This window comes from Alteribacter populi, assembly GCF_002352765.1.
Classification (GTDB): domain Bacteria; phylum Bacillota; class Bacilli; order Bacillales; family Salisediminibacteriaceae; genus Alteribacter; species Alteribacter populi.
The window spans coordinates 1,193,114-1,423,799 of record NZ_KZ293963.1; the positions used below are offsets into that span (position 1 = coordinate 1,193,114).

A 230,686-nucleotide genomic window follows, 5' to 3' on the forward strand; every position below is an offset into this window, starting at 1 on the left:
AATTCATAATATGAACATTCGATGGCTGACTTTGAGTATTATCTCTGTGGATATTGCGTTTTACCTGCGCAAATCGAATTATATCAGTGCGAATTTGCATTATATCAGCGGAATTTGACATTATATTAGCGATTCGACATAAAGCGCTAAAATCCGACTCTACCGAGAAGCTCCTCCCCAAATGTCGCATTTAGTAAGTGACCAAAAACGAAATGAAATGGGAGGAAACCCCGCAAAGCGTGAGGAGGCTTGGCGGTTCGTCCGCGGAAAGCGAGCAGATGCAGGCCTACCGAGCTGTAAAAATAGTCGCCAAAAACGCTTGAGGATCCTCCCTCAAGCGTTTTAACAATAACAATTACTGTTTCTCATTCACCATCAACGGATGGGAGAACGCGTTGTATTCTTTGTTTCGTTTTGTTATTTCGTTGCCTTCTTTAAAAACAGATTCAAAGAAACGGCTAGCGGGCTGTGCTAATGCGCGGTAATAATCCGCGAAAAGAGACGCTGCGTAGTCACCGAGCCATTTATCCGGTAACAGTTCTTCGGGTAAACCCGGATCGACGAACAAAAACTTCCGGTATTCGTGGACGAGTTTGGTTCTTTCTACAAAACATTCTCCGTCACTCATATTCCCTTTTTCGATCTTGTTTTTATCGATGATGTATTTCTGGCTATAGGTCGATATAAATGTTTCATACCGCTCGTTAATTTCATCTAAGTTCCAGCATTCCTCAACGACTTGCTGGTTTTTTCGCGGACCTTTGTATTCGGAGACGAAAAAGTGAACGTACTCCTGAATATCGTATTTTGCAATTAAATCTTCCACTTGCTTTTCTAAAGGAATAGGTGATATCCAGCAACTATTAGACAATGTGCCAAAACCGCTCCAGACTAGCTCTTTTCGCAGTTCATCACGAATGCTACGTTTCGTTTCTGGAATCGTATACATAAGCATGCGCCATTTCCCATCCCATTTTTCATTTTTTAATTTGAAAATACGGTCAGCCGCTTCTTCTATACGATTTTTTCCCCGTACCGTTAGAAAATAGTAGCTTTTATTGCCGACCTTCCTTGATTGAACCCAGCCTTGTTTATTCATTCTCGAAATGGCAGCACGAATCGACTGCTCGTTATGCCCGAACTCTTTTAAGAGCTGAATTAAACTACCGATCCAAATTTCATTACCGTAATGACGAATATAATCACCGTATAACGTAAAAATCATCGATCTCGTATTTAAGTTTTCTTCCATCATTCAAAACCCTTCTCTCTTCCGTAAGCAGTAAGCAAGTCTATTGATACCTTCTCATTTTTAGTCACGTTCCCATATTATAAATGAAAACAAATACGATGTAAATTTTACGCACATCCTTGTCCGTGTTATACGAGAAGGATATCGTAGGTGCTACGGATTCACTTCCCTAAAGCTCCACCCTAAAACCTTTTAATCAAGAATCGATTCCTTTCACAACGGTACTAATCCCTTGTCCGACGCCAACACACATCGTGGCAAGTCCGTACTTCGTCTTTCGTCTTTTCATTTCGTGCACTAGTGTCGTAAGGATTCTCGCTCCACTTGCACCTAACGGATGTCCAAAAGCGATCGCTCCGCCATTTACATTGACAATATCCGCTGATAACTCAAGCTGTCGCATACACTCTACCGACTGAGCGGCAAAAGCTTCGTTTAATTCCACAAGACTAATGTCGTTTATTGAAAGTCGCGCGCGCTCAAGCGCCTTCCGTGTCGAGTAGATCGGCCCTAACCCCATAATAGATGGTTCTAATCCAGCTACAGCTGAGGTCACATATTCAGCTAGTGGTTCTAGTCCCAATGTTTCTGCTTTTTCTTTACTCATCACTAAGAGTGCTGAGGCTCCGTCATTTACTCCTGATGCATTTCCTGCGGTAATGGTTCCGCCTTCAAACAACGAGCGCAAAGAACCGAGCTTTTCTAACGTAACACCTGGTCTTGGATGTTCATCTTTTTCAATTACAACCGGATTCCCTTTGCGATCCTTATATTCAACAGGCACGATTTCATCTGCAAAATGTCCTGCTTCCATTGCAGCCTTTGCCCGGTTTTGACTTTCAAATGCAAATGCATCTTGATCTTCACGCGATACCTGATAACGCTCAGCGACATTTTCAGCCGTTTGCGGCATTGAATCGGCGCCGTATTCTTTTTCCATTTTTTGGTTGACGAACCGCCAGCCGATTGTCGTGTCATGCATCGTCATGTCCCCGCGCGGAAAATCACTCGTAGGTTTTGCCATCACAAGTGGTGCCCGCGTCATGCTTTCCGTCCCACCGGCAATAAATATGTCTCCTTCTCCAGCCATGACAGCACGTGCAGCATAGTTGACGGCATCGAGTCCCGATCCGCATAAACGGTTAATCGTCGTTCCGGCCGCCTCTACAGGAAGTCCTGCTAAAAGTGCTGACATCCGCGCAACATTTCGGTTATCCTCTCCTGCCCCGTTGGCATTACCTAAGATGACTTCTTCAATTTCTTCTACAGGTAAATCTGGATTTCGTTCGGTGATCGCTTTAATAACAATCGCCCCTAAGTCATCAGGGCGGACGGATTTAAGCGCTCCTTTATATTTGCCAATCGGAGTACGTACTGCGTCGACGATCACTACATTTCTCATCGCACTTCTTCCTTTCTTGGAGAATAATCATATACCCCTTTGCCTGTTTTCCGTCCTAACCTGCCTGCTTTTACGTATTTTACAAGCAAAGGACAAGGTCGATATTTTTCCCCGAGGTTTTCGTGAAGATAGGTTAAATTGTTGAGTCGTGTATCAAGACCGACTAAATCTCCGAGCTCAAACGGTCCCATTGGATAGTTGAGCCCAAGTTTTATTGCCCGGTCGATTTCTTCAGGTGATCCGACACCTTCTTGAAGCATGTAAAAAGCTTCATTGCCAACGAGCGCGCTGATTCTACTTGTCACAAAGCCTGGAAACTCGTTTACGACAACCGTTTCTTTCCCTAGCTGTGCAGAAACTTTTTCAACCAGTTCAACCGTTTTATCATTCGTTTCAAGTCCGCGAATGATTTCAATTAACGGCATTTTATGAACCGGGTTAAAAAAGTGCATCGCAATCACTTGTTCTGGACGGTTTGTAAATGAGCCGATCTCAGTTGGACTCATCGTTGACGTATTTGTCGCTAAAATACAGTGGACCGGTGTAGCACGATCCAACGTTTCAAACACTTGCTTTTTAATCGCAAGCTTTTCTGGCACCGCTTCAATAACCAAATCTGCATTTGCGACAGCAGACTCCATATTCGTCTCATACGTCAATCTTGTTTTTGCACGGTCAGCCACTGCTTCGGTGAGCTTATTCCGCTCCATTCCTTTTATAAAAATCGAACTAATATCTGTTTTGGCAAGTGCTAATGCTTCGTCATTAATATCAATGAGTGCTGTATTAAAACCCGCAACCGCACTAACATAAGCAATACCTCTGCCCATAACACCTGAACCTACAATGGCAATTGTTTTCATCTATGTAGCCTCCTTCAACGATTTATAGAAAACTTGACTTGACACCAAGTTTTTTTGAGCCTTGGTGCGCTGATATTTTATTCTTTTAGAGGGGTCGACCTTTCTTAAAGGATAAAAAAGAATGCGAGCGGCGTTTCTAAAACGCGCTCGCATTGGTGTTTTTTAAAGTCCTAATGGATTAAGTGGACGGTTGCCAACGTAGGAAAGCACGCTTTTTGTTTCGGTGTATAGGTCGAGTGTTTCCACACATAACTCACGGCCATATCCAGACTGCTTATATCCTCCAAATGGCGTTCCTGGGAAAGCTGAAAATGGGCAGTTGACCATGACAATTCCTGCTTTAATACCACTTGCGACACGGTTGGCACGGCCGTTGTCTTTCGTCCAAACAGCAGATCCAAGGCCGTAAATCGTATCATTGGCTAATTTAACCGCTTCTTTTTCATCTTTAAATTTCATCACGACGACAACAGGACCGAAAATTTCTTCTTGGGCTACTTGCATGTCGTTGGTCACATCAGTAATAACCGTCGGAGCATACCAATACCCCTCTTCAAAGCCTTCAGGGTAAATCTGCTCACCACCGGTTACGACAGTAGCGCCATCTTTGACCGCTTGTTTTACGTATCCATCGATCACATCAACCTGACTTTGACTAACAATCGAACCAAGGTGCGTTCCTTTGTCCATCGGATCGCTTGATTTAAGTTGCTTTGTTTTTGCCACAAATTTCTCCATAAATTCATCATAAATTTCTTCGTGGACGAACAGGCGGGAACGTGCTTCACATGATTGACCTGTGTTATAGAAGATGCCAAACAATGATCCGTCTACTGCTGCGTCGATGTCCGCGTCATCAAAGACAAGGCTTGGTGATTTACCTCCGAGCTCAAGTGTGACACGCTTCAATGTTTCAGACGCTTTTGCCATAATGTCTTTTCCTGTACCTGTTTCACCTGTGAAGGCCACTTTGTCGACACCGTCATGTTCAGTTAGCGCTGAACCAACCGTGGAGCCTGGTCCTGTTACGACGTTTACAACGCCTTCTGGAACACCTGCTTCATGACAAATTTCTGTTAATACGATCGCTGTCACCGGCGTTAAGCTTGCTGGTTTAAGAACAATCGAGCACCCCGTTGCAATCGCCGGTGCGATTTTCCAAGCCGCCATCATCATTGGGTAGTTCCACGGAATGATTTGTGCTGCTACACCCATCGGTTCTTTTTGTGTGTAGTTGAAAAAGCCACCTGGTACATTGTTTACAGATCCTGTATGCCCGACAATCGCTCCTGCATAAAATTCAAAGTCTTCGATGGACTGCATGACTTGTCCTTGAGCAGCACCTACTGACTTTCCGCTATTTAAAACCTCTAATTCTACTAACTCGTTAAAACGAGAGCGCATAATGGATGCGATTTTATTTAAAACTCGTGAACGCTTCCCTACCGGATAACGTTTCCACTTCCCGTTATCAAATGCATTTCGTGCAGCTTGTACAGCACGATCAACATCTTCTACACCTGCTTTTGCAATTTCAGCTAAAGGTTTTCCTGTTGCCGGATTGTACGTAACAAACGTTTCCCCAGACGCACTATCAACTGATTCACCATTAATGACCATTTTATAGTAATCTCTTTTTAGCACTTCATTGTCTAGCTTTTTTTCTTCAACACTTTTCATTGTAAAAAACCTCCATTACGTTATTGCCCTAAATAATTAGGTGATCTTTTTTCGAAAAAGGCGTTCATTCCTTCACGGTGATCGTGTGTTTTTCCTGCTGTTCGCTGAGCATAGGCTTCATACTCGAGCATGTCATGTAAATCATGATCCCAGCTTTTATATAAGTATCGCTTAATCAAACCGACTGCTTTTGTCGGCATTGAAGCCAATTTTTCAGCATACTTCTTCACTTCTTCATCCCAGTTCGCTTCTGTAAAAACCTCATTTACTAACCCAAAAGATTTCGCATCATGGGCATCTACTTTTTCACCCATAACGGCCAGTTCCATCGCTTTGGCGTGCCCAACAAGTCGCGGCAAATAGTACAGGCTTCCTGAATCCGGTACAAGTCCGATATGAATGAAAGCTTCTACAAACTTCGCTTTTTCTGAGGCTACTCTAAAATCGGCCGCTAGCGCAAAACTCATTCCAGCACCAGCAGCTACTCCGTTTACCGCTGCAATAATCGGCTTTTCAAGTGAAGCGAGCTCTCGTATCATCGGATTGTATCGCTTCCGTAAAAATTCAGCGTGATCTGTGTCTTCATCCACCCCTGCCAGATCTTCCCCCGAACAAAACGCTCGGCCGCTTCCGGTAACGACAATCGCTCGAACCTCATCATCTTTACCGGCACCTCGCAGCGCTTTACTCACTTCTTTGTTCATTTGCTCTGTAAAGGCATTAAGCTTATCCGGTCGATTGAGGGTGAGCCACGCTACGTTATTTTCCACTTCGTACATAATCGTTTCATACATAACAGATACCTTCTCCTCTCTACTTCCCGGTAAATCGAGGATTTCGTTTTTCTAAGAATGCTTGCATCCCCTCTTTTTGATCTTGAGAAGAAAAGAGAAGATAAAAGTTCTTTCTTTCTAATTCCATCCCTTCTTGTAATGGATGATCAACCGCCTTGTTAACTGCTTCTTTAATCAACCTCAACGAAAGCGGTGGTTGTTTTGCGAGACGATGGGCAAACTTCATCGTTTCTTCCATCACGAGCTCTGGGGCAATGAGGCGATTAACTAAGCCATATTGGAGCGCTTCTTTTGCTGGAATCGTATCTCCCGTCCAAAGATATTCTAGTGCTTTTGTTTTTCCCATCGCTTTTGTAAGCCGCTGTGTGCCACCAGCCCCAGGCATTACAGCCAGGGTCACTTCCGGAAAACGAAATTGAGCGGTCTCTGAAGCAAATAGCATGTCACAGTTGAGTGCCAGTTCAAAACCTCCTCCAAAGACGAAGCCACTTGCAGCACCTAATATCGGTTTTTTGATGGTGGAAATTCGGTCCCACTGAGCGAATTGGTTTAAAAGTTCAAGTGAAACCGCATCATCTTCTGCCATTTCCTCAATATCAGCACCCGCGGCAAATGCCCGGTCGGATCCGGTAATCACAATGACGCGAATATCATCTGCTTGATCGTACTCAAAAAGTTGATCTACAATTTCATCCACCATTTTTCGATTTAGTGCATTGTAGACTTTAGGACGATCGAGTTGAATCACACCGACATTACCGTCTGTGTAATGCTTAATCATTTCTTTAGGACTCATCGACTTCTTCACCGATCATTAGCGTTACGAGCTCGCCGGCAAACCCCATTAAATCCTTTCCACTCGCTTTTGCTTCGTCTGTTTTCATCGCTTTTTTGAATGATTCATGATCGTCATAATACATTTCACATAATAGGTGATAATCGCTTTCACCCATTGGAGATCCAACAACTTTTGTCACTTTCATTTTACGAAGTCCTGGAATTTTTTCCGTGATTGGTGCGTGTGTATTAAAGTAATGCTCATCAAATGCCTCTTTATCTTCTGGTTTTTTGTACAGTGCAATAAGTTTTACCATTATTCATATCATCCTTTCAAATCATATTTATTGTTATATTAAGGCTCAATTCTAAAAAGATTGTTTGCTTTTATCAGTTAGAAGTCGCAACAGGTGGATGATTTCACCCCAGGACACAAGTGCGACATCCGTTCTTCCTTCACTTCGTTCGGGTTCACGGGGTCTTCAGCTGCTCCTACGGTGCCTCGTCGAAAGAAAACCATTGTTGCTTTTCCCGCTGGAGTCGCCGCCTTTTCTTGTTACTTATCAAACAGCGTTTTTTAAAGATTCGCTACCGGCTTCATCGCTTCAAATGGATTCTTGCAGCTCCGGCAATACACAATACTTCTGCATGCTGTTGGTCCAAAAATGTTTTCCATCGTCGTGTAAGTCGACCCACAATAAGGACAGTCGATTTTCCATGGCTCCCCTGGAACATGGTTAGCAGGTGGTGGTGCAATGCCATATTCCTTGAGCTTTTCTTTTCCTTCAGCACTTATGAGATCTGTCGTCCACGGAGGGTCGTAAATATAAGTCACGGTCACTTGGTCAACTCCTTCAACTTTCATGACAGCGTTTTCAATTGAACGCTGAATAATGTCTAAAGCAGGACAACCAAGAAACGTAGGTTTCGCCATCACTTTTGCTTCGTTTTCTTCAATGTGAACGTCATGAATCATGCCCAGTTCAACAACACTGATCGATGGAATTTCCGGGTCTTTGACGCTTTGAAGGGTCTCCATGATCCGTTTCTTTACTTGCGTTTTTTCAATAACCATCTCGTCCCCCCTCTCTCGTTGTTTCCTTACCAGGCGGCAGCAGGGTCCGTACGGTATACTTCAGAAAGAATGTCTAGCGCTTGGCTTAAATCTTCAGTATGTTCTCCTTTTCTGCCATTTCCTTGTTTTAATTCTGGATTTCTATCGATCTGATAATCTACTTCTTTAAATAACGGCTCAATCTTTTCCATCCAACGATTTGTTAAAACGTCCTCTTCAGAAATAAGACCGAATTCACTCATTTTTTCACCCTCAGGTCCGAGCGTCAGTACTCCTCCAAAATCGTCCCACACTTTTTCGATCGCCTGCTCCATTTTCACGCGAGCTTCCGGCGTGCTATTCATGAGCTGCTTAAACCACATTTCCCAATGCATCAAGTGATAGTACTCTTCACCAATGACTTTTCTGGCAATATGAGAGAGCGGCGAATAGCTTGAATCTTTCAATGATTGAAGCCGAATAGTCTTCGCGTGGTCGTAAAATAAATTTCGAACAACGGCAAATGCCCAGTCATAGTCTGGTTTTTCCAAATAGCTTCCTTCACCATTTTTACATTCAAGGATAATCGCATTACGAAACTCCTGAGGGGTACGTAAATGCGACAAATCATCTGCCTTTCCCTCACCGAGATCTTCGAGAAGTTGATAGTACATCACAGCATGCCCCATCGTATCCTGGTTGATCGATGAAAATGCTACATCTTCTTCAATGTGCGGAGCTAGCCCTAGCCACTCTGATCCACGGTAGGCGATCAAAAAATCATCATCAGCTAGTTGATATAAGAGAGCCTTACATGCTTTAAGGGCTTCTGGGTTGGACTTGAGGTCGTCTATGCTTTCAAATGTCACGACGAACACCTCCTAAAGTAAGTTTTTTTCTGTAAACTGTTCTTGTTCGTATTGCCGCCACTTTTTCTTCAAATAGCCGTACCCGGAGGTTTCGCGGTATTTTTTATTATCTAACCTTGTGAGAACTTGACGTTCATCTTCATTTAACCCTAAAACCTCACTTCGTTTGACAACCCAAATATTGACGCAAGGTTCCCGTCTCATAAAGTTCTCTTTTGCCATCATAATCGCCATTTCCTTATTCGGCGCGAGTAAGCTGAACTGATGCTGAAAAGGCGCCATTGGGTTTCGTTTACTAAAAACTTCGTATTCTTCGTAAAATTGACTTTCTTTACTCATGTGGACTAAGCCTCCTTTGCCGACGTATTAGAAAGGGCATCCCGTACCCACTGTGTGTTTTCGTATGAGTTACGTCGCAAATCTAATCGCTGTTCTGACATTGGACCGTGTCCTGTCACAATTTTTTTAAACTCATTCCAATCCGGCTGTTGGTACACCCATTCTTCTTTTTCCTCATCATAATGAAGGGTTTCATCCGGAACTTTTAAGCCGATCGATTGGATTCTGGGAATGTATTTGTTGAAAAATTCCTGGCGTAAGTCTTCGTTTGTTTTCGTACGGATTTTATATTTAATGTTTTTATTTACGTTTGATGACCCTACATTCTCTTTTGACTTTGGACCGAAGAACATTAACAGTGCTGGCCACCATTCGTCGAGTGACTTTTGAATGAGCACCCGTTGTTCTTTTGTACCTTCTGTTAATGCTAAAATAATGCTCTCCCCGTGTTGAGCGTGGAAAACCTCTTCTGCACAAATGCGTTGAAGTGCTCGTGCATACGGACCGTAGGAGCTATTTAATGACATGCTTTGCGTAATGATTGCCGCTCCGTCCACGAGCCAGGCAATAATACCGGCGTCTCCCCACGTTGGAGCTTTCATATGAAAAACATTGTGAAATTTTAACCGACCAGTAAATAAGTCTTTCAAAATATCTTCTCTCGTTTTCCCAAGCGGCTTCATTAAATCTTCTGCCACCCTTAAAAGTAACTGCCCGTGGCCCATTTCATCTTGTACTTTTGCCATAATCGCTAGCTTACGATGAAGGGTTGGCGCTTTAGGAACCCATTCCTTTTCTGGAAGCGCTCCCATAATTTCACTCACTGCATGCATAGAGATTAGCCTTATCAATGCTTCTCGGTAATCATCTGGCATCCAATCGTCAGCTTCAATTCTGTCACCAGCTTCGATTCTCTCCATGAAACGCTGGTACTTTTCCTCATAGGAGAGGTCTTGCGTTAATTCCAGTACCATAACCTGACCTCCTAATATAACGTTTTCTTAACGTTAGTATATTTTATTGCAATACAAAAAGCAACAATTATTAGAAAATTCTTTCTACACTTATTTTATTAGAGACAGTTTTATATGGAATCAATAAAGTCTGTAACAAATATAACGGCTCTTTTTCTACTTTCACTTGAGTATGACATTTTTCTAGATGCCGTTTGGAAATTGTCATTAAAAATAACAATGATTATTTCTACAAACGAGTCTTTCATAATTCACTTGTTAAAAAAAACACAACTTTATTGTAAAATGCGTATCTCTTTACAGCTTCGTTGGCCTGCATCTGCTCGCTTTCCGCGGACGAACTGCCAAGCCTCCTCGGGAAAGGCGCCCTGCGGGGTCTCGGCTGGCCCATTTTTCCGCAGGAGTCTCACAGATTACGGCCTATTACGTAAGGGGCTAAAAAGACTCTCTTGTTCCTTCCATTTCATTTAGTTTGTTTGAAAAAAATATAAAAAAACGTGAATCCCAGAGTGAGAATTCACGTTCAAAGCTTATGATTTAAAGTAAGTCAGCGGCCATTTGTGCCAGACCTGAGCGTTCTCCTTTTTCTAGCTTTACATGGGCTGTTTCTCCTTGGGATTTCAACCGTTCAGCTACATACGTTAAGCCGTTTGTGTATTCATCTAAATACGGATGATCGATTTGTTTCGGGTCACCCATCAGGACAATTTTGCTTCCTTCCCCGACACGAGTTAAAATCGTCTTCACTTCATGCTTCGTTAAATTTTGTGCTTCATCAATAATGATAAATTGATCAGGGATACTTCTCCCGCGAATATACGTTAAGGCTTCCACTTGGAGTGAACCCATCCCATCTAAAATTTTATCCAATTCCCCTGGCTTTTTAGCATTAAATAAATACTCCAGATTATCGTAAATCGGCTGCATCCAAGGTCGCAATTTTTCTTCTTTTTCTCCAGGTAAATAGCCGATATCCTTCCCCACTGGAACAACAGGCCTTGCCACAAGGAGCTTCTTATATTTTTGCAAGTCTTCAGTCTGATAAAGACCTGCTGCCAAGGAAAGCAGCGTCTTTCCTGTGCCGGCTTTTCCAGCTAATGTGACAAGCGGGATATCGTCTCGCGTGAGGATATCCAACGCCATTCTTTGCTGAACATTTCGCGCTCGGATCCCCCATACTGGGTCATCAGCGGCAATAAACAGCTCTACACATTCATTGTCTTTGTCCACTTTCCCTAACGCTGAACGCGAAGGTGCTGCTTCATCTCGAAAAATATAAAACTGATGTGGCTGGGTAATGGTTCGGGTAAAGTCTGGTTTAACAAGCCTTCTTTTTTCAAAAAGCTCATCCATTTTTTTTGGAGGTAAAAATTTTTCTTCATACCCCTTATACATCCGGTCAAATTGAACAACGCGATCGCTTAAAAAGTCTTCGGTAAACAACCCTAAAGCATCTGCTTTTACGCGCATGAGTGCATCTTTACTAACAAGAACGACCTTTTTCACTAGCGTATTTTCTTCTTCAATTTTTATATTTAATGCTACTGCTAAAATTCGATTATCATTCGTTACTTCCAGAAAAGTTTGCTTCATTTTTTCAAAAGACCGATGGTTTAATTCAACTCTTAATGTACCTCCGCTCGGTAAATTCACTCCTTCATGCAGCTTGCCGTTTTCCCTGAATTCATCTAAGAGCCTAGCAACTTGACGAGCATTTCTTCCTATTTCATCCATATATCGTTTTTTTGAATCAACTTCTTCTAACACAACCGCCGGAATAATAACATCATGTTCATGAAATGAATAAATCGCAAGTGGATCTTGAAGCAGGACGTTTGTATCGAGGACGTAAACGTTTTTCAACTTCTCGCCTCCTGGTTCCAAATAAAATGGATGTTTGGCTACCTTTTGCTTTTAACTACCTTTTATAGAAGCGGTTCCTTTCTTTCTCTGCTTCTTTTACTACTAATGTATGTGTTAGAGAATAAAGATAGACGCTAAAACAAACAATACGAAAAACACCTTTTGAAATGAGGGATCTTCATTGAAAAAATCAATAGCCGCCTTTCTTTTACTTACACTTGTCATAACGGGCTGTCAGCCAGATGGTAATGGGAACACAGACACAGATGACACCCTTGAAGGTCAAACTCGAGGCGAACCGACTGAACATCAATACAACCAGTGGGAAGGGCATTCAGGTAATGAAGTTGCTAACCATTTAGCGAATTTGTGCACAGAGCTCCCGGATATTAGACATGCTACTGCTGTCGTTTTGGGACCTTATGCCGTTGTTGGATTAGACGTTGAACCTGAGATTGATCAATCAGACGTGGGAACGGTTAAACATTCTGCGACTGAAGCCTTAGCTGAGGACCCATATGGTGCTCAAGCTGTAGTCACTGCAGACCCAGACATTACAGCACGTCTTCAAGAGATGCAAAGAGAAATTGCCGATGGACAACCTGTTTCAGGGATTATGGAAGAGCTGGCAGCGATTGTAGGTAGATTAATGCCTATTGCACCAGGACCTGAACACCGAAAAGAATCAGGTGGAGATCCATCAGATGTAAACGATCAGCGTATGGATCAAGAGGAAGAAAACGAAATCGATGACATTCAAAACAAGCAAAGTAAAGGTCGAATGAACAAAGGGAATGATTAATTCATTCTCGCGTTGGCGCCAAGCCTTAGTTACACTTATACTTTACTCCTTTGGAGAAGTTGAAATTTCTTAAAGTACAAAAAAACATGCCATTCCTGTTTCCAAGGAGGTGGCATGTTTTTTATTATCTTGATTGTAAATTTTTCATGGCAGCTAACACTTGACGGTCCAGCCTTTCCGCGGCTTCCTTATCATATGTTTTTTCATATTTCGGTTCCTGAGAAATTCTTGCCCCGTAAAACATGACATCACGAACTTCAGAAACAGTAACTTCGATAAGTGCTAACTTTAAGGGTACGTCTTCGATTTTTTCAGCTGCTACATTGGCAGTTCCAGTAATGGAATATGTAGAGCAGCTACCAATCAATGTCAACGTCACTACAGGCTGATTTCGAATATTTTGGACAATGCGCGAACGGTTGTCAATTGCAAAGCGGATCGTGTCTTTATTCTGAGCAAAAACCCAAGAGATCGCATTTACATTCGGACCTCCCGTTTCATAGTCAACGGTAGCTAGTGTTACATACCGCTCTTGCTGTAAAAGAGGGAGTAAGTCATCAGTTAAAGATGTTTCCACTTGATTTGCCATGAAATAGCCTCCTTTATCTTTTATAATACTACTATACCTAGTTTTTCATGAACTTAAAACCGCTGAATGTAAACACTTGATACTATTTTCCCTGGGGGGATTTCCTTGACAAAAAAGCAAAATGAAACCGAAGAAATCGAACGTTTAGTCAAACAACTTGAGCATTATACGCGACGATTAGAAAAATTTGAAAGGTTGGATCACCAATTACATAAAATCAGCTATGCCTTGGAAAGGTCAAAAGTTTCAGATATCCTCTTGAATTATACAAATCCAAGACGAGTGTTTTTTACTAACGTCCTCGTTGGCATTGGGCGAGGACTGGGACTCACGATCGGTACCGTAATTGTATTATCCCTTCTCGGGCTTCTCTTAAGACAATTTGTAGATTTTCCATTAATCGGGGATTGGATTAGCACTTTGTTGGATTATGTTGACCATGAGGACAGGCCCTCACCGTAATGTATCCTGAGTAGATATCGTGAAAATCGATGCTTTCTGTTATACTATAAATACCATTATTTTAAAAATTGATTTTTTTGCTTCTATTGAACACGCATTTCTAGTTAGTTATATAGTTAAATATGGAAAAGTAAGTTGAGGTGTGTTATGAGAGTCCAATGCGTTTTATGTAATACCGTTGAAAATATCGATGACTATTCTCCATTAGCAAAACGGTTAAGAAACCGGCCGATTCATACGTATATGTGTAAAAAGTGTGAAGAAAGAATCACTGAACGAACAAACGAACGAAAAGCAACCGGGAATTTCCGGACATATGAAGAAAAGAAAGACGAAGACGAATGGCTTATTTAAAACGCCATTCGTCTTTTAGTTATTCAAACTCTTTACTTTTTGACAAGAAAAGCGCAAGGCCCACGTGTACCCGACGACATGCAAATGTTCTGTTATAAAGAGTCTTAACATTATTCAGCTGTTTGCTGTTCTTCATTATCTGATTTTTTATGACGCTTTAGCTGTAAACGATATACACCCAACACTATCGCTGCTACAAACAGTGATTCAATGATCGGTAAGGAAAAAGCCAAAAAGGTAATGAAAATGTTACCAAACAACATCATCACATATACAACAACCGCTTTTAATACAGGCAACTTCCTTGAGAAGCCTAAATTAAATACGAGAACCGTTAGTATATTTACAAAGAGATAAAGCATCCCAAAAACAAACAAAAATGACTCAGGGTCTTGTCCACCTAACAACTCAGCTAATGGCGATAAGTTGAATTCCTCTGGCGTCTCTTGAGTTGACAAAAGCATGTACGTCAGTCCTCCAATATAAAAACTCGTTGAAAACTTTCAAAACAACGTCATTATACCACACTTTTCTCTTTTAGGTCTCCCTTCATTACAATAGCTGTGTCCTTGATACAAAAAAAAGATCTTAACTTTTCAAGAAAGCGTTTTTTCGGTAAACTTAAAGAAGCAGAGAGGAGTGACGTCACATGAAACCTTTTCATTGGCCATTATTTATCATGGCTGCACTATCAGCATTTGGAATCGCTGGAATCGGTATCGGCCTAGCTGAAGGAAGTCTGTGGATTATACTCGGAGCGATTCTTGTTACCGGGATTTGTGTTCGCGGCGGCTTTTCGATCCGCAATAAAATGTACGGAAATTAACGATTCATTATATAAGGTTAACAAAGCAATGGCTTCACTCATTGCATCAAGGGAGTCTCAAAAGGCCAGTACTGTCCTGAGACTCCCGCTTTATTTTTATTCGTGAATTTCACGAATAACTTCCTTATAAATATGAGGATTCGCAGCTAATAAAGTGTCTTTTCCTAGGAAGGTCAATTCTTTTCCTTTATAGTTTGTTGCTTGACCTTGGACCTCTTGGAGAATGACTGATCCTCCAGCGATATCCCATGGGGCAAGATTGAAGCTAATATAGGCATCCAACCGTCCACAGGCAACATAAGCAATTTCCAATGCTGCAGCGCCATAGGACCGGACGGCTCTTGATTTTTCCACTAAAGTCTCTAGCCTTCTGTCTTTTAACACCCACCCAACATTAAAACTTAGGATCGACTCCTCTAAGGACACTTTCGGCAGGACCGGCAAAGCTTCTTCATTTAAAAAAGCTCCTTGACCTTTTACTGCTGTAAACATTTCATCAGCCATGACGTCATAAACAATGCCGACCATTCCGATTCCTTCATGAAATATTCCTAAAGAAATCGCAAAGTAGCACTGTTGGTGGACAAAGTTGACCGTCCCGTCAATCGGATCTATTATCCACACCGTTCCAACTAAGTCTTTCACATCGTCTCCAAGTCCTTCTTCACCCATAATCCGGTGATTAGGATAGGATTCTCTAATTTTGTCTTTATAAAAGGCCTCTGTTTGCCGGTCTACATCGGTCACAAGGTCATGCTGGTGGGCTTTTGTATGTACTTCAAAGGTGTCCCCCATCGATTTCCGGATACTTTCTCCGGCTTCCTTTGTCCATTGTTTCGCTTGTAAGAATAAACGCTGCCAATCCTGATGTGCCAAAATAGTTCCTCCTCAATAGTGAGCAATTGGTTTATTACACATATATCATAAAGTTCAGTACAGTTGCAAATAAGCTCGTTTATATTGTGAATGTACGAGACATCACTGCTGCATGATCGTCTAAAAACAATAGGCTTTTAGATGATTGTTGCTATTTGTATTTTAAAGTTAAGCTTAACAATAAAGAAACGCATGTGATTTTCGTTAAAAACCCATGCGTTAACCTTTTGATTTACTTGTTTGCACCTCTGAAGGAAACTTTCTTTCAGATCAAGCTCTTACTTTCTACTGTATTATGCTTCCAACCGAATCCATTCATTTCGAAGTAGCTCCAATATTCGCTTACTTTTTTCTACTTGTTTGTGATCGTTGACTTGCATTGCGTCAAAAAGTGTCTGGAGCTCATAGTCAATTTCCAATTTTAAAACAGGGATTCGTTGTTCACCGTCTCGTCTTTTTAGTGTTTGAATGACTTTTTCCAAGTTCTCCACACCCCTTTGCGTTATTAATCAGATATTCAAAAGGTAGACAATCAAAGCCAAGAAGGTCTTGAAGTTGAACTAACAATTCGCATGCTTAGGTTCCTGGACTTGTTATACCATTTTAAATTGTCGTGGCCTACGATTTATGTCCACACCCCTTTGGATTACTATAGATTATGAGAATCATCTTAATGTTGCAACAAATTCTTTTATTATTTTTTCATTCCACTATTTCCGCTTCTGTAAACCTTCTTCTTGTACTTGGTGCAAGATTTTTTATATTAGATTCCTCTTTGTGATACACTATCCACATAAAGTAATGGTTCAAAAAGTAGGAAACAAGACAAACAGATTCCCGAATTTTTGAACAACCTCTTACGGGAAGGAGTTTTATAAGGATGGGTTTTTCTGGCTTTACTCAAAAGGATTTTGATGTGTTTACCATAGAAGGTCTTGAACCGAGAATGGACGCAATCATAAAGCATGTTCGACCAAAACTTGAAGAACTAGGGGAACACTTTTCAGACTGGTTAACTAAGCGAACAGGTGAAGATATGTACCCGCACGTTGCTAAACATGCACGTAGAAAGGTGAATCCCCCCAATGATACATGGGTAGCTGTGGCAAACAGTAAGCGGGGCTATAAAAAATTGCCACATTTCCAGATCGGACTCTTTGAATCTCACGTATTCGTATGGTTTGCCGTGATTTATGAGTCTCCGATTAAAAAAGAATTCGGACAAGCGTTGCACGAACAAAAAACTGAAATGATCAATCATATTCCTGATACTTTCGTATGGTCAGTGGATCACATGAAACCAGAAGCACAGTCACACGGTACTTTAGCGAGTGAGGATTTTGATGAAATGTTCTCCCGCTTAGAAAATGTGAAGAAATCAGAGCTATTATGCGGAATTCATGTTCCACGAACGAGCGAAACGACTCAAGATGGTGAAGCGTTTATTAAAACGGTGGAACAAGCATTTGAACAGCTCATGCCACTTTACCAAATCGCTCAACGAGTAAGTGAGTAAGTTGCATACTGCGTTTTCAATAACTACCGAACCGTAAATTATAGTACTATCTAAATACCACTAGGGGTGCCAAAATAGGCTGAGACAAAGGAGTTCCTTTAATCCCTTCGAACCTGATCTAGTTAAAACTAGCGTAGGAAAGTGGAATGATGATTACATTTAAGGACATTGAATGTCTTTCGTGTAGCGTCGTTTCACTCATGTGAAGCGGCGCTATTTTATTTTTTTTCCTTCTAAAACGTAACACGATGAAAGGATGATTAGATGGATAAAAAAATCATCGCATTAAAACAGAAAATCGAAAGCGAATCTCCTCTCATTCATAACATGACGAATGTGGTTGTCACAAATTTCACAGCAAATGGGCTATATGCCATCGGTGCATCCCCGGTTATGTCTTATGCAAAAGAGGAAGTAGCTGATATGGCTGCGATTGCCCAAGGTCTCGTATTAAATATCGGTACGTTAACACCTACCCAAGTAGAAGCGATGCATATTGCTGGTCGGTCGGCTAATGAGCATGAGGTCTCCACCTTTTTGGACCCAGTCGGTGTAGGAGCAACAGCGTATCGAACAAAGACAGCCAAAAACCTTTTGTCAGAGCTCGAGATCTCTTTTATTCGCGGGAACTTAGGAGAAGTCAGTAACCTTGTAGATGAAAAGATTGAGATGAAAGGCGTTGATTCTAAAAAACAACATGACAATGCTCTCTTGATCGCTCAGAAAGCGGCTAGACAATATCGGACCAATGTGGTTTTGACTGGAAAAACGGACATTATTACCGATGGGGCCAAAACATACTTTGTCCACAACGGAACACCTATGCTAACAAAAGTAACCGGAACCGGCTGCCTCCTTACTTCTGTTATGTCAGCCTTTGTCGCAGTTGGGCAAGACCCTCTCGAAGCGGCAGCGGGTGCCGTTTCATATTACGCTATTGCAGCTGAAATAGCAGCTGATAAAGTAACCGCTCAAGGGGAAAGCTTCGGACATTTTCAAGTTCACTTTATCGATCAATTAGCAGACGTTTCACAAAAAGAAATAGCCAAGAGATTATCAATTGAAGTATGGGAGGAGAAATAATTGAACAAAACAGCATTAACGATTGCAGGGTCAGATTCAGGCGGTGGTGCCGGGATTCAAGCTGACCTAAAAACATTCCAGGAGCATAACGTATTTGGAACGAGTGCATTAACAGCAATAACAGCTCAAAATACGCAAGGAGTTCAAGGAGTCTACCCGGTTGAAATTGACGGTCTTGTAAAGCAACTTGACGCCATTGGTGAAGACTTTCCTGTTCACGCAGTAAAAACCGGGATGCTATTTGATGAAAATCGAATAGAAGTCATTGTCGACGCTATCAAAAAGTACAAATGGAACAACATTGTCGTAGACCCTGTCATGATCGCTAAAGGGGGCGACAGCCTGCTTAGTGAACAAGCACATCAAACGATCATCGATCAGCTTCTCCCCCTTTCTCACGTCGTTACTCCGAACATTCCTGAAGCTGAAGTTCTCACTGGTAAATCCATTCAAACGTTGGCAGATCGAAAGCAAGCTGCCTACCAACTCTTTGAGCTTGGTGTTAAAAACGTTGTCATTAAAGGAGGGCATGATCGGTCTGGTAAAAATGCTATTGACCTCTTATACGACGGGTCAACATTTACCTATTTTGAGCTACCACGGATCGAATCCAAAAACACGCACGGTACGGGTTGTACATTTGCAGCTGCGATTGCATCAGAATTGGCTCTTGGCACTTCGGTTGTCGAAGCTGTGAAAAAAGCGAAAACCTATATCCAAATGGCAATAGCTTACACCGTTCCAATTGGCACTGGACATGGTCCAACACATCACGGAGCTGTTAAGCAATTTCCACAAGAAGCGTTTCGACTAACAGAAGAGGTCAAACAATGGGAAGAGTAACGAAAGAAAATCTTGCTAAGCAGCTCCAAGTGTACTTCATTGCTGGGAGTAAGGATTGTGCGTCCCCTCTCCCTCTTGTTTTACATGAAGCGATTCAAGGAGGAATGACGATCTTCCAGTTTCGTGAAAAAGGAGCCGGTTCATTAACAGGGGAAATGAAAGAAGCATTGGCGCTGCAATTATATACTCAATGCCAACAAGCCGGCATTCCGTTTATCATTAACGACCATATCGATCTCGCTGTTTCGATTGACGCCGACGGGCTTCATATAGGTCAGGAGGATGTTGATGTAAAAACAGCGAGAAAACGAATTGGAAAGAACAAAATTCTCGGTGTTTCCATTCATTCCATAGAAGAAGCTTATGAAGCCGTTAACCACGGTGCCGACTATTTAGGGATCGGACCGCTCTTTGAAACTTCGTCTAAAGAGGATGCAAATGAAGTGACAGGCCCGAATTGGGTACGAGAATTAAGGGCAAATGGAATTGACCTCCCTATTGTAGGTATCGGCGGGATTACAGCAGAAAATGGTGGTGAGGTTCTTCGTGCAGGTGCGAATGGCCTAGCGGTAATTTCTGCAATTTCTAAGGCAGCTTCTCCTTATCAAGCTGCACGCGAGTTTAGGCAGCTATATAATCATGATTGAGTAAAGACTCAGCTGTTTTTTTGGCATCAAAGTGTAGGTCTTGTTCTTTTTCTCCACATCAGCTACGGACGGACGCTCCGCCAAGCGTTAGTTGTTCTTATACGTGCAAGAAAAGCGCATCGCCTAGAGCTAACAATGAAACGTAGATTATTAAATTTATTAACTCACAGGAAAAGTATCAAGACCCACTAGATAGGGGAGGTGCTAAACGAGCAGCACCTCCCCACTGTTTTCTATATCTGTTTATGTAGTGAAGGTATTCTGTAAATAAAAAATGTACGCTCGTCCAATCACTTGGCTTCCATCAAACCCAATGAGCTCACCCTCACCTATGAACTGGTCAGCCATTCCTGAAGCATTACGATTGTTCCAGGCATTTATTCATTGTTGGAAGAGTGATTCGACTTCTTCTGATACTGATGATTCCAATCACTTTCACTCCTAACATTGTATCCAAATTTGAGCGTAGGCAAGCAAATGCTTGCCCTTCGCTTTAAGGAATGATATTGCTATTCCTTCATTTTAATAATCGACTCTTCTAAATCTTTCGCCTTTTTCACGACGTGATAGGGAGACTGTCCAGTTTGTTTTTCATACTCTTTAAAGGATTGCTTTTCTTCGGCCTTCGAAGGAACAACCTTTTTGTAGCTTTTGTAAAGAGCCGCTAGTAAATCGCGGTCCACCCCTTTGTTATAAGCTTGATCGATGGCCTCAAAGAAATTCACCACATCAACAACCTCTTCTTTTGACCACTCTACAGAAATCGGAATATTTACTTCACCTTTCATAACGTAACACCTCAAATCAAAATTCAATTATAGAGCTAATACGACCACAGCATTTTTTTACAAAATGTGTGAAAAAACTTCCCCTGTGGATAGTAATTTGATATACTCTGTTTGTTTTATACTAAGGATAACAAAGAGTACACCTCTTTGAAACTTCCCAACATCACATTGAAAGAACTTAGAGAGGAAGAACAAAGGCGCGGTAGCAACCATATCATGAGCTTATGCCTTTTGTCCTCTTTTTGAAACAACAAGAGGTGAAAATAAATTGAACAAAACTGAGCAAAGTGTAACACCATTATTTGACGGACTGTTGGAGCATGCCAAAACAAATCCAACCCAGTTTCACATTCCAGGGCACAAAAAAGGTACAGGAATGGACCCACAGTTCCGTGATTTTATTGGTATGAATGCCTTGTCGATTGACTTAATCAACATCGCTCCTCTCGATGATTTACACCACCCTCAAGGGATGATTAAAAAGGCACAGGAACTAGCAGCAGAAGCCTTTGGCGCTGACTACACCTTTTTCTCCGTTCAAGGGACAAGCGGTGCGATTATGACGATGATCATGAGTGTGTGTGGACCTGGAGATAAAATTATTGTTCCACGAAATGTTCACAAATCCATTATGAGTGCGATTGTCTTTTCTGGAGCAACGCCCATTTTTATCCACCCGGAAATTGATGATGTTTTAGGGATTTCCCATGGGATAACGACGGACTCTGTTAAGAAAGCGTTAAAAACTCATCCAGATGCGAAAGGTCTTCTTGTCATAAACCCGACGTATTTCGGAGTGTCTGCTAATTTAAGAGAAATCGTCAATATGGCTCACAGCTATAATATCCCTGTGCTTGTCGATGAAGCGCACGGTGTCCACATTCACTTTCATGACGCGCTTCCATTATCAGCTATGCAAGCAGGGGCGGATATGGCAGCAACAAGTGTGCACAAATTAGGAGGATCTTTAACGCAAAGCTCTGTCCTAAATGTGAAAAAGGGGTTAGTCAATCCAGACCGTATTCAAAGCATTATTAGTATGCTTACAACCACGTCAACATCTTACTTACTTCTCGCTTCATTGGATGCTGCACGAAGACACTTAGCAATGAATGGCAAAACATTCATTGCAGAAGCGATTACACTCGCTAATCATACACGAAAAGTAATTAGTGAGATCCCTGGATTTAATTGTTACGGCTCGGAAATGCTCGATGACCAAGCAATTTATGACATCGACCCAACTAAAATCACGATTTCAGTTAAAGAATTAGGAATCAGTGGTTATGAAGTTGAAGTTTGGCTTCGTGATCACTATCAAATCGAAGTTGAGCTTTCTGATTTGTACAATATTCTTTGTATTATTTCATTTGGAGATGACGCTAAAACAGTACAAAAACTGATTGATGCCTTAACGAAATTATCCGAGGAACAGCTGCAAAGTCATAAAATTGAACAGAAAAGTGAACTTTCTGTATCTGTCCCAAACATTCCAATACTTGCTTTATCGCCGCGGGATGCCTTTTATTCGGAAACTGAGACGATTCCCCTTGATGAATCACCGGGTAGAATTAGTGCCGAATTTGTGATGGTTTATCCTCCAGGAATCCCGATCCTTATCCCTGGTGAAATTATTGAAGAAGAAAACCTGCAGTACATTGAAAAAAATATCGAAGCTGGACTTCCAGTACAAGGACCCGAAGATGCAACACTCACCTATATTCGCGTAATCACCGAACGCAAACCGATAATTTAGAGGCTGCTGAATAAGGAGCATACGCCTGCGTAGCAAGAGGAAGCTGAAGCGTTGCCTGCGGAAAGCGAAGCCTTGGAAGCGGCACCCTTTGTATTTGAGTTCTAGAGTTATTCAGTAATCCCTAATTTAGAGAGTACAAAAAAAGCTGCTTCTCAAAACGTGTTTGAGAAGCAGCTTTTATTTTAATGAAGACAAACAATGTTCCTCTTTTTAGCCTTCTTGTTCAGTATTAGACAGGGATACTTCATCGGTACAATGCTCACAGCAGTTTCCATATAATGTAGAAACCTTTTCACTATCATAATGTTCAATTACCTTCTCGCAGCTTTGACAAACAATGACACCCATGTAGCTCCACTCCTTTTAAGTTTACTTTAAATCCTGTAAGCGCTTTCTGATATTTATTATAGTATGACATATTAACACTGTCAATTACTTATATCACTTTATTGTATGTTATTTATAACCAATGTGTCATACTAATCAAACAAAAATAAGAGGCTATCTCAAAGGTTAAGAAAATCCTTTTAAGATACCCTGTAAGAAAAGCGCAAGGCGCCCGTTACCCCATGAAAATTCCTGTCCGATAAAACTTTTTATTTTTGATCGGGCGGGTTATTTGACACGAGTCGATGACGTCTTGCGCTAGACACAGAAACGTGGATTTTTATGTTTTCTTAAATCTTAAAAAGAAACTTGGGAACTTTTTTATAATAGCTTTCTTTTTACTTCTACAAAACGTGATAGTTCTTCTAAAAATAGCAAGTCCTGCTCTGTGACCGTATAATATGCCGCTGAAATTTTTAAAGAAAAAATGTAACGGATTTTTCCATCATCACATATGGGAATGTGAAGTGTTTGTTTATTATCCTGTCTTAATATAACGGAACGGTTTGCCAAACAAATGTTTAAAGCCCCATCCCCAAAATGGCCATCCCCTCCTAAAACGAAGGAATTGCCATAAAAATGAAGAGGTTTGACTTTCTGACAGTCTACACGATAAATAACAATAGTGAGGATTCGCTTTGTCCCATCGAAAATAGCCTGACCTACTTTACCAATAAAGTCTTGTTGACTTACAGCATAATCATAAGCTCGACCGACCTCTAATCGCAGTTCATCGAGAAGATCAGATTTGTTCATCGCTAATACCACCTGCCGTTTTATCCTTGATCCGATATCTTCATGGTTGTTAGAGCATATCACAGGATCATAAAAAAACATGTCGTCTTTTGTCTGATCGATTCATTTCACTCAAATTTTTTTAGTTTTTATCATCTTTTTCCATATTTCTGAAAGGGTGGCATTTATTGAGTCCTCGGTTTTTCCTTGTAATTCTGGGGTGCTCAGTACTTAGTGGGCAATCTCCCACCTTCTGAGGTTGCTCTACTTCAGCAAGCTCTTGTTATTATAAAGCCCGCTATGAGATTCATAGCGGGCGGAGTTATTGATATTTTTAGTTTACGTATTATTTTTTGTGGGTCACTTTTTCCATTTAACCCCATATTTCTAATAAAACGTCCTTTACTTCTGGTAATGAAAATGGCTCCCAAAAATACTCTCCATAAATTAATAGGTCATGATGGAGGTGTAGACCGCTATCGTCTTGATTTACAGCGCCACTTGTACCGGAATTGCCTACATAACCGATAACAGTTTCTGAATCAATTTGATCACCTAATTTCAAGCCTTCTGGGATATCATCAAGATGGGCAAATCGATTCATTACACCGTTATCATATTGAACCCAGACTTGTTGGCCTCTTAGCCTGTCCAATAAATATTCAGGTGTGAATCCTAATTCAGCCGTATGTGCTAACTGCTCATCTCGCGCTTCTGGGGAGGAGAATTCTTCATAACCATGATCAACTCTTACTACAGTCCCTTCTGCCATTCCGTAAATCGGCGTGTCCGTGGTAATTTCAACACCTGAGGCGTAATCATACCAATCGATGCCTTCATGATATCCATTACGATAGTCTCTTGGAGCACCCGGCAAATGGCTTTCTACCGTACTGACAGTGGCGTCTTCAATCGGATAATCTAAAAATGAAAGGTACTCAATCATCTCTTCTACTTCCATAGAGTGGATATCAACTGGGTCTTCGTTTGTTGCGATTGCTTCAACTGCTTCATCGTTATAAACAAAAGCTAGTTGTTCTTCATCAGACTCCATGACATCAGCTTCTAAACCTTCTGTTAAAAAGGATAGCGGTAAATGAGGGATTTCATCGTCATCAAGAATGATCGTGATTTCTTCGTTAGCTAAATACAAACCGTTTCGTTCTAACACCGGTACGCCATAAATAAGGTAATATTCTTGTTCGTGAATGTTCATGCTTAACGTTCTGTGGGTTTCGTCATATTCATATTCACCGTCTACTTGATCGATGAGGTGCTCGACTTCAATGACTTCTTGATCATCTATAGTAACCGTGTCGAGATAAAAGTCTGCCTCGGGCTCTTCATTACCTTCTTCTGTCTGATCTCCGTTTTCACGCTCAGTTTCTCCATCATTATTAGCATTCTCTTGGGAATCTTCTGGTTCCCCTTCTTGCGTACAAGCGACTAATAGCGTCGTTATTAATAAAAGTACAATAAGTTTTTTCATCGTCAAACCCTTTCCTATCGCTGATCTTTCTAGTTGTAATTGGTTTCAATGCGAGCGGGATCTAATGGTTCATAGCCTTTTTCTCTTAATCCAATGACAATGTCTTCTAAAGCTTCACTTGTAAACGAACGGTCGTGCATGAGCAAATTAGCGCCATTTCTTAAGAGGTCTGTTTCAACCATAATATCAGCAAGCGGATCTGCCTCCATATACTCCGGTTCAAAGTCATAGCCATAAGACCAGTTCATGGCTACCATCCCCTCGTCTTCTAAGACTTGGTTAGAGTAATCTGTGTTTGCACCGAATGGCGCTCGGAAGAAATTCGGCCTTTCACCGATAATTTCTTCGACTAAGTCATTTAATTCGACAATTTCATTATATTGTTCTTCTTCTGAGAGATCGTTTAAATTAGGGTGATTCATCGTATGGTTGCCAATTTCAAAGCCAAGTTCATATATTTCTGTTAATTGATCTTTCCCCTCATCTGACTGAAGAAAATGGCCATTAACAAAGAAAATAGCTCCTGCGTCAAGTTCTTTTAATGTTTCTGCCATTTCCACTCCATGGTCCTCTGGAGCATCATCAATGGTTAAAAGAACAACTTGCTCGTCCCCGTCTTCTTCCAAAGGGCGAACAGTATAGTCTTCTGCTATATAATGGGTGACTTCCACTTCTTCTGATTCCTCAGATAACTCGCCCTCATCCTCCCTTTCCTCAGAATCTACTGGATCCTCGGTTTTGTCTTGATCATTTTTATCTATATCTTCAGCTTCTGCGCTTTCATATTGATTGTCTTCATCTTCGCCTGCCACTTCACTCTCAGGATTTTCAGAACTGCACGCTACCACGAGTGACAAAGCAAATATCGCCATGATTTTTTTCACAATAATCGACCTCTCAATCATTATTCTCTTTTGCATTCTACCATAAAACACTAGTAGGGGATAAGCCTCTACGATCCAAATAAGGCATAAGATGTGAAGAATTTTCAAATACTACAATCGTACCCTTATCTATATGCCTTACTTCAATAAAGCTTGCTAAAAAGCATGACTTAATTCCTATTTCATTGTTTCACTCTCTCTTTTATTGGGTAATAGTTAAACGGTAGCAAACTTAATAAATAGGATACAAATAAACCTGATAAGAGCTTATCATTGTACTCTTAACTGAATTATGGTAGCTTAAATAATGTTGTCTTCATTTCTGGCTGCCATATTTATACAACAGCATAAGAAAGGTGGAATATTTAGTGAAAAAACTAACGCCAGTATTCATTATATCTCTCGTTATTGCCGTTGCTTTTATATTGTGGGGTGTCATCGCTTCAGAAAATATGGAAAGCGTGACAACAGATATTCAAGCATTTATTACCGGACAATTCGGTTGGTTTTATTTATTAGCAGCGACTGGATTTGTTGCGTTTGCCATTTACCTTATCTTTAGCCCTATTGGACGGATAAAATTAGGCGATGAAGATGAAGAGCCTGAATACAATTACCCTACGTGGTTCGCATTTCTATTTACAGCAGGTATGGGGATCGGACTTGTATTTTGGGGTGCAGCAGAACCGATGTATCATTTATTTACACCGCCGCCAGCTGAGAATATTTCTGATGACGCTACTGCTGCTGGTATCGCATTACGATATTCATTTTTCCATTGGGGCGTACACCCATGGGCTATCTATTCAGTAGTCGCTCTGGCGCTTGCGTATTTTAAATTTCGAAAAAAATCTCCTGCTGTTATGAGTGCAGCGTTTGAACCATTACTAGGGGATCGGGTTAATGGTCCCATTGGAACCACGATTAATGTAATCGTGGTATTTGCCACAATTTTTGGTGTAGCCACTTCTTTAGGGTTTGGTACAGCACAAATTGGTGGAGGAATTGCCGATATTTCTGAAGGTATCTCTAATAACATCGGCCTTCAACTGGGAATCATTGCAGTCGTCACAGTTTTATACATGATCTCGTCCCAAACGGGTCTGGACGTGGGAATTAAATACTTAAGTCGAGCAAATATCGTTTTAGCATTCCTGTTAATGCTCTTCCTTTTATTTGCCGGCCCGACAAATTACATTATGAATGCTTTCACACAGACATTTGGAAGCTACCTACAAAACTTTATCGGCATGAGTTTTCGGATTGATACGTTTAATCCAGAAAGCACCTGGGTCGAGGATTGGACGATCTTTTACTGGGCATGGTGGATTGCGTGGGCTCCATTCGTAGGAACCTTTATCGCAAGAGTCTCCCGAGGTCGAACGATCCGTGAATTTGTTCTTGGTGTCATTGCAGTCCCAACCATCTTCGGTGCTTTATGGTTTTCCGTTTTCGGTGGAACTGCGATGAATCTTCAATTAGAGCAAGGCATCGATATTTACCAAACCATTGCTGATTCAGGAGAAGAATCCGCACTGTTTGCCGTACTTAGTCAGTTTAACTTCGGAACAGTTATGTCGATCGTAGCGATTTTATTAATTGCTTCTTTCTTCATTACATCTGCAGACTCAGCAACTTTCGTTTTAGGCATGCAGACAACAAACGGGAGCTTAAATCCTCCAAACAAAGTGAAATTTATTTGGGGCCTTGTTCAATCTTCCACTGCCGCTGTTTTATTATTATCTGGGGGTCTAGCAGCATTACAGACCGCATCGATCATAGCCGCATTTCCATTTGCGATTATTATGATCTTTATGATTATTAGTTTAATGAAAGCTTTACGAACAGAAAAAATTCCTCCACGAAAATAAAGGGAAGTAACGAGTAAAGAGTATCACAAAAGGTCGTTTTTTGACCTTTTGTGATACTCTTCTTTTGATTTTATCCCTATTCCCATGACATAAGTAACAAAGCTTTCATTTAGATAACATTTCAGTTACGATCGTTTATTTCTGTCTCTTCCATGCTACACTTTTGGCAAGTCATGTTTTGGAAAATTTATTCTTGGGATATTAACGATCGCTCGCTGACCTTTGTATAAAAGAGAGGAATGGTTATGGTGCGAACAGAAAAAGCGGTTCTCCTTACCTTTTTCTTAGCAATCATCATAAGCTGTATGGGATGTCAATCAGATAGGACGAGTGCTGATTATTCAATATTGGGTATACCTGGTGAGATTGTGACCGTGTTGTTTTCTGATGAGGAACAAATTGAAAACGAGTCGGATTATTATGATGCCATATTAGATTTTCAGCGAATCCATCCTGATTATATTCAATCTATAACTGTTGTTTCGCCTAATGAAGAGGACTTAGTAGAAGCGTACCATATTGAATCTTTTCCTACTCTTATCGTATTGATTGATAATGACATGACAACAAGGATTGAAGGTAATCTCACTCGAGCACAGATTTTCAATCACTTAGTAAGCGAATTAAATATCGACGAACAAGATCAAATTTCTTAATATTTACTAGATAAGAACTCTGGGATCATACTCCTAGGGTTTTATTTATGTAGACTGTACCCTTAATTTTAGCAATGCGTCTTTAAATTTAAAGATTGAATGAATTTAATAATAGAAAATTATAACATGAGTTTTTCTTAATCTAAACTGCACCCGTTACATTAGCTAGAGCCTTGCCAACTTTAAATTAATCGACAAAGTAAAAAAGGTCGCACGATAATGTGCGACCTTTTCCATTCAATACTGTTATTTTACAATGTGTACCGGCATACCGAGTGCAACTTCTGCTGTTTCCATTGTAATCTCACCAAGTGATGGGTGAGCGTGAATGGTTAGTGCTAAGTCTTCTGCTGTCATGCCAGCTTCAATTGCTACAGATGCTTCTGCAATCATATCTGATGCACTTGTGCCTGCAATTTGAACACCAAGAACTAAACCGTCTTCTTTTCGTGTCACCATTTTCACAAAGCCGTCAGTAGCATTTAAGGACAGCGCTCGTCCATTTGCTGCAAATGGGAACTTCGCGACCTCTACTTCAAAACCTTCTTCTTTAGCTTGTTTTTCATCCAAGCCAACTGTTGCAAGCTCAGGATTTGAAAATACGACGGCCGGAATCGCTGTGTAATCAATTTCAGCAGGCTCTCCTGAAATAGCCTCTGCAGCTACTTTCGCTTCATAAGACGCTTTATGTGCGAGCTGTGGTCCGTCTACGATATCACCAATTGCGTAAATATTTTTTACAGAAGTACGGCACTGCTTGTCAATTTTAATAAGACCTTTGTCATCAAGCTCAACACCTGCTTGTTCTAAACCAAGCTCTTCTGTATTTGGTTTACGGCCAACAGTAACAAGAAGATAGCTTCCTTCAAACTCTTCTTCTTTTCCTTTTACCTCCGCTTTAACTTTAACACCGCTGTCTGTTTCTTCAACGCTTTGTGCGAAAGCTTCTGTTTTAATCGTTACGCCATTTTTCTTAAGACGTTTTGCAACTAGCTGGCTCATTTGTTTTTCGAAGCCAGGAAGGATTGCTTTTGTACCTTCTAGGATCGTTACTTCTGACCCAAGGTCAGCATAAGCAGAACCAAGTTCAATTCCGATATATCCGCCACCGATTACAATGAGTTTCTCAGGTACTTCTGTAAGGCTCAATGCCCCTGTGGAAGAAACAACACGGTCAGTGTATTTAAATGCAGGTAGTTCAACAGGACTAGACCCTGTTGCTACGATACAATCTTTGAACTTATATGTTTGTGAATTCTTTTCATCCATAATTCGAACCGTTGAATCATCAACGAAGTAAGCTTCACCTTTTACAATGTCAACACTGTTTCCTTTTAAAAGTCCTTCAACGCCGCCCGTTAATTTTTCTACAACGGACTGCTTCCATTTTTGCACCTTTGTAAAGTCAAGGTTGACTTTATCGACTGTAATTCCCATGTCATCGGAATGACCGGCACTGTGGAAACGGTGTCCCGCTTCGATTAATGCTTTAGAAGGAATACAACCAACGTTTAAACAAACGCCGCCTAGGGTCCCTTTCTCTACGATCGTAACTTTTTGCCCGAGTTGAGCTGCACGAATTGCAGCTACATATCCCCCGGGACCGGAGCCTACGACAAGCGTGTCTACTTCAACCGGAAAATCTCCTACTACCATAAATTAGCCCTCCATTACAAGTAATTGTGGATCATTCAACAAGCGCTTAATGTGGTTCAATGCATGCTGAGCTGTCGCACCATCAATGATACGATGATCGAAGCTTAATGACAAGGCAATAACTGGAGCTACGACAACTTCACCATCACGAACAACAGCTTTTTCTTGAATTCTTCCTAGACCAAGGATCGCAACTTCTGGATGGTTAATGACCGGCGTAAACCATTGTCCGCCTGCAGATCCGATGTTCGTAATCGTGCAAGAAGCACCTTTCATTTCATCAGAGGCGAGTGACCCTTCACGTGCTTTTGTTGCAAGCTCGTTAATTTGATCAGAAATTTTGAAGATTGACTTACGGTCGGTATCTTTTACAACAGGAACGAGAAGTCCTTTTTCTGTGTCGGCTGCAATTCCAATGTTGTAGTAGTGCTTATGAACGATCTCATCAGTAGAATCGTCAACTGACGTGTTAAGCATTGGGTATTCACGTAAAGCAGAAGTTAATGCTTTTACAACGTAAGGCAAGTAAGTTAACTTAATTCCTTTCTCTTGCGCCACTGGCTTGAACGTTTTACGGTGAGCGACGAGTGCGGAAACGTCGATTTCATCCATTAAAGTGACGTGAGGAGCAGTGTGCTTGGAATTAACCATCGCTTTTGAGATCGCTTTACGAATTCCGGACATTTTCTCACGCGTTTCCATTTCTTCATTAGCAGGTGAGTATGAAGGTACGGATTTCTTCTCTTGTTGATGATCTTTAGCAGGTGCAGCATCTTGCGTTGGTACTTGTGCAGCTTCATCACCTTTTGTTAAGAAGTTGTCAACATCCTCTTTTAACACACGGCCATTTTTTCCGCTTCCGTTCACTTTACGGATGTTTACGTCTTTTTCACGTGCATATTTACGAACTGAAGGCATCGCAATAACGCGGCGGTTCTCGTCGACTTCTTTGTCTTGAGCAGCTGGTTCCGCTTTTTCTTCGCTCTTGTCTTTTGTTTTCTCTTCTTTTGGTTCTTCTTTAGGCGCTTCTGGTGTTTCTTCTTCGCCTCCTTCATCCGCTGGTGGTTCAGCTTCTGTTTCGAATGTAATGATGACTGTTCCAACCGTTGTTACGGTTCCTTCATCGATGTGAAGTTTTTTTACAGTTCCATCAACAGGGGAAGGGATTTCAACGACAGCTTTGTCATTTTGAACTTCACAAAGCACATCATCTTCTTTTATTTCATCGCCTTCTTTAACTTCCCATTTTACGATTTCACCTTCGTGAATTCCTTCACCTATATCCGGCATTTTAAACTCGTATGCCACAAATAACGCCTCCATTTCTTATCGCTTAGGGATAGCTGAAGACCGTCTAACGCGCGAACGGTCTCCAGTTCAACTTTATCGTTTCGATCGATTAAAATTCGATGACTTGTTTTGATTTTTCAACAATGTCTTTGTAGCTTGGTAACCAAGTATCCTCTGCTGCACCAAATGGGTAAACAGTATCAGGAGAAGTTACCCGTAACACAGGTGCTTCTAGACTTAAGATTGCACGTTCCGTAATTTCCGCCACAACATTGGCAGCAATACCCGCTTGCTTTTGAGCTTCTTGAACGACGATAGCACGGTTCGTTTTTTCAACAGACTCGAGAATCGTGTCAATGTCGATTGGACTTACTGTACGAAGGTCGATAACTTCAGCATCGATGCCGTCTTTTTCAAGCTCTTCTGCAGCTTTTAGAGAAGAATGAACCATTGCACCGTATGTAACGATTGTTACGTCTTTCCCTTCACGTTTCACATCCGCTTTACCGATTTCTACTGTGTATTCTTCTTCAGGAACTTCATCACGGAAAGAACGGTACAGCTTCATGTGCTCTAAGTAAACGACCGGATCGTTGTCACGGATCGCAGAGATTAATAATCCTTTTGCATCGTAAGGAGTGGAAGGGATCACGACTTTCAACCCAGGGGATTGCGCCATAAGTCCTTCTAAGCTATCTGCGTGAAGTTCAGGTGTCTTAACGCCGCCTCCGAATGGCGCACGAATGGTTACTGGTGAGTGATATACGCCGCCGGAACGATAACGCATACGAGCCATTTGTGCTGCGACAGCGTCGAACGTTTCGAAAACGAATCCGAAGAACTGGATTTCCATAACAGGACGGAAGCCTGTTACACCTAGGCCAGCAGCTAAACCGCCGATTCCGGACTCAGCCAGTGGTGTATCGAATACACGGTCTTCACCAAATTCTTTTTGAAGTCCTTCCGTAGCACGGAAAACCCCGCCGTTTTGACCGACGTCTTCACCGAATACAAGTACGCTTTCGTCGTTCTTAAGTTCATTGCGCATCGCATCCGTAATCGCTTGAATCATTGTCATTTGCGCCATAGCTTACTTCGACTCCTTTTCTTTATATTCTTCCATTTGCTCCTTTAGGTTTTGCGGAAGTTCTTCACCCATAATGCCGATGAGATCCGTTACTTTCTGCTTAGGAGCATTATCTGCTTTTTTAATTGCTTCTTTAATGTCTTCTTTCGCTTGTTCAACGATCTTATTTTCTTCGTCTTCTGTCCATAGATCTTTAGATTCTAAGAATTTACGGAAACGAACAATTGGATCTTTTTGTTCCCATTTGTCATCTAATTCAGATGAACGGTAACGAGTTGGGTCATCCCCTGCCATTGTGTGAGGACCGTAACGGTACGTTAACGTTTCAATTAAAGTAGGACCGTTGCCGTCAAGACCACGTTTACGCGCTTCCTTCGTTACGGCATAAACAGCAAGAATATCCATACCATCTACTTGTACTCCGTGAATACCCGCTGCAACTGCTTTTTGTGCAATCGTTTTTGCTGCTGATTGTTCTTCAACAGGAACAGAAATGGCAAATCGGTTGTTTTGAACAACAAAAATTCCTGGCACGTTGTATGCACCTGCAAAGTTAATCCCTTCATAGAAATCTCCTTGCGAAGATCCACCGTCACCTGTATAAGTAATCGCTACTGTTTCAGTATTTTTACGCTTAAGTCCCATCGCGACTCCAGCAGTTTGAGTAATTTGAGCACCGATAATGATTTGTGGCATCATGACGTTAACACCATCTGGCATTTGGCCACCATGGAAATGTCCACGAGACCATAAAAACGCTTGATCTAACGGTACACCATGGTAAACAATCTGAGGAATGTCACGGTAACCCGGTAAAATCCAGTCTTGCTTATCTAACGCAAATTGTGAACCAATCATTGAAGCCTCTTGCCCTGCAACAGGTGCATAGAAACCAAGTCGACCTTGACGGTTCAAAGAAATAGCACGTTGGTCCCAAATTCGGGTATAAACCATACGTGTCATAAGTTCCTTTAATTCCTCATCTGAAAGGTCCGGCACCGCATCTTTATTAACGATTTCACCGTCTTCATTTAATATTTGGAAGGTTTCAAACTGACTCTCAATGTCTTTTAATTCTTTCGTTTTTTCCATGAATCCTTTCACCTCTTCCTTTCTACTCACATTTAAAGTTGCCTAAACAACACATTAAAAAGCTAATGTTTTCTAGATCATGTGCGCCATTGTTAGAATGCCCATCTTTTTTTAGAAAACAAGCTCTTCTGACAAAAATCTCTAAAACCTTTAATGGTTGTATACCCAATCTAAATTCTTGTTAATCCAAACAGAAAGAAAATGCTCTGCTCAGGAGTTACTGTATTAATCGTAATCCAAAATGAGTGATACAACTTATCATTCGACATTTAGTTTACATGATCGTTTTAACCCTAGTCAATCCTTTTGCATTTGAATTTCTAGTTTTTTCTCTTTCGTTACGCTGAACACCTCAAGGTATCTGTTATATATAAAATAATCTTCTGTTACACACAGCAGCTAATCATGCATTTTAAGAGCTTTTTAAAAGCAAGATCGTTTACAGGAGGCTTGGCGGTTCGTCCGCGGAAAGCGAGCAGATGCAGGCCTACGGAGCTCCATAAAGATACGCTTTTTTGAAGTGTGTGCTTTTTTAAACAAATGAATTATGAAAGTGATTCAACTATAAAAAAAGACACTCACGATTGAGTGCCTTACGCAGGTTCTTCTACATTTAAATCCGCTGTCTCATAAAAATCTCTTTTGGCATCATTGTAGTCTGCGGTTCGTTCATTAAATTCCGTATTTAACTCATTGATACGGTTGTAGGCTTCATTTACCTGGTCGTGCTGCTCTTGAAGTTCTTCTATCGTTAGGTCTTCTTGCTTCATCATTTCATACAATTCCACATCCATATCAATGGTATCCATATACTCATCGAATAGTTCTTCATATGCACTATAACGCTCGTCCATCTCATTAATCATCGCGTCAGCCTTTTCTTGAAGTTCTTCAGGTATGTCATCAACGTAATCACTCACAAGTTGGAACTCTTGATAAGCCTCGTCAATGCTGTCTTTTTCATTATTAAGTAAACTCCTTCGTTCTTCTGCTGATTCGATTGCTTCATCAGCTAGTGGGGTGATCTCTTCAACTTCTGTTAGCGTTAGCATCTCATCATAAAGCTCATGCTCTCTTTGTTCAGCTTCTGTTAGTGGTGTTTGCTGCTCTTGAAATACTTGCTCTTTTTCTACCGCACTTTCTAGATGCTCGTGCATTTGCATTGCTGTGTCGTCTCCGAAACAACCAGTTAGAACGGTCGCTATCGAGATCACACCCAGCATTTTTATCCCTTTCTTCACGAACGTGAGCCTCCTTCAAATAACTCTGTTTGTTCTACCATTATCAACCTATCTTAATTCATGATTTTTTACAAGGATTTTTTAATGGCCAATACACGCTTCATTTAATAACTTAAACAAAAACTAGGTATTCATCCATTCACTCTCTCAACATTTGCATAGCATGTAAGTAAATCGCTGACCTACAGCGGTGAATATACAAAGGAGGCAATTGCTTATGTACGGATATGGAACTGGCAGCGGATGTTGGGATCCTTGTGGATATGGCTATGGGCAACAGGTAGCAGGTGTTGGCCACCATCCTGGAGCAGGAAGAGGTTTCGCGTTAATCGTTGTCCTCTTCATCTTGTTAATCATCGTTGGTGCATCTAAATTTGGATGCTAATCAATGATTATGGGGAACGGGAGTATTTTACTCTCGTTTCTTCTCTTTTATTATAGAATATTATATGATGGAAAATGAGCAAGAAAAAATGATTCATCCAATAAAGGAGTGTTAGGTAACTCATGCTTACAATGAAAGATATCGTTCGGGAAGGTCATCCAACTTTGCGAAAAATCGCTGAAGAAGTGTCAATGCCCCCCTCCCAAGAAGAAAAAGAAACATTACAAAAGATGGTCGATTTCCTTATACATAGCCAAGATGAAGAAACTGCTGAAAAATACGGACTTAGACCTGGAGTTGGTCTAGCAGCTCCTCAAATCAATGTAAGCAAACGAATGATTGCCGTTAGAACGACTGACCACAGAGATGAGCTCATCGAATTGGGGCTATTTAACCCTAAAATCGTCAGCCGCTCGGTTGAAACCACATTTCTCGAATCAGGAGAAGGCTGTTTATCGGTTGACCGGGAAGTGAAAGGAGTCGTTCCTCGCTATTCGAGAATTAAAGTAAAAGCAACGACCCTTGAAGGTAAAGAGATTTCTCTAAGGTTAAAAGGATTTGCAGCAGTTGTGTTTCAACACGAGATCGACCATTTGAACGGCATTATGTTTTATGACCGAACAGTGGAAAATGACCCTTACAAAAAACCATTGCCACCAAAAGAAGTAATAAACCGCAGTGGCAATGAAAGTCCCGTCTCATAAAAGACGGGACTTTCACCATTAACAATCACTACATATAATTTATTCTTCAATAAGTCCTAAAGAAACGAGCCCTTTATGAATCCCGTCATCACCTACGTGATCCGTTTCATGGTCGGCTACTTTTTTCGCTTCAGGCACCGCGTTGCCCATTGCTACACCGCACCCAACATACTTTAACATTTCCAGGTCGTTCAATCCGTCTCCAAATGCATACGTATTTTCAACAGGAATACCTAACTTTTTCAACATTTCTTCAATGCCTTTTGCTTTTGATCCACCTGGTGGCAGGACATCAATGGCTTTCTCATGCCATCTCACATAGTCAAAGTCAAGGTGATTCGTGTAATAATGTTTTTCAGTTTCTGATTCGCAAAACAGCAATGCTTGATAAATATTCTTTGAGAGATGAAACTGTGGGTCATGAGGAGGATGGTCCATTTTTAAGCTCCCCATGCTATTATGAATAAATGGGTGATCTGAATGGTTGGCTCTCCCTGTTTCACTGTCGAGAAAAACCATCGGGTGGCCTTTTTCCAGAGCATCATTTTCTAAATGTAGAAGGCGGTTTGTTTCTAATGGAGTATCAAAAATTGTCTCTCCTTTATAAACAACATAAGAACCATTAAAACTTACGAATGAATCGATAGCCAACTCTTCTAATAAATATTGAAACATAAAGGGAGCCCGCCCTGTAGCGATCGCTACGTTAATACCGTTGTCTTGCAGTTTTTTCACAGCTTCCCTTGTTGATTCCGGAATTTCTTTTTCGTCGTTTAAGATCGTGCCGTCAATATCTAAAAATACTACTTTATTTTCGCTCAAAACGTTTCTTCCCCTCCATAGCTATGGCGTCATTACCATTGATAATGTACCATTTTTCCTTATATCCGTCTAATAGGATGTTTTTCCCTTGAGACGAGATACGTGAAATCCGTTAAAAGCTCATTATAAAACAATTAGCAACAACCTTTTATAAAAGTTCCCAAACAAAAAAAGAAGTCCTCACTCTAGAGGACTTCTTTTTTCAATGGAGTAAACTTGGTTGCTAATCTTTATGCTTATTTTCAAAGCTCCTCAAGTTTATCTTTTTATCTTCGGTTCCGTACCGTTCGATTAGGTTAAATAATGCTTTCGTGTCTCGTTTTAACGTTTGTTTATCGCCGTCAGCTGCCGATTCGTTAAACGGTCTTGCAAAAATATGTTCTGATTCTATATCTTTGCCTTCAAATCGGGAAATGACCTTGTTCAACTCCTCTAATTCCTTATCATTCACGCTCACTTCGTATTGAATTAGATTTGAATCTGTCTGCTCAGGAAAAAGCTCAATTTTACTTCTTTGGTTAATCGAGACGTAATAAGTATGCTTATCCATCAGCACCCCTCCGCAGCGAGTGTTACTATTGTCTACCCAAAATAAAAACACTTTACTCGTTAATTAGTGAATGGGAACGTTTTCCTCGCAACTTTCCGCACCTAAAGCTACATACTAAAAATTAAATCAAAATGCCAGTCTTGAATATATAGCGAGGAGGGTTTAAAATGTTGAAAAGGTGGAGAGAACGGTTATTAAAACGATGTCGCGATCTATTTCCTAAAAACATATACGCGTAATCATCGAGATGACCCTTCTTTCTCGTTGGAGAAAGAAGGGTTCTCGTTTAAAATGAAGAATGTTCAATAACGAGGTTGTTCAAACGTCCGAATATTTCAATTTGAGCACTGACATAAAATAACTTGAAAGCTTCATTATACTCGTAGGGGAATACATAGTTAGTAGATCAAGTATAAAACTAAAGACATACATACGTATAACAAACTCATTTCTATCGGTCATTATTTTACTTAAATATAAAAGGAGAGGATTTTATGATTTTTAAAGTTTTTTATCAAGAAACAATTAAGGAAGTTCCTGTACGTGAAAACACCCATTCACTCTATATTGAAGGTACTTCAGAAGAAGAGGTTCGTAAAAAGTTAACTGAAAAAGACTATAACATTGAATTCGTGACCCCCTTGAGCGAAGACTATTTAAATTACGAACAACAAGACGAAGACTTTAAAGTGGAGAAAGCGTAACCATGAAAGCGAAAAACCATCAAGCTGCGGTCTTTGCCCTCGGGGGGTTGGGTGAGATCGGCAAAAACACGTACGCTGTCCAGTTTCAAGACGAAATCATTTTAATTGATGCTGGTATTAAGTTCCCTGAAGATGAGTTATTAGGAATTGACTACGTGATTCCTGACTATACGTATTTAGCTAAAAATGAAGATAAGATTAAAGGATTGTTTATTACACACGGGCACGAAGACCACATCGGAGGCGTTCCCTACCTTCTTCGCCAAGTCAACATTCCAATTTACGGCGGAAAGCTAGCCTTAGGCCTTCTTCGGAATAAATTGGAAGAACACGGGTTGTTAAGGAACACGAAAATGATTGAAATCCAAGAAGATGATGTGATCAAGTTCCAAAAAACATCTGTCTCTTTCTTCCGAACAACCCACAGCATTCCTGATTCATTCGGTATGGTTGTCAAAACACCTGCCGGCAACATTGTTCATACCGGTGATTTCAAATTCGATTTCACTCCAGTAGGTGAACCTGCCAACTTGACTCGAATGGCAAAAATCGGTGAGGAAGGCGTGTTATGCCTGTTATCAGATAGTACAAACAGTGAAGTGCCTGGATTTACGATGAGTGAGCGCAAGGTTGGCGAAAGTATTGATAGCATTTTCCGCAGTGTGGAAGGCAGAATTATTTTTGCTACGTTTGCCTCAAATATTTACCGGTTGCAACAAGCCGTTGAAGCAGCAGTAAAATATCGCAGAAAAATTGCCGTATTTGGTCGAAGTATGGAATCAGCCATTAACATTGGCTTGGAATTAGGCTATATTAAAGCGCCTAAAAATACATTTATTGACGCGTCTCAATTAAACAAAATTCCAAACGATCAAGTTGCGATTCTTTGTACAGGAAGCCAAGGTGAACCCATGGCAGCACTTTCACGAATCGCTTTTGGAACACACCGTCAAATTCAAATCATCCCTGGCGACACGGTTGTCTTTTCATCGTCACCAATTCCAGGGAATACGTTAAGTGTAAGTAAAACCATCAACCAGCTTTATCGTGCCGGAGCCAATGTAATTCATGGTTCCCTAAACGATATTCATACGTCGGGTCATGGTGGACAAGAAGAAATGAAGTTAATGCTTCGTTTAGTCAAACCAAAATACTTTATGCCGATTCACGGTGAATTCAGAATGCAAAAAATGCACGCTAATATTGCCGAAAGTTGCGGTATACCTGAAGAAAATTGCTTTTTAATGGACAATGGCGACGTTCTTGCTCTTGAAAAAGACGATGCTCGCCTAGCCGGAAAAGTACCATCCGGATCAATTTACGTTGACGGAAGCGGCATTGGTGATATTGGGAATATCGTGTTACGCGACCGCCGAATTTTGTCCGAAGAAGGACTCGTTGTTGTCGTCGTCAGCTTAAATATGAAAGAGTTTAAAGTGACCGCAGGACCTGACCTTATTTCCCGAGGATTTGTGTACATGCGTGAATCGAGCGACCTTATTAATGAAGCTCAAAAGATGCTCTCGTCTCATTTAGATGGCATGATGGAACGAAAAACCACACAATGGTCTGAAATTAAAAATGAAATAAGTGACGTATTAGGACCATTCCTTTATGAAAAAACAAAACGTAAACCAATGATCCTTCCGATTATAATGGAAGTGTAATAAGAAAAACCGCAAAGCGGTCTTTTATTAAGAACAGCGTCAGCTTCCGCCGCATGTTTTAAGTCTCAAGGATGCTTTACCCACGAGACGAACGGCGTGAAGGTAGCAGTCCGCTCTATAAATTTGTATCTTTTAAAGAAACGTAGATTTTTATCCTTTCTTCACTCTCAAGAAAAACGAAAGTGCCTGAGAACAACTCGTTCTCAGGCACTTTTTTTTGAAAGATAAGCGTAATGTTAAAGCAGTCTTCTAATCATCATCATCGAACAACGACTGTTCTAATCGGTTAATATCACTGTCTGCTCCAATAACAATAAGAATATCTCCCCGTGCTAAATATTCATCGGCCTGAGGTGACACGTTAATGTCGCCGCCACGTTTGATCGCCATGATGTTACAGCCATACTTAGCACGGATATCAAGGTCAACAATCGTTTTACCATGAACAAGACCTCCAGCCATAAGCTCTACAATACTATATTCATCTGAAAGCTCCAGATAATCAAGGACATTCTTTGAAACAATGTTGTGGGCAATACGAATCCCCATATCCCGTTCAGGGTGCACAACTTTATGAGCACCAATTTTATTCAAGACCTTTTCATGATAGTCGTTTTGCGCTTTCACGGTAATATGCCTTACACCTTGTTCAACAAGCATCAGCGTCGTTAAGATGCTAGACTGAATATTATCCCCAATGGCAACGATAACATGATCAAAATTACGAATGCCCAAGCTTTTGAGTGTATTGTCATCCGTTGAGTCTGCAACAACGGAATGAGTCGCGATGTTGGCAAATTTGTTGACTTTATCTTCATCCATATCGATGGCGAGGACTTCCATTCCTTGCTTATTCAAAGCTTGGCAAATACTTCCCCCGAAACGTCCGAGGCCAATAACTGCAAATTGCTTTTTCATATTGTTCCCCCAGTTTAATCTGAAAATGATTTTATACAATGTCTTTTTAGCTACTCGTTTTTTCTTTATACTTTAACTTCTTTTAAAGAATAAGGGCGGTAAGCCAAGTTTTCTTTATCATAGCAGTAGCTTTTACGATTTGGCAACTGTTCACTCTCGTTTTTCGATAGCTTTATACGTTTGTGGCCCGACAATTCCATCAACAATGAGGTTATTACGCTGCTGGAACCGTCTGACTGCTCGCTCTGTTTCCGGTCCAAAAATGCCGTCAACCGCAGCTCCAACAGCCCTTTGCACAGCTTTTACATCTTCCCCTCTCATCCATGGGTCCCGCAAGCTCAAATTCCGCTCTCGTGTTTTTGAAGAACCCTTTAACGCTCGCGTAGATTCAGGTCCATAAATACCATCTACTAAAAGAGAATGATCCTTTTGGAACTCTCTGAGCGCTTTTTCAGTTAGTGGACCGAAAATACCATCTACCTGTCCAAGTATATACCCTTGTTTAGTTAAGTCTCGTTGCAGCTCTTTTACGTCCGCCCCTTGTTGGCCTCGTCGTAGCAATTTGCTTTCAGTCGGTTTATTTACCTTTTGCACGCCTGTTAGTGCTTCCTCTAGTGAATGTCTTAATTCAACCATATCGAACCCCGGACACTGGGTTGTATTGTAACCAGGAAACTCGTTATGACCTAGAATGTCTTCGGTAGAAAGCCTAAATGATTTCATTAATGATTCTAACAGAACATGAAGGGATTTTTCTTGTTCATCGTTTAGCCTCTCTTTCGTAAAATCACCAACAAGACAAATACCTAATGCTTGTCTGTTTGCATTCCCTACGTGATAGCTGACAGTTTCGAGGGCATTCGTTTGTGCAATTTGCCCCACCTTATCGATCACATAATGATAACCAATACCCGGCCACCCGAGCTCCTCTACGTGATATCTCGCAAAAGCCTGTGCGCTCCCATTTACTGTGGCACTGTGGTGAATGGCTATTGTTTGAATACTTCTTCGCTTCCTTTTGGTATAACGTTTTGTTGCATGGGTTACCAACTGGTTTCTTAGATCTTTTATTTTCATCTTTACATCACCTCATTTAATAGGTAGGTGATTGAAATGAAAATTGGGGAGATATTTGAAGAAATTATCAAAAAAAAATTAATAACCTCTCAGTTTGTATTATAAATATCACGTTGTGATCTTTTCTTAACGCTGTTTCTGTAAAGTTTGTTGCTTTTTGAGCGTGCATGCATTCTCTGCCTTATGCTCAGAATGCTAAAAACACCAAAAAAAAGACCGAGTTTGTCGCCTCAGCGACACTCGACCTCCTTTTGCATTATTTACTCTTTAATCCCAAGAACACGATTGACGCGTTTGGTGAGCATTTTCATGCCACCGCCACCTGCTTGAAAGTGACGCAGCTGTCCTTCAGCATCAAACACATAATAGCTTGGGACGTATTGATTTTCAAAGGCGTCTGTTAGTTTATGTTCACTATCTACAAATGTCGGTTGCGTAATATCATGCTCTGCAGCGACTTTTTTAATTTCTTCTAAATCTAAATCTTTTTCAGAGCGAGGCATGTGAACAGACATCACATTTAACTGATCTTTATATTTATCTCTAAATTCATTGACGTCAGGCATCGCTTCTTTACAAAGGTGACAGCTGATGGACCAAAAATGGATCAGTGTTGGTTTTTCCCCGACTAAGTCAGTTTTATTTACTTGACCATTTAACCATTCTGTAGCACCTTCTAGTTCCGGCATTAGTGAACGTAGCTTCATATCTTAAGTCCCTCCGATTTAGTTTATTATGTATGATAGAAAAGGCCTAACAAAAATCATTTTGCTAGACCTTTTCTCGTTGATTTTATTTTACCCGTTTAAAAGTGAATTACACTTTTAACGTTTCTTGACCTGGCTTCCAGTTTGCAGGGCAAAGTCCGCCAGTTTGAAGTGCTTGAAGAACACGTAGCGTTTCATCTACGTCACGACCAATGTTGTTATGGTTAACAACAGAGTACATTAGCTCGCCTTCAGGGCTGATGATGAACAAGCCGCGAAGTGCAACACCTTCGTCTTCGATAAGTACACCGTACTCGCGAGATACTTGGTGGTTAGTATCAGCCGCTAATGGGTATTTAAGTTCACCGAGACCATTATCGTCACGGTGCGTGTTGATCCAAGCTAGGTGAGTGTGGACCGTATCTGTAGAAACCCCGATTACTTCTGCATCAAGGTCTTCAAACTCATCGTAACGGTCACTTAAAGCAGTGATTTCTGTAGGACATACGAATGTGAAGTCCATTGGATAAAAGTAAAGAACTGTCCACTTGTCTTGCTTCATGTTCTCCTCTAGGCTTACTTTTCCAAATTCCTTATCCGCCAATACAGCATCCATTTCAAATCGTGGAGCTTGTTTTGCTACCATACGTTTTTCTGACATATGTAATCCCTCCTGAGTAGTGGTCTTATTAATTACAATGATTATTATAAGAAAAGAATTCTAATCAGTCAACATCTGCTGATTTTCTTTTCTATTTTACACTGCAGTACACATTTCGTCATTATTCCCATTTTAGAGAAATTTAATCGAAAAAGCACCAACAGAATCTATTATAACGAAGGATTCGACTTAATGAAAATAATACGCCTTATAGCGTCCAAAGATATTGCGAGAAACTTTTTTATACTCTTAACGTTTCATTGTCTTTATAACCTGGGTATATTAAAATGAATGACATCGTTCAACAATTTTAGTGAAAATAGTCAGATAAGGAGAGTGAGATTATGAACGATTGGCTTACCTCAATAAATTGGGAAGGATTTTTACTCGCAGCAGCTCTTTTAGCTTTACAGGTCATCGGAATTCTTATTGTTTACTTTATTGTACGAGCCATTGGGAAAAGGGTGATTTCCTCTAGCTTTGAGCGAATGAGTACCCAACGTAACATGTCTCCCGGGCGGACAAAGACGCTGGAGAAGTTATCAATCAATATTTTTTCGTATGTGTTATTGTTTATCGTTGTCACCATTGTGATCGGGTTATTTGATTATGACGTAACAGCACTTATTGCTGGCGCTGGTCTTGTCGGATTAGCGATCGGATTTGGTGCACAAGGGTTAGTCAGTGATGTGGTTACTGGATTTTTCCTTCTTCTGGAGAAGCAACTTGAAGTTGAGGAATACGTGACCGTCGCCGGAATTGATGGCGTAGTTGAAGAAGTAGGTTTAAGAACGACCCGACTACGCAGTTTTGATGGAACGGTTCACTACATACCTAACCGGGAAATCGGTTCACTCAGCAACCATTCACGCTCTAACATGCAAGCACTCGTTGATATTGGCATATCGTATAATGATAATATTGACAAAGCGATCACTGTCATTCAAGACGTTTGTGACCGCGTAGCTGCTGATGATGAAACGGTCGTAGAAGGTCCTGACGTTATCGGCGTTCAAAGTTTAGGTGATAGCGACGTCGTCATCCGCGTAATTGCCAAAACGAAAAACATGGAACAATGGGGCTTAGAACGAAAATTGCGTAAAGGAATCAAAGAAGCATTGGATGCCAATGGGATTGAAATTCCGTTCCCGCACCAAGTTTATATTGAGAAAAAAGAATAATGTTGTTTGTTTCACGCGTCTCTTTTCATAGAGGCGCTTTTTTTCTGTAAATTTTACTCTTTTCTTTATGATTTAGAGTGAAAAGCAGTTATTTAATTGCTTTTTATGTTTTTGATCCGCTTGTCTATGCATATATCAGCGGAAAATAGTGAGATATCAGCGGAAATTAGCCATATATCGGCGGAAATGTGTGAGATATCAGCGGAAATTAGTTATTTATCAGCGGAAATGCTTGTGATGTCGAGAATTCGACAAATAAACAAAAATATCGACAACTGCCGTACTCCACAACAACATAAAAAGACAGAGGAAAACGAAGCATTCGTTTTCCTCTGTCTACCAACTCTTCTATTGTTGAATTCTTTGATCTACTTGCTGACACACTTCATCTGCGCTCATTCCGTGAGCATTGATGACGGAGCCTTGCGTTTGCGCGTCCTGCATACCCATCATATTTTGATCCTGCCCACTAATAACACAGCAATCACACCCTGAAGCATCCTGTTCTTGTTTAAGCTGGACAATATCATAACCTCTTTGCTGCAGCGCTTCTTGAATATCAGATAGGGATTGTTCTACACCAACTCTAGCCATAACGTTTCCTCCTTATGAAAATTTAGGAATGACCTTTCACCTATACTGTACCCAAAAATTCTAATCTTACCCATTTTGTGTTTTTTATTAAAAACAGCGTCAGCTTGCATGTTTTAAAGTCTCAAGGATGCTTTTCCCTTGAGACTTGCGGCTCTTATAAATCCCTATCCTTGAACAAAATCGCAAGGCGCCTGCGTCGATTTTTCTTAACTCTTAACAAACGACCTCATCACTTCAATATAAATACGTCGAAGCTTATCGTAATCATCAAAATCTTTTGGAAGGTTGAAATCAATGTGGAAGACCGTGTCTTCTGTTTCTGTTGAAAAATAGTATTCCTCGTAATCTACAAAAGTGACGTGACGGCCGGTCGTAAATATTCCTATGTCACTTGTTTCGTCTTCGTGAAGCTCTTTTACCTCAAAAACTGGATCGTCTTGTGCAATAATCAGGTCTTCTGGTTTAAGTTCACGAATGTCTGATTCTCGTTGTACAGCGTCTTCAATCGCTTCTGCTTTAATTGTTAATTTAGAAAGGAATTTTCCGTTATCTGAAATCCCAGGACCGTTATCTCGTTCAATCAGCGTGGAAAATTGAAAATAACTATTAAGGAGAAAAGGTGATACGCTCCTTTTATCATATCCATAGTTTTCTAACTCAAACGAAAAGCTTGTTTCTGGAATGGGAACGTCACTTTTTTCTAACGGTGTATAACTAAACGTTTGTTTTCTCTCCTCCTGCCCTGTTGGTTCTTCAACAAGATCCTCATCCAATTCATATGTCTGAGTATGCAGCACATCTAGCATTTCTTCCAAGATCCGTTCGTATTCATCTGTTGCCGTTGGAATGGTTACTGTCGCCTTTAAGTAGTCATCCTCACTTTCGCCGAAGAGCTCATAAACGTCAAACCCTCCATCATTTTCAAATTTAACGATATATTCATAAGGTCCAATGTCTTTATCTGACTCGAACTCTTCACTGTTCCACTCATCTTCCCCTAGTAGTGGTACCCCAGGACCTCCTGTTATGCTTTCTTTTTTAAATTTCTTTACCTGTTCTTCTGAATCACTATCAGCAGCTTGTCTAGCCTCTTTGTACATAGCATCTTGTTCTTCTTCTGAGGGTTCTTCAGAAAAAATATCTAGATCTGGATGATAAAAGAGATGATAAAAGAACTTCTTCTGTGGCTCCATGACCAACGACGCCTGATCTTCTCGAATCGTTCGGAAGTTTTGACCATGATAAGCAAAAGGTATGTCTTCATGCTCTCGTAAAAAAAACATTTGTTCCGGCATCAGCACCTCAATGTTCTTTACTCTAGTAAAAGATTGAGGGATAGAAAGCTGGTATGAGGATGGGACAATTTCGTCACCTTCATAGGATATGTTTGTTTCTTCTTGATAGGTATAAACCGTTTGCTCTGTTTCCGAGGCAGAATCCTCACCAACTGAACAGCTAGTGACCCCAAGCAGTACGAACAAAGCTGCGCAATATTTCATCCTTTTCATCCTTTTCCTCCCTTTCATATAACGGTTAAAATATACCGGAAATGTATTTTTCAAAGGCTCTGTTAAAGCCTATTGTTAGTATTTTGATTCGCTTTCGGTGGACTCTTTTCGCAGGTACAGCTCAAGGCTCCTCGGAAGAAATACGCTTCCTGCGGGGTCTCAAGAATCGTGCTGTTCCCGCTGGAGTCGCCACCTTCGCTTACCACAATACAAAAACTCATTGTTAACTTCTTTGATAACAACAATGCTCTGTTTAGGAAATAAGTCACTTTTGTGCAGAATAGCTTCAGATTTGTATTGTCCTTGCTTCATTTTTTAAGTCACTTCCATTAAAAAGACTGCCTTAAAGAAGTTAAGAACCTCTAAGGCAGTCTTTACAATTAGTTCGATTGAATTTCTGTGAAAAAATCTACGAGAAGGTCAACTGCAAACGGAATGGCTTCTTCTTTCGCATTTAGGGTAGACGAGTGCAATCCGCTTACACTATCTACGCCTAGCCAAAACATCATTCCCGGTATTGATTCTAAAAAGTAACCAAAGTCTTCTCCGGTCATTGCTTTTTCACATTCGATTAAATTTGCCGAAGACCGATTCTCAGTAAAATTCATAAACCGTTTACTTATTTCATGGTCATTGTATACTTGACAGTAGTTTGCCCCGTAATCAATACTCGCCTGACAGTTAAAGCTTGCTTCGATTCCTTTAACCTGAGCTTCAATTCGTTTTTTAACAACACTCATGGAATCGATCGATAATGTGCGGATCGTCCCTTCAACACGAGCGTCTTCTGCAATGATGTTTTGCTTCGTGCCTCCACTGATTTTCCCGACTGTCAAAACAGCAGAATCGAGTGGGGCTACATTTCGAGAAACGATCGATTGAAACTGAGTGACGAGATGACTTGCAGCGACAACCATATCATTTGCCATATGAGGAAGGGCTGCGTGTCCTCCCTGTCCTTTCAAATCGATAAACAGCTCACTCGTGTTAGCAAACAGTAATCCTGGCTTTGTGGCGACAGTTCCTACTGGATACTCAGGAGCGATGTGAAGAGCTAGCATTTCATCTGGCTTCCACTCTAGAAACTCATTCGATTCAAGTAAAGGTTTTGCGCCGCCAGGGCCTTCTTCTGCTGGTTGAAAGACAAAAACGAGGTTGTCTTTTGGCTGGTTTTCTGCAAAATGAGAGAGGACTCCAAGCCCGATCGTCATATGAAAATCATGGCCGCACGCATGCATGTACCCTTCATGATTTGATGAAAAGGCCAAGTTTGTTTCTTCTTTAATCGGCAGACCATCAATATCTGCTCGGTAGCCATATGTTTTTTCTGGTTGGCTTCCGTTAAGACGAACCAACAACCCGGTACGCCATTTTTTAATTTCTAAATGTTCATGCGGCAATCGGTTAATAAATTCGAGCAAAAATGCTTGCGTCTTTATCTCTTGAAAGCCACTCTCAGGAATTTGATGAAGCTCACGTCTCACTTCAATAAGACGCCCAGAATCAATACTCATGGAATTACTCCTTTTATCTGATCACAAGTCTTACTCGTCGTTTAATTTACGAAGCTCTTGCTTGATTTCCGTTTTTCCTTTTGTTTGCTCGTCAATTTTTTTAATCACTCGAGCTGGAGTACCTGCAACAACTGTGTTTGGAGGCACGTCTTCAGTTACAATCGCGCCAGCCGCAACGACGGAACCTTCCCCAACTGTTACACCTTCGAGAATAACTGCGTTTGCGCCTACAACGACGCCGTCTTCTACTACGACGGGCTTAGCAGATGGCGGCTCAATAACACCCGCGAGGACAGTACCTGCACCAATGTGGCAGTTTTTCCCGACAGTTGCACGACCACCCATTACAACGTTCATATCGATCATCGTTCCTTCACCGACAACAGAACCGATGTTGATAGATGCTCCCATCATAATAACCGCGCCTTCACCGATTTCAACTTGGTCACGAATGATCGCGCCTGGCTCAATACGTGCTTTAATATTTTTCATATCGAGCATAGGAATCGCAGAGTTACGACGGTCGTTTTCCACCACATAATCCTCTATCTGGTCTTTGTTTTCATTTAACGCGTTCTCGATGTCTTTCCATTCTCCGAAAAGAACGCCAGTGTTTCCTTGAATAAACGTCTTAGTATTTTCACCGAAATCCACCGCTTCAAGGTCACTCCCTTTAATATGTACCTTTACCGGCGTTGATTTTTCACTATTTGAGATAAATTGGATAATCTCATTTGCATCCATCATTTTCATGGCTAAATTCCTCCTAATAATATTGGGTAAATGTAAAATACACATCCTAATGATAGTCAGTAATTTTAAAAAATGCAATGGAGAATGTTTTCTTTGCTTGTTGTAAACGTGCGAATTATTTCGATTCAAATACTGACTAAAAGAGAAGAAAAGGCAGAAGTAGATTTGATCTGGAGCAAGCTAATTGCTAAAAACAGAAAAAGCCGGCAAATGCCGACTTTTGCCTCAATCATAAAACAACCCTTCCTCTGTATACCAAACATAAAGCGGTTCTCCATTTGGCTCTATCCGTTCAACGACGATTTCACCTTCACCAGCTTCATAAATGTCTATCCAAAGATTGTCCATTTCATTGTGAAAACTTTCGACTTGTTTATCTGCTAATTCTTTGTCGAACGTCTCCCAATCTTCATCATACTCATCACCACGAATCACAATCGCATTTATGAGCTCTGTTTCGGGGTTGACGAAATAAGTGTAGTCACCGTAATCATAATATTGACCTCCGTTATACATCCCTTCTTCTATCACGTCACGGTCTTGATCTTGAAGTGATTCCACTGAATGGCCGATATTTGCTTGTGTGTCATTAAAAAGAATCATGTACGAAGATGCTACTTCCTCACTTGTCTCAGTAGATACACCTTTCACTAATGGCTGGACGGCTTGTTGCAAATGAGTCCCTACTGCATGGCGTTCACTATGATAATCAGTTGTAACCTCTAGTTCAGATTGTGGTGTCCCTGTGAATACTATTGTTGTTGCGATGATGATTGCTGGAATGAGAGCTAGTGTTAAATGTTTTAGTTTCATTATGTACATCCTCCTCTCTATTTTTCTATTTCCCGTTTTCCATCCATATAACCTTCTTTTTTCATAAATCATAAAAAAACCGGAGATAATAAAATTACATGGGATGAAGCTCTCAAAAGCGGGATAATCGTTTTTATACAAAACGGTTTTTTCTCAGGTGTAACCCCTGGCCATCCCTCCACTTTTAATGTGTGGGTTTTATGATTATGTCCCCACACACAGCTTGGACGTTTGAGGCCTCAGACAACCGAAGCTAAAAAGGGGTTCTCGTTAGGCTGCTTTTGACCTAGTGAGAACCCCTCTCTTTTTTACATGATCGGTACATTAATCATCTGTATAATCGATTTTTTCACCTTTACTTTTTCCCTCGTCGTTTTCGAAATAAAGACTTCGCGATGGAAAGGCGACCTGAACCCCTTCTTCTTCAAGAATTTTCATGATTTCTAAATTAATATTTTCTTTCGCCTCAAGATGCTCTTCCCAATCTGTCGTTTTTGTAAAGAAATAAAGAAAAATATTTAAGCTGCTATCAGAAAATTCATCGAAACGGACCATAATAAGTTCTTGGTCGACTTCTTCATGATTGTGCAGCAAGTGCTTAATTCGTTTTACACACGTTTCAAGCTGCTGTCTCGATGTAGAATAGGTAACTCCCAGCTTGAAGGTAATTTGCCGTTTCCCCATTTGCGACCAGTTCTGGATCGGCTCATTAGCAAGCGTAGAGTTCGGCACAGTTACAAGGGAGTGTGCGAACGTCCGTATCTTTGTACTTCTAAAGGTAATATCTTCTACGACGCCTTCCACACTCGGTGAACTAATCCAATCACCAATAGTGAACGGCTTTTCCGTTATAATCACAACGCCACCAAAAAAGTTGCTAATCGTATTTTGAGCAGCTAAGGCAAAGGCGAGTCCGCCTAACCCAAGACCTGCAACAAAACCACTGACGTCATAACCCCACTCACTTGCGATAATACTGATTGTCATTGCAACAATAGCAAAGCGAAGAAGTTTCGATAAAAAAGGGAGGAGAATCTCGTCTAATTCAATATCCATTTTCCGCCCGATTCTTGTAAAAAGCTTAGACGATGCTGCCGACATGTTGTAAAGTCCCCAAGCGATGAGGACAATAATAATCGTCCGGAAGACGTCCATCATCACCTCATTAAACTCTTCTGGAAGCGGTAAATAAGTGAGAGAAGCGAAAATTCCTATAAAAGCAAAGAATGCACGTAATGGCTTTTCATAAGCTAGTAGGATATTATAAAAAAGATCTGTAGGCGATTTATTCACTAATCGAACAATAAGCTTAAATAAATACCTCGTAAACAGTTTGCGGAATACTAAAAACAATACAAAAATAGCGAGGGCTATGCCGTAATCTTGAAGTGAAATGCCCGTGACAGTATCCACGACCACCTCAGTTTCAATTATTGGTTCATTTTCTTCATTCATCTTGCTCATCCCTTTTGTTAGTCATTTACGTTCTTATTTTACAACACATCAAACCATTGTCTATAGTACCTCTGTAGCAAGGCTTTAACTAGTCTTGATTACACTTCAATTCCAGTGGTATACTATGGCTCAATGATAACAAGATTAGAGGGACCGTGCTATGAAAAAACAATTTGCTGTTATTGGACTCGGGCGATTCGGTACTAGTGTTTGTAAAGAACTGTTTCGTATGAATCACGACGTTCTTGCCATCGATCGTGACGAAGACCGAATCAAAGACCTAAAAGATTTTTCCACGCATACGATTGTCGCTGATGCTACAGATGAAAAAATGTTAACCAACACTGGCATTCGTAATTTTGATAACGTGATAGTCGCCATTGGTGAAGATATCCAAGCAAGTATTCTTTGTACTTTAATATTAAAGGATTTTGAGATAAAACAAGTGTGGGTGAAAGCACAAAATGAATACCACCATAAAGTGTTAGATAAGATCGGTGCCGATAAAATTTTCCACCCCGAACAAGATATGGGTCTACGCATTGCTGAGTTTTTAACATCAGAAAAAGTGATTGACTACATCGACCTGTCAGATGAATACAGTATCGTTGAGACTTTGGCTACAAAAAAGGTTGAAGGAAGATCATTAGCTGACCTCGATATACGTGCGAAATACGGCTGTACCATTATGGCCATCAAGCAAAAAAACAAAGTGGACGTGACTCCCCACCCAGAAGATACGCTAAACAAAGGTGACTTACTCGTCGTCATCGGTCACAAAAATGACTTGCGCCGCTTTCAGAATGAAGCGCTATGAAAAAAGGGATCTCCAAAGGTCGGTATATGAGCTTTGGAGATCCCTTTCTATTCTTCACCAAATTGTACGGGGACTGTCCCCGAATTTTTTTGGGTATATTTCTTAATTTTTTCGTTTTTAGTGTTAGCGGTTTCATTGGTTGCGTAGACATGGTTTATAGAGGTATTCATTTTATTGGTTTTCACAACGTAATAGGGGGTGAAATCGTATGTACGCAGTTGAAGTGAGTGATGTGTTAAAACGATTTGCAAATGGCTCAGGTATGAATGTCATTTTTGAGGATTTAAACTTTCGTGTATCTGAAGGTGAACTCGTCATTGTCAGAGGGACAAGGGGGTCTGGAAAATCCACGCTCTTGAATATGATCGCAGCAATGACACCACCAAACAAAGGGTCCGTTAAAGTGTTCGGCCAAAACCTTCTGACTCTACGAAAAAGACCGGAATGGCGAATGGAAAACATCGGATTTATTACGGATGATTGTTGTTTAATGCCCTATTTAACCCCAAAGCAAAACCTTTTACTCGGCATTCCAACCGACAGCCCCAAATATGAAGAGATCGAGAAACAAACAGAAGCACTCCTTATAAATTTAGGGTTATGTTATGAAACGATGAATGAAAACGTTGAAGGCTTGGACGTCAAAGAACAGATACTTGCGACGATTGGACGCATCTTCATGACAAAACCTAAACTCGTTTTAGCTGATGAACCGACGAAGGCTCTAGATGGTTACCAAGGAATGGAGGTACTAGAGCGACTGATTCACTTTGCCAAAAACAGTGGTACTACGGTGATTATCGTCAGTAATGATCAACAATTAATTGACCACGCTGATCGGACTATGAAAGTAGAAAACGGTAAAATCGTCACTCTCGAACCACCAGAACCTGTGCAATAACACATTAAAAAGCGCTCAATTATTAAAGACAGCGTTATCTTCCTAACGGGTTCCATATTCTATCGCAAAATCGCAAATTACAATTAAAAATGTAGATAAATTTGCACCCTAATTTACGGCTATTTAAACATAATAAAAATGGCTCAGTTCTTTTGAACCGAGCCATTTTTTACTTTTGCTTGTTGCACAAACGCTTTCTTTTAGTTAGGCTCTTTTCTAAAAGATTGTTGTTATTTGTTTTTAGAGCGTTAGGCAAGGGCATGCTTGCCCTGTCACGCATAGCGTGACAGCTTTGAAAAAAAGCTCAAAAAGTAACAAACTTTACGAAATCAGCCTTTAGTTACATAGGGATTGCTGAATAACTTTGGAACTCAAATACAAAGGACCGCACTCAGGCAACGCTTCAGCCTCCTCATTCACGAAAGGTGTGCTCACTGTGGGGTCTTCTGCTGCTCCTGCGGGTCCTCGTCGCGAGAACACCATTGTTGCTTTTCCTCTGGAGTCTCCGCCTCGACCTACTCAGCTCTTTTTATGCTCCTTTTGAACACGAACTTATAATGCACCGATTGTTACTTCTCCCTTTTTTCCTCCCAAAGCTGTATACGTTCTTCATGACTAACCTCTTTATGTACTTGATGCAGCATCCATATATAACCAAAGGGGTCCATGAATATGGCGTTCGATACTCCGTAGTCAGTAATCTCAGTCACCGGTTGCACCTCTGTACAACCTAAATCCATCGCCTTTGCATAGGTCTCCTTAATGTCTGGGACAGTAACATTAACCCAACTAGTTTTAGGGTCGTCAGGACTTGGTGCGATCAAATGGAATTCTGGGTTTTCATCTAACATATGAAAGTGAACGTCGTATAGGGTAAAAACTACCTCATTTTCACCACGAGGAAAGTTTGAAACCTCCACACGCTCGATATCAAATATACTTTCATATAATTCCAATGCTTTTAAGCTATCCTTCACAACCATATCAATTTCTACTCCAACCATAATGAACACACTCCTTTTACAAGTTTATAAAGATGCTTTACCTCACCATTTTCCCCAGTTTATCAATCAAAGTATAACAAATTCAATATTAATATCGACTTGGCTGCCTGATGAAACAGTTGGATTCTGGCTTTCAAGAACAATAATGCCCACAGAGACTCCTCGCCAAGTTGATTATTATTTAGGAGCGAAATTAATGTAATTTTATTTCTTTTATTTTCCACCCACCCTCTTTAACCATTACAAATCCATATCGGTGTCTAAATCACGAATCGTACTAAAAGTTAGCAATCTATACACATATTTTAACATATAGAGTTAGAGCACTCTTTAACCGTCAATGGTAATACATTAATGTTTGCGATAGTCCTCTTATAAATTATTCTTAAAAAAGCTTCCCTTCCTTTAATTAGGAAGAGAAGCTTCTTTATTTTCCACTCCAAAGACGATTCCGAAAATCACATAGACTATATAGATCATCATCACTGCGCCTGTTCCCAGCAGAAAGAAAGCAATTAAGAATTTATGAAATTTCTCCATTGAAACCAATCTCCTTACACCACTTATATGTAAGCTCTTTTGCTTCATTATACTAACACATTAGTAGTGATATCAACTCAGGGGCGTGCGTCGCTTTAGTTCCTGAATAAACGCCTCTTCGTCTTTAGGTGCCGAGACCTTTATTACCCCGTACCGACCGTACGTAAGATGAATTTGTCGAAACGAAATAGCTGGGGGCTGAATATTCGTCTTCCACCACTTCTTCCGCACTACTTCTAGAGAGCGAATATCAGCTAAAGGAACCCGGTAGACAAAAGGGCCAAAATAAGCGGTTAGATTTTGGTTATTAATAAGCAAGTAAGTTCTAGCATAAACCCAAACAAAAAGTATAAAAAAAGGCAGATCCAATCCTAAAAACACAACAGCTAAAACCATTTTGTCTGTGAACGTCTCTGCAAAAAAGAAAAACATTGGAGCGATAAGCGTACAGGCAATCAACGACAAAAAAGCCCAGTGGTTTTTCTGAATCTCAAATCGCATAAGACCCACTTCCTTTCAAGTGGTTATTTAACTCATCATGATTAACGAAAAACCAACACCGATTAATAAGACGTAAAGGAAAAGATAGCTAGTGAGGCGCTTTTTAAACGAACAGTCTCTTCTAATTTCAATCAACTCATCAAAACAATCGTCCAGAGCCTCTTTTGCCCGGTCCAACTGGTTAACGTTTTTTAATTTCAGTCGGACGTTTGTTTCATAGTCGTTATTAAAGGAACTCTGATTCCAAGAAGCCACAATTTTAATATTCGTGTCAGGTACTTGATAGACGGTATTCCTCATATCAAAATCGGTTTTTTTCATATCAAAAGGAAGCTCGTACTCTTTAATTTTTGCATCAAGTAAATCCATTGTTTCTTGTTCAGGACCATTTGTGATCAAGTACTTCCTTGCTTGAAAAAACGGTACGACAATGATTCCGATAAAACAAACGAAAATAATGAGTAGCCCGCCTATCGTTGAATGCCCGTCGTATAGGGCTGGAAACTGATACGAAAACGCAACGACTAAAGCTACAAATAGCAATGCGTTCGTATATTTGGATTCAGATTCCCGAATAATCTCGCGGTATTGGATCGTATGTACTATTTTCGTCCTATATTCATGAGTAAGAAGAACAACGAAATCAAAAGTGTCAGTAGTTGAGCGTCCATTTTTATTCCTTCCTATTTAATATATTTTCAAGCACGCTGTACAAAAAAGGTTTGCTCTTCTAGATTTACGATTCAAAACCAAAAACGTTTCTCATCACTTGAATTTTTCTGAAATTCCGGGCCGATGCCTAAACCATTCCGCCTACCTTTACATACATTAATAACGGAATACTAGATGAGGTGAGCACCATGGAGGATTTTAAAAAAAATCAAAAGCAACGAAAACCAATTCATGAGCAGCCTTTTGGAGATATTTTAAATACGATCGACGGCTTTTTTCAAGAAACTGTTCGACAAATAAGCTTACCACGGTCCATTCAGGTCTTTGAATACGAAACAAAAAGAGAGTACATTATCGAAGCAGAGCTCCCAGGGGTTAAAAAAAATCAATTATCTATTGATATTTACCACAATTACATTCAAATTTCTGTTGAGGATTATGAATATAACGAAGCAAAAAACAAGAGGAAAGATTATGTTTCTCAAACTCGGAAGTTCCAGCGTGCGGAGAGGGTTGTAGCTCTCCCCTTTTACGTAAATGAAAAAGAAGTCAAAGCTACTTTCAAAGACGGGTTGTTAGTCATTCGAATTCCAAACCGGCGAAAACGAATCGACGTAGAATAAGGAGGCATATACATGTATTTTCGACAATTTCACTGGCCTCCAGCTCAGCAGCAATGGCCTCCACAACAAATGAGTGGCTACCAGCACCCCTATTATCATCCAGCTTTTCCAACATCCCAACAACAATTCCCAGGGTATCCACCTCCTCAACACAACCCTTATCCTTGGGGGAATGGACAACAAATGGGGGCTGTTCACGGTCACTATAACTATGGAGGGTTTCCCCCATACGGCGGCGGAGGCTACAACCAGCCGTATTCTCCTCCGATGAGTGGCATGTTAGCAAATTTTCAAACAAAGGATGGAAAATTTGACTTTAACAAAGCATTTACGACAGTCGACCAAGTCATGAAAACAGCCAATCAAATTAGCCCATTAATGAAACAAGTCGGAAGCTTATTTACTCAATTTACACCTTAGTAATGTGACCAGCCAGCTTTATCCAGGCTGGTCTTTCTTTATGTGGCTTTCTTTTCCATGGAGCGCAGCGATGGGTAAAGAAGGGTGGAAATCGCACAATATCGGGAATAAAACCAATTTCAATGATATAAAGCATCATCTTATGCCAGCACTCGAGCATCCATTATTAGAGTTCTAAAAACCAGTTGTGATAGACTAGTGATTATAAAAATGAAAGATGGAGCTGAATCAGATGAACGCTACAATTGAAACTTTGCTCAATCACCGATCCATTCGGAAATTCACTGAAAAACCACTATCACAAGAACAAATTGAAACCATTGTCCAAAGTGCGCAAATGGCATCGACATCGAGTTTTATTCAAGCCTATACTATTATTGGTGTGAAAGATCCTTCGAAAAAAACAAAGCTTGCGGCACTTGCCGGGAATCAATCCTACGTTGAAAAAAACGGGCATTTCTTCGTCTTTTGCGCCGATCTTCACAGACATCAAGTGGCAGGTGCGATGGAGAACACTGATGTAGGAGAATCAATTGAAAGTACTGAAAAATTTCTCGTAGCTGCTGTGGACGCCTCCCTCGCTGCTCAAAACGCTGTCATTGCCGCCGAATCTATGGGCCTAGGCATCTGCTATATTGGTGGCATCCGAAATAATGTTAAAGAGGTGGGCGAGCTGTTAAACCTCCCTGAATATGTCGTGCCTATATTTGGCCTCGCTGTAGGGGAACCCGCACACGAGTCAAGCCCAAAACCACGTCTTCCCCTCTCCCACGTCTACCATGAAGAAGAGTATAACCGTGATGAGACGGCATTTAAAAAGGATCTTGATGAGTATAACGAAACGATCTCTGCTTATTATGAAAAACGGACATCCGGAAAGCGAAAAGACCGCTGGACCGAACAGATAGCCGGCATGTTAGCTGAACCGAAGCGTCTGCATATGAAAGGTTATTTGGAGGAGAAAGGGTTTTTAAAGCGTTAATTAAGAAATGCTTGGGAGCACATACACCCAAGCGTTTTTTTGTGTTTAAACGATTGAAGAAATTTCTCCTCTCAGTTTAAGACCAATGAGGAAACTTGATTCTACCTAAAAAGCCGACTTTTCTACCAAAAGCAGCAATAATTCTATCCAAAATAGAAAGAATTCCCCCACCCATCCTCAATTCCTAAAATCCATTATCATTGCCAGCACAACCCGCATATGATAAGATAAAATTAAATCCGACCTTTTCAATGCGAATTATATGATATTGAAAATTTACACAAAATTGTGTGGGGACTGTCCCCATAAGAAGAAAGGTGATTGTGGTGGGACGTGAGTTTGTAGATTTATTTGATCGGTGGGCTGATTCATATGATGATACGGTTCATGGGGTTGATGATGAGTATAGAGAAGTATTTTCAAGTTATGATGCCATTTTGCAGGCTGTTGCGAATGGTGCGAGCGGTAATGTTGTTGAATTTGGTGTTGGTACGGGTAATTTAACACAAGAACTAAAGGCGAAGGGCCTCCATGTTACTGGGGTAGAGCCTTCAGCCAAAATGCGGGAGATCGCGAGGGAAAAACACCCGGATGTGTCGATCATCGAAGGAGATTTTCTCGATCATCCACCTATCGAAACCGGTGTGGATACCTTTGTTTCCACTTATGCTTTTCACCATCTAACAGATGAAGAAAAGAAAACTGCTGCCGGACACTTTTTTACCGCATTGAATCCTAGCGGGAAAGTCGTATTCGCTGATACAATGTTTATAGATGAAACCGCAAAACAACGAATGATTAACCAAGCATTGAAAAATCAATACGTGAACTTAGCTGAAGATTTAAAGACAGAATATTATTCAACCATTCCTGTTTTAAGCGAAATTTTTAAAGAAGCAGGCTTTGAAGTGGGATTTGTCTCGATGAACAGCTATGTTTGGCTTATGACTGCGGTGAAAGAATAGTAAACTATTATTTATTCTAGGAGGCTATTATTATGACAAAGAAAATGAACGTAGAAAGCTTTAACCTTGACCATACGAAAGTCGCTGCCCCATACATTCGCCTAGCCGGCACTACCGAAGGCGCAAACGGTGACACGATTTACAAATACGACATCCGTTTTTCTCAGCCAAATAAAGAGCATATGGATATGCCAGGCCTACACTCCCTGGAGCATATGATGGCAGAGTTCAGCCGTAACCACCATCAGCAAATCGTTGATATTTCCCCAATGGGATGCCAAACAGGCTTTTACCTTTCTGTCATTAATGACGAAAGCTATGAAGCGATTTTAGAACTCGTTGAAAAGACGTTAAAAGACGTCTTAGTCGCAAACGAAGTACCTGCATGCAACGAAGTCCAATGTGGTTGGGCTGCTTCTCACTCCCTTGAAGGCGCAAAAAACATTGCCGAAACCATGCTTTCCAAAAAAGATGCGTGGACGACTGTTTTTGCTGAAAACGGCAAATAAACGAGGGGACACATCATGACCATTTATCAAGGAATTCAATCACTCATTGGGCATACGCCTCTATTTGAAATTACGAATATACCGTTACCGAATAAAACACGGATCTTTGCAAAACTCGAATACTTCAATCCAGGCGGAAGTGTAAAAGACCGCTTAGGCCAGGAGCTCATCCACGAAGCCATTGACGGCGGTCATATTTCTGAGACCGGCACACTTATTGAACCGACAGCAGGCAACACTGGGATTGGTCTTGCGCTCGCGGCTGTTGGAAAAAAAGTAAATGTCATCTTTGTTGTTCCTGAGAAATTCAGTATTGAAAAACAAACACTGATGCGATCACTAGGGGCTACAGTCGTGAACACACCAACTGAAGACGGCATCAAGGGAGCGATTGCTAAGACTGAGAAACTCCTCGCTGATATTCCCGACTCTTACTCCCCTGCTCAATTTTCAAATGCAGCGAATCCGCTGACCTATTACAAATCACTCGGCCCTGAGATTGTCTCAGAGCTGGATGGTAAAATTGACGTTTTCCTCGCAGGTGCAGGTACAGGAGGAACGTTTATGGGATGCGCTCGCTATTTGAAAGATCATCTAACTCAGGTAAAAACAGCCATTGTCGAACCAGAAGGCTCGATTTTAAACGGCGGAGAAGCCGGACCCCACCGTACAGAAGGGATTGGCATGGAATTTCTCCCTTCCTATATGGATCCGAGCTATTTTGACGCCATTCATACTATTACTGACGATGAGGCGTTCCAGCGTGTTGAAGAGCTGACAAAAAAGGAAGGCCTTCTCGTTGGTAGCAGTTCAGGTGCTGCGTTTGCCGCAGCTCTTCGTGAATCCCATCAAGCAAACGAAGGCGCCCACATTGTCACTGTTTTTCCAGACAGTAGCGAGCGTTATTTAAGTACAGGCATATACGAAGGGAATGAATCTTAATGAAGAAAAAAACACAACTCATTCATGGAGGGGTTTTTGGCGACGAACATACCGGAGCCGTAAGCACCCCGATTTATCAAGTGAGTACGTATAAACAAAACGGTGTCGGTAATTTTGCTTACGAATACTCTCGTACCGGCAATCCGACTCGAGAAGCACTTGAATCATTGATTGCCGATTTAGAAGGGGGTCACCGTGGATTTGCCTTTGGTTCAGGTATGGCAGCAATCGCAGCAGTGATGAACATGTATAAAAGCGGTGATCACATCGTGTTTACCGACGACGTTTACGGAGGATCATATCGGTTGATGACGAAGGTTCTCAACCGCTTCAACCTAGACATTACCTTTGTCGATACGAGCGATCCTGAGAAAGTAGCGGCAGCTGTCAAAGACAACACTGTGGCCATTTACGTTGAAACACCAACCAATCCACTCCTCAAAGTAACAGACATTAAAGAAATGAAAAACATTGCCGACGCACACAACCTTCACCTTATCGTCGACAATACGTTTAGTACACCCTACTTCCAAACTCCGATTGCACTTGACGCTGACATTGTCCTTCATAGTGCGACCAAGTACCTCGGAGGTCATAGCGACGTCGTAGCCGGGCTTGCCGTAGTAAAAAGCGAAGAACTAGGAGAAGAGCTTCATTTTGTGCAAAATTCAGTTGGTGGTATTCTTGGACCTCAAGATTCCTGGCTCCTCATTCGCGGCATTAAAACACTCGGTCTTCGCATGGAGCAAACAGAAAAGAATACAGCAAAAATCGTCGAGTTTCTCGAAAACCGCGACGACGTATCTACCATCTACTACCCAGGACGTCCAGACCATCCAGGCCATGAAACACACAAGATTCAGGCTACAGGTTTCGGGGGGATGATTTCCTTTGATGTAGGCAGCGGTGAAAGAGCTGAACACGTATTAGCGAAAACCCGGTACTTCACCCTAGCTGAAAGCCTCGGTGCCGTTGAAAGTCTCATTAGCTTACCTGCAAAAATGACGCACGCCTCGATCCCAAGAGAGCGCAGGTTAGAGCTCGGCATTACCGACGGGCTAATCCGCGTGTCCATCGGGATTGAAGATGCGGAGGATTTAATTGCTGATTTAGAGCAAGCACTTGATAGCTAAACAAAAACGCATTCTCACAGGATTACTTGCGCAGTAAATACCAGGTGAAATCACCCGGTTTTCTCAATTCGCATTAAACAAGGCATAGAGAACTATTCTCTATGCCTTGTTACTTATTAAACTTTATGTTTAACTATTGCCCCTTTACTTAATAAGTAATTCTTCCCTTTCGCTTAGCTATATTCCAACAAATAAGTTTACAGCTCCTAATGCAACTGAAAGGAATGAGACAATAAATGCAATCCTATAGAACTTCCTTCTTTCTGGTTTTTTATTATCAAGGTGTAAATGACTTATAGATAAAAGCAGTGTTAGGCATAGTAGAAACGAGAAGATAGATTCTCTATTAGTAAAACCTGCCCAAATCACAAAGCTTGTAGATAATATAGTCAGAACCAATAAGAATACCTTAAAGCAAGATTTTATTTTTTTACTTTGTACAGAATCGTTCATTTCTTCCCCTCTATTTCTAACGTTTTTACCGCAAAATTAAAACCACTTATTTTCATATTCCCTTTATTTTTTGCAATGAGTATCCCTCTAACATTTTATCTGATTGATAATGCTCCCAGGATTGCGGTAACGACATCGCTTCACAAGGTTATCGCCACTTAAGTCCACCATCTGGTCAACCAGCGTGAAGATCTAGTCAACGAGAAGCGGAATCTACTTTAAAAGATACGCCCGAAAATAAATCATGGGCTTACTTCAATAAAGTACGTTTCATAAGACTCTTTAAAAATGTATCCAAGTTTTTGAGCTAAGTTAACAGATTCGTTATTAGCACCATCCCAACTCGGGTACAGTCCTCTATCCAGACAATCTACTATCAATGTAGAGGCTGTTATTGTTGCTAAACCTTTCCTTCTATAATTAGGATGGGTAGCAATTTCAATTTCAATTCCATCATCGTAAATACTAAATGATGTAGCAGCACATACAACTTGTCCCTCATTCAAAATAGCAAAACCTACTCCTCTATTAATAAAATCATCTATAGAATTAAACTGACTTATAAAATCCTCTGAAAGTTCATGCAAAGAAGGTTCTTTTGCTACATTCTCATCTATTCTCTTGATTTCATATCCTTTTGGTAGTTTAGTTAATAAGTTCTTTAAATGTTTTCTATCAAGATGTTCTGGATTCTTTTTAAACCTATAACGTTGAAACTTCTCTATGGAACCTTTATGTACTGTTTCAATACGTCTTTTCCATTCATCAGAATCAACAATTGCAAGAGTAAATTCGGGGAGATTGTATAGTAATTCCTCCGCTTCCTTTGTATTAGGGTTTCCTGCATAAAACACAAAAATTCCCACTGTTATTTGAGCAACTGTTGGATTTTCAAGATTGTCTACCCAAGCTGTTCCCATATGCCCTTGAAGGTATGAAAGAATAATAGTGCTATCCATATTTTCGAACATTGAGATTAACTTTTTTCTTACATTATGATCTGCCTCATAAATCATTTAATTCCTTCTTTCTAAAAAATGTATTATATACTTGCTCATCAATATTATCATACTTTTCTATTTAATGGGAAAAATTAATATTTTTTCTAATGTTATACATTATTCAATATTAAACGCTCAAAGAGATACCTCTGAGCGTTTTAGTTGGCAATTCCTATGTGATTTTCAATGGGAATTTTCGTCCACAATAAAGGAACTACTTAGCTCCTTTACGTTCTATCCACTTTGATCGTCCTTTTGTCCTGACCGTTTCACTGGTAAAGCTGAAAGGATGTTGCTTCGCTTAAATGTCCTCACTGCCTTTCTTAAATGGCAATAACCTATAACCGTCTCATCATTAAATTGATGAATCGATACGATACGTTTTGTGACGATCCCCTTTTCAGACATGTAAATCATTTCGACTGGGCGCCGTTCTAATTTACTACGTCGAAACAATCCTTCCACCTGCATCCCTCCTCCAGTGTTACCGTTCCAATTATACGAACAAATGTTCTGTAAATCAAGATTACCAGCGTGAGAATTTCTTCCTGAAAAGGTTCAAGAATGAAACTCTCGTTCTTCTTCTCGTTTTCTCCGCATCATTAGCTCATGATGAAACCGATACAAATGGCCTTTCTCACCTGGTGTAACGACTTTTTTCCGGTCCACTTCACGTAAACGAATCATGTTCTCGATCATTTCTTCAGTTTTAACCATTGGAAAACGGTCAGCCTGATCGAATGAGGTTTGCTTTTGAACAACCTCTTCAGCACGTTTTCCTATCATCTTCAAGTCAGTTACTGAAGAAAACAACGGGTAGTGAATCAAACGCCTTACATTAGCTTCTTCTACTCCTGGTGAAGGTTTAGTCATGATCGTCGGAACTTGGGCTACATTCGCCTCTGCCATCGCAGTCGATTCTGGCTTTGAGATGAGGACGTCTGACGCTTTTACATAACCAGAGATAGACTGAGTATTTGAAAAAACACGTACATCGTGTCGTGACTTCACCTTACTCAACACCTTCTGTTCTCGTTTATTTTCTCTAGGAAAACATAGAAGCATCCACGGCTCCTCACACCGCTTAAAGTAATGAATCATTTTTTTATAAGGAAGCTCACCTCTCAACGTTGCGATCCGCATGTTTGAAGGCAGACCTAATCGTTCTCGCAGCTTGTCTTTATCCGCTCGGTTATACCATTTCTTCTCGATTGGAACGCAGCCTTGGACAAACTTGGTAAACGGAAACGCTTTTTGTTGTTCGATTACTTCATTCTTATCGGGCAAAAATACCGCTGTTGTCTCTTTTGTTAATGACATGCCATAACTCGAATAATCCGTCACAAGAGAAAATAACGACGGCTTCGTTTTAAACGCATCACAGCGAATCGCTAAGCTTGCAACGGCCGTTGCCAACGGATGCACGCTAATGATGATCGACGGTCTAGATAACTGGATACGCTCAATCGCCCGCGACCAAAAGAAGCTCGAATCAAGCGCAACTGAAGGGAACCGGTAGCCCCTCTTATTTGATTGATGAAAAATCAAATGAGAAAGTCGTGAAACCTTCTCAACTATATGTAAATAAAGCTTAAACCAAGACGGTAAGCACGAAATGAGATCAACGCTTTCACATACGCTCCCCTTTCCTTCCCACTCTTCTTTTAACACTTCATTAACCGTATGATTTTTGCCACCGAAAGAAGCCGTTAATAAAAGAACGCGCGCCTTCATCTTCCCACCTACTTTATGATCTTTTACTATTAGTTTAGTGTGGGATTGGCGGAATCATTCCATACTTCATGATCGAAAAGTGAGTGTCATTTGTCGAATCGCTGATATTTGAGCTATTTCCGCTGATATATTGCTAACTTCCGCCGATATCTTATCAATTTGCGCTGATATGTTGCGTATTTCCGCCGATATCTTATCAATTTGCGCTGATATGTTGCGTATTTCCGCTGATATCTTTCCAATTTTCGCCGATATATTGCTTGAACAGCTGATAAAGCGCCTACTCACGCCGATAATTTATTCAAATGATGAGTTGAAGGCAAAAATTTGCGTCCTTTTCCATCATTTGAGTAGTTGAAAGGCTGTTTTTTGAAAGGTTGTTGCTTTTTGATAAAATTATCGCTCGAATTTTGCTACAGGGGCGGACCCTTTCCACGGGTGCCGCTTGAGCCTAGGCTTCCCTCGTCCCGCTTCAGCAATAGAAACGTAGATTTTTTTGCTTTTGCTATAAAAAAAGTGCGTCCAAAGGATTAAAAAACCTTTTGACACACCTTAAAAGTGATCTATCGACTTGTTCTATCTAGATTTAAACCCATCCAGTAAATGAGACACAACCGTCATCGTTTCCTCTAATGCCTGTTGATAATCGGGCATTTGTGCAATCCATAGTGCCGATTCGTTCAGAGCACCAGAGAGAGCATGTGTCATAGCATTTATGGATACCGGCTTTAAAAAGCCTTGGTCTTGCATAGATTGAAGTTGTTCATGCAATAATCGCATAGAATATTGTTCATCCATCCTGCGCCAAGACTCCCACCCTAACACTGAAGGACCATCGATCAGGAATATTCGTCTGTTCTGAGGTTCAACCGCTGCAGTTACAAATGCACGACATCCAAGGAAAAGCTGCTCCCAAACGTCATCACTTTGCGCTGCTTCTGTTTCTATTCGATTTGCAATTCCTTTTTGTACGGACTCTAACACTACTTGAAAAAGCCCTATCTTATTCCCGAAATGATGATACAGTGCTCCGCGTGTTAAATTAGCTTGATTTACGATTTCTTCTAGAGATGTTTCTGCATATCCTTTTTCCGTAAAATACATTCTGGCTACTTCTATTAGCTTGTGAATGGTTTCCTTTGTTTCATCCTTATTCTTTTTCATGATCGTCTTCTATCTCCTAGTCCTGTTCTGTTTCTTCCTTCATTTACTAAACATTTTTTATGGAATGTCGTTCGATTAAGATACTTCCTCCTATTTCCTACCCATTTCAGTATCTGACCAAACCGATTCCATGTATTGGTCACGATAGGCACCTTTAGGGGGAATTATTGTTATAATATCAATCAAAATTCCGTTAGGATCGGAGGTGATAAAATGTCGCTGTCCAAAATCTTCATCTTGAATGTCAAGGTGTAATGGGAGCTTCTCTTTCACAATGAGTCTTTCATATTCCGCATCCACATCATCGACTTCAAAATTAAGAATAAGCCCTTCTGTCTTTTTCCTATTGGCATCAGGTAAAGTAGCGTGTGTGGCATCTAAGATCGCTAATTCAAATAGGCTATTTTCTTGTGACATTCGTAAACTTACGTACCATTCAGCTTCAAATACTGGCTCAAAACCAAAATAGTCGATGTAAAATTTCGAGCTTAACGTCACTTGGTCTGTCAAAATAACAGGATAAAACCCGGTTGATTTCATTAATAAACCACCTCTTCCATTATTATGTTACATTCACTTTATCATACATACAGTATGTATGTAAATATCTAAGTTACACCATCTCTAAAATAACCATTTAGAATATAAACAGATTCATTTTAAATATTCTGTTTATTTTGTATAATATAATTGAGCGAACGTTCGATCATAATTGTTTCGTCATTCAATTCAAGGAGGAATAGCTTATTAAAAAATCCAGTATTATCTTCTTTGAAAGAACATTTCCAAGTGCAAATATGATTCTTATTAACGATCAACTCCCGATTCTCGTTGATACAGGTTTTGGGAGTGATGCGAACTATACAGAGCAATTAATTAAAGAAGTTGGCGTTTCACCAGAAGATTTACACCTTATTATGAATACGCACTATCATAGTGACCATGTAGGAGGCAATTTTCATCTCCAAAAAAATTATGGTGTTACAATTGCTGCTCATAAATGGGAAGCCGATATAATTAATTCTTGTGACTCTGAAGCCTGTAGTGCAGAATGGTTAGATCAGCCTGTCGAACCTTACCTAGTCGAAACAAAGCTCTCAGATAACGATGAGATTAACACAGGAAGTAGAACCTTGAAAGTCTTGTACACACCGGGACATACGTTAGGACATATATCTTTATACGAACCTGAAGAAGAAATATTAATTTGTGGAGATCTCTTTCACAAAAATGATATCGGATGGTTAAACATCTTTCGAGAGGGTGTCACATCGATTCAACGGTCTATAGAAAGTTTGGATCGGTTGTCCACGCTCCAGATCAGGCAGGCATATTCAGGACATGGACCTCAAATGGAGAATCCCCTGGCTGCCATTGATGCAGCAAGGAATAGGCTTGAAAAGTGGCTCAAGATGCCAGAAAAGATTTCATGGCATGCGTGCAAGAGGATTTTTTCATTCACTTTAATTATTAAAAACGGATTGGCAAACGAAGAAATTGATACTTACCTACTAAAGTGTGGTTGGTTCCAAGATTTTGCACGCTACTCTTTCCAGCTTCAGCCAGAAGAATTTATTCAAATCCTGCTCGATGAAATGATTCGTTCCGGAGCAGCAAGCTGGCACAATAATCAATTAATCGCCACCACCCCATACCAAGCACCACAAAAGAAGTGGATGAATAAGAACATAAAGCCGAAAGATTGGAAACCTCAAGATTTTCTCATATAACTATACATTAAATTATTGTAATATTCATATTTCAATCAACCTTCAGGGGGGATCATATGTCATTAAAAGTAGGAGATGTCATTACGTTTGAACGGACGTTTACAGTAAGGGATGTTGAACTATTTACAGAAGTTTCATGTGATGAAGGTTCTCATCATATTACTCCTGATGAACAGGGGAAGCTTGTCATTCAAGGGTTGTTAACTGCTACATTACCAACAAAAGTTGGCGGAGATAACAATGTACTGGCTCGTACTATGAATTTTGAGTTTTTGAGACCCGTTTTTACAGAAGATACAATAAGATGTGAAGTAACGATCGAGAAGTTTGAAAAGCAAGACAATAATCGCACCTCTATTTTCGCCTCTTTCCTATGCACAAACCAGCATGAGAAACAAGTATTGAGAGGAAGCTTTGCAGGAGTAATATTATAAGCTTATCTTTTCTTCTTCAATAAACAACAGTATAGTTTAAGGTATTGTTAACATTGATCATTTACTATTAGGAGGTTTGAAATAATGAAAAATAAAGCTCGAACAATTATTACACTTATATGTAGTTTGCTTATTTTTGCTGTTGGCATATTTAGAATACTTACTGAATCACCTTCTTCAACACCTTTGTTTGTAGCGTATATCTTTGTAATTAGTGGATTAATTGGATTTGTTGCAAACGGTGTCATGCTAAAAAAGTTACAAACTAATTAAATTGAGACTGAAAGATTATTTTTGAGATTTCAAATGAGTAAGCTCATGAATTGGACGGAGGGTGTTAGATGGAGATGGTCGTTCTTCAACACGGAGATGACATATTTGAAGAAGCAGTTCAAGTGTTTTGGAAAGAATGGGGAAACGAGAGCAATTATAAATTTTACAAGGATTGCATGATTCATTCGTGCATAAATTCTGATGACATTCCATTATTTTATGTGGCATTAAAGAATAAAAAGATTATTGGGACAGCTGCTATCATTAGAAACGACCTCAACAGCAGGCAGGATCTATGCCCGTGGCTTGCCTGTTTATTTGTAGACAAAGAGTTCAGGGGAAAACAAATAGGCTCAGAGCTTCTGAATTACGGGCTAAAACTTGCTAATGATTTAGGCTACAAAAAGCTCTATTTGACTTCTGACCTTGAAAATTACTACGAAAAATACGGCTGGACAAACAATGGCGTTGCCTACGGAGTAAGCGGCGGACATATTAAAATTTATGAAAAATCCACAAGCTAGGTTGTTAAAATCAAGTAACCAGTTTATTTGTAAAGGGCGAGCAGTAACATGCCGTTTGTTTTGTATCATCGGTAACTGGGGTATTATGCAAAACGAAAGGAGAGGTTATTCAAGCAATAATTATTGAAAGGCATGGGGAATGTTCTCCATGCCTTGTGAATAATTCTGTTGATTTCAGTTGTTTAGTCTATGATCTACAACCCGTTAGATGATGTTCATCGTGCTTAATTTCATTACTTTCTGTTTTTTATGGTCACGACATCAGAGTGTTATGTATATCAATTATTTATTTTCTAAGTCTTTAATTCTTTTATCCATTTTTTCTATTTTTGATAGTGACATTATCGCAACAGACAAAGCACCTATTGCAATTGAAAATATGAAAATTGTTCCTACTTCCATTTACCTCATCCCCTCTTTTGAGAACTAACCTATTAACTATCAAAAATCCCGATAACTGCACAGTAACGGTGCCGAATTTTTTACTTGTTAATGACATGTTTTGTCGTAATTTTTGGGTTGTTGCTTGGTGTTAAATTAAGATGGACTTTATGGAGCTCCGTTGGCCTGCATCTGCTCGCTTTCCGCGGACGAACCGCCAAGCCTCCTCGGGAAATGCGCACTGCGGGGTCTCGGCTGGTCCGTTTTTCCGCAGGGAGTCTCACAGATTACGGCCTACTACGCAGAAGATCATTTTTATTAAGGGAGCTTTTAAACACATTTCAACTTGGCTACGGTGTCTAACTTGCTTGGTGTTAAAATAAGAGTAACTTTATGCAGCTCCGTTGGCCTCCATCTGCTCGCTTTCCGCGGACGAACCGCCAAGCCTCCTCGGGAAATGCGCCCTGCGGGGTCTCGGCTGGCCCGTTTTTCCGCAAGAGTCTCGCTAGATTACGGCCAACTGCGCAGATGAGCCTTTTTAAAATGGGTGTGCTTTATATATTACCCGCTAATTATCCGGATAAGTTTCTCGTAAAAACTTTATAGAGGAGTCGATTAATGCTTTTAAAACATCCACTTCAATATCTGCTATTTTATTGATGTACACACATGCTTTTCCAGCCTTATGTTTTCCGAAGTCCTTTAACAGTTCGTCTCGCGTTGTGTCACCCGTTGCAAAATACAAACTTATGTTGGATTTTCGAGGTGAAAAGCCTACTAAAGGAGCGTCACCTTCGTGACCAGATTCATATTTATAATGATATGAACCAAAGCCAATAATGCTCGGTCCCCACATCTTCGCTTGATAGCCTGTCGTTTCAGTAAAAATAGCTAATAACTTATAAGCATCTTCGCATTTCTTAGGACTTTCAACGTTTTCAATAAACTCAATGACACTTTTATCGGTTTCCTTTGTTTTTTGTTCGTACATATTAGATTCACTCCTTTTCTTTTATAGAAAGCTTGGTGATCATAAATGACACTATTTCTTTTCCCAATACGGATTTCCTATATTAAGTAGCTAGTGCTTTCGGTTCTCTATTAATTTTTCGCCCAATATATGATGAGAGAACCAGTCTAAATTTTGTTTTAAAATAGCCCGATTGAGTCCAGGTTTATCTGATCCGTGCTCCATTCCTTTGTATATAACCAATTCTGTTTCAACACCAACATCTTTTAATCCGCGATACAACTCAAAGGCGTTTGGCACGGGGACGCGTGTATCTTTTTCACCGTGTTGAATCAATGTTGGCGTAGAGGCATTATTGATGTACGTCATGGGTGACGTTTTTCGGTATATTTCCTCGTCGTTCCAAGGTGTATCCCCAAGGTAAAACTGTGTAAACGTGGTGATGTCTGTATTGACATAATAGGTCATCCAATTGGAAATCCCAGCTCCAACGGATATCGCTTTAAAACGATTGCTGTATGTGGCACAAAAAGCGGATATATATCCCCCTTGGCTCCATCCCATAATGCCGACTCTTTCTGGGTCTACTATCCCTTTTTCGATAAGGTCATCGACTCCTGAAATAACGTCCTCGTAGTCACCCAGCCCTAATTGACGATAGTTGGCTTTACGAAAGGCTTCACCGTATCCCGAGCTCCCTCGGTAATTCGGTTCCAAGACAAGAAAGCCTTTTTGTACGAATTGTTCGATTGGTTGGTATTTGTTCGTAGTTGGGGTTGCGATGGAAGCCGCAACCGGCCCCCCATGAACGGCAAGAAGCAGCGGATACGCCTTAGAAGAATCGTAATCGGTTGGTTTAGACAATACCCCCTCAATTTCCAATCCATCATTCGTTTTCCAACAGATGACTTCTTTTTGACTCTTTTGTCTCCCTTCATACAGCTTATACTGTTCGGTTATTCGTTTATCGTTAAGGTATACCTCGGCAGCCTCTAGCGATGTTGCTTTGATACAAACAAAGTTTCTACCATTTGAAGTGATTGATGGAGATGAGGCTGCCATGTCCTCTTTATTGACAAGGGGAATTAACTTGCCCTCCTCGGAGACGAGACCTACTATATAATTCGTCCGCTCTTGCCAGGTAACCAAAATCCCGTCTTCTACCCAGCGAACCGGAAAAATATGCTCGTCTACATGTTTTATAGGCTGGCTAGTTTCTTTTTTTTCCAGATCATAAATTTCCAGTGTAATATTGTTATAAATCGCTTTTTCCTGCACATAACGGTTGTAGCAAATCTTCGAACCATCGTCAGAAAAAAGGACATTCCCTACGTGTAGAGGAGTAATATCCAGTTTCGTAATTTCCTTGGATTTCATATCCAAAAGGTAAATTTCTTGTTCATGAAAGTCAACAATTCTTGGAGTTGGAGTCGCGTTAAAAACGACTTTTTGACCGTCTGCTGAAATATCATAGTGACAAATATGAATGTCCATACATTCGGTTAACGGCAAGCTTGTCTCATCATCTTCATGCTTCTTATTACCAAATTCGCCTTCTCCATTAACACGTAAATCTTTCGGAAGTTGGTGAAGCATGTTCGCCTTTTGTTTTCCTTTTCCAAGATCCAGATAATATAATGAATGATAATGAAAATCTTGGTCAATGTAGGTGAAGTCACCGAACATTTCCCTGCGCTGCTTCATTTTTTCTGATTCTGGACGTTTGGCTGTGAAGAAGAGGCCTTTCCCGTCTGGAGCCCATTTAAAGTTTTCAACACTATGCTCAGTATGAGAAATTTGTAACACTCCCGTTTCCTGACTAGGTTGGATAAAAATCTGTTTCTTCTTTTCATCGCCTTCCCCTACTGGGCTTAGGTAAGCAAGACTTTGAGAGTCTGGAGACCACCGGGGATGTATACTTTCGTTTTTACCAACAGTGACTGGATGACTCTTGTCGATATTGCTATCATAAACCCAAACATGTTGACGATACGTATTGTCATCCCAATCTGATGTTTTTCTTACATAAGCTACTTGCTGACCATCCTCACTAATGGCAGTATCATGAAAATGGGATAAGGATATCACTTCTTCAATCGTTAAATAGTTTGTATCGTTTTTACTCATCATTTTCCCTCCCTATGATTACCCTTTGCTACATTAAATTCAAATTAATTACTGTAATCCCTTCAAAACCTTTCTATTACTTCCGACCGAACAAGTTTCGCATGTCCTACGGAATCAACTTCAAAGAACACACCTGCTCTTGTTAAGCGATGTTACTGTTGTTTCCCATTCTCCTATTTTACTTTTTTCAATTAATTCTTTAATTATAGGTTTCGTATAAACAGCTCCGTCTTCAACTTTTTTATCCCAAGCTCTACGATTGGTATCGAACAGATCCATATAAATTCCCCATTCTATAGTTGCAATATTTCCTTTATTCTTAATTTTAACATTAATATCATTTAATTATTGGTGAAAATAGGAAAAAGCGTTCCTTCATTTTGAAGAAACGCTACTAAGTAGTGTAATAAGATAATCTCGTTATCACAAACCAAAATTAATTCACTTCTAGTTTAGCGATTGAAAATCTATCTGTAATACTTGGTAAAACATGTTCCAACCACATAAAACAATATACGATTTTGTTACCCTGTGAATAAACCCATTACCACAATTACATGCTTTTCATCGCAATGTAAACGTCTATTTCATTCCCCGCTTCTTCCGGCTTATATCGCTCATCCCAGATTTCAAAGTCGTAGCCTGCGGGGTAATATGGATTCTCTGTGAACCATTTTCCGTATAAGTAATCATATGTTTGATTTAGATCAGTTTCTAACCCTTTATGTGTGGTAGTCACATACCTGCTCTCTGGCAAGGTATGTGAAATCATCCCTTCAGGAATTTCGTGTGGCTTGGATACTTTATAGCCGATGACTTGTGTGAAACGATCGACGTTTGGGTTAAAGTCAGGCTTCATCTCATAAGCCTGGATTAAATAAACCTGAGCCCCAGCTTTATTTTTTACCAATTCCACTTTTTTTTTCAAACGCGTTAATGTCTTTTTTCCTAATTTCTGTTCTTCAATTTCCTTTAAGTTTGCCTGATACTGATAACCAACAATCGTGAATGATTCCCGTGTCACAACCTTAGCTGTCATCATGTTGACTCCCCCTAATTACACATGATAATTATAATCTTACAAATGATAAACTCTGAAAAAACCCCTTCTCCGGCCTTCCTACCTTTGATTACCAAATGCGCAGGAAAGAATTAATTCTTCTGTTTTAATTCCCCTTGGCCCTCATGTAAAACATTTCTTGCACTCAGCAAATGGCCGTTCAAATCGTAAAAACCGAATCCCCCAAAATTACCCTTCATATTAAGCGGACCAACTTTGATACTTTTTGAACGCACACTATATAATACATTTTATCAAGAATTTCAATTTCACAGTTAAAACAAATACATTTTTTGAATATTTTAATCAGAAATACCATTATTACTTGTTATGGAGTATTGTTAAAGAACAATGATGAATGATGTTATGCATGCATAGCTCGTTCATAGGTTTCTTTATTACAGATGATAAAAAGTTCTGCATCGTTTGGAATGGGATCATCTAATTTACTTAATATGTTAAAGTCATGTCTATCAGAAATTAAGTTTGCTCCTAATTGCTTCAACATTTCATAAGCATCATTGTAGGTTTCCCATGATGCTTTTTTCTTTAATTTCCAAATATCAACACCCGATTTTCGACTTAGAAGGTGCATCACTAATTTACTCGATCCCTTATGGACTGCCGACTTAGCCATAAGATCAGAAAGAGCTTCACCAGCGACGACAAATTCGTCAACATTCGCATGCTTAAAGTTGATAATGTGCTTTTCTTCTAAAATCTCTACGATTGTATAAATGTCCTTCTTCTTCTCTTTTGCATAGCTTTCAATTGCCGAAACTATCAAGAGTGACTTTCCATCTGCTGCTGTTGTATCCTTCACATAGTTTTCAGTGAAAATAAGGACAGCTTCTGATTCAATAATATTCGCTCTTTCTAATGTATCCTTATCTGTTACGTCCCCTTGGATGTAAAATAGTTTTCCATATTCGCTCGGTTCACTTGTAAGCGTATCAATTAACAGAATATCGGGGTTATCCTCTATTTCCATTAATTGATTATATGTATGTCTCGCTTTATCTGACCAGCCAATAATTACATAATGGTTACTGCCTTTATACCGCAACTTTCCTTCCTCCTTGTATTTACGATACATACCGAATCCCTCAACAACCTTCCCTATCACAATCCCGATCAACCCGATACCAAAAAAATATAAGAACAATCCAAAAACCTTTCCAAGCACGGTTTCAGGTACAAAATCCCCATAACCAGTCGTTGTTACAGTTGTCATTACGTACCAGAAACCAATAAATGCATCTTTAAACATGTTGGGTTCTATCCAGTGAATGATAAAAGAACTACTCACTAGAAACACTGTTGTGAGGATAACCAACGTGTATTTATTCATTCTTACTGCAATCCTCATTACCTCAAATATAAAGAGCATCATGATCTCCCCCTAACGTTTGAGTTGCACCTCAGTTATCTTTTCCATTAAAGGGAAAGATATGATTTTACAAATCCCTCTCATTCATTACAATAAGATCTATACTCGCCCCGAAAACTTATAAAAAGCTGATCGATTTAATATCAATCAGCTCTTCTTTAACAATTTCAATCATCAATTTGAAATGAATTGGTTTGTTCGTTTTTTAGTCGTTACTAACGATGAGATTAATACTACTAAAAGAATATAAAGCGTTCCCAATAGATCTAATAGATAGTTGTCGAGAACATCATACCGTAATAGATGAAATTATACATAGAAGGCAACGACCAATATTACCTAAAATAAGATTGACTCTCTCTCCATCACTGCTTTCCTTTGGTTTCGCGCGACCTTCTCATTAAGAAAGCTGATAACGTCGTAATAAAACCTCCAATCGCTAATGCAATGAATAAGATCGTCATTCCCGTATTAGGACTTGCTCCTGAGATTATCGTGCTATACCCTAAAATACCAACAACGCCTATGATAAAACCTAGCCATTCTAAAAGTCTTAGTTTTGTAAACATGCTTTCCTCCTAATAAATACCGGACTTATCGGTGATTATGCCTATGATGACAATAACTTTGACAAAAAGCTGATTATATCTATAGTAAAGGACACTTCTAGTCAACAAAACAACCTAATCCATGGATTAGGTTGTTCTACTTGAATTACACTTGCTTTTTCATCGCCACATGCGGAATACCGGCATCAAAGAATTCACCGGAAAAAACTTTATATCCGAGCTTTGTGTAAAACGTTTCTGCACTCGTTTGAGCGTTCAGCTTAAGCTCCTCAATGGAATGGCGAGTGACTTCTTCCTCAATTTTTTTCATGAGAAGATCGCCGACACCTCGTTTTCGGTATTCTTTCAGAACGCAAATACGCTCTACTTTCCCAATATCATCAAGAATCCGCAGTCGACCTGCACCGACAGGTTTCTGTTCGTCATAGGCGACAAAGTGGATCGCATCTTGTTCATATTGATCGATCTCTTCCTCTTCAGGAACTTGTTGTTCGTCGACAAAAACAACTCGTCTTACAAAGTAGGCATCTTCTTTTTCTTTTGCTGATTGTACGACCCTTACTTCCAATGTTTATTCTCCTTTACCAAGACGAAACGTCTCATAAACTGTCCACATATTGTTATCCAACTGATATAAAAGAGAAAAACGATCGACTAACTCTTCGTGATTAATGGACTCCATTTTTAATCGTCCAAACACATCAGAACACTCATCGTTATCTAATTGCTGTCCAATGGTAATGTGCGGTACGAACTTGTAATCATAATGATGCTCAAGCTTTCCGCTGTTCAAGCGATTTCTCAAAGCAAGGAGTGTTTCGTTTTCTCGAGTTTTCATATAAATCGTATTCGTTACCGGGTGGAAAGACCCGAATTTATAGACTTCCAATGTAAACGGGTCCACCTCTTTTGCTGCATTACGCATTTCATTAAGCAGCTCTGGAAGATCCTCTTCTTCCGCTTCAAAAGATTCCTTTAACGTAAGATGCGGTGGAATAAGCGCATAGTGTGTATCGTATCGTTTGCGATATGAGTTTGCGATATCTTGTAGTTTTTTTGATGGAAAAATGGTTATGCCATATTTCATGGTGAGCACCCTCCTTAAAATTGGTCAGTTTTATTCAATAACATCATCTTTACATGCGTTTTCCATTCACGTGTTACAAACGGGCATTAACAAAATAAAGAAATTAGCACGAGTTCCATGGACAACCTCTCGAAGAAAACCTGCCTTTATCGTCTATTCAACATATACCACGAATTCTCCTTTTTTTCCACTATCATTCGTGTTGAAAAACTCAAAGTTATCTTTCAATTAACCATTATGATAAACTAATCCTAACTTATCCCTACATTTTGGAGGTATGATCATGTCAGAAAGACGTCCAGTTCATTGTCACGTAGTAGAAAATGCAGCTAGAACATTGCTAAAAGAACGAGGCGTAGAAATTGAAGACCTCGCGAGGATCGTTTACGACATGCAAGCGCAATATAATCCAGACCTGCAACTGGAAGACTGCATGGACAGCGTCGATAAAGTACTAGAGAAACGTGAAATCCAACATGCGGTTCTAGTCGGAATCGAACTAGATAAATTAGCAGAAAAAAAACAGCTCTCAGAACCCCTCCAATCCATTGTAGAAATGGATGAAGGGTTGTTTGGTGTAGACGAAACGATAGCGTTAGGGTCGGTCTTCGGTTATGGAAGTATTGCTGTTACGTCTTTTGGTTATTTGGATAAAGAAAAAGTCGGCATCATCCGCGAGCTTGATCAAAAGAAAGACGACCGCGTCCATACCTTTCTAGATGACCTGCTTTGCAGCATCGCAGCCAATGCCTCAAGCCGCCTCGCCCACCGTCTAAGAGACCGACAAGAGCGTCTTAGAGAAGAAGAAATTAAAAAACGTGATGAAGAAGAACGGATTGGCTAATGAACGAATACCTTGCTCTCGCACAAACTGCGAGGGCTTTCTTGATTCTTCCAACAATGAATGGTATCCTTTCGTAAAGTTTATTATAAAATAAAAGTAAGCATTTACTCAACATTGCTTCGTTCCGCGATTTCAAGCTGTAAATCAATGTGACCAAGATGCACCACTTTACATAAAATAATCTTCAATACGAGAAACTTTGAGGTGATCTTAATGGCCGAGAAAAAACTACCCGAAACTATATCACGAACCAAATGGATTTATTTTAAAGAAATCTTCAATTCAAAATTCCAAGCAAGCTGTCTAAAAGCCAAACTCGAAGAAAACTGGCACAACGGCTATGAAATCCCACCATGGGTAGAAATCCGCAAACTAAAGGACAACCGCTACGTCGTTCGCTATACGTATGATGAATAGTTCATAGAATTTTTCTGTCCGATAAAGAAATCGCAAAAAATCTATTGACTTATCTGCCCTATTCCGATATATTATTAATTGTCGCTAACACATTTGCGACGCATACATAAAACACTCCCACGTTCCGTTAGCTCAGTTGGGAGAGCGCTACCTTGACAGGGTAGAGGTCACTGGTTCGAGCCCAGTACGGGACACCATACATATTAATCGCTATTAAATCAACGTTTTATTACGTTGTTTTTTTGTATTTTCATACAAGGTAGCGGTACACACTCCGAAAAGGTAGCGGTATGTTTATGCGTAAAAGCTAACGTTAAACCGATACTTAAACGCTATTAAATACGTTACTAACACAAACGTTAGGGAGTTGTATTTGTATGGCGTTAAAAGGTTTTAAAGGAAATAAAAGATGTTGTTGAGCTAACGGGTAAGCGTTAGTGCAAGAACTGGCGTTAATAAAATTGTACAAAAAAGGGGGCAAGCGTTAAGCCTGCACCCTTAAATCTGCTGTCGCCTTCTTTTGTGCCTTGCCGTTTTTAACGTCATATACACGCTGGTTTTTAACGCCCAACTCCTGCGCTACTTCCTTAACCGTTTTACCCTCATTAATCAGTTCCAATATACGGCGTGCTTGTAACTCTTTTTCGGTGTACTGCGTTGGTTTCCGTTAGCTTTGTTCGTAATCGCTCGCCGGGTCAATAACTTACGCTCAACCGCAATTAAGTTACCAGCCGTAAGATTACGGGGGTTACTATCGTCAATTAGCTTAATCATTTTGCCGTTAATTGCGTCTAACCCGTGGTAGTATGTGTACATAAGCATACGTGCCTGCACGCTAATCCCCTTAACGTTGTACCATAAATGCCCGTCCTCGGTGCCTATGCTACCCTTTAACGGTTTACCGTTTTTAACCGCATATACTTCCTGCTCAATTAATCCAAGTACCGCTTCAATTTTACCGTTTCCTTCTTTCAAACAAATCGCCTCCAATACTTATTATCATAATACTTGTTTAAATAATATAGGAACATTTGTTCGATATCAACTCTCAAATCCAAATTTATACAAACAAAAAGCAAGAACTCAGTAGTCCTTGCCCATTCAATGTATCTACCCATATATGTATATAAGTATATTGTAATATTATGGATGTTCTATTTCTTCAATTCCACGAGGTGATAAAACTACAGTATTAGCGGTATCACCGATCATTACATCATTTACCCTTCTTATAGCTTGAAAGTATATATTACTAAGTTCTATAGTAGAGGCTAATTCATTATTACGCCGTTCTAATTCAGAATTAATATAGGCAACTGCTTCACCTCTTACAATATTCTCTGCTTCTAGACTAGTTGCCCTTGCTTTAATGGTGGCATCTAGGTTAATAGGGTTGTAATCATCGTCAGAAGAGAATCCTTGTAAGATAGGAGTGGTTGATTGGATATAGCCTAAAAAGAAAGTTGAGGTTGCTGGAATCCCTAGCTGCCTAGACTCAAAACAAGCTTTTCCATAATTAAATGCATCTTTAAAAAAAACGGAAGGTTCATTAACACTTAGTCTCTCAATATTATGATCAATAAAATCAAATGCTTGTTCTGCAACAAAGGTCCTTCCTGCAAAAGAAACAATATACCTATTATCGATAACCTTTATTTTTTTATAATCGTCCGAGTAACTTGTCGGTGTACCGTTACTAATATTGGTTTGAGTAACTCTTTTATCCGCCGTCATAATAACGCTATCACCATTTTTAACGGCTATAACCATTGTCATATAATCCCCTTCTTTCTATGTTATATTGGATTTAACAGTATTCTTCATTCAATAAAAGTACATTGTTTAGCAAAAGGAGTTGTATATCTTTGGATTTTATTTTAACATATATATCCATAATATATTAAAAACTTCATAGATTTTTTAATTGTAAAAGTTAGTTCAAAAAAGGAACACATTAAGAGGTGTATTATATGGAAAAGTTAGAAGATAAAGTGTTTTGTTTTAGGTGTAAAAGCGAAACAAATCATGAGGTTTTAATGAAGTACAAACAGAAGTATAGCCACCATGATAAAGGTGAATTACTAGATATTTATAACACTATCCGTTGTTTAGGGTGTGATGAGATTGCTTTTTTACATATATATGGTCCAGAAAACAAACCTGATTATATGCATTTTGAGGCGTACCACCACTTCCCCGAGGAAACAAAAAACCTTAAACCTATTCCTGGTTTTAAAGTCGTTGTCAATAAAGAGTTTAACTATGTTCCAAAACATATACTTGAACTTTACGATGAAGTAATCACCGCTCAAAATATGGATTTGCTAATACTTTGCTCCGCTGGGATTAGAACCTTAATTGAAGCAGTTTGTATTGAATTGGGTATTGAAAAAGGAAAGCTATACAATAATGATGGTAGCGTTAAAAACCATAGTAAAGGGAATTTAAAGGGCACTCCTATTATTTCATCTAGTTTAGAGGGTAAGATTTATAGTCTGTTTGAAAAGGGTTATTTAGTTTGGGAACAAGCGAATATACTTCAGCGTGTTAGAGATATTGGTAATAAAGCTGTACACGAAATTGAAGTGCCCCCCCGTAAAAACATCCGCAAAAGTATTGCGATTATTGAGCATGTATTGGAAATAATATACGAATTACATAAATACAGAATTGACGATTAACATGCTTTACTTCGCTTTAGTCTGATTAGGGAACAAAAAAAGGCGGGCACACCAGTTTAGGCATACCCACTAAAATAGGATTAGATTTTATATTGGCTGGGTTAACTTAGGTACTTACGTTATTAAACTGCCTGCGGTTCCCCGCTACCTTGCAACTCCATAGAGTACGTAGCTTCGCCATCGTAAGGTCCTTCTAGGTCACGGCTAAGTACCAGCGCAGTACCTTCAAACGTGTTATCGCCCTGTTCAGTCCAGCGTATCGTTACCTTCTCCTTATTACGCATAGCACTAACTAGCGCATTGTAGCCATCATCATCACGTACATAAACGCCATCACAACTAATAGTCCACTCGCCAAAGCTGTATTCAAACCCCTTATAACCGCCCGTAGGCGTATCGTTACTTTCGTTAAGCGTTGCCCGCCGATCGCCTTTAGTTCCCCAGCGTCTTCAACTAGGATTAAAATATCTACTCCTTTAACTGCCATAAATAAACCCCTTCGTTAATTACTTGTTTAATAGTTGGTTAAGTTTTTCTAGTTCCGCATCAATTTCCTGCGCTGATGCTTGTGTTACAACGTCTTCCTCGGTTTCACCCGTAACCGTACGGTCAACTAAGTGCCCGCCCAGCTTGTAATAAATTTCGATTGCTTTTGCACTTGTCAGGTGTTCCGTCCCATCATCAATTAAGCGCATAAGGCTAGCGTCTACCTTTGTTTTAAGGTAATTTAAGTTCCTTTCGCTAAGCCTTGCTTTATACGCAATAAATAACGGCTGTTTAGCCCACAAGTAATAGCACGCACGGCTAATACCGTGTTCCTCGCAAATCGCCGTAACACTCTGCCTTTCTTTACGTGGTTTGTACTCGTTCAGTACCATAGGGTTAGCTACCTGCACTTGCAAAGGCTTTAAAACCTTTTCGTAGTCTTTAATTGTTTTGCGTGGCATACAATTTCCTCCTTTATTATTCTTGTACAGTAACGGTTACGCCTAGTTCCGGCGTATCGCCACTCTTTAAAGTTAGTAACCGTTTAATCTCGGTAAATTCAGTAAGTTTAACAGCAATAAATAGCGAGTAAATATCATCATCAGCGTCAGTAAAGCCGTTAATAATCATCTTTAACGCGTAAGCATACGCAAACCCCATAGTCGATAGTAATACGTCTTGGCACTTGCTAAGCTCGTCCGCTTTACTAACGTAGCCCTCTACGTTCCCGCTATCTACCGTAACGTGCTTACGTGCCTTATTCACTAATGCCGTAAACTGCACAATAAACGGGCGTAGCTTTTCGTTAAGTTCGCTAGCATTCTCTTAGCCATCCTCTGCTCTTACATCGTACCCGTACGGCGCTACCCCGTAGCTTTCTAACTGCTTATCAAGTTCCGCAATACTTTCCCGTAACCCTTTGTTAGTTGGTCGTTTCAATATACATACACCCATTCCAAGTTTATCCAGCCTATCACCCCCGTAAATAGGGACAAGGCGTATACGTGTCGTTTAATGTCGGCTTGATACGGCTGATATATGGGCTATTTAGCGCCCTAAAAACCTGTTAATAAGGCTACTGCTATTAGCTGGCTTTTTACCGGGCTGGCTAAGCTTTATAACGCTAACCCTGCTTTCAGGTATAGCGCCGTTAGCTTTTAAGTTACGGTAAACCTGTCGCCCTTTATCATGCATAGTTTCGGCACCTAATCCCCGGTTAACGGCACCCCCTCCATCATTAAAACCGTTACAAAGGGAAGTTTATATGAATTGTTTAAAGTTGGATAGCCTTTAAAATCTTTAAGATCTTTTAAGGGCTTTAGTAACTATACAAGGCGTGACCAGTAAACCGCACATGATCGGTAAAATTTTTTTAATAACGTTACCCAGCGCTGTAATCTGCGCCCTACTCTACGTAATAACCTGCGGTAGCATTACGTTAACCCGTATAATAAAAACCCCGTAACGCTGATATGATGCTGATTTTTCGCCGATAATAGAACAGTTTCCGATGATATATTGCCTGTTTGCGCCGAAATAATGCTTGAGCAGAGGATAAAGCACCTACCATCGTCGATATATTACTCATTTGAGTAGTTGAAAGACCGTGACGCTCAAAAAGTAGCAACAATCTATGCGAAATGAGCATATTAAAACTTGCTAATCAAGATTTCCTGGATGACTGGGAAGTTATGATTGCACAGTACATATTGAATAGTTGTCATTACCTTTAAATGAGATTTTGAGCCAAAGAAAACGCCTACTAGAAAAATAGTAAGCGTTGTGGTTGGTTAAATTAATAATCCCTTGTAGTTATTGAAACTAGAATACCATCTTCAAAGTATAAATAATGACCGTTACCATAAACCCATTGTTCTCGCACACCATAATTTGTTGTTCTAGTATTAACTTTATTAGGCTCTCCCCATTGTGAACTAAGAACTTGTTCAACCGTCATTCCAACAATTACACCAAGTTCTCCTGCATCTTCATTTTTTCTCATTTCTATCATTGTGTATAATGACTCTATTAATTCCTCTGTTTCTGGATCAGGATTAGAAATTTCACCTAAGTAAAACTCTGCCATTGATTGAAGACCATGAATATAAGTTTCATCTAGTCCAGATGAGTCATTAAAAAATTCGTCATAAGCGTTGGCTAGATTATAATAATTCTCTTCTACTTCAGTAGTGCCTGATAAAGTTTCAAATATTAAAGTTTCATAGTCTTGATTGTGAATCATTTCTATATAATCACCGATTTTACTACGTGCTTCTTCTTCTTTTTCTTCTCTCTCTCTCTCACTGGCTTCTTTTCTTTCCTGTTCAACTAAATTAATTTCATCTTCAATGTGTGATAAAAAAGATTTATATTCATCATTTAAATCATTATATCTATTCTTTGCGATTACGCTATCCCCATCATCTAATAAGCCACTAAAAGAATTTTCAAGCAAAGTAACTGTAGGTTCAATTAAAACTTCTTCACTTATTGAGGATTCTTGGACTTTTTTAATTAACGCTATGTATTCATCATCATTAAATAGCCCTTCAAGTTCTTCATATAGTAAAAATTGATTATAATCGTAGGATGTTTCTTCAAGATCGGTTAAATTATATTCATTGATTAGATAGGATACATTATAATTTCCTCCATCAATCATCGAAATAACTTCATCCTCTGCTGACGTTGAAGAACACCCCAGCAACGTAACTAACATAACTCCATATAAACCTTTCTTTCTCATTTTCCCACCCCCTCAAATTGAAATGATTAGAATTTTATAATCTAATTGTACCATGCATTTTTGACTACAAGGAGGATAGATGGTAAATTTTATAAAGAATTTGATTTTGTGGAGTGGCAGAAGAATTTCAATCGATCCTATGAAGCCAATACTTGATAAGTGGATCCATGAGGTCTGAAAAAGAAAAAAGAATCATACAACCTCTATGAGAATGTACGAACAGCTCATTAAGTTTCATAGTTATTAAGGGTTCGGGCCATACTGTCAGGCACTATGTGTCAAAACATAAGAAAGTGCTCTATCAACAACAGTAAAAATGATTAATATGAAATTGAAACATCATTAAAGAAACAACACTTACTAAAAAATATGGGTTAGAATGGCCCGCTGTTTTACAAGTGAACAGAAACCTAGAATACTGCAGGTATTATGAATTAGTTGGTTACTTCGCCAAATATCCTCCGCTTACCACTTTTTTTACGGAATCCCAAAGAAAGAAATTAATACAAATCACAGAGGTCCGAAATAAGATTGCACATATGAAAGTGATTTCAAATGCTGAATACAACATGTTAACTAGCTGTAAAAAGTTGGTCAGTTCAAAAAATAGGATGGACTAACAAAGAGGTTTGTATGTCACTAAACCCGTAATTATCTTAACCTCATATAAAGAGAATTAGTGGGTTTTAACCTTCCCTATCGGATCCCGCTTTAAAAACGCTGTCATGCAATGGATCGAGCCCCAGCCATTCATGACTTCATCCATTTCAGTTTCGATCACTTCTACACCATGGTCTTCTAAGAGAGCCTTGGTTTCTGGACAACCGGATGGGGAAATGACTTTTCCGGGTTCTAGTGCAACGAAGTTCATGCTCATTCCTTGTTTTAATTCTTCAATATTGGTTACTTCGATGATCTCGATTCCTTGGTCTATAAGCTGCTTTGCACAGTCGTAGGTGATGTGCCATGGGAAGACGAGGAGTTTGTTTTTATCTACCATGTTCATGTAGCCGTCTAAATGAATCGATCCATATGAGATTTGGGTGCGGATGATATTTTTCACACCAATATTATGAAGCTCGGATTCTACTTGTCTGGCCCCAGCTTCGTTCGTGCGGCTGCCAGTCCCAATGACGACCGTGTCACGGTTTACCCACATGGCACTTGCCCCTTCGAAATATCCGTTACCGTTAATGGTTTTTATGATCGGTACACCTAGTGCAGCTAAGGTTCTTGCTACTGCTTTTTCTTCCCCTCTGCGCGCTGGAATTGACGGGCGGCAAACGATTGCCCCTTCTGGTGTCATAAATACGAGATCTCTCATAAACATCGCGTTAGGCCGGTCACTGCGTTGACCTTCGACGTAATAAACCTCCACGCCATGTGCGCGGTATAGATCGGCTAGTGCATCTTGCTGCTGCCTTGCTCTCTCAGGATTTATTGCTGCGCGAAAACGATATTCTGCAAAGTTTTTTTCTGTAATGCCCTCAATTTCTTTTCCGGGACGATGGATGAGTACGGCATGAAGTTTTCCCACTTCTGAGTCACAGTACCAATCCCCCCATAAATCCTTCATTTCGTCTGAAAAGGTTTGTTCGGATGGAAACCAGCGCTCCCCTTGAACTTTTACTTGCGATTGAATCGACATATTTTTTCACTCCTCATGTTCACGAATTGAATGATGTTAGCTCATTGTTACAATAACAAGCCCTACTAGTTAAGTAGCCTTCGCCATGTATTTTGTATATTCGCCTACCTTAAATATTCAATGCGTACAGTGTATTCCCTTCTTCAAAACAATCTACTTGCATTCTTTGTATAACAGAGCGTATACACGAAACGAAAATCATCTCCACTTCTAACATTGAGAGACACCAAAAGAAAGAAAAGGTATTTGGTGATTTATGTTAAAATTATCCTTAGAATTAACTCAGAGTTAGAAAGATGTTTTTTACAATCTGGGAGTTGAGCTGAATAAGATAATGCACCTTTGGAGGGTTTATATGAAGAAAGAAAAGCGACCACTGGTCATTTCAATTTCTGCTGTCTCTGGGGGAGGAAAAACAACAATAGCAACACACCTGAACGAAAAATTACATAATTCTAAATTACTTTTTTTTGATGATTACAACTTCGAGGGTCCTGATGACATCTTGGATTGGGTAGACAATGGAGCTAATTATGACGAGTGGGATTTAACTCCTATCATTAAGGATTTAGAAGAGTTACTTGCTCAATCCTTCAATTACATTGTATTAGACTTTCCTTTTGCCTATAAGCATTCTCAAGCTAGTAGACTTATTGATTTAGCTGTATTTGTTGATACTCCACTGGACATTGCTTTGGCAAGGCGAGTAACTAGAGATTTTAAAAATAGCTCTAGTGAAATGATCTTGATTGATATGAAGAACTACGTTTCACAAGGAAGACGAGGTTATCTTGAGATGCTAAAATCGATTAAACCGAATTCTGACATCATTGTTGATGGAACATTATCAGTATCTGAAATCGTAAGGATAATTTCTGAAAGAATGTTAAATCGATACGGACAGACTACTTAGTGGCCGTGAAGTGATATGTTAACAGGTGTACTAAATCTATCTCAATGTTATTGATAAAGTTATTTTGCTTTTATATACAGATCCTACAAATCTGAACAGATTTTATCGGATCGTTCAATAAACATCTTGTTATTCTTAAAAGCGAAGGGAGGTTATTCAAATGGATTTGTTTGAAAATATGAATGCAGCAGTAAGCTATATTGAAGCCCATTTGGATGAAGAAATCAATTATGAAGAGGTTGCAAAGATCACATGCTTTTCTGAACATCATTTTAAACGAATGTTTTCGTTCATAGCAGGTATATCCTTGACGGAATATGTTCGTAGAAGACGTTTGACCTTAGCTGCTTTTGTTTTAAAAGAAAGTGACATGAGAGTGATTGATGTAGCTATTAAGTATGGCTACAATTCACCTGATTCATTTTCAAGGGCATTTCAAACGCTACACGAAGTAGCTCCTAGTTCAGTCAAAAATTCTGACGTTCCATTAAAAGCTTATCCTCGAATGACCTTCCAAATTTCGATTAAGGGAGATGTTGAAATGAATTACAGATTTGTGGAGAAAGAAGCTTTTACCATAGTAGGAAAAAAAGAAACAGTAGTGTCTAGTGGAACCGAATTTAATCCGAAAATATGGGAGCACATCGAAGAAATCGAAGAGAATGTTAAACCATACGATAATACCTCGTTTTCAGGCATATTACATGTTTCATTGACAAAAGAGAATGGAGACATCGATTACTATATTGCTACAGTGACTACCAAGCCATGTCCAAAAGAACTTGAGCATTTGGAGATCTCTCCCCAAACATGGGCGGTATTTCAAGCTACTGGGGAAATGCCAGACGCATTATTAAAGACATGGGAACGAGTGTATACCGAGTGGTTCCCTACTTCTGGTTATGAATTAGCTGAAGCTCCTGAATTTGTTAAAGGAAACGATATAAAAACAGAAATTTGGGTTCCTGTTAAGAAAAAGAAGTAGGTGGAGTTGGGGGTCTTTGTGATCCCTCTTTTTCTAATTAAGCATTCGGGTGCGATTAGGGAAAGAGCAGTTGCTGTTTGGATGCTAACGGGGGAGTACTAAAATAAGTGAAATTTATTTTATGATTAAATTAGAAATAAGGGTGAAGGGTTGAACTGGCAGAGAATCCATATTCCCGTTTCCCCTATACCTTACTCTGTTTTTTTTAACAAGAAAATGGGTGGTGAGCATATGAGTTGGTTATTTTTTGTATTATTGATTGTAATTGGATTCCTACTGTTTGTTAATGGATTGAAGAACAAATCTCAAATATTATTATCTTTTGGTGGCGGAGCGTTAATAATACCAATCCTCTATTTTAGCGGTGTTAAAAATTGGTTTGTTCTATTGCCATTAGTCCCGGCAATTTCATTGGTAATCTCACATCTCGTAATGAAAAAGTTAAATACCGCTACTTGAGCAAACGGGCTCTCCACAGCATCGGAACTACTTATTCTAATGGCAAGGACTTTCCGATGGTATGACTCTCCGTCCATATTGCTTTATATAAAAGAAAAGACGACTTTGACAAAGCAATTTCAGCATTTCAAGATGCAAATCTTGACATAAAAGTAATCAAGGAAGAAACCTCATGTACTAAAGATACTTTTACGGCTAGTAAGAAGCCTCTCCAGAAGTAAGAATAGAGCTCTCGATAAATTAATTTAAAAGACGTCTAATAATTCAGATACGGGGCTGTTTTTGGAGGGAAAACGTTAGACATTATTCTAAATAACACTACAATTAGCATGCGAAAACGCTTGGATATTAAATTAACGGGTTCACTTGTGGGATGCAAAACCGCAAATCGCAGAGCAAATCACATTATTATTTACCAATAAATAAGGGCATGGAGTTCTATATTCATGCCCTTACTTTTCTATTTGCTTGTTGAACTAGACGTTTCAATAAACTTAATTAGGGATTGCTGAATTTATAAACATGGCTTCGCTAATGGCGGGGTTTTCTGCTGCTCCTGCGGTTCTTCGTCGCAAGAAAAGCCATTGTTGCTTTTCCTGCTGGCCATTGCAGCAGCACCCCGTAGCTATTCCCATGTTTATCTCAAAATCAGGTGTTGGCAAAAGGAGCGTTATTTCCTTACAGATTCTCTCCATGAGAAAGAGTATACCCTCTTGCCATGTAGGCGTATGCTACTTATTCAGTAGCCTCTAATTACCCATAGGGTTTTCTTTTGTATCCACAGTTAATCTACTCCTACTCGTATACACGCTCTATACTTCATTTGAGTTCCACTAAATAAAAAACATCATAACAGTTCCGATAATTGTTAGGGCAATCAGGTGATACCCAACAGCTATGAAATAGATAGATACAGGTTTTGTACTGTTTGTTCCTAACCCAAATATAAAATCTTTTGCATAGGCAAGAGCTACTATTATTCCTACTCCCCCACCCATTAATGCTCCATCCATTAATGTTTCTGCGTGTGATAATTGAAGTACAGCGTACAAAATAATAGAGGTTAATAATGTAACTAAAGTGAGCATTCCGTAATTGGGTTGTTCTGGCTTAATATTTAATAATTTTACCCATCGATTTCCTAATACTGAATAATATATCATCCCACTTACCATATATAATACTACTCCAATTATGATAGCTAAAATCAAACAACACCCTCCTTTCTCTTTTTACTAGTATACAAATTCAAAGGGTACTCCCAAGCTGCCTCTACACCAACCACCGAAGGAAATTCACTACTGAAATTATACCATTTTTTACTACGTTGCTTCTATCCTATCCTAGAGATAAATTACATAAATGTCCGTTAAATCGAAGCTAAAGGTATTTCCTTAAATGATTATCCCCTTTGCTCAGAATTATGAAGGCATGAGACATGTTTACTTTTTCACTTTTAATTATGGCTCTTTTCGTATGTATTGTTGCTTTTAATCTTCGCAGCTGAAATAAACTGCGACATAACCTACCGCTTCGGAAATACACTACGCTTTCCGCGGAAAGCGACTGTCCGGAGCAGAAATTAATCTACTTCTATGTCGCAGTTTATATTTTGTGTCAAGAACAACAATCTTTTAGAAAACAGCCTTACTTATAAAGGCCCGAAGACACCACGACACTTCTGCGGAAGTATAATATGCTTCTAATATGAATAATTTCTGAGCTAATGACATACTCATATTTCCTTATTCAAAATAGCTAAAAACATTGATTTTACAACCAATAGAAGATGACCAAATCGTGCGCGAGTTAGCCTTAGTTAGTTTCTCTCTCCCTAACAGAACTCGTTAATCATTTATCAGAACCTTTTCTTCATTGAAAGTTTAGTTCCTGTTTATCCATGTAAATATAGACAAATGGAGGAAACGTAGGGTCGTGGGTGTGAAAAACTTTAGCATTCGACCTACAATAATGGAAACAACCACCTTGTTTAATCACCCTAATTTAACCTCATATTAATTAATGTTTGAAGTAAGGATTATTTCAAACAAAATGACTCCGATGGCGAATTGGTTAACGAATTCGTCCATTCAAGCAACTACAACCGATAAGGGGATGTTTACATGTTTGGTATGGGACAAAACAACCGTAATCGTAACGGTCTAATGCGGTCACTCGTAGGCCTTGGCGTAGGGGCAGCTGCTGTCGGTTTAATGAGACGGCGCAATAACGGAAACCAACGATCACGGAACCACTCTCGCCGTTAACCACATCGAAAGTTTAGAACAGCTTACCTTAGATAAGCTGTTCCCCCCCCCCCTTTTTTAAGCTAATTGTGCGTGTATAAGCACATGTGTCAATAACTCCCGGTTTAGCACAGCGTACTCTTCCTGATTAAAGTAAAAACGCTTGAGGAGTAACCCTCAAGCGCCTTCGTATTGTTCATTTCCCTGATCTTATCGTTGAGGAGAAGGATCTTTAGAAGAAAGGACGGAGTTTAACACAAATCTGTGGAAGAACCATTCACCGCCTCCAATGACTAAAGAGGTTATGAAAGCAATGAAAAACGGTACACCCCCGCTATAAATCATCGAGCCAATTAACCAAATGGCTACCGTTATTAATCCTATATCAGCAATAGTCGCGACAACGTTGTTTGACACCCGCAAAATTCCTAAATCCCCTACAACATAACTCAAGCCTACAATGATCAGAGTTAACCCAAATGTAGTCCCTCCGTCGTAACCATAAAATCCTGTCATGATAATGAAAAGAGCAGAGGCGATGATCATTAACTTTATACTAAGCGCTGTTACGTGGTTAATTTTAAAAAACCTCCCTTAAACATTTTCTTGAGTATAGTGTGCTCCACTTTCGATGTATTTAATTACGGTGTCAGTTTGTATTTGCTCTCTTTTACTAATTCAGGCTGTTGGTAGTTAATTGTATAGGGCTTGCTTTAGATCATTTTAAAAGTCCACTATCCAGAATTGATAAAACTAAAATCCCCTTATCTGGAGGATTCATTGGTTATTACACAACACCATTGGAGACCATAACGTCTAAGATACAATCCGATAAGAATTAAAATTTAAGGAGAGAAATATGATACCATCCGACCACTATCGTAAAGAAAAAGACACTTTGGGTGAAATAATGGTTCCTCAAGCAGCTTATTATGGGGCCCAAACCCAACGTGCTGTTGGAAATTTTCAAGTTAGCGGAATGCGCTTACCTCGGTCGTTTATTAGAGCACAAGGAATCATTAAAGCTTCGGCAGCAGAAGCAAACATGGCATTAGGTATGCTTCCTATCGAGATGGGAAAGGCCATTTTAGAGGCGTCTGAAGAAGTCATCCAAGGTCGTTGGGATGACCATTTTGTAGTTGATGTGTACCAAGCTGGAGCTGGGACAGCACAAAATATGAATGCCAATGAAATCATTGCGAATCGAGCATCAGAAATCGTAGGCGGTTCTTTAGATACTCATCTCATTCATCCTAATGATCACGTAAACATGTCACAATCAACAAACGATACCTTTCATGCTGCGATCAATATCTCAGCTACAGAAAATATCGTTCAAAGGCTGCTCCCTGCCATATTGCAACTACAACAGGAACTTGACAAAAAATCGGAAGCGTTCATGCCCATATTGAAATCCGGAAGAACTCATTTACACGATGCCGTACCCATGCGATTGGGACAAGAATTCTCGGGATATGCGGGAACTATTAATGCCATTTACCATCAGATCGAAGAGACTACCCAAGCATTGTATGAAATTGGCTTAGGTGGCAATGCAACTGGAACGAAGATCAACTCACATCCGGCCTATACTCCAAAAGTTATTACTAACGTTTGTAATCGTACAAAACTACCTTTTCGAGAACCAGCGAACCTCTTTACATTTATGCAAAATACAAGTGCCCCGATACGGACCATGCTGGCACTAAAAGAGTTGGCCATTCATTTAATTAAAATTACAAGTGATTTGCGATTACTAACCTCAGGCCCAAGAACAGGGTTAGCTGAAATCACCCTCCCCTCTGTTCAACCTGGCTCCACGATTATGCCTGGGAAAGTAAATCCAGCTATTTTAGAAATGGTGCATATGGTGTGCTGCCAAGTTATCGGTTATGAAGCAGCAATAGCTACAGCGGGGATAGCAAGTCAGTTAGAAATTAATGTGATGATGCCGGTGATCGCTTACACTTTGCTACAATCCATCGAAATACTGTCAAATGCGATTCCAACGCTTGTATCGAAATGTATTACAGGCATTCAAGCAAATGAACAAATCTGCAAAAATTGGATGGACTCCAGTCTTTCATTGGTTACTGCACTAAGTCCAATTTTAGGATACGACCTCGCTTCGCAAGTTGGAAAACAAGCTGATGAAGAAGACAAAACCTTAATACAAATCCTTCAAGAAAAAGGTCTGCTAACAAAAGAAATTGAACAAGCATTAAAGCCTGAAGGGATGGTTTAGCCATTTAACGCAAATGTTAATCCTGTTTGTTGATTTTTTGCCTCAGCTTTCTAATTCCCATAGGGTACTACTTTGAGCTAATAACAAAACGCCCTACATTAGAAACCCTCCCATATATAGTCGATTGACTCCTTCAAAAGTACGACAGTTCACCCATTCTAACATTCCCAAGATTTCACACCCTGTAATCGTTATTGCAGGGTATTGAGTAATCGGTCTAAAGTAAAATTTATAAATCAGTGTTTAGTTTTGTATACAAATTAACGATCATTTCTATTTGTTTCCTTCGTATTAAGAATACGGCCAAATAGATAACATAGTCACCCTCGTACCTGGATACACCGTCAAAACTTTTTTATTCAACACGAAACCTATACTTTTAAATTGCTATAACCCCCTTTTTAAATAGTACTATTTTACGAATTTTTAAAATAATCAGACAAAAATTTGAACGCTACATAACTCTGTGACAAAATATACATTACACAAGGCCTTGTGAATATAAAATGAAAGTGTGATTAAATGTATGTGAAAAAACATTCATTTCCTGCCATGATAGGTCTTATCATTGTACTCCTCCTGCCGAGTATGAACTTCGCTGCTGCACAAGAAGGAGAAGAACAACACCTTGAGGTAGGTGATGTAAACATTATCCCACTCCAGGTTTCTGGTCCTCCCGAGGAACGGCTTAATCTGGTAATTTTTGGCGACGGCTACACCGCCGATGAGATGGACAAGTTCCACGAAGATGTCGACAGAAACCAAAACGTTCAGTGGAGCGTTGAACCGTTCCGCAGCTACCGCAACTACTTCAACGTGTACATGATCGAAAGTCCTTCAAATGATTCCGGTATCAGCTGTGATCCCGACGATGGGAATATCAGGCGTGACACAGTCTTCAATCTACAGTTTGCAAATAACTGTCCTGCAGACGAACTCGCGCGCGGCATCACGTATGGATCCGGCGGAGCACAAGCTCGCACTAGTATAATCGAGGATTACGTGGCACCAGAGCTTGGCATTTCTGCCAACGCACAGAACATCCAGACGTTAGTGCTCGCCAACACTTTCACATATGGTGGCATCGGCGGCGTCCACGCCACAACTTCCGGCGGGAGCCCTCAAGGACCACTCGTCTCTCTGCACGAGCTAGGGCACTCCTTAGGCAACCTTCAAGACGAGTATCCCTACTGGGATCGTGGAGTTCCTGGTGCTGCCCACCCGGATGAAGAGCCAAGCTCCATTCATCATACTCGCATGACGTCAGAAGAGATGATCGAAAATGAAGCCAAGTGGTGGCGCTGGCTAGGTGAAGAGAGCGAATCTGGCGGTATCATTCGTGCCGCTGACCCCGATGGCTACGAGAGCGGGTTGTATAACAGCTCTAACGTTTGGCGTCCTAGCGAACACTCGATGATGAGGCATACTGGCTTCTACTTCGATCAGGTCAGTCGAGAACACATGACCCAACGTATTACTGGAATGCGTAACGCCAGTGAGATGCCAATGTCCTCCACACCTGAGGGAGAGGTTGGCACCGAAGATGTTCTCTGGATCGAGACGATGCAGCCAAGGTTCCACGTGCTAGATGTGACCTGGGAGATTAATGGCGAGGAAATATCAGATACGCACAATCGTCGCCACTTAGAGCTCGCAAGCCTAGAGCTGGAGAACGGTGACACTGTCATAGCGACGGTGCAGGACCAAACAGATTTTGTACGCGACCCGTACTACCTCGAAGGTCCGAGAATGACCCAGACTAGGGAGTGGACAGTAGGTGAGCCTCTTCCAGAGGTGGAGGTAGATGTAAAATTCACCAACTATACATCAACGGAGCGTGCCCTTGCATACAACGAGGTAGTCTTTGTCCAAACCGCCAATCCGAACGATAGGGTGCTTAACGTTACTTGGAAACTAAACGGAGAGGAAATAGTAGACGCACACAACAGCCGTCTCCTTAACCTCGGAGAATTGGATTTGCCCGAGGATAGCTCTGAGCTGGCCGTAACTGTGACCGACCCAGATGATCCAGACGTTGATGCGGACACGATTAGCTGGACGGTAGATAATGGTTTCCCAGCAGCACCTAGGACACTGTCTGATCCAATCACTACGCTGTCAGGTGATGGCGAACACAACGTGTACTTCAACGAGTTCAACATGCTCCTTGAGCCTGAGGACGACCAGCCTGGGTTTGTTGTGGGTGAGCTTCGACTTAATGGTCAAGGCTGGTACAACTACTTCGGATTTCCTGAGGAACCCGAAGGTACACCGTTCAAGCTCTCACACTCTGGTACCGATGTGAAAGCACTGACATACGGCAACCTCGGCACTGGAGGACTGTCGAAAGCAACATTTGAGCAGTCCTTTGGTCAGGACGACCCAGGAGGCGCATTCGTCCCTGGATTTGGTACACACTCCATTGAGCACCGGGCCATCGATGCAGCAGGTAACATCGGTGATGCCGAAGCGTTCCAAGCGACCGTTCTACCAGGAGAATCACCTGCTTGCACGGATACGATCACCGGCAACCATAACGGCGGTCTAACCGTCACCGAGGGAGTGACCTGCCTTGATGACACTCAAATACGCGGTGGTCTCACGGTAGAGAACGGAGCTGCGGTAGTGGTATCAGATAGCTCGATCAATGGCGGCCTTCGTTCCGAAAATGCAAGTGTAGTACAGATATTCGGAACGGACGTAAATGGAAAATCACAAATCACTGGAACTTCAAACGATGTGACTTTAGCTGGGAACTCATTTAATGGCGGTCTCACTCTTTCCGATAACATTCAAATTTCTGCGAATGAGCAGTTCGGCGAGTACGGACCGATCCTGTCAGGTAACTCAGTCAACGGTCCATTAGCGTGCGCCGGTAATAGTGCCGATGTCACCGACTTCGAAGCTGCTAATGTCGTTGATGGTCCTACAACTGGTGAGTGCACAGGTATGTAACGGTCTATTTAATGACCAACCTTTGTCGGGTGGGGGGATAACGTCCTCCACCCGATATTAACTAACTTAAAAGTAAGCATAGTCGAAAAAAGCGAGATGTAGAAACAGGTAATTCACAGAAGAAATCGCATGGATTTTCACTACGAAAAGAAATTAGATGCGATTTTTCTCCCGTCCTTTTGCATCACTCTTCAGGCAGGTCGCGTACGAATGTTTCCAAAAACAGTCGGAAAAATTCACTGTAATCCATTTCTAAAGCAATTAATTGTTTTTTTTCCGCCTCTTCAGGCTTTTCCTCCTCAGGGATTAACCCATAGTTTGGCCGGAAATCAGCAATGCTCTCCCCCCGGCCTGGTCCAGTGCTTGTTTCAATATATACTTCCCGCTCAATCATCGTGAACATCTCAGGGTTTGTTAAATACATAAGCGGTACTATATCATGGATCAATGCTCCATTTAACCCTGGTATAAACTCCTGATAAACCTCATTGTAGAAACTAAACATTAACTGAATCGGCTCCTTAATCGATTCCACTGGCGAGTTCTCAATAATATAGTCAATCATCTCTGGTGAAACAAGTGCTTCTCCGGTTACATCTAAAGGAAACACATGCGTTTCGATGTTTTCAAATACAAATTTTGAGGCAACAGGATCTCCATAAAAATTAGCCTCCGCAGCTGGCGTTACATTGCCCGGTACAAGAAAAGCGCCACCCATGATATAGTAATCTTTCACTTGCTCCATTTTCTGTTTTCCAAGCATGTACGCCACCATTAATCCTGTATTTCTGCCAATTTCAACTACAGATACATCATCATATAAATCAAACACTTCATAAAGATCCGTAAAATTCGTTAACTGATACCCTAAACCTTCTGGCTCAAAATCGCCTAAACCCTCGACACCGTGGATTTCCGGATAAAACTCGACATAAACATCAGAAACCGGTTGATTAGCCCCTCCATAAATAGGGATATCCACGTCTAATATATTTAAAATTGTTGCAATATTCCTCGTGGCTATTTCGACTTCAATGTTTCCGTAACCGGCTACAATGCCGACTACATTAATGTCTGGATGCAAGACACTATACATAATTGCAAAAGCATCATCTACACCTGGGTCTGCAAATAAAAGGACATTTTTCAAAGAACTCATTCCTTTTCCTCATTTTTCATAAAAGCCAGATTTCCCACTCATAATTAGTTATGTTAGGCATTCATGTAATGTTCCACTTTATGTAAACTTGTTAACCATTCATTCGCTTCGAAAACCGAATCCTGCTCTCAAATTTTTAGTCTTATCACGAGTTCCTATAGGAGATCGCTATACTAAAGTGCTGAGCGACCGGGATCTAAACTTTTAAATGATTATCCCCTTTGCTCAGAATTATGAAGGCATCAGCCATGTTTAATGTTTCACTTTTAATTATGGCTCTTTTCGTATGTATTGTTGCTTTTAATCTTCGCAGCTGAAGCCTCTCCTTCATAATAGGGTTCAAAGTGAAGCTAGTGAACGGCTTTACACCAGTCAAATTAAGGGAGAATCGGGGTTATATGGAGCGCTTTATCGTGTAATTTGCTCTTGAGTTGAATATATTTAAGGTAGTAAAGCTTTGAATGGGAGTGAGTTTAAAAGTGAAACCTAATGTATTTTTAATTATGGTAGATCAAATACGGGGGCTATACAGATGGGAAGCGGTTGTTTGTAGGGGTAAAACCGCGTTCGACATTGAGCCACGTATTGTCGAGGGCAAATCATGAATAGTGTGCGTCCAAAAAGGTGGGCTAATAAAGCCAGAAAGGACGTGTGGAAGCTGTGAAAAGGGATGAACTCCGAATAATAGATATTGTGAGTATGTCATTAGCTCAGAAATGATTCATACTTCATCAATGTGATGAATTTACAAAGCACTATACAAGCGAAGGAAATACACGTAGACTCCAGCGGGAAAGCGAAGACGTTGAGACCCCACAGTGAGCGCACTTTGCGAACGAGGAGGCTCAGCGCGAGCCCGCGGAAAGCGTAGTGTATTTCCGAAGCGGTAGGTTATGTCGCAGTTTATATATTTTGTGTCATGAACAACAATCTTTTAGAAAACAGCCTTACTTATAAAGGCCCGAAGACACCACGACACTTCTGCGGAAGTATAATATGCTTCTCATATGAATGATTTCTGAGATAATGACATACTCATAAACTTTTAAATTACAAAAGGGACTGATCTAGTAACGATCAGTCCCTGTTTTACCTTTTTATTACTCTACTAAATTGATAAAGATGCCATCAGCATCTGGTTTTTCTTCAATATATCCTGTTTCATGTAACCATTCGATCGTCTCTTGCCATGATTCTTCAAACTGGCTTCCGAAAGGTTCGCCCTCATCTTCCATTTTTGCTAATAAAATGTCGAGGCTTTTTTCTTCTACTTCTCGAATGAGCGGGAAGTTTTCCTGGTCCTCATGACTAAAGAGAATATCGAGGCTTTCATCTGGGTTTTCTTTCATAAATTCATAAGCTTTTTGAGCGGCGCTCCAAAAGGATTGAATGACAGGTTTATTTTCTTCTAAGTGATCTTCATTCGTTACCATCACTAATTCATAAAAGCTTGGAACTCCGTAATCTGTTGGATTAAAGGAATTGACATGATGCTCCTGGTGCTCTAGTACCGGTACTTCATGGTTAATATAAGCCCCGATAACCGCATCGACTCTTTCAGTGACAATAGAGGAACCAAGATCGAAACCGACATCAATCAACTCGACTTGATCAATGTCTCCCCCATCTTCAGTGACCATCGTTTGTAATAGAGGCTCATTTACCGGAATTCCCGGATACCCAACTTGTTTTCCCTCTAAATCTCGTGGTGATTGAATGTCCTCGCCTTCTAAATGAATAATATGATTAAGAGGGGACCGGACAATCGCTGCTACCGAGACTACTGGAATGTTCTCGTTGCGAGCAGTAATGACATCTGGCTGGTAGGTAATGCCTAATGTCACTTCCCCTGTCGCTGCTAAGTTGATCGGATCTGTCGGGTTGGTTGGAAAAATAATATCCACATCCAGCCCTTCTTCTTCAAAATAACCCTTTTCATCTGCTACATATAAATAGCTATGAACAGCATTAGGATACCAATCGAGCATAATTTCTACTTCTTGTAAGTCTTCAGATTCCTTTGCTGCACTGTTTTCTTCCCCACTATTACAGCCTGCCATCATAACAAGCATCATCAGGAAGGTCGCTTTCATCGCTAATTTCATGACTGGTCTCTCCATTTTGTTGTTATTTTTTCAATGACTTTTATAAGTAAAAAGAGCAAAATACCTAAAATCGATAAGAGAACAATTGGCGCAAAGACACCTGCGCCATCCATTTGCGTCATCATTCTTCTACTAAAGTAGCCAAGTCCTGCACTCGCTCCGAGCCATTCTCCAATCGCTGCGCCAATCACACTCAGCGTAACGGCTACTTTTAAGCCTGAATAAAAATACGGGAGGGAAGATGGGACTTTTACCTTGAAAAAAATTTGTCGTGAATTAGCTCCCATCGTTCGTAATAAATCCTGCAATTCTTTGCTCGTCGAACGCAGGCCGTCAAAGGTACTGACTGTAATCGGAAAAAAGGTAATTAACACCGTGACCGCAACCTTACTCCATATTGAATAGCCAAACCAAAGCACAAAGATCGGTGCTAGAGCGATAATTGGAATCGTTTGCGAGGCAATGACAAACGGAAAAAAAGTGCGTTCCGCGAGAGGGCTACGGCTCATTAATACGGCTAAGCCTACTCCGACGATGACAGATATGCCAAGCCCGATGACAATCACTTGTAACGTAGCAGGCAAATGGACCGATAGAAGAACCTCTTTTAACTCCCAAAGCTTTTGGATAATCCCGATCGGTGAAGGAAGTACATAAGGCTTATCATAAAGCCTAGCCCCCACTTCCCAACCAACGAGAAGGACAAGGGCTAACATAACGGCGCTTCCATAGCGAAACGTTTCGTTGATGATTTTTTTCATTGTAAACGATCCTTCGTTTTCATCTTGTTGAATAGCTCTTGTTTTAGCTCCATAAACAGAGGGTGACTGCGGTCTACTTCTTTTCGGGGACGGTTTATGGGCACTTTTCTCTCATGAATCTCTTTTTGACTAGGTGAATCGGTTAACATTAAGATGCGATCGGAAAGAAAAATCGCTTCTTCTATGTCATGCGTAATAAAAATAATCGTCTTTTGCCATGTATGCCATTGTTCTAAAAGCCATTCTTGCATCATAAACCGCGTCATCGAATCTAATGCGCTAAACGGTTCATCCAGTAGGAGAATGTCGTTTCCCCCGAGGATCGCCCGTAAAAAGGATACACGCTGCCTCATCCCACCAGAAAGCTGATGAGGATAGAAGTCTTCTGTACCCTCAAGCCCAAATTTCTTCATATGCTCTTTTACTTTTACCACGCCTTCTTTTTTATCCATCCCTTTGATCTCTAGTGGAAGGAGTCCATTTTCTAAAACCGTTCGCCAAGGAAGCAGTAAACCTTGCTGGGGCATGTATCCGATTTTTCCGAGACGATCCTTTTCTTCCTCATTATGAATCGTAATCCTTCCGCTTTGAGGCTGTTCAAGCCCTGCTGCTAGGCGGAAAAAGGTAGACTTTCCCGCCCCGCTTGGACCTAGAATTGACACAAATTCTTTTTCATAAATGGAGAGATTGATGTCCTGAAAAATGGGAGCGTGTTTTTTTCCATGAGAATAACCAAATGTGACCTTCTCAAAGGTTAAGTGAGAGACAGACTGATTTTCCATTACTTCATTTCCCCTTCACTTATTCTCCAGGCCATGTTTTTTGGTGATAGGACATATCCCAAAACATGTATTCAAATCGGGTCGTATTTAAAAAGATTTCTTCTAGATGCTGTAATTCATGTTCTGGCTTCCCTTCTGCCAGCTGGTCCAATAGATGAATCGTCCAGTCTGTCAGCTCGTGAAACTCTTCCCCTGAATACATTTTGATCCATTCCCCGTAATAGTCATGGTCTCTTGCGCCTGGTCTTTCATCTAGTGCTTTCCCGATTTCAGCATAGCTCCACATGCAAGGAAGTAGGCTAGCAACAAGCTCTGCTAACCCACCGTTATTACCAACATGAAGCATATAGTGAGTATAGGCCAACGTGGTTGGAGCAGGTTCGGCTGATTCAAGCTCTTCCTCTGATATTCCAAATTCCTTAGCATACTGTCGGTGAAGTGCCATCTCCATGTTTAATGTTGAGTCTAAAAGCTTAGCAAACTCTCCCATCGTCTTTACGTCTTTCGCCTTCATAGATCCGATCGCAAAGAGCTTGGCATATTCGATTAAATACAAATAATCCTGAATCATAAAAAAACGAAATTTCTCTTTATCTAACGTTCCATCTCCAATGCCTTGCACAAATGGGTGATCATGATTTTTTTGCCATATCGGTTTCACATTTTCATATAAACGCTGACTAAACTTCATTTCTCTCATCCTCTCTTTTTGTATGACACCACTCATAAATAAAGGTGATCATGACTTTTGTAAAATCAACTAGCTGCTGAATTGACACAGATTCATTGACGCCGTGAGCATTATGTAAATCACCAGGCCCATAAATGAGCGTCGGAATTCCTGCATCTCCGAGCCAGCCTCCATCCGTAACCGTAGGCGACATACTTATTTCGGGCTTTTGCTTTAACACCTCGGAATGAGCGTTAGTTAAAGATTTTACCGCGTCACCTTTAGAATCGATGCTTAGTGAAGGAAAGATTTCTCCTTTGTCTTCAATCATCGACTTTCCGCCCCACTTAAAAGTCGGTGGATGCTCTCTTAACCACGGATCGCCTTGAGCCACATTTAAAAGGTGATCTTCTACCTCCTTAGCAATATCGTCGTGATTTTCATCGGGATAAAAATGAACCGTCATCCAAAGACTGCATTCATCTGCAACGAAAGCTGCATGTCTTCCTCCTTCGATCACTGCTGGATTGATCGTATTCATCCCAGCTGGAAAGCCAGGATACGATTTTGTAACAGCCCAATGCTGCTCTAACTCCTTGAGACCTTGAATGAGCTTTACCATTTTTTCGATGGCACTTGCTGCATTAAGTCCGCCTCCTGCATGAATCATGTTTCGGCGCGTTGCATCATGATAAGTTTTCGGGCTTTTCACAGTGACCCACCCCGTGATTACGCCCCCTTGTCCTTGGATATGTAAATCACTCGTATCCACGACGACAGCTGCATCAGCGGTATAGCCTTTTTCACAACATTCTAATGTTCCTGCTTCACCAACCTCCTCCCCAATAACCGATTGGAAAATGAGATCACCGGGCAGGTCGATTCCACTCTCTCGTAGAAGCTTGATTGCAAACAACGCACCAGCAAGCCCCCCTTTCATATCAGCGGTTCCCCGTCCATAAAGTCTTCCGTTTTTTACATGAGGAGTAAAAGGATCTTTTTCCCAGCCTTCTTCTTGTTTCTCAACCTCGGCAACATCGATATGCCCGTTGACGATCAAACTTTTGTAGTTTTTAGAATCGTTACCTTTTAGCGTTCCAACAACATTAGGGTCATCGGGAAAAACGTCCCATTGCTCAATATCAAATCCGAGCTCTTTTAATTGCCCCGCGATAAACAATTGTGCTTCTTTCGTGTTTCGGGCAGGCGGACTCGGAGTTGGGAAACGAACCAATTGTTTCACTGAGTCTATTAATTCCTCTTGTCTTTCATCCATTTGCGCGAACAGTTGGTTTAGCTGCTCATTCATTTCAATTCTCCTTTCAATCCACTACGTATCTGGACAGAACAAAAGCGCAAGCGCCTTGGTCACGAGCGACAAGCATTTTCGACCGGCAGATTGAAGCCTCTTTCTGGCTTCTTCTGACAGGCTAAAATGACCTCGTAGCTGGCTCTTCCTCTGCTAGTAATGCTCCGATGTGTATCCGTCGAGACAACCCGCAGCTTATTCACGTAGTAATGCTTGTCGCTGGAGCTAGACATTGAAGCGTAGGTTTTTATGCTTTGCTTAACACATAAAAAAACCACTCTAGCTAAGAGTGGCAGTGTATGTAGAACAAAGAACCGACTAGTGGCGTACATATAATATACCTCGCCAGTGATTTCAATTGCTCACACCACTTCCCTACGCTAGTATTATCTAGTTCAGGTAAAAATAGGGTTAAGACAACGTCTCTCTCAGCCTAAAAAGCACCCCTAGTGGACTTCTATGAAATTCGTATTACACACAAGATACCATACATGACTTAAAATGAAAACTACGACTTGAGTATGAAAAACAAAAAAATGCACCGGGTTTCATCATTCACATGACCGGTGCATTCCCTTATTTCTCACTATGATAAGTAATCAATGTATTCTCGACATTCATTAAATGATCAAGCATGGCTTGATTTGCTTTTACAGGATCTTTAGATTCAATTGATCGATAAATACGTTCATGTTCAAGTTGGAGGCATTTGAATTCTTGTTTTTGTGAAAATAGACTAATCCTTCTACTTTCAAACATCGTTTTGCCAAGTGTATCCGATAATTGCTGCATCATATCGATTAAAAGATTATTCCCTGTCGCATCAGCTAGCGCAAGGTGGAATTGCACATCTGATTTCTCACCGAGATCTTCATTTCCTGCAGCCTTTTCCATTTCCAAAAGTGCCTCTTTCATTTCTTTTAAATGAGCATCTGTACGGTTCTCCGCCGCAAGACTAGCGGCACCTACTTCGATAATCTTCCGAACTTGAAACAACTCGAGCATCTCTTTTTTTGAAATAATTCGCTCAACCGAAACAGGAACAATGAGGTTTGAGAAATCATATTTGTTAACAAAGGTTCCTTCGCCTTGTCTAATTGTGATTAATCCAACCGCCTTCAAGGCACTTAATGCTTCTCTTACTGCTGAACGGCTTACGTTAAATTCTTTCGCCAATTTTTCAACGGAATCTAGCTTCTCACCTGGTTTCACATCACCTTTACGAATCATTTCTTCAAGTTGTTCACGAATCACTTCCGAAATTTTTTTCGTTTCCACATGTTTAAATGCCATCGCTTGCACCTCGTTCATATCAGTTAGCTCAATTATAACATAACCCGATAAGCCCCCCGAAGTCGGAGGAAACCTGTAAAAGTCGAAAGCAAATCCCAATACGAAGACCAGCAGTGATCCACTGCCGGTCTCATGTTATTTATCCTCTACTAAAATATAACAAGCTCGGATTGGGCCATGGACGCCAACGACTAAATTCATTTCAATATCGGCGCTATTACTTGGACCGGAGATGAAATTAATGCAAGAAGGAACTCGCTTTCCCTCAGCTTCTGCCATTTTGTGAATGGCTGTTGTCGCTTGCGTCATTCTAGGAACTAGGGTGCTTTTTGGAATAATGGCAATGTAATACGTAGGCAGCAAGCTAACCGAACGGCCTTTTCCTTTATCGCTTAATAAGACAACCGTTCCGGACTCGGCTAATGTGTAATCAGCAAAGGTAATCCCAATATCTGCACGCTCAGCAATCTCAATTGAATGGTTTTCTTCATGCGTCTCCCATACATCGACTTGTTCACGTTGTTGAAAATTACTTAACCCATATTCTGCAAACCTCGGATCATCCCACGTGACGACAGAATGAGCTTGATAGTCCTCAAGTACTTGATCAATAGTCGCCTCAAGTCCATCCCCGGTCGTCTCTATAAAATCAGTGTGAATCGCTTGACATTGATTTTTCAAAACGGAAACGAGCTCATCAAATGTATAGTTTTTCATTACTTCAAGGTGAGGCATATGGCGAAATTTGGGTCGAACCACTCCTGATGTGCGACGCGACCGCCCAAGTTTTTCTGCCACATTATTGAGAAATGTTTCGCGATGTTGAATCATGACTCGTTCCCTCCTTTCCACTTTTACGAGATTTGAACCAATCTCTGAATCTCTCTTTTTTACTTTCCGGAAAATCTCGCGTATCCGTCCATGACTTTAATGGTCCTGGTCCATTTTTAATTGAACCCTCCTTTGTAAAGGGTGACAGCATCAATGGAGCTGTGCGTGTGCTCATATTAAAAAGTGAAGGTGAGCTTGCTACAAGGCCAAACCCTTTCATCGCAAGCGTTTCAGAAAGCGTTGTTTTCTTTTGTTCAGCAATGTTTCGCCGGTGTTTTACTAACAGCTCATGTAGCGGAATCTTTACTGGACAAGCGTCGGTACATGCGGCACAAAGGCTTGATGCATAGGAGAGTTCCTTATGATCATCGTAGCCTTCAAGTAACGGCGTTAAAACCGCCCCAATTGGACCTGGATAAATGGAGCCGTACGAATGCCCACCAACATGTCGATACACCGGACAAACGTTGATGCAAGCCGCACACCTTATACAATGTAGGGCTGATTGAAACTCGGTGCCAAGAATCTTCGAACGTCCATTATCAACAATAACAAGGTGAAATTCATCTGGACCATCAACGTCCCCCTCTTCTTTTGCTCCGGTCAGGCCTGTAATATAGCTCGTGAGCTTCTGACCTACTGCACTCCGACAGAGCATGCTGACTAAAATGTCAAGCTCTTCCCATGTCGGAACTACACGCTCCATTCCCATCACTGTGATCTGCGTGTTTGGTAAAGTCGTTGCAAGCCTCGCATTGCCTTCATTCGTAACGAGAGAAATGCTCCCAGATTCAGCCACAGCAAAGTTACACCCTGTTACCCCAATATCTGCTTCTAGAAATTCCTTACGCAGCTGCTCTCTCGCAAAATGAGTGAGTTCTTCAGGGTTAGATGATTTCGTATAGTTTTTTCTCTCTTTAAAGGTGTCACGAATTTGCTCTTTGTTTTTATGAAGCGCAGGGGCTACGATATGAGAGGGTGGGTCATGATCATCGATTTGAAGAATGTACTCGCCAAGATCGGACTCAATCACTTCACAGCCAGCACTCTCTAATGCTTGGTTCATGCTGATTTCTTCGGTTACCATTGATTTTGACTTGATCACTTTTTTAGCGTTCTTCTTTTTCGCGACTTCCTTAATGTAGGCGTTCGCTTCTTCTGCTGTTTCCGCAAAGAAAACAGATCCCCCATTCTTGCTGACATTTTCACTTAGCTGATGCAAATAGTAATCAATGTTCTCAAGTGTGTGTGTACGAATTTCTTCTGAAAGATTACGCCACTCTTCCCAATTTCCAAGCTCGTCTTCAGCTTTTGATTTCGCCTTTTTTAGTCGTTCCTGAGCAGATGTGACCGCTTGCCTCATAAAGGTATCCTTCAATCCTTTTTCTACCCGATTATCAAAGCTTCGGTCTCCGATTTGCATTGGCATTGTCCATTCACCCCTTCTTGACTACTTCTTGGCTATTTAATACTTGTGCAATATGCATCATTTTAATCGGCTTCCCATTTCGCTCAATTCGACCACCAATGTTCATCAAACAACCACAATCCGCTCCGATCAATACTTCTGCTTTCGTTTCTTCAATATGCCTTACTTTTTCATCAACCATTTGTTCAGAGATCGGTGCCATTTTAACTGCAAACGTTCCTCCAAACCCACAACAGGCCTCGCAGTTCGGCAATGTCTCAAGATTTAATCCGTCTACTTTTCCTAATAGTTTAAAAGGAGCTTCTGTTTCTTTAAGTAATCGACTCATGTGACAAGACGTATGATACGTTGCATTGGTGTTTAAGGTGGCATCGACTTTCTCTACTTTTAAAACATGAACGAGAAACTGCGTAAACTCATAGGTTTTATTCATAAGTTCTTCGGCACGCTTTTCCCACTCCGGCTCTTCATTTAAAAGGTTGGGATATTCATGAATCATTGCTGCACAAGACCCTGATGGCATCACCACGTAATCAGAATGCTCAAAAGTCTCAATCATATGCTTTGCTACTTTTTTTGTATCCTTGTGATAGCCACTATTAAACGCTGGCTGACCACAACATGTTTGTTTCTCTGGAAAGTCTACCTCACACCCTAATCTCTCTAGTACTTCAACCGTATCCTTGCCGACTCCTGGATAAAATACATCTGCTAGACATGTTATAAATAATGAAACCTTCACCTCAATCACCCTCCTACTTCCTCTTCTTTCTGTCTCTCCATTGTTGTTTCCTCTTTACGAATTCCTTTTACAATGATTGATATGATGATGACTAGCACTACTGCCGCCATCAAGGTTCCGATATTCAACCCGATTCCGTTAATCGCGATATATCCTATGGCTCCTGCAAAAAAGACATAATAAAACGTGGGAATTAACATCTTTCTAATTAGCGTCCCTTCTCGACCAACAAGACCTGCTGTAGCAGAAGCTGCAACTACATTATGAACACAGATCATATTTCCCGCTGCTCCACCGACCGCTTGTAAGGCTACAATTGTTGCTGGGTTGATTCCCACATTTTCAGCCGTACCAAATTGGAACATGGAGAACATCATGTTACTAATCGTGTTACTTCCTGCAACAAAGGCGCCTAGAGCACCAACCGATGAGGCAACTACTGGCCAGTTTTCTCCCATAATGGCTGACATCCCCTCAGCGAGAACTAATGGCATACTCGTATACCCGGTCTCATTTACACCTGAGTTAATAAACACCTGTACCATTGGCACTGCAAATAATAAAGCCGGGGCAGCTCTGATAATCATACTTGTAGTATTTTTCGCGGCCTGACCGTAATTGGTCACATTCATTTTGTATAAGAAATACCCTAAGATCGACATCAGCACCATAATGAAGCCTGGTAAAAAAAGTGGTGTGCTTGTAATCGAGATCGAGGTACCAAACACTTCTTCAACGGTAATATGCGCCTTTTGCAACCAATCGCCAAACGGAAGAGAATTTAATCGAGTAATGACGAGTAAAACGGCCATTATGATGTACGGAAACCACGCTTTAAATGGATGAATCACCGAATGTGTTAACTGGTTAGCTGATAATGTACCTGTCCACTCTGGGTCCCATTTTGATGAATGTTCAAAATCCCACGTGCGCTTAGGCATAAATAACCCTTTTTTTGCAGCAGGTACAACAATGGCAAGGCCTATTAACCCGCCAAATAAAGAAGGGAACTCTGGTCCAAGAATGTTAGCAACAAGAGCAAACGGAATCGTAAAGGCAAGACCGGCAAATAAAGCAAACTTCCACACTTCACACCCCGCCTTAATCGACTTCTCTTTTCCAAAGAAATACGTTAGCATCGTAACCATAATGAGCGGGATGAAAAGCCCGATAATTCCATGAAAAATCGCCACCTGGCCCCCGATCATGTTAATATACGACTCAAAGCTTAAGCCCAGTGAGGTTGCTGCATCTGTTACATTTGTCGAGCCCGTTAATCCTGACTGAACGCCAATTAATATAGGTGTCCCCACAGCCCCGTACGATACTGGTGTCGACTGGATAATTAATGCCACCATAACCGCTGCCATTGCCGGAAAACCAATCGCCACTAGTAGCGGAGCCAAAACCGCTGCTGGCGTTCCCCAACCAGAGGCCCCTTCAATAAACGAACCAAACAACCAACAAATGATAATCGCTTGGACACGTCGATCAGGTGAAATATCAATGAACCCTTGGCGTATCGTTTGAATCGCACCACTTTCTTTTAACGTATTCAGCATAAGCACCGCACCAAATACGATGAACAACACTTCAAGAGCCGTTACGACACCTTTCGTACTCGCGGCAGCCACATGATTTAATGGCACTTCCCAAATGAATAATGCCAATATAACCGTCACAATAAACGCAATCGGCATCGCTCGTTTAGCTGGCCATCTAAAAATGACTAAAAATAATAGGACTGTAAAAATCGGAATGAGTGCAAAAACAGACAGCCACCCTAATCCCATACTGTTCCCTCCCCTTTATACCATATCATGATCATACGGTCATCAGATGACCTTATGTAAGTGCTTTCAATTCTAGCTGAAGTTATTAGAATTTTCAAGAGATATTTTCGCGGGACAGGGGGACAGGTCCGTCGTCCCGGAAACAACGCGAGGAACAAATGTATGACTTGAAACCCTGTCCCACCCTTACATTAACAGGGGTATACTGGCACTCTTTTATCTTATTCATTCAGTTTAATCAGAAATAGATAAAGGGAGTATTGACCAGAAAGGAGACTGAAAAGCGATCTATACAGGAAGAGGTTTTACATAAGGCTGTTCCCTCGCCATCAATCGAAGCTGCTTTAATTTCTCTGTTTTAAAAGCCGGTCATCTCTCTTTCATTTCATACAACTTTTTACCATATATACTCCTGATCTAAAGCCTTCCGCCCTTTCAGACCGATACTGGTAATTTTCGAAGACAAATGGAAAGCTTCTTTTTTATTGGGATAAACAATAACGAATTTTTTCGATAAGATGCAAAAAACGAGGATTTTTCAAAAGATATATAAACGAGGATATTTTAATATTACGGCAAAAACGCCGCTCGCATTCAAGCTCATGCCACATATCACTTAATTCGATCAATAACACTTTTCGAGATTCCGGTAACCCGTGCAATTTGACGGATGGATACCCCCTTCAGTTTTTTCAGCTTGCTCAAAACAGCATTTCGGTTTATCCTCTCCATCTGCTGGAGCATACTGTTGCTTATGACTCCTACCGTACGAAGATATTCCCTGACCTGGTCATCGGAAAGCCTTGTTTTCTCGTTTATATCCAAACATTGCTCATCATTTTCTTCCTGCATATAAATGATAAACCGACTCAAGGCCATTTTTCTATCCCGAGAAAATAAATTTAAACCCCTGTCTATATCAGTAATATCCGCTTTCCGCACGTACTCATGAATACTTGTCCACCTGCTATCCCAAACCCTCCTTACCAAACCCGCCTTGAGAGGGTTCTGGTGAATATATCTCAGAACCGTTATGAAATATTTCTCACTCTCCACGTTCTCACTGTTAAACCGCTCCTGAAACAAATGGCCGCATCGGTCATACTTCATGTTGTACCAATACACATAACTAGAGCTTAATCTCTTCATAAAATCCGAGATGCTCTCCTTTGTTTCCTTCACCAACAAGTGTACATGGTTATCCATTAAACAGTAGCCATAAAGGTCCATGCAGCTTTTCTTCTTGTATATTGCAAGTGTCTGTAAAAACTTTATCTTATCCTCATCATCTTCAAAAATAGTCTGGCGGTTAATACCGCGAAACACGATATGATAGACTCCGGTGCTGCTTTTCTTTCTTGCTTTTCTGGGCAAATAACCATCACCTCTAACAATTTCTTTGCATAATAATACGGAAAATTAAGAAAAAATGGTGGGAAGTATAAGAAGGGAACATCAAGCAAATGAAACGAAGGTTTTTTTAAAAAGAAAAGGTCATGGAGACTAATAGGGGAACAAAAAAGCAGGAAGGTTCAATAAAAAACTGTATCACTCCTAAAAAATATATTCCACATAACTCCGAAGAATCCTTCAAGAAAATGAAAACTCAAAAGAGGGACAGGGTACCTGTCCCTCTGTCCCACCTTTTTCCCCCTCCCTCAAAGCTGTAATTCTGCTCGGCGTTGGACAATTTGGAGTCGCACAAAAAAGCCAATTGCTGCACATGTCAGCCCTAATGTAATTCCAATCCAAAGACCGAACGGCCCCAACCATGTAAAGGCAGCGAGGCAATAGCCTGTAGGGATACCAATTAACCAATAGGAAGTAAACGCTGTAATAAACGGGACTTTCACATCTTTATAGCCTCTTAGTACACCTTGCAAACCCGATTGTGCCGCATCGGATAGTTGATAAACAATCGCAATGATAATGAATTGCCCTGCCATCAAAACGACTTCCCTATCATCTGTATAAAGGTAGGCAATCTGCTCTCTGAAAAAGTAAAGAAAAATGGCTCCAACTGCTAAAATGCCGATACCACCAAACACGCCAAGACGGCCGTATTGCTTGGCGGCCTGTATTTTTCCACCTCCTACGGAAAACCCTACGACGATTGTTAACGCCATCGAGATGCTTAATGGGATCATAAAGATTAACGTTGTAAAGCTTAGAGCAACTTGGTGTGCTGCAATCGTAATCGTCGTAAACATCATCCCCATAAGTAGTGTTACGACTGAAAAAATACTCGACTCAAAGAATATCGAAAGGCCAATTGGAACGCCGATCGAAAGCTGCTCCTTCCATGTTTTCCATGATGGCTTTACCCACTTTACAAAAATTTGGTAATGTTTCAGTGTCGATACCCTAAAGGTCATATAAATGCTAAATAAGAGGATAATCCAATACGTCGCTGCGGTTGCATAACCAGCGCCAATTCCTCCTAGCGCGGGCAATCCAAAGTTGCCGAAAATAAAGCCGTAGTTCAGTAAAACATTAAACGGAACGGCTAGTACAGTAATAATCATCGTTATTCGCGTGAATCCCTGTCCATCAAAGAAATTCCTTAACACACTTGCCAAAAACAAAGGAATGATTCCTAATGATAGGCCAATCAAATAATGAAAGGAAATATGATTCACTGCCTCTGTTAAATTCATAAACGAGAGAATGGGCTCGAGTAAAAATACGCCACTTATCACAACAGTAAAAGCGAGGGCCATTGCTAAATACAGAGATTGGGTAACAGCTTCAGAAATTTTATCCCTCCGTCCACTGCCTATCAACTGAGCAACAATGGTTGTCACCGCTAACAGTATGCCGTTGATCCCAGTAAAGACCGGCATCCATAGACTCGAACCGATGGCAACACCTGCTAAATCGTTCGTCCCCACTCTCCCGGACATCAAAGTATCGACCAAGTTCATAGCGAACAAACTTACTTGAGTGACCATGATTGGCCATAAAATCTTTAAAAATAAACTCATTTTCTCTTTGCGACTTTCTACATGTTTCATTATTTTCACCTAAATTTTATATTATTGTTCACTAACCCGGAAGCCTTTAATATAGCGAAACCATCGAATGATAACAACATCACCTAGTAATCTTACAATATTTTCGTCAAAGTGTCCCCATGTTTGCTTTAGGTGGGACGGGGGGACAGGTACACCGTCCCAGCAATAACGTTGTAACGTAGCACATTGCTCCGGCAAAAATGAGTATGTTTTGTTCAAATTAGACCGTGAAAATATCAATCCTTAGCACGCTAATTATACAGTTATACATCTGACTTAATTTGAAAATCACAACCTGAATTATCGTGGAAATTTACATTCTAACAATTTCTTTGCATAAAAATACCAAGATTCAGGAAAAGGGCGGAACGTTGAAGAGGGAAACTTAAACAAGGGACGTATAAATTTAAAGAAAAAATATCATCGAGACTTTTTAATCGGAGGGACAAAAAGACAGGAATGTTCCATAAAAACTGCGGAAAAGAGGGACGAGGTACCTGTCCCTCTGTCCCATGGAATCCAGTGTCGCGGATACTTCCATATTGCAAAGATGTTTCTTTTCGCTACGTATGTGAAGTTGAACAATTTGAATTTGATACGAAAAAAAGCATTCAGTGTGTTAATGAACTGAAATACCGCGATCATAACTTCACTTTCGATTTTACGATTACGGGAGTCGATGCTCGTTCGTTTCCATTTGAGACCTTTAGGAAATTAACGAGTGAAGTACTTCGAATTGAAAACCAACAAGTACTCATGCTCGGACACCCACAAGGTGAATATGAATTTCGAAAAACAATAACAAACTATTTATATGAATCTCGTGGTGTGCAATGCTCTCCTAGTCAAATCATTCTCGGGTCGGGGACACAATCTTTGACCAAGCTATTATTCCAATTGTTAAGTGGTAATATATTTGCTGTGGAAAACCCCGGCTACCACCAAAAGCTTGTTTCATTTGAAAAAGAGATAGATGAAGTAAAAAGGATTCCTCTTGATCGCGATGGCATCATTATTCAGGAGTTAGAAGAAAGTGATTCGAATGTCGTGTTTGTCTCCCCGTCTCATCAATTTCCGTGCGGGATGATTATGCCAATTTCTAGACGAATGCAATTATTAAAGTGGGCGGCGAAGAAGGAAGGTAAGAAGACGACTACGATAGTGAGTTTCGTTATTCAGGAAAGCCGATTCCAGCACTTCAAGGGCTAGATACGAACGAAAAGGTTATCTATATGAGTACATTTTCAAAAGCTTTGCTTCCATCGTTACGCATAAGCTACATGGTTCTTCCAAAACAACTCATTAAAGCTTTTCAAAAAGATTATTTCTTTTATACCCAGAGCGTTTCACGTTTCGATCAAGATATTGTCAGGAAATTTATCCAGGAAGGGTATTGGGAGAAGCATATCAATAAAATGAGAGTTGTGTATAAAAAGAAGCGAGATGTCCTCGTTTCGGCCATGACATCACACTTTCCTAAATCTGTCGAAATCATTGGCCAAGATTCAGGCTTACATTTATTAATACGGATCCATAATGGTATGTCAGAACAGGAACTTATTCAGGAGGCAGCAGCATATAGTGTAAAAGTCTATGCCATTTCCGAATATGGAAAAACCGACAACAAAACGGTATTACTCGGCTTTGCTAGCTTATCTGAAGATGAAATTCAAAATGCTGTACGATTATTAGCAAAGGCATGGTTTCAATGAAGAAAGTCAATTAGATTGAATAAAATGTTGTGGGTGACAGCTCCCTTCTATGTTAATATGCCCCTAACCCTTTTTATAAAAGGTTAGGGGCTCTAAGTCATTTGTTCAAAGTAAGTATATTCACTTTTATTGATAAGCATATATTATTTTCTTGTAAGCTCGATTTTTTTGTCTTTTTTACACTGACTCCATCTTCTATATGAAGATCTGTCCTACAAGGTCAATTTCACGGCCTGGTCCGATGATGACTTCCTTTCCTCTGACTATATTTGCTGCGTGTGTGTTCTAAATAAACCTTCAATGGTGTGGGACTCCAACTAATTGTGACTTTTGAAAACATTAGGTAATTGGAAAATAATGTGGAATTGCTCTATTTGCTCTTTGTCAGCTAGCACACCTGTTAGTGAAAAATAAGTTCTATGTTTTTTAACGGAGAAAAAAAACTCCCCCTACCATACAGCAAGGTTCCCAAAAAACTAGTCTCCAAAACGTCGAATAAGAATCTAAGCCAAATCCTAAAATATTTAACGTACTTAAAGATCACCGGGAATTTTTTTAATCGGAGGGACAAAAAGACAGGAGTGTTCCATAAAAACTGTATTACACCTAATATTTCACATAACTACGAAGAATCCTTCAATAATATGAAATGGAAAAGTGGGACGAGGTACCTGTCCCTCTGTCCCATTCCTGTCCCTCTGTCCCATTTATTGTGTTTTCGCAAGCCAATTTTGTAGTTCATTTAAATATTGTACTGGTTTTTCAAGCATCCCCATATGTGAGGTATCTGTTTTTACCTTTGTCACTTGAGGTGAAGAGGATACAAACGCCTTTTCCATCATGTCTTTTTTTCCTTCTATGAATAATAGAGGGATTTGTGTGTGATTGATTGTGTTCACTTGATCAGGCCGTTCCTTCATAGCAAAGGTAGCGGCAATCGCTCCTTCAACTGTTGTTTGGTCTGCATGATTATAGGCTTCTTCTAGATTTTTAGGATCATAATCAAAGCCAAAATAAAGCGGGATACGCTTTTGCACCAACGCAGCTAACCCTTCTGATTTAATGGTTTCAACATGTTGATCTCGTTGTTGCCTTTCTTTTGGAGTATCAGCTCTAGGTGAAGAATAAACAAATGCAGCCCGTTTAACATACTTTGGGTATTTTTCTAAAGCGGCCATTGTAATATAACCTCCCATAGAATGACCAACCCAAGTACCGCTCTTAACATTTAAAGATGCGAGCAGTTCAATGATTTTCTCTGCAAAGTCATATACCGTTTTTTCACCTGTAAACGATGATTTCCCATGCCCTGGCAAATCAACAGCGATCACATCGTAGTGCTTTGTTAATTTTGAGATCACTTTATCATAAACACGGTTTGTGCTTAAAAATCCATGGATTAAAACAAGAGATTCGCCAGTGCCCTTACGATAGTAGTGCAGCAAAAGAAATCACCTTTCTTTACTAAAGGCTGTTTTGGTAATGTTTGTTGCGCGTTATTTGTCGAATCGTCGATATCCGAGCTATTTGGCGCTAATATTTTACTCAAATCAATACTTTGTTTGTTTTTTTTGGCGTGATCTTCAACTTGAGTAGTTGAAAGGCTAGTACGCTAAAAATATGTCTAAGTACATTGTTCACATTATTTACGTGAGATATCCGGTTACACTTGCATTTCCAATAGTTCGCTTTTACATGTCATGATAATTTTCATCATCAAGGCTACACTAAGCGAAAATGAAGTATGGAGGTATTGAAGTGAGTCGCAAAAAAGAAAACTATACTGACTTTTCCAATGTCGAAACATATAAAAACTTTTTGACAGCAGAAGAATATCCAGAAGGTCCGTATGGCTCTCCACGAGGAAAAACTGACACAGTCGAAAATAAAAGTTCACCCTGGGAGCCTGGCCAGCAATATTATAGTAATTTAACTTATGAAAACCGAAACTTGCACCAAAACCTTCCGAGGAAGTTCCCAGGCGCTCACCAAACACATGATGACAAAGATAAAGATACGGAAGATCCATACAAAAATGCTCCGACTAGACCATCTTAGACAAATGGGATTTGACTGGCGTTTTTAGAACGGTAAAAATAAGGATCTCGATCAATAAATAGCCCATAAAATATTCAAAACTTTTATAAATCCATTACTCTGTCTTTAACCTCTTGCATGGCAAGGGGTTTTTTATCATTTTCTCTTGCACAATCTTTAATAGAATTTGTCGAAAAATCTAAATACCCTTAAATCCATTTAATTTTCAGAGTTATATAAAAGATCTGTCTACTCATTGAAGCTAAGCTACATCAACTGGAATATATAGCCGTATTTAGGCTTTAACCACGTTTGATAAAAGAGAACACAATTACTATGCTTAATTATGTTCTTTAAAAAAAACGCTAATTAAAGGAGAGGATTTTTATTACCTATGAAAAAACGCTTTATGAAAAAGGCGGTTTCTTTTCATGAAATTAAAATCTATTCCAACAGTTGAAAACGATACGTTATTTTTGACAAAGCCTACCCTGGCTGACGGGGCTGATATGTGGAACTTAGTGAATGACTCCACGTTGGATTTAAACTCTTCCTACAAATACTTAATGATGTGTGAGTTTTTCTCAGAAACTTGTGTGGTGGCAAAACAACAGGATCAATTAGTTGGTTTTATCACTGCATTTATCCCTCCTGAACAAGAAGATGTCGTCTTCATTTGGCAGGTCGGTGTTGATTCTTCCCAGCGCGGAAAAGGAGTCGCATCCAAAATGCTAGATGAGCTGATTTCAAGAAAAGCGTGTAGACACGTAAGATACCTCGAGGCAACAGTTACACCATCAAACGTTGCTTCAGAGTCCTTATTCAGGCGGTTAGCTCGCGATCATTCAACGGATTGTACGGTAACAACATGCTTCCCGGCTGAAGCGTTCCCAGAAGATGACCATGAAAGTGAGCTAACGTATCGAATCGGGCCTTTTTAGGATTTAGTATCAACTTAGTAGTTTTAAAAAAACAGTGGAGGGATTAAGAGATGACAAATAACAACTTAAGCATTTTTGAAGAATTAGAATCAAGTGTACGCAGTTATGTGAGAAGCTTTCCGGCAGTATTTACGAAAGCAAAAGGCTCTAAATTGTGGGATGCTGATGGAAAAGAGTATCTAGACTTCTTCTCAGGCGCAGGAGCGTTAAACTATGGACATAATGAACCGAAAATGAAAGAAAAGCTGGTCGATTATATTTTAAATGACGGCATCACGCATTCCCTTGACAAGGCAACTGAAGCAAAAGCCGACTTTCTCAAAAAGTTTAATGACGTCATTTTAAAACCACGCGACATGGAATATAGAATTATGTTTCCTGGCCCAACAGGTACGAACACTGTTGAAAGCGCATTAAAAATTGCCCGAAAAGTAACTGGCAGAACTGATGTGATCAGTTTTACTAGAGGGTTTCATGGCATGACCATCGGCTCTTTAGCGGTTTCAGGTAATTCAACGAAACGAAAAGGTGCAGGTGTGCCGCTTACAAACACAGTTACGATGCCATTTGACAGCTTTGTTGATGATGACGACAGCCTTGATTATCTTGAGCGCTTTTTAGAAGATAACGGAAGCGGTGTCGCGATCCCTGCTGCAATGATTTTGGAAACTGTTCAAGGGGAAGGTGGCATTAACACAGCCAGATTCGAATGGATCAAACGCATCGAAGAGATCTGTAAAAAGTGGGGAATTTTACTGATTATCGATGACGTACAAGCGGGAGTTGGACGAACAGGTACCTTCTTCTCTTTTGAACCAGCGGGGATTAACCCTGATATTGTTTGCTTATCTAAGTCGATCGGCGGATACGGCTTACCATTAGCGATCACTCTTATTAAACCTGAATTAGATAAATGGAGCCCGGGTGAGCATAACGGGACATTCAGAGGAAACAATCCCGCGTTCGTCACGGCGACTGAATCACTCAGCTATTGGGAAGACCAATCGTTTGAAAAGAGTATTCAAAAGAAGTCAGCTAAAATTACCGAATTCCTGAATGGAATAGTTAAAAAATACCCTGAATTAAAAGGCGAAGTACGAGGCCGCGGATTTATGCAAGGCATTGCCTCTCCTGTTGAAGATCTCCCGTCAAAAATTGCCGAAGAAGCGTTTAACAAAGGCTTAATTATGGAAACTTCAGGTGGTAATGACGAAGTATTCAAGCTATTCCCAGCCCTCAATATTAATGAAGAAGAATTGGAAAAAGGCTTTGACGTTATTGATGAAAGTGTGAAGACAGTACTCGCGAATCAAAAACAAGTAGCAGATTAAAGAAGACACCGTGAATTCGAACGCAGATCTTATCTTATTGAAACATAACTTATCTAGGAGGCATACAATATGAAAGTCGTTAAATTAGAAGATGTAATCAATACAGAACAAGAAATCAAAGGGAAGAACTGGACGAGTCGCCGTCTGATTCTAAAAGATACAGGCATGGGTTATTCTGTACATGATACCGTAATTAAAGCCGGAACAGAAACACACATTTGGTACCAAAACCATTTGGAAGCGGTTTATTGTATTGAAGGTGAAGGTGAAGTCGTCACGCTTAAAGACGAAAAAATCCACCCGATTTCTGCTAACACGCTGTATGCATTAGATGAGCACGATGAGCATTTATTACGTGCAACAACAGATATGCGTATGGTCTGTGTCTTTAACCCACCAATCACGGGCCAAGAAATTCACGATGAAAACGGTGTTTATCCGTTAGTAACCGAAAAAGCTTAGGAACTTAATGTAAAAAGAATCCCCCTTAAGTAGACAATCTATGTTCTACTAAAGGGGGATTTTCAGTAAGGATAGAAATTTTCTATAATATTGGAGATAGAAGTCGTGAAACTGCTTCTTTCAACTTAATCACAAATGAACGATCCCGATAGGTTTCAATTGTTAACTCCGAGCTCAATTGACTATCTTGAATGAACAATTCATGCAGCTCTTTAGCAGTATTTTCATCGTACACGACCGCATTGACTTCAAAATTTAACCTAAAGCTCCGAGGATCAATGTTCGTTGTACCTACAGAAGCCACCTCTTGATCAACGACAATCATTTTCGCATGCATAAAACCGTTCTCATAGAGCAATATATTTGCACCATATTTTAATAACTCTCCGGCATAAGCCCAAGTAGCCCAATACACAAAAGGGTGATCGGGTTTATTTGGAATCATAATTCGAACATCCACACCTGATAATAACGCAATTTTACAAGCGTCCATAAAGCTTGAATCAGGAATAAAATAGGGTGTTTGAATAAATACACTCTCTTTGGCAGACATGATGAGTTTAATATACATATTTTTCAGGTGCTCTGTTTGAGAATTAGGGCCGCTGGCTACGATTTGAACTGGACTCGTCCCAGAATGCTTCTCTGCTCGATATTCAAACTGCTCAATTTGAACTCTTTTTTGCTTCGTTGCTTGATGCCAGTCTAAAATAAACCGGGCTTGAATATCATCGACAGCTCCCCCGATAATCCGAAAATGGGTATCTCGCCAGTAACCAAACTTTTTATTAAGTCCCAAATATTCATCCCCAAAATTAAATCCACCAATGAACGCAACCTCGCCATCAATGATGCAAAGTTTCCGGTGGTTTCGATTGTTTATTCGGAAGTTAACGAGTTTAAGGGTTGATGGAAAAAAAACTTCGACTTCCCCACCGTAGGAGATGAGCTCTTTAAAAAAAGAAGACGACATCCTTCTTGAACCTATTTCATCATAAAGAATGCGAACTTTGACACCTTCCTTTGCTTTTTTTGTAAGCTCATCACGTAACTTTTCTCCTAATGAATCGCGTTGTATAATATAATACTGAATATTTATTTCCTTTTTCGCTTCTTTAATATCCCGAAATAGGGTAGCAAACTTTTTATGACCATCACTTAATATGTCAATGTTATTATCCGTTGATATTAAGGAGTTCGATGAGGTTAAGTTCATCAGGAGTAATTTTGAATGCTTATTTAACACGTCATTTTTTTGATAATCATCGCCTTCTTTTAACTTACTGATTTGTTCATTTACAGCTGACTTAAGATGATCTCTTTCTTCAGCCGACAAGTTATAAAAATTTTTTTGCTTTAATTGTCGACCTAAGAAAAGATAAACGATAAAACCAACGATCGGTATAAAAAATAAGATCAAAAGCCAAGCCCACGTAGATCCGATATCTCTTCTTTCAATAAAGACAACAACCGCTGCAAGGAGAATATTAATGACCGTTACGAAAGCTAGTACAAATGTGATGATGCTATACGTTTCCATAAATTAGACTCCTTTATCGCTGTATCCAACTTCAGTTTACCCTTCTCCCACATACTCTACATCCATTTTTGTAAGTAATGCTAGTTTAACATAATAATAAAAGAGTGAAACACCCGACTACCTACGAAATTGTTCACGAGAGAAAAACGCTTTTACTTTTTCATCGAGCAGGTTGTTTGAAAAGAGATAATAGCGCTTGAAGCTAGATGACACTCCAACTTTAATAATGAATTTCACTAGCTGCAAAATCGCCATCAATGTACTAGCCACATAAGTGAGTGCAGCTGAGTTTAAGACTTTGCCAATTCCTTTTTCTTCACGATTTGAAATCATCCCTAAATCTAACAGCTTGTTCTTCGCTCTTCTACTCGCGTCAAATTCAACAGGAAGGGTGACGACTTGAAATAAAACAGCTCCAGCAAATAAAACAATCCCCACCCCGATTAAATTTGTTAGCCCTAATAAGAACCCTCCGATAAACAGCATCGGCGCTAGCTGAGAGCCAATATTAGCAAGCGGAAATAAACGATGACGTAAAACAAGCATCGCGTAATTCGAATCATCTTGGATCGCATGGCCTCTCTTCATGGGCCGCAACTGCCAAAGAAGATATTGAATTCCCTTGATAAACAGCATCTGATAAGCGAACTGTTTTGGCTCTTGGATCATAATGATCGGAAAGTGCGCCATTTCGTGAATGCTCTACTTTCACATGTGCAAGACCTTCCTGGTCAAGTAGTTGACGTGCCGCCTTTGCACCAGTCAATCCGGACGATGCCAGGACGTTCGACCATTGTTGAAAATTTCCTTTTACCTTTGACTGAGCCCATAACGCTAGGCCTAAAGCGAAAAAAATTAAGAAATCCATAGGGTGAAATAGCATAGTATAATCAAGTTTTCCTTTTCACAAGTTCCTATATTATTAAAATGAGATGAGTTTGTGATTTTTCTAGTGCTGTTCATGCATCGTTGTTGCTGGCTTTGGCACCTTGAATTCGTAACCATTAACACTTGCGCTTGGCTCTCCTACACAGCTCGGCATCTACACCTTTGAGCTTCAGCTTAACCATGATTTGCTTGACCGACTTTCGATTCCGTTTGAATTTAATACAATTGTCTTTTTGTACACTGGATTCAATCAGCAAATACTCCACCTCTCCCTTTACATCAGGTTGTTCTCTAACCCTAATTGAATTATAAATGAATCGTGTGAACTGAATATGAACTTCGTTTATTTAAAGAAAAAAGACTGCAAACATTTACGTTCACAGTCTTCATCACCTTTTCTTATTTTTTTACCGAAATGTTTATCATAAAAGTCGATCCAACGCCCTCTTCACTTACGACATCAATTAAACAACCGTGAATCGTTAAGATCTTTTTAACAATGGATAAACCAAGGCCATTCCCCTGAACGGTACGGCTTCGCGCTTTGTCGACTTTGTAAAACCGTTCAAAAAGATGCGGGATAGCGTCTTTAGGAATTCCTTTACCGGTGTCTTTAATCGTAACCTTCACCTCATCAGCGTCTCGGCTTAAGTATATTTCGATTTCCCCGTTTAAGCTTGAGTATTTAATCGCATTGGTCATTAAGTTTAACCACACTTGGTCTAATAAATCTTGATCGGCAAAAACCTCTATTGACTCGAGATCTAAGTGGATTTGCAAACTTTTCTTTTTCCATTGCGGCTCCGTTGCAACGACCGTCCTTCTTAGTTGTTCATCAAGCCTGTACGTCACAGGGTGATAGGGATGCTGCTCTGAATCAAGGGATGCCAGTCTTAGTAGGTTTTCGCTTAGTCTAGACAGTCTTTCTGTCTCTTGATAAATGATATCCAAATATTCGTGTTGATCCTTTTTAGGAATCACATCATCTCTGATCGCTTTTGTAAAGCCTCTAATCGACGTTAGCGGTGACTGAATTTCATGGGACACATTACTGACAAAGTCTTCGCGCATGTTATCAATTTGCTCTAGCTCAGTTGCCATATGATTAAAACTTGTAATGAGTTCACCAACCTCATCCTTCTTCTTACTCTTTAACCGAACAGAGAAGTTTCCTTTCGCCATTTCCTTGGCAGCATTCGTAAGCTCTTTTATCGGGTATTTTTGGATCACTTACTCCAGCCACTCATCGACAAGCTCACGGTTTTCCTCAATCCAATTTGTTGCACCTTCCTGCTCGCCGTTATCGTTAATTTCAGCCATTAGACTACCTAGAGAATCATCATCCATTTCCCAGTTGTTCATCCACTCGATGATTTCTGGGTGATCATCTGAAAAGCCCGTTCTAGTCATATAATAAATATCATCAGGATCCCCGTAGACATTTTGCGGATCGTCTAAGTATTTTAAGTCGTATTCTGAAAATACCCAGTGTGGACTCCACAAAGTAACAACAACTGGCTCTTCATTGTTATAAGCCTGTGACATTTCCGCGATCATCGCGGGGTCAGAACTTGTCACTAAGTCTAACTCTAAGTCGTACTCATCTACGGCTTCTTCAGACATTTGCGTTAAGCTGGCGCCTGGGTCAATACCAACAATGCGACCGTCCAATTCATCTTGTATATCATTTAAGTCTTCAATGCTGTCGATATCCATATATTCCGGGACAACTAAACCGAGCCCAGTATTTTCGTACCAAATGTCATGCATTTCTACATTATCTTCATATTGATCCATCAACGGCTCATCTGTGTGGGGCAGCCATACTTCAGGAGCAATATCAAGTTCTCCTCTTGTGATCCCAACCCAAACAGGCGCTTTATCCATTGCTTGAATGTCAACCTCATACCCTTCCTCTTCTAATAAAACTTTCCACATGTTCGAGACAGCAATGTTCTCAGCCCAGTTGTTTCGTCCGATGACAATCTCACCTTTATCCGCTGTTTCTTCATCGACTTCGTCCCCTGTGTCTCCTGTATCTCCTGTATCCTCAGGTGGTGGATCTCCTCCGTTACAAGCTGCTGCGACTATAAATAATGTACAAGAAAGCAGTGCTAACCAAGTACGTGTAAGTTTCATTATCTAACACCTCTTAAATAAGTATTTTTACTGTTCAATGTAGTAGTTACCTTAAATTTAGCAACGTATTCAAGGCGTTATTTTACTGAAATCTTGATGGCGTTATGAAAATCATCTTTAAGCGGCGTTCGTATCTCTGATATGATTGAGGAAAAACGAAAGGAACTTACATAATGGAAAGCACGCTTCATGAACATTTAAAACTCCAATCTCTTTACTGGCTAAAAGGGAAAGTGACAGACTTGTGTGCAAACGAAGTCAAACTTTTTATTCGGAGAAAAAAGTTAAAAGCGGATGCCGTCGGGATTAACTTAAAAAGAAACGAATCCCGTATTATTGAAGTGAAAGTTTCACGCAGTGATTTCCTTAGAGATGCCGTCCTCCATGCTCCTTATGGATATCACGCAATCGCAGACTATGCCTACCTCATGACTCCTGTGGGCATGATCTCAACAGAAGAAATCCCAAAAGGGTATGGCTTATTAGAAATCGATGACTACGATAAAATTATCGTTAAAAAAAATCCCACCCGCAATCCAAAACCAGTCCTCAAACTGGATACGCTCATTAAACGTACCGCACAAGCAGCGACAAATGCTGTCCTTTTTAAAGAGCTGTCTAAAGAAACAAAGGATGAAACGAAAGGCGCTTTTTCAAGAAATGCAAGTGTTCACTTAATCAGTGCGACCTGCCCTGCATGTAAAAAACGTAATAAATATTTAGTTGGCGTTGACCAAGAGGAAACTCCTTGTAAAGCACGCAAATGCCAAGAAATGATCCCTCTACATCGAGCGAGGGTTCATATTATAACCTCGTACAATGAAGCTTTTCTTAAACAATTACAATCCTTGATGGAACCTTGATATCATTGTGATATCTTTAACGTTTTGGCATGGCTCACCTCTTTGAGCTGTAGGTACCCAAGTACTAACAGAGTAGAAAAATAAGAAGGAATCAAGTCGTAATTTGAAAAAATTAAAATGAGCCTCCCCATTTTTCGCCTTTCACCTATACCTATTAGGTGAAGGGAGAGATGGCTCATGAAATTAATCAACAGTTCAGTTGAGGAATTCAAATCATATTCACAGTTTAAAAGCGTGGGAGAGTTTAATTATCATCTAAGAAAATGGCTTGAGGATCCAGAGACGAAGTTATCTAAAAAAGAAGTCCAAGCAATTCGGAAGCTTTCATGTTTTGCAGTGAAGATTATTGGTGTGTCAAATGCAGGTATCGACACAGTTTTAAAGGCGGCTCAAAAGGAAATATCACGTGCGACGTTTAAACGAATGATTGTAAAAGCAAAAGCTGCAGGAATCCTCACCATTTATCGATTGATTCGTGAAAATGGTGCTTATTCAAGTAACTTATATGTGTTCAACCGCTTTCCAAAAGAAGAGAGTACAGCACAAAGTAAACCCACAATTGAGCCATGCCCCAATAAAGTTTTGAGCCAACATAATCTAAGTTCTTTTAAAACTAAAAATAAAAATAATAAAGAATATAAAGAACGTAATAACGTTACGAGAAGTAAAATGACCCTTCCCTCCTCTTACACAAATGACAAAGTTCCAAAGACTTTTGTAAAACTTGTAAGCTGCTTTTATGACTGTTCCGACACCATTGTGGAATTTTGGGAGATGGCCCGTAAAGCAGCCTGGGAATACCACTATGAAAATGATAGAGATCTATTGGAAAAACAAGCGAGTCTTGCTTTTAAAGAAATGATCGCTAAGCTAAAGCAGCAAAAGGTAAAAAAGCCGATTGCTTATTATTACGGAATACTGAAGAACAAACTAGACAGTGTATATCAATTAGAATTATCCGAATTAGAAACGAAGTATACGGCACCACCCGCCGACCATTGGCTGAATATGCCGTAGTAGTCCAAAGGTTATTAAAGTCCCAACTTTTCTCAAAAAAACTCATTAGGTGGAGTGAAATGGAAAATAAATCCTACAACACCTCGCTTGGCATGAAACGTTAGTAACCCATGAATTGGTGGCTTTTCATTCTCTTGGACACGAGTCACTTTAACCAATAAAGCTACCTTTTTATGTAGAGGCTGCTGATAAGTAGCATACGCCTACATGGCAAGGGGATATGCTCTTTCTCATGGAGAGAATCTGCAAGGAAATACCTCTTCTTTTGCTAAAAGCCTTGCACTTGATTTTGAGATACACATGTGGGAGCCAAGGGTGCTGCTGCAATGTCAGAGACTCCCTCAGGAAAAGCAACAATGGTTTTCTTGCGACGAGGAACCGCAGGAGCAGCAGAAGACCCCGCAGTGAGCACGCCTTTCGCGAATGAGGAGGCAGCGCAGCCATGGAAGCGGCATCCTTTGTATTTGGGTTCTAGAGTTATTCAGCAATCCCTATGTATGAAATCCAATTTCCCGGGTACTTTAATCCTGGGAGGTGATAAAGATGGCAAATAACAATAATAACAACAACCGCAACAACAATAATAATAACAATAACAACAACAACAATAATAATAACAACAACAATCAAGAGTTGAACCTTGAAAATGAAAACGTTGAATTAGCAAACGAAAACGATGCACAAAACCTAAACAACCGCAATAACAATAACAACAACAATAACAACGATTGCTAAGTCAACAAAAATACTCCCTTCTTTATTTACTAAGGGAGGGAGTACTTCGTTTTATCTTTTATTTTTTTCTACGATCGCTTCCAGTAAAGATCAGTGCTAAAAATAATCCAACACCAACTAATAAGAAAAGCATTGATGAACTTACGGCAATAAAGACTTCATTCGTAGCAAATCCTGAGATAGCTCCGACAAATGCTGCAAATAATAGAAGAGCGACCGATATAGCATAAAGCCCCGCGCGTATTTTGTTCATCCCGTATTTTTTCTGTGTTTCCCTTGTCAGTCCAGAATAAGTGATCAACGCACCACCAGGAACGACGAAAACAGCAGAACCTACTACACTTTCTGAAGGGAGATCCATGAAAAACAACATGGCGGTCGTTAATATTCCAAATAAGATCAATAGCGAGCCGACAACAATTCCGGCTGTTGAGATCCGGTTTGACATCGCAGCATACACGGACTGCTTCGCCTTATCCTGGCCTACTTTCCTCATATCATCGACTAACCCGCTTAAATCACCCATGGAAACCACAGCTTCCTTAAACGCCTGATCTTCTTCCATCCCACGTGATTTGTAATCTGTAATTTTTTCTTTCATGTTTGTAGTGAGCTCTTCTTTTAAATCAAAAAGCTGCTGGCTTTCTCCTATATCCGTAAATAAGTTATCAATATATCGTTTCACTTTACGGTCATCATATCTTTTACTATTCCCCATCTTTGATCTCTCCTTTGATCAATTTGTCTAATATTTCCTTAGCGAACATCCACTCTTCTCTATTTTGCTCGTAACGTTTCTCGCCTTCCCGGGTTATCCGATAATATTTACGTCTTCCTCCTTGCGTTTCATCTCCCCAATAGGAAAGAATATAGCCTTCTTTCTCTAAACGGCGAAACGCTGTATATAAAGTCGCTTCCTTTAGTTCATACTGATTATTACTTAACTCGATAATCGTTTTGTAGATCTCGTAGCCGTAGCTATCACCTTGCCGAAGAATATTTAAAATAATCGACACCGTATTGCCTCGAATAAGGTCCGTTGATATTGTTCCACTCACGTTACCTCACCTCCTACTATACACTTTATGAAATATTACTGTGTGTGTCAAGGTAATGTGTGTGGAATTTTTTAATCTAATAAAAATTGCTTTATAATTAAGATTAGATCTTCACTCGAATTCCTGGGCACCAGTGCGACATACGTTCTTCCTTCACTTCGTTCGGATTCATGGTGTCTTCAGTAGTTACTTTTCCCGCTGAAGTCGCCGCCTTTCGCTCTTTCGTTATAAATCAATAACGACAATCTATGCGCGAAAAGATTGTTGCTATTTGTTTTTTGAGCTTTTAGGCAAGCGCATGCTTGCCTAAAAGCAACAAACTTTACGAAAACAGCCTATTAAAAACAACGTTAGCTTCCGCCGTATGTTTTAAAGTCTCAATGATGCTTTCCGCCAAATCTTAATGAAACAATGTAGAAAAAAATCAATTTTGTTTAGAATAAGTGGACTTTTGTGTAGAGAAAAGCCTGTTTTATGTAGAGGTTGCTGAATAAGTAGCATACGCCTACATGGCAAGAGGATATGCTCTTTCTCATGGAGAGAATCTGCAAGGAAATAACTCTTCTTTTGCTAAAAGCCTTGCACTTGATTTTGAGAGAGCCAAGGAGGCTGATGCGTTGCCTGCGGAAAGCGAACCATGGAAGCGGCACCCTTTGTATTTGGGTTCTAGAGTTATTCAGCAATCCCTATGTAAAAATTTCTCCCAACAACAGGAAGGGATGCACCCTAAATGGCACATCCCTTTCGAATTTATTTACTTATCGCAAAACCAACCTTCCCAAGCTGATTCGCTTTTTCCAGCTTATTGAATGCTTCTTCGTATTGCTCAAGAGGAAATACCTCATCCAACACCGGTCTAATTTCATGTGTCTTAATAAATGAAAGCATTTCTTTATACTCCTCCGAACTCCCCATCGTAGAGCCGAGCAGGTTAAGCTGCCCGTAGAAAAACTTCCTCAAATCAAAATCAATCATATCACCTGTAGATGAGCCAAATGTAACAATCGTTCCACCACGCCGCAACGTATCAAGCGATTTATTAAACGTTGCTGCTCCGACACATTCAATGACGAGATCCATTTTTGCTCCACCAAGCTCTTGCTCCCAATCTCCGTGACTGTCAATAGCTTTTTCAGCGCCTAATTCAAGCGCTTTTGTTCGTTTTTCTTCTGAACGCGACGATACATATACAGTAGCTCCAGCAGCTTTGGCAAATTGTAAGAGAAATGTTGCAACACCACTGCCGATTCCCGGAATAAAAACCTTCATACCTGGTTGAACCTCGCCTCTTGTAAACAAAGCGCGATAAGCAGTTAGTGCAGCTAACGAGAGTACACCAGCTTCTTCCCAAGTTAAATAATCCGGCTTAGTTTCGACACTGTCCGCTGGTACGATCACATACTCTGCAAAAGTTCCGTCACTGGGGAAGCCGAGTACTTCAAACCCTTGCGGCGGAGCATCACTGGTGTTGGGCCAGTGTAATCCTGGATTAATCATCACTTCATCGCCGATTTTTACATTAGACACATTTTCTCCTATTGAATCAATGACGCCAGCACCGTCAGATCCGATTATAAACGGTGGATCCGTTTCTTTGTGACGATCAAGAACGAACAAGTCCCGGTGATTAAGACCAGCTGCCTTTACCTTGATACGCACTTGTTCGGATTCTGGCTCTGTCACCTTCATATCTGAAAAGGATAGCCCATTAAACCCTTTTATCTTTTCATGGATTACTGCTTTCATCGAATCGCTCCTTATGCTGCAGATGTAAATTCTAGTATAAAGAAAACTTTGCGCAATTTCTAATGGAAGGCGTCAGGAAATGTCATTTTTAGCGTGTAAATCTTACCTCTCCCCTTAACAAAAACACTACCTTCTTCCTATATACGATTCTATTTTCATACTAATTAAACACTTTCTATTAGAAAAATAGACCTATCTTTCTGCATGCTCCAAATAATGACAAACTATTTCGACTTTTTATGTTATATTTTCTTCATCTAAGGGGGTGAGGGTCAAAAAAAGGGTGGTGGTGTCATTTTAAAGAGTCATGAAAAAAAATTGGGAGGTTTTGCTATGAAAAATAAGTTTATTCTAGTTACATTTAGTTTCCTTTTGTTTCTTTCGCTTTTTTCAGTTCCTTCCTTTTCCGATGCATCGGACGAATTGCAATTAAATGGGACAATTCTAGAAACAGCCACAGAGTCTACCTACATAGAGATTGAGGACGGTGTAACGCAACCTATTTATTCCACTGAAGATGCTATCGTTGAGGAGCTTTTAGTAGAAACGTCGGTTGATAGTGATGATTCTGGTGAACTAGATCTTGTTTCGATTCAGGTGATGCGACCTAATACGGAGGAAGGAATCGAAGTACCCGTCATTTTTGAAATGAGCCCTTATCGTGCTGGGTTAGACTGGTCGGTTCCTTTCTTTGACGTCGATGTAGAGCTCAACCCTGTGCCTCATCCTGGAAAAGGCAGAGGACGCGGTCCGAATGCTGAGCCCGCCACTCTTGGTAATTTAGGAAACTACTATGTTCCACGCGGGTATGCAGTTATTTTAGGAGAAAGCATTGGTAGTGGAAAGTCAACTGGTTGTGCTACGACGGGTGACTACCAAGAGATTCTCGGAACAAAAGCCGTTATTGACTGGCTGAATGGCGAAGCACGAGCATTTAACTCAGATGGTGAAGAAGTCTCAGCTGATTGGACAACAGGAAACGTCGGAATGGTCGGGGCATCGTATAACGGAACATTGCCAAACGGTCTTGCAACTACTGGTGTTGAAGGTTTAAAGACGATTGTACCGATCGTTGCGATCAGCAGCTGGTATGACTACTTCAGAGCAAACGGTGCCGTTGTTGCGCCTGGCGGTTATCAAGGTGAGGACGCGAGCGTTTTAGCTGGGTTCGTAACGACGCGTGATGATGCTGAAGTTTGTAAAGACGTTCTTGATCAACTCGTGATCGATGAAGACCGTGTAACAGGTGATTATAATGAATTTTGGGACGACCGTAACTATCTAAACGATGTAAAAAATATTGAAGCGAGTGTCCTTCTTGCGCATGGGCTTAACGATTGGAATGTAAAAACAAAGCAATTTGCCCAGTGGTGGGAAGCTTTAGAGCAGCACAATGTTGATCGCAAGCTTTGGCTGCATCAAGGTGGACACGGAGCACCAGGTGGCGGCTGGCAACAAGAACAGCATCGCTGGTTTGACTACTGGTTATATGGTTTAGAAAACGGAATGATGGATGAAGATATGGTCAACATTCAACGTGAAGATCGCTCTTGGGTAGAACAAGAAAACTGGCCGCATGTCGATACAGAGACGACGAAGCTTTATTTAGAGGCTGCTGGTGATGGAACAGGCTCCCTTGAAAGTCGACCGGTTCCGAATGATCCGCACCACTCACAGGAGCTCATTGATGATCCACAAACGCGTGCCAATGATCTTGTAGCAGATCCTGATAGTGACCATCCTAATCGCTTAGTTTATCAAACTGATGTGCTGGCAGAAGATACTCATATGAGCGGAACACCGGAAGTCAGTATCCGGGCTAGCATTGATGAGCCGGTTGCAAACTTAACGGCATTACTTGTTGAGTACGACGAATCTGGTAATGCAAACATTATTACCCGCGGCTGGATGGATCCACAAAACATTCATTCAGATGAACGCTCAATTAGTATCGTTCCAGATCGAGATTATACATTTGAATGGGACATGCAGCCTCATGATTATGTATTCGAAGCCGGAAATCGAATCGGCGTTGTCTTAATCGCAAGTGATTATGATTACACGTTGCGTCCTTCAGGAGGAACGGAAATTTCGGTTGTTCCTACGAGAAGTAAAGTAATGCTTCCGATTGTTGGAGGGAAGAGTGCTTTTCAAGATTAATAGAAGAAAAGCGCAAGGTGCCCGCTAATCGGCGACATGCAAATGTTCTGTCCGATAAAAAGTGCTTTTTACTTTTAATGATTATCCCCTTTGCTCAGAATTATGAAGGCATCAGCCATGTTTACTATTTCACTTTTAATTATGGCTCTTTTCGTATGTATTGTTGCTTTTAATCTTCGCAGCTGAAATAAACTGCGACATATATTACCGCTTCGGAAATACACTACGCTTTCCGTGGAAAGCGACTGTCCGGAGCGGAAATCAATCTACTTCTATGTCGCAGTTTATATATTTTGTGTCAAGAACAACAATCTTTTAGAAAACAGCCTTACTTATAAAGGCCCGAAGACATCACGACACTTCTACAGAAGTATAATATGCTTCTCATATGAATGATTTCTAAGCTAATGACATACTCATATTTACTTTTAATCGGGCAGGGTTATTTGACACGGGACGATGGCACCTTACGCTAGACACCGAGACGTAGATTTTGTCGAGTACTATTCAAGTTCATGTGTCCCTGATAAGACCAATACAGGGTAGGTCTTTTCCTCAGCCGGAGTTACCCGATACCATCGGTACTACGCATCCATCCGACTTTTTAAATGACATTTGGTTTTCTCACTTTGTGTCACTTGTCCACCATACTTTCTGTCCGAAAGATCATTCAAGGGTTCCCGAGTTGCCCTATCCTATCTATACCCAGCGTGCCGAGGTCACAGGCTCCGGGGAAACCTCTCCTCACTCGCCCTACCGTTTGGCGGGAGGTTGCTTCCTGAAATTATAAGATCATCAGCTTTCCCAGGTCATAAGATATCAGAGCCGGGTCCCTTCAATCGCTTAGCTTACGGCCCACTGTCTTACTGTCTACGCTTAAAGGTTATGGTTACACACAATCCAATCCTCCAAGACTCATTACGGGTGAGTGTCTAACCCTTTCAACCCATTATAGGATACGTCTTATTCTCCTCGTTCTATAAATTCTGGTCTTTAAAAAAAGAATTGAGTAACAGTCTGGAGACAGTTTCGTTCGCAACTGAATCCATTCCCTTGTCTGGTTTTAATTGTACATAAAAGTTATAAAAGTAGCAGTTGTTAGTATATCTTATCAATCAGTGCTCATTAGTGCTTTTTAAAATCAGGGGATTTATAACAAAAACACATCTCTTTTAACTACTTATTGCCACAATCTAATAATTAACAATTAATAGTAATATATTACTATTTTACATAAAAAGAAGTTATATCATTCCAGATGACGCCACTTTGTGCAATATTATCCAATGCTGCAAGCTAGGAAGGATATAGCAAAGTTTAATAGTAATAACTTTAATTATTTATTCTCTCTCACCTTGCACATATAAATATTGGGGGGATATTCTTTATGATGAATGTTAAAAAAATATGTGGTATTTTTATGGTAGTAATTCTGTTTTTTACAATTACAGTAAGCGAATCTTTTGCAAAAACTAATAATGAAGATGACCTAACCACAGAGGAAATAATTGAAAAGCTAGAAGAAATTGACACAAAGTATGAAGTTGGAGATAGATTAAGTGATGATGATGCAGAGTTTATCAAAGAGTATGCTAAAATGGATGTAGTTTACGAAGCAACAGAGATTCAACCTCTAGGAGGAAATTCCTTTATTAGAACTGGCCAAAATAATAGTGGTAGTGTTAGAGCTAGAGCAGCAGGAACTGTTGGCTCTTCTCACGGGATTATAAATAACTCTTACTATGCTAACTTCACAACAAGTATTACTACCGGTGGTTATCTTGTTAATAGTATTAGAAATAGCGTGTCACATTCAGCATATGGAGCTATTGGTTCTGGAGGCATAGGAAAAGTTTTTTCTGGCTCTAAAGGTACAACATGCGTTACTAATACCTGTGAATCAAATTTGAAAGAAAGTTATTCAGCTTCCGTAGCATATTCAAGTACTATTGCTAGAGCTACAATTAATTGGTCTAGTGGATCGTTTACAATTACTGATTAATTACTAAGGTGGTGAATTCTATGGCTTTTAATAATTTTAATTTTGTTGGGTTTATAATTTTAATCATATCTATTGTACTTCTTGTACTTTTAGGAAAAAAAATTATCAACAAATTAAAACTAAGAGAAAACAAACAATAGAATTCTAATTTTACTAGATAAGAAAAAACGCATAGCGGTTCATTCTTCCTTTATAAAAAAGCTCAAGGCACCAGGAGCTAGACGTCGATACGTATATTTTGATGCTTTCTGAACTCTCGAGAAAAACGCTAGGTGCAGCTTCTAGCGTTTTTCTTCTTGGTTTCTTTTTCCTGATCGAGCTGCACTTAGACTTATGGAGGTGGTCCCAACTTTGCGCGTTTCTCCTGACTCCTATTCTTTCTTAAGCCTCTCGATCCATTGCTGGAAAGCTTCAAGACACTCATCTAGGATGTCAAGCGTACTTTCATCGCTGATCTTCCCTTCGTTATCGAATAGCTTGTGGGCGCTTCCGATATAAACTTCTGGTTGGTTAAGGACGTGAGCACCGCATGCAGTAAGGGTCTGCTTTACTTGTACTTGGGCAAATGCGGTTCCGAGAATGCTCGGGGACGCGCCAATGACAGCTGCTGGTTTTCCGTTTAAAGCATTTCTATTGGTCATGCTTCCAGCCCAATCAAGCGCATTCTTTAATACTCCGGGTATGCCGTGACTATACTCAGGTGTGACGATAAAAACCCCATCAGCTTCAATAATTTTCTCTTTAAACGCTTGGACTGCTAGTGGATCGCCACCTTCTTCGTCATCTGCATTAAAAAGTGGAATGTCACTTAGCACCACGATTTCAAATTCAAAGACACCCTCACTCTGACTTTTCACCTGGTCAAGTACTTTTTTATTTAAAGATTCTTTACGCAAGCTTCCGGCAAATCCAATCACTTTTTTCATCGATAATATCCTCCTCTTTACTTTGCTCCTCTTTACCCATCTTCGGTAATCCTTTAGCTGTTTCCTTCATTTCCAAGTAACATCAATTGACGGTATCCTTCCATTCCTTTAAGATAAAGAGGGATTATTATTTCTAGTTGCGAAATATTTGTCCAAAAAGATGACGGGCCTATTATCGGGCTTCGTCTTTCTTTTTTGATATTAGCCATCATATTTTTATAAAATTGAGTGTTCGAGTTTTTGAACTTCCTCTATAAGAAAGAAGGATTTCCTATGGAAAATAAAACAACAACGCAACCTAATATTGATCCTAAACTTCGATCAAGACTTATTTTGCTATTGTGTACAATTCTAGTTTTTACCGTAATGAATGGGACGATGTTTAATGTCGCCATTCCCGATATTGCTGAACACTTCGAACTTATGCCTTCCCAAGTTAGCTGGGTTATGACCGGTTATATTCTCGTTTTCTCGATCGGTTCGTTAATGTATGGAAAACTTGCAGATATCTATCCGATCAAAAACATTTTAACAATTGGAATCATTCTATTTGCTAGTGGCGCAACCCTTGGTCTCTTTGCGCCAAACTACCCTACTCTTCTCATTGCAAGAATCATTCAAGCAATGGGAGGCGCTACAATTCCTGCACTCGCATTTATTATTCCAGCTCGTTTTATACCTGGTGAAAGAGGAAAGGTCTTTGGCATCATCTCTTCTACTGTCGCATTCGCTTCCGGTGTGGGCCCGATTGCGGGTGGAATCATCGGGGGTATATTAAGCTGGCGGTTCCTATTCTTAATCTCAATGGCTTCAGTGATTGCGATTCCGTTTTTAAGAAAATGGATTCCTGATGAAGAAAAACGAGAAGGCGTCGTTGACTTTCTTGGCGCATTTTTTGTTGCTGCTACTGTTGCAGGCTTACTCATTTTCATAACAACCGGGCAGTGGTGGGCGATTATTTTGTTTTTCGTGTCGCTCGGACTATTCATTTGGCGGACTATCACTTATGCACATCCGTTTATCCAACCATCATTACTCAAAAACAAACAGTATTCGGCTACTGTACTAACGAGCTTTCTCGGTACGAGTGTTTTGTTTGGGATGATCTTTATCATTCCGATTATGATGCGTGATTTACATGGAATAAATACCCTCGCAATCGGTCTCGTTCTTTTTCCTGGTGCGATGGCTGCAGGGCTGATTGGTCGAGCTGGTGGCCGACTAATTGACAGTAAAGGAAGCGTGCCGATTGTAAAATTAGCCTTAGTATTAGTGGCAGTAGGAACTCTATTAATCTCAACTTTTTCCGGGTACCACCCTGCGCTCATTGCAGGCTGTTTATTGGTCACTTATTTAGGATTCCCGCTTATCCAAAGCTCCACGGCCAACCTGCTTTCCACTGTTATTCCCGGAAAGCAAACCGGTGTCGGAATCGGCCTTTTCAATTTGTTAAATTTCATGTCAGCAGCGATCGGCAGTGCGATTTATGGTAGAATCTTAGATATGGAATCAACGAGCTTTTTGCTGAACCCTCTTTCACAAAGAGGCGACAATATTATTTACGCTAATCTTTTCTTATCCTTAACGATTATTGCAACTCTGGCACTTATTCTCTTCACAAAAACGATTGATGAAAAACAAGCTCGACCTTCTTCTTCTTAACATGAAGAGCGCAAATCTTACAAGATACTTCCTTAACCATCACTCATCCTGTCTGACATGTTCAGGCAGGATGTTTTTATGTCAAAATTTCGGGAAAGATTTTGTATGTTTACCCCTTTTCAATTTAGTTTAAGCGCTTTAAAATGAGGGTAATTGGAGATATAGAGAGATAAATAATGATCATCGCTTTAAATCACTCTATATCATTAATAAGAGGCTATAATCGTCATTTTGTTCATGTCTGTTTTCCTTATTTTATTAGATTTAGGAGGTCGCAAGATGAAAAAAACGTTTCTCGGGCTAGGCGTTGTGTTTTTGTTTGCGGTCATCGGTCACTTTTTCATGTAAGCAGCAGTGGGTGCCCCGAACGTTGATGAACCAACGTTTGGGGCACCCATTTTTTGTTATCTCAGTCTAAAAGGAGGCGTGCCATCAAAAAAGCGACAAACGTTACAACTATACCGATTGATCAAATCGTTTTCCTTTGCCTGTTAGTGATCGTTCGTAGTGCTGGACTTGTTTGTTTTTTCTAGCATTTTGATGTTGTCTTTCGAAGTAATCCCGGCTGCCTAGAGGGTATTTTAACGTTTTTGAAAGTTGGGCACGCTGGACTTCAGCGACTCGGTTAATCATCGGTGCAGCAGATTGATGCCTGTTGCCATAAATCAAGACTTGTTCGTCTCGAACTGGTGGAACATATCCCATCTTAATCACCTCACCTAACGTTTTCCCTGTTTTAAATGAAAATACATAAAATACGTGAAAGTTCACTATAATCCAGCCTGTATTTTTGATAAGATAAGGAAGTTATCTAAATCAAGCAAAACACGGGGTGAAACAATGCAACGTGCTTTACATAAACACACAACCTATGAGCTGCCTTCTCTTGAGCGAGGAGCTTTACATTCGCTATATCAAAAAAGTAAAAAAGGAGAACTTCTGTGTCCTTATTGTCGTGAGCCTGTTCAATTACACGTGAACCTTCACGTGCCTCCTTCCTTTGTCCACCGAAAACCGAAGCAGGAATGTGAGGAAGCTGATGAACAAGCTCTCCATTCATCAGCTGAAAAGCCAACTATGAAGGAAGAAGAAACTCCGCTTCAAAACCAAGTGGGCGCTTTCTCTCTTCCTGTAAAAAAAACCATTACATCTTCTACTCGTCCTGAAACAAAAAAGCAAGCTTGCTGGAAACCGAGCCATTATTTTGCTAATTCACTTCCCTTTCATGCTACAACGAAAACTGTAAATTCGCGTTCTGAGAGTAAAGATCCGGTTCTTTTAAAGATTGAGCAAAAGGGAACACCGCTAAATCCACATCAGCAAGAGGCAGTGACGACTTTGGACGGGCCACTCCTGCTATTAGCTGGTGCCGGGAGCGGGAAGACACGGGTGCTTACCTCTAGAGCTGCTTATTTACTCAAAACAAAGCATGTAAAACCTGAGAATATGATGCTCGTCACGTTTACCCAAAAAGCGGCAGCTGAGATGAAAGACCGGCTAGAAACTCAGTTTGGGTTAGAACGCAGAACCATCCAGCGCCTTGTATCAGGTACGTTTCACAGCTTGTTTTATAAAATGCTGATGCACCATTCACCCGACCTCTGGAAGCCCGACCAATTACTTAAACACCAGTGGCAAAAGGAAAAAATCATTTTCTTTGCTTTACGGGAGCTATCCATTGATGAACGAGACTTTGCCATTGATGGCGCCTTATCTACCATTTCAGCTTGGAAAAATGATGGTAAAAACCCTAAAAACGTAGAGACAGCAGACCATTGGGAAAAACAAGTAAAAGACATCTTCAGAATTTACGAGCAGGAAAAGGCCGCCGCTGGGATGTTTGATTTCGATGATATGCTTCTTGGCTGCTATACAATGTTAACGGAGAATCCGAATTTACTCGCAAAGTACCAACAACGTTTTTCCCATTTTATGATCGATGAGTTTCAAGATATTAACCGCGTTCAATATGACATTATGAAACTTCTTGTTACTCCGCAAAACAATCTTTGTGTCGTTGGTGATGACGATCAATCGATTTACCGATTTCGTGGAAGCAACCCTATTTACATTTTGACGTTTAAAGATACGTTTCCTAATGCTCGGGTAATTCACCTTGAAAACAATTACCGTTCAGAACAAAACATTGTCGAACTTGCGAACGGACTTATTGCTCAAAACGAGGATCGTTACGAGAAAAAAATGGCTGCTACGATTGAAAATACGTCTTCTCCGACACTGCTTTTTCCATATGACGAAGAAGAAGAAGCGATCTATATTGTTGAGAATATCAAAAAGCAATTAAAAATGTCGTCGAAACCTGAAGACATCCTTATTCTTTATCGAACGCACGTGCAATCACGAGCCATTTTTGAACGGTTACTGGAAAGCGGCCTTCCATTTTCGATGGAACAAGGAAGCGATTCCTTTTACAATCGTTCTGTCGTCCGTAAAGCGCTCTCGTATTTGCGGTTATCTTTAAATGGGGATGATACAGAAGCGATGCAGGACTGGCTTAGGGTTATGTTTTTAAAGCAATCGATTTTGCTAGAGTTAAAAAGAGCTTCGATTATGTTTGATGAAACGATCCTTGAAGCAACAAAACGTTCTCAAGAGAGCATGACAAGCTTTCAGCGGAAAAAGCTTCTCAATACTCTCCCCCACTTTAAAAAATTAAAGGAGCTGAGCCCTCGTGAAGCTCTCCTCATTGCGCACGAAAAAATGGGGCTCGCTGATTACATTAAGAAAAACGGCAAGGAAGGCAACAAGATGGACCGAGGTTCAGACGACTTTCAAGAACTTCTATCAATCGCGTCTCATTATTCCACGGTTACCGAGTTTCTTTCGCATGTCGATCACATCCGCGCAAAAGTAAAGGTACAGCAAAAAGAAAATCAGCAAAAAGGGATTCAGCTAATGACGATCCACCGTGCTAAAGGACTTGAATTCCCGACTGTTTACATACTTGGCTGTAATGAAGGGACATTGCCTCATGAGCATACTCTTGAAAAACTGAGGGAAGGCGATGAAAGTTATCTAGAAGAAGAACGCCGGCTAATGTACGTCAGTGTGACTCGAGCCAAACGAGAGCTTTTCCTATCAGCTACAGACATGCGCCGCGGGAAAAAGGCGTACCGCTCACGGTTTCTTCGTGATGTTAAGTTCAACATAAAGAAAGATGAACCTATTTTAAATAAGACATAAACGAATCACTTTCATAATTCATTTGTTTAATAAAGCACACACAACTTCAAAATAATATTTCCTCCCATTTTTTTGATTCTTACTTATTGTAAAAAGCGTATCTTTTGGCAGCTCCGTTGGACGAACTGCCGAGCCTCCTCGGTGAAAAGCGCCTTGCGGGGTCTCGGCTAGCCCGTTTTTCCGCAGTAGTCTCACAGATTCCGTTCAACTGAGGACATCATAGAGTGTCCTTTATAATCACATAAAAAACATGCGAGATTACCCGCATGTTTTTTATATCCACCAAAAGGGTGGTTGATCTTCTGGTGTTTTTGATTCTTCTTTGTTCGATTCTTTGTTTTTATTTCCGAACATGTACTTATTCCAATAACTCCATTTAGACTTCTTATTTTCTTCTTCAGGTTGAACTTTAGAAACTTTCTTGGCCTTTTTATTCATAAACCAGCCCCCATTCCCGTCTCGCTAATAACAACATATGTCATTATCATTTGAGGGGTTTGGGCAAGTGACTTGACTTCTTTCCAGTTACTTTTTTCTTTTTCCCCCTCCACATCCACAACCTGATTTTTTTGTTAGTGCTTTGGTTTTAGGTTTTTGACGGTAGGTGACTTTATCTCCTTGAATGGCCGATTTCTTTTTGTAGATTGCTCTTTTGCGCTGCGACTTCAAAGCTGACTTACCCCTTTCCTTCGTAGCTTTCTACTAACAAGCTATGAAAAAGGGGCACAGGCTGTGCTATGCAAAAGCGGAGATCACGCCTCTTCTGGATTATTTTTGTCTTCTTTTCCGATACCAATCTTTTTCATCATCTTCTTTTTTTTCTCCCTCTCGTGAAGCAGGTTGACCTGATGGCATCGTTTTCCGCTCTGGAGGTGAGATTGGAAATGGTTTGCGGCTTTGCTGCTTTCCACCATCTACACTCTTATCAAATTGAAGGAACGGGTTTTGCTGGGTACGATCTTTGTTTGAAAGCTCTCGTTTAGCTGCTGTGACATCTTCTTTCAGCTGGGTAATCTCTTCGCCATTTTTCTTTAACTCCTCTTTTAATAACGAATTATCATCCGTTAATTCTTGAATTTTCACTTTGGCAAGAAGCAAATCATTTTTCTCTTCTTCCCACCGGGTTTTTTCTTTTAAATAATCCTCCAGTTTCTCACTTTGTTCTTTCTTCTTTTCTTCCCATTCTTCTTTCTGTGATTGTAAAACATCGACCTTTTGTTGAAGTTCTTTTTTTCCAATGGATATTTGGTCGTACGTTTCTTTTAATTCTTCATATTTTAATGTAAGGACTTCATTGGCTTCTTTTAATTCATCTAGCTGCCTGTAATGGTAGTTTTCTTGATAACGATGAATCTTCTCACGGCATTGCTTGAGTTCTGCCTGCAAATAAATGATCCGTTGTTTCAGTTGCATGGTGGACAGTTTTTCTAATGACATGACCTTACGCATGAGCATCTCCCTTCATTGTTCAGATTGGTCTCCTTTATAACCATATGTACGGCTTTTAATAATCTTGCGTAAAAACAAGCCCAACATCTTTTTTCATTATGGGAGGATGCACAATTTTAAGCCCTCTTCATACTATGAAGTAGTCCCCGACAAAGGAACTACCATGAATGAAAGGATGATCAAGGCATGGCAGAGTTTGAGCCTCTCTGTATAAGAGCAGAAAAACTATATGACTGGGTAACACGTCAAGTTGATAAAGAGTTAACATTCTCTGGTGAGGCAGGGTTAGCCGAATTAGACTTTGACTGTGACGGCGAAGAAGGAGCAGACGATCCGTGTGAGTTTCTCCCAGCTGGAGAAGACTTTATCGTTACTGTCGTACCAGTTGGTGATCCAGAGTGCAGTGAAGTGGGAACAAGAAGAGATATCTTTATCCCCGATTTAGACATTGAATTACAGGAAGTAAAAATCCGAAAGCAAGGAACGTTCATCGTTGAGCTTCGCTTAGAAGAAGATGAGGATCCTGTTTGTACATCCGGTGAAATTGACTTCTGTCTATTCGAGAAATTCTTACTTTGCGCCCCTGAAGGTACCGAGATAGACTGCGATATTTTCGACTTTGAAGGTACTGGCGTCGTTTGCTGTATCAACGGAGAATTCAGCTCCCTTCAATTAACGCTTCACATTTGTCAGTCAGTGCAAGCTTTCGCGAATGTAATTCTTGAAATTGAAGGTACTGAATGCAAGCCGCGCGAAGATATGATTCTACCAATTACACGTGTATGCCCAGAGATTACATTTCCGCCACAATGTCCGGAGATATTCCCTCCGAAGCACGCACAAAAAGACTGCTAAGCAAACGTTAGATCAGATTGATGAACCTCTCATCAATCTGATTTTATTTTTAGTTTAAAACATATTAAAATCGATGCTTCAATATCTAGCGCAAGCGACAAGTATTACTTCGTGAATAAGCTGCGGATTGTCTCAGGCGGATACACAAAGGAGCATGAGTAAAAGAGACAGCTACAAGGTCAACTAAGACTTTCGCCTTTTTGGGCGATAAGTCAAGTTTGCTATGTCGCACGACGCCAAATAGCGCTTTGTTGCATATGAGTGACAAGGCAAGCTAAGTTTTCTTTATTTTGACTTCTCATAAATCCAAGTCTTGCATACATATTGGATATCAAGGCTTAATCGAGGTGAAATAATGAAGTCTAAACAGACCTATCAGCAGCGAAAACAAGATGATTCCAAATTACAGCTTGAACAAAAGATCCTCCATTACCGCTCAGAAGTCAACAAATATAAACAACAGGTGGAAGATTTGGAGAAACGTTTAAAAGTACAGAAATCAATAGAGACTCAACGGAAGTCCAACATAATTGAGAAGAAGCAAGAGACTATTACTTCCGCTAATGCCTACTTTAGCCACTCTGTTTTCTTGCCGGATAAAGAAGACAAAGAGGACGAACAAATTCATGTCGTCGGCCATTTCACTCTGGAAAATACCGGGAACCAAATCCTCCACGATCCCGTCTTTTGCTTTCGTACCAAGCCTGCAGAACGCATTAATATTGGTGGAAAAATTCGCTTAAGACAACCACTAGATCAAACGTGGATGGCACCTAAAGAAGAGTGGATCTATGTGCAAAATGACTGGAGAGAATGGGTAAAAACAAGGGGTGAACATTGGTTAAAACCGACTCATATTGACACGATTAAGCCGGGAGAGAAAGCCGTTTTCTCTAATTTTGATATGACGATCATTCCTATTGATGAAGACGAACATCTTTTAGTTGAGGGCTTTTGCTATACAAGAGAGATGCAAAAAGGAATTTCTGCGGCGAACACAATCAGTCTTTATTTATAAGGGGGAGAAAAGCATGAAAATCATCTATGTTGCATCTCCTTCTTTGAAGAATGCGCACCGTATCGACCAAGGGCTTATTTCTGCTTTTCAAGAAGAAGGAATTGAAGTCTTTTCTCTTCGTTTACTACCTCATTGTCAATCAGAACTTTTTAATATAATAGAAGAAAAAGATCCCGACTTTATTTTCTGTCTGTTTATGAAAGCCGAATGGGACGGCTTTTTTTCTTTTTTTGATAACGTCTCTATTCCGACCATCGCCTGGTTCTATGAAGACCCTCACACGATAGATTATAGTAAACGACACATTCATTATTTTCATTTCGTCTTTTCATCAGAGAAAAATGCAGTGCCTTTCTATCGAGAGCTCGGTCATCAGAGTACTTTTTATCTCCCACATGCTTTTGATCCTTCTCTTTATTTTTATGAACAGCATGATAAATCAATCTACCAAAGTGACCTTTGTCTAGTAGGAGATGCAGATGAAAAAAGAGTCTCTTATATTCGCTACTTATACGAGCATTCCGATTGGAAAATAACTGTTGTCGGGCGAGGGTGGACCGAAGCATTAAAGGACGTTAAACCGTCTCCTAGAATGCAGCGGGTAAATTATTGGGTTCCTGCTCGCGTAGCCCGGCTTTTTTACTCTAACTCTCGTATCGTGTTAAATCTTCCGTATTCAAATAAAAGAAAAACCGAAAACGAGGCGAATATTCCATGCGATAGCCCCTCTCCGTCGCTTTTTGAAATCGCAGGATGTAAGGCTTTTCAAATTGCAGAGAGAAAAAAAGGAATAAATGAGCAATTCCACTCTGCAAAAACTATTGTTCAAGTCAACTCAAAAGAGGAGTGTCTAGCGATCGCCAGCCATTATATGAATGAACACGACAAACGGAAATTAATGGCGGAAGCCGCCTATAATGAAGTTATCTGCCGCCATACGTATCGTCAGCGTATGAAGAATTTGTTGATAGCTTTTGCTAAAACTCAATAAAGATAATTCACGACGACTGCTTGAATAATAGCTCCTAATCCGGCGACAGCCAGCACGACAATAACGAAATAAAACACGGTTGGTACTAGCCAAAGTCCTAATACTAAAAAAATCGCCGACCATACTGCTGTACACCAATGACAACTGATAATCTCACCAATTAAATATCGTAAGCCCGTTCCTTTAGGCTCGTAGTAAGGTTCGTTTTCATCGTCTACGAGGTTAAGAAAATGGTCTCTCAACCTCTGCATAATCTGGTCGTACACAATGAGGTGTGTAAGACGGAACGTTGCAAAGGAAAGTAATAGAAAAAGAAACCAACTGAAATCCATACCGATCCCCTTCCTGACCATTCTTTCTTACCAGTTTATGTACGATTTTATAATGCGTCCTGGTTGTTTGTCTTACTTATTGATAAAGATACGAAATCATGATAAAAGGTACGCCTTCCATTTAAGATCCAAGGAAGGTTTTTTCTTTTTCCCGGTAAGCAGGTTATATATCCATGCAAATAAAAGGGCTGGTGAATATAGTGAGAGGGAGATATACAACCAGGAGGAGATACTATGTCCGACCAGCAAATAACTCCTTGGGAACTTGACGAAACAACAGGTGAGTTTTTTGTACCGTCATATATAGAAGAGATGGCGCAAAAGGTCATCGATCGTTACGATATGAAAGTAACATCGATGGAGGTAATCACAACGAAAGAAGATAAAGGCGGTCTCATCTGGAAAATCGAGACGAACCATGGGCCGAGAAGTTTAAAAATTTTACACCGGCGCCCGTCAAGAAGCCTATTTAGCATTTATGCACAAGAATATTTAGTCCACGAAAAGAAAGCTCGAATCCCGGAGATTATTCATTCTAAAGATGGATTACCGTATGTTGAAATGGGCGGTAAAGTGTGGTTTGTAGCGGAATGGATTGAACCCTTAACCCAAGTGGCCCAGGATCTTGAAGGATCGAAAGCACTCTGTCATGCCATCGGAGAATTTCACACGCTCTCAAAAGGGTACACCCCTCCTAAAGGAGCTGAGAATGCCAGCAGGCTATATCGTTGGCCAAGAACGTACGAAAAAGTCGTTAAAAAAATGAGTTGGTTTCGAAATATTGCTCAGTACTATCACGAGATGCCAGCAAGCCCGACGATTTTATCTGTTTTAGATCGTTTTGAGGAACAAGCAAAGCAATCCTTAGATCACTTAAACCAATCGGCTTATGACTCCCTCGTGAGCCGTGGAAATAAAGAATGGGGCCTCGTTCACCAAGACTACGGATTTTCAAATGGCCAAATGGGTGCTGACGGGATGTGGATCATAGACCTGGACGGTGTCGCTTATGACATCGGAATTCGTGATTTACGTAAACTAATTACCGGGACGATGGACGACTTAGGAACCTGGGATGTGGCATGGATGAGGGCCATGATTGAAGCCTATCACGAAACACACCCGATTGAGCCTGACGTTTATGATCTGCTGCTCATCGATATGTCTTTGCCAAATGAGTTTTATAAAAATGTTAAAGAAATGGTGTATGAACCAACGTTATTTATGGATGGCGAACTCGATGCACTTTGTAAACGCATTGCGGAAACCGACCAAACGAAGTGGCCTGCTATAGAAGAACTTCGCCAGATGAAAGGGGATATTCTAAAATGAAAATAGCCATTGTTTGTACCGAAAAACTCCCCGTTCCTCCTATTCGAGGCGGAGCGATTCAAACCTATATTGCAGGAGCTCTACCCACTTTAAAAAAGAATCATACGATCACTGTCATTGGTCGCTCAGACAAAGATTTACCCGATCGTGAAACGAACGAGGGGATCCATTATGTGAGAGTGACCGGCGGTTTACTCGAAACTTACCGGGACGGTGTCGTAGACGCGCTTCGAAACGAAACGTTTGATGTGATTCATATTTTTAACCGCCCGCTCTTAGTTGCTCCCGTTCGTGCTGTCGCTCCTCAGTCAAGATTAATATTAAGCATGCATAATGATATGTTTAAACGTGAGAAAATCTCTCCTGAAGAAGCGAATGAGGCGGTTCAGCAGGTAGATAAAATTATAACGATTAGTAATTATATTGGCCAATCGATCCAACAAGATTATCCGGAATCTGCACCAAAGCTAAAAACGATCTATTCTGGCGTAGACTTAAACCAATTTGTTCCCGCTTCCACTTCTCAAGGTAAAAAGTATCGTAATCAAGTTCGTAAAGAGCACAACCTCGAGTCAAAAAAAGTAATTATGTTTGCGGGGCGTCTATCTGCAAATAAAGGAGTCGATGTCCTGCTCGAGGCCATGCCAGCGCTTGCGAAAAAACACTCGGACATTGCCCTGGTCCTCGTAGGAAGTAAGTGGTTTAGTGATAACTCTATCAATGATTATGGCGCTTACGTCAGGGCTCTCGCACAACGGATGCCAATTCCGGTGATTGCAACTGGATTCGTGTCCCCAGAAGATATTCAAAAATGGTATGCTGCAGCAGACATTTTTGTTTGCCCTTCTCAATGGCAAGAGCCTCTCGCGCGTGTGCATTACGAAGCGATGGCCGCTGCCCTCCCAATCGTAACGACCGCCAGAGGTGGAAACCCTGAAGTCATTGATATTGGGAAAAATGGGTTTGTTGTTGAAGAACCTGAGAACCCGCAATCATTTGTCGAACCGATCTTAAAATTGTTAGCTAATCCCTCACTCGCAAAAGAGATCGGAGCAAATGGGCGCCGTATGGCTGAAGAACGTTTTCAATGGTCCCGCGTCGTCACTGATATTCTTTCTGTTTGGCAAGAAATGGAACAAAACATTAAGACCAGTGCTCCGCTTGGATTATCTACTGATCAAGCGATAGATGGAGTAGAATTAGAAGAAAACGAGCTCGAACCCGTTGAAGCAGTTCGACCTGTTGAGGAAATTGAAGAGAAGCAGCCTGAAAGAATTTACCGATATACAAACAACCCTCCTGCTAAACCGAAATTATGGGTGAAAAGGCTTCGCACTGGTTAACACGCAATATAGCTGATAATGGCTTCATCACATAGCCGTCGTAAAAAAAGAAAAGGATGCTTGTAACGAGGGTGTCCCACAAGGTAAGCTTTGACCTTGTGGGACACCTTTTCATTGATCAAGATATTTTTTGTACACATCCGAAAGCCTTCGTGCCGCGTGTTTAAATTGAAAATTTGCTTCGACAAATTTGCGGCCATTTTCTGTTATCCAAGACGACACTTCCGGATGGTTTATGAAAAACTGTATGCCCCTAACAAACGCTACCTCGTTTTGATAATCCTCAATGAGATAGCCATTCATTTTATGGAGAATGACTTCACTGTTCCCTCCCCGGTTTGTAGTAACCACTGGGATTCCTGCAGCCATTGCCTCATAGTGAACTCTTGCTAGTGGTTCTTCCCATTGCGAAGGGCATACAAAAATATCACCTAACAAAAAAATATTGCCAATTTCATCAGCTGGAATAAACTTTGTGAAGACAATATTATTTTTTATCCCTTTTGCTCTATCATAAAGTTGCCACGTAAATCGATTCATACCGTTATCACTAAACCATTTCCCACCTACGACTAATAAAATCACATTCGGATCGTCTTTAATAAGCATTTGCATGGCATCGATTAACAAGTCAGGTCCCTTGTTTTTTGAAAGTCGGCCAACAAACAAAATAACCTTTTTATCCTTTACTCCAAAGCGTTCGCGGTATCGTTCACGAACGGACCTTCCTTCTTCACTCTCGCGTTTAGGAAACTTTGCTAAATCGACACCTGAATAAACAACTGTCGTTTTTTCTTCTGCTTCAGGAAATCGTTCAATCACTTTACACTTAATAAAATAACTGATCGTGACAATATGGGAAGCAGCGTGCACAACTTGCTCGCCTACCTCGTCGTTTATTTTACGTTCTGAAAGCATGTCATTGTGCAGTCCTAAAATGAACCGGCTTTCAGGTGAAGCTTTTTGGTATTCTAATAGGTACTCAGGGCGATTAAAAACATGAATAAGCTGAAACCTTCTTCTTTTAAGGTGGTTGGCAACGTCTTGTTCATAGGACTCTTTTGGAAAACGGATGTACTCGATTCCACCCTTAACCTCGTAACGCTTTAGCGCTGTGTCATTAATAGAATAAATGGTGAGGTGATACTCTTCTTTCAAGAAAGGTGCTACTCCATCGATAAACATTTGAATCGCCCCACCTTTAATTGCAGGTGCTGGTAAACTTTCAGTACAAATGAGGGCTACTTTCAACACTTTTCCCCTCTTACTTTCGTTAATTCGAACGCTGTTGTCCATTTGCAACGTAACACATCCCTGCTTGAGTAACTTTTTCACGTTGCAGTGCGTTACGGCAGTCCATTACGACATTACCTTTTAAGCGGGTTTTTACTTTACGCCAATCCGCATCGATAAACGACTGCCAGTCGGTTGCCAGGACAAGGGCATCCGCACCTTTTAAAACATCATACTTATCACGATGAGAAAAGAGAGTATCGTTAACTCTTTTTACAATCGGATCATAAGCGACGACATCCGCACCTTCTTCTTTTAACCTTTCAATCAACATTATTGCTGGAGAGTGACGGATATCATCTGTATTTGGTTTGAAACTTAACCCCCACACAGCGATTCGCTTTTTGTTCAAACTGCCGAGCTTTTCTTCAAGCTTTTTCATATAAACATCCACTTGCTGGTCATTCACTTCCGCTATGGATGGCAGCAGCTTTGTATTTATGTTTTTTCGCGTTGCAGCAAATATTAGCCCTTGTAAATCCTTTGGTAAACAAGAGCCTCCGTACCCAAGGCCGGACTTTAAGAATGCCGGTCCGATTCGTTGATCAGCTCCGATTCCTTGAGCCACTTCATTAACATCGACCCCGTAAGCCTCACAAATAGTTGAAATTTCATTGATGTAGGATATTTTCATCGCTAAAAAGACATTGGAGGCATATTTTATCATTTCAGCTCCCGTTAATGTCGTTACATAATAAGGTGCTTTAATAAATGAAAAAAGGGTTTTTAAAAGCTGGACAGGTGCTTCGTTTTTTGCCCCGATAACCATGCGATCAGGGGAAATCGTATCTTGAATTGCAGTCCCTTCCTTTAAAAACTCAGGATTGGAAACAACATCAAACAATTCTGGCTTCACTTTCTTTGTTAAAGCCTGATCCATCCACTCATTCGTACCTAAAGGAACGGTACTTTTGGTCACAATTATCGTGTATTTCTCGATTGCTTGGCTAATCTCATCAACGACTTGTTGAATGAAAGTAAGGTTTGGTGAACCATCACTTAATGGCGGAGTTCCAACTGCAATAAAAACAACTTCAGAAGATTGAATAGCCTCCCTCGTATTATTTGTAAACGATAGATGACCTTTTTTAACATTTCGTTCTAACATTTCCTGTAATCCTGGTTCGTAAAAGGGAACTTCACAAGATTTAAGTTGATTAAGCTTGTGGTGATTTTTATCTACGCAAAGAACACGATGACCGAATTCCGCCAAGACACATGATGTCGTTAGTCCTACGTATCCGGCACCGATTACACCAACATTCACACTTTTCTCCTCCCTTGAACGTTTTGACAAACATGTTGCTTTTATATCGTACTTCAAAGCAAATGGTTCGTTCCGAGGTTTCAGAAAAATGTATGAATACCTATAAGTGAATTGCCCGATTGCTTTTGGACAACCTTCATACGATATAAAAATTGAATACACCATAGTAAGACATAGAAAGGGGAATGATGATGAAAGTTAGAAAAGCGATCATTCCTGCAGCTGGATATGGGACGCGTAGCTTGCCAATTACAAAGGTGTTACCTAAAGAAATGTTTCCGATTGCAGGAAAGCCTGCCATTCACTACATTGTAGAAGAAGCCGTAGCTGCGGGAATCGAAGAAGTATTAATTATCGTATCGCGAAATAAAAATATGATATTAGATTATTTTGATCGTTCAATAGAGCTGGAAGCATTTTTAGCTTCAAAAAGTAAAGAACATTTACTTGAAAAAACGAGATTACCAAAAGTGCATATTCAATATATGAGACAGCCTTACGCAAGGGGATTAGGAGATGCGGTGTTATTAGGGGAACGCTTTGTCCATGATGAGCCTTTCGCTGTGCTATTGCCAGATGATTTTTATGTAGCAAGTGAAAAAGGAGCACTACAGCAGCTTTTGGAATCATTTGCAAAGAGTTCAAAAAGCACCGTTGCTGTTCAGGCGATGCCCGTTGATCACCTTCATCTATATGGTGTCATTAAAAAAGAGGCTAATGCGAAGTCTCTTCATAAAATAACAGATATTGTTGAGAAGCCATCAACTTCGCCACCTTCCAACCTAGCCGTTTGCGGACGCTATGTTTTTCAGCCAGACCTTTTTCAATACTTAAAAAAAGCGCCACTCGGTGTAGGCGACGAGGTTCAGCTCACAGATGCCATGAAGGAAATGGTAAAGGACTTTGAGTACAACGCCCTTGAAATCGATGGCGAGCGTTATGATTTAGGAAAGGACGAGGAATATTACCGACTCATTGAGTATTTCTTAAAAAACAAACCGTAAGAAGAGATAGAAAACAACCTCTGCAAAGTCACGGGTTAACTTGTGATGTGTAACACGAGAACACAGACTATTTCACAATGTAAATCATAAAGAAAACTTGGCTTACCGCCAATCCTTAATGGCGGAAGCCTTAGTTGCGTTATACTTTATTCCTTTAAAGAAGTTAAACTTTCTTAAAATAATAGTGGAGGCCAAATTCACTTGCCCGTAACATCATTCGAGACAAAAAAAGGTCAACACACAACAAACTATACAATAGAAATAACCCAGACCTATAGGATGGATTTAAATTAATACCAAAAATGTTTATAATGAAAATGCACAATTATCTTTCAATAATACCTGAATGAACGAAGGAGGGAAACAGATGAATAAAAAGATAAGATTGTTAGACATTGAAGACTACCCCTATTTGGAAGCGATGGATACGGGAATAGAAAATGATTATATAAAACGTATTTTCGAAAGACTTACAACGGAAAACCATCGTTTATACGGATTATTCATAGATAACCAACTGGTCAGTATGGGCGGATACTCCCTTTTTGCCCGAAAATATGCCATGTTAGGGCGACTACGGAGCGACCGCCGCTTTAGAGGGAACAATTTTACTACACAACTACTTAACCATATTAAAAACGAAGCCTTTCAAATGAACGGCATTCAGTGGGTAGGTGCAAATACGCAAGAGGATAATACACCTGCATGCCGTGTAATCGAAAAGTGTGGGTTAACTCCCCACACGACGTTACAAGCTGCAGTTACAAACGATACATCTGCACTTGAATCCGGGGCACAGCCATGGAACCCGATTGATTCTATCGAACGAAAGAAGGATTGGCTCAGAGAAGCTTATGTAAAATCATCGTCAGTTTTCCCTTATGAATGCTACTACTCCTTCCCTGCATCTGATGAATTATTTCAGGAGAATGACTTACGTGAATGGTCCTTTTATGAAAATGAAACGCAAACACGTGTACTCATTACCAAGCACGATCAAAAAAAGCATCATTATTTACACACGATCTATCCTTGGAATGACATCACTTCTCCAAAGGGGTTGTGGGAAACCATATCAAACGCTTACCACAAGCTAGCGAAGCAAACAGATGGAGACACCTACATATGGATGGATTTAACGAAGGAAGCCGTGCAATTTCTCCCCCCTGCTCACAAATTTGAACTACCTTCACCTTGGATTTTATACGGGATAGACAAGCAGACGTGGAGTAAAACGATATAAAAGGTAATATGAGTCTGTCTCAATCGGTGAAATAAATGACTTTTTGGTACAACCTCTTTCGTTTGTTAGCAGCTCTGAAGTGAACCTGATTCACGGTGTCTTCTTGCATCGGGCAACAGGTCAGCCGTATGTTTTAAAGTCTCAAGGATGCTTTCCCCTTGAGACGAGCGGCGTGAAGGAGGTAGCTGTCCGCTTATAAATCTTTTAAAAAAAGAGTGCCCAAAAGGCAGACCTTTTTGAGACACTCGTTTCCTTAAATGAAATTAATAAACGTAAGCTGAACCAACGATTATTAACAAAATGAATAGAACCACAATTAACGTAAAACCGCCATATTGACCCATTTTATCCACCCCCCAGACACCTGCTCTATTGAGATCCCTCTCTTTATAAGCATATGTCATGAGAATGAAATTGGATTAGACGACTTCACTAAAATTCTTGAGATTACATTAATCCAATCGTGTTGTAACCGCCATCAACATGAAGAAGTTCACCCGTCATCGCTCTGGACATGTCACTTAATAAGAATAGAGCGGTATCGCCGACTTCCTCCTGTTTAACCGTACGCTTAAGCGGTGCGTTCTCTTCAATTTCTTTTAACACTTCATTAAATCCACCAATTCCTTTAGCTGCAAGTGTACGGATCGGACCAGCGGAAATCGCGTTCACACGGATGTTTTCTTTTCCTAAGTCATTCGCTAAATACTTCACACTCGCATCGAGAGACGCTTTTGCTACACCCATGACATTGTAGTTTTTCACAACACGCTCGCCACCTAAATACGTAAGAGTCACGATACTGCCGCCTTCCTTCATGAGTGGACGGGCCGCTTTCGTAACAGCTGTTAACGAATAGGCGCTAATGTTTTGTGCGAGTAAAAATCCGTCTCTCGTTGTGTTTAAATATTCACCTTCTAGCTCCTCACGATTAGCAAATGCAATACAGTGAGCAATTCCATGAATCGTGCCTACTTCTTTTTCGATCTCCTGGAACGTTTTCTCCACTTCATCGTCGTTAGTGACGTCACATGGAAGAACGAGAGAGTCGTCTCGTTCTAACGAATCTGCAAGTTGCCTTACGTTTCTTTCCAGTCTTTCTCCTGCATATGTAAAAATTATCCTTGCTCCTGCATTCGCTAACGATTGCGTAATTCCCCAAGCAATGCTTCGTTTATTTGCTACTCCCATCACGACATAAGTACGATCTGATAAATCAATTTTCATCATTGAGCCTCCTCAAAAATTATAGCTAGTATTAATAGTTGGTACTAATTCATGTCTGTCATTATTATAGCAGATCTTTTTCAATGAGGACAGGCTCACGGTGGTTCTTATTACCCTTTACTCGTATTAATGTTTTTCATCGTATAGTTACACACTTTACACTCGAAGATGACGTTTTGATTCGACTGAGCCGTAAGTACATTTTGAATCGGAAAATGTTCGTTACATTCAGGACATTGAACGAGCGGTTCTTTCGTATTCACAGATAAGTTCCCCTTTTTTCGGATTTTTAGATATCTGAATGAATTTCATAATTCTGAGCCAAGGTAGTGCCACATGCCATAAACCGGCCTGTGGCACTACCTTTTTACTATTGTCTCAAACGCCTATTTTGATTCATTTCGTCTATACGTTCCGAAAGGTTGTCTTAATACTGTGGCTTTCGTACCTCGTTCATCTACTTGTGCTTCTTTTGTAAAGTAGACGATAAAACTGACCAGACGTGTTTTTTGAATGTAATATGGCAGTCTTTCCAAACGATAATGCCAGCTTACCGTCCCCCGTCGTGCACTTAGGATCAACATTAAATCCGTTTCTTCAAACGTTTCGTAATACGAATCCTTTAATTCTCCCCAGTCATCGACTTGCTCTACTTTCATTGTCAGGTCTGGTTTTATTGTAGCGAAGATCTGTTCATATTTTTCTTTTTCATCATCAACTACAATCAATAGTAGCTCAGCTCCAGTTCGACTTGCAAGCACTTTTGCTGTACGAAAGGCTTCGTGAGCTCCGGACATATGGTCGAAGCCTTTCGGAATGACCACTACAATTCTTTTCGTAATATTTAAAGGATGGGAAAGTTTACTTACCAAAACTTGGCGGTCGGTATATTCAATGAGTTGGTCAAGAACAGAACCGAACATATGACCACTCGAGGTCATTTCTCCGTTCCAGCCCACGACAACAGTAGAAATGCGATTATCTGTAATTGCGTAAGCCATCCGTTTAGCAGGGTGATCCCCTACACGTGTTAATGGACGGACCGGTATATCTGCTCCTGCTGCATATACAACCGCATGACCGAGCATTTTTTCCGCTTGAGCAATCTTGATTTCCCGGCTTTCATTATCCCCCTGAACCACGGTCATCGGATAAAGAGGTTCGTTCGATAATGGGTTCTTTAAGATGATCGCCAGTTCCAACAAATTATCCATCGTATCCGGGTTTGCCATTGGGATGAGAATACGCTCCGGCATTTGTTCTTCTTTAACCGGTTCATTCTCTTCTACGTAGGCCAGTTTCCGACCGATTTGTTCAGTAATAGACGGCCCAATAATACATGTAATTAAAATCATAATGATCACACCATTAACAACAGCTACGTCAAATAAACCAAGGTCGTACCCGACTAGTGTTGCAGCTAATGTCGCTGCTGCTTGCGGTATCGAGAGACCGAACATGACATTTCGTTCAAACGGCGTATAATCGTACATTTTTGACGTAATCGTTGCTGCGAGCCACTTTCCTATTATGACGAACGCAACAATGGACACAGCTAGTAATACTGATAAAGGATGCTCAATTAATATGCGAAAATCCATTAACATTCCTACTGAGAGAAGAAAAAACGGAATGAACAACGCATTTCCAACAAATTTAATCCGGTTCATGAGCGGTCCATTTTCTAATATCATACGGTTTAACGCAAGCCCGGCTAGAAAGGCACCGATAATCGGCTCCACCCCAGCAAGAATTGCTAAAAATGAACAGATAAACAGGACAGTCATGACAAACACATAGTCTAATGAGCCTCCACCACTGATTTTTATGAAAAACCTTTTTGATATATATGGCACACCGAAAATAATGATCGCAGAAAAGATCATCAATGAGACGAGCATCTGAACCCAAAATCCAACGGTTAGTTCTCCTTGCATCGCACCAGCCACAATAGCAAGGACAAGCATCGCCAACGTGTCAGTTAAAATTGTGCCCCCGACGGTTGTTGTAACTGCACGGTTTTTTGCAATTCCCATCCTGCTTGCAATCGGATAAGCAAGCAATGTGTGTGAACCAAGTAAAGAGCCTAGTAATAAAGAAGACCAAATATTATACCCTAACACAAGCCCTAGTCCTAATCCTAAAACACAGGGAATAAAAAATGAGAGAAGTCCGAATTCGATGCTTCGTTTCCGATATTTTTTAAAGCCATCTAAATCAATTTCTAAACCAGCAATAAAGATAATGTAAAGTAAACCTACCGTTCCTAAAAGGACAATAGTTTCATTTCGTTCTAACAAGCCAAGCCCATTTGGCCCTACAACCATCCCTGCGATCAAAACTCCAATGATACCTGGAACGCGGAGTCGTGTCATAATAAGGGGTGAAATGAGGAAAATAAGCATAGCCATCGCAAAAATAAATACAGGGTGAGCAGTTGGTTCAGTTACCATCTTATTCTCCTTTTCCAATCGTATCGTACTTGCTTTTACTAACTGGAACAAAAGCGCAAGGCGCCCTTACCCGGCGACATGCAAATGTTCTGTCCGATAAAAAGTGCTTTTTACTTTTGATCGGGCAGGTTATTTGACACGAGCCGATGGCGCCTGGAGCTAGACATCGAAACCTAGATTTTTATACTTTCTTAACTCGCAAAAAAATCGTACCAATCTTAGCTAACTCTTCTTATTTTGTCAATCGGTCGATTATTCATGAGTGTAGGATGCTTTGAGTTATCATGATACCTTTAGACAATCAACGCAAGTTTTAGGTATGTTTAACGATGGACAAGAAAGATCAATGAATAATATGGAGGCAAAGAAATGTTTGATATTATTGGTGATATTCACGGATGCTATGATGAAATGCTTGAATTATTAAAAAAACTCGGATATGAAATGGACGAAGGCAGTCTTCTTTCTCACCCTACCGACCGCCAAGCAGTATTTTTAGGCGACCTTACAGACCGCGGACCAAAATCTGTTGACGTATTAACATTTACAATCAAAAACTGGAAACAAAAACGAATCCTCTATTGTCCAGGAAACCACTGTGATAAACTTTATCGCTACTTTTTAGGAAGAAACGTAAAAATTAATAACGGCCTTGAAACCACAGTTGCCGAACTCAATCAACTCCCAACAAAGGCCTATACGTTTGTCTCTGAAGGGTTTAAACGTCTTATTGAAGAGTCTCCATTATACTTACAATTAGATGGCGATCATCTCGCCGTTGCGCATGCTGGGATCAAAGCTGATTACTTAGGTAAAACCTCTAAAAAAGTAAAAACCTTTGTCTTATACGGTGATATTACAGGTGAATCCCATCCCGATGGACGCCCTATAAGACGCGATTGGGCAAACAAGTATTCACATTCGACTTATGTCGTATATGGACATACGCCAGTTAAAGAGGCACGTGAGATGAACCATACGATAAACATAGACACAGGATGCGTATTTGGTAACAAACTAACGGCCTACCGCTGGCCGGAACGGGAACTCATGTCTGTCCCTTCAAATCAGCCATTCGTAAAAGAAAAATTTAAACCTATCGGTGAGTAGGAAGAGCCTTTTCGACTTTAGAATTTAACCATCAACGTTAGCAGATATATTATCAACCCTTGTATATTATCATTATCTTTTCAAATATATCGATCAGTCGACAAATAAACCTTATTTTCAACAGCCTTCACATTCCTTCGTTCACCGACATAAGAAAAACCGCGTCAGCTCGCATGTTTTAAAGTCTCAAGGATGCTTTTTCCTTGAGATGAGCGGCGTGAAGGTAACTGTTCACTTATAATTTCTTATTTTAAAATAAAAGGAACCCTTAAAGCTTTACGCTTCGGATTCCCTTAACCAAGCTGCTTCCATATCCTGTGGCAGCTTTTCTACATACGTATGCATTTTTCCAGTAAGCGGATGCTCAAAAGTTAGCTTCCACGAATGAAGAGCATGACGAGAGATCGTAGAACTGTTTCCACCGTAAAGCGTATCCCCTAACAACGGGTGGTTAATCGAAGCAAAATGGACACGAATTTGGTGTGTCCTTCCCGTTTCAAGCTGGACATGAACGAGGCTAGCGTTTCGACTTTCCGCTAACGCCTGATAATGCGTAATCGCAGGCTGGCCACCTGGGGAGACAATCCGTTCAATAATACTCGATTCTTTACGACCAATCGCTGCATCGATCGTCCCTTCCTTTTTCTCTAGCTGTCCCGACACAAGTGCCTGGTATTCACGGACGAGGTTACCCTTTTGTTGTGCCTTAACAAATAAATCATGAGCATAGCGGTGTTTGGCGACGATCATTAAACCCGAGGTGTCTTTATCGAGTCTATTGACAGCGTGAAACGTCGAAGGAACTCCCTCGCACTCATAATAACCAATCACAGCATGAGCTAATGAATAACCCGGTCGCTCCTTGGAAGGAACAGTTGGCAACCCTGCTGGTTTATGAACCACCATCATATGATCGTCTTCAGCAACAATCGAGAACGGATAAGTCTTTCCTGTTAACAGAGGGCTAACTTGTTCCGGGGGAAAAACGACCGTGATTTTGTCACCTGGTTTCACGAGTGCCCGTACCGTTTCCTCCCTGTCATTTACAAGTAACGCCCCTCCTTTGTACTTGATTTCTGCTAACGTCTTTCTGGACATCTGTTTTTCATCGCGAAGAAATTCCCGCAGCACTTTTCCTGAAAGTGACGGCGGGATCTCCCAAGTTATTGAAAGGTTCCTAAGATTTTTCATTATTTTCCTCATCATTAATCAGCTATAAACGATTCTTTTACCCGCTTCCAAAAAGGAAACGGTCTGAATCTTGCAAAGCGGACTTTTTCCTCAGCCACGCGACATTGAATAGATTTTACATCCTGCTGCAATAACGTTAAATGGTCAATGGTCACTTGAAAATCAACGTCATTTTTCGGCTTTAAAATGCAAGTGTGATGCTGCGGTAAAACAAGAGGAGAACCGACCGTTCGATACACGCGATTATTAATCGACGCCATTTCTGCTAGTTGAATCGACGCAAGTGATGGGTGCAGAATAGCCCCTCCTAATGCTTTATTATAGGCTGTACTACCTGATGGCGTCGATAAACAAAGTCCATCCCCACGAAACGTTTCGAAAAGCTCTCCTTTTATCTCGATGTCCATAACGAGTGACCCTTCCATACTCTTTACAGAACATTCATTCAAAGCTAAAAAACGCTCTGATTTTCTGTCTCCATTATGTCGGACAATCACTTCGAGAAGAGGATACTCGACGATTTTAAAAGGCGTTTTTGCAATATGGATCACCAGCTTCTCAACTTCATCCGGCTGCCAATCTGCGTAAAACCCTAAATGACCTGTATGAACACCGACAAATGCTGTATCATCCAGACGGTGACTATACTCATGAAACGCTTCGAGTAAAGTACCATCTCCCCCAACTGATATGACAATATCAGGGTTCTCTTTATCATAGGATAGTTCAAATTCATACAAATACGTTTTTATTTTTTGAGCAATGGCGTTAGATTTACGATCCCCTCTTGAAGATACAGTAAATTTCATCCTCACGTATCCTTTCCATTAAGATAAGAATTCGGTGGTTTTCGTATAGGGTCTCTCTTCGATGATATGATTTTCTGCGCATCCCGGACCTCTCCTCTAATTTGCGACATTTCTTCATCAAGACGAAAAGCCGCTTCGGCTGCGCGGTGAAGCCTTTCTTCAATATCTCCCGGGATTTTCCCTGCATATTTATATTGGAGAGAATGTTCAATTGTTGCCCAAAAATTCATAGCGAGCGTGCGGATTTGCAGCTCGACAAGTACCGGTTTTTCTCCATCAATGGTTTGTACAGGATACCTTAACACCATGTGGTATGAACGATACCCACTTTCTTTTTTATGCTTTATGTAGTCCCGTTCTTCGACAATCTGAAAATCTTTTCTCATTTTAATAAGCTCTGCCACCGTATCGATATCTCCGACAAACTGGCACATGATCCGAACTCCAGCAAGGTCTTGCATTTTTTCTTCGAGATCATCTAAACCGATATTTTTCCGTTTCGCCTTTTGCAGTATACTCGATACAGGCTTCACTCTGCCAGTGACAAATTCAATAGGAGTATGTTTCGGCGAAAACTGGTATTGTTCTCGAATCCCTCTAAGCTTTATTTTCAATTCATCTACAGCTTGTTTGTATGGGGCAAGCAGAACTTCCCATTCTTTCAATCAAATCACCACCACGGTCGGTTTGATTTTTTTCAATTTCTAGAAGCTGTTCACAACGTCCGGAAATTGTCTTTCTGTGCCGAAGAAATCCCCTAACTGTTTACAAACGTTTTTTCGACGGCTCCAACCATTTCATCTCCGTAGTTGGCATTTCCTTCAATATTTTCAATTAAGCCCCTAAGCTCGGTCCAAAACCCGGCTAGTTCAAGCGTATGCTTCTTTCCATCCCAAGAATGAAGGATTAAGATAAGAGGTTTATCTTCGTCCATTCCTTCTTTAAGCGTCCCCCACGTCGTAATGGGAAACCGAATATATGTAAAAGAGTCAGCATCTTCAATTATGTAAATAAGGGTTTGTGCATCTGAATCAGATAGCATTCTCTCACTTGCCTCAAAAGTTTGCAGTTTCTCGTATGTTTCTGCAGTTTTTACTTTTGCCATTAATTTTTCATCATTGTTGGTTATTTCTTCTACCGTCCATGAAGTATTCATCATCATTCCTCCAAAACATAAAGTGAAACTTCCATCATCGGGCCTTCGTTCATCCCCGTTGATCGTGAGTGGAATCGACCAAGCTTTTTACTCCTGGCAGTTGCCCCCTAAACTTTAAGGTCGACGTCTTACTACCAGGTTGGTAGTGGAATAAATCGATTCGTCATAAGTTTATCATAATTCCCCTCTTCACGTTAATCATTCCCTTTTTTCACTAAAGAAATCGATCCTTACTTATGTGCAAATACAGGAATGCTTTCTAAAAGTACAACAAAGCCTCATTGAATTCAAGATAGCGTTATGGAATAATAAAATATCATGTTTTACTTTACAAATTTGGAAGGGTGAACAATGTGCATCAGGAAATTGAAATTGAATTTAAACAACTACTCACTGAAAAGGAGTATACTCAATTAGTCAACGCTTTTTTTCTAGAGGAAGCTAAACCCTTCACCCAAACAAACCACTATTTCGATACAAAAGATTTTATTTTAAAAGAGAACGGCAGTGCACTTCGCATCCGGCAAAAGCAGACAGGTTTTGTGCTAACTTTAAAGCAACCCCATGAAGCTGGTTTATTAGAAACACACCAACAATTACAAGAAGAAGAAGCGATCGAGACTCTCGCCACTGGCATCATTCCAGCAGGGGATGTCCTTACACAGCTTCGCTCTTTTTTACCTGTACAAAGCACGTCTTTTACTTTCTTAGGCAGCTTGACAACAGAACGTATGGAAAAAAAGGTGAATGCGGGCCTACTTGTCCTCGATAAAAGTACTTACCTTGACATAACCGATTATGAATTAGAGTTTGAGTGTCGTGATGAAAAACGAGGAAAAGCCGCGTTCGATAACATCATCACGACATACAACATCCGAGAAAAAAAGACATTAAATAAAATCAGACGGTTTTATGAACGAAAACGAATGATTACTAACGAAAATGAAACAGATGAAAGAGGCGACGAATCCAGTGAATAACTTGATTTCAAAGGACTATTACCAATGGCAGGCGATGAGAACGTTAGGTGCTCGTTTAGGAAACGCAGAAGAACCATCATCCAAGTCTCAAATACCACGTGACGTTGATGCCTTCCAAACGCTTCTCAATCAACAGTTGCACACTTCAAAGGACGAACCTGCTCCTTCAACATCTACACATGTATCACGAAATGAAGCCGAACCAGTTGAAAGCAAGCCTCTCCCTTTGAATGATAAGGAAAAAAAGCTACTCCCTCTCATTGAAGAAATGGCGAGTAAACATGGGGTGGATTCGCGACTGGTTTATTCGATCATCAAGCACGAATCTAACTTCCAAGCAGATGCTACCAGCCATGCTGGAGCAAGAGGATTAATGCAGTTAATGCCACAAACAGCAAAAGGCCTCGGTGTTCAAAACATTTACGATCCTGCTGAAAATATCGAAGCGGGAACACGTTATATCAAGTCGATGTTAAATCGTTATGATGGCAATATTCAGCTCGCCTTGGCAGCGTATAATGCCGGACCTGGGAATGTCGATAAATACGGGGGAATTCCCCCCTTTAAAGAAACGGAATCTTATGTTCCAAAAGTAATGAATACATTACAATACGCTTAAGATCACAACGCCTCTCTTTCGATGGAGAGGCGTTATTTATGTTTGTTTACTTTTTAAGAATAACCGCATAGCGATCTTTTATTTTACAAGAAAAACGCAAGGCGCCCTTACCCGACGACATGCAAATGTTCTGTACGATAAAAAGTGCTTTTTACTTTTATTCCGGCAGGTTATTTGACACGAGACGATGGCGCCTGAAGCTAGACACAGAAACATAGGTCGCTAGCCTAACGCTCAAAAGAACATTTTATATAAAAGGGACAACCAAGAGATATGTAACCGCTTTCAATCACTTTTGTTGCCCATTAGGAGGATGCTTGCTACAATAAGCATAAATTACTGATATCCTTTTTAAACACACACGATTATGGAGATAACTCAAAGACACTCACATAAAGGGGATTATAAATGAACGAACAAGCCAATACACCTTATCAGTACATTGGTGAAGAAAAATTGGTAGAGCTAGTGGATGTTTTCTACACAAACGTTGCTTTGCATCCTGATTTAGCACCGATTTTTCCAGATGACTTTACAGAAACTGCAAGAAAACAAAAGCAATTTTTAACGCAATTTTTAGGCGGGCCGCAACTATACTCCGAAGAGCATGGGCATCCTATGTTACGAGCACGTCATATGCCGTTTGAAATTACCCCAAAGCGAGCAGAGGCATGGCTCGAATGTATGTCTGAAGCGATGGATGAAGTTCAATTGGAAGAACCTTTCAAAAGCGCTTTCTATGAGCGATTAACTCAAACAGCTAAACATATGATAAATACAATGGAGTAAGACACTCCTTTTTAAGGAGGGACGACAAATGAAAACTAGAGAAGGAAACTTCGTATGTTATGACGACTTAGGGATCTGTTGTCCTGAGGAACCGGCTTCGTTTTATCTACAAGATCAAGGAAAAAAGCCAATTGAAATATATATGTTCATTGACCCACTCTGTCCTGAGTGCTGGGCATTGGAACCGGTTGTGAAAAAGCTGCAAATGGAGTATTCTTCTTACTTTAAAATCAGGATATTTTTAGGTCATGAATTAAAAAAGATGAACCCATGTTGCCACCCTAATAACAAACAACAGATTAAAAAGATGGCTCAATCATTTGATGAAACAGCTACACGCACGGGGATGCCTTGTGATGGTGACGTTTGGTACGAACATTCGATTTCAATGCCTTATGTAGCATCTTTAGCCATTAAAGCAGCAGAACTTCAAGGTGGGGCTGCTGGAATGAAATATTTGCGCAGATTGAGAGAGTCTTTATTCTTACACAAACAAAACATTGCCAATGAAGAGGTATTGATCGATTGTGCAACTAGTATTAAGGGATTAGACTTATGTGAATTCCAGCATGACCTCCATTCAGAAAGTGCCGCCAAAGCTTTACGAGGTGATGCGAATACAACAAAGGAGATGGATGTACACACTCTCCCGACACTTGTTTTTTTCAATGACAACGTAGATGAACCCGGCCTTAAAGTCCCAGGTTTGTATGATTATTCTGTCTATGTAGATATCCTCACAGAGATGCTTGGGTACGAACCCGAAAAGTGCCCTCCCATGTCAATTGAACGCTTTTTAAGTTTTTACACTCTCGTTGCATCAAAAGAAATTGCTGTTGTTTTTAATATGACCTGTGAAGAAGTTGATCGGAAAATGAAAACTCTTCAAATTCAGCAAAAGGTAGAGCGTGTCCCAGTAAAATTCGGCAATCTATGGAGATACACTGGGTGAAGCGTTAGGAAAGCTAGGTTAGGGAAACCTGGCTTTTTTTCTTGGGATGTTTTCGTAAAGTTTGTTGCTTTTTTAGTTTTTTTACTGTCTGGCAATGCGTGTCAGGGCAAGCATTCGCTTGTCTAACGCTATAGCAACTAGCGACAAACTTTTACATAAGAGCCGTTATCCACTTTTCTTGTGAACTGCTTGTTGTAAGTTATTTTAAATCCAGATTGATGAGTGTTAACTAATTAAGGTTTCATATTTACCACAAAGTCAAGGGTTACCTTGTGAAACACTTTCTTGCATACATTAAGTATATGCTTCCATACAATAGACCTCAATATTGTTGTGATGATTTTCACAAGATTGACACACCCTTTTACAATTACTTGTACTACTAACCTTCCCTTCTTCATATCATTGATTAATAGAGGTTGTTCAAAAAGTCAACAAAATTCGTTGCAGACAGCTCGCAGCGAAACTGAAGATGTTGTATGGATGAAAAGGTTGCAGCACGCTTTGAACAAGGAGTGTCTTATATTGCAAAAGACATTTATTATCATCGGGATTATTCTCATTTTAGTCAGCTTCTGTTTTCTCGTATTAAGTTTAATGAATATATTTCCTAAATGGCTAAGTATACCTGCCTTATTAGGTTCTATTTTGTTTACAGTTAATCTAATTAATCAACGCCACCGTTTCAAGGGAATTAAGCGGTTTAACGGGTTACGGTGAGTCTGTTTAAGAACGAAAGCGCAAGCGCCTTGGTCACGAGCGACATGCATTTTCGACCGGCAGATTGAAGCTGCTTTCTGGCTTCTTCTGACGGACTAAAATGACCGCGAGCTCGTAGACGCTGGAGCTAGACATTGAAGCGTAGATTTTTATACTTTTAACGCTTGAAAGAGAATTATTACGAAGGCAGACTCCTGATGAACGGTTGAGTCTGCCTTCCCACTATTATTTATTGACCTTCAAAAAGTAATTCTTCGAGTTCATCAAGTGTTTCTTCAAATACCTTTAAAGCCTCTTCAATTGGCTGTGAAGAGGTCATATCTACGCCTGCTTTCTTAAGTACCTCAATAGCGTAGTCCGAACTTCCCGCCTTTAAAAACTCCAAGTAACGGGTTACTGCAGGATCTTCCTCTTCAAGGATTTGTTTTGCCAATGTTGTGGCTGCACTATATCCCGTCGCGTATTGGTATACATAGAAATTGTAATAGAAGTGAGGAATTCTCGCCCACTCAAGACCAATTTCCTCATCCACCACGATGTTTTCACCGAAGTATTTTTTATTTAACTCGTAATAGACTTCTGTAAGTAAATCTGGGGTTAGCGATTCACCATTTGCCGCTTTTTCGTGAATAATCTTTTCGAATTCAGCAAACATTGTTTGTCTGAAAACAGTTCCTCTGAAGCCTTCGAGGAAATGATTTAATAAATATAAACGTTTTTGCTTCTCTTCTGTGACACTCAATAAATGATCGTTTAACAGGGCTTCATTACACGTTGAAGCCACTTCTGCGACAAAAATTGAATAGTTTGCGTATGGGAATGGTTGATGCTTTCTCGTGTAATAACTGTGGACCGAATGTCCAAACTCGTGGGTTAGTGTAAATAAATTATTCACATTATCCTGCCAGTTCATTAAAATATATGGCATTGTACCATACGTACCAGAAGAATACGCGCCGCTTCTCTTTCCGGCATTCTCTTCTACATCAACCCACCGCTTATCAAAACCTTCCTGAATGATTTCTACATATTCATCACCAAGAGGTTCTACACCTTTTTTCACAAGCTCTTTAGCTTCTTCATAGGAGACTTCCATTTTTACTTCTTTTACAAGTGGGGTGTACAAGTCATACATGTGAAGCTCATTTACACCGAGTGCACGCTTTCTAAGATCTACATATCGATGCAAAAGATGCAAGTTATCATTCACTGTATCAACGAGTTGATCGTAAACAACTTCAGGGATATGATTTTTACTCAAAGCTGCCTGTCGTGCAGAATCGTATTTTCGCACTTTTGCATTAAACAAATTCTTTTTAACGTTCCCGCTCAATGTACTGGCAAACGTATTTTTAAATTTACCATATGTTTCGTATACAGCCTTGAAAGCAGCTTCCCTTACAGAACGGTCTTCACTCTCCAAGAAGCGCAAATAACGACCATGTGTAATTTCTACTTCCTTCCCCTTTTCATCTTTCACGGAAGGGAACTTCATATCTGCATTATTAAGCATGCCAAATGTATTCGAAGGTGAGCTAGTTACTTCACTTACTTGAGCAAGTAACGCTTCTTCACTTTCATTAAGGACATGTGGTCTCTTTTCATTTAATTGTTTAAGCATATGACTATAAAGTCCGAGATCTTTATGCTCTTGAATAAAGGATTCCAGTGTTTGTTCTGAAATAGATAAGATTTCAGGAGTGAGAAAGGATGACTCACTACTGACGTGAGAAACGAGTTGAGAGGCACGGTCATTTAGGCCTTGGTAAAATGAATTTGTTGTATCTTGATCATATCGCATATGAGCATATGTATATAATCGACCAAGCTTCTGAGAAATTTCATCTTGATACTGTAGTGCAGAAAAAAGCTGTTCAGCTGAGTCACCTAAATGTCCTTTATATTCTTTTAATTTAGGTAACATGCTTTTAATTTCTTTGAATTGCTCTTCCCATTTTTCGTCTGATTCAAAAATATCTTCTAAATCCCACGTCTTCTCTTTAGGAATTTCATCACGCTTTGGTAAAGCCGTTGCTTGCTTTGCCATATCGACACCTCCAAATTTAATAACTTTAATAAGAGAAAAAATCAAAAATTCCGGGGAAAAAACTTATAAATGCCTACGGAGCTTTTTGTCTCTTCCTCTACTATATGAAGCCAACAAAAAGTATCTTTTGAGATATCTCGCAGTAAAACTGACGAAATCATCCTCATCACTTTTTGCTGAAACTGTCACTTCTTTGAACTTTTCGACTTTTCCCCGCCTGTTTAACCACAAACTTTAATAGAATAGAGCTAATTTGTTTTCCTAAAATTACCTCCATCTTTACCTTTCGATAAGAAAAACAAAAATCCTTTTTCATTCCAAATTATTTTAGTGACACAATGAGCATTATGTTTCTCCAGTCGTGTGCGCGCGCAAATCATAGAGAGTGTGAGACCGCACTTTTGAGCATCATCTCATAGCCAATGCTTCTTCCAATATTTTTTTACAAGTTCAAGAATATATTCATCATCCTTTATTAGCGTACCCATTGTCTTATTTACCGTGACGTGTTTGAGGATACGGTACATGATGGGTCCCTCCTTCCTAATGACACCAAAATAAATCAGAATCTCTAAATATTCTTCTAATAATTGGTTGATCATTCCTCGATCTCTAAAGCGAAGCAGTCGTAATTGAAATTGTTTATGAACAAAAAGTTTGTAAAAAGCGTTAAATAGCTGATGAATGGAAAAGAGATGGTCAGTAGGGGTTTTGTTGATAAACGCCAATAAGATCCACGTTTGCCACCAAAAGGGAGGCGTTATAAGAAAAAATTGAGATGGGATTGGGACCCCCGCTAATGCCGGAAAAAAGGTTGTATTTTTCCCTTTTTCCATCAAGAGAGAGGCCACCGCATATTCAGCTCGAGACTTTTTGTATAACGAGAGTTTCTCTCTTTCTTTTGCTACACGTTTTTTCCATATCAAAAAATATCGATCTATAAAGCGCGTTAAAGTCTCAAGGTTATTCTTTTGTTCTTGAAATACTTTAGAGATACTAGAGTGTTGATTTAAAGGAGTGATGTTAATAAAACACGTTTTCGGTGAGAGGTAAAGAATTGGGTGATAGCGGTAAAATGTAGTGTTATAAGGGTTGAGATAATAAGAGGTTAAGGAAAAGGCACGTTCTTCTGCAGGTAAGTGTAAGAAGTATCCATCCACAGTATGAAAGTCTATCTTATTACCTAGCGGAAAATGGTCCTCTTTCGTTAAACCAATCCACCTTGCCTGGTAGCCGGCATTCTCATAGCCTTGCTGGCGTTTTGTAAATTGATGATATGGAATAGAAGAGTGTTGTAGCTCGAAGATCCACTTAGTGTTTTGATAATCAAACATGAGATCGGGGCGTTGGGAGAGACTAGGTAAAAACTGCTCTACTTTTACGTTTATGTTTTGATCTGAAAGCCATTCAAATAAAAAATATTTCCCTTGAAGATGATCAATCGTTTCATTTTTTATAGATCCCTGGCATGAACGGGCTTTTTCATGTGCAAAGTGCCAAACTTTCTGTGATCCAAGTTTCATTTTAACTGGATTTCTGCAATCCGGACATAAAAAGGAATCTATTCTCCTCATGTCTTCCAATTGCTTTTTCGTCCATCCATCACATAAAGTGAGGAAGGTTCCATCTGATCGAGTAGCAGAAAGCATGCTAATGCTAGCCTCCTTTCTTACCCAATCATACACAAATGCGAACGTATGTTCAAGTATTTTTTTGAAAAATTTTGTTTTTTTCACCTAATTAACGGGAATAACCAATTCAAAAGCCACAAGCTCTTTACGAATGTTCCATATTGATATATTTTACTGTTTCCATGTCGGATAGCGTTGGTAATGCAAATTCCTGTTGATAATCCTCATGCCCTTTTCCCGTTATAACAATCCAGTCACCAGGTTCACTTTGGTCTATAGCTTGTTTGATTGCCAAAGTTCGGTCTGGGGTTATTGAGCCTTTTCCGTTTCCAAAATCTTCATTCATTGCGTCGAGTGCCTCCATCATGTTTTGCAGGGGGACAGAGTTTAAGTCATCGATCGTTAGTATGAATTCATCACTTAATTCCATTGAAATTTCCATCATTTCTCTTCTCTTAAGAATGTCCCTATCCCCTCTAAATCCAAAAACATGAGTGATTTTTTTAGCACGAGAGGCTTTTGCAGTCTTCAAACAATTTAAAATACCATCAGCTGTATGTGCATAATCAACGATAACCGTTGAGCCGTGTTTGGGTTCGAACAATTCAAATCGCCCGGGAACTCCCGAAAAGCATTGAATGGATTGTAATACTCGTTCTTGATTATTTAAAAGTTGTTTGACTAAAACATATGCCATTACTGTGTTATACAAATTGTGCATCCCTGCCATTGAAGAATTAATGATAAAAGTCTCAGTGGCTTCACTAACTTTAACCCATGGCTGTTCAAATGTACTTGCTTCAATCATCCGTAAGTCACAATGGTGTTCCTGCCCAACAGAAAAGGTATTGATTCCTTGCTTTTGTAAAATTCTGTTCAACTTTTCTCCCCAGAAATCATCTTTGTTTATGATAGCCAGACCCTGTTTCTTTAACTTTGTAAAAAGAAGTTGTTTTGTTGTAAAATAATTTTCCATTGTCCCATGATAGTCAAGATGGTCTTGGGTCAAATTCGTGAATAGACAATAGTCAAATGCTACTCCCTCCAACCGGTTTTGAGATAAGCCATGGGAAGATGCTTCAATGATTACTACCGTGTCATTACTTTTGGCCAGCATTTCATATAAAGTTAAAGAGCTTGGCGTAGTATTTTTACTTTTTATAACGTCACCATTAATTATATTATGGATCGTTCCTATAAGAGCACAAGAAATACCGTTATCTTCTAAAATATGTCTTAGGAGGTAGCTTGTCGTTGTCTTCCCGTTCGTACCAGTAATCCCAATCATCGTTTTTTGTTTAGTAGGATTTCCGTTAAAGTTTTTTGCAATAATTCCTAAAGCCTTTCTACTGTTTTTGACTTTTATATAGGGTACTGATAAGTCAACTATATCCTCTTCCCCAACAATAATAACTGCTCCTTGTTTAATAGCTTCTTCTATATAATGATGGCCATCTACTTTATAACCTTTTATGGCTAAAAAAAGAAACCCCTCTTTTACGTCTAGAGAGTTGTCGGCTATTCCTATAATTTCCAAGTCAGCTATTTCTTTAGAGGAGTGCGGTTCAAAGGTTAAATTACGTACTAGATGCCCCAATTTCATTGATCGTCTACTCCTTATAGATTCAATACTTTTAATAGTTGTAAATTATGTAGATTGGTTCATTACTAAGTTCTCCAATCAAATGTCCTTAATCCATCATTTATAACATTTCAAAAGGGTTCCTAAAGAGGAAAATACTAGCGCTTCTTGAAGGTAGCTGCCCGCTTATAAATTCTTTAAAAAAGAAAAAGCCGTTCTATAAGAACAGCTTTGCCTGATATCATAAGATTTGTATTAGCTTCACTTACTCTTTGATTCCGAATCAGCACCAGGGTCGATTGTGATCTTATGGGGCTGCCCTATAGTAACGGTGATAACAGCCTGGAGGTTGATTCTACTACGCGGTAGAAGAACGATCGTTTCAGAAAGGTTTCTTGGCGGATGATGGTAGAATGCTCCATGTCGTAAACGAAATCACTAACAAGAGACTCTACACTTCTTGTTCGATATAGAAAGGCATTTGCTTCGAAGTTCAAATGGAAGCTTCTCATATCCATATTTGCTGTGCCAATTGAAGCAATTTCATTATCAACAATAATCAGCTTACTATGCATAAAGCCTCGGTGATATTCGTAAATTTTCACCCCTGCTTCTAGAAGCTCCGGAAAGTAAGACCGTGAAGCATGGAAGACAATTCGCTTGTCTGGCCTGCTCGGGACGAGAATTCTCACATCGATCCCGCCTAATGCAGCAATTTTAATAGCAGATAGCATATCTTCATCCGGAATAAAGTAAGGACTTGAAATCCACACTGAGCGTTTGGCAGAAGTAATCATCGTAAAAAATAGCTTTTTAATCACTTCCCATCGACTGTCTGGACCGCTAGCAATCATTTGAACGCCGCCTTCTGATGAATTCTCAGGCAGAGACGGAGATAAGTAACCAGGCTTTAAAGCAGCTTCTCCTGTCGCGTAATACCAGTCTCGTAAAAAGATTAGCTGAAGACTACGTACTGCTTCACCTCTAACAAGTAAGTGAGTATCTCGCCAGTGACCGAAATAGCGGTTCTTGCCTAAGTACTCATCACCGATATTCAACCCTCCGATAAACGCATCCTTCGTGTCGACAACGATAATTTTCCGGTGGTTCCGGTAGTTAATTTTATTAGTGAAAAATGGAAGTTTTACAGGAGAGAAAGCGACCATTTGCACCCCGGCATCCCGAAGTTCATGAATATAGCCTTTGGATAACTTCCAGCATCCAACCGCATCATACAAAAAACGAACTTCCACGCCTTGCTTCGCTTTGTTAATAAGAATGTCCTTGATTTCCTTGCCAATTTCATCATCACGGACGATGTAATATTCCAAGTGGATATGGTTAGTGGCTGCATTCAATGCTCGTTTAATATGAGTAAACGTTTCTTTTCCATCGGTTAAAACCCTCGTATCCGTATGAAATGAAATCGGATTATTAGCTAATTGGTGTGCAAGGCGAAACAGCTTTTGTTGATTTTCCCTCATTAATCCAAGCTGCCCTTCATCCAAAGGACGGTTACCCTCAATTTTATAAAACGCCTGTTCATCCATAATCGCTTTTTTTGTAAACGATTTTCGTTTACGGTGATTTTGCCCAAACATTAGATAAAAAAGAAAGCCGAACAAAGGAAAAACACCAAGGACAATGAGCCATGTAAGTGTTTTCGTTGGATTACGGTTTTCCAAAAATATCACAACTGCGATAAAAAACGCTGAAAGTGAAAAAAAGATAGAAGCCCACCCGACGAGCCAGCCTTCCCAATATTCACGTGTAACAAATAAACCTACGATAAGAATAGCTAGAAATACGATAATCTGTAACCGTTTTAACATGCTCTTCTCCCTCTTCTCTCTATATGTCTACTTAAGGAGATCATTTTACATAGGTCATGCTATTCCATTGTAACGAAAAGATACATTTTATACCATATACATTTCAGAAAACTTCGCTTCTTCCGTAGGGGGACATGACCTTGCAGCCTATTCATAACATAGCTGTGCAATTACAATTTCTCTATAGAAAACTTGGCTTAACTCCAAGCCTTAGTTGTACTTATACTTATTCCTTTAAAGAAGTTAAAATACCCTTTCGAAAAACCACATATCGTTCGAATCCGCTACAGGCGGACGCTTTCACCCCTGGGCACAAGTGCGACATCCGTTCTTCCTTCACTTCGTTAGGATTCACTGTGTCTTCACTGCCGCGGGTAACGCTGGAGTTTCCGCCGTATATTTTAAAGTATCAAGGATGCTTTTCCCTTGATACGAGCGGCGTGAAGGTAGCTGTCCTCTTATTAATTATCTTATATGAGTATGTCATTAGCTCAGAAATCATTCATATGAGAAGCATATTATACTTCCGCAGAAGTGTCGTGGTGTCTTCGGGCCTTTATAAGTAAGGCTGTTTTCTAAAAGATTGTTGTTCTTGACACAAAATATATAAACTGCAACATAATAGAAGTAGATTAATTTCCGCTCCGGACAGTCGCTTTCCGCGGAAAGCGTAGTGTATTTCCGAAGCGGTAGGTGATGTCCAGTTTATTTCAGCTGCGAAGATTAAAAGCAACAATACATACGAAAAGAGCCATAATTAAAAGTGAAATATTAAACATGTCTGATGCCTTCATAATTCTGAGCAAAGGGGATAATCATTTTATCTTATAGTAAAAAAAAAGAAGCCGAGCAGAGTCGACTTCCTTTTAATTAAATTTCCCGCTTATAACTTTTAGAGCCTCTTCGGCAATAATTTCTTTTCCGTACTCTTTAATTCTGTAAATGGTCGTGTCGGACTCATAACCAAATTCAAGCATACGACTCAGATGGTTATCTTGCTCCTCGTCGGTAAACTTCTCATCAAGCGTCACGTAGATATAATAACGATCTTCAAAATGATGGAGACTCGTTTCAACGTCTTCGTCAAAGCATTTACTTAAAGAAATGATATCCTCAAAATCTCTAAACCCAATGACGATGCTCAAGGTTAGATCCTTTTCTCCATCTACATCTTCTTTTCTAAATCGGTTATCCAACATGTCCGCAATGTTATCATCCACGACTTGATTTTCATCGTTATCTCCGACAGGAATTTCTAACTTCACATTCCCATCATTTACTTGACCACGTGTCACAATGACTTCAAGTCCTCTGTCTAAAGCATGGACCTGCACCCATAGTGGACCATCCAATTCAAAATTTTCTTGATCATTGGCTTCGTTCATCATTTCAAAGAATAACTCTTCTCCACGTTCGCGACTGTACCAAATCTCATCTTTATCAAAACCTCGTCGTTCTATATCTTTATATGTGATAAAAAACTTTAGAGTCGTATCATTTACGCGTTCAATATCCATAATCGTTCACCCTTCCATTAGAAATTGGTGCACTTCAATTAATCTCTCTTTTTTACTTTTTGTCGTTCTTTTACCCGATAAGATAAAGGTTCAATCCGAATGAGGGCTTACCTTTATTTTAAAAGATGTGACTCGGAAAAGAAATAGTCCTGATCACTTCTTTATCTTGTTTTTCTCAAATAAATGAAAGAATATAAGTTCTTAATTAACGAAAACTTGTATACATTATTATGAAATGAAAAAGAATGGACCAGCTTTAACCTACAATGATAGAAATAATATAAAAACTGTTTTGAAATGATTTTATCGTTAATGTAAGGAGGAATCAACCATTGGATTCTGATTTTTTTGTTGCTCTTTTGACGATTATTGGAATTGACCTCATTTTGGGTGGAGATAACGCTATCGTCGTCGCAATGGCTTGTCGTAAACTCCCTCCTTCTTTAAGAAATAAAGCTATTGTTATTGGTATTATTTTCGCTATTGTTTCCAGAGGGTTTCTAACCATCATAGCAATTCATTTATTATCTATACCATATTTAATGGGAGTTGGTGGAATTTTATTACTCTGGATCGCTTACAAATTATTAACCTCAGATGAAGGTAATAGAGATGTTGCCGGATCGGTTAGCGTATTTACTGCGATAAAAACCATTGTTATCGCTGATGTAGTCATGGGTTTTGACAATGTCCTTGCTGTTGCAGGTGCGGCGCATGGAAACACGGTACTCGTATTCATCGGCTTATTCATTTCTGTTCCGATATTAATATGGGGTAGTAAGATCATTCTGTTTCTTATGAAAAAGTTTCCGATCATCCTTTATTTTGGTGGAGCAGTTTTAGCATTTACGGCTTCCAACATGCTATCCCACGAACCGATTGTTTATTATTTTCTAACTGAAAATAACATCCCTACACTACTATTTTCTGCTGTTATCATTCTAATCGTTATATTAGGGGGATGGATGCAAAATAAAATTCAAGATGTCGTCATTTACAAATGGTAAAGAAAAACCTTATCCATCATTTGAGCGTTTGCTTCCGCCGCATGTTTTTAGGCCTCAAGGATCTTCTTCTCTTGAGAAAAGCTAGCGTGAAGGCAGCTGTCCGATTTTAAATTCTTACCTTTTACGCAGAAGATCTTTTTTATTAAGAGACCTTTTACACACAATTCAGCTTGGCTACGGTCTCCAGCTTGCTTGGGGTTAAAATAAGAGTGACTTTATGCAGCTCCGTAGGCCTGCATCTGCTCACTTTCCGCGGACGAACCGCCAAGCCTCCTCGGGGGTCTCGGCTAGCCCGTTTTTCCGCAGGACGCAGATTACGGCCAACTACGTAGGGGCTAAAAGACTCTCTTGTCGTACAATAGATCTGAGGGGTTTCCCCCATTTCATTTCCGTTTGGTTAGTCACTTACTAAATTCGACATTTGGGGAGGTGCTCCTTTTTTCATGTCTTAAAGAACCCTTGAGCCATGGGCTCAGAAATATGGAATTCATTCTATGAAAAAACCTTCTGCTTTTGACAGAAGGCGTAAGTTTTATTCATTTACGAGTTTCTTTGCTGCTTCTTGGAGTTGGAACGTTCGTACTTTTCTAGGTAAGAAGCGACGAATTTCTGCTTCATTGTAACCAACTTGAATTCGTTTTTCATCCATTATTATTGGCCTTCTTAAAAGACCCGGGTGATCACTGATCAATTGGAATAGTTCTTGTAAAGGCATATCATCAAGATCAACTTCTAATTCTTGAAAAACTTTAGAGCGTGTAGAAATAATTTCATCCGTTCCATCCTCGGTCATACGAACGACCTCTTTGACTTCATCCACAGTTAAGGGTTCGGAAAAGATATTACGTTCCACAAATTCAATATCATGTTCTTGCAACCACGCTTTAGCTTTGCGGCAAGATGTACAACTTGGTGAAGTGAACAGCGTTACCATGTTAACCGACTCTCCCTTCCATTACTTCACAATTTATAACAACAGATGATAATCTGTACTTACATTCAATGTTACAACCCTTATTATACAATAATTATTTTAATTTGGCTAGAGTGTATTCATCAAAATTGAACTGCATTAATACTTATTATATAGTAAACAAAATACAGATTTATTGAGTCCTTTACCCGTTATTTAACCACCTTAAACATAATACAAGGAAGATAATTTTAACCATTGTTCACGATCTCTATAATAAAAGAGGCTGTTCAAAAAGTCCGCTAAAATAGCTTGAACTCCTGCTACATACCACCACGTCCTGTGGCAAACACAGGAGTCACCTCATGGGGAAGCTCGTTGGCTCGCTTCTCCGCTCCTCACGTATCAACATCACACGCTCCGGTGCTCGAAGATTACGCCGCCTCGACCTACTCAGCTCTTTTTATGCTCCTTTTGAACACGTACCAAAAAGAATAAATGTCGATAGTGAAAAAACAATTATCATTTAAAGCTATTAATTATCAATAAGATCTTTCCTTATTTTAATATCATACCATATAGAAAAACTGTCCTGCGTCTGCAAGACAGTTTTTTAGTATTTTATGCAATTGTTTTTGATTGTGATGCAGGACCTCGTCTCGGAATACGGTTGACTTCATCCCATTTTTTCTTTAGCAGATCCTGCCATACTAACTTTTTCTTTTTACGCTTTTTATCTCTTCCTTTCATTCCACACACTCCTTTCATGCCTTCTATTGAGTCTTTGTGCGTTGAGTTCAATAAGAATAGTTATAAAGAAGGTTGAGCTTTATCATCTTCTTCTTCAAATGTGAAGACTTTATCTGTTTCATCATAAGATTCACCATAAATTTGCTCATCTTTATACGTGTGAATCGTTTCATACGTATGTCTCATTTTATTATAGATACTTTCTTCTGATTCGTTCGAAGGAGACCAATATAAAATTTCCATCTCATTAATTTTTCCAGTATCTAATGAACGTCTGCGGTATCCGATTGACTTCGCGTGTTCAAAGCCTTCACGCTTATAAAAGCGCTGTCTCTTCTCTGTATCAGTATCTTCGTAGTCAACCGGTTCCACTTCTAATATAATTGGCTTTTGCTTTTCTTTTAAGTCGCTAATCAACTTTTTACCAATCCCCTTACCCCGGGCATCTTTTGAAACGAATAAGTAGTCAATGAAGATGAAATCATTGGTTTCTGCATACATCAAGACATGGTATTTCCCTTCATCCTTTTTGTATACGTTTTCTTTTTCTTTTAAAAGAAGATCCATGTGCTCTTTTGATTTCATCTCTTCTACAGGAAAGTACTGATTTAGTTTTTCATACCAATTCATATTCGCTACCTCCAATTTTTTCCGTTCAATTTCCGTATGCAGGGGTTTTCTACTTACTATTATATGCTATTTCTGCTAAATGATAAAATCGCATGTTTGCATGACTAGCCATATAATGGAGGTTCCTTATGACTGTAAGTAAAAGACCTGTGAATTGATTAAAAAAACACCTTCATTCTTTAAATTCCTTTAAAACAGAGGAAATATTCATGTAATAAATGGAAAACCCGACTTCTTAAAATGATGAAGTCGGGTTTTTATTTTCTCCCTAGTGTCCGACACTGTTATTTTTCAACAGTGGACTGAGCACTATTCTCTTTTGCGAGCTGAATTTGTTTTTTGACTTGGTTAGGTGACGTTCCACCGTAACTGTTTCGTTGGCCGACAACTTGTTCTGGTGTGAGGACGGTGTAAATGTCTTCAAGGAACAAAGGGCTGAACGTTTGATATTCTTCTAACGATAATTCGAGTAAATATTTCTTTTTATCGATCGCATAAAGGACAATTTTCCCGATCATTTCGTGAGCGTCACGAAAAGGCATGCCTTTCGTAACAAGATAGTCGGCAATGTCGGTAGCGTTAGAGTAATCTTGAGTAACTGCATTGCGCATCGTCTCTTTGTTTACCGTCATTGTCTCAATCATTGGTGCTAGCATTTTTAGTGAACCAACGAGCGTTTCCACCGTGTCGAACATGCCTTCTTTATCCTCTTGCATGTCTTTATTGTATGCTAAAGGTAGTCCCTTCAATACGGTAAGCAATCCCAGCAAATTTCCGTACACTCGCCCTGTTTTTGCCCTAAGTAATTCTGGAACGTCAGGATTTTTCTTTTGAGGCATAATGCTAGACCCTGTACAAAATGAATCATCAAGTTCTACAAAACTAAATTCTTCACTGCTCCACACGACGAGCTCTTCTGACAATCTTGAGATGTGCATCATCATGATTGAAGCTGCAGATAAGAACTCTAAAATGAAATCGCGGTCACTTACCGCATCCATACTATTCGGATAAATATCATCAAAACCTAACAGTTCAGCCACTCGTTCACGATCTATCGGAAAGGTAGTCCCTGCCATCGCTCCGCTTCCAAGAGGCAAGATATTCACTCTGTCCAAACTATCGATGAGACGTTGTTTATCACGCTCCATCATCCAGTAATAAGCCATTACATGATGGGCAAAAGAAACTGGTTGAGCACGTTGTAAATGCGTGTACCCAGGAATCATCGTCTCAATATTCGCTTCAGCTTGTGCCAAAATAGCCGCTTGAACGTCTGCGATGAGCTGAATAATATCGTTTGTATTATTTTTCAAATACAAGTGCATATCTGTTGCGACCTGATCATTTCGGCTTCTCCCTGTATGAAGCTTCCCACCTACAGGACCGATTTCGTCAATTAAAAACTGTTCAATGTTCATATGAATATCTTCGTGAGCAACCGAGTATTCAAGCTCTCCGTTGTCCAGCTTACTTTTTACCGTATGAAGACCTGCCTTAATTTTATTTGCATCATCAGGTGAAATAATCCCGCATTCCCCAAGCATCTGTACATGAGCTAAACTTCCTTGGATATCTTCATTCGCTAATTTTTGATCAAATGAGATCGAAGCTGTTAACTCCTCCACAAGCTTATTTGTATCCTTCGTAAAACGTCCGCCCCATAACTTCGACATCGAATCAGCCTCCTTTATTTCGTCACTGTCTGTTTCTTATCTTTATTTACCTGGGTGTACACCTTTGTTGAGAGACCGAATAGCTTTATAAAACCAACGGCTGAATCATGGTCGAACGCATCTCCTTTTGAATACGTAGCAAGCTCAGGGCTGTATAGACTATAGTCACTTTTACGCGCGACAACTGTATGATTTCCTTTTTGAAGTTTGACACGAATCGTACCAGAAACGACTTGCTGCGTTTCATCTATAAATGCATCAAGTGCTTTTTTTAAAGGTGAAAACCAAAGGCCTTCATAAATAAGCTCTGTCATTTTTTCGTCTACTTGTGTTTTAAATTGCGTAACTTCACGAGGAAGTGTAAGCAATTCCAGCTCCTTATGAGCATTTATCAAAATGAGCGCTGCCGTATTTTCATAAACCTCTCTTGATTTGATCCCGACAAGACGGTTCTCTACGTGATCAATTCTTCCTACCCCATGCTTACCGCCTAGTTCGTTCAACTTTTCAATTAACGGGACGAGCGTCATTTCTTCACCGTTTAAAGCAACTGGCACTCCTTTTACAAATTCAATGTCTACGTATTCCGGCTCATCTGGTGCCATCGAAATCGGAGCTGTCCATTCAAAGGCATCTTCAGGAGCCTCTGCCCACGTATCTTCCAGTACTCCTGCTTCACATGCGCGTCCCCATATATTCGCATCAATCGAATACGGTTTTTCTACGTTTACCGGAACAGCTATTCCTTTTTCCTCTGCATAGGCGATTTCTTCGTCACGGTTCATTCCCCATTCACGGACCGGCGCAATGACTTGCAAATCTGGGTTTAACGATTGAATCGACACATCGAAACGGACTTGATCATTCCCTTTTCCTGTACAGCCATGAGCTACAGCAACAGCTCCTTCTTGTTCGGCGACTTCAACGAGAAGCTTTGAAATAAGCGGTCGTGATAACGCCGAAGAGAGTGGATATTTCCCTTCATATAAACAATTCGCTTTTAATGCCGGTAAAATATAATCCTTTGCGAGCAGTTCTTTTCCCTCAACCATAATTGCTTTTTCTGCACCTGTTTCAAGCGCTTTAATTTTAATCGTTTCAAGATCCTTACCTTCACCTACATCAATCCCTAATGCTATTACATCATATCCGTATTTTTCCTCGATCCATTTAATCGAAACTGACGTATCAAGTCCTCCAGAATAAGCTAGCACAACTTTTTCTTTACTCATTTTCATCTCTCCTTTTTTATAATCATCCTTCACTTTTTCGCGTATGAATATCAATGATACGGTATTTTTATACATTCAGATTAAAAAAATTAGTCCTTCATTAACACTTTTAACAATGCTTTTTGCGCATGTAATCGGTTTTCGGCTTCATCAAAAACGAACGAGTGCTTTCCATCGATGACATCGGATGTTACTTCTTCTCCTCTATGGGCAGGTAAACAGTGTAAAAAGAGATGATCATCTTGTGCATGTTGACAAAGCTCACTCGTCACCTGATATGGCTTGAAGGAGTCCAGTCGTTTTGCTTGCTCTTCCTCATGACCCATACTCGCCCACACATCGGTTACAACCACATCAGCACCTTTGATCGCGTCTTCTGGGTTATCCGTAAAGGAAACGATACTCTGTTTTTCCTCCGCAATCATTTGGGCATGCTTTAGAATTTGAGCATTCGGTTCATATCCAGAAGGGCTTGCTACAGCGATATCCATTCCAGTAAGCGCTGCTCCTTCTAACAAAGAGTGGGTCATGTTGTTATTTCCATCACCAATGAAACAAAGCTTCAATCCTTTCAATTGTCCTTTTTGCTCAACAATTGTCATGAGATCGGCGAGTACTTGAGCGGGGTGATGCAAATCCGTCAATCCGTTAATGATAGGAACTTCTGCGTGTTTCGCTAGCTCCTCAACGGATTCGTGGGCAAATGTACGAATCATAATGCCATCCACATAGCGCGACATCACGCGGGCTGTATCTGCCATTGATTCTCCTCTGCCTAATTGAATATCCTTTGAGCTTAAGAAAATTGCGTGGCCTCCAAGTTGTAGCATTCCTACTTCAAATGACATCCGTGTTCTAGTAGACGACTTTTCAAAAACCATCGCTAATGTTTTTCCTTTTAACGCTTGATGAGGAATGCCTTTTTTTTGCTTTTTCTTAAGGTCCAAAGCTTCTTCTAGTAAAAATAGAAGCTTTTCTTCATTAAGGTCGGCAAGCGTTAAGAAATCACTGCCACTCATTTGTGCTTCAATGGCTGCTTTCTTTTCGATAATCATCTTCCTCTCACCTCGTCAACATCATTTTCTGCTAGCTCATGATAATCGTTTAGTGTTCTTGGTATAACTAAAAGTTCATCCTTTATATAAATGGTGTCAAGCCATGGCTTAACCGTATCGATACTTGTAAAAAACGGGACTTGATATCTGACAGATAATTCACGGATGTAAAAGCCAAACCGTTCGTGTTCACGTCCTTGTGTAGGAATATTTAGAACAAGGTTCGGTTTTTCATTTTTCCAAATATCATGTAAAATCTCTTTATCCTTTGGGACTTTCGTTGCTGAGATTCCATTGATAGCAAGATAATCTGCGGTTCCAGGAGTTGCTAAAATCTGATACCCTTGCGCGGAAAATGCTTGAATCATCCAAATGCACTCTTTTTTTGCGCGATCGGTTATGGAACAAAACAGTGTAGCTCGATTTCCATTCTCCGGTAACGTTCGCTCTTCAACCTGAAGCGCTTTTGAAAAAGCTTCTTGCAAGGATAATCCTAACCCTAACGTTTCCCCTGTCGATTTCATTTCCGGTCCTAAAAGGTGATCGACACCCTTTAATTTACTTGCTGAAAAAATCGGTGCTTTAATTGAATAGTAATTTGGTTCAGGGAGTAATCCATGTTCATCACTTACATCCAATGATTTCCCGAGTTGCACGTGTGTCGCTGACTCGACCATTGGTACACCCGTCACTTTACTCATAATCGGTACCGTTCGCGAAGCCCGTGGATTAACCTCCAGCACGTATACTTCTTTGTCATTCACCACATATTGAATGTTCATCATCCCGATGACTGGTGCTGCTAATGCGATTTTTTCTGCGTATTCGATCATTTTTGCTTTTATTTCATCGCTAATTGAAACGGGTGGAAAAATAGTAATACTGTCACCAGAATGGACGCCTGCTCTTTCCAGATGTTCAAATATCCCTGGAACGACAATCGTCTTCCCATCACTGATCACGTCCAATTCACATTCCATACCAGGAAGGAATTGATCAACAAGCAGCGGCCACTCTTGAGCATTCCCCGCTGACGTCAACCTTTTCATATTTTCGCTTAGCTCAACCCGATTATGGCAAACATACATTGATTGACCTCCGATCACATAGGACGGACGAATCAAGACAGGGTAACCGAGGTCATCTGCAGCCTCCAGCAGATCCTCATCGTGGTACACTGTTTTCCCTGATATATGAGGAATCTGTATGTCATCGAGCAGCTTGTAAAATTTATTGCGGTCTTCTATTTCATCGATCACTTTACTTTCTGTTCCTAGAACATTTACGCCTTCCTCTACTAATGCTTCTGCTACATTAATCGCGGTTTGACCCCCGAACTGAACGAGTACCCCGTCCACGTTCTCTTTTTCAACTACTGCTAAAATGTCTTCAACAGAAAGCGGTTCAAAATACAAGCGGTCTGCAACAGTATAATCTGTACTTACCGTTTCGGGATTGTTGTTCATGACAATCGCTTCATGACCGATTTTTTGAACAGCAAGAGCTGCCTGCACTGAACAGTAATCAAACTCCACTCCTTGACCAATTCTTATCGGGCCGGATCCGACAACGAGAATCTTCTTTTTACCTGACTCCGTCCGAGTCTCCACTTCATCTGAACCTTGCCAAGTGGAATAATAGTAAGGAGTCACAGCATCGAACTCCCCTGCACACGTATCGACAAGTTTATATCCTCGGGTTAAGTTGAGGCTTTTGAGTCTTTTTCTTACTTGTTTTTCATCTATATGAAAGATATCACCTAAGCGTCGGTCACTTATATTCATTGTTTTCGCTCGTTTCAGCAGATCATGCGGCAGGCCATCCCAATGAAATGCGACCAAGTCATTTTCACAATCAACGATTTTCTTCACTTTGGTTAAAAACCAACGATCGATCTCTGTCAACGTGAAGACTTCTTCAGTGGTAAACCCTCGTTTATACGCTTCTGATATCGCAAACAAGCGCATATCAGTCGGCTTTTTCAAGAACGTTTCCAGCTCGTCACGTGTTACTGACGTTATTGAAGGGTGAGATAAACTTGCAGCCTTCATTTCCAACGAACGAATTGCTTTATTAAGGGCTCCTTCAAATGACCGATCGATTGCCATAACTTCTCCAGTCGCTTTCATCTGTGTTCCTAAAGACCTGTCAGCTTCCAAAAACTTATCGAACGGAAAACGCGGAAGTTTAACGACAAGATAATCGAGTGCCGGTTCAAATGAAGCGAACGTATTTTCGGTAATTGGGTTGATAATTTCATCAAGATGATAGCCAATGGCACATTTGGTGGCGATTCGTGCAATCGGATAGCCCGTCGCCTTTGAAGCAAGTGCGGAAGAACGGCTAACCCTTGGATTCACTTCAATAATGTAATACTCATTGGTAGTTGGATTCATGGCAAACTGAATATTACAACCGCCCACGACATCTAAAGCCCGAATTACTTTTAAAGATGCATTTCGAAGGATCTGGTATTGCACATCTGATAACGTTTGCGACGGCGCAACAACAATGGAATCTCCTGTATGAACACCGACCGGATCCATATTTTCCATGTTACAAACAATCGTACACGTATCATTTTCGTCACGCATAACTTCATACTCGATTTCTTTCCAACCTTTAATACTTTTTTCTACCAAAACCTGATCGATCGGACTTAAACGTAACCCTTGTTTTAATACCGCCTCAAACTCTTCATCGTTTACTGCAAATCCGCCCCCTGCTCCACCTAAGGTGTAAGCGGGTCGGATAATTACTGGATAACCCGCTTCTTGGACAAATTGAACGCCTGCTTCGTAGCTTTCAACGATCATAGATTCCGGTGTCGGTTCACCAATCTCAAGCATAAGATTTCGGAATTGTTCTCGATCCTCCCCTTTTTGAATGGAGGCTACAGACGTTCCTAACAACCTCACATTGTGCTTTTGCAGAATCTCATTTTCAAAGAGTTGAACGGTTAAATTGAGACCTGTTTGCCCTCCTAGGGTTCCGATCATCCCATCCGGTTTTTCAATTTCGATTATTTTTTCAATTGATTCAACCGTTAATGGCTCGATATATACGTGGTCGGCAATCGTTTGGTCAGTCATAATTGTCGCAGGATTATTATTCACAAGGACGACTTCTATACCTTCTTCTTTTAATGAAAGGCATGCCTGTGTGCCAGCGTAGTCAAACTCAGCTGCCTGACCGATGACGATAGGACCGGACCCGATGACGAGGATTTTGCTTATCCCATTATGCTTCGGCATACCTTTTCCCTCCTGATACAATGGCTTGTTGTAAAAACTGAGCAAATAAATACTCTGTGTCACTTGGTCCCGGGTGGGCTTCTGGATGAAATTGAACAGATTGGACTGGTAAAGTGAGGTGCTTGATCCCTTCGACTGTCCCGTCATTGACATTTCGAAATGAAATTTGAAAATTAGTCAATAACTCGCGATCTTCTACCACCACATAGCCATGATTTTGTGAAGTGATCCGCACTTTACCCGTGAGCAGTTCCTTAACAGGGTGGTTACCACCTCTATGCCCATTGCTTTGTTTTTTCGTTTTCCCTCCATAAGTCAGGGCAATAAGTTGATGTCCCAGGCAAATTCCTAAAGTCGGGAATTCCTGCGTGATTTTTTTAATCTCAGAAAATGTTGAAGCCAGTGCCATCGGATCACCAGGTCCGTTACTAAGAAGAACCCCATCTGGCTCAAGTGATTTAACTTGATCAAATGAGTACGTATACGGAACGATCGTGACAGAACAACCTTCGTTTAACAAAGCAGCTAAGATCGATTTTTTATATCCATAATCCATGATGACAATATGAGGATATCCACCCTTATACGTCTTGACTTCTTTTGTGGAAACGTGATCGACTAATTTAGCAGATGATACTTCTTGCCATTTGTCATGGACGTTCAATAAGTCTGATTCACGAGCGATCGTACCGTTAACGGTGTGGTGCTTTCGAATCGTTTGAACTAATGCCCTCGTATCCACTTCAGCTAACCCTGGAACTCCAGCTTGTTCGAGCTGATCTGAAAAACGTTTCGTAGCCTGATAATGGCTCGGTTCATCACACAGATCACCGACGATAACTCCTGAAACAGCGGTTTGAAAACTTTCATTGTCATAATCATTCACACCATAGTTACCGATTATTGGATAACAAAATGTAAGGATTTGCCCTGCATAAGACGGGTCAGTAATCATTTCTTGGTAACCGGTCATACCAGTGTTAAACACGACTTCACCAGCTTTATGGTTTAACTCACCTATTAGTTTCCCTTCAAAAATTTCTCCGGTTTCAAGAATCAAATAGCCTTTACTCACCGAAGAGTCCCCCTTTCTGTTTCGACTTGGAAAAGGACTGAATATAGTTTGGAAATAAATTCGTCTATTTCCTCATACGTTGTCGTGAGTGGTGGTAAGACTCGCAAAACATGAGAGCCCGCAGTTAACAACAGAACGCCTTGGCCTCTTGCTTTGTTCACGATATCCTTCGCTGGTATTTTTAAGGCCATTCCTTGAAGCAATCCTTTTCCTTGGACCTTTTCAATAACTGGACACTGCTCTTTTAATTGTTGTAGTTGTTGTGACAAATACTCACCAAGTTCAGTCGTAGTGGAACAAACATCGTTTTCAATCATATAGTTCAAAGTTGCAATTCCTGCTGTACAAGCAATTGGGTTGCCACCAAAAGTCGTTCCGTGTGTTCCTGGTCCAAAAGCTTTAGCAACCTCTTCTGTAGCAATGACTGCGCCAACAGGAATTCCGGAACCGAGCCCTTTTGCCAGTGTCATCACGTCAGGGGTAACCCCGTATTGCTCATAAGCGAAGAGTGTCCCTGTTCTCCCCATCCCTGTTTGGACTTCATCAAAAATAAGTAAAAGGTTGTTTTCTTTACAAATAGCAGCTAGTTGTTTTAGCCAGCTTTGATCAGCTGGAATCACGCCACCTTCACCTTGAACAACTTCGACTAACACTGCACAAGTATCTGGAGTGACAAGGTTGTTTAAGGCTTCAAAGTCGTTATACGGTAAATGACGAAACCCGGAAGCTAATGGGGCATAATCTTCTTTTACATGATTCTGCCCTGTAGCAGACAAGGTTGCTAACGTACGCCCGTGAAATGACTGACTAAATGTAACCACTTCATATGCGTGGGTCTCTTTTACCTTTTTTGCGTATTTCCTGGCAAGCTTGATCGCTGCTTCGTTTGCCTCTGCTCCGCTGTTACAAAAGAACACCTGGTCACCAAAGCTGTATGTTGTTAGTAATTGAGCAAGCTTTTGTTGCGCCGGGATGTGAAACAAATTCGAGCAATGCCAAAGCTCTTCAATTTGGGCTATTATTTGACTTTTCACAACATCTGGAACGTGCCCTAAGTTGCAGGTAGCAATCCCAGATGTGAAATCCAAATACTTTTTACCCCTGTCATCCCAAAGGTAACTTCCTTTTCCTTTTTCAACTGTTAATGGGAAGCGCTGATACGTTTGCATGAGTGATTCTTCTTGATTTGCTAAGTTATTGTCAGACACTGTACCTCTCCCCATCTGCAAAGATTTTTGTTCCTACTTCTTTTCCTGCTAAAAAATCAATAAGACTGTTTTCGGCCAATCCGTTTAGAATGACCACTTGTTCCACTTTGCCTGATAACCCTTCAATACCGGCTTGAACCTTTGGAATCATTCCACCTGTAATTTGTTTTTCTTCGATTAATTGTTCTATTTCTGTTTTAGATATGTGGTGAAGGGTTTGAGTTATCCCATTTTCCTTTCGATAAACGCCTTCAATATCACTAATAAAGCAAAGCTCGGCTGATAGAGCTTTCGCAACAGCAGAAGCGGCCACATCTCCATTGATGTTGTATTTTTGACCCTTTTCATCCACACCTAAAGGGGAGATGACGGGTATGTGTTCTTGTTTTAAAATCTGGTCGATGAAGTCGGTATTAACATGAGTTACTTCCCCTACAAAGCCTAACCGATCTGCGTTCTTCATGGCCTTTGCTTGTAAAAGCGCCCCATCAACTCCACTAATGCCACAAGCACTACCGCCTGCTTTTTGAATCCGGTTTACTAGCTGCTTATTGACGGAGCCACTTAACACCATTTCTACAACGTCCAATACTTCCTTCGTTGTTACCCTTAAGCCATCAACGAATGTCGTTTTCACTCCCAGCTCTGTTAGCAAAGTAGAAATGAGTGGACCTCCGCCATGAACGATAACTGGTTTCCATTTCCCAGAATGATGAAGGTCGTTCAGGTTCTTATAAAAAGACTCCGGCAATTTTTCTAAAACACTACCGCCGCATTTAATCACTAAATAGTTCATCAGCTCACCTCACGTGCGGTAAGACGCATTAATTTTGACGTAATCATAAGTTAAATCGCATCCCCAAGCAGTCGCAGATCCATCTCCTTGTCGAAGATCAATCTTTATCGAAATTGTGTCTTGGTTCAAGTAGTCAATCCCATCTTGTTCACTAAACGGCAGCGGTAAGCCATTTTCCACAACGTTGATTTCTCCAAGTGTTACACTGACTCTCTCTGGATTAACGGGTTGGCCACTATACCCAATCGCACAGACAATTCTTCCCCAGTTCGGATCAGAGCCGTAAACGGCGGTTTTGACTAGATTAGATGAAATCACTGTTTTACTTACCTTTTTCGCTGCCTCATCCGACTCAGCACCTGATACGATTACTTCAATCAGTTTTGTTGCTCCTTCTCCATCTCTGGCAATCATTTTTGCTAATTGTTCACATAGTGCGCCCAGTCCGTGTAAAAAGCGCCCCCAATCAGGGTGGTTTTCGGTCAGCATGTCATTTTCGGCTTTACCATTGGCCATGACAAGGACCATATCATTCGTACTCGAATCTCCATCGACTGTAATCATATTAAATGTTTTGTTTACCGCCTGTTTTAACGCGACGGATAAACTAGCAGGGGCAATTTCTGCATCCGTTGTAATAAACGCAAGCATCGTTGCCATGTTCGGTTCAATCATTCCTGACCCTTTTGCCGCACCACCGATCGTGACCGTCTTTCCATCAATCTCGATTTGAACAGCTGCGCTTTTTTCACACGTATCAGTTGTTAAAATCGCTTTCTCAAATCGATCTGTTTGTTGGTGTTCAGGCTCAGCAAACCGAGTCAGTCCGTTTTTAATCCGATCCACTGGAAGCGGAACGCCAATGAGCCCTGTTGAAGCAATGGCTATATGATCGTCTGAAACATTTATTTGTTCAGCAAATATCCGCCTCATTTCAATAGCATCGTGCATCCCCTGCTCTCCGGTACATGCATTAGCAACTCCCGAATTTACTAAAACGCCTTGAATCTTGTTATCTACTAAAATACTTTCTTTTGTCACTTGAATAGGCGGGGCTTGAAATTGATTTGTCGTATAAACACCCGCTGCAGTCGCAGGAACGTCCGATATAAGCCAGCCAAGATCCAACTTACGTTTTCGAATCCCGCAATGCATGCCTCCCGCTGAAAACCCTTGCGGTGACGTCACATTTCCGTCTAAGTCCATTTGTACTTTTTCTCCTGCCATCATTTCCATTAAAAAGCCCGCCTTTCTCTATCCACTATGGATAAACCGGTATATTCATAAGGCCGGTTCTTTCATCCCAGCCATTCATCAAGTTTACGTTTTGAATCGCCTGACCAGCTGCGCCTTTTACAAGATTATCAATCACGGAAATGATCGTTAACCTTCCCGTTCGTGAATCGTAATGAAGCCCGATATCGCAAAAGTTACTCGTATACACATCTTTAGTAGAAGGGATGACTCCCTCTGAGCGGACACGTACAAAAGGGTGAGCTTCATAAACCGATTGATAATAATCAATGATTTCCTTCGTCGTCAATGATTTCTTTAGTTGAACAGAAATCGTACACATCAATCCTCTCGTCATCGGAACAAGATGAGTCGTAAATGATACCTTCACGTGTTCTTGACTTTCTGATGCTAGAATCTGCTCAATTTCCGGAATATGTTGATGAGCTCCGAGCTTATATGCCTTAACATTTTCATTGATTTCAGCGTAATGGGTGTTTGCAGAAAGGCTTCTTCCGGCCCCGGATACACCCGATTTTCCATCAATCACGATCGAACCCAACTCCGCCCATCCTTTCTTCAGTAAGGGGACTAATCCTAGCAAGGTCGCTGTAGGATAACATCCTGGATTCGCGATTAACGAACTTCTTTTGATCTCACTTTCATAGAGTTCACTCAGTCCGTAGGTTGCTTCGTTTAAATAAGATTGAGCTGCTGGAGGCTTTGAGTACCATGTTTCATACACCTTTGGATTCGTAAATCTGAAATCACCTGATAAATCCACACATTTCAACCTGTTCTCAATACATTTTGGAATCATTTCCTTACTAATGCCAGAAGGTGTAGCAAAGAAAACAAGATCGACCTCTCGTTTGAGGTTATGTATATCAAATTCATCAAATGAATAAAATACCAAGTCAGTTAAGTGTGGAAATACTTGTTTTATTTCCGTATTTGCTTGTGAATTTGAAATAACTGACTTTACGTTAACTAACGGATGCTTATCTAACAAGCGGATTAGTTCATTAGCTCCATACCCAGTGCCACCAATAATAGCTGCATTCATTTTTCAAATAACCTCCTCCGCTTTAAATTATTTATTATTATACTAATTGGTTAATTTTTATGCAACAACAAAATTATTTTTTTTCTTGAAAGGCGGTAGTAATTTCCTGAATTTCGGGCGCAACTCCTAAATGTCAGGTATCTTCCCATGAAATACGGGAGCAATTCAATAAAATCATACAAACTCTCTATAAGCTACTCCTACAAAAAAACCGACTTCTCATTTAGAGAAATCGGCATTTTTAATAAAAATCCACAGCTGCGTTTTCTTATTGTATTAATCATCTTCTAGCAGGTAGTCTACCCCTTCTGAATAACTATTCCCCGCATTCCAAAGGAGAAATTCATCTACTCCATTTTCATATAAACCTCGGATTTGTGCTTCGACTTCATCCGCACCATATGAGATGTAATTACCCGAACCTAAATAAGTTGCGGTAAAGTCTTGTAACCATGGACGAGAAACTGGTGGTTCCTCGAGCTCCTCAAGCTTTGCATTCTCGACTTTTGTATATTCGGAAACGATTTCGTATGGATATAGATCTGGTTTATCGATGCCAAAATAAGCAGTCCAGTGGCTTGGATAAATCATAGAAGATATCACATCTACATGCTCTGAAATTCTTGTGAAATTTTGACCGATACCCGGTGCTTCTGGAAGTGTCGCAGTGTACCCGAAAATATCGACAGATACATCAACATCATAAGGTTCTAACTGTTCGTTGGCGTACTCCACAAATTCCGTTACAGCATCTACGCGCCGTTGAACGTTATCTCCTTCACGCTCCTTATAATCGCCGACTTCGTAATCCAACATTTCATCACGTCGTTCAAACCCTTCCGGAAATCGAACATAGTCAAACTGAATTTCCTGAAAACCCATTTCAGCCGCCATTTTGGCAATTTCAATGTTATAATCCCACACTTCCTTTAAGAAAGGGTTAACAAAAGCTTCTCCGCGTCCGTTTTTCCATACTTCTCCATCTTCTAAAAATGAAAGTTCAGGTTCTTTTTCCGCCAAAACCGTATCTTTAAACACAACAATTCTGGCAATTGGATACACCTCATGTTCTTCTAAACTGCTCATCATCTCTGCTGGATCTTTTATGTACTCTTGACTAATGTCCATATAAAACGAATCTTCATCTTCTGGTCTGTATGTTAAATAGCCATGATCATCTTTAATATCAATTACCATGGAATTAAGGGCTGTATCATCCATTAAGTCCAACAAGTTTTCAAACCTCGAACCTCCTGCAGAGTGCCCGGTTACATATACGCCTCTTACCGCATCAGGGTATTCAAATGTATAACCCGAATCAAATATGAACCGTGCGATATCGTCGGGCAACGTTCGTTCTGATAGGGCGTTTTCTTTTTCTCCATGGTAAGCCATAGACACGGTTGCTGCTTCATCTTCGGCAGACGCTATACCAACGCCGGTACTTAATACAGAAACACCAGCAAGGAGCGCAGCCACTGTTTGCTTAACAAATTTCCCCATTTTTTTCACGACCTTTTCCTGAATTAGGTAACTAAACGTTTTAATTTTTCATTTTTTGAGCTCGTTTCAAAAATAAGCTTTTGATTTCATTATACAATGTAATGAAGTGAGAACCAATGGCGACTTACAACGACTAGCGTCCTTTTTTTATTCTAATTTTTCACCTCAATACATGGCTATTCTACCCATTTATAAATTTATTTTTCCTAAAATTAAATATGAGTATGTCATTAGCTCAAAAATCATTCATATTAGAAGCATATTATACTTCCGCAGAAATGTCGGGGTGTCTTCGAGCCTTTATAAGTAAGGCTGTTTTCTAAAAGATTGTTGTTCTTGACACAAAATATATAAATTTCAGTTGTTGCTTTTCCCGCAGGAGTCGACTGCCCTTCGCTCCAATCATCCATTATAAAAATGAATAGCCATTGTTTGACTTCATAAAACAATATATAAATTTACAAAGCACTATACCAGCGAAGGAAATACACGTAGACTCCAGCGGAAAAGCGAAGACGTTGAGACCCCACAGTGAGCGCACTTTGCGAACGAGGAGGCTCAGCGCGAGCCCGCGGAAAGCGTAGTGTATTTCCGAAGCGGTAGGTTATGTCGCAGTTTATTTCACCTGCGAAGATTAAAAGCAACAATACATACGAAAAGAGCCTTAATTAAAAGTGAAATAGTAAACATGGCTGATGCCTTCATAATTCTGAGCAACGGGGATAATCATTAAATTAAATTATTTCTACCTAAAAATAGCATTTTATTCAACAAGAACCATCAATCACTTCCACAATCATACTATTGACTGAGTGCGATAACCTCCGTATAATTTGTAGAAATATACATTTTTAGGATCGGACACACACTTTAAGTCATGATTACTTTTTGAAAATGTAATTACCATCAATAAGGAGGTCTTTGACATGTCCCGTGTAACTTTACAAGAAGTTTTGAACCATGAGATTACGCAAAAATTTGTTAAAAGGTCTGGTCTTGCTCATGCCGTCTCAACAGCTGAGCATGCGTTAAAATTAGCAAAGGTACATGGCGTCAACCCTGACCTTGCAGTAAAAGCAGCTTTTCTACATGATATCGGTCACTACACTTGGTATCGCAATGGCAAGTGGGATTATCATCTATACAAAGAAAATGATATCCACGCCATTAAAGGAGCAGAACGAGCGCATAAATTGCTTATCCGGCTAGGTGAACATCCAGTCGACGCAAAAAAAATTGCCCTTGCAGTCCTTCTTCATACCGACTCATATTTACCTGAAGGCGAGCTCCATTTGGACCCTCTACAAAAAATAGTTTCCCTAGCTGATCAATGTGACGAAGAACCAGAAGGTAATCATCATTATAAGGAAATCGCTGATGACGAAGCCGCAAACAGGTTGAAAAAGCTGGATCAAGCTATTGAATCTCATGAAGATAAGAATGCTCAATCTGCTTCTGTTTCCTAATTGAGCGCACCTCTCTTCCAAAAATAAAATTGACGAAAGTACGTTTCCATGATAACTTTTGAATAAGAAGTGCGTGCTCTAAAGGAGCACTAAGAAGATCAACCTTGTAAAAAGGGGAGTAGCGACTGGGAAACCAGTTAACGAATCGTCATTTCGGCGTACAATACGCTCGGTTCGTTAAACTTTGTGCTAAAAAAGTGGTCCAATGATCACTAACGCATATTAACAAAGTCCGCAAGACCTTTTTATGAAATGAATTCCTGAAATAAGGAGTTTATTTCATAGAAAGGTCTATTTTTATTTTGAAGAGGCTTGTCCTAACCTCTATTAAAAGGAGAAATGACTAGTGTTATCATTCATGTTATTTGCAATCGCCGCCATTTTTACTGTAATTGCCGCCGTTAAACTTTCGACTTACGCAGATGTTATTAGTGAACGGACATCTTTAGGCGGTATGCTCGTCGGTACACTACTTTTAGCCGGGGCTACCTCTCTTCCGGAAGTAACGACGAGTGCAACGGCAATTTTGGTAGGTAGCCCGGACCTTGCAGTCGGTAATGTATTGGGAAGTAACTTGTTTAACCTTATGATCCTGGCATCATTTGATATCATTTATCGTAAAAAGAGATTACTAGGAAATATTCATTCCGGGCATCAGTTGAGCGGATTTATAGGTCTTGCATTAACAGCTCTCGTCCTAGTCACCATTTTAGTACCAACAAATGTCGTTATCCTCGGAACCGGGATCGAGATGTATTTGATGGTCCTCTTTTATGTGTATAGCTTACGAAAAATGTCGGAACAAGAAAAAAGCGTTCCAGAAATCGCTGCAGCAAATGAAGAAGTGGAAGATACCACCTCGAAGACGAAGCAAGTCTCATTAAAAACAGCTAAAATCGGTTTTGCAGTTAGTGCAATTCTCATTTTCTTTTCAGGTTCATTACTTACGATCTTTGGTGATCAGATTGCTGCAACTACTGGGTTAGAAGCCAGCTTTGTTGGAAGTTTTCTCATTGCTGCTGCAACGTCACTTCCTGAAGTTGTCACTGTCCTTGTTGCCCTTCAGCTCGCAAACTATAACCTTGCAGTTGGAAATATTCTCGGAAGTAACGTGTTTAACATGATGATTCTTGTCTTATCAGACCTTCTTTTCCAAACAGGATCTATACTGGCGAGTGTCAGTCATACCTTATCATTTACCGCTTTTTTCGTCATCATCTTAAATATTATAGTGCTCGCGCATATGCTTTACCTCCGTCAAAAGCAGCCATCGAGCTTTTACATCGTGCCTTCTGTTGTCCTATTAATTGTTTACTTTATTGCCAGTTTCATAATCTTTTAACGAATAATGAAAGCGCGTCCGCTTAATGATTGCGGACGCGCTTTTTCAATCAGTGAAAAAAGGGTCAGATTCCATAAAATCAGGAGTTAGTGTTCCTTGAATACGTCTGTACACTTCACTCTTTTCATCAATTAGATAGACGGTTGGCATACCGATGATTTCAAACTGCTCTTTGACCATTCCTTCCTCGTCCACTAAAACCGGTAATGTGTCCCAATCACCGAAGTAAGATTGCAGATCGGCTTTTGGATCATCCTCCTTGAGATGGATTCCGATAATTTCTATACCTTCCAACTCTCCAGCATCTTTCATCTGCTTTAATCCAGCCCAATGATCTGAACAAACTTCACACCAGGTTGTAAAAAAGATGATCATTGATTTTTTTCCCGACATGAGGTCATATAGTTCTTTTTCGGAGCCACTTTTGTCCGGTAAATTGAGATTTACAACTTTATCGCCTTCTTGCACGCCAACATGAGCTTCTACCATCGACCTTTGTGATAACGCCCAATCATGTTCAGATTGACTAGCCCAAAACGCCCCGATGGCTAACACTAAACACGTAATGAGCAGCGGCCATTGTCTAAAACGTTTCACTCCTTTTTCCCCCTCCATACATAGTCTCATTCATAGTTATGTACAAGCAGGAGGTTTCATGAATTTTTGTCCATTAAAAATGCTTATTAAAGGACGCAGTACTAGAATTATTCGTTATTTGTCGAATCGCCGATATCCGAGCTATTTCCGCTGATATATAGCCTATTTGCGCTGATATAATGCTTGAACTGATAATAAAATGCCTACTCGTGCAGAAATTTCACTCAAATAAATACTCTGTTTGTTGTTTTTTAAAGCTTTTCACTCTCTACTAAAAAAAATTCCCGCAAAGGTCAAAGTAACCTATGCAGGAATTTCTCGTGATTATTAACCCTACTCGCTTTTCGATAAGCGATTAACAACCATATTGATCGCACCGTCTCCTGTTACATTTGTAGCTGTGCCGAAGCTGTCCTGAGCCATATAAAGAGCAATCATCAGACCAATTGCTGCCTCAGTAAAGCCGAGCATCGTCGTTAACACTCCTAATGCTGCCATAATGGCGCCTCCAGGTACACCTGGTGCTGCAACCATGATGACACCAAGCATCGCGATAACACCGAGCATTTGACCGAAGGAAGGCAGAGAAAACTCCCCAAGAACACTCATAACCGCAACGGTTGTTGTAACAATCGTGATAACACTACCAGAAAGATGGATTGTCGCACATAGAGGTACTCCAAAATTAGCAACCTCTTCTTTGACATTGTTTTTCTTCGCTTGCTTTAATGTTACCGGAATCGTTGCAGCACTACTCATTGTACCTAGACCGGTAAAATAAGCTGGCAGCATCGTTTTAAGTGACGTGAACGGGTTTTGTTTTGCAATCGCTCCAGCCGTTACAAATTGAATAATGAGCCATAACCAATGGGTACTAATGGCCACTACTAAAACAACTCCGAATACTGATAATGTGTTGAATACTTCTCCTTCTGCGGCAAGTTCAACAAAGATACCGGCAATATAAACAGGTAAGAAAGGAATGATGATTTTTGAAATAACAAGATCAATAATAGCTTTACCTTCATCAAAGAACGCCATTAACGTTTTACTGTTCGTTTTGGCTGCACCAATCCCGAATAAGAAGGCAATTGCAAGAGCTGTCACAACCCCCATCAACGGTTCAATTTCAAAGGTAAAGAAAGATTGTATACCTTCTCCATCCGAAACAGGTGCCTGCTCAGTTGATAGTAGTGGAATAACAGTGATTGCAATAATAAATGCGAAAACACCGGCTAAAAAAGTAGATAAGTAGGCTGTCCCTACTGTTGCCCCTACCATTCTTCCCGATTCTCCTCCTAATTTGGAAACACCGGCTGCGATGAAGAATAAAATGATAAAAGGAATGACAAAGTTAATAAACTGACCAAATAATTCCTTAATTGTTACGAAAAGCTGCGTAATGAAGTCAACATTCATTAAACCAATTAAAATACCAGCAATAATACCTAATACGAGTTTACCTATAAGCTTCATCTTTTACCTCCCCTGTGTGCGAATGTCCAAAAATACAGAAATCTAAGATAGTGGGTATGCAAGCGTTTTCAAAGGACGATACGTCCCTAACTCGCGTTTTCTTTACTTGAACTTCACACTAATTTTTCTTTTGTCGCGGACTGTCCACCTCAAATGAACACCTGTTTTCAACCACGGACATGATTATTATCTTGCCTCGTTTTCGGATAAATTGCAAGTTAAATCGATATAGTCGGATTATTCCGTCACTTTACAATGTTGCACTTCGAACTCGGGTTCGTTATAATAATTGACAACATTAAATAATGCGATTGCGATGATAAAGAGAAGTACACTTCTCTAGTTGTATTTTCAGAGAGTCTGCGGCAGCTGGAAGCAGATAATACGCGAGAGTGGAATGGACTTTTGAGCATTCAAACCGAACAGAGATTTTTCTTAGTAGGCTTTGACGTATCTCATACGTTATGATGAGGGCCCTTTGCAGTTTTGCCGAGGGTTACTGAGAGACTTTTTTCCAAGTCTGGGAAAAAGTAATTAGGGTGGCAACGCGGTCCGTCGTCCCTATCTATATAGATAGGGATGGTGGGCTTTTTTGTTTGTAAGGAGGTTGAAAAGTCCGGGAACGATTGCTGGCGAATTTCTTCGTTGGCTTGTAGCTCCAGTCCTCACGTTGCATTCACATTTTTTAATAAAGAAAGGAAGAAAATAATGAAAACAATCTTTTCAGGCATTCAGCCAAGTGGCACGTTAACCATCGGTAACTATTTAGGTGCAATGAAACATTTCGTCGATCTTCAGGAAAATAACGATTGCTTTTTCTGTATTGTAAACCAACATGCAATTACTGTTCCCCAAGACAAACAGGAACTAAAAAAACATACCCGCAGTTTAGCAGCACTCTATTTAGCAGTGGGCATTGACCCAGATAAGTCAACCTTATTTATTCAATCAGAGGTCCCAGCGCATGCTCAACTAGGGTGGATGTTACAATGCGTCAGCTATATCGGTGAGCTTGAGAGAATGACGCAATTCAAAGATAAATCTCACGGAAAAGAAGGCGTATCTGCTGGTCTATTAACGTACCCACCGTTAATGGCTGCAGACATTTTGCTGTATAACACAGATATTGTCCCTGTTGGTGAAGATCAGAAGCAGCACTTAGAATTATCACGTAATTTAGCCGAACGTTTTAACAATAAATTTAATGACATTTTCACGATCCCTGAAGTAAGTATTCCTAAAGTAGGGGCTCGCATCATGTCACTGACGGAGCCATCGAAAAAAATGAGTAAATCAAGTGACAATCCAAAAAGCTTCATTTCCATGCTTGATGATGAAAAGCAAATTACTAAAAAAATTAAAAGTGCAGTAACAGATTCAGATAATACGGTACGCTTTGATAAGGAAAACAAACCTGGTGTTTCGAACTTGCTTTCGATTTATTCATTATTTGCCGATAAACCCGTTGACGAAATTGAAGCAATGTATGCAGGAAAAGGTTATGGAGACTTTAAGCAGGACTTAGCTGACGTTGTTGTAGGTGTGCTCAAGCCGATTCAAGAGCGCTATTATGAGTTGATTAACAGTGATGAACTCGATCAAATCTTAGATCAAGGTGCTGAAAAAGCAAATCATCGTGCCCGAAAAACACTCATAAAAGCAGAACGTGCAATGGGGTTAGAGCGAAAGCGGCGCTAGTAAATAGTGCGCTTGGGTGCAAGTTGCCAGCTCGGGCGTTTTATTTCGACCACTCACCTCCCTATAAGAAAGAATAGGATCTCCTGCTAAATACCAACTTCCTATGCGTGCGAGGTATGGCTTACGAAGCGACCAGCTTTATGCTCTAAGCTGTGCCGCCTCAACCTTTCTATACTTTCTTTACTCTTAAGAACTAAAAACAACCGGAGAATCCTCTCCGGTTGCTTCCCTATTATTTTACACTTTCGCCTTGCTGTAAATCCCAAAGTTTCTCAAAAAATGGCTGTCCTTTAATCATCGCTTGGCAAAACTCATCATGCTTTTTTGACCAGCCGTTTTTGATGTCTTCAAAAAGGCCATCCCAGGCATCGTCAAAACTGCATAGTTGGATGAATTCGTACTTCTCAGGTGCCCACTCAGTGTACCAGTAGCGAACTTCAGCTAGTGATGCTTCGGCATATAATTGGTCCAATGCCATAAACAAAATTTGTTTTACCTGTCGTTCTCTTCTAATAAGCCCATGCATAAATGAAGGGTTAGGTGAAAGAATGTGGTACTCTTTTTCGCAATTGTAATAATTCATGTAGTAATCGCGCATTGGTTCATCTTTTACAAGCTCTAGAACTTGTCCTTCCTGCCTTGGCACCATCCGACTTTTACGGACCGGGGTATTATACCCCATCGTATCAACTACAAGACAGCGTTCTCCGTCTGTCGCGATAAAGCAATAATCGAGCTCCAAGCGCTGACTGTTTTTTCGGACATAGCTTTGTTGGTGAACATCTGCCAATAGTTCCTCAGGCAATTCCTGCAGTGTGTTCTCTATGTAGTCAAAAAGATGTTCTGAAAGCTTAATAATGACCGCTTGATCTAACAGTTCAATTCGATCTTCTTTACGCCACTCGAAAAATTCACAGACGTTGTAACCATTTTCTTCACCTTCAAACCAGTTTACCCATACATCCCGCAAGTGGAGCATAGCAGAACCCCCTTACAAGCTAACATTTGTATTCTTAAGTATGGGCAGAGGCTATCCAGTTTATTCCACACTATTCAATTCTTTTTTCTTCGTTCTCCTTTGAAGGGTAATAAATCGCAAACCAAATCATTAATAACCCAGCTATAAAAAAATAGGACTCTATTCGAAAAGCCATAAACATTAAGTAACGAATGAAGGAAAATCCAACAGTAAACAAGTTCAAATAAGCTACGAACGTGATCCCGCCAAAAACCGAAAAACTGAATCCTATCATTAACCATACAATCCGAAACATCCGCTACCACCTCTTTCACGTTTGGACCTTTGTGGTTGGATGTGCGATACCGCTCGTCCTTATTTAATACATATGTACCAGTTTCTTTTACATTCATTTTTTTGACAAAATTGTAGTTCGCTTTCGTTAACTCCCCCACTTAGACAAAGTTAAAATTTCATCTGGCGATAAAGCAAAAACATCCACATCTTTATAAGAGGAACCTGTTAGCTTATAAAAATCACGGACAATATAGTAGCCAATACAATAGCCAACCATTTTAGGCAAGGAGTGACCGCCGTACATGAAATGGTCGTGATAACGTCTGCCCTGAATCTGGCGCTTCTCGGCAAGAGACACTTGCCACCACCTTTGACACTGCTCTTTAGTATAAAGATTCGTCCATGGAGCAAGTTCTTCTTTTCCGAGGTGACGACGAACGGCAGATTCCGCAAGACCTTCCATTACCATCGATTCAAGTAATGTGACACTCTCCTCGTCGTTGTCCTGATAAAACAATCTGCAACCATGATTGTATTCATGGGTTAGCAACGCTTTCGTCGCTGAAAGAGGTAATGATTCATCGAAAAATAAAAGGATGCATGTTCTAAAAGTGACGCCGTTCTTATGATTTAAATTTTCAATAAGTCGGTAATTATCCATGTCAATCGGAAAAAGAAAAACAGGCAATTCAGGTCCATTCCATAGTGCCTTTAGCTTCAAATAATGTTTTTGTAGCTCTTTTAAGTAAGATTTTGTTCTTACTGCTTTTATAAAACGATCCCAATCCGCTTTTGGTTTTCGTAATCCTTGCTGGCTTAAATAAAGGTGCAATTCATAAAGCGATGCAGAAGAAAAGTGTTTGTGCAGAGGTTTACACATCGTCTCAGCTTGAAAAATCATTGCCTCTTCCCAGGCCATGTCTCTTACTTCTTTGGAAAATTTCACAAACGCTACGAGATCACATTGGAGTCCCAAAAAAACACCTCCTCTAATAGTCTATGCCATCAAGCATATGTTTGTGTTAAGTTCTAGCTTTGTGCTTGAGTAAAGGAAGATTACAACCGGCTTTTTTTCATACCTCTGACTTATGATAAAAGTCCTGAACCTAGTATTCTCAAAGCGTTAATGAGTATTCTGGCATCCTTTCTCACAATTTACCAATAGTGCTATACTTAGGGAGAGAGTGAGGAAGGGAGTTGGGATCATCGATAATAAAGAGAGACTGTCCATTTTCTCAAAGGAATTAAATGACCTTCTTAATACACTTTATGAACATAGCAAGACTCAAGAAAAAGTATCAACTACATTAATCATAAAAAATTCGTTCCTATACTTAGTGAGAAGAGTTAAAAACATCCTCTCATTAAGATGGGGATTCTCTGCGCTTATCGTTGTACTGCCAGGCTGGATACTAAACACAACGACTGAAGCTTTTGAAGGATTCCTGACATTACCCACCAGTTCTTTTCTTGTCCTAACAGGCGTAGGCATATTAGTAAGTGCAGTTTATCTACGCACATTGGTGCTAAATGAAATGAGTACCATTACAAGTGACATGTTTCACTTAGGCATTTATGAGAAAAGAAAGAAAGAGGAATTCAACGCACTTATAAATTTGGCCAACCAAAAGGATTTCGTATTGACACTGAAAGAAGATATTTTAGCAGGCTTTAATGAAGGAGTCGATGCAGAAGCGTTTCAACGACTTATTGGAAATATTGAATCTCAACAAGAAGCCATACAGAAAAAAGACCTCGCTCTACGGGTCCTTATCGATCGATTAGAGGAAACAGAGGAAAGAGCGCTGTTAATCAATGATAAATTTAATATCCTTATGGATTTTATTTATCAATTAAGAGCCAAATTGACATTACTCGTAAATGACCGGTTCAGTCTTGATAATATCAATTTTGGTACAAATTACTCTTTGTACAAAGTCCGTGATGAAGGGATCGTTTTGATCGATGCTTTTGGCATGAACAAGGCTGAACTACATGTTTTTATTCCAATGGACAAGGGAACTGATAAATACATTCTTTCACTAAATCATACCGAAAAAGACCCCCTTATCCTAGATGATTTTATATCTTGGAAGCGCACACTCCAAGATGGCTCCGAATGGGTACTATCTTTACATTTGGACGAATCGAACAGAGACAAGTTGAATGTTGCTGACGAGACTGGTAAACTTAATTTAACTATCACACAGGAACTTTTGTGGATTTGTTGCGAATTAGTGAATAAATTCGATGTAAAGTTTGTGGGGTTGAAGAGGGAGGACAAAGATGGAGCAAGCCACTTATGATGGACCACGTTTGAAAACACTTGCTGACGAACAATCATATTCAAAAAAAGTCCTCGATGAGTACATGCAGCAAATGAAAAAGGACAACGAACGAGCCAAAACGATCGCATTACAGGCGTTAGGGACCGTCGATGACACCGTTCACTACGATGATTCAGAAATAATAAATGGTAAAGTACATTACCATACGAAAAAAGCCGGCAAGTAATTGCCGGTTTTTATACGTTCTAAGCTTAAGCCAAGTTTTCTATGCACTTTCTCACTGCGTTATATATATTGGTGATAGTACAAGTCAACTAAGGCTTGCACTTTTTTACTTGTTTAATGCTTTTTTCGCGTCTTCTTTTGCTTTTTCATTATCTTTTTTCATATCATTCATCATGCTATCCATCATCTTAGCTGAATCTGACTTTGACAAAACGAGCGCCTCCTAATCTTTGTTGTCATTATCTTGTCCTATTGAACCGCTCCCTATACAACGAACCAAAGGAGAACGAGACTTTTCATGATTTTTATATTCATCTGCTTGGCATTATGTGATTTTCCTTTCTACTTTAATGCAAAAAAACACCACGCGGCGTGAAGATAGTCCCCATATCCTTTCTTACTTCGGGATTGCTGAATAACTCTAGAACTCAAATACAAAGGGTGCCGCTTCCATGGCTTCGCTTTCCGCAGGCAACGCTTCAGCCTCCTCATTCGCGAAAGGCGTGCTCATGTTGCTTTTCCTGAGGGAGTCTCCGCCATTGCAGCAGCACCCTTGGCTCCCTCATGTTTATCTCAAAATCAAGTGCAAGGCTTTTAGCAAAAGAAGCGTTATTTCCTTGCAGATTCTCTCCATGAGAAAAAGCATATCCTCTTGCCATGTAGGCGTATGCTACTACTTATTCAGCAGCCTCTACTTCACTCAAACTAAAAAAACCGAGTACAAAACCCATTCGGATTTTACACTCGATTCACTTCGTATCTAAAAACTTACACTAGCTCGTGTTTATTGGCGTATATCGCCGCCTGCGTTCGGTCTTCTAGTTCTAATTTTGTGAAAATATGACTCACGTGCGTTTTGACTGTTTTAATCCCAATGTGGAGAATCTCGCCAATTTCTTTATTAGATTTTCCTATGCCAATTAAAGCGAGAACCTCTTTTTCTCTAGGTGTTAATTCCTCATGTTTTGGTTTATTTCTCATTTGCTGAAACATTTTTTGGGTGACCTGTCCTTCAAACATCGCCTCCCCTTGCGCTGCTTTCCGTATACAGGCAGCAATTTCAGCAGCACTGGATGTTTTTAGAATATAACTAAATGCCCCAGCTTCCATCACTGGAAAGAGCATTTCGTCATCAAGGTAGCTTGTGAGCACAATAATTTTTGCTTGGTGATCGCAAAGCGCTTTTGTCGCTTCTACCCCATTCATCTCATCCATTAACAAATCCATTAAGATGATATCTGGCTGAAGGTTATAAGCTTGATCTACAGCTTCTTTTCCATTCCTTCCTTCTCCTACGACTTCGATATCGTTCTCTGTTTGGAGATAGGTGCTTAATCCCATACGGACCATTTCATGATCATCGACAATTAACACTTTAATCTTACTCAACCTCATCTCTCCCCTCACGCTCAACCCCTGCAATGGGTACGCGTATTTTTATCGTTGTCCCCTCTCCAGGGTAAGACAGCATCGAAAAATGTCCTCCTAACTCTTCAATCCTCTCTCTCATTGTCGTTAACCCATAGGAGACCTGCTGTTCATCCTTTTGATCATCCATATTAAACCCGATACCATCATCTTTCATCATGACGAGTAACTTTTGATCCTTGTGCTTTAGACCAAATGAAAACACAGCAGCTTTGGAATGCCGGAGTGTGTTCGATAATCCCTCTTGTACAACACGGAACAATTGATCTTCTATTCCTGGATCGAGTAAGGGCAGTTCTTCCAGCGTCCATTTAAATTGCATTTGTGGGTGCTTTGGCTGTAATTCCTGAAATAAATAATCTAAAGCTTCCTTTAATGCTTTCCCTTCAAGTGTAATAGGACGTAAATGCATAATGAGAGCTCGAAGCTCCTGCTGTGCATCATGAATCATTTTTTCGATCTGTTCGATCAGCTGTTTTGAACGTTCGGGCTCTTCATCTAACATTCTCGGAATTGCACCTAACGACATCGAAACGGCAAATAGCTGTTGACTTACAGCATCGTGCAACTCTCTTGCCAACTTTCTTCTTTCCTCTAAACCAGCTGCTCGTTCTTTTTCTGAAATAAGAATGGCATTTTCATTTAAGATCCGATGCATCGAACGAATTTGTTTTTCATAACCGTCTGTCATCTCATTAAGTTCACTAGCTAATCGGTTCATTTCATCTTCACGGTTCAATTGGATCCGCTGCTTAAGAGAGCCACGCTGCACTTGCTTCATTTGATAAATTAAGTGAGTAACCGAACGTTTTAGCTCACTCGTATATGAAAATGAAAAAGCCAACCCTGTAACTAAGAAAATACTCGTAATAAATGCAATTAGAGCGAGCGCAACCTCAACATCTACAGCCACTTCATATAAACGCGTTAGGATCCCCGTTTCGCCTTCTTCACCTCGATAAAACTGACCGTAGAGCCAAAGTAACACCCATGCAATGAGAAATGTAAGACCGCCAATTTTCAGTTGTAAACGAAGACCATCCCAAATTAGTCCTTTGGGACTTGTATCCTTATCTACTGCAGGATCAGGTGAAGGGATAGGATTGTCTGTATCTTTAATCAACAGCCATCACCTCCACGCTCCCCATATTCGTGTGAACATTTAAAATGAGCTTCTTCTCTGCCTCCTCGAAATTTGAACTTGTATACGTCGCACTCCGACTCGTTCCCGCGTAGCTATCATCAAACAGGGTCGCTTCTCCGATGTTCACATCCACTGTTGCTTGAATCGCTAGATCTTTTGGCGCGGTAATCTCTACAGATCCGACCCAAGTGTAAATATCCAAATAATTTTCGCCTTCTTTTAGTACTGCTGTCGTCAGATCAACCTCCACACTGCCGACTGTTAATCTAATTTCGTTGTCATCAAGCTGCCAAGGTCGTTTCCCTAACTCCACATCTCCTATTAATTGTTTCGTTTTGCTAGAACTTTTCTTCGTATAGGAAGACTGATCAAATGACTGCCTCACTCTTTTTTTAGTCTCCTGTGCTCGACGCTTAGCCTTTGCAATCGACTCGAAATCAATGTCATCTATACTCTGTTTTAATGACCGACGATCTTCGTGATCTTCTATAGTAACTACAACGCCTCGATCACGATTTAGCAAAATCTGCAGTCCGATAAAAATAATCAACAGTGGCCAAGTCCAGCTCCAAACATCAGCAAACGTAACAGCAAACCACTCTGCTCTGTTTCCGAGCAAAATGATCCCTAATGCCGTTACAGCCGATCCCCAAAGAAGTGATCCAAACCGCCACTTATCCCTCTTGGCATATTGAATAAAGTGGATGAAGCCTCGAAATAGCAGTTTCACTCCAAAAAGTACGATGATCACTGGCCAATAAGTCGAGACGGTCTCACCGATTCCCGTATTGATTACACCTAAGTTGTTTAACAAATAAAGTAGTCCTATTGAGAGAATGATGACTCCAATCCATTTACTCATCACACAAATCCCTTTCATTAAAAGTACATGTTCAAAGAAGGTGAAATCTGACAACTTCCCCCCCTCGGATTTTGAACATTTACTAGAATTAGATACCAGAAAATTCTACATCTTTCTATTTATTGTAGCGTTTATTCTTACTCACGCCAATGAATTTTTTCATAATAAACGTCTAGAAAATGATTGTTTTTACGGAGGAGCGTAGATTTATACCTTTTCCATTTTTCGCTTTAAATGAACAACGATTTGCTTAATAAACGTCGATTTGCCGGCTCCCTACGGTCCGAGAAGTCCAAATGTTTCACCTTTATTAATCGTAAAAAAAATGCTCTCATTTGCTGTCACCTTCCCCTTTTTTAATGTTTTCGTTGATCGTCTCATTTCACATAACTCTTTTTCACTCGCGGTATCGTTTTTCTTCTAATTTAAGAATAACGCTCTCCTATTTCTTAAAAAACGGCCGGCAGACGGTTTGTAACTCATACTTAAGGCTGATTTTCACCTCAGACCAGTTTAGATTTAGCTCATAAACGCCGTTAACTAATCTCTTATGTACACTCATATACAACCTTTTAAAACAGAAAAAACCCCTTCCTTTATAAAGGAAGAGGCTTGTTCATGTTTTACTTCTCTAGGCTTTGAATTTTTTAAAAATCAAGGTAGCGTTGTGTCCGCCAAAACCAAGTGAATTACTTAATACAGCATTCACTTCCTGACGTCGTGCTTCGTTAACAACGTAATCAAGATCACAGTCATCATCTGGTGTTTCATAATTGACGGTTGGAGGAATAATACCTTCATCGATCGCTTTTACTGAAAAGATTGCTTCAATCGCTCCTGCTGCACCTAATAAGTGGCCCGTCATTGACTTTGTTGAGCTAATCGCCATTTTCCGGGCATGGTCGCCGAAAACGGTTTTAGCAGCTATCGTTTCATACTTGTCATTATATTCTGTACTCGTTCCATGAGCATTCATATAATCAACTTCTTCAGGTGAAAGCTCCGCATCTTTAAGAGCTTGACGCATGGCACGAACACCGCCTTCTCCTTCAGGTGCAGGTGCAGTCAAGTGATAAGCGTCACCCGTCGCACCGTATCCAACAATTTCAGCGTAAATACGGGCGCCACGCTTTTCAGCAGACTCTAAAGATTCGAGAATGAGTACGCCTGCTCCTTCACCCATGACAAAGCCGTCTCGATTTTTATCAAATGGGCGACTCGCCGTTTTTGGGTCCGGGTTTGTAGACATCGCTTTTGCAGATGTAAATCCGGCAAATGACATTTCAGTGAGAGGGGCCTCGGCTCCTCCTGTGATCATCACATCAGCGTCACCACGCTCAATAACTTTAAACGCATCTCCAATTGAATTCGCTCCAGAGGCACAAGCGGTTACCGTACAGGAGTTGATTCCTTTTGCCCCAAGCATAATGGAGACTTGTCCAGATGCCATATCTGGAATGAGCATTGGAACAAAGAACGGGCTCACACGACGGTGGCCGCGCTTTTCATATAAACGAAACTGTTTTTCGTACGTATCCATTCCGCCAATTCCAGACCCGATCCATACCCCAATACGCTCTGCATTTGTATCGTCGATGGTAAGATCAGCATCTTTTACCGCCATCATTGAGCTCGCCACCGCAAATTGGGTAAAGCGGTCCATTTTCCGGGCATCTTTTTTCTCCATAAAAGCGGCCGGATCAAATTCTTTTGCCTCCCCGGCTACTTTCGTAGGAAAATTGGCTTCTTCGTATCTATCAAAAACATCAATACCTGATTCCCCATTTGTAATTTTTGTCCACGTTTGTTCCATATCATTTGCTAGAGGTGTAACAGCACCCATGCCTGTTACAACTACGCGATTTTTTGTCATTTTTGCTAACCCCTTTCATGAATACACTTCAAGATCAAGTTATAATGATTTTTTACTTTTTTAAAATAGGAGGACAAAAAGTCAGGAAGGTCTGTTTATCGCTATTTAAGCAACAGAGCGTATGATAAAACTACGTATATGAATGCATTCGCTGATTTTTACTATCCCCTTCCTAGTCATTTGGTTATCTTCCCCAACGGATCGCGACAGACCCCCATACTAAGCCTGCCCCAAATCCAACTAATACGACCACGTCGTCATCTTTTATCTTACCATTACTTAAGTCATGCACTAAAGATATTGGGATGGAAGCCGAAGATGTATTGCCAAAACGATCCACTGTTTTTGACATTTTCTCGATAGGGAGCTCCAAACGCTGACGGGAAGCTTCCATTATTCGAATATTTGCTTGGTGAGGCACGAGATAATCACATTCGTCTTTTGTTAACCCAGCTTTTTCCAACACATTTACGCATGATTCGCCCATTTGTCTAACAGCGAATTTAAATACTTCTCTTCCATTCATGAGAAGATGTTTTTCTTGACGTATATGTTCCGATCCTGCCCCATCCGCGCCTAATTCAAAGGACAAAATACCTCGATCTCCTGAAACAGGCCCTAGTATCGCGGCTCCTGCAGCATCCCCGAATAATACAGCTGTATTTCGATCTTCCCAATCGACAATTTTCGATAGTTTTTCTGCTCCAACGACGAGGATGTTTCGGTATGCTCCATTTTCTATAAATTGTTTCGCTGTCACTAACCCGTACATAAAACCGGCACACGCAGCACCAACATCCATCGCTGCTGCATTTTTAGCACCTAGTCGGTCTTGAATCAAAGCAGATACCGACGGGAAGGGACGATCTCCTGTAACCGTCGCGACAATAATTAGATCAATGTCTTCGGCAGACACATCTGCATTTTTGAGTGCTTGAGCGGCTGCTTCATAGGACATATCTGAAGTATTAACCTCATCAGTTGTAATTCTTCTTTCTTTTATCCCAGTTCTTGTCTGGATCCATTCATCAGTTGTATCCATTCTTTCCTCAAAATCTGCATTCGTTAAAACTTTTTCAGGAATATAACTACCCATTCCCCAAATGCCTGCTCTCATAGTCTATTCTCCTCTCTAAACTCTAGTAATCATATATTGATTCACTTTTAAAGGATGTTCAAAATACCAGGAATCATAGCTGTCGACTCTCTTCGTATTGTCTTTTTTTAAGTTGACAAGTCATAGGTCTCTTCTTCTGCTAGCCTAACTAGGCGGAGCGAAGCAATGTCAACGATGTATCGCCGATTGCTCCTCTACCTTCTCGCTCTAATTTTTTTGAACACACACTCTTAGTATTCCTTCATTTGATAGTTAATATTATGACCTAGTCCTAAAAAAAATGCAATCCTTTTTGCCTCATGTCGGGCAGCTCCCTACACCACTTCTCCCTTTGGACATAGTGTAAATATAAAGGTGAGTGTTTAAAAGGAGGAGATGTTGTGGCACAAGAAGACCAAAATTGGGGCGGGAGTATCTTTGACCGGATGATGTTCGGTGATCGTGCAGTGGAAAACTATGAGGAAACGGAACTTTCAAAAGAGCAAACTGAAGATCAAGAGCAAACGGATGAAAGCCAATTGCCTGAAACAGGAACGGAAAATGAAATGAGTCCTGAGCAAATGGAACAAATGGAACAAACAATGAATCAAATTGCAGCCATTATGGAATTTGCAAATCAAATGAAGCCATATGTAAAACAATTATCACCTTTATGGGAGGCAATTAAGAAATTTTCAAATTCGAAATAGCAGAATCAACCTAACCTATTTAATTTTATAGTTAAAGAAAACTTGCAAGCCTTAATGGTGGAAACCTTATAAGTACTTATTCCTTTAAAGTTAAGTATGAAAAAACTCCGCATTGGCGGAGTTTATTTCTGGACAGTTTATTGCATCGGGTTTCCATAATAGGGACCATAGTTGGCACCGTAATTAGGACCGAAATTCGAACCGTAGCTCGGGCCGTAGCTCGGGCCGTATCCCGGTCCATAACTCGGACCATAGCTGGGACCGTAACTTGGGCCATAATTCGGACCATAATAGGGGCCAGGATAAGGCCCTGGATAAGGTCCTGGACCGTATTTAGGACCGCTAAAGGCACTATAAACGATAGGTCCAACAGCTAATCCAGCTAAAAACGGAAGAAACGGGAAATACCGCTGGTCATGGCCTCCAGGGTGTCCACCTGGCCCATGTCCCGGGCTGGGTCCTCTCATTTCGTTTCGATAAAAGCCGCCATGGTAATAAGCAGGCTGAAGATTCATTCGTAGTATCCTCCTTAAGCGATAGCAAATAGAATGCGTTCACTCTTTACTATCATATGAGGACAATGCCGACATGAGCCTGTACTTTGCGGATGATTATCAATTCTTATTAATTCTCTGACTGGTCGGCCATCGTTTTCATAAGCTCTTCAAAAGCACCATCGACTCGTTCTTTCAGTTTTTTCTCTTCGTCATTTTTCGGCTCATAGCCTTGGAGTTCTTCATAGGTGGATAAAAACCCTTCGATATCCTTCGTTCCAATTTGAGCCATAGATAAGTGAACTAAAAAAGTAACATTCGGCTTCTCCGGTTGATGAAGCATCGGCTTTAAAGGCTCGAGCAACTCAATTGCCTCTTGAAACTCTTTGCGGTGAACCGCTTTATATCCGTTAACAACACGATCTGCCATAGACTTTAATGCTTTATTTTGTTCTGCCATTGCTTAAACCACTCCTTCTCAACATCTCTCTATCCTAAAGAAATAACCTGCATCTTGCAACTAAATTGTCGGGGGACAGTCCCCGCACAATTTTGTAAACATTGCATAATGAAGAGGCTGCGTAACTCGCAGCCTCTTTATTGTTTTCATTATAATGAAAGATAAGGAGTTGTGAAATGATCCCATTTTTCCCGTTTTCCGTTCATGAGAGTAAATATGAGCGCCATTTGTCCACGGTGATAACTTTCATGATCAATCAAATGATATAATACCCACTCAGGAGAGCAATACGTTTCCTCGTCACCGAGCACAACCTCTAAAGAAGGTCTTTTAAACTCCATATCAGACATCATCATAAAGTGTTCTCTCGTGAGCATTCTCGCTTCTCCTAACCTGGAAAGAAACCAAGCCTTTTCTTGTTTCGGTGGAGTAACAATTTCCTGTTTTTCTTGGAAGAGAAATCGTTCGTGATCCTCCTCACTAAGCGGCTGCTGACGGAGAACTTCTTTGTTCCACCAAAGCTCAATTTGCGCAAGATGAAGGAGATACCCTGCCACAGTTGGTACTTGTGGAACATGAAAATAGAGATCTTCTTCATCCACTTTATCGATCATGGTCAACAATTTTTCTCTTGTTTGAATCAAACCGTCTAATAAGTAAAGTGAATCTCTTGATGGCCCGGAATCAAGTGTTCTTTTTTCCATCTCTTTCCCCCCGAAATCTAAAAATAGTTAATTTGGCTTCATATTATCTATTCCATACTATCTTCTATCTCGGAAGGTAATTTTCCTGTTTCTATGTAAACTTCCACTTGTTCATCTAACCATTTCTGCAAAGATTCTGGAACATCCACTGAGTATTCTCCCAGAGTTACCACTCCGTCTTGGAAATCATAGTAACGATTCCCACTCTCTAAACTTCCTTCATTAAATTGGCTGGCAACATTTTCATAGAGCTGGTCCACCCGTTGTACAGTGCTTGTAAGGATCGTGGATTCTCCTAAGTCCTGCTGGTCACCTACGTAACCTATGGCATGAAAACCGTCATCCTTCACCTCTTCAATTACGGATACATGGTACCCATCTCCTGCTGGATAATAGACATCTACACCTTTTCTTTTCATCGTTTGATATATAGATAGTGCCTTTTCTTCATCAGCCCAGCTTTCTACATAATCAACATGTACTGTCACATTTTCCATTTGATGTTTTGCACCATCTTCAAAACCTTCGACTTCCGGCTGCCATGGAAATGCCGCGATTACGGCGACTTCATCTGATTCAGACATTTCACTTGCGAGCATACCCGCAAAGAAGCCCATAGAATACCCTTGGAAATGTAAACTGGTTATGTTTTCTCCATCCACCTCACCATTAAAACTTACAAAATGAATGTGAGGGTAATCGTCTTTTAAGGTCATAAACGGCTTGGCATAGATTTGACTATGACCAAAAACTAAGTTCACTCCTTCTTCATCAAAGGCTTCTACAGCATCATAAATCGCTTGATAACTTCGGATATTTTCTTCAAGTAACACATCGACTTCCATATTAGAATGGATTGTTAACATACCTTCATATCCTTTTTTATTCCATCCTTGGTCATCCATAGGGTGAGGAAGAAGTAATCCTGCTTTCTTCAAATCCCCGCTGTCTGCTGCTATTACACACCCTGTTAACATTGAAGCTAAAACAAGAACCAGGACTCCTTGTAGCAGTTTCATATCGTGTTGGCACACTCCTCTACACCATTTCTCATCTTAATCTTTTATTCGGACCAAATTCACTGAGAACATTGCCACACTCTCTAGCTGTCGGTGCTTCGACTTTTTCCGCACTTCTTGTCCACTTTTGACACACACTATAAATAACCAAAACAATATTTGTATTTTAGACATTACCTTAATTTGAAAATTTCGACATTTATTTTCTAAATCCTTTTTCATGGGTAACAAATAGATTACACTTTCTTTACAAATTTGTGAAAAAGCCATTCACTGATTCCTGCAATGAGTAAAGCTGCGACTAGCGCAACTCCTTGATCGATTCTAAATTGATAGTATAAGAGATAAAAAAGGCCAAGTGCAATAATTGCAAATAATAGGATACCAAACAACAAATTCTTCAAATATAATCCGACTCCTTTCTTGCTAATCATCGCAAATTGTGAACACCACTTCAAGACTCTTTTTCAGAAAAACCGTTCTCATCACCGTTTAATCTTTGAGCAATCGACGCAAACTGTTCTTCAATTCCTTCATCAATTGAGCGATCCTTAATGATAACGAAACGGTCGTTCGCTTTTTCATCCTGGTCCTCGACTTTTGTTGCTATCTCTTTATATTTTGTTAACTTTTCATATCGTTGAATCAATGAACAAAACGCTTCCTTCCAGCGTTTTTTTCTACCACTGGTAAGTTGGATATCCTCGGCTCCGTTCCCTGTGATGTAATCAGCTAGCGCATCCGCTGTATCTTCTACGTATAACAAATCCCCTGCCTCTTGATTTGCCTCGTTTATCAAATCGTCTACAGTAAATGTCCATTCATCCTTAACTATGCTCGTCAAAAGAGTAGCAAACACCATTTTCTCTGGTTGGTATGGGCCATAGAGAGTTGGAACTTTCACTGTAAATAATGGTATTATGTCAGGGTCTTCTTGTTTATCATTCTCCCTGCAAACCCGGATCACGTCATTTTCAGCTGTGAATTTCGCTACCGCTGCGCTTTCAAATGTTTGAGCATATTCGTTTAAAACGAACTTATCAGCTCTCCTTACCCTGTCAATAGCCGCGTCGCTTTGCTCTGGTAAAAAAGCAAGCGAAAATAAACTATTTCGTACAAAAAACGAATTTAAATCATATTCAAGCTTAGTCATAGGCATTTCCTGGACAGCAATAACTTCTATTCCTCGATTCATCAAACTCTGACTCAAATAAAATCCGAAAAAATCAAGTCCACCAAGTATTACGATACGATTCATTATAGGAGCCCTCCTTTAGAAATAAATAATCCAACTCACGACAGCCGTTTACTTTACATAAATGAAAAGTCTACAACTCCATTAACTGTTCGTGGTTGGAAAGAAAATTTTTAACAGATACCAGGAAATCTGAGAGCTGTTTTCCAGGTAAAAAAACCGTTAATTCAACTGGTGCCTGCCTTTCTTTTCGGGAATTTACAAATAAACGGCTATGTTCGTCAAGTGAAAAAGGGGTTTGAAAAATGCAGTGAAAAATTCGGATCATCGTATCAGGGCACGTTTTCTTCCAGCATTCACTCGGCATTTGGATCGCTTTTTCTAATACATTTTCCTCCTCCCCATACGCTTCTGACATTTCTTTCATGAATTTTTTATAAAAAAACAACTTCGTCCGCTCGTGATTTCGGTAGGCATCTAAATTTAAGCAGGGGTTAAACAGCACCACTGACCGTAAGAGGTCCTGTTGATTAACGAGCAGGCGCAGAGCGATTAAAGCGCCCATCCCTTCTGCAAAAACATGGATTTTAGGATTTAATATTTCAGTTTTTAACGTCTGTTTAATAAGCCGGATCGCTAAACGATAGGATTCATCATTTCCCCAATGTCTACCATACTGATTTGAATAAACAATCGTGTAACCTTGTTTTTTTAAAACATCAATAAATAACCAACGATCCGGATGCTGATGCCAAAGGCTCGTTTTACCTTCTACGTAATGGTTGGCATCTCCCAGAACTAACAGCAGAAACCCATTTGGCCTCTCCGGCAAATGAATGACCGCGTCTTCCCCTTCCATTTGAAAATACCTTTCTGTTATCGCCATGCCGATCCCTCGCTCATCCTTCCAAATCATAAAAAATACGTTTAAATTGGTATGCGTTTGAACATCCTCTATAAATATCCTATTCAAAGGGTAAAAAAACGGCTGGGTACTATGCCCAACCGTCTTCATTTGACTTCGAATCCAGGGAATGTACCCAATCAACCAACAAATTGTACAAACGCCGCTTCCCTTTTTCCGTTAAGTTATTATCTTTTTGAGCAAGAAGCGCTTCCAGCTCACTCCAGTGTTCATTCAAATGACACTCCCCCTTCAATAACTAGTCCGTATATTAATGTATTCTCATTTTAGCAAAAAAATGATAAAAAGCTCCCTAAAAAACAGAAGCGGAACCTCCTTGATAGCGCATAAAGTACAAAACAGCCTCTAGTTTGAGACTGCTTTTCATTGTCCATATTTATTTAGGCTGCCTTTCACGTTTAAGGCTTTCTCTGATACGTCCATTTTCGCTCATGGTTCGAGTTTTCAGGAAACTTTTCTCCAGCCTTCAAGTGAACTTTTTTAGGATCATTAACCATACTTTCTGTATCGCCAATTTCTACATAAAAACCATTGTTTGGTGCTTTGTCACCTGATCTGAATTGATGATTTTGCCCCATAATTATCTCCTCCTGAATCAAGATGGTTTTAGCGTGACCGGAAAAGCGGGCGTTTATTCTTCATTTGGAGTGCTTTGTAAGTTTACTAAAACAGCGGAGCTCAAGCATTATATCAGCGGATATCACGCCTAACAACATAGGATACAACAAAAAAACCAAGAAGAGACACCTCCTCTTGGTTTCATTGCTTTTCTCCTGTTTCGTGCAAGTACTCGATTTCATCATAGTCTTCGTTAAAGTCAACATAAAGGTCTTTATCATCAAAGTACCATTCATCTTTTTTTTCAACATAAAAGGTAATCTCATTCATTTCTTTAGAAACCGCCAGATCCTCTGGTTCTTTTTTGGCTATAGCTAACGAAAATCCAGATTGAAAGTTCCCACACCCGCCGTATCGCACATAAAATTGAACCGCTTCTCCGCTTACTAATTCGAATTCATCTTTAAACCAATCAAATGCTTTATCTGAAATTTCTAGATTCATCGTATTCCCTCCAAATGATCAAGGTTTTTCTTTTATCTTTCCTTGTTCAATCATACACTAAACCATGATAACGTTTCTGACTCATGAAAGACAACTAATTGAATCTGTTCAAACAGCGAGTCAAGCCTAGTTGTTAGATTCTTTTACTGAAGGGATGTTTGGTTCGCATAAGCTGCGGTATTTTTTGTAATAGAAATAAAACGCGAGAGCGAGCGTAATCAGCGCCAGTATACTTAAAAACAGCATACTTCTGCCTAATAAAACAGGTGAGTCCATAAAGATAACCGACCTGAATCCAAGGACTGAATACGTCATAGGTAACCACCCATGAATCGACTGAAGAGGTGACGCAAGGAGTTCTACTGGAAACGTACCACCACTTCCACCTAGCTGTAAAATAAGCAAAATAATCGCGATAAATCGTCCTGGATTATCAAGCACACCGACTAGCATAAAAATAAGGCTCATAAACACGAAGCTAACCATATAGGTAAAGCCAATGAAAGCAAGTGGTGACTGGACTGTTAAGTCGAGAATAAACAATAAAAACACGAGTAAAATCGACACTTGTGCCAAGCCAACCAAAAATACGACCCCTAGTTTTCCGAAGAACCACTGTACGCCATTTTCATGAGAGCCTAATGGTTCGCGAAACGGATAGATAATCGACAGTGTCAGAGCGCCAACATAAAGGCCGATTGATAAGAAATAAGGCGTTAACCCTTCACCATAAGAATAACCTTTTTCGTCGTGAGTACTTTTCGATTCAATGGGCGAAGAAAACATTAGTTCATGTTGACGAGAAGGGTCAATATCACTTGTGAAATCAGATACATCAGTCACACTGGAATGAACTTCGCCCGCTCCATCTGTCACATTCTCAAGACCTTTCACTAAATCTTGTCCGCCATTATGCGCTTCACTCACTCCTTCTTGAAGACTCAAAGCCCCTTCACTAGCGTCTTGGGCCCCTTCAGATAGCAGAGCCAAACCATTTGTCACCTCATCTTGACGTTCCAAAGCCGTCTCATAAATCGACTCCAAGTGATCGAATTCATCATTTAAGGCAACCATTGATTGATAAAACGCTGTTTCCATTTCTTTAATGTCTTTGTTTCGCTGTAACCGTTCTCCAGCCTCGTTTAGTTCATGAAGCGCATTTTCAAATGAATCTAATGCTGTTTCAATTTCCGCAAATGTGTCTTTATACTTACTAAATAACGGCATGATATCTTCAATCGCTTTGCTACTTTCATCGAACCCTTTCAATACCTCTTCAATCGTTTGTTCACCATTTTCAACCTGATTTCGAAAGTCGCCGATTTGACGATTCATGTCATTTATGTGAGTTTCCAATTCTTTTTGATAAACGGGGGCTTCTTCAAAATGACCAAGTCCACTTTCGTACCAATTCACCAGATCTTCATCCTCTTCCCACCCAGGAAATTGTGCGTTTAACAGCGTTGGAAGTGTATGATAATGATCTTCAAGCTCTTCAATGGCTTCTATCGGTTCAGAAAGTAAAAATGAAGCCTCATCTAAAAATAGCTCGACATTATCCGCAAACACCTTACTACTATCGTACATATTTTGAACGGATACTTTTTGCTCGTCGATTCCTTCAGCTGCTCTCGCTAAATTCTCGCGTTGTTTCTCCAATTCATTTTGAAAGCTTTCAACTTTACCAGCGCCTTCATTCATTGAATGATTGACGTTTTCTACTGAATGCTCCAACCCCTCGACTAAAGCAAGCCAATCATTAAGATGTGCCTCAATTTGCTCTAACTCGCCTTGTTCCAACCGGTACTCCAATTCTTCTGTTTTCTCCCTTATGGAAGTAAAGGCGTTTTTACCATGATCAAGCTCGTTAGAATGCTCCATTGTTTCTGTTACATTCAGCCACTCGTCTTCTAACTGAGCAGTACCAGCTGATAAATGTCCAATGCCTTCAGCCAGCTCCTCCGTCCCCAATGATAACTCAAGCAAACCATCATTTAAGCTGTTCCCTCCATCGAGAACACCTTTGTTACCAGAAAGCAGCGATTCAGTCGCCTTTTCAAGATCGTAAATGTGTTTTGTAAAAGTGCTAAAAGAATCGTTCGCCACCTCTACATAAGCGAGCGTTAACGCCTCTGATAATTGTTGTTCCATTGCGTCAATCGCATTGTCTGCAATTTGCGAGGAGACGTAATTATAATCTTCGTTAACTTCATAATAGAGGGTCCCTTTTGCCGGTTCATTGTCTATTACACTCGTAATGTCTTCTGAGAACGTTTCAGGAATTTTCACATAAAAGTAATAATCAAATTCCTTCATACCTCGACGAGCCTCATCTTCACTCACAAAATGAAAATCCAATGTCGCTTCTTCTCGAAGATTGCTGACAAACTCCTCACCAGCTGCGATTTCTTCTCCCTCTTGCGTTGCTCCCCGGTCTTCATTAACTACTGCTACTGGGAGATCTTCAATTTGTCCATATGGATCCCAAAAGGACCAAATCAGGGCGCCTCCGTATAATAACGGCATCAGCATAATCCCAATTAATGCAACGAGTAATTTTTTTGATGTAACAATCCCTTTTATTTCATGTCGTAGTCCGTTCATATAACTCCCCTTATTTTTGACTAATTAATTCATTTGGTCAATTTTTTGTTTAAAGAAAAACCGCATAGCGGTCTTTTGTTAAAGCAGCTTCCTAAAAGATTGTTGCTTTTTGATAAGGTAAGATTTTCGTTCGGATTCATGGTGTCTTCTTTGCTGCGGTCTACACTTCAACCTCCTTCGGGGAAACCACCCTGTGAGGTCTTCAGCCGTTACTTTTCCCGTTGGAGTCGCCTCCTATCGCTCTTTCGTTCCTTAAATCAATTACGACAACCTTTACAAAAAGTGCCTTTATTAAAAACAGCGTTAGTTTCTGCCTTATATTTTTAAGTCTCAGGAAGGAATGCTTTTCCCTTGAAACGAGCGGCGTGAAGATAGCTGCTCTCTTATTAATTATCTCTAAATAAGAGATGACTACATCTCCTTATTATGAATGAGCGCATACATAAAGTGCTGCTGGAAGATTTTAGATATCAGTTTCTTCTCCAAATGTCCATACTTTTCTTCGTAATCAAAAACGAGAGCCATGTATTGTTTATATAACAAAAACGCAGTAATCCTCGGCTCTGATGCATAAATCTTCTTTTGCTCAACCGCTTGTGTAAGTTGGGTTTCAATGCAATCAATAATCGCATCTTCTATTTTCTCAAGCGCGCGCTTTGAATGTTCAGTACCAAACATCCTTACTTCATACGTGAGCTTCATCATAACCTGATGATCCTTTCGGAATTCAAGCAACTGGTCTAAAGCAGCATGAAGGTTTTCTGAAACGGACTTTTCAGGCAGAATACATTTGTAAAAGATTTGCTCCATTTCAGTAATGATTTGCTGCAAAACTGCATCAAATAAATCTTCTTTATTTTTAAACGTCGTATAAATCGTTCCTTTCCCAACACCAGCGAGATTGGCCACTTTATCCATCGTCGTTCCTTTAAAGCCGTACATGGAAAAAGAATTTGAAGCTGCATTTAATATTAGTGCACGTTTATTTTCTAGCATTAGTCGGTCATGCCTTTCTTTATCTAAGTGGTATTCAAAAATGCCCAAAATAAAAATGACCAAAATACTAAAATGGTCATTTCGTTAATTTCATTCTACCTTTTTCTTTTATAAAACTCAAGGAATTCTTTTTATCCTCCGCTCACTGGCGGAATAAACGCAACAGTATCCCCATCACGAACGACTGTAGCCTCTTCGGCATATTCTTCATTCACTGCAGCCATGGCATTTTTAACACCTGTTAATTGTGAATTCATCTCAACAAGGTGCGTTCGTAATGCTTCGATTGTGAGTTCGTTTTTTTCAACGGTCAAGCGCCGTGTACCTGCCTTTTCTTCTAATTCAGCAAAAAATAAAACCTCGATCATCACAAATCCTCCTCTTCCGGTCTTCCAGTAGGATATCGGGTTGTTTGCAGCTGATCGCCAACCCATTCCGATCCATCTTCCCAATGTTCTTTTTTCCAAATCGGCACAATTTCTTTGATTCTCTCTATTGCATACCGGCTGGCTTCAAAAGCATCTGCCCGGTGAGGCGTAGAGACAGCGATCGCGACTGCGACATCACTAATCGCCAATTTTCCGATTCTATGAGTGATCGCTACACGAGCTTCAGGGTATTGCTGGACAATTTCATCCCCTATTTGCGCTAGTTTTTTTTCCGCCATCGGTACGTAGGCGTCATATTTCAAATAAAGAGTACGCTTCCCTTTGGTCATTTCCCTAACGGTACCTATAAACGTATTAATTGCACCAGCATTTCGATCCTCCACTAATTGAATCACTTGTGAAAGATCGATTTCGTTTTCAACCACGTTAAAGCTTTGCCCCGTCATGCTGCTCACACCTCTCCATTAACCTTAAAAATCCCTGTAACATTATCTATTTCAGAAAGCCAATTGTTAATCATAAATGCTTCATACCCTTTTGTTTGAAAAAAGCGGCGATCTTCCTCTCGCCAGCATACAATGACGTTTACGTTCGAACTTTCTTCTATAAGCAAACGATCTTGCCAGTCACGGACCAAGACAATTTTCGGGTACCTTTCCATTTTAAACCCTTCCACTAAAATAACATCTGGATCCGTATCAGACACCCAGGAAATGAGTGTTGATAAAGACGGCTTTTTTGCAAGACCACCAATCCAGTGAAATTCAGTATCTGAAACTACGAGTGAGTCAGTTGCACCTGCACGCCTAAAGCTTTCGCTGTCTTTTCCCTCGTCCCCAACAACAAGTGGCTCTCCACTATGACCGTGATGCTTAATTACACTCACTTGAAGTCCCTTGTCATTGAGGTACTTGATCCATTGCGAAACAAGCGTCGTTTTTCCACTATTCGAGTACCCCGTCACTTGAATAACTATTGGCTTGCCCATTGCTTATGATTCCTTTTCGGGAAGCTTAATAGGCTGTGAGGATCCTTCACTTTGAAGTAATAAGACATCAACTTGATCTCCCTTTTGAAACCCTCTCGTTCCACCTGGCACGACAGTAAGAGCATTGGCATGAGCAAGTGACGTCACCGTTTGCGATTTATCCAAGCCTACAGGTTCTGTGAATACACGTCCTTCGCTGAACTCAATCCTACTGCGAATAAAGCGAGTGAACGGGTTCGGTTTTGGAAAATCCTTTTGAAGCGTAGCGGTCGTTTGCTGTAAGTAAGGCACATTAGATGCTAAGTACGACTGAATCCACGGCCGAGTGTATAGTTCAAAGCCAACAAAACAAGCAGACGGATTTCCTGAAAGTCCAAACAGTAATTTCCCATTTAATTCAGCAACCGTAGTTACACTTCCAGGCCGCATCGCAATTTTATTAAAAAGCGTCGTTGCACCAAGTTTACTATAAATGGCCGGCAGATAATCAAAATCACCAACCGACACCCCACCAGTCGTAATTAAAATATCTACTTCATCAAGGGCATTCGAAACGGCTTCAAAACATTGATCAAAATCATCGGCAAGCTTCCCGTAATAACGCGCCTCCCCGCCAGCGTCCATCACTTGTGCTGAAACCATATAAGCGTTGCTGTTACGGATCTTTCCAGGTTCCATCGGTTCTTCAACCTCAAGTAATTCACTCCCTGTCGCAAAAATACCCACAACCGGCTTTCTAATAACCGGAACCTTCGGATAACCAAAAGTAGCAAGTAATGCCTTCACTCCAGGATTTACTTTCGTTCCCGCTGTGACCAGAGGATCCCCTTTTTTCGTCTCTTCCCCTTTAAATGAAACAAAATCTCCTGCTTTAAAGGGACGCTTGATTTCGATCATCGTCTTCCCGTTTCGTTCCACTTCGTTCGTCAGTTCAAACATGACTATCGCATCACAACCTTCAGGAATCATCGTCCCCGTCATGACTCTTACCGCCTGACCTGGTTTAGTTACAGGCTTAGCAACGTGACCTGCTCCGACGGTTTCAATTACTTCTAAATAAACCGGCGCTTCGCTAGTCGCGCGTTTAGTATCCTCACTTTGAACGGCAAATCCGTCTAAAGGAGATTTATCAAAAGGAGGGATATCATGATCAGCATAAATCGATTCAGCCAAAACCCTTCCATCGGCGTCGTTGATTGATACCCATTCCTTTGGTCCTGTTCTCCTATTTTTCATCACTCTTTTTTGGGCTTCTGGAACTGGGATCGGTGTTCGTTTTTCAACCATCGTCTCTCACACCCTTTTCTATGTACATGATTCTATTTTATCAAGAATACAAAGTCGTTCCAATCATTTGTAGAACTTTGAAGGGAGGTTGGCGCGTAGGTCCTGCATTTTGGCTCATAAGTTCTGCACTTCGGCTCGTCAATTCTACACTTTGACTCATGAATTCTGATTTCGCCGATATAGTACAGATTTCCGCTGATAAAATGTTCAAAGTCGCCGATAAAACACAAATTTCAGCTCGTAAGTTCTGCATTTTGACTCGTGAAGAGCAGTAATCCGCACGCCGCTCCCTCAGAGTAAATAAAAACGAGGAAGGTTTCACCCTTTCCTCGTTACAAATGCTATAAACCTAAGTATTCCAAATCTGCAATGATGGCATCAAGATCAAAACCCTCTTCACCACTATACATACGAACTGTTTCTCCCTCTTCATTAAACAAGAAAAAACGAATTGGGTGCATAATATCATTTTCTGTTGGGATAATATTGGCCCTCATTCCGTACTCGGCAATTTCTTCAATCATTTCAGGCTCATAGCCCGTAAGGAAGTGCCAATTATCAAAATGAGCTCCGTAAGATTCCCCATAATCCTTTAGGCGTTCTGGCGTATCAAATTCAGGATCCACAGTAAACGAAACAATTTGCACATCTTCAATACCTTCGCTGTCCATTGCTTCTTGGACTTCTACCATGTTAGGTGTCATCGTCATACAAACCGTTGGACAACGAGTAAAGATCGTTTTCGCTAACCAATATGTGCCATCCAAGTCATCATTGGTCACCGTTTCCCCATCTTGGTTAACGGCCTCAAAATCAACCATTTCCCAATAGCCTTCATCCCGATCAGCTTCGGTCAAATCAATAATCGCATCTGAATCTACCGAAGGATCTGAATACAAAAAGCCGCATCCTGTTAGCAGTATGAACATAGAAATTACACCTACTAAGGAACTTTTCTTCATAATATCCTCTCTCTTTCTCAATCTGCAATTATTGCTGCGTTTGCACCATGTCATATTCTTTATATTTCGATTTTGCATTATCCGAACGGTCTCTTTTCATCCATTGCTTAAAGATGTATCCGATCGCAATACCGTATACAAGCTCTTGAGTCACTTTCATTAAAGCTCCGCCAAGCTGTTGGTCGTGCACTGGTAGAAGCGGTGGCAACGCATTATCCCCAGAAAACAATTCAAATGGAATATCCGCACCTGCTGGTAAACAATAAGCCATCGCAATTGCCCACGTTGCCGGATCTGTATATGTTGCATAAAGTGGAGTACCGGCAAAAATGATCAACGCACAAGCAGGGGTTATTAACACACCGTTTGCAAACATATAACCGATTTTTTTTAGTTCGGTAAGTTCATAACGCGTTTCAAGGCGAGGCGTTAAATGCCACCACATTACTGATGCGGCAAAAAACATCCCTAACTGATAAATGTTATGAGCCCCTTCATTTGTTAATAAACGATCAAACATAATCGGCAAATGATAAATCGAAAACATCGCATTAAATAAAAGCAGCCCTAAAATTGGGAAACCTAAAACGAGAAAAATGCTTCGGATTACTTTCACCTTGGCGAAAGGTTTAAAAAACCAAGTAGGTAAACCTAATAAAAGTAACGGTGGAGCAATCAGGTAAACAATGGCCATCGAAAGCATATGCATACTAAGCATCATATGTCCGACTAAATATAACGGGCCACCGAATCCAAAATACACAGCCACAAGGCCAAGATGAAAATATACTTTTCTACGAGTCGAGACGGGTGCTGAATCTTCAAATTTATGTCGCATCGGTCCTGTAACCCAGAAATAGGCGGCACTAATAATCAACAGTACAACAATCAGTTCAGGAGTCCAAAGAGCTCGTGCTGAAAAATTACTGAATAACTGTTCCAAAAACTGACTCAACGTGCTTCACTCCTTTTCAAAGTCGTCATACATACATGTATGCTATACTAAAATCATAATTTTACATATGTGTTTGAACATCTTCTATTAAAACATTTAAAACAAACCTCTCTTATTCTAACATGGAACGTAGCGAGTATAGTATAGTTAAATCATGAATTCACAGAATCGACTAACTTAGTAAAAGTTTAAAAAGTCCGAGAAATACCACGACTATGAAGGAGGTTTAATTATGAAAGAACATCTAATTGCCATCGACTTAGATGGCACGCTATTGACAGATCAAAAAATGATATCAAAGCGAAACCGCCATGCTATAGAAAAAGTACGTGAGTTTGGTCACAAGGTCGTAATTGCCACCGGTCGTCCTTACCGGGCAAGTAAAGGATACTATCAAGAATTATTTTTAGATACCCCTTTAGTAAATTTCAATGGGGCTTTTGTTCATCATCCAAAAGACAGGACTTTTCAAACCTCTCATCAGCCTTTAGACCAACAAACGGCGAAATCGATCATCCAAACATGTGAAGCTCTTCAAGTAAAAAACGTCATGGTTGAGGTAATGGATGACTACTACCTTAGACACTTAAACAAAGGGTTTGCAGAAGCTTTTACACTCGGCCATTCACCTGTTGACTATGGCAACCTAGAACAATTACTTCAAACCGATCCCACGTCATTACTCATTCATCCGGAAGAAGGACAAGAAAAACAACTTGCTTCGATTATTGATGATGCTCATGCAGAAGTGACTGAACAGCGGTCTTGGGGAGCACCATGGAATGTCATTGAAGTTGTTAAAGGCGGTGTAAACAAAGCAGTCGGTTTAAAAAAGATCGCCGCTTATTTTAATATCCCTCAAGAACGTGTCATAGCATTCGGAGATGAAGATAACGATTTAGAAATGATTGAGTACGCCGGGTGCGGTGTAGCCATGGAAAATGGGATTTCACAATTAAAATCACTTGCCAATGAAACAACCGTATCAAATGAAGAAGATGGCATTGCTCAATTTCTCGAGGAACGATTTCGTTTTTCCGCTCCTCATCACCTCACTGAAAAAGAAACCTCATAAAAGCTGCCATCCGGCAGCTTTTTTTAAGAGCTAAGAAATTATAAAAAACCTACGTTCGATGTCTAGCTCCAGGCGTCTTGCGCTTTTATTATAATCAAAGCGAACACGATTTTTATTATTCCCAACATCCAACCTCCTTCATATTATCGACTTGATTTGCACAATCTAATCGTGAAACTTGAAACCTGATGAGGAGGAAAGGAAATGAGTAAACGATCAAAATCAAAACGTTTTCCTGAACAAAGTGCAGATGCCGTTGCTCCTAAAAACGAGAAAGTCGTACGAAACGACAAGCATGAGCAACGAAGTAAGAGAAAGGGGCCCTAACCAATGGGAAACCGTTACTATCAGCAAGCATTCGAGAGAGTTCAAGCAGCCCATGAGGCAATGGAAGCTGCACATACACCTCAAACCTTGGATGAAGCCTACCAGCAAATTCAATTAGCGAAACAAGCATTATCACAAGCATTTGCCGATTCCTCAATGACGGAACGAGAGCAGTTAGGACAAATTCAAGAAGAACTTTACAATGCTACTGAGTCTTTCTCCCCAGAACACGGACGGTGAATGGGGATTCCAATAATACGAACACCAAAAAACAAGTCTACTCAGCGAAAAGTCACTTAGAGGTCATTCCATAAGAAAATGGCCTCTATTTTTTTTTGCATTCTTTTAGCTGTTCAAAAGAGACTCCGAACTTTTTTATTTCCTAAAAAAATCTTATAGTAGAAAAAGGAATATCCATGTATGATGAAAGGAGTATGGGAGTATAGGGGGTTACCAGATTAAATGAAAGTTTACCAAGTACCAAAAGACACGCCATCTAAAACACGCGTCGCAATTATGAGATTAATGATGGAGCAGATGAATGCCCTTGGAGATCTAATTCATGAAGAAGATTTATTAAAAACGATCGACCTAGCCCTATCCGATCGCTCTGGTGCTGAATTTTTCGTCGCTGAAGCTGACAGTCAAATAATAGGCTGTGCTTATTTCAACATTGGGATCAGCTTGGAAAAAGGTGGCCATTACATTTGGTTGAACGACCTTTACGTAAAACGCGATGAACGTCAAAAAGGGATTGCCAAACGATTGCTGCTTCATGTCCTTCATTGGGCGGAACAAAATGACCTGAAAGGGATCGAATTAGAGACAGGCATCAACAACGCCGCAACGAAAAAACTATATAATTCACTAGGTTTTTATGATATCGTCTCGAAACGATACGGAAGAGTGATTTAGACTTTTTACCTTTAAGAAAACTGGACTTATTCCTTTTTTGAACGTATAAAAAGGCTGACAGATTTAGATTCTGTCAGCCTTTTTTATGGCTCAAACGTTTGTTTTCTATAAAAAAAACATTTGCATAATACCAAGAACACCAATAGCGCCCCCAACTACGACAATTAATGGAGCACCTAGATAGGCAAGAATAACTGCAGCTCCCCCACTTATTATCGGGAACCAAACGTTATCATGAACAGCGAGAATTCCAGGGAAAATTAAGGCACCGAGAACAGCATAAGGGACTCTTTGGAGCATCCGTTTTGCCCAAGCTGGCCAGTGCTCCGTTTCAAGCATAACGAGAGGAAGCAACCTCGGAATGTAAGTGACAGCCCCCATTGCAACAATCATCCAAAACATTGTCATTGACAAGATGCCTGCCCCCTTTCTTCCTCGTCACGATCTTCCTCTTTATTTTTTATGCCGAGAAGGTGTTCCACCCAATCATAAAGAACAACTGCTAGGATTGTCGCAAACATAATTGACCAGCCTGTGGATAAAAACAAGGCGAATACACTATGGAATATCGCTCCAAGACTGGCGAGAATAAGCACCATCTTCCCTTCTTTTTTAATGGAAGGGATGAGTAATGCGATAAATAAACCATACAGAGCGATTGCCATACTTTCTTGTACAATTAAAGGAAGAAAGGAACCCATGTAAAAACCGACAGCTGTAAAGCCTACCCAGCTAACGTACGCAATAGCTGCTACCCCTATTATATAATAAGCTTTGATCGGCTTGTTTTTCGTCGAAGTAACAGCAAACACTTCGTCGGTCATCCCGAAAGCATACAACGCCCGGAGTTTTCGGTCTCCTTTTTCAGCTCGTTCATTGATCGACGCACTCATTAACAAGTGTCGCAAATTCACAATAAACGTGGCAAGAACGATTTCAATTGCTCCAGTGCCGAGTGCAATCATCGATAAGGCCATGTACTGTGCAGCCCCTGCGAAAACGAGGATGCTCATAAGAACAGCCTCTGCTACCGTTAGTCCAGTTGAGCCGGCAATGAGGCCGAACGTTACAGCTACAGGCATATATCCTATGGCAATTGAAAGACCGTCCAAAAGCCCTTTTTGAAACGAACCCACTTGGTTTTCCTGATCGCTATTTACAACTGTTACACCCATACAATCACCTCTCATTTTCCAACAATACGGAAATCTTTTTATCCATTTTAATCCTCCTCAAATGAATAAACAAGAGCTTTTTCGCAATTCGAAATTTCTCCTCCTATGGGCGGATTTAATAAGAAAGCAATAAATCTTTGTAAAACGAGTTACGTTATGCGATTCATTACAAAGAAACTGTGCTACGTTCAACGAAGAAGTTAAGCTTCCAGGATTTTGTTTACATCCTTTACGATCCAAATCATTCCTTTAGCCTATTTTAAAAATAAGGGTAGACGGACAGGCTTTGAGAGGATAAACTAAGCTGAACGCAATTTACAAGCGAGGTGAATCTCAAATGTTATTACAAGCATTGATTATTTTTGTTGCACAGTTGTTATTTGTTCCTGTCCTCACTCTACGGACCATTATGATGGTAAAAGGCATGAAAGAACGAGCTGCTGCCATGGGTATTTTAGAAGGGGCAATTTATGTTGGCGCATTAGGGTTAGTGTTTAGTGATTTATCAAATTACTACAACATGGCGGCCTATGCCTTAGGTTTTGGTATCGGTCTTTATATCGGTGCGATTATTGAAGAAAAATTGGCCATCGGCTATGTCACAATAGAAGCCAATATCCCCGAGAAAAACGAAGCCCTTATTAGCAGGCTAAGAGAAGTTGGCTTTAGTGTTTCTACGAGCGACGTAGAAGGAATGAATTCAACACGATACCGTTTGGATTGCACCGCACGCCGTGATCGTGAAAAAGAATTTATTAAAGTCGTCGAAGGCTATGAACCTAAAGCGTTTATAGCTTCCTACGAACCACGTAGCTTTAAAGGCGGCTACATCACCAAAGCTATGAAAACCCGCCGTGAAAAATTCTTGAAAAAGAAACGCAAGCAAGAGGAACGTCAATCAGCATAAATTATTTCCCAGCTCCCGTTTAAAACGGGAGCTTTTTTATTTAATTATGGAAAGGAAAAAAAGCTGCCTCCTATGAGACAGCTTTCCAACTATTAATCGTATACTTTTCCAAATGCTTCTTCCACTTGAGAAAGGATTGTATCCCACTCTGCGTCTGGCACTTTATTTACTGTAACAAAATCTTGAAAGCCGAAAATGTTATCGACACCTTCGATTGTTAAAAGTTCTTTTGCTAATGGGTGATCAGGGTTGTCTCCTTGTTTAAAAGAAGCGCTGCCGGATCCTTCAAAAATAACTTGATTTGCCGTTAATTTCATTGCATTTGGGTTTGGTGTTGGTTCAGCTCTTACTTCGATGGCCATGTTGACACATCCTCCTTCTAATTCGGTTTAGTTAATCATAACATGTGGGTGCAGCGGATTAAAGGAACATCCCTTGATGATTTTTAGCTTGTCCACGTATATGTAATGTTTCCTTGTCTTTTCACTTTTTTTCGTTAAAGTCAAATAGAAGGCAAAAAAGAATCCGCGCTTAGCGGATAAGGATCGCTAGTCTTTTTCGTGGAGTTGTTTACGTTGATCCGCAAAGGTTTTTAGTTTTTGCTTTATTTCTTTACACTTTTCTACGTCATCTTCTTCCATCGCTTCAAAAAGCTCCATAAGTGAATAGTCAATTTCAGCACCTAATACATAATCCATCACTTCAGGGTCTACTTCCCGCTTATGTCCTTGGCGCCTGCGAATCGTTCTGTACGAGCTCATTTCCTTTTCACCTCCACCGATTTTCATTACAGAGACTATTTTGCCGTTATCAAAACAACTCACATAGATCCAGCCGTCAGTTTCTGTCTTGACGATTCCTCTTCCTTTGCCCTCGGTAATCAAGTCCTCCAGGAGAATCGCCACTTCTTCGATGTCGATGAGGAGTTCTTCCATTTCAATAGCTGTTCCTGCGTTTTTTTGTTTGCGAATGGGGATCGTCGCTTGTCCTTGGTCGTTTTTTATAAGGAGTTCCACAGTCTCTTCCTCGTACCTCCACGTTAACCTAAAGTCGGCAGACAGCAATTTATGAATAAACGTTTTGAGCATCGGTTTGGAAATTCGTACGAAAACATCTTGAAACTCGGCCTTAAACCGATAGTCTTTCATGACCACGCTCCTTTCATTTTTCTTATTGTTATCCTATGTCATAACCTCAAAAAAAGAATGACTTTTCTGAGTCCAATTCCAGATTCTTTTGTTTGTCCGATGAGAAAAGAATCGTTAAAATGAAGGTTAGTACAAGTAAAGGGGAGTAACACCTTGCAGCAAATTAGCGAATTCGCTTCAATACAGAACATAGAAGAAATCGTTTGTCCTCCTCTCGTTCGCCAATCCAGTCTGAACATAATTAAAAATCAACCAGAAAAAACGAACGAGACGTTATCACAAATAGAAGAAGCTTCCCACCCCGAAGATGACCTGTCTTTCGGCTATTTATTCCTAGCTGTTTTTTCACATGTTCTCCAGGACTTAGTAAGAAAAAGGTACTTTAGCTTGAGAAAACAAGCCTTGACCACGTTATTACAGAAGGGAATCGAGCACCCAACATTTCGACAGGGGATTAAACCTGAAGAATACCAACGAGCAAGGCCCTACATTGAAAACATAAAAGCGTTTTTTCCGGACGTGATTCTTTTTCCAGCACATGATCAGGAAACTGAATTCTTTGAGCAAAAAGCTAATCATCAAAAAATCGAGCTCTGGCTTGAAAAATGGCAAGTTCGCCCTCACTTCCCTAAATATAAAGCTTATTATCTTAATGAGCGAAGCCCTAATGAGCGTCTGATTTTAAAAGAGAAAGTTCACCAGCTCCTTCAAAACAGCCGTCATCACCCTGGGACGAGACGTGTGTACTTTCAATTTTTAAGCTTTCACCACTACTATAGTGAAGGAATTAAAACCTTATTAAACGAAACAGGTGATCCACTTAAATGCTCTTTTGAAGAGCAGCGTTTCATCGAGGCTCTTAATGTAACGGACGTTAATGTTTCATCGCTCATTGCTTTTTTTCACCAATGGATTGAAAGTTTTGTCGAAAAAAGAACGAAGCGTCATTACCAAGAAGCCATTACCTACTTGCCCGCCCTACAATCGTGTTATAAACAAACAACTGAACCGGAGCGTTTTTATACTTGGATTGACGGGTTGTATACTCGCTTTTCTGGTTATCATTCCTTTAAAAAGGAGCTTAAACACTATGTCGACACAGCTTAACATAAAGCTCCGTGGAGGGATTCTCCAAAGAGAAAGCCCTGCTATTTTTCTATGGGTTGAACAAAATATGACTCCATTGTCAAAAGAAGATCAGCTTCGCGCAAAACAACAACTTTTTTTCGACCATGAGGCTACTTTTTCAGGAACTCTTCTTCCCATTTCTCAAGCTTTCAGGCGTCTGCAACGAATTGATGGGGTAACCTTATCAAGCGAGCTTTTAGTACAGCTTCCTGAGCTTTTAAAAACCTGGGCAACATCCGGACGCTTTCAAATTGCAGCTGAAATTGAAGACATTGTTGCTCTTTTAATACAAACAGAGAACCTTGTCAAAACAGAAGAATTCATTCCGACCCAATATGGGACATGGGCGTTTAAAAAACAGCCTCCATTGCTGGCAAAAGCAACACTTGGAATCGACATTTTAACCGAAGAAAAACACGAGCTTATCCAACATAATGCCACTTCCATCGTTACAGATCTTCTGATTGAACATGTCATTGAAAAAAAACGGCACCTGGTAGCACCATTGTTAACAGATCACGATGAAAGAGTTCGTTCGTGGGCGGAGTCATTACTTTCCAAAGGGGACCCTTTTGAACTCCCGATCGCGCAATACAAATATTGCTTACAAAAGCTTGGGTATGTCGAACTCGAACCCTTTCAAACATCGCTTACCATATATGAACCTAACCTTTTCTCAGACCGTTGGACGATTGAAGTGATGATGACAGAAATTCAAACGAAAAAGACACTGCCAGTCAGTAACCTAATCGAAGGTGATCATCCGTTTTTGCAAAACCCGATTCCCTATCTAAAAAAGAATCTGGAAACACTGACGAAAATCCCTGTTCTAGCGGATGTAACTATTCATTATTCGCGATTATCAGTAACCGATGAGGAGATCTACACGTTTCTTCACTCTTACCAAGCTGTTTGTGAGGAGTCAGGAATTGCCGTTTTCGTTCCGCAAAGTTGGGAGCGCACCCTCCACCTTTCTGTAACAGCCGAGGTCACACCCCTCCCTACACAAAGAGGTCCTGACCAACAACCGGTCAGCTGGTTCTTTTCCTTGCAAAATGAACCGGTTGAAGAAGCAAAAATTCGCCAGTGGGTAGAGGAACAACGCCACTTTATTACATTTAACAACCGTTGGATGAGGTGGGATCTTCAAAAAGCTGCCCACTATTTAAAACAAATTGACCAACTGCGGGAGGAACGTCCGCTTAGTCTGTTAGAAGCTATTCGAAAAGTGACAGAACAATCCATTCTCCAGGAAGAACCAGCCGATAATGAAGAGGCCTTCATCGAGTGGAAAATGCCTGACCATTGGCTTCAAGAATTAAAAAAAATAAGCCCTCCGCTTCTCCCTTCACAGTGGGCTTCCATTTTAAAATCGTATCAAATGGACGGGGTAAAGTGGTTGACAGCTATGCGTAAGCTCGGTTTAGGGTGTTGCCTTGCTGATGACATGGGGCTCGGAAAAACGGTACAAGCAATCGCTTATTGCGATACAGTAATTAAGCCAGCAACCCGAACTACAAAACCATCACCCCATTCACCGATCCTCATCGTCTGTCCTACTTCTGTTTTAGAAAACTGGAAGCGAGAATTCGAGACTTTTGCTCCCCATTTATGCTGTACGCGTTATTACGGAGCAAAACCAAAACGAGAGACGCTGGATATACATAATGGAGATGTGATCCTCACCACGTATGCTTTATTACTTAGAGACGAAGAGCTCTTCTGTTCTGTTCATTGGGAGGCGATCATTTTTGACGAAGCTCAAATGATAAAAAATAAAAATACAAAATTGTGGCATAGTGCCAAGAAATTAGCTGGTGAGCATCGAATTGCGATCAGCGGTACCCCCGTGGAAAATCACCTAGGCGAGCTTTGGTCTATTTTTGACTGGCTGAACGAAGGGTATTTAGGCACTTTGTCATCTTTTTCAAAACGATTTGACGGCAAGCAGGGTGAGGATGAAGAAAATCCTTTCTCTTCTGTGAAGACTGTGGTTGAACCGTTCGTTTTAAGAAGAACAAAGCAAGAACAGAAGTTGGCATGGCATTTACCTGAGAAAAAAGAAGCGGTCCTTTACACTTCTTTAACTCAAGAACAACGAACCCTTTATCAAGCAGTTGTGGAAGACACTATTGACACGATGCACGATCTTTCACCGGATGAGCGTAAAGGTGTTTTCTTTAGAGGAATGACTCATTTGAAGCAAATTTGCAATCATCCTGCTCACTATTTAGATGAACGCCAACCGCTTGCAGGACGTTCGGGAAAGTGGAACCAGTTTATCGAGAAAGTAGCAGATTTACTGATCGCTAAAAAGCGGATCGTCATCTTTACACAGTATAAAAAAATGGGCTACCTCATTCAGCAAGGGATAAAGGAAGCTTTCGATTTGGAAGTTGCGTTTTTAAACGGGGCTATGAGTATGAACAACCGGTATGAAACCGTGAATAAATTTAACAATGGAAAAACAGCCCCTATCCTTCTCGTTTCGATTCGTGCAGGAGGGACAGGGTTAAACATGACCGGAGCCACCGAAGTGATTCATTATGATCGCTGGTGGAACCCTGCAGTCGATCAACAAGCATCAGACCGTGTTTACCGGATTGGTCAGAAAAAGCAAGTCACGATTCATTCATTGACGACTAAAGAAACGATAGAAGAATCCATTGAAGCGATGCTAGATACGAAAAAGGCCATGTATCAGTCCCTTTTCCAAACATCGAATCGTCCTGTTTGGGAAATGTCCGAAAAGGAATTAGCTTCGTTATTTTACGGAAGATAAGCAAAAGCTTCATAAGAAAAACCGCAAGCAGTCTTTTATTAAAACCACCATTAGCTTCCACCAGCATATCTTCAATTATAAAAAAATCCTCTGCTAATCATAAGCAGAGGATTTTAATCGTTATTTACCACTAACTGACTTCGAAACTTTAAATGTTCCTTTATCTATTTCTTCATTATTAATAGCATAAACCATGAGTACAGCTTCAATATCCAGATGTTTTTCAGAAAGATCTTTTCCTGCATCCCACGTATCTTCAAGTGTGAGCGATTGACCAGGTTCGATCGTTTCAGAGATAATAGCTTGTGTGAACATTTTACCTTCAGCAAAATGATACACCGTATTTCCTTGCTCGTCCTTTACGGTAATATCAAACTTCTGTCCAGAAGAAAATTCTACTTGTTTCGGTTCGTCACTTTCATTTTCCAGAGTCATCGTAAACTGCAAGGAATTCTCATCCTCTTTAACATCAAGAGTAAAGGTTAAATCATGTTCAGTCACGTAATCGTCTCCTTCTAGTTCCTCCGATTGATCAGGAGTACCCTCTGTTGTATCGTCACCTGTACCACACGCAGCAAGGCTTACGGCTAAGATTGACATTGATAAAGTCCAGATCCACTTTTTCAAGAGAAAGCCTCCTTCATGATCTCGTTACAATAGTTAGACGACGGGAAAATTATAATGTTACAACCTTGCTCTAATCCTTCCTGAACAAACCAAAGATTCCTGTTGTTTGGACAATATTCGTGAAGGCTGTCGGATCTACTTCATGAATGATTTGCTGTAGTTGGTACAATTCGTAACGGGTGACTACAATCATTACTATTTCCTTGTCCTCTTTTGTATACCCGCCTTTTGCAGGAATTCGGGTCACCCCTCGTACCACACGTTCATAAAAAACCTTCTGCAGCTCATCAGCTTTCTTCGTAACAATCATTGCAGTAAGTTTCACGTGACGTGTATGGATAGCGTCAATGATTCGCGAGGTTACATAAAGTGTAAGCAAAGTGTATAACGCTTTTTCCATTCCAAACAACAAACCTGACGCCATAACAATGACCGCGTTCATCATAAAGAAATAAACGCCAAGAGGACGGTCACTATGCTTTGCCATAATCAATGCCAAAATATCAACACCGCCGGAAGAGGCTCCGTATTTAAGTACAAACCCTGCGCCAATTCCAGCAATAACACCACCGAAAACAGAATTTAAGATAATATCATTTGAAATCGTTTGGACCGGAATGACTTCTAAGAAAAACGTAGTAGCTGCAACATTAATAAAACTATAAAAAGTAAAGCTCTTCCCTACTTTTTTCCACCCTAGAATCGCAACAGGGATATTTAAAAGCAGGAGGCCGATTCCTGTTGATAAAACAGGAATTAACGTAGCAATGATTTGAGCGAGTCCAGTAAATCCACTAGCAAAAACGTTGGCTGGAATTAAAAAGAAATTAAGTGCAATGGCTAGTAGTGCGGCTGAGGCAACCGTAATCGTAAATTTTTTTGCCTCTTCAAGAATGTTCAGATTAGTCGGCATGGTCTAGAGGCTCCTCTCATTTCTGTAGAAAAAAGGGTGCGGAGTTCGGGCCCCGCTCACTCCCCATCATAAATTTGTGCAAACGTTCATTCACTCTTATCTATCCAACCTCTTCTATGTAAGCGACAATGATTATACTTCTTCTCTTAGTGATTGTAAAGTAGCCTAATGACTTGTTTTCGGGCCTTATTGATTAAGAAAAGCGCAAGGCGGACGCTTTCACCCTAGGGCACAAGTGCGACATCCGTTCTTCCTTCACTTCGTTCGGATTCACGGTGTCTTCTATGCCGCGGGCAACGCTTCAGCCTCCTCGGGAAACAGGTAGCTGTCGTCCTAAACTTTCTTATCTCGTAAAGAAAAACCACCATGGATCCATGATGGTTTTGCAACAACCAATGATTCAATTATCATTACTTTCGTTTTTATTGTAGTAGTTGACGGAGTATACTGCCCCTTCGCCTACCATCGAATGATCACCAAAATCATGTGGATCAGAGTGACCTACCTTTTCTCTTAAATACGGTTCATGATCTTCTTTCGTTTCGTTTTTGAACCTCGCTTTTACTCGCTTAATAGAGTGATAAACCTTTTCTCTATTCTCCTCTTTCCCTAGATAATACGATCCGGCAGCTACCGCCGTTGCCACCAGTGTTGACGTGATCAGCTTATTTGATACCAATTTTCCCCACCCCTTATTTATAATATTTAATCATGAAAAAATGCTTGACGCTTGATACGTATTTGTTAATAGTGCCTCTTAATGTATTATAAGATACTTTACCCAGCTAGATCTAAAGATAAACTTCACATAACTTTTAAAGAATCGCTCCATATTAGTAAGGTGAAGGGAGGGATATCAATGACCCATCAGCCTACAAAAGACAACAATAAAAAGCCTGTTGATAACAACGCAAAAATCGAGCATAAGAATCTTCAGGAAAAAGAAAATAGACAAACCACCAACAAACATAGCTATTCCAAGAAGACAGATCATCTATAATTTTTATTAAAAACTGCGCTAGCTTCCGCGCATGTTTTAAATTCTCAAGGATGTTTCCCACTTGAGAGTAGCGGCGTGAAGGTAGCTGTCGCTCTAAACTTTCTTACCTCGCAAAAATAGGAGGCCCTGCTCTTTGACAGGCCTCCCCTACTTTTGATTTCCATCACGTTCTCGTAATCACGTATCTTAAGGGCGTACAAAATCCTACGCTCTTCTTCCGGTAATAAGGTTGATGACCGCAACGATCAGGGCTACGACCAACAGCAAGTGAATGAGTCCACCGCCAATTTCAAAGCTAAACCCTAACAACCACATTAATATGATAATCCCAATAATTGTCCAAAGCATTGGTGTGCCTCCTCATTTTTTTGTAATTGAGCAGTACCTGTATTCACTA

General features: G+C 40.4%; 231 protein-coding genes, 1 tRNA gene, 5 pseudogenes, 2 riboswitches and 1 other annotated feature. Of the genes and pseudogenes, 81 read left to right on the plus strand and 156 right to left on the minus strand.

The features are described 5' to 3' along the window. Positions 1–355: 355 nt before the first annotated feature. The 12 genes from paaX to CDZ94_RS05855 form a co-directional block, all read right to left on the minus strand. Positions 356–1,252 carry a phenylacetic acid degradation operon negative regulatory protein PaaX gene (paaX, locus tag CDZ94_RS05800; RefSeq protein ID WP_096440606.1) on the minus strand — a complete coding sequence of 299 codons (897 nt, stop codon included), beginning with the start codon at positions 1,250–1,252 and terminating at the stop codon, positions 356–358. A 196-nt stretch (positions 1,253–1,448) separates the two neighbouring features. Beyond that, a complete protein-coding gene (locus tag CDZ94_RS05805) occupies positions 1,449–2,654 on the minus strand; it encodes an acetyl-CoA C-acyltransferase (protein ID WP_096435566.1) in 1,206 nt (401 codons plus the stop codon). Further along, positions 2,651–3,517, minus strand: coding sequence for a 3-hydroxyacyl-CoA dehydrogenase (locus tag CDZ94_RS05810; RefSeq protein ID WP_096435567.1), 867 nt, complete (start codon positions 3,515–3,517; stop codon positions 2,651–2,653). The genes CDZ94_RS05805 and CDZ94_RS05810 overlap by 4 nt, the downstream gene beginning before the upstream one ends. 162 nt (positions 3,518–3,679) lie before the next feature. Further along, positions 3,680–5,197 carry an aldehyde dehydrogenase family protein gene (locus tag CDZ94_RS05815; RefSeq protein ID WP_096435568.1) on the minus strand — a complete coding sequence of 506 codons (1,518 nt, stop codon included), beginning with the start codon at positions 5,195–5,197 and terminating at the stop codon, positions 3,680–3,682. A 20-nt stretch (positions 5,198–5,217) separates the two neighbouring features. Then, positions 5,218–5,991 (minus strand): enoyl-CoA hydratase-related protein, encoded by a 774-nt coding sequence (locus CDZ94_RS05820; protein WP_096435569.1) that lies wholly within the window; start codon positions 5,989–5,991, stop codon positions 5,218–5,220. Between the two features lie 19 nt (positions 5,992–6,010). Continuing rightward, positions 6,011–6,787 (minus strand): enoyl-CoA hydratase/isomerase family protein, encoded by a 777-nt coding sequence (locus CDZ94_RS05825; protein ID WP_096435570.1) that lies wholly within the window; start codon positions 6,785–6,787, stop codon positions 6,011–6,013. After that, the gene (locus CDZ94_RS05830; protein ID WP_096435571.1) at positions 6,777–7,085 is read right to left on the minus strand and encodes an EthD family reductase; all 309 of its coding nucleotides are present in this window, start codon (positions 7,083–7,085) and stop codon (positions 6,777–6,779) included. The genes CDZ94_RS05825 and CDZ94_RS05830 overlap by 11 nt, the downstream gene beginning before the upstream one ends. A gap of 260 nt (positions 7,086–7,345) precedes the next feature. Further along, a complete protein-coding gene (paaD, locus tag CDZ94_RS05835) occupies positions 7,346–7,843 on the minus strand; it encodes a 1,2-phenylacetyl-CoA epoxidase subunit PaaD (protein ID WP_096435572.1) in 498 nt (165 codons plus the stop codon). A gap of 26 nt (positions 7,844–7,869) precedes the next feature. Continuing rightward, the gene (gene paaC, locus CDZ94_RS05840) at positions 7,870–8,691 is read right to left on the minus strand and encodes a 1,2-phenylacetyl-CoA epoxidase subunit PaaC (protein WP_096435573.1); all 822 of its coding nucleotides are present in this window, start codon (positions 8,689–8,691) and stop codon (positions 7,870–7,872) included. 12 nt (positions 8,692–8,703) lie between these two features. Then, entirely contained in the window at positions 8,704–9,030 is a 327-nt protein-coding gene (gene paaB, locus CDZ94_RS05845; RefSeq protein WP_096435574.1) for a 1,2-phenylacetyl-CoA epoxidase subunit PaaB, read from the minus strand. A 5-nt stretch (positions 9,031–9,035) separates the two neighbouring features. Further along, a complete protein-coding gene (gene paaA / locus CDZ94_RS05850; RefSeq protein WP_096435575.1) occupies positions 9,036–10,004 on the minus strand; it encodes a 1,2-phenylacetyl-CoA epoxidase subunit PaaA in 969 nt (322 codons plus the stop codon). 537 nt (positions 10,005–10,541) lie between these two features. Further along, positions 10,542–11,867 carry a PhoH family protein gene (locus CDZ94_RS05855; protein ID WP_096435576.1) on the minus strand — a complete coding sequence of 442 codons (1,326 nt, stop codon included), beginning with the start codon at positions 11,865–11,867 and terminating at the stop codon, positions 10,542–10,544. Between the two features lie 181 nt (positions 11,868–12,048). Here CDZ94_RS05855 and CDZ94_RS05860 point away from each other — a divergent pair, with 181 nt between their 5' ends. Next, positions 12,049–12,669, plus strand: a complete 621-nt coding sequence (locus tag CDZ94_RS05860; RefSeq protein ID WP_096435577.1) for a YhcN/YlaJ family sporulation lipoprotein — start codon at positions 12,049–12,051, stop codon at positions 12,667–12,669. Between the two features lie 124 nt (positions 12,670–12,793). On the opposite strand, the gene CDZ94_RS05865 is transcribed toward CDZ94_RS05860, so the two are convergent. Next, complete coding sequence (locus CDZ94_RS05865) at positions 12,794–13,258, minus strand: pyridoxamine 5'-phosphate oxidase family protein (RefSeq protein WP_096435578.1); 465 nt, start codon at positions 13,256–13,258, stop codon at positions 12,794–12,796. Between the two features lie 105 nt (positions 13,259–13,363). Here CDZ94_RS05865 and CDZ94_RS05870 point away from each other — a divergent pair, with 105 nt between their 5' ends. Further along, positions 13,364–13,720, plus strand: coding sequence for a DUF5665 domain-containing protein (locus CDZ94_RS05870; protein ID WP_096435579.1), 357 nt, complete (start codon positions 13,364–13,366; stop codon positions 13,718–13,720). A gap of 147 nt (positions 13,721–13,867) precedes the next feature. Continuing rightward, positions 13,868–14,074: a YlaI family protein gene (locus CDZ94_RS05875; protein WP_096435580.1), complete on the plus strand. Its 207-nt coding sequence runs from the start codon at positions 13,868–13,870 to the stop codon at positions 14,072–14,074. 110 nt (positions 14,075–14,184) lie between these two features. On the opposite strand, the gene CDZ94_RS05880 is transcribed toward CDZ94_RS05875, so the two are convergent. Then, entirely contained in the window at positions 14,185–14,538 is a 354-nt protein-coding gene (locus CDZ94_RS05880; RefSeq protein WP_096435581.1) for a YlaH-like family protein, read from the minus strand. Between the two features lie 185 nt (positions 14,539–14,723). Between CDZ94_RS05880 and CDZ94_RS21175 the strand changes: the two genes are divergently transcribed. Further along, on the plus strand, positions 14,724–14,900 hold the full coding sequence (locus CDZ94_RS21175) for a DUF5325 family protein (protein WP_157811956.1): 177 nt from the start codon (positions 14,724–14,726) through the stop codon (positions 14,898–14,900). Positions 14,901–14,996: 96 nt separating this feature from the next. Here the strand turns inward: CDZ94_RS21175 and CDZ94_RS05885 are convergent, their stop codons facing one another. Together CDZ94_RS05885 and CDZ94_RS05890 are read right to left on the minus strand one after the other, a co-directional pair. Next, positions 14,997–15,776, minus strand: coding sequence for an inositol monophosphatase family protein (locus CDZ94_RS05885; RefSeq protein WP_096435582.1), 780 nt, complete (start codon positions 15,774–15,776; stop codon positions 14,997–14,999). A gap of 293 nt (positions 15,777–16,069) precedes the next feature. Further along, the gene (locus tag CDZ94_RS05890; RefSeq protein ID WP_096435583.1) at positions 16,070–16,258 is read right to left on the minus strand and encodes a hypothetical protein; all 189 of its coding nucleotides are present in this window, start codon (positions 16,256–16,258) and stop codon (positions 16,070–16,072) included. 398 nt (positions 16,259–16,656) lie between these two features. On the opposite strand from CDZ94_RS05890, the gene CDZ94_RS05895 reads away from it, so the two are divergent. The 4 genes from CDZ94_RS05895 to thiE all read left to right on the plus strand — a co-directional run bounded on the left by CDZ94_RS05895 (position 16,657) and on the right by thiE (position 19,865). Further along, complete coding sequence (locus CDZ94_RS05895) at positions 16,657–17,292, plus strand: YktB family protein (protein ID WP_096435584.1); 636 nt, start codon at positions 16,657–16,659, stop codon at positions 17,290–17,292. 52 nt (positions 17,293–17,344) lie between these two features. Continuing rightward, positions 17,345–17,449, plus strand: a riboswitch (TPP riboswitch). A 107-nt stretch (positions 17,450–17,556) separates the two neighbouring features. Beyond that, complete coding sequence (gene thiM / locus CDZ94_RS05900; protein WP_096435585.1) at positions 17,557–18,375, plus strand: hydroxyethylthiazole kinase; 819 nt, start codon at positions 17,557–17,559, stop codon at positions 18,373–18,375. Continuing rightward, on the plus strand, positions 18,376–19,218 hold the full coding sequence (thiD, locus tag CDZ94_RS05905) for a bifunctional hydroxymethylpyrimidine kinase/phosphomethylpyrimidine kinase (RefSeq protein ID WP_096435586.1): 843 nt from the start codon (positions 18,376–18,378) through the stop codon (positions 19,216–19,218). Continuing rightward, a complete protein-coding gene (gene thiE / locus CDZ94_RS05910) occupies positions 19,206–19,865 on the plus strand; it encodes a thiamine phosphate synthase (protein ID WP_096435587.1) in 660 nt (219 codons plus the stop codon). Before thiD ends, thiE begins: the two co-directional genes overlap by 13 nt. A gap of 509 nt (positions 19,866–20,374) precedes the next feature. Here the strand turns inward: thiE and CDZ94_RS05915 are convergent. Further along, the gene (locus CDZ94_RS05915; RefSeq protein WP_096435588.1) at positions 20,375–20,653 is read right to left on the minus strand and encodes a UPF0223 family protein; all 279 of its coding nucleotides are present in this window, start codon (positions 20,651–20,653) and stop codon (positions 20,375–20,377) included. Between the two features lie 268 nt (positions 20,654–20,921). Here CDZ94_RS05915 and CDZ94_RS05920 point away from each other — a divergent pair, with 268 nt between their 5' ends. Then, the gene (locus CDZ94_RS05920) at positions 20,922–22,409 is read left to right on the plus strand and encodes an aminotransferase class I/II-fold pyridoxal phosphate-dependent enzyme (RefSeq protein ID WP_096435589.1); all 1,488 of its coding nucleotides are present in this window, start codon (positions 20,922–20,924) and stop codon (positions 22,407–22,409) included. Between the two features lie 210 nt (positions 22,410–22,619). Here the strand turns inward: CDZ94_RS05920 and CDZ94_RS05925 are convergent, their stop codons facing one another. The 4 genes from CDZ94_RS05925 to CDZ94_RS05940 all read right to left on the minus strand — a co-directional run bounded on the left by CDZ94_RS05925 (position 22,620) and on the right by CDZ94_RS05940 (position 25,904). Then, the gene (locus tag CDZ94_RS05925; RefSeq protein WP_096435590.1) at positions 22,620–22,757 is read right to left on the minus strand and encodes a GapA-binding peptide SR1P; all 138 of its coding nucleotides are present in this window, start codon (positions 22,755–22,757) and stop codon (positions 22,620–22,622) included. 360 nt (positions 22,758–23,117) lie between these two features. After that, positions 23,118–23,552: a hypothetical protein gene (locus CDZ94_RS05930; RefSeq protein ID WP_096435591.1), complete on the minus strand. Its 435-nt coding sequence runs from the start codon at positions 23,550–23,552 to the stop codon at positions 23,118–23,120. Between the two features lie 352 nt (positions 23,553–23,904). After that, positions 23,905–25,020, minus strand: coding sequence for a M23 family metallopeptidase (locus tag CDZ94_RS05935; RefSeq protein ID WP_096435592.1), 1,116 nt, complete (start codon positions 25,018–25,020; stop codon positions 23,905–23,907). A 29-nt stretch (positions 25,021–25,049) separates the two neighbouring features. Further along, positions 25,050–25,904, minus strand: a complete 855-nt coding sequence (locus CDZ94_RS05940) for a polysaccharide deacetylase family protein (protein ID WP_232735735.1) — start codon at positions 25,902–25,904, stop codon at positions 25,050–25,052. Positions 25,905–26,272: 368 nt separating this feature from the next. On the opposite strand from CDZ94_RS05940, the gene CDZ94_RS05945 reads away from it, so the two are divergent. Then, positions 26,273–27,775 (plus strand): glycine betaine uptake BCCT transporter, encoded by a 1,503-nt coding sequence (locus CDZ94_RS05945; protein WP_096435594.1) that lies wholly within the window; start codon positions 26,273–26,275, stop codon positions 27,773–27,775. Between the two features lie 245 nt (positions 27,776–28,020). Further along, entirely contained in the window at positions 28,021–28,431 is a 411-nt protein-coding gene (locus tag CDZ94_RS05950; RefSeq protein ID WP_096435595.1) for a hypothetical protein, read from the plus strand. Positions 28,432–28,677: 246 nt separating this feature from the next. Here CDZ94_RS05950 and lpdA read toward each other — a convergent pair whose 3' ends face one another. The 5 genes from lpdA to CDZ94_RS05975 all read right to left on the minus strand — a co-directional run bounded on the left by lpdA (position 28,678) and on the right by CDZ94_RS05975 (position 34,797). Further along, positions 28,678–30,087 (minus strand): dihydrolipoyl dehydrogenase, encoded by a 1,410-nt coding sequence (gene lpdA / locus CDZ94_RS05955; RefSeq protein ID WP_096435596.1) that lies wholly within the window; start codon positions 30,085–30,087, stop codon positions 28,678–28,680. Positions 30,088–30,090: 3 nt separating this feature from the next. Then, positions 30,091–31,395 carry a dihydrolipoamide acetyltransferase family protein gene (locus tag CDZ94_RS05960; RefSeq protein ID WP_096435597.1) on the minus strand — a complete coding sequence of 435 codons (1,305 nt, stop codon included), beginning with the start codon at positions 31,393–31,395 and terminating at the stop codon, positions 30,091–30,093. A gap of 91 nt (positions 31,396–31,486) precedes the next feature. Continuing rightward, positions 31,487–32,464 (minus strand): alpha-ketoacid dehydrogenase subunit beta, encoded by a 978-nt coding sequence (locus CDZ94_RS05965; protein ID WP_096435598.1) that lies wholly within the window; start codon positions 32,462–32,464, stop codon positions 31,487–31,489. Positions 32,465–32,467: 3 nt separating this feature from the next. Next, positions 32,468–33,556 carry a pyruvate dehydrogenase (acetyl-transferring) E1 component subunit alpha gene (pdhA, locus tag CDZ94_RS05970; protein WP_096435599.1) on the minus strand — a complete coding sequence of 363 codons (1,089 nt, stop codon included), beginning with the start codon at positions 33,554–33,556 and terminating at the stop codon, positions 32,468–32,470. 593 nt (positions 33,557–34,149) lie between these two features. Next, positions 34,150–34,797 (minus strand): YkyA family protein, encoded by a 648-nt coding sequence (locus CDZ94_RS05975; RefSeq protein WP_096435600.1) that lies wholly within the window; start codon positions 34,795–34,797, stop codon positions 34,150–34,152. Between the two features lie 313 nt (positions 34,798–35,110). Between CDZ94_RS05975 and CDZ94_RS21640 the strand changes: the two are divergent. Both CDZ94_RS21640 and def read left to right on the plus strand, forming a co-directional pair. Next, a pseudogene (locus tag CDZ94_RS21640) lies at positions 35,111–35,182 on the plus strand (YjcZ family sporulation protein); the annotation flags it as partial. A 122-nt stretch (positions 35,183–35,304) separates the two neighbouring features. After that, on the plus strand, positions 35,305–35,886 hold the full coding sequence (gene def / locus CDZ94_RS05985) for a peptide deformylase (RefSeq protein ID WP_096435602.1): 582 nt from the start codon (positions 35,305–35,307) through the stop codon (positions 35,884–35,886). A gap of 39 nt (positions 35,887–35,925) precedes the next feature. Here the strand turns inward: def and CDZ94_RS05990 are convergent, their stop codons facing one another. Both CDZ94_RS05990 and CDZ94_RS05995 read right to left on the minus strand, forming a co-directional pair. Beyond that, positions 35,926–36,708, minus strand: a complete 783-nt coding sequence (locus CDZ94_RS05990) for a Cof-type HAD-IIB family hydrolase (protein ID WP_096435603.1) — start codon at positions 36,706–36,708, stop codon at positions 35,926–35,928. A 223-nt stretch (positions 36,709–36,931) separates the two neighbouring features. Continuing rightward, the gene (locus CDZ94_RS05995) at positions 36,932–37,258 is read right to left on the minus strand and encodes a hypothetical protein (RefSeq protein ID WP_096435604.1); all 327 of its coding nucleotides are present in this window, start codon (positions 37,256–37,258) and stop codon (positions 36,932–36,934) included. Positions 37,259–37,752: 494 nt separating this feature from the next. Here CDZ94_RS05995 and CDZ94_RS06000 point away from each other — a divergent pair, with 494 nt between their 5' ends. Together CDZ94_RS06000 and rnjA are read left to right on the plus strand one after the other, a co-directional pair. Beyond that, entirely contained in the window at positions 37,753–37,962 is a 210-nt protein-coding gene (locus tag CDZ94_RS06000; RefSeq protein ID WP_096435605.1) for a DNA-dependent RNA polymerase subunit epsilon, read from the plus strand. A gap of 2 nt (positions 37,963–37,964) precedes the next feature. Then, positions 37,965–39,629: a ribonuclease J1 gene (gene rnjA, locus CDZ94_RS06005; protein ID WP_096435606.1), complete on the plus strand. Its 1,665-nt coding sequence runs from the start codon at positions 37,965–37,967 to the stop codon at positions 39,627–39,629. 249 nt (positions 39,630–39,878) lie between these two features. Here the strand turns inward: rnjA and CDZ94_RS06010 are convergent, their stop codons facing one another. From CDZ94_RS06010 to CDZ94_RS06025, 4 genes are all read right to left on the minus strand, one after another. Continuing rightward, positions 39,879–40,547: a potassium channel family protein gene (locus tag CDZ94_RS06010; RefSeq protein WP_096435607.1), complete on the minus strand. Its 669-nt coding sequence runs from the start codon at positions 40,545–40,547 to the stop codon at positions 39,879–39,881. Positions 40,548–40,697: 150 nt separating this feature from the next. Next, the gene (locus CDZ94_RS06015; protein WP_096435608.1) at positions 40,698–41,624 is read right to left on the minus strand and encodes a peptidoglycan recognition protein family protein; all 927 of its coding nucleotides are present in this window, start codon (positions 41,622–41,624) and stop codon (positions 40,698–40,700) included. 260 nt (positions 41,625–41,884) lie between these two features. Next, a complete protein-coding gene (locus tag CDZ94_RS06020) occupies positions 41,885–42,331 on the minus strand; it encodes a redoxin domain-containing protein (protein WP_096435609.1) in 447 nt (148 codons plus the stop codon). A gap of 109 nt (positions 42,332–42,440) precedes the next feature. Then, complete coding sequence (locus CDZ94_RS06025) at positions 42,441–42,992, minus strand: peroxiredoxin (protein ID WP_096435610.1); 552 nt, start codon at positions 42,990–42,992, stop codon at positions 42,441–42,443. Positions 42,993–43,336: 344 nt separating this feature from the next. On the opposite strand from CDZ94_RS06025, the gene CDZ94_RS06030 reads away from it, so the two are divergent. Beyond that, the gene (locus tag CDZ94_RS06030) at positions 43,337–44,173 is read left to right on the plus strand and encodes a mechanosensitive ion channel family protein (RefSeq protein ID WP_096435611.1); all 837 of its coding nucleotides are present in this window, start codon (positions 43,337–43,339) and stop codon (positions 44,171–44,173) included. 348 nt (positions 44,174–44,521) lie between these two features. Here the strand turns inward: CDZ94_RS06030 and CDZ94_RS06035 are convergent, their stop codons facing one another. The 6 genes from CDZ94_RS06035 to CDZ94_RS06060 all read right to left on the minus strand — a co-directional run bounded on the left by CDZ94_RS06035 (position 44,522) and on the right by CDZ94_RS06060 (position 50,810). Next, positions 44,522–44,767, minus strand: a complete 246-nt coding sequence (locus tag CDZ94_RS06035; protein ID WP_096435612.1) for a YkuS family protein — start codon at positions 44,765–44,767, stop codon at positions 44,522–44,524. A 206-nt stretch (positions 44,768–44,973) separates the two neighbouring features. Further along, on the minus strand, positions 44,974–46,275 hold the full coding sequence (locus CDZ94_RS06040; RefSeq protein WP_096435613.1) for a hypothetical protein: 1,302 nt from the start codon (positions 46,273–46,275) through the stop codon (positions 44,974–44,976). A gap of 380 nt (positions 46,276–46,655) precedes the next feature. Continuing rightward, positions 46,656–47,789 carry an N-acetyldiaminopimelate deacetylase gene (locus CDZ94_RS06045; RefSeq protein WP_096435614.1) on the minus strand — a complete coding sequence of 378 codons (1,134 nt, stop codon included), beginning with the start codon at positions 47,787–47,789 and terminating at the stop codon, positions 46,656–46,658. A 30-nt stretch (positions 47,790–47,819) separates the two neighbouring features. Continuing rightward, on the minus strand, positions 47,820–48,542 hold the full coding sequence (gene dapD, locus CDZ94_RS06050; RefSeq protein WP_096435615.1) for a 2,3,4,5-tetrahydropyridine-2,6-dicarboxylate N-acetyltransferase: 723 nt from the start codon (positions 48,540–48,542) through the stop codon (positions 47,820–47,822). A gap of 225 nt (positions 48,543–48,767) precedes the next feature. Beyond that, a complete protein-coding gene (locus CDZ94_RS06055; RefSeq protein ID WP_096435616.1) occupies positions 48,768–49,355 on the minus strand; it encodes a hypothetical protein in 588 nt (195 codons plus the stop codon). Positions 49,356–49,679: 324 nt separating this feature from the next. Continuing rightward, positions 49,680–50,810, minus strand: a complete 1,131-nt coding sequence (locus tag CDZ94_RS06060; protein WP_096435617.1) for a mechanosensitive ion channel family protein — start codon at positions 50,808–50,810, stop codon at positions 49,680–49,682. 160 nt (positions 50,811–50,970) lie between these two features. Here CDZ94_RS06060 and CDZ94_RS06065 point away from each other — a divergent pair, with 160 nt between their 5' ends. Beyond that, a complete protein-coding gene (locus CDZ94_RS06065; protein WP_096435618.1) occupies positions 50,971–51,627 on the plus strand; it encodes a potassium channel family protein in 657 nt (218 codons plus the stop codon). A gap of 208 nt (positions 51,628–51,835) precedes the next feature. Beyond that, on the plus strand, positions 51,836–52,528 hold the full coding sequence (locus CDZ94_RS06075) for an ABC transporter ATP-binding protein (RefSeq protein WP_096435620.1): 693 nt from the start codon (positions 51,836–51,838) through the stop codon (positions 52,526–52,528). A 569-nt stretch (positions 52,529–53,097) separates the two neighbouring features. Here the strand turns inward: CDZ94_RS06075 and CDZ94_RS06080 are convergent. From CDZ94_RS06080 to CDZ94_RS06090, 4 genes are all read right to left on the minus strand, one after another. Further along, positions 53,098–53,532, minus strand: a complete 435-nt coding sequence (locus CDZ94_RS06080) for a VOC family protein (protein WP_096435621.1) — start codon at positions 53,530–53,532, stop codon at positions 53,098–53,100. A gap of 405 nt (positions 53,533–53,937) precedes the next feature. Beyond that, on the minus strand, positions 53,938–54,072 hold the full coding sequence (locus CDZ94_RS21805; RefSeq protein ID WP_280951828.1) for a hypothetical protein: 135 nt from the start codon (positions 54,070–54,072) through the stop codon (positions 53,938–53,940). 72 nt (positions 54,073–54,144) lie between these two features. Further along, positions 54,145–54,573 (minus strand): PH domain-containing protein, encoded by a 429-nt coding sequence (locus CDZ94_RS06085; protein WP_096435622.1) that lies wholly within the window; start codon positions 54,571–54,573, stop codon positions 54,145–54,147. 27 nt (positions 54,574–54,600) lie between these two features. Further along, the gene (locus tag CDZ94_RS06090) at positions 54,601–55,116 is read right to left on the minus strand and encodes a hypothetical protein (RefSeq protein ID WP_096435623.1); all 516 of its coding nucleotides are present in this window, start codon (positions 55,114–55,116) and stop codon (positions 54,601–54,603) included. A 317-nt stretch (positions 55,117–55,433) separates the two neighbouring features. Here CDZ94_RS06090 and CDZ94_RS06095 point away from each other — a divergent pair, with 317 nt between their 5' ends. From CDZ94_RS06095 to CDZ94_RS06125, 7 genes are all read left to right on the plus strand, one after another. Beyond that, positions 55,434–55,868: an Hsp20/alpha crystallin family protein gene (locus CDZ94_RS06095; protein ID WP_096435624.1), complete on the plus strand. Its 435-nt coding sequence runs from the start codon at positions 55,434–55,436 to the stop codon at positions 55,866–55,868. A 12-nt stretch (positions 55,869–55,880) separates the two neighbouring features. Further along, positions 55,881–56,288: a YppG family protein gene (locus tag CDZ94_RS06100; protein WP_096435625.1), complete on the plus strand. Its 408-nt coding sequence runs from the start codon at positions 55,881–55,883 to the stop codon at positions 56,286–56,288. A gap of 232 nt (positions 56,289–56,520) precedes the next feature. Then, positions 56,521–57,270, plus strand: coding sequence for an oxygen-insensitive NADPH nitroreductase (nfsA, locus tag CDZ94_RS06105; RefSeq protein WP_096435626.1), 750 nt, complete (start codon positions 56,521–56,523; stop codon positions 57,268–57,270). 326 nt (positions 57,271–57,596) lie between these two features. Beyond that, positions 57,597–58,235 carry a class I SAM-dependent DNA methyltransferase gene (locus CDZ94_RS06110; RefSeq protein ID WP_096435627.1) on the plus strand — a complete coding sequence of 213 codons (639 nt, stop codon included), beginning with the start codon at positions 57,597–57,599 and terminating at the stop codon, positions 58,233–58,235. A 32-nt stretch (positions 58,236–58,267) separates the two neighbouring features. Then, positions 58,268–58,744: an S-ribosylhomocysteine lyase gene (locus CDZ94_RS06115; protein ID WP_096435628.1), complete on the plus strand. Its 477-nt coding sequence runs from the start codon at positions 58,268–58,270 to the stop codon at positions 58,742–58,744. Between the two features lie 15 nt (positions 58,745–58,759). Further along, the gene (locus tag CDZ94_RS06120; RefSeq protein WP_096435629.1) at positions 58,760–59,686 is read left to right on the plus strand and encodes a PLP-dependent cysteine synthase family protein; all 927 of its coding nucleotides are present in this window, start codon (positions 58,760–58,762) and stop codon (positions 59,684–59,686) included. Next, positions 59,686–60,819, plus strand: a complete 1,134-nt coding sequence (locus CDZ94_RS06125) for a bifunctional cystathionine gamma-lyase/homocysteine desulfhydrase (RefSeq protein WP_096435630.1) — start codon at positions 59,686–59,688, stop codon at positions 60,817–60,819. The genes CDZ94_RS06120 and CDZ94_RS06125 overlap by 1 nt, the downstream gene beginning before the upstream one ends. Before the next feature lie 695 nt (positions 60,820–61,514). Here CDZ94_RS06125 and CDZ94_RS06135 read toward each other — a convergent pair. From CDZ94_RS06135 to CDZ94_RS06155, 5 genes are all read right to left on the minus strand, one after another. Continuing rightward, the gene (locus CDZ94_RS06135) at positions 61,515–62,288 is read right to left on the minus strand and encodes a GNAT family N-acetyltransferase (protein WP_096435632.1); all 774 of its coding nucleotides are present in this window, start codon (positions 62,286–62,288) and stop codon (positions 61,515–61,517) included. A 219-nt stretch (positions 62,289–62,507) separates the two neighbouring features. Continuing rightward, positions 62,508–62,738 (minus strand): hypothetical protein, encoded by a 231-nt coding sequence (locus CDZ94_RS06140; protein ID WP_096435633.1) that lies wholly within the window; start codon positions 62,736–62,738, stop codon positions 62,508–62,510. Positions 62,739–62,831: 93 nt separating this feature from the next. Further along, the gene (locus tag CDZ94_RS06145; protein ID WP_096435634.1) at positions 62,832–64,007 is read right to left on the minus strand and encodes an MGDG synthase family glycosyltransferase; all 1,176 of its coding nucleotides are present in this window, start codon (positions 64,005–64,007) and stop codon (positions 62,832–62,834) included. 576 nt (positions 64,008–64,583) lie between these two features. Continuing rightward, on the minus strand, positions 64,584–65,171 hold the full coding sequence (locus tag CDZ94_RS06150) for a TetR/AcrR family transcriptional regulator (protein ID WP_096435635.1): 588 nt from the start codon (positions 65,169–65,171) through the stop codon (positions 64,584–64,586). A gap of 90 nt (positions 65,172–65,261) precedes the next feature. Next, positions 65,262–65,711, minus strand: a complete 450-nt coding sequence (locus tag CDZ94_RS06155; RefSeq protein WP_096435636.1) for a VOC family protein — start codon at positions 65,709–65,711, stop codon at positions 65,262–65,264. A 257-nt stretch (positions 65,712–65,968) separates the two neighbouring features. On the opposite strand from CDZ94_RS06155, the gene CDZ94_RS06160 reads away from it, so the two are divergent. The 4 genes from CDZ94_RS06160 (at position 65,969) to CDZ94_RS06175 (ending at position 68,132) form a co-directional block, all read left to right on the plus strand. Continuing rightward, positions 65,969–66,901: an MBL fold metallo-hydrolase gene (locus CDZ94_RS06160; protein WP_245415705.1), complete on the plus strand. Its 933-nt coding sequence runs from the start codon at positions 65,969–65,971 to the stop codon at positions 66,899–66,901. A gap of 56 nt (positions 66,902–66,957) precedes the next feature. Beyond that, positions 66,958–67,335 carry a hotdog family protein gene (locus CDZ94_RS06165; RefSeq protein WP_096435638.1) on the plus strand — a complete coding sequence of 126 codons (378 nt, stop codon included), beginning with the start codon at positions 66,958–66,960 and terminating at the stop codon, positions 67,333–67,335. Between the two features lie 84 nt (positions 67,336–67,419). Next, the gene (locus CDZ94_RS06170; RefSeq protein ID WP_096435639.1) at positions 67,420–67,608 is read left to right on the plus strand and encodes a hypothetical protein; all 189 of its coding nucleotides are present in this window, start codon (positions 67,420–67,422) and stop codon (positions 67,606–67,608) included. 68 nt (positions 67,609–67,676) lie between these two features. Continuing rightward, entirely contained in the window at positions 67,677–68,132 is a 456-nt protein-coding gene (locus CDZ94_RS06175) for a GNAT family N-acetyltransferase (RefSeq protein ID WP_096435640.1), read from the plus strand. A gap of 949 nt (positions 68,133–69,081) precedes the next feature. Here the strand turns inward: CDZ94_RS06175 and CDZ94_RS06180 are convergent. The 8 genes and pseudogenes from CDZ94_RS06180 to CDZ94_RS06210 form a co-directional block, all read right to left on the minus strand. Further along, complete coding sequence (locus tag CDZ94_RS06180) at positions 69,082–69,504, minus strand: DUF1801 domain-containing protein (protein ID WP_096435641.1); 423 nt, start codon at positions 69,502–69,504, stop codon at positions 69,082–69,084. 90 nt (positions 69,505–69,594) lie between these two features. Beyond that, the gene (locus CDZ94_RS06185) at positions 69,595–71,610 is read right to left on the minus strand and encodes a S9 family peptidase (protein WP_096435642.1); all 2,016 of its coding nucleotides are present in this window, start codon (positions 71,608–71,610) and stop codon (positions 69,595–69,597) included. Positions 71,611–71,757: 147 nt separating this feature from the next. Further along, positions 71,758–71,889, minus strand: a pseudogene (locus tag CDZ94_RS21180) (SAM-dependent methyltransferase); the annotation flags it as partial. 274 nt (positions 71,890–72,163) lie between these two features. Continuing rightward, positions 72,164–72,652: a GyrI-like domain-containing protein gene (locus CDZ94_RS06190; RefSeq protein WP_232735733.1), complete on the minus strand. Its 489-nt coding sequence runs from the start codon at positions 72,650–72,652 to the stop codon at positions 72,164–72,166. A gap of 382 nt (positions 72,653–73,034) precedes the next feature. Continuing rightward, positions 73,035–74,063, minus strand: coding sequence for an ion channel (locus tag CDZ94_RS06195; RefSeq protein ID WP_096435643.1), 1,029 nt, complete (start codon positions 74,061–74,063; stop codon positions 73,035–73,037). Between the two features lie 362 nt (positions 74,064–74,425). Continuing rightward, positions 74,426–74,629 (minus strand): hypothetical protein, encoded by a 204-nt coding sequence (locus CDZ94_RS06200; RefSeq protein WP_096435644.1) that lies wholly within the window; start codon positions 74,627–74,629, stop codon positions 74,426–74,428. A gap of 145 nt (positions 74,630–74,774) precedes the next feature. Then, the gene (locus tag CDZ94_RS06205) at positions 74,775–75,197 is read right to left on the minus strand and encodes a GNAT family N-acetyltransferase (RefSeq protein ID WP_096435645.1); all 423 of its coding nucleotides are present in this window, start codon (positions 75,195–75,197) and stop codon (positions 74,775–74,777) included. 3 nt (positions 75,198–75,200) lie between these two features. Beyond that, positions 75,201–75,716 carry a YjcG family protein gene (locus tag CDZ94_RS06210; RefSeq protein WP_096435646.1) on the minus strand — a complete coding sequence of 172 codons (516 nt, stop codon included), beginning with the start codon at positions 75,714–75,716 and terminating at the stop codon, positions 75,201–75,203. 283 nt (positions 75,717–75,999) lie between these two features. Here CDZ94_RS06210 and CDZ94_RS06215 point away from each other — a divergent pair, with 283 nt between their 5' ends. The 3 genes from CDZ94_RS06215 to CDZ94_RS06225 all read left to right on the plus strand — a co-directional run bounded on the left by CDZ94_RS06215 (position 76,000) and on the right by CDZ94_RS06225 (position 77,174). Further along, positions 76,000–76,560, plus strand: a complete 561-nt coding sequence (locus tag CDZ94_RS06215; protein ID WP_096435647.1) for a phosphatidylglycerophosphatase A family protein — start codon at positions 76,000–76,002, stop codon at positions 76,558–76,560. A gap of 213 nt (positions 76,561–76,773) precedes the next feature. Further along, positions 76,774–76,977, plus strand: a complete 204-nt coding sequence (locus tag CDZ94_RS06220) for a hypothetical protein (RefSeq protein WP_096435648.1) — start codon at positions 76,774–76,776, stop codon at positions 76,975–76,977. Positions 76,978–77,098: 121 nt separating this feature from the next. After that, positions 77,099–77,174 (plus strand) — tRNA-Val (locus tag CDZ94_RS06225). A 287-nt stretch (positions 77,175–77,461) separates the two neighbouring features. Here the strand turns inward: CDZ94_RS06225 and CDZ94_RS21810 are convergent. From CDZ94_RS21810 to CDZ94_RS06235, 3 genes are all read right to left on the minus strand, one after another. After that, positions 77,462–77,596, minus strand: coding sequence for a hypothetical protein (locus CDZ94_RS21810; protein ID WP_280951829.1), 135 nt, complete (start codon positions 77,594–77,596; stop codon positions 77,462–77,464). Further along, the gene (locus CDZ94_RS06230) at positions 77,587–77,952 is read right to left on the minus strand and encodes a hypothetical protein (RefSeq protein WP_096435649.1); all 366 of its coding nucleotides are present in this window, start codon (positions 77,950–77,952) and stop codon (positions 77,587–77,589) included. Before CDZ94_RS06230 ends, CDZ94_RS21810 begins: the two co-directional genes overlap by 10 nt. Positions 77,953–78,120: 168 nt before the next feature. Continuing rightward, positions 78,121–78,753: an Ntn hydrolase family protein gene (locus tag CDZ94_RS06235; RefSeq protein WP_096435650.1), complete on the minus strand. Its 633-nt coding sequence runs from the start codon at positions 78,751–78,753 to the stop codon at positions 78,121–78,123. Positions 78,754–78,947: 194 nt separating this feature from the next. Between CDZ94_RS06235 and CDZ94_RS06240 the strand changes: the two genes are divergently transcribed. Continuing rightward, entirely contained in the window at positions 78,948–79,658 is a 711-nt protein-coding gene (locus CDZ94_RS06240) for a DUF4145 domain-containing protein (RefSeq protein ID WP_096435651.1), read from the plus strand. Positions 79,659–79,780: 122 nt separating this feature from the next. Here the strand turns inward: CDZ94_RS06240 and CDZ94_RS21945 are convergent, their stop codons facing one another. The 6 genes from CDZ94_RS21945 to CDZ94_RS06270 form a co-directional block, all read right to left on the minus strand. Next, a complete protein-coding gene (locus tag CDZ94_RS21945) occupies positions 79,781–80,002 on the minus strand; it encodes a phage tail tube protein (RefSeq protein WP_096435652.1) in 222 nt (73 codons plus the stop codon). Continuing rightward, on the minus strand, positions 79,951–80,145 hold the full coding sequence (locus CDZ94_RS06250; protein ID WP_096435653.1) for a hypothetical protein: 195 nt from the start codon (positions 80,143–80,145) through the stop codon (positions 79,951–79,953). Before CDZ94_RS06250 ends, CDZ94_RS21945 begins: the two co-directional genes overlap by 52 nt. 19 nt (positions 80,146–80,164) lie before the next feature. Beyond that, complete coding sequence (locus CDZ94_RS06255; RefSeq protein ID WP_096435654.1) at positions 80,165–80,605, minus strand: phBC6A51 family helix-turn-helix protein; 441 nt, start codon at positions 80,603–80,605, stop codon at positions 80,165–80,167. Between the two features lie 16 nt (positions 80,606–80,621). Continuing rightward, a complete protein-coding gene (locus CDZ94_RS06260) occupies positions 80,622–80,909 on the minus strand; it encodes a hypothetical protein (RefSeq protein WP_096435655.1) in 288 nt (95 codons plus the stop codon). 1,030 nt (positions 80,910–81,939) lie between these two features. Beyond that, positions 81,940–82,890, minus strand: a complete 951-nt coding sequence (locus CDZ94_RS06265) for a hypothetical protein (RefSeq protein ID WP_096435656.1) — start codon at positions 82,888–82,890, stop codon at positions 81,940–81,942. A 676-nt stretch (positions 82,891–83,566) separates the two neighbouring features. After that, positions 83,567–84,538: a dimethylarginine dimethylaminohydrolase family protein gene (locus CDZ94_RS06270; protein ID WP_096435657.1), complete on the minus strand. Its 972-nt coding sequence runs from the start codon at positions 84,536–84,538 to the stop codon at positions 83,567–83,569. A gap of 355 nt (positions 84,539–84,893) precedes the next feature. Here CDZ94_RS06270 and CDZ94_RS06275 point away from each other — a divergent pair, with 355 nt between their 5' ends. The 3 genes from CDZ94_RS06275 to CDZ94_RS06285 all read left to right on the plus strand — a co-directional run bounded on the left by CDZ94_RS06275 (position 84,894) and on the right by CDZ94_RS06285 (position 86,895). After that, positions 84,894–85,451, plus strand: a complete 558-nt coding sequence (locus CDZ94_RS06275; RefSeq protein WP_096435658.1) for a nucleoside/nucleotide kinase family protein — start codon at positions 84,894–84,896, stop codon at positions 85,449–85,451. A gap of 160 nt (positions 85,452–85,611) precedes the next feature. Continuing rightward, complete coding sequence (locus CDZ94_RS06280; RefSeq protein ID WP_096435659.1) at positions 85,612–86,436, plus strand: AraC family transcriptional regulator; 825 nt, start codon at positions 85,612–85,614, stop codon at positions 86,434–86,436. A gap of 231 nt (positions 86,437–86,667) precedes the next feature. Beyond that, a complete protein-coding gene (locus tag CDZ94_RS06285; protein ID WP_096435660.1) occupies positions 86,668–86,895 on the plus strand; it encodes a hypothetical protein in 228 nt (75 codons plus the stop codon). A gap of 833 nt (positions 86,896–87,728) precedes the next feature. Here CDZ94_RS06285 and CDZ94_RS06295 read toward each other — a convergent pair. Then, a complete protein-coding gene (locus CDZ94_RS06295; protein ID WP_096435662.1) occupies positions 87,729–88,106 on the minus strand; it encodes a DUF1761 domain-containing protein in 378 nt (125 codons plus the stop codon). Between the two features lie 912 nt (positions 88,107–89,018). Between CDZ94_RS06295 and CDZ94_RS21185 the strand changes: the two genes are divergently transcribed. Then, positions 89,019–89,162: a DUF3918 family protein gene (locus CDZ94_RS21185; RefSeq protein ID WP_157811947.1), complete on the plus strand. Its 144-nt coding sequence runs from the start codon at positions 89,019–89,021 to the stop codon at positions 89,160–89,162. A gap of 189 nt (positions 89,163–89,351) precedes the next feature. Here CDZ94_RS21185 and CDZ94_RS06300 read toward each other — a convergent pair whose 3' ends face one another. Next, positions 89,352–89,720 carry a DUF2512 family protein gene (locus CDZ94_RS06300; protein WP_096435663.1) on the minus strand — a complete coding sequence of 123 codons (369 nt, stop codon included), beginning with the start codon at positions 89,718–89,720 and terminating at the stop codon, positions 89,352–89,354. A gap of 280 nt (positions 89,721–90,000) precedes the next feature. On the opposite strand from CDZ94_RS06300, the gene CDZ94_RS06305 reads away from it, so the two are divergent. From CDZ94_RS06305 to CDZ94_RS21645, 3 genes and pseudogenes are all read left to right on the plus strand, one after another. Then, positions 90,001–91,386: a class II fumarate hydratase gene (locus CDZ94_RS06305; RefSeq protein ID WP_096435664.1), complete on the plus strand. Its 1,386-nt coding sequence runs from the start codon at positions 90,001–90,003 to the stop codon at positions 91,384–91,386. Positions 91,387–91,974: 588 nt separating this feature from the next. Beyond that, a pseudogene (locus CDZ94_RS21950) lies at positions 91,975–92,691 on the plus strand (M64 family metallopeptidase); the annotation flags it as partial. Positions 92,692–93,135: 444 nt separating this feature from the next. Next, positions 93,136–94,341, plus strand: coding sequence for a hypothetical protein (locus tag CDZ94_RS21645; protein ID WP_245415706.1), 1,206 nt, complete (start codon positions 93,136–93,138; stop codon positions 94,339–94,341). Positions 94,342–94,525: 184 nt separating this feature from the next. Here the strand turns inward: CDZ94_RS21645 and CDZ94_RS06315 are convergent, their stop codons facing one another. The 13 genes from CDZ94_RS06315 to CDZ94_RS06375 all read right to left on the minus strand — a co-directional run bounded on the left by CDZ94_RS06315 (position 94,526) and on the right by CDZ94_RS06375 (position 110,229). Further along, positions 94,526–95,500, minus strand: coding sequence for a nucleoside hydrolase (locus CDZ94_RS06315; RefSeq protein ID WP_096435666.1), 975 nt, complete (start codon positions 95,498–95,500; stop codon positions 94,526–94,528). Between the two features lie 1,100 nt (positions 95,501–96,600). Further along, positions 96,601–97,605: an ABC transporter substrate-binding protein gene (locus CDZ94_RS06320; RefSeq protein WP_232735728.1), complete on the minus strand. Its 1,005-nt coding sequence runs from the start codon at positions 97,603–97,605 to the stop codon at positions 96,601–96,603. Continuing rightward, entirely contained in the window at positions 97,602–98,366 is a 765-nt protein-coding gene (locus tag CDZ94_RS06325; protein WP_096435668.1) for an ABC transporter permease, read from the minus strand. Before CDZ94_RS06325 ends, CDZ94_RS06320 begins: the two co-directional genes overlap by 4 nt. Continuing rightward, on the minus strand, positions 98,363–99,148 hold the full coding sequence (locus CDZ94_RS06330) for an ABC transporter ATP-binding protein (protein WP_096435669.1): 786 nt from the start codon (positions 99,146–99,148) through the stop codon (positions 98,363–98,365). Before CDZ94_RS06330 ends, CDZ94_RS06325 begins: the two co-directional genes overlap by 4 nt. A gap of 19 nt (positions 99,149–99,167) precedes the next feature. Then, positions 99,168–99,839, minus strand: a complete 672-nt coding sequence (tenA, locus tag CDZ94_RS06335; protein ID WP_096435670.1) for a thiaminase II — start codon at positions 99,837–99,839, stop codon at positions 99,168–99,170. Then, positions 99,829–101,127: an acetylornithine deacetylase gene (locus CDZ94_RS06340; RefSeq protein WP_096435671.1), complete on the minus strand. Its 1,299-nt coding sequence runs from the start codon at positions 101,125–101,127 to the stop codon at positions 99,829–99,831. Before CDZ94_RS06340 ends, tenA begins: the two co-directional genes overlap by 11 nt. Positions 101,128–101,482: 355 nt before the next feature. Next, positions 101,483–101,585: riboswitch (TPP riboswitch) on the minus strand. Positions 101,586–101,703: 118 nt separating this feature from the next. Continuing rightward, positions 101,704–102,420, minus strand: coding sequence for a FadR/GntR family transcriptional regulator (locus CDZ94_RS06345; RefSeq protein WP_096440610.1), 717 nt, complete (start codon positions 102,418–102,420; stop codon positions 101,704–101,706). A gap of 135 nt (positions 102,421–102,555) precedes the next feature. Then, positions 102,556–103,251 (minus strand): LutC/YkgG family protein, encoded by a 696-nt coding sequence (locus CDZ94_RS06350; protein WP_096435672.1) that lies wholly within the window; start codon positions 103,249–103,251, stop codon positions 102,556–102,558. After that, positions 103,220–104,680, minus strand: a complete 1,461-nt coding sequence (locus CDZ94_RS06355) for a LutB/LldF family L-lactate oxidation iron-sulfur protein (protein ID WP_096435673.1) — start codon at positions 104,678–104,680, stop codon at positions 103,220–103,222. Before CDZ94_RS06355 ends, CDZ94_RS06350 begins: the two co-directional genes overlap by 32 nt. 7 nt (positions 104,681–104,687) lie before the next feature. Next, complete coding sequence (locus tag CDZ94_RS06360) at positions 104,688–105,422, minus strand: (Fe-S)-binding protein (protein ID WP_096435674.1); 735 nt, start codon at positions 105,420–105,422, stop codon at positions 104,688–104,690. Positions 105,423–105,427: 5 nt separating this feature from the next. Next, entirely contained in the window at positions 105,428–107,215 is a 1,788-nt protein-coding gene (locus CDZ94_RS06365; protein WP_096435675.1) for an L-lactate permease, read from the minus strand. A 612-nt stretch (positions 107,216–107,827) separates the two neighbouring features. Next, entirely contained in the window at positions 107,828–108,589 is a 762-nt protein-coding gene (locus CDZ94_RS06370; RefSeq protein ID WP_096435676.1) for a transposase, read from the minus strand. Between the two features lie 284 nt (positions 108,590–108,873). Beyond that, positions 108,874–110,229: an MATE family efflux transporter gene (locus CDZ94_RS06375; protein WP_096435677.1), complete on the minus strand. Its 1,356-nt coding sequence runs from the start codon at positions 110,227–110,229 to the stop codon at positions 108,874–108,876. Between the two features lie 522 nt (positions 110,230–110,751). Here CDZ94_RS06375 and pdxR point away from each other — a divergent pair. Next, a pseudogene (gene pdxR / locus CDZ94_RS06380) lies at positions 110,752–111,941 on the plus strand (MocR-like pyridoxine biosynthesis transcription factor PdxR). Positions 111,942–112,648: 707 nt separating this feature from the next. Here pdxR and CDZ94_RS06385 read toward each other — a convergent pair. Beyond that, positions 112,649–113,386 carry an alpha/beta fold hydrolase gene (locus CDZ94_RS06385; RefSeq protein WP_096435678.1) on the minus strand — a complete coding sequence of 246 codons (738 nt, stop codon included), beginning with the start codon at positions 113,384–113,386 and terminating at the stop codon, positions 112,649–112,651. Positions 113,387–113,678: 292 nt separating this feature from the next. Between CDZ94_RS06385 and CDZ94_RS06390 the strand changes: the two genes are divergently transcribed. From CDZ94_RS06390 to CDZ94_RS06405, 4 genes are all read left to right on the plus strand, one after another. Next, on the plus strand, positions 113,679–113,999 hold the full coding sequence (locus CDZ94_RS06390) for a hypothetical protein (protein WP_096435679.1): 321 nt from the start codon (positions 113,679–113,681) through the stop codon (positions 113,997–113,999). 410 nt (positions 114,000–114,409) lie between these two features. Beyond that, positions 114,410–114,919 carry a diaminobutyrate acetyltransferase gene (ectA, locus tag CDZ94_RS06395; RefSeq protein WP_096435680.1) on the plus strand — a complete coding sequence of 170 codons (510 nt, stop codon included), beginning with the start codon at positions 114,410–114,412 and terminating at the stop codon, positions 114,917–114,919. A gap of 50 nt (positions 114,920–114,969) precedes the next feature. Next, positions 114,970–116,250, plus strand: a complete 1,281-nt coding sequence (ectB, locus tag CDZ94_RS06400) for a diaminobutyrate--2-oxoglutarate transaminase (protein ID WP_096435681.1) — start codon at positions 114,970–114,972, stop codon at positions 116,248–116,250. 69 nt (positions 116,251–116,319) lie between these two features. Further along, positions 116,320–116,712, plus strand: a complete 393-nt coding sequence (locus CDZ94_RS06405; protein WP_096435682.1) for an ectoine synthase — start codon at positions 116,320–116,322, stop codon at positions 116,710–116,712. 82 nt (positions 116,713–116,794) lie between these two features. On the opposite strand, the gene cls (CDZ94_RS06410) is transcribed toward CDZ94_RS06405, so the two are convergent. The 4 genes and pseudogenes from cls (CDZ94_RS06410) to CDZ94_RS06425 form a co-directional block, all read right to left on the minus strand. Then, positions 116,795–118,252 carry a cardiolipin synthase gene (gene cls, locus CDZ94_RS06410; RefSeq protein WP_096435683.1) on the minus strand — a complete coding sequence of 486 codons (1,458 nt, stop codon included), beginning with the start codon at positions 118,250–118,252 and terminating at the stop codon, positions 116,795–116,797. A gap of 222 nt (positions 118,253–118,474) precedes the next feature. Further along, positions 118,475–119,135 (minus strand): annotated as a pseudogene (locus CDZ94_RS06415) (zinc metallopeptidase); the annotation flags it as partial. 404 nt (positions 119,136–119,539) lie between these two features. Further along, positions 119,540–120,370, minus strand: coding sequence for a HAMP domain-containing sensor histidine kinase (locus CDZ94_RS06420; protein ID WP_096435684.1), 831 nt, complete (start codon positions 120,368–120,370; stop codon positions 119,540–119,542). After that, positions 120,371–121,279 (minus strand): glycine betaine ABC transporter substrate-binding protein, encoded by a 909-nt coding sequence (locus CDZ94_RS06425; protein ID WP_096435685.1) that lies wholly within the window; start codon positions 121,277–121,279, stop codon positions 120,371–120,373. A 173-nt stretch (positions 121,280–121,452) separates the two neighbouring features. Here CDZ94_RS06425 and CDZ94_RS06430 point away from each other — a divergent pair, with 173 nt between their 5' ends. The 4 genes from CDZ94_RS06430 (at position 121,453) to CDZ94_RS21195 (ending at position 123,894) form a co-directional block, all read left to right on the plus strand. Further along, the gene (locus tag CDZ94_RS06430) at positions 121,453–122,142 is read left to right on the plus strand and encodes a hypothetical protein (protein WP_096435686.1); all 690 of its coding nucleotides are present in this window, start codon (positions 121,453–121,455) and stop codon (positions 122,140–122,142) included. 177 nt (positions 122,143–122,319) lie between these two features. Further along, on the plus strand, positions 122,320–123,159 hold the full coding sequence (locus CDZ94_RS06435) for a hypothetical protein (protein ID WP_096435687.1): 840 nt from the start codon (positions 122,320–122,322) through the stop codon (positions 123,157–123,159). Between the two features lie 326 nt (positions 123,160–123,485). Then, on the plus strand, positions 123,486–123,713 hold the full coding sequence (locus CDZ94_RS21190) for a hypothetical protein (protein WP_096435688.1): 228 nt from the start codon (positions 123,486–123,488) through the stop codon (positions 123,711–123,713). Continuing rightward, positions 123,703–123,894, plus strand: a complete 192-nt coding sequence (locus CDZ94_RS21195) for a hypothetical protein (RefSeq protein ID WP_096435689.1) — start codon at positions 123,703–123,705, stop codon at positions 123,892–123,894. Before CDZ94_RS21190 ends, CDZ94_RS21195 begins: the two co-directional genes overlap by 11 nt. Before the next feature lie 58 nt (positions 123,895–123,952). Here the strand turns inward: CDZ94_RS21195 and CDZ94_RS06450 are convergent, their stop codons facing one another. The 3 genes from CDZ94_RS06450 to CDZ94_RS06460 all read right to left on the minus strand — a co-directional run bounded on the left by CDZ94_RS06450 (position 123,953) and on the right by CDZ94_RS06460 (position 126,698). Next, complete coding sequence (locus tag CDZ94_RS06450) at positions 123,953–124,612, minus strand: permease prefix domain 1-containing protein (RefSeq protein ID WP_096435690.1); 660 nt, start codon at positions 124,610–124,612, stop codon at positions 123,953–123,955. After that, complete coding sequence (locus CDZ94_RS06455; RefSeq protein ID WP_096435691.1) at positions 124,602–124,952, minus strand: PadR family transcriptional regulator; 351 nt, start codon at positions 124,950–124,952, stop codon at positions 124,602–124,604. Before CDZ94_RS06455 ends, CDZ94_RS06450 begins: the two co-directional genes overlap by 11 nt. A 750-nt stretch (positions 124,953–125,702) precedes the next feature. Further along, positions 125,703–126,698, minus strand: coding sequence for a zinc-binding dehydrogenase (locus tag CDZ94_RS06460; RefSeq protein ID WP_096435692.1), 996 nt, complete (start codon positions 126,696–126,698; stop codon positions 125,703–125,705). Positions 126,699–127,031: 333 nt separating this feature from the next. On the opposite strand from CDZ94_RS06460, the gene CDZ94_RS06465 reads away from it, so the two are divergent. Together CDZ94_RS06465 and CDZ94_RS06470 are read left to right on the plus strand one after the other, a co-directional pair. Next, positions 127,032–128,858 carry a Xaa-Pro dipeptidyl-peptidase gene (locus CDZ94_RS06465; protein ID WP_096435693.1) on the plus strand — a complete coding sequence of 609 codons (1,827 nt, stop codon included), beginning with the start codon at positions 127,032–127,034 and terminating at the stop codon, positions 128,856–128,858. A gap of 1,387 nt (positions 128,859–130,245) precedes the next feature. Beyond that, a complete protein-coding gene (locus tag CDZ94_RS06470; protein WP_096435694.1) occupies positions 130,246–130,860 on the plus strand; it encodes a hypothetical protein in 615 nt (204 codons plus the stop codon). 371 nt (positions 130,861–131,231) lie between these two features. On the opposite strand, the gene CDZ94_RS06475 is transcribed toward CDZ94_RS06470, so the two are convergent. After that, entirely contained in the window at positions 131,232–131,786 is a 555-nt protein-coding gene (locus CDZ94_RS06475; RefSeq protein ID WP_096435695.1) for an NADPH-dependent FMN reductase, read from the minus strand. A gap of 273 nt (positions 131,787–132,059) precedes the next feature. Between CDZ94_RS06475 and CDZ94_RS06480 the strand changes: the two genes are divergently transcribed. Next, positions 132,060–133,448, plus strand: a complete 1,389-nt coding sequence (locus tag CDZ94_RS06480) for an MFS transporter (protein WP_096435696.1) — start codon at positions 132,060–132,062, stop codon at positions 133,446–133,448. A gap of 456 nt (positions 133,449–133,904) precedes the next feature. Here the strand turns inward: CDZ94_RS06480 and CDZ94_RS06485 are convergent, their stop codons facing one another. Then, positions 133,905–134,219, minus strand: coding sequence for a hypothetical protein (locus CDZ94_RS06485; RefSeq protein WP_096435697.1), 315 nt, complete (start codon positions 134,217–134,219; stop codon positions 133,905–133,907). Between the two features lie 69 nt (positions 134,220–134,288). Between CDZ94_RS06485 and CDZ94_RS06490 the strand changes: the two genes are divergently transcribed. Further along, entirely contained in the window at positions 134,289–136,652 is a 2,364-nt protein-coding gene (locus CDZ94_RS06490) for a UvrD-helicase domain-containing protein (RefSeq protein WP_096435698.1), read from the plus strand. A gap of 273 nt (positions 136,653–136,925) precedes the next feature. Here the strand turns inward: CDZ94_RS06490 and CDZ94_RS21200 are convergent, their stop codons facing one another. After that, positions 136,926–137,090, minus strand: coding sequence for a hypothetical protein (locus CDZ94_RS21200; protein ID WP_157811945.1), 165 nt, complete (start codon positions 137,088–137,090; stop codon positions 136,926–136,928). A 330-nt stretch (positions 137,091–137,420) separates the two neighbouring features. Continuing rightward, positions 137,421–138,101, minus strand: coding sequence for a hypothetical protein (locus CDZ94_RS06495; protein WP_096435699.1), 681 nt, complete (start codon positions 138,099–138,101; stop codon positions 137,421–137,423). 186 nt (positions 138,102–138,287) lie between these two features. Between CDZ94_RS06495 and CDZ94_RS06500 the strand changes: the two genes are divergently transcribed. The 3 genes from CDZ94_RS06500 to CDZ94_RS06510 all read left to right on the plus strand — a co-directional run bounded on the left by CDZ94_RS06500 (position 138,288) and on the right by CDZ94_RS06510 (position 140,965). Continuing rightward, positions 138,288–138,956, plus strand: a complete 669-nt coding sequence (locus CDZ94_RS06500) for a BMQ_0737 family morphogenetic spore coat protein (protein ID WP_096435700.1) — start codon at positions 138,288–138,290, stop codon at positions 138,954–138,956. 355 nt (positions 138,957–139,311) lie between these two features. Then, positions 139,312–139,974 (plus strand): hypothetical protein, encoded by a 663-nt coding sequence (locus CDZ94_RS06505; protein WP_096435701.1) that lies wholly within the window; start codon positions 139,312–139,314, stop codon positions 139,972–139,974. A gap of 13 nt (positions 139,975–139,987) precedes the next feature. Further along, positions 139,988–140,965, plus strand: coding sequence for a CgeB family protein (locus CDZ94_RS06510; protein ID WP_096435702.1), 978 nt, complete (start codon positions 139,988–139,990; stop codon positions 140,963–140,965). Here the strand turns inward: CDZ94_RS06510 and CDZ94_RS06515 are convergent. After that, entirely contained in the window at positions 140,959–141,297 is a 339-nt protein-coding gene (locus CDZ94_RS06515) for a DUF1360 domain-containing protein (protein WP_096435703.1), read from the minus strand. The genes CDZ94_RS06510 and CDZ94_RS06515 overlap by 7 nt on opposite strands. A gap of 234 nt (positions 141,298–141,531) precedes the next feature. On the opposite strand from CDZ94_RS06515, the gene CDZ94_RS06520 reads away from it, so the two are divergent. Further along, positions 141,532–142,629 carry a CotS family spore coat protein gene (locus tag CDZ94_RS06520; RefSeq protein WP_096435704.1) on the plus strand — a complete coding sequence of 366 codons (1,098 nt, stop codon included), beginning with the start codon at positions 141,532–141,534 and terminating at the stop codon, positions 142,627–142,629. Continuing rightward, positions 142,626–143,972: a glycosyltransferase family 4 protein gene (locus CDZ94_RS06525; protein ID WP_096435705.1), complete on the plus strand. Its 1,347-nt coding sequence runs from the start codon at positions 142,626–142,628 to the stop codon at positions 143,970–143,972. The genes CDZ94_RS06520 and CDZ94_RS06525 overlap by 4 nt, the downstream gene beginning before the upstream one ends. Positions 143,973–144,083: 111 nt before the next feature. Here the strand turns inward: CDZ94_RS06525 and CDZ94_RS06530 are convergent, their stop codons facing one another. Beyond that, complete coding sequence (locus CDZ94_RS06530) at positions 144,084–145,226, minus strand: glycosyltransferase family 4 protein (protein ID WP_198520825.1); 1,143 nt, start codon at positions 145,224–145,226, stop codon at positions 144,084–144,086. Between the two features lie 19 nt (positions 145,227–145,245). Further along, positions 145,246–146,532, minus strand: coding sequence for a UDP-glucose dehydrogenase family protein (locus CDZ94_RS06535; RefSeq protein ID WP_096435707.1), 1,287 nt, complete (start codon positions 146,530–146,532; stop codon positions 145,246–145,248). 191 nt (positions 146,533–146,723) lie between these two features. On the opposite strand from CDZ94_RS06535, the gene CDZ94_RS06540 reads away from it, so the two are divergent. After that, entirely contained in the window at positions 146,724–147,536 is an 813-nt protein-coding gene (locus CDZ94_RS06540) for a UTP--glucose-1-phosphate uridylyltransferase (RefSeq protein WP_096435708.1), read from the plus strand. Positions 147,537–147,903: 367 nt separating this feature from the next. Next, positions 147,904–148,779, plus strand: a complete 876-nt coding sequence (locus tag CDZ94_RS06545) for a GNAT family N-acetyltransferase (protein WP_096435709.1) — start codon at positions 147,904–147,906, stop codon at positions 148,777–148,779. 263 nt (positions 148,780–149,042) lie between these two features. Here the strand turns inward: CDZ94_RS06545 and CDZ94_RS21055 are convergent, their stop codons facing one another. The 4 genes from CDZ94_RS21055 to CDZ94_RS06565 form a co-directional block, all read right to left on the minus strand. Beyond that, positions 149,043–149,123 (minus strand): YjcZ family sporulation protein, encoded by an 81-nt coding sequence (locus tag CDZ94_RS21055; RefSeq protein ID WP_100831646.1) that lies wholly within the window; start codon positions 149,121–149,123, stop codon positions 149,043–149,045. 103 nt (positions 149,124–149,226) lie between these two features. Then, entirely contained in the window at positions 149,227–150,006 is a 780-nt protein-coding gene (gene fabI, locus CDZ94_RS06555; RefSeq protein ID WP_198520874.1) for an enoyl-ACP reductase FabI, read from the minus strand. 110 nt (positions 150,007–150,116) lie between these two features. Then, complete coding sequence (locus CDZ94_RS21510) at positions 150,117–150,269, minus strand: hypothetical protein (protein WP_096435712.1); 153 nt, start codon at positions 150,267–150,269, stop codon at positions 150,117–150,119. Positions 150,270–150,392: 123 nt separating this feature from the next. Beyond that, a complete protein-coding gene (locus CDZ94_RS06565) occupies positions 150,393–152,459 on the minus strand; it encodes a cation:proton antiporter (protein WP_096435713.1) in 2,067 nt (688 codons plus the stop codon). A gap of 369 nt (positions 152,460–152,828) precedes the next feature. Between CDZ94_RS06565 and prpE the strand changes: the two genes are divergently transcribed. Further along, positions 152,829–153,569, plus strand: coding sequence for a bis(5'-nucleosyl)-tetraphosphatase PrpE (gene prpE, locus CDZ94_RS06570; protein ID WP_096435714.1), 741 nt, complete (start codon positions 152,829–152,831; stop codon positions 153,567–153,569). 276 nt (positions 153,570–153,845) lie between these two features. Here the strand turns inward: prpE and CDZ94_RS06575 are convergent, their stop codons facing one another. The 4 genes from CDZ94_RS06575 to CDZ94_RS06590 all read right to left on the minus strand — a co-directional run bounded on the left by CDZ94_RS06575 (position 153,846) and on the right by CDZ94_RS06590 (position 156,725). Further along, on the minus strand, positions 153,846–154,760 hold the full coding sequence (locus CDZ94_RS06575; RefSeq protein ID WP_096435715.1) for an RluA family pseudouridine synthase: 915 nt from the start codon (positions 154,758–154,760) through the stop codon (positions 153,846–153,848). A gap of 14 nt (positions 154,761–154,774) precedes the next feature. Beyond that, on the minus strand, positions 154,775–155,569 hold the full coding sequence (locus CDZ94_RS06580; RefSeq protein WP_096435716.1) for an NAD kinase: 795 nt from the start codon (positions 155,567–155,569) through the stop codon (positions 154,775–154,777). Positions 155,570–155,571: 2 nt separating this feature from the next. After that, positions 155,572–156,234: a GTP diphosphokinase gene (gene yjbM, locus CDZ94_RS06585; protein WP_096435717.1), complete on the minus strand. Its 663-nt coding sequence runs from the start codon at positions 156,232–156,234 to the stop codon at positions 155,572–155,574. 92 nt (positions 156,235–156,326) lie between these two features. Beyond that, a complete protein-coding gene (locus CDZ94_RS06590) occupies positions 156,327–156,725 on the minus strand; it encodes a UPF0738 family protein (protein WP_096435718.1) in 399 nt (132 codons plus the stop codon). A 353-nt stretch (positions 156,726–157,078) separates the two neighbouring features. On the opposite strand from CDZ94_RS06590, the gene CDZ94_RS06595 reads away from it, so the two are divergent. The 5 genes from CDZ94_RS06595 to CDZ94_RS21205 all read left to right on the plus strand — a co-directional run bounded on the left by CDZ94_RS06595 (position 157,079) and on the right by CDZ94_RS21205 (position 160,785). Further along, a complete protein-coding gene (locus CDZ94_RS06595) occupies positions 157,079–157,705 on the plus strand; it encodes a CYTH domain-containing protein (RefSeq protein ID WP_096435719.1) in 627 nt (208 codons plus the stop codon). After that, positions 157,698–158,324, plus strand: coding sequence for a lytic transglycosylase domain-containing protein (locus CDZ94_RS06600; protein WP_232735725.1), 627 nt, complete (start codon positions 157,698–157,700; stop codon positions 158,322–158,324). The genes CDZ94_RS06595 and CDZ94_RS06600 overlap by 8 nt, the downstream gene beginning before the upstream one ends. A 408-nt stretch (positions 158,325–158,732) precedes the next feature. Further along, positions 158,733–159,113 carry a globin domain-containing protein gene (locus CDZ94_RS06605; protein ID WP_096435720.1) on the plus strand — a complete coding sequence of 127 codons (381 nt, stop codon included), beginning with the start codon at positions 158,733–158,735 and terminating at the stop codon, positions 159,111–159,113. A gap of 28 nt (positions 159,114–159,141) precedes the next feature. After that, positions 159,142–160,065 carry a ClpXP adapter SpxH family protein gene (locus CDZ94_RS06610; protein ID WP_096435721.1) on the plus strand — a complete coding sequence of 308 codons (924 nt, stop codon included), beginning with the start codon at positions 159,142–159,144 and terminating at the stop codon, positions 160,063–160,065. 525 nt (positions 160,066–160,590) lie between these two features. Beyond that, the gene (locus CDZ94_RS21205; RefSeq protein WP_157811943.1) at positions 160,591–160,785 is read left to right on the plus strand and encodes a hypothetical protein; all 195 of its coding nucleotides are present in this window, start codon (positions 160,591–160,593) and stop codon (positions 160,783–160,785) included. 229 nt (positions 160,786–161,014) lie between these two features. Here CDZ94_RS21205 and pepF read toward each other — a convergent pair whose 3' ends face one another. From pepF to mecA, 5 genes are all read right to left on the minus strand, one after another. Then, positions 161,015–162,832 carry an oligoendopeptidase F gene (gene pepF, locus CDZ94_RS06615; RefSeq protein ID WP_096435722.1) on the minus strand — a complete coding sequence of 606 codons (1,818 nt, stop codon included), beginning with the start codon at positions 162,830–162,832 and terminating at the stop codon, positions 161,015–161,017. Between the two features lie 413 nt (positions 162,833–163,245). Beyond that, on the minus strand, positions 163,246–164,481 hold the full coding sequence (locus CDZ94_RS06620; RefSeq protein WP_096435723.1) for a competence protein CoiA: 1,236 nt from the start codon (positions 164,479–164,481) through the stop codon (positions 163,246–163,248). A gap of 127 nt (positions 164,482–164,608) precedes the next feature. Continuing rightward, on the minus strand, positions 164,609–166,066 hold the full coding sequence (locus tag CDZ94_RS06625) for a UDP-N-acetylmuramoyl-L-alanyl-D-glutamate--2,6-diaminopimelate ligase (protein ID WP_096435724.1): 1,458 nt from the start codon (positions 166,064–166,066) through the stop codon (positions 164,609–164,611). A 299-nt stretch (positions 166,067–166,365) separates the two neighbouring features. Continuing rightward, positions 166,366–167,877, minus strand: coding sequence for a cardiolipin synthase (gene cls, locus CDZ94_RS06630; protein WP_096435725.1), 1,512 nt, complete (start codon positions 167,875–167,877; stop codon positions 166,366–166,368). An 866-nt stretch (positions 167,878–168,743) separates the two neighbouring features. Beyond that, positions 168,744–169,394, minus strand: a complete 651-nt coding sequence (mecA, locus tag CDZ94_RS06635; protein WP_096435726.1) for an adaptor protein MecA — start codon at positions 169,392–169,394, stop codon at positions 168,744–168,746. 332 nt (positions 169,395–169,726) lie between these two features. On the opposite strand from mecA, the gene CDZ94_RS06640 reads away from it, so the two are divergent. Next, the gene (locus CDZ94_RS06640) at positions 169,727–170,401 is read left to right on the plus strand and encodes a TerC family protein (RefSeq protein ID WP_096435727.1); all 675 of its coding nucleotides are present in this window, start codon (positions 169,727–169,729) and stop codon (positions 170,399–170,401) included. Between the two features lie 532 nt (positions 170,402–170,933). Here CDZ94_RS06640 and spxA read toward each other — a convergent pair. The 13 genes from spxA to CDZ94_RS06700 form a co-directional block, all read right to left on the minus strand. After that, positions 170,934–171,335 (minus strand): transcriptional regulator SpxA, encoded by a 402-nt coding sequence (gene spxA, locus CDZ94_RS06645; protein WP_096435728.1) that lies wholly within the window; start codon positions 171,333–171,335, stop codon positions 170,934–170,936. 600 nt (positions 171,336–171,935) lie between these two features. Then, positions 171,936–172,064 (minus strand): hypothetical protein, encoded by a 129-nt coding sequence (locus CDZ94_RS21815; RefSeq protein WP_280951832.1) that lies wholly within the window; start codon positions 172,062–172,064, stop codon positions 171,936–171,938. A gap of 60 nt (positions 172,065–172,124) precedes the next feature. Beyond that, complete coding sequence (locus CDZ94_RS06650; protein ID WP_096435729.1) at positions 172,125–172,694, minus strand: GNAT family N-acetyltransferase; 570 nt, start codon at positions 172,692–172,694, stop codon at positions 172,125–172,127. 284 nt (positions 172,695–172,978) lie between these two features. Further along, on the minus strand, positions 172,979–174,370 hold the full coding sequence (gene argH / locus CDZ94_RS06655; protein ID WP_096435730.1) for an argininosuccinate lyase: 1,392 nt from the start codon (positions 174,368–174,370) through the stop codon (positions 172,979–172,981). 14 nt (positions 174,371–174,384) lie between these two features. Further along, positions 174,385–175,602: an argininosuccinate synthase gene (locus CDZ94_RS06660; RefSeq protein ID WP_096435731.1), complete on the minus strand. Its 1,218-nt coding sequence runs from the start codon at positions 175,600–175,602 to the stop codon at positions 174,385–174,387. A gap of 89 nt (positions 175,603–175,691) precedes the next feature. Continuing rightward, on the minus strand, positions 175,692–176,657 hold the full coding sequence (gene argF, locus CDZ94_RS06665; RefSeq protein ID WP_096435732.1) for an ornithine carbamoyltransferase: 966 nt from the start codon (positions 176,655–176,657) through the stop codon (positions 175,692–175,694). Continuing rightward, positions 176,654–179,911, minus strand: a complete 3,258-nt coding sequence (carB, locus tag CDZ94_RS06670; RefSeq protein ID WP_096435733.1) for a carbamoyl-phosphate synthase (glutamine-hydrolyzing) large subunit — start codon at positions 179,909–179,911, stop codon at positions 176,654–176,656. Before carB ends, argF begins: the two co-directional genes overlap by 4 nt. Then, entirely contained in the window at positions 179,898–180,986 is a 1,089-nt protein-coding gene (locus CDZ94_RS06675; RefSeq protein WP_096435734.1) for a carbamoyl phosphate synthase small subunit, read from the minus strand. The genes carB and CDZ94_RS06675 overlap by 14 nt, the downstream gene beginning before the upstream one ends. Beyond that, the gene (locus CDZ94_RS06680; protein ID WP_342587621.1) at positions 180,983–182,194 is read right to left on the minus strand and encodes an aspartate aminotransferase family protein; all 1,212 of its coding nucleotides are present in this window, start codon (positions 182,192–182,194) and stop codon (positions 180,983–180,985) included. Before CDZ94_RS06680 ends, CDZ94_RS06675 begins: the two co-directional genes overlap by 4 nt. Continuing rightward, on the minus strand, positions 182,187–182,990 hold the full coding sequence (argB, locus tag CDZ94_RS06685) for an acetylglutamate kinase (RefSeq protein WP_198520824.1): 804 nt from the start codon (positions 182,988–182,990) through the stop codon (positions 182,187–182,189). Before argB ends, CDZ94_RS06680 begins: the two co-directional genes overlap by 8 nt. A 9-nt stretch (positions 182,991–182,999) precedes the next feature. Beyond that, on the minus strand, positions 183,000–184,226 hold the full coding sequence (gene argJ, locus CDZ94_RS06690; RefSeq protein WP_096435737.1) for a bifunctional ornithine acetyltransferase/N-acetylglutamate synthase: 1,227 nt from the start codon (positions 184,224–184,226) through the stop codon (positions 183,000–183,002). Positions 184,227–184,251: 25 nt separating this feature from the next. Further along, a complete protein-coding gene (gene argC, locus CDZ94_RS06695) occupies positions 184,252–185,289 on the minus strand; it encodes an N-acetyl-gamma-glutamyl-phosphate reductase (RefSeq protein ID WP_096435738.1) in 1,038 nt (345 codons plus the stop codon). A 276-nt stretch (positions 185,290–185,565) separates the two neighbouring features. Next, on the minus strand, positions 185,566–186,792 hold the full coding sequence (locus CDZ94_RS06700) for a putative glycoside hydrolase (RefSeq protein ID WP_096440614.1): 1,227 nt from the start codon (positions 186,790–186,792) through the stop codon (positions 185,566–185,568). Positions 186,793–187,718: 926 nt separating this feature from the next. Here CDZ94_RS06700 and CDZ94_RS06705 point away from each other — a divergent pair. Together CDZ94_RS06705 and CDZ94_RS06710 are read left to right on the plus strand one after the other, a co-directional pair. Next, the gene (locus tag CDZ94_RS06705; RefSeq protein WP_096435739.1) at positions 187,719–188,258 is read left to right on the plus strand and encodes an HD domain-containing protein; all 540 of its coding nucleotides are present in this window, start codon (positions 187,719–187,721) and stop codon (positions 188,256–188,258) included. Between the two features lie 346 nt (positions 188,259–188,604). Continuing rightward, positions 188,605–189,600: a sodium:calcium antiporter gene (locus CDZ94_RS06710; RefSeq protein WP_232735724.1), complete on the plus strand. Its 996-nt coding sequence runs from the start codon at positions 188,605–188,607 to the stop codon at positions 189,598–189,600. A 45-nt stretch (positions 189,601–189,645) separates the two neighbouring features. On the opposite strand, the gene CDZ94_RS06715 is transcribed toward CDZ94_RS06710, so the two are convergent. Next, positions 189,646–190,197: a TlpA family protein disulfide reductase gene (locus CDZ94_RS06715; RefSeq protein ID WP_157811942.1), complete on the minus strand. Its 552-nt coding sequence runs from the start codon at positions 190,195–190,197 to the stop codon at positions 189,646–189,648. Positions 190,198–190,530: 333 nt separating this feature from the next. Further along, entirely contained in the window at positions 190,531–191,673 is a 1,143-nt protein-coding gene (locus CDZ94_RS06720) for a dicarboxylate/amino acid:cation symporter (RefSeq protein WP_096435741.1), read from the minus strand. A 307-nt stretch (positions 191,674–191,980) separates the two neighbouring features. Beyond that, positions 191,981–192,239 (plus strand) — a binding site (T-box leader). Positions 192,240–192,381: 142 nt separating this feature from the next. On the opposite strand from CDZ94_RS06720, the gene trpS reads away from it, so the two are divergent. After that, on the plus strand, positions 192,382–193,371 hold the full coding sequence (gene trpS, locus CDZ94_RS06725; RefSeq protein WP_096435742.1) for a tryptophan--tRNA ligase: 990 nt from the start codon (positions 192,382–192,384) through the stop codon (positions 193,369–193,371). Between the two features lie 232 nt (positions 193,372–193,603). Here trpS and CDZ94_RS06730 read toward each other — a convergent pair whose 3' ends face one another. From CDZ94_RS06730 to CDZ94_RS06740, 3 genes are all read right to left on the minus strand, one after another. Next, positions 193,604–194,350: a YjbA family protein gene (locus CDZ94_RS06730; protein ID WP_096435743.1), complete on the minus strand. Its 747-nt coding sequence runs from the start codon at positions 194,348–194,350 to the stop codon at positions 193,604–193,606. Between the two features lie 70 nt (positions 194,351–194,420). Continuing rightward, positions 194,421–194,645, minus strand: a complete 225-nt coding sequence (locus CDZ94_RS06735) for a YuzI family membrane protein (protein ID WP_096435744.1) — start codon at positions 194,643–194,645, stop codon at positions 194,421–194,423. 126 nt (positions 194,646–194,771) lie between these two features. Continuing rightward, positions 194,772–195,602 (minus strand): DUF2268 domain-containing putative Zn-dependent protease, encoded by an 831-nt coding sequence (locus CDZ94_RS06740; RefSeq protein WP_096435745.1) that lies wholly within the window; start codon positions 195,600–195,602, stop codon positions 194,772–194,774. Positions 195,603–195,810: 208 nt separating this feature from the next. Here CDZ94_RS06740 and CDZ94_RS06745 point away from each other — a divergent pair, with 208 nt between their 5' ends. Next, positions 195,811–196,932 (plus strand): hypothetical protein, encoded by a 1,122-nt coding sequence (locus CDZ94_RS06745; RefSeq protein WP_232735723.1) that lies wholly within the window; start codon positions 195,811–195,813, stop codon positions 196,930–196,932. Next, positions 196,913–197,140, plus strand: a complete 228-nt coding sequence (locus tag CDZ94_RS06750; RefSeq protein ID WP_096435746.1) for a hypothetical protein — start codon at positions 196,913–196,915, stop codon at positions 197,138–197,140. Before CDZ94_RS06745 ends, CDZ94_RS06750 begins: the two co-directional genes overlap by 20 nt. 767 nt (positions 197,141–197,907) lie before the next feature. Here the strand turns inward: CDZ94_RS06750 and CDZ94_RS06755 are convergent. The 5 genes from CDZ94_RS06755 to CDZ94_RS06775 form a co-directional block, all read right to left on the minus strand. Continuing rightward, positions 197,908–198,528, minus strand: a complete 621-nt coding sequence (locus CDZ94_RS06755) for a response regulator transcription factor (protein ID WP_425352524.1) — start codon at positions 198,526–198,528, stop codon at positions 197,908–197,910. Then, entirely contained in the window at positions 198,521–199,690 is a 1,170-nt protein-coding gene (locus CDZ94_RS06760; RefSeq protein WP_096435748.1) for a sensor histidine kinase, read from the minus strand. Before CDZ94_RS06760 ends, CDZ94_RS06755 begins: the two co-directional genes overlap by 8 nt. Next, positions 199,683–200,627: a cell wall-active antibiotics response protein LiaF gene (liaF, locus tag CDZ94_RS06765; RefSeq protein WP_096435749.1), complete on the minus strand. Its 945-nt coding sequence runs from the start codon at positions 200,625–200,627 to the stop codon at positions 199,683–199,685. Before liaF ends, CDZ94_RS06760 begins: the two co-directional genes overlap by 8 nt. Positions 200,628–201,204: 577 nt before the next feature. Continuing rightward, the gene (gene fabF / locus CDZ94_RS06770) at positions 201,205–202,446 is read right to left on the minus strand and encodes a beta-ketoacyl-ACP synthase II (RefSeq protein ID WP_096435750.1); all 1,242 of its coding nucleotides are present in this window, start codon (positions 202,444–202,446) and stop codon (positions 201,205–201,207) included. Positions 202,447–202,630: 184 nt separating this feature from the next. Continuing rightward, positions 202,631–203,563 carry a beta-ketoacyl-ACP synthase III gene (locus CDZ94_RS06775; protein WP_096435751.1) on the minus strand — a complete coding sequence of 311 codons (933 nt, stop codon included), beginning with the start codon at positions 203,561–203,563 and terminating at the stop codon, positions 202,631–202,633. 380 nt (positions 203,564–203,943) lie between these two features. Here CDZ94_RS06775 and CDZ94_RS06780 point away from each other — a divergent pair, with 380 nt between their 5' ends. Then, positions 203,944–204,252 carry a hypothetical protein gene (locus CDZ94_RS06780; protein WP_096435752.1) on the plus strand — a complete coding sequence of 103 codons (309 nt, stop codon included), beginning with the start codon at positions 203,944–203,946 and terminating at the stop codon, positions 204,250–204,252. Positions 204,253–204,389: 137 nt separating this feature from the next. Here CDZ94_RS06780 and CDZ94_RS06785 read toward each other — a convergent pair whose 3' ends face one another. From CDZ94_RS06785 to ctaG, 18 genes are all read right to left on the minus strand, one after another. Next, entirely contained in the window at positions 204,390–204,767 is a 378-nt protein-coding gene (locus CDZ94_RS06785; protein ID WP_232735722.1) for a hypothetical protein, read from the minus strand. Positions 204,768–204,876: 109 nt separating this feature from the next. Continuing rightward, positions 204,877–205,206, minus strand: a complete 330-nt coding sequence (locus CDZ94_RS06790) for a hypothetical protein (RefSeq protein WP_096435753.1) — start codon at positions 205,204–205,206, stop codon at positions 204,877–204,879. 149 nt (positions 205,207–205,355) lie between these two features. Further along, complete coding sequence (locus CDZ94_RS06795; protein ID WP_096435754.1) at positions 205,356–205,910, minus strand: DinB family protein; 555 nt, start codon at positions 205,908–205,910, stop codon at positions 205,356–205,358. Between the two features lie 47 nt (positions 205,911–205,957). Next, positions 205,958–206,929: a BMP family ABC transporter substrate-binding protein gene (locus CDZ94_RS06800; protein WP_096435755.1), complete on the minus strand. Its 972-nt coding sequence runs from the start codon at positions 206,927–206,929 to the stop codon at positions 205,958–205,960. 236 nt (positions 206,930–207,165) lie between these two features. Beyond that, on the minus strand, positions 207,166–207,333 hold the full coding sequence (locus CDZ94_RS21210; protein ID WP_157811941.1) for a hypothetical protein: 168 nt from the start codon (positions 207,331–207,333) through the stop codon (positions 207,166–207,168). Positions 207,334–207,383: 50 nt separating this feature from the next. After that, entirely contained in the window at positions 207,384–208,187 is an 804-nt protein-coding gene (locus tag CDZ94_RS06805) for an NAD(P)-dependent oxidoreductase (RefSeq protein ID WP_096435756.1), read from the minus strand. Positions 208,188–208,257: 70 nt separating this feature from the next. Then, on the minus strand, positions 208,258–209,010 hold the full coding sequence (locus CDZ94_RS06810; protein WP_157811940.1) for an alpha/beta fold hydrolase: 753 nt from the start codon (positions 209,008–209,010) through the stop codon (positions 208,258–208,260). 109 nt (positions 209,011–209,119) lie between these two features. Beyond that, positions 209,120–209,266 carry a hypothetical protein gene (locus CDZ94_RS21215; protein ID WP_157811939.1) on the minus strand — a complete coding sequence of 49 codons (147 nt, stop codon included), beginning with the start codon at positions 209,264–209,266 and terminating at the stop codon, positions 209,120–209,122. A 181-nt stretch (positions 209,267–209,447) separates the two neighbouring features. Next, positions 209,448–209,627, minus strand: a complete 180-nt coding sequence (locus tag CDZ94_RS06815; RefSeq protein WP_096435758.1) for a YjzC family protein — start codon at positions 209,625–209,627, stop codon at positions 209,448–209,450. A 181-nt stretch (positions 209,628–209,808) separates the two neighbouring features. Next, complete coding sequence (locus tag CDZ94_RS06820; RefSeq protein ID WP_096435759.1) at positions 209,809–210,111, minus strand: HesB/YadR/YfhF family protein; 303 nt, start codon at positions 210,109–210,111, stop codon at positions 209,809–209,811. Positions 210,112–210,237: 126 nt separating this feature from the next. Further along, positions 210,238–212,715: a YhgE/Pip domain-containing protein gene (locus CDZ94_RS06825; RefSeq protein ID WP_096435760.1), complete on the minus strand. Its 2,478-nt coding sequence runs from the start codon at positions 212,713–212,715 to the stop codon at positions 210,238–210,240. A 411-nt stretch (positions 212,716–213,126) separates the two neighbouring features. Further along, the gene (locus CDZ94_RS06830) at positions 213,127–213,711 is read right to left on the minus strand and encodes a TetR/AcrR family transcriptional regulator (protein WP_096440622.1); all 585 of its coding nucleotides are present in this window, start codon (positions 213,709–213,711) and stop codon (positions 213,127–213,129) included. Between the two features lie 131 nt (positions 213,712–213,842). After that, positions 213,843–214,079: a molybdopterin converting factor subunit 1 gene (gene moaD, locus CDZ94_RS06835; protein WP_096435761.1), complete on the minus strand. Its 237-nt coding sequence runs from the start codon at positions 214,077–214,079 to the stop codon at positions 213,843–213,845. Further along, positions 214,079–214,546 (minus strand): molybdenum cofactor biosynthesis protein MoaE, encoded by a 468-nt coding sequence (locus CDZ94_RS06840; RefSeq protein WP_096435762.1) that lies wholly within the window; start codon positions 214,544–214,546, stop codon positions 214,079–214,081. The genes moaD and CDZ94_RS06840 overlap by 1 nt, the downstream gene beginning before the upstream one ends. A gap of 5 nt (positions 214,547–214,551) precedes the next feature. Continuing rightward, positions 214,552–215,088 (minus strand): molybdopterin-guanine dinucleotide biosynthesis protein B, encoded by a 537-nt coding sequence (mobB, locus tag CDZ94_RS06845; RefSeq protein ID WP_096435763.1) that lies wholly within the window; start codon positions 215,086–215,088, stop codon positions 214,552–214,554. Between the two features lie 3 nt (positions 215,089–215,091). Then, on the minus strand, positions 215,092–216,375 hold the full coding sequence (locus CDZ94_RS06850; RefSeq protein WP_096435764.1) for a molybdopterin molybdotransferase MoeA: 1,284 nt from the start codon (positions 216,373–216,375) through the stop codon (positions 215,092–215,094). Between the two features lie 341 nt (positions 216,376–216,716). Then, positions 216,717–217,337 (minus strand): SCO family protein, encoded by a 621-nt coding sequence (locus CDZ94_RS06855; protein ID WP_096435765.1) that lies wholly within the window; start codon positions 217,335–217,337, stop codon positions 216,717–216,719. A gap of 28 nt (positions 217,338–217,365) precedes the next feature. Continuing rightward, positions 217,366–218,292 carry a cytochrome c oxidase assembly factor CtaG gene (gene ctaG / locus CDZ94_RS06860; protein WP_232735721.1) on the minus strand — a complete coding sequence of 309 codons (927 nt, stop codon included), beginning with the start codon at positions 218,290–218,292 and terminating at the stop codon, positions 217,366–217,368. 232 nt (positions 218,293–218,524) lie between these two features. Between ctaG and CDZ94_RS06865 the strand changes: the two genes are divergently transcribed. From CDZ94_RS06865 to CDZ94_RS06875, 4 genes are all read left to right on the plus strand, one after another. Next, positions 218,525–219,367 carry a Cof-type HAD-IIB family hydrolase gene (locus CDZ94_RS06865; RefSeq protein ID WP_096435766.1) on the plus strand — a complete coding sequence of 281 codons (843 nt, stop codon included), beginning with the start codon at positions 218,525–218,527 and terminating at the stop codon, positions 219,365–219,367. Positions 219,368–219,571: 204 nt separating this feature from the next. Continuing rightward, positions 219,572–219,694 carry a hypothetical protein gene (locus tag CDZ94_RS21820; RefSeq protein ID WP_280951833.1) on the plus strand — a complete coding sequence of 41 codons (123 nt, stop codon included), beginning with the start codon at positions 219,572–219,574 and terminating at the stop codon, positions 219,692–219,694. 3 nt (positions 219,695–219,697) lie between these two features. Next, positions 219,698–219,934 carry a DUF3813 domain-containing protein gene (locus CDZ94_RS06870; protein WP_096435767.1) on the plus strand — a complete coding sequence of 79 codons (237 nt, stop codon included), beginning with the start codon at positions 219,698–219,700 and terminating at the stop codon, positions 219,932–219,934. A gap of 222 nt (positions 219,935–220,156) precedes the next feature. Continuing rightward, positions 220,157–220,609, plus strand: coding sequence for a GNAT family N-acetyltransferase (locus CDZ94_RS06875; RefSeq protein ID WP_096435768.1), 453 nt, complete (start codon positions 220,157–220,159; stop codon positions 220,607–220,609). Positions 220,610–220,714: 105 nt separating this feature from the next. Here CDZ94_RS06875 and CDZ94_RS06880 read toward each other — a convergent pair whose 3' ends face one another. Further along, positions 220,715–221,017 (minus strand): AzlD domain-containing protein, encoded by a 303-nt coding sequence (locus CDZ94_RS06880; RefSeq protein WP_321196118.1) that lies wholly within the window; start codon positions 221,015–221,017, stop codon positions 220,715–220,717. After that, the gene (locus CDZ94_RS06885) at positions 221,014–221,784 is read right to left on the minus strand and encodes an AzlC family ABC transporter permease (RefSeq protein WP_096435770.1); all 771 of its coding nucleotides are present in this window, start codon (positions 221,782–221,784) and stop codon (positions 221,014–221,016) included. The genes CDZ94_RS06880 and CDZ94_RS06885 overlap by 4 nt, the downstream gene beginning before the upstream one ends. A 337-nt stretch (positions 221,785–222,121) precedes the next feature. On the opposite strand from CDZ94_RS06885, the gene CDZ94_RS06890 reads away from it, so the two are divergent. Continuing rightward, entirely contained in the window at positions 222,122–222,691 is a 570-nt protein-coding gene (locus tag CDZ94_RS06890) for a DUF2179 domain-containing protein (protein ID WP_096435771.1), read from the plus strand. A 92-nt stretch (positions 222,692–222,783) separates the two neighbouring features. Here the strand turns inward: CDZ94_RS06890 and CDZ94_RS06895 are convergent, their stop codons facing one another. Both CDZ94_RS06895 and CDZ94_RS06900 read right to left on the minus strand, forming a co-directional pair. Then, entirely contained in the window at positions 222,784–223,053 is a 270-nt protein-coding gene (locus CDZ94_RS06895) for a NifU N-terminal domain-containing protein (protein ID WP_096435772.1), read from the minus strand. Positions 223,054–223,239: 186 nt separating this feature from the next. Beyond that, complete coding sequence (locus tag CDZ94_RS06900) at positions 223,240–223,839, minus strand: hypothetical protein (protein WP_096435773.1); 600 nt, start codon at positions 223,837–223,839, stop codon at positions 223,240–223,242. Between the two features lie 153 nt (positions 223,840–223,992). On the opposite strand from CDZ94_RS06900, the gene CDZ94_RS21515 reads away from it, so the two are divergent. Together CDZ94_RS21515 and CDZ94_RS06905 are read left to right on the plus strand one after the other, a co-directional pair. Further along, positions 223,993–224,946, plus strand: coding sequence for a hypothetical protein (locus CDZ94_RS21515; protein ID WP_198520823.1), 954 nt, complete (start codon positions 223,993–223,995; stop codon positions 224,944–224,946). Then, complete coding sequence (locus tag CDZ94_RS06905; RefSeq protein ID WP_198546697.1) at positions 224,930–227,749, plus strand: DEAD/DEAH box helicase; 2,820 nt, start codon at positions 224,930–224,932, stop codon at positions 227,747–227,749. Before CDZ94_RS21515 ends, CDZ94_RS06905 begins: the two co-directional genes overlap by 17 nt. 120 nt (positions 227,750–227,869) lie before the next feature. Here the strand turns inward: CDZ94_RS06905 and CDZ94_RS06910 are convergent, their stop codons facing one another. The 3 genes from CDZ94_RS06910 to CDZ94_RS06920 form a co-directional block, all read right to left on the minus strand. Then, on the minus strand, positions 227,870–228,376 hold the full coding sequence (locus CDZ94_RS06910) for a BsuPI-related putative proteinase inhibitor (RefSeq protein WP_096435775.1): 507 nt from the start codon (positions 228,374–228,376) through the stop codon (positions 227,870–227,872). A 70-nt stretch (positions 228,377–228,446) separates the two neighbouring features. Then, the gene (locus CDZ94_RS06915; RefSeq protein ID WP_198520821.1) at positions 228,447–229,289 is read right to left on the minus strand and encodes a YitT family protein; all 843 of its coding nucleotides are present in this window, start codon (positions 229,287–229,289) and stop codon (positions 228,447–228,449) included. A 400-nt stretch (positions 229,290–229,689) separates the two neighbouring features. Continuing rightward, the gene (locus tag CDZ94_RS06920; protein ID WP_096435776.1) at positions 229,690–229,968 is read right to left on the minus strand and encodes a hypothetical protein; all 279 of its coding nucleotides are present in this window, start codon (positions 229,966–229,968) and stop codon (positions 229,690–229,692) included. A gap of 180 nt (positions 229,969–230,148) precedes the next feature. On the opposite strand from CDZ94_RS06920, the gene CDZ94_RS06925 reads away from it, so the two are divergent. Then, on the plus strand, positions 230,149–230,289 hold the full coding sequence (locus CDZ94_RS06925) for a DUF3941 domain-containing protein (protein ID WP_096435777.1): 141 nt from the start codon (positions 230,149–230,151) through the stop codon (positions 230,287–230,289). Between the two features lie 204 nt (positions 230,290–230,493). Here the strand turns inward: CDZ94_RS06925 and CDZ94_RS21060 are convergent, their stop codons facing one another. After that, positions 230,494–230,637, minus strand: coding sequence for a lmo0937 family membrane protein (locus CDZ94_RS21060; RefSeq protein WP_106408549.1), 144 nt, complete (start codon positions 230,635–230,637; stop codon positions 230,494–230,496). Positions 230,638–230,686 lie beyond the last annotated feature (49 nt).

What these genes read in the sequence shown, in the direction of transcription:
- CDZ94_RS05865 (WP_096435578.1), bottom strand. Translation starts at nt 13,258, where the DNA reads ATGGCAAATCAAGTGGAAACATCTTTAACTGATGACTTACTCCCTCTT.
- CDZ94_RS06475 (WP_096435695.1), bottom strand. Translation starts at nt 131,786, where the DNA reads ATGAAAAAAGTGATTGGATTTGCCGGAAGCTTGCGTAAAGAATCTTTA.
- CDZ94_RS21645 (WP_245415706.1), top strand. Translation starts at nt 93,136, where the DNA reads ATGACCCAGACTAGGGAGTGGACAGTAGGTGAGCCTCTTCCAGAGGTG.
- dapD (WP_096435615.1), bottom strand. Translation starts at nt 48,542, where the DNA reads ATGAAAATGATGGATGCAAATGAGATTATCCAATTTATCTCAAATAGT.
- CDZ94_RS05805 (WP_096435566.1), bottom strand. Translation starts at nt 2,654, where the DNA reads ATGAGAAATGTAGTGATCGTCGACGCAGTACGTACTCCGATTGGCAAA.
- CDZ94_RS06150 (WP_096435635.1), bottom strand. Translation starts at nt 65,171, where the DNA reads ATGAAAAAGAATAAGGATGAAACAAAGGAAACCATTCACAAGCTAATA.
- cls (WP_096435683.1), bottom strand. Translation starts at nt 118,252, where the DNA reads ATGGAAACGTATAGCATCATCACATTTGTACTAGCTTTCGTAACGGTC.
- CDZ94_RS05930 (WP_096435591.1), bottom strand. Translation starts at nt 23,552, where the DNA reads ATGAACAAATCTGATCTTCTCGATGAACTGCGATTAGAGGTCGGTCGA.
- carB (WP_096435733.1), bottom strand. Translation starts at nt 179,911, where the DNA reads ATGCCGAAGCATAATGGGATAAGCAAAATCCTCGTCATCGGGTCCGGT.
- CDZ94_RS06580 (WP_096435716.1), bottom strand. Translation starts at nt 155,569, where the DNA reads ATGAAATTTACTGTATCTTCAAGAGGGGATCGTAAATCTAACGCCATT.
- CDZ94_RS06280 (WP_096435659.1), top strand. Translation starts at nt 85,612, where the DNA reads ATGGATTTGTTTGAAAATATGAATGCAGCAGTAAGCTATATTGAAGCC.
- CDZ94_RS06820 (WP_096435759.1), bottom strand. Translation starts at nt 210,111, where the DNA reads ATGAATCTAGAAATTTCAGATAAAGCATTTGATTGGTTTAAAGATGAA.
- CDZ94_RS06885 (WP_096435770.1), bottom strand. Translation starts at nt 221,784, where the DNA reads ATGGGTGTAACAGTTGTAAATAGCGATCAGGAAAACCAAGTGGGTTCG.
- CDZ94_RS06405 (WP_096435682.1), top strand. Translation starts at nt 116,320, where the DNA reads ATGAAAGTCGTTAAATTAGAAGATGTAATCAATACAGAACAAGAAATC.
- CDZ94_RS06270 (WP_096435657.1), bottom strand. Translation starts at nt 84,538, where the DNA reads ATGTCGATTCAATCGCAAGTAAAAGTTCAAGGGGAGCGCTGGTTTCCA.
- CDZ94_RS06355 (WP_096435673.1), bottom strand. Translation starts at nt 104,680, where the DNA reads ATGCCAATGCAAATCGGAGACCGAAGCTTTGATAATCGGGTAGAAAAA.
- CDZ94_RS21815 (WP_280951832.1), bottom strand. Translation starts at nt 172,064, where the DNA reads ATGAAAGGAAGAGATAAAAAGCGTAAAAAGAAAAAGTTAGTATGGCAG.
- CDZ94_RS21805 (WP_280951828.1), bottom strand. Translation starts at nt 54,072, where the DNA reads ATGGAGAAATTTCATAAATTCTTAATTGCTTTCTTTCTGCTGGGAACA.
- CDZ94_RS06505 (WP_096435701.1), top strand. Translation starts at nt 139,312, where the DNA reads ATGAAGTCTAAACAGACCTATCAGCAGCGAAAACAAGATGATTCCAAA.
- CDZ94_RS06365 (WP_096435675.1), bottom strand. Translation starts at nt 107,215, where the DNA reads ATGGGATTAGGGTGGCTGTCTGTTTTTGCACTCATTCCGATTTTTACA.
- CDZ94_RS06375 (WP_096435677.1), bottom strand. Translation starts at nt 110,229, where the DNA reads ATGAAACATGTAGAAAGTCGCAAAGAGAAAATGAGTTTATTTTTAAAG.
- moaD (WP_096435761.1), bottom strand. Translation starts at nt 214,079, where the DNA reads ATGATCGAGGTTTTATTTTTTGCTGAATTAGAAGAAAAGGCAGGTACA.
- CDZ94_RS06850 (WP_096435764.1), bottom strand. Translation starts at nt 216,375, where the DNA reads ATGGTTGAAAAACGAACACCGATCCCAGTTCCAGAAGCCCAAAAAAGA.
- CDZ94_RS06035 (WP_096435612.1), bottom strand. Translation starts at nt 44,767, where the DNA reads ATGGCTAGAGTTGGTGTAGAACAATCCCTATCTGATATTCAAGAAGCG.
- CDZ94_RS06345 (WP_096440610.1), bottom strand. Translation starts at nt 102,420, where the DNA reads ATGGCATTTAAACATGTGGAAACGAAAAAAATTTCGGAAGTGATTCGT.
- CDZ94_RS06265 (WP_096435656.1), bottom strand. Translation starts at nt 82,890, where the DNA reads ATGAGAAAGAAAGGTTTATATGGAGTTATGTTAGTTACGTTGCTGGGG.
- CDZ94_RS05880 (WP_096435581.1), bottom strand. Translation starts at nt 14,538, where the DNA reads ATGCTTTTGTCAACTCAAGAGACGCCAGAGGAATTCAACTTATCGCCA.
- CDZ94_RS06175 (WP_096435640.1), top strand. Translation starts at nt 67,677, where the DNA reads ATGGAGATGGTCGTTCTTCAACACGGAGATGACATATTTGAAGAAGCA.
- CDZ94_RS05895 (WP_096435584.1), top strand. Translation starts at nt 16,657, where the DNA reads ATGGGTTTTTCTGGCTTTACTCAAAAGGATTTTGATGTGTTTACCATA.
- CDZ94_RS05830 (WP_096435571.1), bottom strand. Translation starts at nt 7,085, where the DNA reads ATGGTAAAACTTATTGCACTGTACAAAAAACCAGAAGATAAAGAGGCA.
- pdhA (WP_096435599.1), bottom strand. Translation starts at nt 33,556, where the DNA reads ATGGAAAAAACGAAAGAATTAAAAGACATTGAGAGTCAGTTTGAAACC.
- CDZ94_RS06840 (WP_096435762.1), bottom strand. Translation starts at nt 214,546, where the DNA reads ATGACGGGGCAAAGCTTTAACGTGGTTGAAAACGAAATCGATCTTTCA.
- CDZ94_RS06155 (WP_096435636.1), bottom strand. Translation starts at nt 65,711, where the DNA reads ATGAAATCAACCGGGTTTTATCCTGTTATTTTGACAGACCAAGTGACG.
- CDZ94_RS06220 (WP_096435648.1), top strand. Translation starts at nt 76,774, where the DNA reads ATGGCCGAGAAAAAACTACCCGAAACTATATCACGAACCAAATGGATT.
- pepF (WP_096435722.1), bottom strand. Translation starts at nt 162,832, where the DNA reads ATGGCAAAGCAAGCAACGGCTTTACCAAAGCGTGATGAAATTCCTAAA.
- CDZ94_RS06540 (WP_096435708.1), top strand. Translation starts at nt 146,724, where the DNA reads ATGAAAGTTAGAAAAGCGATCATTCCTGCAGCTGGATATGGGACGCGT.
- CDZ94_RS06015 (WP_096435608.1), bottom strand. Translation starts at nt 41,624, where the DNA reads ATGAAAATAAAAGATCTAAGAAACCAGTTGGTAACCCATGCAACAAAA.
- CDZ94_RS06010 (WP_096435607.1), bottom strand. Translation starts at nt 40,547, where the DNA reads ATGAAAAAGCAATTTGCAGTTATTGGCCTCGGACGTTTCGGGGGAAGT.
- CDZ94_RS06785 (WP_232735722.1), bottom strand. Translation starts at nt 204,767, where the DNA reads ATGAATCTTCAGCCTGCTTATTACCATGGCGGCTTTTATCGAAACGAA.
- CDZ94_RS06775 (WP_096435751.1), bottom strand. Translation starts at nt 203,563, where the DNA reads ATGAGAGCAGGCATTTGGGGAATGGGTAGTTATATTCCTGAAAAAGTT.
- thiE (WP_096435587.1), top strand. Translation starts at nt 19,206, where the DNA reads ATGGGAAGAGTAACGAAAGAAAATCTTGCTAAGCAGCTCCAAGTGTAC.
- def (WP_096435602.1), top strand. Translation starts at nt 35,305, where the DNA reads ATGCTTACAATGAAAGATATCGTTCGGGAAGGTCATCCAACTTTGCGA.
- CDZ94_RS06495 (WP_096435699.1), bottom strand. Translation starts at nt 138,101, where the DNA reads ATGCGTAAGGTCATGTCATTAGAAAAACTGTCCACCATGCAACTGAAA.
- CDZ94_RS21200 (WP_157811945.1), bottom strand. Translation starts at nt 137,090, where the DNA reads ATGAATAAAAAGGCCAAGAAAGTTTCTAAAGTTCAACCTGAAGAAGAA.
- CDZ94_RS06210 (WP_096435646.1), bottom strand. Translation starts at nt 75,716, where the DNA reads ATGAAATATGGCATAACCATTTTTCCATCAAAAAAACTACAAGATATC.
- CDZ94_RS21190 (WP_096435688.1), top strand. Translation starts at nt 123,486, where the DNA reads ATGTCAGAGACTCCCTCAGGAAAAGCAACAATGGTTTTCTTGCGACGA.
- CDZ94_RS05815 (WP_096435568.1), bottom strand. Translation starts at nt 5,197, where the DNA reads ATGAAAAGTGTTGAAGAAAAAAAGCTAGACAATGAAGTGCTAAAAAGA.
- trpS (WP_096435742.1), top strand. Translation starts at nt 192,382, where the DNA reads ATGAAAACAATCTTTTCAGGCATTCAGCCAAGTGGCACGTTAACCATC.
- CDZ94_RS06000 (WP_096435605.1), top strand. Translation starts at nt 37,753, where the DNA reads ATGATTTTTAAAGTTTTTTATCAAGAAACAATTAAGGAAGTTCCTGTA.
- argF (WP_096435732.1), bottom strand. Translation starts at nt 176,657, where the DNA reads ATGATTATCGAAAAGAAAGCAGCCATTGAAGCACAAATGAGTGGCAGT.
- CDZ94_RS06215 (WP_096435647.1), top strand. Translation starts at nt 76,000, where the DNA reads ATGTCAGAAAGACGTCCAGTTCATTGTCACGTAGTAGAAAATGCAGCT.
- CDZ94_RS06065 (WP_096435618.1), top strand. Translation starts at nt 50,971, where the DNA reads ATGAAAAAACAATTTGCTGTTATTGGACTCGGGCGATTCGGTACTAGT.
- CDZ94_RS06120 (WP_096435629.1), top strand. Translation starts at nt 58,760, where the DNA reads ATGACCATTTATCAAGGAATTCAATCACTCATTGGGCATACGCCTCTA.
- CDZ94_RS06020 (WP_096435609.1), bottom strand. Translation starts at nt 42,331, where the DNA reads ATGAAGCTACGTTCACTAATGCCGGAACTAGAAGGTGCTACAGAATGG.
- CDZ94_RS06045 (WP_096435614.1), bottom strand. Translation starts at nt 47,789, where the DNA reads ATGAGTATTGATTCTGGGCGTCTTATTGAAGTGAGACGTGAGCTTCAT.
- CDZ94_RS06425 (WP_096435685.1), bottom strand. Translation starts at nt 121,279, where the DNA reads ATGAAACTTACACGTACTTGGTTAGCACTGCTTTCTTGTACATTATTT.
- CDZ94_RS06750 (WP_096435746.1), top strand. Translation starts at nt 196,913, where the DNA reads ATGGAGCAAGCCACTTATGATGGACCACGTTTGAAAACACTTGCTGAC.
- CDZ94_RS06100 (WP_096435625.1), top strand. Translation starts at nt 55,881, where the DNA reads ATGTATTTTCGACAATTTCACTGGCCTCCAGCTCAGCAGCAATGGCCT.
- CDZ94_RS05915 (WP_096435588.1), bottom strand. Translation starts at nt 20,653, where the DNA reads ATGAAAGGTGAAGTAAATATTCCGATTTCTGTAGAGTGGTCAAAAGAA.
- mobB (WP_096435763.1), bottom strand. Translation starts at nt 215,088, where the DNA reads ATGGGCAAGCCAATAGTTATTCAAGTGACGGGGTACTCGAATAGTGGA.
- CDZ94_RS21060 (WP_106408549.1), bottom strand. Translation starts at nt 230,637, where the DNA reads ATGCTTTGGACAATTATTGGGATTATCATATTAATGTGGTTGTTAGGG.
- CDZ94_RS06080 (WP_096435621.1), bottom strand. Translation starts at nt 53,532, where the DNA reads ATGGTTGGAGTAGAAATTGATATGGTTGTGAAGGATAGCTTAAAAGCA.
- CDZ94_RS06620 (WP_096435723.1), bottom strand. Translation starts at nt 164,481, where the DNA reads ATGCTTTCTGCTACTCGATCAGATGGAACCTTCCTCACTTTATGTGAT.
- CDZ94_RS06825 (WP_096435760.1), bottom strand. Translation starts at nt 212,715, where the DNA reads ATGAACGGACTACGACATGAAATAAAAGGGATTGTTACATCAAAAAAA.
- CDZ94_RS06565 (WP_096435713.1), bottom strand. Translation starts at nt 152,459, where the DNA reads ATGGTAACTGAACCAACTGCTCACCCTGTATTTATTTTTGCGATGGCT.
- CDZ94_RS06870 (WP_096435767.1), top strand. Translation starts at nt 219,698, where the DNA reads ATGGGAAACCGTTACTATCAGCAAGCATTCGAGAGAGTTCAAGCAGCC.
- CDZ94_RS06320 (WP_232735728.1), bottom strand. Translation starts at nt 97,605, where the DNA reads ATGAAATTAGCGATGAAAGCGACCTTCCTGATGATGCTTGTTATGATG.
- CDZ94_RS06515 (WP_096435703.1), bottom strand. Translation starts at nt 141,297, where the DNA reads ATGGATTTCAGTTGGTTTCTTTTTCTATTACTTTCCTTTGCAACGTTC.
- CDZ94_RS06030 (WP_096435611.1), top strand. Translation starts at nt 43,337, where the DNA reads ATGAACGATTGGCTTACCTCAATAAATTGGGAAGGATTTTTACTCGCA.
- spxA (WP_096435728.1), bottom strand. Translation starts at nt 171,335, where the DNA reads ATGGTAACGCTGTTCACTTCACCAAGTTGTACATCTTGCCGCAAAGCT.
- CDZ94_RS06115 (WP_096435628.1), top strand. Translation starts at nt 58,268, where the DNA reads ATGACAAAGAAAATGAACGTAGAAAGCTTTAACCTTGACCATACGAAA.
- CDZ94_RS06350 (WP_096435672.1), bottom strand. Translation starts at nt 103,251, where the DNA reads ATGATTCAACATCGCGAAACATTTCTCAATAATGTGGCAGAAAAACTT.
- CDZ94_RS06650 (WP_096435729.1), bottom strand. Translation starts at nt 172,694, where the DNA reads ATGAATTGGTATGAAAAACTAAATCAGTACTTTCCTGTAGAAGAGATG.
- argC (WP_096435738.1), bottom strand. Translation starts at nt 185,289, where the DNA reads ATGAATGCAGCTATTATTGGTGGCACTGGGTATGGAGCTAATGAACTA.
- CDZ94_RS06795 (WP_096435754.1), bottom strand. Translation starts at nt 205,910, where the DNA reads ATGGAAAAAAGAACACTTGATTCCGGGCCATCAAGAGATTCACTTTAC.
- CDZ94_RS06435 (WP_096435687.1), top strand. Translation starts at nt 122,320, where the DNA reads ATGAAATTAATCAACAGTTCAGTTGAGGAATTCAAATCATATTCACAG.
- CDZ94_RS06285 (WP_096435660.1), top strand. Translation starts at nt 86,668, where the DNA reads ATGAGTTGGTTATTTTTTGTATTATTGATTGTAATTGGATTCCTACTG.
- CDZ94_RS06190 (WP_232735733.1), bottom strand. Translation starts at nt 72,652, where the DNA reads ATGATGACAGCTAAGGTTGTGACACGGGAATCATTCACGATTGTTGGT.
- prpE (WP_096435714.1), top strand. Translation starts at nt 152,829, where the DNA reads ATGTTTGATATTATTGGTGATATTCACGGATGCTATGATGAAATGCTT.
- CDZ94_RS06095 (WP_096435624.1), top strand. Translation starts at nt 55,434, where the DNA reads ATGGAGGATTTTAAAAAAAATCAAAAGCAACGAAAACCAATTCATGAG.
- CDZ94_RS06085 (WP_096435622.1), bottom strand. Translation starts at nt 54,573, where the DNA reads ATGCGATTTGAGATTCAGAAAAACCACTGGGCTTTTTTGTCGTTGATT.
- CDZ94_RS06470 (WP_096435694.1), top strand. Translation starts at nt 130,246, where the DNA reads ATGATGAATGTTAAAAAAATATGTGGTATTTTTATGGTAGTAATTCTG.
- CDZ94_RS05995 (WP_096435604.1), bottom strand. Translation starts at nt 37,258, where the DNA reads ATGGATAAGCATACTTATTACGTCTCGATTAACCAAAGAAGTAAAATT.
- CDZ94_RS06865 (WP_096435766.1), top strand. Translation starts at nt 218,525, where the DNA reads ATGAAAGAACATCTAATTGCCATCGACTTAGATGGCACGCTATTGACA.
- CDZ94_RS06525 (WP_096435705.1), top strand. Translation starts at nt 142,626, where the DNA reads ATGAAAATAGCCATTGTTTGTACCGAAAAACTCCCCGTTCCTCCTATT.
- CDZ94_RS06165 (WP_096435638.1), top strand. Translation starts at nt 66,958, where the DNA reads ATGTCATTAAAAGTAGGAGATGTCATTACGTTTGAACGGACGTTTACA.
- CDZ94_RS06705 (WP_096435739.1), top strand. Translation starts at nt 187,719, where the DNA reads ATGTCCCGTGTAACTTTACAAGAAGTTTTGAACCATGAGATTACGCAA.
- CDZ94_RS21185 (WP_157811947.1), top strand. Translation starts at nt 89,019, where the DNA reads ATGTTTGGTATGGGACAAAACAACCGTAATCGTAACGGTCTAATGCGG.
- paaX (WP_096440606.1), bottom strand. Translation starts at nt 1,252, where the DNA reads ATGGAAGAAAACTTAAATACGAGATCGATGATTTTTACGTTATACGGT.
- CDZ94_RS06605 (WP_096435720.1), top strand. Translation starts at nt 158,733, where the DNA reads ATGAACGAACAAGCCAATACACCTTATCAGTACATTGGTGAAGAAAAA.
- ectA (WP_096435680.1), top strand. Translation starts at nt 114,410, where the DNA reads ATGAAATTAAAATCTATTCCAACAGTTGAAAACGATACGTTATTTTTG.
- nfsA (WP_096435626.1), top strand. Translation starts at nt 56,521, where the DNA reads ATGAACGCTACAATTGAAACTTTGCTCAATCACCGATCCATTCGGAAA.
- CDZ94_RS05820 (WP_096435569.1), bottom strand. Translation starts at nt 5,991, where the DNA reads ATGTATGAAACGATTATGTACGAAGTGGAAAATAACGTAGCGTGGCTC.
- CDZ94_RS06040 (WP_096435613.1), bottom strand. Translation starts at nt 46,275, where the DNA reads ATGAAAAGGATGAAATATTGCGCAGCTTTGTTCGTACTGCTTGGGGTC.
- CDZ94_RS06055 (WP_096435616.1), bottom strand. Translation starts at nt 49,355, where the DNA reads ATGAAACTAAAACATTTAACACTAGCTCTCATTCCAGCAATCATCATC.
- CDZ94_RS06500 (WP_096435700.1), top strand. Translation starts at nt 138,288, where the DNA reads ATGGCAGAGTTTGAGCCTCTCTGTATAAGAGCAGAAAAACTATATGAC.
- CDZ94_RS06720 (WP_096435741.1), bottom strand. Translation starts at nt 191,673, where the DNA reads ATGAAGCTTATAGGTAAACTCGTATTAGGTATTATTGCTGGTATTTTA.
- CDZ94_RS06160 (WP_245415705.1), top strand. Translation starts at nt 65,969, where the DNA reads ATGATTCTTATTAACGATCAACTCCCGATTCTCGTTGATACAGGTTTT.
- CDZ94_RS06200 (WP_096435644.1), bottom strand. Translation starts at nt 74,629, where the DNA reads ATGTTTACAAAACTAAGACTTTTAGAATGGCTAGGTTTTATCATAGGC.
- CDZ94_RS06450 (WP_096435690.1), bottom strand. Translation starts at nt 124,612, where the DNA reads ATGGGGAATAGTAAAAGATATGATGACCGTAAAGTGAAACGATATATT.
- rnjA (WP_096435606.1), top strand. Translation starts at nt 37,965, where the DNA reads ATGAAAGCGAAAAACCATCAAGCTGCGGTCTTTGCCCTCGGGGGGTTG.
- CDZ94_RS05825 (WP_096435570.1), bottom strand. Translation starts at nt 6,787, where the DNA reads ATGAGTCCTAAAGAAATGATTAAGCATTACACAGACGGTAATGTCGGT.
- CDZ94_RS06925 (WP_096435777.1), top strand. Translation starts at nt 230,149, where the DNA reads ATGACCCATCAGCCTACAAAAGACAACAATAAAAAGCCTGTTGATAAC.
- CDZ94_RS06905 (WP_198546697.1), top strand. Translation starts at nt 224,930, where the DNA reads ATGTCGACACAGCTTAACATAAAGCTCCGTGGAGGGATTCTCCAAAGA.
- CDZ94_RS06145 (WP_096435634.1), bottom strand. Translation starts at nt 64,007, where the DNA reads ATGAAGGCGCGCGTTCTTTTATTAACGGCTTCTTTCGGTGGCAAAAAT.
- CDZ94_RS06325 (WP_096435668.1), bottom strand. Translation starts at nt 98,366, where the DNA reads ATGAAAAAAATCATCAACGAAACGTTTCGCTATGGAAGCGCCGTTATG.
- CDZ94_RS06480 (WP_096435696.1), top strand. Translation starts at nt 132,060, where the DNA reads ATGGAAAATAAAACAACAACGCAACCTAATATTGATCCTAAACTTCGA.
- CDZ94_RS06875 (WP_096435768.1), top strand. Translation starts at nt 220,157, where the DNA reads ATGAAAGTTTACCAAGTACCAAAAGACACGCCATCTAAAACACGCGTC.
- fabI (WP_198520874.1), bottom strand. Translation starts at nt 150,006, where the DNA reads ATGAAAATTGATTTATCAGATCGTACTTATGTCGTGATGGGAGTAGCA.
- CDZ94_RS21820 (WP_280951833.1), top strand. Translation starts at nt 219,572, where the DNA reads ATGAGTAAACGATCAAAATCAAAACGTTTTCCTGAACAAAGTGCAGAT.
- argJ (WP_096435737.1), bottom strand. Translation starts at nt 184,226, where the DNA reads ATGGAAATGATGGCAGGAGAAAAAGTACAAATGGACTTAGACGGAAAT.
- CDZ94_RS06465 (WP_096435693.1), top strand. Translation starts at nt 127,032, where the DNA reads ATGAAAAATAAGTTTATTCTAGTTACATTTAGTTTCCTTTTGTTTCTT.
- CDZ94_RS21055 (WP_100831646.1), bottom strand. Translation starts at nt 149,123, where the DNA reads ATGGGTCAATATGGCGGTTTTACGTTAATTGTGGTTCTATTCATTTTG.
- CDZ94_RS06135 (WP_096435632.1), bottom strand. Translation starts at nt 62,288, where the DNA reads ATGATTTATGAGGCAGATCATAATGTAAGAAAAAAGTTAATCTCAATG.
- CDZ94_RS06060 (WP_096435617.1), bottom strand. Translation starts at nt 50,810, where the DNA reads ATGAATGAAGAAAATGAACCAATAATTGAAACTGAGGTGGTCGTGGAT.
- CDZ94_RS06805 (WP_096435756.1), bottom strand. Translation starts at nt 208,187, where the DNA reads ATGAATCGTATCGTAATACTTGGTGGACTTGATTTTTTCGGATTTTAT.
- CDZ94_RS06510 (WP_096435702.1), top strand. Translation starts at nt 139,988, where the DNA reads ATGAAAATCATCTATGTTGCATCTCCTTCTTTGAAGAATGCGCACCGT.
- CDZ94_RS21175 (WP_157811956.1), top strand. Translation starts at nt 14,724, where the DNA reads ATGAAACCTTTTCATTGGCCATTATTTATCATGGCTGCACTATCAGCA.
- CDZ94_RS05965 (WP_096435598.1), bottom strand. Translation starts at nt 32,464, where the DNA reads ATGGCGCAAATGACAATGATTCAAGCGATTACGGATGCGATGCGCAAT.
- CDZ94_RS06575 (WP_096435715.1), bottom strand. Translation starts at nt 154,760, where the DNA reads ATGAAAAATCTTAGGAACCTTTCAATAACTTGGGAGATCCCGCCGTCA.
- CDZ94_RS06800 (WP_096435755.1), bottom strand. Translation starts at nt 206,929, where the DNA reads ATGAAACTGCTACAAGGAGTCCTGGTTCTTGTTTTAGCTTCAATGTTA.
- cls (WP_096435725.1), bottom strand. Translation starts at nt 167,877, where the DNA reads ATGTTAAAACGGTTACAGATTATCGTATTTCTAGCTATTCTTATCGTA.
- tenA (WP_096435670.1), bottom strand. Translation starts at nt 99,839, where the DNA reads ATGAAGTTTAGTCAGCGTTTATATGAAAATGTGAAACCGATATGGCAA.
- paaA (WP_096435575.1), bottom strand. Translation starts at nt 10,004, where the DNA reads ATGGTACTGGAATTAACGCAAGACCTCTCCTATGAGGAAAAGTACCAG.
- CDZ94_RS06250 (WP_096435653.1), bottom strand. Translation starts at nt 80,145, where the DNA reads ATGGCAGTTAAAGGAGTAGATATTTTAATCCTAGTTGAAGACGCTGGG.
- CDZ94_RS06125 (WP_096435630.1), top strand. Translation starts at nt 59,686, where the DNA reads ATGAAGAAAAAAACACAACTCATTCATGGAGGGGTTTTTGGCGACGAA.
- CDZ94_RS06810 (WP_157811940.1), bottom strand. Translation starts at nt 209,010, where the DNA reads ATGGCGATAACAGAAAGGTATTTTCAAATGGAAGGGGAAGACGCGGTC.
- CDZ94_RS21195 (WP_096435689.1), top strand. Translation starts at nt 123,703, where the DNA reads ATGGCAAATAACAATAATAACAACAACCGCAACAACAATAATAATAAC.
- CDZ94_RS05925 (WP_096435590.1), bottom strand. Translation starts at nt 22,757, where the DNA reads ATGGGTGTCATTGTTTGTCAAAGCTGCGAGAAGGTAATTGAACATTAT.
- CDZ94_RS06490 (WP_096435698.1), top strand. Translation starts at nt 134,289, where the DNA reads ATGCAACGTGCTTTACATAAACACACAACCTATGAGCTGCCTTCTCTT.
- CDZ94_RS06340 (WP_096435671.1), bottom strand. Translation starts at nt 101,127, where the DNA reads ATGAATGAGCAGCTAAACCAACTGTTCGCGCAAATGGATGAAAGACAA.
- CDZ94_RS06390 (WP_096435679.1), top strand. Translation starts at nt 113,679, where the DNA reads ATGAAGTATGGAGGTATTGAAGTGAGTCGCAAAAAAGAAAACTATACT.
- paaD (WP_096435572.1), bottom strand. Translation starts at nt 7,843, where the DNA reads ATGGTTATTGAAAAAACGCAAGTAAAGAAACGGATCATGGAGACCCTT.
- CDZ94_RS06520 (WP_096435704.1), top strand. Translation starts at nt 141,532, where the DNA reads ATGTCCGACCAGCAAATAACTCCTTGGGAACTTGACGAAACAACAGGT.
- CDZ94_RS06025 (WP_096435610.1), bottom strand. Translation starts at nt 42,992, where the DNA reads ATGTCAGAAAAACGTATGGTAGCAAAACAAGCTCCACGATTTGAAATG.
- lpdA (WP_096435596.1), bottom strand. Translation starts at nt 30,087, where the DNA reads ATGGTAGTAGGAGATTTTCCGGTTGAAGTAGACACGCTTGTCGTAGGC.
- paaB (WP_096435574.1), bottom strand. Translation starts at nt 9,030, where the DNA reads ATGAGTAAAGAAAGTCAATTTTACGAAGAATACGAAGTTTTTAGTAAA.
- CDZ94_RS06185 (WP_096435642.1), bottom strand. Translation starts at nt 71,610, where the DNA reads ATGAGTAAAAACGATACAAACTATTTAACGATTGAAGAAGTGATATCC.
- CDZ94_RS06790 (WP_096435753.1), bottom strand. Translation starts at nt 205,206, where the DNA reads ATGGCAGAACAAAATAAAGCATTAAAGTCTATGGCAGATCGTGTTGTT.
- ectB (WP_096435681.1), top strand. Translation starts at nt 114,970, where the DNA reads ATGACAAATAACAACTTAAGCATTTTTGAAGAATTAGAATCAAGTGTA.
- CDZ94_RS06545 (WP_096435709.1), top strand. Translation starts at nt 147,904, where the DNA reads ATGAATAAAAAGATAAGATTGTTAGACATTGAAGACTACCCCTATTTG.
- CDZ94_RS06880 (WP_321196118.1), bottom strand. Translation starts at nt 221,017, where the DNA reads ATGACAATGTTTTGGATGATTGTTGCAATGGGGGCTGTCACTTACATT.
- CDZ94_RS06730 (WP_096435743.1), bottom strand. Translation starts at nt 194,350, where the DNA reads ATGCTCCACTTGCGGGATGTATGGGTAAACTGGTTTGAAGGTGAAGAA.
- CDZ94_RS06610 (WP_096435721.1), top strand. Translation starts at nt 159,142, where the DNA reads ATGAAAACTAGAGAAGGAAACTTCGTATGTTATGACGACTTAGGGATC.
- CDZ94_RS06890 (WP_096435771.1), top strand. Translation starts at nt 222,122, where the DNA reads ATGTTATTACAAGCATTGATTATTTTTGTTGCACAGTTGTTATTTGTT.
- CDZ94_RS06815 (WP_096435758.1), bottom strand. Translation starts at nt 209,627, where the DNA reads ATGGGGCAAAATCATCAATTCAGATCAGGTGACAAAGCACCAAACAAT.
- CDZ94_RS06180 (WP_096435641.1), bottom strand. Translation starts at nt 69,504, where the DNA reads ATGTACGAACAAAAAACAAAGGAAACCGATAAAAGTGTCATTGAGTTT.
- CDZ94_RS06895 (WP_096435772.1), bottom strand. Translation starts at nt 223,053, where the DNA reads ATGGCCATCGAAGTAAGAGCTGAACCAACACCAAACCCAAATGCAATG.
- CDZ94_RS06240 (WP_096435651.1), top strand. Translation starts at nt 78,948, where the DNA reads ATGGAAAAGTTAGAAGATAAAGTGTTTTGTTTTAGGTGTAAAAGCGAA.
- CDZ94_RS06590 (WP_096435718.1), bottom strand. Translation starts at nt 156,725, where the DNA reads ATGAATACTTCATGGACGGTAGAAGAAATAACCAACAATGATGAAAAA.
- CDZ94_RS06855 (WP_096435765.1), bottom strand. Translation starts at nt 217,337, where the DNA reads ATGAAGAAAAGTTCCTTAGTAGGTGTAATTTCTATGTTCATACTGCTA.
- CDZ94_RS06735 (WP_096435744.1), bottom strand. Translation starts at nt 194,645, where the DNA reads ATGTTTCGGATTGTATGGTTAATGATAGGATTCAGTTTTTCGGTTTTT.
- fabF (WP_096435750.1), bottom strand. Translation starts at nt 202,446, where the DNA reads ATGACAAAAAATCGCGTAGTTGTAACAGGCATGGGTGCTGTTACACCT.
- CDZ94_RS06330 (WP_096435669.1), bottom strand. Translation starts at nt 99,148, where the DNA reads ATGGAAAATCAGTCTGTCTCTCACTTAACCTTTGAGAAGGTCACATTT.
- CDZ94_RS06315 (WP_096435666.1), bottom strand. Translation starts at nt 95,500, where the DNA reads ATGAGTTCTTTGAAAAATGTCCTTTTATTTGCAGACCCAGGTGTAGAT.
- CDZ94_RS06235 (WP_096435650.1), bottom strand. Translation starts at nt 78,753, where the DNA reads ATGACAATGGTTATAGCCGTTAAAAATGGTGATAGCGTTATTATGACG.
- CDZ94_RS05950 (WP_096435595.1), top strand. Translation starts at nt 28,021, where the DNA reads ATGGTGCGAACAGAAAAAGCGGTTCTCCTTACCTTTTTCTTAGCAATC.
- CDZ94_RS06170 (WP_096435639.1), top strand. Translation starts at nt 67,420, where the DNA reads ATGAAAAATAAAGCTCGAACAATTATTACACTTATATGTAGTTTGCTT.
- CDZ94_RS06195 (WP_096435643.1), bottom strand. Translation starts at nt 74,063, where the DNA reads ATGATGCTCTTTATATTTGAGGTAATGAGGATTGCAGTAAGAATGAAT.
- thiM (WP_096435585.1), top strand. Translation starts at nt 17,557, where the DNA reads ATGGATAAAAAAATCATCGCATTAAAACAGAAAATCGAAAGCGAATCT.
- CDZ94_RS06075 (WP_096435620.1), top strand. Translation starts at nt 51,836, where the DNA reads ATGTACGCAGTTGAAGTGAGTGATGTGTTAAAACGATTTGCAAATGGC.
- argH (WP_096435730.1), bottom strand. Translation starts at nt 174,370, where the DNA reads ATGTCGAAGTTATGGGGCGGACGTTTTACGAAGGATACAAATAAGCTT.
- CDZ94_RS06830 (WP_096440622.1), bottom strand. Translation starts at nt 213,711, where the DNA reads ATGCTAGAAAATAAACGTGCACTAATATTAAATGCAGCTTCAAATTCT.
- CDZ94_RS06430 (WP_096435686.1), top strand. Translation starts at nt 121,453, where the DNA reads ATGGAAAGCACGCTTCATGAACATTTAAAACTCCAATCTCTTTACTGG.
- CDZ94_RS05935 (WP_096435592.1), bottom strand. Translation starts at nt 25,020, where the DNA reads ATGAAAAAACTTATTGTACTTTTATTAATAACGACGCTATTAGTCGCT.
- CDZ94_RS05875 (WP_096435580.1), top strand. Translation starts at nt 13,868, where the DNA reads ATGAGAGTCCAATGCGTTTTATGTAATACCGTTGAAAATATCGATGAC.
- CDZ94_RS06700 (WP_096440614.1), bottom strand. Translation starts at nt 186,792, where the DNA reads ATGGGGAAATTTGTTAAGCAAACAGTGGCTGCGCTCCTTGCTGGTGTT.
- CDZ94_RS06625 (WP_096435724.1), bottom strand. Translation starts at nt 166,066, where the DNA reads ATGAAATTGGGGCATCTAGTACGTAATTTAACCTTTGAACCGCACTCC.
- CDZ94_RS06915 (WP_198520821.1), bottom strand. Translation starts at nt 229,289, where the DNA reads ATGCCGACTAATCTGAACATTCTTGAAGAGGCAAAAAAATTTACGATT.
- CDZ94_RS06460 (WP_096435692.1), bottom strand. Translation starts at nt 126,698, where the DNA reads ATGAAAGCAGTAATCCATGAAAAGATAAAAGGGTTTAATGGGCTATCC.
- CDZ94_RS06275 (WP_096435658.1), top strand. Translation starts at nt 84,894, where the DNA reads ATGAAGAAAGAAAAGCGACCACTGGTCATTTCAATTTCTGCTGTCTCT.
- CDZ94_RS05810 (WP_096435567.1), bottom strand. Translation starts at nt 3,517, where the DNA reads ATGAAAACAATTGCCATTGTAGGTTCAGGTGTTATGGGCAGAGGTATT.
- CDZ94_RS06660 (WP_096435731.1), bottom strand. Translation starts at nt 175,602, where the DNA reads ATGAGTAAAGAAAAAGTTGTGCTAGCTTATTCTGGAGGACTTGATACG.
- CDZ94_RS06305 (WP_096435664.1), top strand. Translation starts at nt 90,001, where the DNA reads ATGATACCATCCGACCACTATCGTAAAGAAAAAGACACTTTGGGTGAA.
- mecA (WP_096435726.1), bottom strand. Translation starts at nt 169,394, where the DNA reads ATGGATATTGAACGCGTAAATGATACGACTCTAAAGTTTTTTATCACA.
- argB (WP_198520824.1), bottom strand. Translation starts at nt 182,990, where the DNA reads ATGAACTATTTAGTGATTAAATGCGGCGGTAGTGTTTTAGAAAAATTG.
- CDZ94_RS06255 (WP_096435654.1), bottom strand. Translation starts at nt 80,605, where the DNA reads ATGCCACGCAAAACAATTAAAGACTACGAAAAGGTTTTAAAGCCTTTG.
- CDZ94_RS06900 (WP_096435773.1), bottom strand. Translation starts at nt 223,839, where the DNA reads ATGAAAGACTATCGGTTTAAGGCCGAGTTTCAAGATGTTTTCGTACGA.